Below are 230,686 nucleotides of genomic sequence, written 5' to 3'. Positions count from 1 at the left end.
AACAATAAAAAAATGGAGAATAAAGCGAATAACATCATCATTTTTTATTATTCCTATTCTTAAACAAATCAGTATAAATAAAATAGATACAAAAACCTAAAGCGAAAAAGGTAATAAAATTGTAGATTAGACCAACAATATTACTAGAATTCATTTACTTATTACCTCCAGAATAGCTAATACGACTAACGAGATACCAACAAATAACAAAAGAAAACAGGATGACAAAAAATTTTACAAGAAATTTATCTAAAATTGTTTGTAATTCCGTAGATGACATAAAAAAGCTCCTATCTAGAATTAGTAACCGAATAAAGCGACTTAAAAATAATATCCAAAACGATCTTTACTCCAGCTCCAACGGCAACGATAGCCAAAAGGGAAGAGAAATTAGCTGATAGAGTCTGGGTGATCAATTGTACAATCTCTATAGTCTTCATATATTCAATAAGCAAGGAGTGAGATGTACGCGTGGTGGAGGTCGTACATCTCACAAACTACTAGAAACGCCCCTTTAAGCCACGATTGCCAAAGCTGCGGAATAACTTCAGACCAACACCGAAGCCAATCAGAATCGCAAGAGCAGGCCAGTTTTGGGTAAAGTAACCAATAACCGTCGTAATGATGCTAGTAGCGTCAGCTGCTTCAATAAGCTTCATAACTTGCTTTAATCCTTTCTTGTAGCTTTTAATTGTTCAATATAACACTGAGTTACCAGCCCGCTACAATGGCAACTCTGGCTGCTTTTATCTTGACATTTAACTTACTTTTAAGCGCAAGCACCAAAATTAAAATACAGAAGCCCTACAGCTAAAGTAGAGCCTCCTTAGCAACCGATGACTCTATAAGAGCCAATTGCTCAGCAGAGAGAAAAACAGACTGTTTATAAAGCTTCTCGTTAGGCATAATCCATTCAATAGTCAATACACTATATGGTCTATTGTCTTTTTTTGAAATACGTTCCTCTACATATGCACGAGAAACGTGAGATAAGATGTTATCTGAGTTTGTGGCTGTCATTTTCTATACTCCTTTACGACATTAAAAAACTCTTCATCAGTAACTGATAAAGAGTTATACAATCGTCGTATCTGGTGGGCAATAGAGGATTCGAACCTCTCACCTCTTCAACGTCAATGAAGCGCTCTAGCCAAATGAGCTAATCGCCCAGATATAATAATATTACCATAACAGATGTCTACTATCAAGGAGCGTGGTATAATATTGATATGAGTGAAGAAGAACTAAAATCTATGAGACACAGCCTAGCGCATATTATGGCGCAGGCTATTCAGCATTTATGGCCTCAGGCGAAGTTTGGCGTGGGACCGGCTATCGATAATGGTTTTTATTATGATGTTTATCTTGACAATGGGACAATTTCTGAAGCTGACCTTCCGAAGATAGAAGAGGAGATGCGAAAGATCGTAGCGGCTAATTATCCGTTTGAGAGGCGCGATGTGTCGGTAGAAGAGGCCATTGATTGGGCTATAAGTGGAGATCAGTCATTTAAGGTGGAACTGCTGAATGACCTCAAAAGATCCGGTACTACCGTTGCTAGTGAATTAGCTGGAGAAAAAATGGGATCTGTGTCTGATAGCGATAGTAAAGTCGAGACTGTTTCTTTGTATTCTCAGGGTGATTACACTGATTTGTGTAGGGGTGGACATGTGGACAGTACTGGAAAAGTTGGCGCATTTAAGCTTACTAAGACAGCTGGGGCATATTGGCGAGGCAATGAGAATAATCCACAAATGCAGCGAATATATGGTGTAGCGTTTGCTACGCAGGAAGAACTGGATGAATATCTTAATAGATTGGAAATTGCAAAACAGCGAGATCATCGTAAGTTAGGTAAGGAGCTTGATCTATATACGACCTCTCCTCTGGTAGGGATTGGTTTACCTTTGTTTACTCCTCGCGGTACGATTTTACGAGACATAGTGGCTCAATATTCGAACCAGCTGAGACAGAAGTTTGGCTTTGAAAAGGTCTGGACGCCTCATATTACGAAAAAAGATTTATATGAAACATCGGGCCATTGGGCTAAGTTCGGAGAAGAGCTATTTTTAGTTAAAAGCCAAGAAACTAGTGATGAGATGGCTCTTAAGCCTATGAACTGTCCGCATCATACGCAAATTTTTGCCTCACGACCGCGAAGTTATCGTGACATGCCAGTAAGATACTTGGAGACGACAACAGATTATCGTGACGAAAAAACTGGTGAGCTGGGCGGATTGAACCGCGTACGCTCATTAACGCAGGATGATAGTCATATATTTTGTCGTACTGATCAGATTGAGGATGAGATTAATAATTTATTATCTGCCGCTCGTGAGCTGTATGGATCAATCAATATGAAGCTTAGGGTCCGATTAAGCTATCGTGATGAATCCGATTCGTATTTAGGTGATCTTAGCTTATGGGATTCCGCACAGAACCAGTTAAAGTCTGCTGTTGAGAAAGTAGGCTTGGATTATTTTGAGCAAGAGGGCGAGGCGGCATTTTATGGTCCAAAGATTGACTTTATGGCAACGGATGCAATCGGCCGTGAACATCAAGTTGCAACTGTGCAGCTTGATTTCGTGCAGCCACAAAGGTTCGGTTTGGAGTATGCGGATGCTGATGGTAATTTTACAACACCAGTTATGATTCATTGTGCCTTATTGGGGTCGGTTGAGCGATTTTTGAGTGTGTTTATAGAACATACTGGTGGGTGGTTTCCGTTTTGGGCGGCTCCAGAACAGGTTCGTATTTTGACGATTAATGACACAGTGCTAGAGTATGTTGATAAAATAACAACCATATTATCAGATATTACCCTCATGAAACCAGTTAGATATAACGATATGAGATTTACAATAGACTCTAGAAATGAATCGTTAGGTAAGAAGATTAGGGAAGCTACCTCCATGAAGATACCTGTTCAACTTATCGTAGGACCAAAGGATATGGAAGCTAACGAGGTTAGTGTTCGCACGCAATCTGGCGAAGAAAAAATATCGTTGGAGCAGCTTGCTGAATATATAAAATCTTTGTAGGGTTGAGCTAATTGGATAGGTTTATAAAATTAGATAACGGCGTTGATGAAGGTCGCCTACCGCTAATTGTAATTATTGGTCCTACCGCTAGCGGTAAGACATCATTGGCTATACAATTAGCGAAGAAGTATAGAGGGGAAATAATTTGCGCTGACAGTAGGACCGTCTATCGTGGTATGAATATTGGGACGGCTAAGCCTTCTCTGGAAGAGCAGCAGGGAGTTTCTCATTGGGGTCTTGATTTGGTGAATCCGGGCGATTCTTTTAGTGTGTCACAATTTAAGGGCTATGCCTGTCAAAAGATTAAAGAAATCCGAAGTCGAGGAAATATTCCATTTCTTGTTGGTGGAACAGGGTTGTATATTGATTCTGTTATATTTGATTTTCAGTTTGGGGCTAAATCCAGTAAAGAAAAGAGAGCTAACCTACAAGAAATGATAATATCTGAACTTCAGCAATACTGCGTCAATTACGATATAGCCTTGCCGGAGAATAGTAAAAATAAAAGATATCTAATTAGGGCTATTGAGCGAGCCGGTAGAAAGTCGTCTGGATTGGAAATGCCGTTGAGCAACATCATCGTTGTCGGAATTACCACAGATAAACAACTATTAAAACAAAGGATTACAGATAGAGCAAAAAAAATGTTCAAGGATGGTGTTGTAGAAGAGACAATAGGATTAGCCAATAATACCGGGTGGTGTAATGAGGCTATGACGGGTAATGTTTATCCCATTATTAAGAAATTAATCGAGAAAGAAATAGACGAAGATCAGACTATTCAGGAGTTTATTGTTAGTGATGTAAGCTTAGTAAAACGTCAGTTGACGTGGTTTAGGCGAAACCCATTTATTGAATGGGGAGATGTCCATTCGTGTGAACAATATTTATCTCGAGTATTAGATAGTAAGTAAAAAATATGTTACAATTATAGTGCAATGATTGATTCATTATTTGGTTCAAAAACTAGGGTAAAGTTATTACATCTTTTTCTGAATAATCCAGAAAAATCATTTTATGTGAGGGAAATTACTAGGATGATCGATGAGCAGATAAACTCCGTCCGTCGAGAGCTAGCTAATATGGTGTCTGTAGGTATAGTACAGCAGGATGCTATTGATAATAAACTGTACTATAGCGTAAATGAAGACTATCCTTACATTAAACCGCTCGCAGCTATATTCTCAGATAAAAATACAGAAGGCGGCATGGGCGCTGCGAGTAGCGTTTCCTGGAAAGATTCTTTAGGGAGAATGAGAGGTTTAAGGTTAGCTATTATTTCGGGGAAATTAGTAGTCGGATCAAGCTCTGCTGTTGATTTGCTATTGGTTGGTGATGATATGTCTGCCGTAACTATAAAAAATCTTGTTAAAAAAATCGAAAAAGATAGAAAAATAGAGATAAATTATGCCGTAATATCTTATGATGATTTCTACTATAGGATGAGTGTCAAAGATAGATTTATAATGGATATTGTAAGAAACAAACACTCTGTACTAGTAGATACGGAAAATATAATGAGAAAGGAGTAGGCATGTTTGAAATAGAGTATAAAGGAGCAAATGCTGTTATTATTACCACAAAGAAGCTTCGTGTGGTATTTGATCCGAATTTAGAGATTGTCGGAGGAAAAAATGTTTCTGTGAATAATGACGTAGAAGTGGTTACGGAGGATCGGTTTGCTGTTGTGGATTCTACACCAAGACTACTATTTTCGGGTCCAGGTGAATATGAAGTCGGAGACATCTCATTATTAGGAATTCCAGCGCGCCGACATATCGATACCGCAGATGATGTTAAAAAATCTACAATATATAAAATTACGATTGGTGAAGCTAAGGGAGTGGTTGTTGGTAACATTGAGAGTAAACTAACTGATGATCAGCTCGAAAATATAGGTGTTGTTGATTTTGCAATATTACCTGTCGGTGGAAATGGATATACATTAGACGCGATGGGAGCAACTTCAATAATTCGTCAATTGGATCCTAAGGTGGTGATTCCAGTACATTATAATGACGCTACTTTGCATTATGAAGTTCCACAGGATGGTGTGGATGAGTTTGTAAAAAATCTAGGAGCTCCAGTTGTTGAGGCTGGTCCAAAGTGGAAGTTAAAGAAAATAACGGATCTGCCAGATAATTTAACAGTTGTTCAGATATCGAAAAGCTAGGATCTTCTCGTTGAATTAAAAATAACTCCGATAATACAATCGGAGTTATTTTATTAAAATTTGATTTAGTGATTACTTATCAGCAGCTGCGCTCAAAATACCTTTTTTCTTCAGGGTGCGAATAGCTTTTGTACTTAAAGTCATGGTAATTTTTTGACCGTCAACGACAAAAGTTTTCTTCTGAAGGTTTGGTTTGAAGACGCGTTTAGTGCGGCGCAGGGAGAAGCTGACGTTGTTGCCATACTGCTTGCCTTTGCCTGTTAAATCACATCGTGATGCCATTTCCACTCTCTTTACTTTATTATTAATAACAATCCTTATTATTGTAGCGACATTTGTGTAATTAGTCAAGATTACGTATTGATGCTATAATAACACTTATGATTTTAGAAGTAATAATAGTTTTGATTGTTATATTATTGTCTATGACTATTCATGAGGCTATGCATGCTTTTATGGGGTATGCACTGGGCGACAATACTGCAAAAGAAGAGGGGAGGTTGACACTTAATCCCATAAGACATATCGATCCGGTGATGACTATTTTACTTCCTCTGATTATGGTGATACTGCATGCTCCAGTTTTCGGAGGGGCTAAACCTGTTCCGTTTAATCCAAATAGAGTCCGTTTTGGCGATTGGGGAGCGGCTCTTGTTGCTCTTTCTGGTCCAATTACTAATTTAATAATCGCCTTTATTGCGTTTGGCGTCGGAGTGTTTAGTGGTGTTATTAATAATGCTGGGGCAGTACAGCCTACGATATTTGGACTGATTATTTCTACTGCTGTATCTGTGAATCTGGGTTTTTTTGTTTTTAATATGCTACCAATTCCGCCTCTGGACGGGTCTAGAATACTATATGCCGTAGCGCCAAATAGCATCAGGGGTGTTATGCAAAAAATTGAGCAGAACGGCATTCTTCTAGTGATGATTATAGTTGTGCTGTTTTCTGATGTAATCGGGCAGGTTATGTCGGGCTGTATTCGGGCAATTTTGCGTGTATTTATGAACATATTTGGTGTATAATAGGGGTACACCCTGGATTTATCCGTGGGCGCGTATGATTTTCCTAACATCATACAATAGGGAGCTTTAATGATTTATTGTCGTGGCAATAAGTTGCGAGCACCCACCTTGCATTTATGCGGGGAATATCTAGCGCCCACAGACAAGTCTAGGGTTTAGTGCTATAATATATCATGTAGTCTGTTAGGTAATCGCTTAAGTTATACTTAAGAGGAAAGTCCGGGCAGCGAAGGATACGACAGTCGTTAACGGCGACCGGAGGCAACTCTAGGGAAAGTGCCACAGAAACGAAACTACCTTCGTATTTTATATACGAGGGAAAAGGTGAAACGAGTGGGGTAAGAGCCCACAGTCGTCTATGGCGACATAGACGAGAGGTAAACCCTGTCGGCTGCAAGGAGATTTGCAAATAGGATTATCCGTCCGCAGATCGATAACCGCTTGATTTGTTTGGCAACAAGCAAACTAGATAGATGATTGCCCTAGACAGAACCCGGCTTATAGGCAGACTATGAATAAAACACCCTGCACAATGTCAGGGTGTTTTATATTGGTAGATTTGTCCTATTATAGACTTGCTTTTACTATTTCAGCGAAAGCTTTTGGCTCGTTAACTGCCAATTCTGCTAATATTTTTCTATCAATCTCAATGTTTTTAGATTTCATAGAAGCTATAAGTTTGCCGTAAGTTGTGCCTTCTTGTCGAGCGGCTGCATTGATTCGGGTAATCCACAGGCCGCGTAGATCGCGCTTCTTGTTTCGGCGATCGCGGTAGGCATACTGTAGAGCTCTAATAACACCTTGTTTTGCAAGACGGAAACTTCTGGTGCGATTATGTTGCATTCCCTCAGCTGCTTTTAAGATTTTTTTGTGCTTAGCGCGTGCGGCAACTCCTCGTTTTACTCGCATAAACTATACTCCCATTGCTCGACGGGCGTTCTTGGCCATCGAACCAGTTACTGTTGCTGTTGTGTTGATTGCGCGTTTACGACTTTTTGACTTTTTAGCCAACAAGTGGCCGCCAAATGCGCGCTGGCGGGTCAATTTTCCGGTGCTGGTCAGCTTGATACGCTTCGCAGTGCCTTTGTGGGTCTTTAGCTTTGGCATTATTTACTCCTTATTACTACGCTCAGATTGCGACCAGCCATCTGAGGTTTTTGCTCTAATATTGCATCCTCACTAAGGTGCTCCATGATTTTGTCGATCAATTCGTAGCCGATCTCTTTATGGGCCATTTCGCGACCTTTGTAGACCACTTGTATACGAACTTTATGTCCGCCCTCTAAAAATTTACGGATCTTCTTCAGCTTAACCTCTAGGTCTCCAGCTCCTATCTTTAGACCAAAGCGCATCTGCTTTAGGTCTCCAGATTTGGCTTGGCGCCGATTCTTCTGTTGATCCTTCATTTTTTGGTACTGGTACTTACCCCAGTCAATGATTTTAGCAACTGGCGGATTGGCTCCCGGTGATATTTCAACTAGGTCAAGATTCATGTCGTTGGCTTTACTTAAAGCCTCCTTAAGGGACATGATTCCTAGCTGCTCGCCATCAGGACCAATTATCCGCAGTTCTCTTGCACGGATTGCTCCGTTGATACGGATTGATTTATTAATCTCTGGCTCTCCTTTTTGAAGCAATTTTAGATTAACTCAGTTGCTATTGTAACAGAGATGTTTGTTATTTTCAAGGATAATAATTAACCTATGTTAATCTGTCTGTATTGTAGGCTTTCTGCTATATGCGGAATTTCTATAGACGCGGATCCTTCTAAATCTGCAATAGTGCGAGAAACTTTTATGACCTTAAAGTAGCTGCGAGTGCTTAAATCTAGTTTTCTGGCTGCGTTCGTCAAGAAGGTTTTTGCAGATTCTGAGATTGATGTAATTTTATCAACGTTACTACTTGGAATGTCATTGTTGTATTTATAGCTACACTTATACCTGTCTCTCTGAACAGAGTAGGCCTTATGTATCTCAGATAAAAATGCATCTTGTTGTGATTTTGTCGACATTTTATTATTTAATAATTTTTCATGGGGAACTCGTGAAACCGATACTGTTAGATCTATTCGATCAAGTAATGGTCCCGATAATCTTTTTTGGTAATTTAGAATCTGATTTTGTGAGCATATGCAAGTTTTTTCTGGATCTCCAAGAAATCCACAAGGACAAGGATTCATTGTGGCTACTAATAAGAAATTGGCAGGGAAGTTGAATTTACCATTTGCACGACTGACGGTAATTTCGTGATCCTCTAAGGGTTGACGAAGTGATTCAAGTATAGTACGCGGATATTCGAGTAGCTCATCGAGAAATAGGACACCTCTATGGGCTAAACTAATCTCTCCTGGTTGTACTTTTGATCCTCCGCCAATAATAGAGGCTCTACTTGCGGTGTGGTGCGGCGACCTGAATGGTCTATCTACTATGGGATTATTTATTATAGTGTGTTCTCCAAGACTGTGAAGTTTTGTCACCTCTACTATCTCATCCTGTGATAGGGCTGGTAATAGATTCTTCAAAGATTTTGCCAACATAGTTTTTCCTGACCCTGGAGGGCCGGACAATAAAATATTATGTCTTCCGGCAACGGCTATTTGAATAGCTCTCTTTGCTTGCTCTTGTCCGTAGATGTCGTCGACGGTTGGAGTGTTTTTATGATTGCGAGATATATTTTTTATTAATGATCTGTCTATTGGCTTAATAATCTTTTCTTTTTTGAGATGTAAGAAGAGTGATTTTAGGTTTTCTACTGGGAATATGTCAACTCCAGCCACTAGCGCCGCTTGTTTGGCGTTTTGGGCTGGCACGTATACTGATTTAATTTTTTGGTTTTTAGCTACTTCGGCTGTAATAATTGCTGATCGTATTGGACGTAGGCTGCCGTCTAGCGCTAGTTCTCCCGCAAAAACCGCAGTACTTACGTCGCTTTGGTTGAGTACGCCGTTGATGCATAAGATAGATAAGGCGATGGGAAGATCGAAGTGAGATCCGTCTTTTGGTAATTCTGCCGGTGCTAAGTTGATGATTATTTTTCCTTTCGGAAAGTCCAGGGAAGAGTTTTTTATTGCACTACGTACTCGATCTCTGGACTCATCGATGGCCTTATTGCCCATTCCGACAATTTGCAGACTAGGAAGACCTTTTGACATATCCCCCTCAACTTCGATGATTTGCCCGCTAAATCCATAAGGTGTAGCTGAAATAACTCTACTAATCATGAATCTATTAAAACATAAGCATGTAGATTTTTGAATGAGATCAGGGTATAATATGAATCGATATGTGGGGCTGATATAGCTTTAGACAATTGGACCTTATCATGACATTCTGCAAGCCGATGATACGCGTAACGTATATTTTTAGATGCAAAAAACTTTGCAAGCAAAGTTGCGGGCCTATTCCAGGTTCGTGCTTTCGCACCAGCTGTAGCGTAATTTTCTATAGCCATCTTGTCGCGCAGGCAACATAGTGTGGACGAGGTGTTATATTTATGTTGCTCGCTGTGATTCTGGAAGTAGCAGACTCATGGGACTTTTTCTACGTAACGTAGCTCGGCATTTTTGGCTTATTTTTAAGTCGAGTGGCGTTATAAATTAAATTGAAATAAGACTATGCTTGTAGACGAATATCGTGATACCAGTTGGACCCGGGGGCAGTACCCGGCAGCTCCACCATGTAGATTAGATTAAAAGTCAGCCTTATCGCTGGCTTTATTTATGTTAAAGAGTAGGATTTATCTTTAATATAGAAAAACAACCACCTGCGAGTAGTGGTTGTTTTCAAAAAAGTGGAGTTTTACAATTTCTTTTTATTTTTGGCCTCTGTATAACTTTTTTATTCAGAAGCTACCCCTATAATAAGCTATATAAATGCTTATGTCAACAATATTTTTGTAAAAAGTTGAGTAAAAAATACCACACATTTTATAATCTTCTTTCTAATCTTCGCAACTATTTTTCTAATGGCTTTTACTATGAAGTTACATGTCAGAGACTGGCGTTTGTTTGATGGCTTTCTATGTCTTTTATGTGTGCGACAAATTAAATTGTCGCACATTTTCTAGGACTCTTTTATTGAAGTGTAAAAGGTGGCTTTGTGTACTATGAATAAACTTTATACTTTCGTTTTGTAATTTTTAATTAAAACTGTTGTATAACATTTGATGTATAAGATTTAATATGCATACTGATGCTTGGACGCTCTTGTAATAATATAAAAAATAATTTTGTTAAGTTTGCTATAGTGCGACAATAAAAGTGAACAGAGTTTTATAAAGCGGGGAATAGAGATTATTATTTTATTGCGAATTTGAGTGTTAGACGTCGGTCTGATATTGACTGTACGAACATATTTTTGTGGCAATGTTTGGATGACAGGTAATCATAGGTTAGTCGTGCAGTTGGGCGGTCGCTAAGTCAACGATATCCTCATTGAATGGTGCGTAATTTGTGCTAGATAATACTCAAAAATTACAAGATTGTTGTAAAATGCACAGATAGCCATAAAGCGATATGAGAATAATTAACAGATGATAATTTTAACAACATTAAAAAATAGGTGAAAATTACAATGCTTTTTGGCCGAGTGATGGTTGACATCTAAATAGGGCTATGCTAGTATAAGGTTAAGCTTTTAGAAAAATAAAAAAGCAAAAATACGTTAACAATAAAATTTATATAAAGCTACATTTTGCGTATAAATTGACGGACAGTTGGCTGCATGATTTTTATAATGACGCAGCCAATGCTCCGCCTTTACAATACAATATTTCGCAAATTGTAAAAGCGTTGAGCGCGCGGTTAGTACCGCATACATCCAGTTAATCCTCGTTAAATAGCTAGCGGTGAGAGTCCTGGATGTATGCAGAGGAAAACTGCAAGGATGCTCCTTAACTAAGGAGCGGTCAAATCGCCTCGAGCGGTAATAGGCAAGTAGCACCCGCGCCTAATAGTTATTTTTTATCGGCGGATGGTTTGTGTCTATATGCTATAGTATTATCGCTCAGGCTTCTTGTGTATAGTATGATGTGAGTATGGGGATGAAGATAATTAGTTTTATAGCGTTGGTTGCATTGATTTTGACTGCGGTTATTTTGAATGCAACAAACCCGAGTTCTGCTGGTCCGTTTGGGATTTTAGCGTTTTTTGTATGTTTGTATGTACTATTTATCTGTCTAACTTATGTAGTATTTTTAACATCGGAGCGAATAGCTGCGAAATTTTTTAATTTCAAGAATAGTCGCAATGAATCTAAGTATAAGACGTATTATTACTCTACTGTAATCTCTCTTGCTCCAGTTATTTATGTGGGTATGCAATCGATGGGCGATGTTGGGATCTTTGAGATATTATTACTTGGTGTGTTTGAGCTGCTGGCGTGTTTTTTTATACATAAAAGATACTAATCCCTTCCTGAATGTAGTCGTGTATTTTAAGTAGTTACGTGGTACAATATATTTATGAATCCCGAACTGCCACAAGTTAATAGGACCCCTGAGGTGCAGCCACAAAATATAGGTGGTGGTGAGTATAATGTAGAAAATACATCATTAAATCCTGAAGTCGGAAGAGAGTCTGAGCGGTCTCTTGGTGCTAGGGTTGAGCAATATAACAATATCCCCGTGGCTTTGCCTGTTGATAATGCCACAACAGTTCCTTTATCTCAATCTCAAAACGACGATCAAAGTGCGAAGCAGTCAGGGGTAGTAGCTGATGATGATACTCCTCTGGTGGCAGCGGATGAAGACTTGATAGAAAGAGAATGGGTGGATAAAGTTAAAAAGATTATAGCTTTAACAAAAGATAATCCATATGAGAGGAATAGAGTTATTGCACAGCTGCAGGCTGATTATTTAAAAAAACGATATAATAAGACTTTAGGTCAAAATGACGACGGTAGTAAGTAGGGTTTTGTATGGGTGCGGGTCCTTTGATAGTTAGTTTTATCGCGATTGTTATTATAGCCGCTGGTTCTGCGGTAGCTTTTGTGTTGTATCGTAATATGCTGAGAGAGGCCAAAAATTATGAACGAGGCTTGAAGATGGTGCCGTTGCTTATACATTTGCCTCCGACAAGTGAAGACGTCAATGGTTCAAATCGAGATGAGCGAGATTTAACTGAAGAGGTGCTGTCGCAAGCCCAGGTGATGTACAATATTATCTCAAGTACGGCAACTAAAGGATTCAAAAGTAAAGTCTACGGCCAACGTCATATATCGTTTGAGATTGTTGCACATGGTGGGTTAGTTCACTATTATGCTGTTGTTCCGCTAGTGTTAGTTGATGTTATTCGTCAAGCTGTAGCGGCAGCATATCCTTCTGCTAGTCTAGAGGAGGTATCTGATACTAATATATTCAGTAAGGTCGGCAAGATGAGCGGAACCATCGGCGGAGAATTCACCCTGAAAAAGTCCTTTGTTTATCCAATATCGACCTATCAGGAGTCGAAAAGAGATGCTTCCAGGGCATTATTAAATGCTTTATCTTCGGCGTCCAAAGAAGATGGAATAGGTGTGCAATTTTTACTACGTCCGGCGTATGATGGTTGGTCCAAGGCTTCAGAGTCTCATATTGACGGCATGAAGAAAAATAAGGGCAAGAAGAAAGGCTTTGGAGGCGTTGCTCCTATGGATATTATGGAGGCTCTGTGGAAACCGCCAGAGAATAATGAAAAAGACGGTGGCTCTAGTTCTGAGGACAAGCAGTTAACATCTTTAGAGCAGGCGGAAGTGGATGCTATCAGCGAAAAAGCTCGCTATCCTGCGTATGAAGTCTTAGTGCGTGTTGTAATTTCGTCAAACACTGCAGCGCGCTCTCAAGTGCTGTTAAAAAATATAATAGCAGCCTTCTCGTTATTTGATTCACCTCGAAATAACGGGTTTAAGTTCTCTTTAACCAGGAATGTTGAGGAAATGACAACAGCCTATATTATGAGGTTCTTTCCTCAGGAAACTCGTAGTAATATTCTCAACAGTGTAGAAATGGCAACGTTATTCCATTTACCTGGAGCTAACGCGATCCCGACTTCACAAGTTAAGCGACAGATGTCCAAGCAGGTTGATGGACCAACAGACGTTTTGGATGAAGGTTTACTGATTGGATATAACGAATTTCGAGGAGTCAAAAAACCTATTCGAATCGGCACAAAAGACCGTCGCCGCCACGTATATATTATTGGTCAAACAGGTGTTGGTAAGTCTGTCTTGCAGGAAAATATGGCATATCAGGATATGATGGATGGTCGGGGATTCGCCTTTATTGATCCGCACGGTGATTTGGTTGAATCTTTATTGGGTAAGGTTCCAAAAGAACGCGTTGAGGATATTATCTATTTTAATCCTGCCGACATGACCAATCCAATTGGCTTGAATATGTTTGAGTTCGACACTCCAGACCAAAAAGATTTTTTGGTTCAAGAGGCAATTAATATGCTGTATGGCCTTTACGATCCAGGTCATACAGGAATTGTTGGTCCTCGCTTGGAGCATATTTTTAGAAACTGCGCTTTATTGTTGATGTCGGATCCTGCTGGTGGAACGTTTATTGACGTACCAAAGTGTCTTATCGACCCCGAGTTTGTTAAGAGTAAGCTGAAATACGTAAAAGATCAGCAGGTTATTGATTTTTGGACAAAGGAATTTCCTGCATCACAGAGGTCAAATGAGGCGGGTGAGGTTATTTCGTGGGTTGTATCAAAGTTTGGTCCATTTATTTCCAATGATGCAATGCGCAATATCATTGGTCAGACCAAATCTGGATTTAATTTGCGTGAAATTATGGATAATAATAAGATTTTGCTGGTTAACTTGTCGAAAGGTAAGATGGGTGAACTTAATTCGAAGCTTCTGGGTATTATTTTTGTGATGAAGTTCCAGGCAGCAGCGATGTCTCGGGCGGATATTCCAGAGGATCAGCGAGTCGATTTCTCATTGTATGTTGACGAGTTCCAGAATTTTGCCACTGACAGCTTTGAATCTATTTTGTCTGAGGCTCGTAAGTATAAATTGAGTCTTATTATGGGTAACCAGTTTATGACGCAGTTAACAGATAAGATACGAGAAGCTATTATTGGTAACGTCGGTACAGTAATTTCTGGGCGTATCGGTGTAACTGACGCCGAATTGATGGTTAAGAAGTTCCAGCCGACCTTCGATGTCGACGACTTGGCTAAATTGCCAAACTTTCAATCTATAACCTCTGTGATGATTAATAATGTGCCGTCTGCGCCGTTTAGTATGAATTGGATTCCTCCGATGGGGCAAGTTAATAATCAGCTGAGAGATGCGTTAGTAAGGCTATCTGCTGCTAAATACGGTAGACCACGAGCTGTTGTTGAAAAGGAGATATTTGACAGGATTAGAGGTAGTGCGCAACCAAAGACGAGTCCTTCTCAATTAGCGCCTTCTGTTGGTCAAAAATCGTCGGGCGGTGGGTCATCGTTCTTGGATGAATGGCTAGCGAAGAGACAACAATTAGGAGGAAAGCCCGCTCCTAGCCCAACTGTAAGACCAGTAAATTCGCAAGCCCCACAGGCTTCCTCGCAAATACAGAATCCGCAAGGTCGCCCAGGGGCGGTTGATAATGCGCCTTCTAATATAAATAATGTAAACGCTACAGCTTCTAACCTTGGCAATAAACAGCAAAGTCAACCTTCTGTGATAGATAGTGCTGTTGCTAATAAGCCAAATATGTCTATGACTACAAATAATAACCCTGTTTCTTCTGTAAATGTAAAATCGAGCCAACCTGTGGTTAAGAATCGGCTCGATTTGCGCAATGGTGATGATGACGATAGTGAAGTGATGATTAGTTTGAGATAAGATTCAACATCTATCTAGCTATTTTTCCTGTTGTTGATAAACCCTACTCGAGCGTATTCGATAACAGCGCCAATAGACCAGCCGGCTACAAACAGGATAATAGTTTCTGAACCTGACAATAGATATCCGTATCGTTTGGCGATAAAATACACAACGACAGAAGCTATTGCGCCTAAGGCGCCAGAGATGATTAAGTTAGGGCGGGCAACAGTATTGCCAATTGCGTCACTAGTTTTTTCGACGACTGGATTATGAATAACCTTGCTGAAAGCCCTGGATGGAGCTGATAGTTGGTCTTGTACGTTTTCCAAAGTCTTCTTATACGAAGCTTCGATATCTTTCTTTGTAAGAGGCTTATCTTCTTTTATCTCTTTAGATTCTTTTTGTTCTTGCCGCTTTTCTTGGCGGGCGGCAATTTCCATAGCCTCATGTTTAATGCTATTTTCATTTTCGGCATTTGATTTTTCTTTTTCAGCCGCCTTTTCTAGGGATCTTTCGATTTCAGCAGCTTTTTCTCTGCTTAAATCTGCTAATTCTCTGGTGTCGACAGCATTCTCTACGGTAGATTTTAATTTTTCACTCATTTTTCACCTCCTATAAAGTTCCTGCGGACATGTCTCGCCGAATGATTCTAACTTCTTTATTCAATTGACGTGATCTAGCGTAGAAGTATACGACCACGGCTGCAATAATTCCTGCGAACATCATATTCTCGCTGGCACCAGTTTTTGGTAGTTGCGAAGTGGTTTGTTCAATGACTTTCGGTGTAGGGCAGTCGATCTTCGTACTTACCGTGTTGCCAAATGTGTTATCAATCCTACAGTCATAAGACATTGGATTACTTTTACCGCTAGCCATCGCCGGGATGCTGTTCTTTATTTGGATGGTAAAGCTGCGCTTCTGGGTTTCTCCTGGCTTGATCTTGATAGGGTTCCATACTAGAACTTTTGCGTTGCCGCTGCCCGCGCTAGCACCTTTATCATCTGTCAATGTTCCGCCGCCAGCGTCGAATATGTCTGCATATTCTAATAGGTCGCTGACTTGATCTTTGAATGTAAATTCTTCCTCTTTAAGACCTTTGTTTTTTACTGAAAGAGTGTAGGTAATTCGATCTCCAGATTTCGCAACTGTAGTTGTTGCGTCAGCATTATTTTGGGTGAGATTAACTGCGGTTTTTGTCTGTACGAACGAGGCAGAACATCGACTATCGTTAATCCATATCGTAGAGTCGCCTGGACATGGTTGGCACTGAGGGTCGTCTTTTAATAATTTAGGATTTTGAGGACATCTTGCTGGCTCTGGTATAGTAAATGTCTTTACGCAGGCGTCTGAGGTCTTGTCGCCCAGCGAGCTTTTTACCGTTAGAACAACTTTGTATGATCCTGGTGTTTTCTCTGTATAAGATACAATCTTATCGTTGCTTTCTATAGTTTTAACTAGGGTGTTTCCTCGATAAATACTGTATACATATTTTTGAATTGTAGCACCGTTGGCTGCACTTGCGTTGGCTGTAAGTTGGTAAGTGTCTCCATTATTCTTTATGTCTAGAGCGTTACATGTAGCTACTGGCTGTGGTGGAGTGGAGCAGTTTGGGTATGTGCCAACTTGACCAGTCGGACAATGATGGTTCGGCGGTGCGAATTTTAAGATTAAGTTGCCACAGTTAAGCATAATTGCAAACCAGCCAGTTCCGGTCGAATATCCAACGAATGCTCTGTATGAGAAACTGCCCCAGAGGTTGTGAGGTCGATAGTAGAATGTGCGAGCCCCTCCTTGAGATGTGCGCACTACATATGAACCTTCACCTCTTGATGGTCCAAAATGAGGCGTAAGTCCCCAAGAATAAGTTCCCATGTTACTATTTAATGTCTGAAGATTTCCTGTTGCAGCTACTAGATCTGAGCGGCTAATACCAAGATGATCGTAGAGGTCGTGAATATTATTTGTGTTCGCGTCATAATGAGCCATCAGCTGCTGACCGCTAGAAATTCCGCCGTAAATGAGGTCGCTGGAATCTGCTGCATTGGCTGATTCTGGCGGTGAAAAAACAGTGAAAGATTGCACAATAAGCGCTAGGGCAGTTAAAATAAGCCCGATCTTTCGAGTGGCTTCTTCTTTGCGTAAGCGTTTCGCATAAAAGCCCAAATTGTGGATCATTGAAGGGCTGTATGGTAGGCGCGAGATAATTTTTTTGAACATTTTGACCTCTTTTATTTTTGTTGTTATATAACTTTAATCTAACTTTAGCATAAGCATGCTGAAAAAGTAAATAGTTTGAGAATATATCTATTTTGATGTATAATAAGGTTGTTGAAAAGAGCTGATAATTCAGATAATAGTGAGGGAGATATGGCTAAACAAACAAATGAACAATCTTATGATGGCTCACAAATCCAGGTCCTAGAGGGTCTTGAGCCGGTTCGTAAGCGTCCAGGAATGTATATCGGTAGTACGGGGTATGAGGGCGTACATCACTTGATTAAGGAGATTGCCGATAACTCAATTGACGAGGCAATCGCTGGTTATGCTACAAAGGTCGAAGTAACTTTGTTAAAGGATGGTGGTGTTCGAGTATCTGATGATGGTCGTGGTATCCCTGTCGATAAACACCCAAAGACGGGTAAGAGTACGCTAGAGACGGTATTAACAATCTTACACGCCGGCGGTAAGTTTGGTGGCGGTGGCTACAAGGTTTCATCAGGACTTCATGGTGTTGGTTCTAGTGTTGTGAATGCGCTATCTACGCGGATGATTGCTGAAGTTAGGAAGAACGGTAAAATCTATCGCCAAGAATACGCAACAGGCGTGCCTCAGACAGAGTTAGAAGTAATCGGAAAGTCTGATGATTCCGGTACGACAATTACATTTTACCCAGACCCAACTATCTTTAAGGAAACAGTTAATTTTGACTATAAATGGGTTGTTAATTATCTTCGTCATCAGGCGTACCTTACAAAAGGCATTCACACGTCTGTTATTGATGAGCGAACTGGTGAACGAAAAGCTTTCTACTTTGAGGGCGGTATTCAGAGCTATGTAAAAAACCTGAATATTGGCAAGGATGTTTTATCGGACGATATATTTTATGTCGAGAAGCAGGTTGAAGATTGTATGGTGGAAATTGCGGTTCAGTATAACGACACTTACGCTGAAGTGGTAAAGCCATTTGCCAATAACGTCTTAACTCCTGATGGTGGTACTCATTTGGTTGGTTTTCGAACAGCCCTCACGCGTGTAATTAATGATTATGCTCGTAAGAATAGCTTGCTGAAAGAAAAAGAAGATAATCTGACTGGTGATGACATCCGCGAAGGTTTGACGGCAGTTATTTTGGTGAAGTTGCCAGATCCTCAGTTTGAAGGTCAGACCAAAAATAAACTTGGTAATCCAGAGATGCGCCGCTATGTTGACCAGGTGATGAGCGAATATTTTGCGTATTACTTGGAGGAAAATCCAGCTACAGCTAAGAAGGTTGTTGGCAAGGCTACATTGGCGGCACGAGCTCGTAAGGCGGCAAGGGCTGCGCGCGACAACGTTATCCGTAAGGGAGCATTTGAAGGCTTAAACTTGCCATCTAAGTTGACGGATTGCTCATCTCGTAACCGAAAAGATTGTGAATTATTTATTGTCGAGGGTAATTCTGCTGCGGGTTCAGCTAAGGATGGTCGCGATTCAACTATTCAGGCTGTTCTTCCTCTTCGCGGTAAGGTGCTGAATACCGAGCGTGCAAGGTTTGACAAGATGTTTGCTAATGCTGAAATTGTTTCGTTGATTAAGGCTATGGGCGTTGGAATCGGCGACCAATTTGATATCAGTGGCATTCGTTACGACAAGATAATATTCATGACAGATGCCGACGTTGACGGTGCGCACATTTCTACGCTTTTGATGACATTCTTCTTCCGATATATGTCTGAAGTGATTGAAGCGGGCCACGTGTATCTGGCGAAGCCGCCTCTGTTCGGGCTGAGTAGAGGAACTGGCAGTAATCGTAAGATAGATTACGTCTATGATGAAGTAGCCCTCGAGCAAAAATTGAACGAAAAGATCAATGAGCGCAAGGCTGCTGGTGTAAAGATTGATGAAAATGCTGAGAAATTTAAGCAGGCAGGCTACACAGCACAGCAACGATTTAAGGGTCTTGGTGAGATGGATGCCGCTCAATTATGGGAAACGACTATGAATCCAGAAAATCGAACATTAGTGAAGGTTAATATTGAGGACGCAGAACGGGCAGACGCGATATTTACGAAGCTTATGGGTGATAGCGTAGAATTGAGGAAAAATTTTATTCAAACAAATGCCGCTAAGGTTAATGTGGAAGATTTGGACTTTTAAGGAGGAGATATGGCGGACAACGATAATAAAAATATAGTAGAACCAGAAATTCTGAACGAAGAACCAGAAGTTCGCGGTATTGAAAAGTCGACAGTCGAGCGCGTTATGGAAGATTCCTTCCTTAAATACTCCATGTCGGTTATTATTGACCGTGCCTTGCCGGACGTTCGTGACGGGCTGAAGCCTGTTAATCGCCGTATTTTGTATGCGATGAATAAGAATGGTTGGCGTGCTCCTCATGCTACAGTGAAGTCGGCAAAGATCGTCGGTGAAGTTATGGGTAACTACCATCCACACGGTGACTCATCAATTTATGACGCCATGGTGAACTTGGCTCAACCTTGGAAGATGCGGTATACGCTGGTTGAAGGTCAGGGTAACTTTGGTTCTATGGACGGTGATGAGCCAGCGGCTTCCCGTTATACTGAGGCGCGAATGGATAAAATTGGCGGCGAGTTGCTGTCTGATATCGACAAAGAAACTGTTGATTTTCGTGATAACTTCGACGGAACAGAGAAAGAGCCGGTAGTTTTGCCGTCAGCCGTCCCAAATATTCTGTTGAATGGTCAGATGGGTATTGCTGTTGGTATGGCGACAAATATTCCGCCGCACAACCTTGGTGAGGTGGTTGACGCTACAGTCGCTCAAATAGATAATCCTGAAATTACATTAGATGAACTGTTGACGCATATTAAGGGTCCTGATTTCCCGACGGGTGCGGAAGTTTATGGTGGTGCGCCAATGCGTCAAGCATATGAAACTGGGCGTGGTTCAGTTACGATTCGTGCGGTTGCGTCGATTGAAGAGCGCAAAAATGGCCGTTACAGTATTATAATCACAGAAGTTCCGTATGGCATGAGTAAAGAAGGCTTTGTTGATAAGGTTCGAGAACTTGTCCTTGCTAAAAAAATAACGCACATTGCCGATGCGCGAGATGAGAGTGCTCGCGGTAAGGTTCGAGTTGTTGTTGAACTGAAAAAAGATGCTTATCCAAAGAAGATTCTTAATCAATTGTATAAATTGACTGGATTACAAACATCATTCCATTATAATGTCCTGGCTTTGGTCAATGGTATCCAGCCTAAAGTTATGGGCTTGAAAGAGATTTTGGCGGAATTCATTAAGCATCGTCAAGGCGTTATTCGACGTAGGACTGAGTTTGAACTTCGCAAAGCTAAGGAACGAGCTCATATATTGGAAGGCCTGAAAATTGCGCTTGATCATATCGACGAGGTGATCAAGACAATTCGCGAAAGTTATGATGACGCCGACAAGCGTTTGATGGAGCGATTTGGTCTGTCGGAAATTCAAGCGGCCGCAATTTTGGCGATGCAACTACGACGATTACAGGGATTGGAGCGCGACAAGATTGAAGAAGAATTGAAGCAACTTCATGAACTGATTAAGAAGCTGGAGGCAATTCTGGCTGACGAGAACGAAATTTTGCGTGTCGTTAAGGAAGAGTTGCTTGCTATGAAAGAAAAGTATGGTGATGATAGGCGCAGTAAGATCATTAATCACGAACTAGGAAAATTCTCCGATGAAGAGCTAATTCCAGAGGAAGAGTCGGTAATTCTACTTACAAGCGAAAATTACATCAAGCGAACCTTAGTAAGTGATTATCGTAGGCAAAATCGTGGTGGTAAGGGTAAGCGCGGAATGACGACTAAGGAAGAAGATGTTATCGATCAAGTTGTTCAGGCGAGCTCGCACGATTATCTATTATTCTTCACCAATATGGGTAGGATCTTCCGCTTGAAGGCTTACGAAGTGCCGGCTGCTAGCCTAAGCGCGAAGGGTGTTGCTGCGGTTAACTTATTGCAACTTCAGCCAGAAGAGAAGATAACGGCAATTATCAAGCACGAAAAGAACGCCAACGAAGACGGATATCTGTTCATGGCGACAAAGAAGGGCACAGTTAAAAAGACTCCTGTGAAAGATTATGCCAATGTTCGTACGAATGGATTGATTGCTATTAAATTGGATGAGGGCGATGAGCTTCGCTGGATAAAGAGGACGACTGGAGAAAATGATGTGATTATATCTACGTCTGCAGGACAAGCTATTCGCTTTAACGAGAAAGATACGCGCCCAATGGGTAGATCAGCTCGTGGTGTTCGTGGCGTAAGATTACGTCCAAACGACTCTGTTGTTGGTATGGATATCGTTACGGGTGACGACCAAACCTTGCTGGTGGTTAGCGAAAAAGGCTTCGGTAAACGTACAAAGGTGTCGAATTTCCCAAGTCATAAACGTGGCGGAGTCGGTATAAAAGCCGCAGTTGTAACTGCAAAAACTGGTCCGATTATCTCTGTGCAGACTATTGATCCAGAAATAACAGAGGCGCTATTGGTTTCTCAGAATGGTCAAACTATCCGCCTGGGCTTGAGCGATATAAAGCTGCTCGGAAGGACAACTCAGGGTGTGACGATTATGCGTCTATCTGACGGCGACGCTGTTTCGTCGATCGGTTTGATGGCGGATCGTCCGCAGGATGAGGGGTAATTAATAGTGAAAGTCTTGATAGTCCCAGTAATTGCATGGGCGATATCCCAAGGGTTGAAGCAAGTGTTTCATCTCATGGGGCGTAATCGTCGAGTGTTTAGTGGTGACACAAATCCAAAAATACTTCTATCCGGAGGTATGCCAAGCGCTCATAGTGCGATTGTTGTGTCGCTGGCGGTATTTCTGGGGCTACAAGATGGCTGGGATAGTTCTGTATTCGGACTAGCTACTTGGCTGGCTATTATAGTAATGTATGATGCCATGATGGTTCGCTATTCGTCTGGAATGCAGGGTGAAGCGCTTAATAAGTTAATTTCAGAGCAGAGTAGCAAGTTGAAAAAGCTTCGCGTTGCTCATGGTCACACCCCTATAGAAGTGGCGGCTGGAGCGGCTATTGGTGTGGTTGTGGCTGCCGTTGTATTTTTCGCAACAAAATAATTGTAAAAATCTATTGACCTAGGCAATTATATACGGTAAGATTAGTAACAAGTCTGGTTGCTGAAGTGCGAGTTAAGCAACGATTTACAATCTATAAAACGAGGTAAATCATACTTCAGTCTGACTTAAGATGAACTTTAACAATTTGATTGTGCAATATCATCGTCAGTTTATATTTTTGTAGAGCCTTAATACTTTGATACAAAGTAGATTTTTAACGGAGAGTTTGATCCTGGCTCAGGATGAATGCTGGCGGCGTGCCTAACACATGCAAGTCGAGCGGCAGCGAGTTTTACACTGAATTCTGGAAGCTTCTGAGTAGTATAGAAGATTTATTCAAGAATTTTGTGTAAAATGTCGGCGAGCGGCGGACGGCTGAGTAACGCGTAGGAATTTGCCCCAAAGTGAGGAATAACTGCCCGAAAGGGTAGCTAATGCCGCATATGGTCTTCGGATTAAAGCCTTCGGGCGCTTTGGGAGAAGCCTGCGTTGGATTAGGTAGTTGGTAGGGTAATGGCCTACCAAGCCGACGATCCATAGCTGGTCTGAGAGGATGATCAGCCAGACTGGAACTGAGACACGGTCCAGACTCCTACGGGAGGCAGCAGTGAGGAATCTTCCACAATGGGCGAAAGCCTGATGGAGCAACGCCGCGTGAAGGATGAAGGCCTTCGGGTTGTAAACTTCTTTTATGAGTGAAGAATATGACGGTAACTCATGAATAAGCACCGGCTAACTACGTGCCAGCAGCCGCGGTCATACGTAGGGTGCAAGCATTATCCGGAGTGACTGGGCGTAAAGAGTTGCGTAGGCGGTTTAATAAGTGAATAGTGAAACCTGGTGGCTCAACCATACAGACTATTATTCAAACTGTTAAACTCGAGAATGGTAGAGGTAACTGGAATTTCTAGTGTAGGAGTGAAATCCGTAGATATTAGAAGGAACACCGATGGCGTAGGCAGGTTACTGGGCCATTTCTGACGCTAAGGCACGAAAGCGTGGGGAGCGAACCGGATTAGATACCCGGGTAGTCCACGCCGTAAACGATGGATACTAGCTGTTGGAGGTATCGACCCCTTCAGTAGCGAAGCTAACGCGTTAAGTATCCCGCCTGTGGAGTACGGCCGCAAGGCTAAAACATAAAGGAATTGACGGGGACCCGCACAAGCGGTGGATTATGTTCTTTAATTCGATGATAACCGAAGAACCTTACCAGGGCTTGACATCCAGGGAAGGTCTGCGAAAGTAGACTGTGCCTTTTGGAACCCTGTGACAGGTGATGCATGGCCGTCGTCAGCTCGTGTCGTGAGATGTTAGGTTAAGTCCTTCAACGAGCGCAACCCTTGTGAATAGTTGTATTTTTCTATTCAGACTGCCCCGGTAACGGGGAGGAAGGAGGGGATGATGTCAGGTCAGTATTTCCCTTACGTCCTGGGCTAGAAACGTAATACAATGGCTAGTACAATGCGCAGCGAAGCCGCGAGGTGAAGCAAATCGCATCAAAGCTAGTCCCAGTTCGGATTGTAGGCTGAAACTCGCCTGCATGAAGTCGGAATCGCTAGTAATCGCAAATCAGCAAGTTGCGGTGAATACGTTCCCGGGTCTTGTACACACCGCCCGTCAAACCATGAAAGTGACCAACACCCGAAGTCCGATTCGTCGGCCTAAGGTGGGGGGCATGATTGGGGTTAAGTCGTAACAAGGTATCCGTACCGGAAGGTGCGGATGGATTACCTCCTTTCTAGGGAGTAACGATGCCAATCTGTCGAGCAATCACAGATTGAGCTAGGTCGGTCTCGTAAATGTGTCGAGCTTACATATTTACAATAGTCCTCTCGAGGACGAGACAAAAGTTCAACCTTTCTCTACGATAAGCCGATTGATGAATTGCACAATCAAGTTGTTAAACGAAAAAGTCCCTCTATGAGGGGCTTTTTATATGGTAGATTTAATTAAATCTGATATTTTGGTAGAATTGTGATTATAAAAAATAGCCAATAATTTTTGGCTATTTATGTTTTTTGCTGACGCTTATTATAGTCCGCCGCCAAAAAGTGAGTTCAGTAGCCAGTTTAATGGGATAGTGTGTAGGCTGAGCATAATAGCGAATCCTACTCCACATGTAACAAGTCCCCAAAATTTGAAACGATCATAGCTACTTATGCCGCTTCCCAGGTTGTCGGCTAATTTTTGATGGAAAATAACGACGATTCCACCAGCAATTAAGACTAAAATCCCAAAAAATAATGCGCTAAAACTAAATTGATATAACATATTATTAATTATACACTTGTCAGAATTAAAAAGATACTGTACAATTAAAAGGTCTTGGCCATTTATGGGGACATAGCTCAGTTGGCTAGAGCACCTGCTTTGCAAGCAGGGGGTCCAGGGTTCGAGTCCCTGTGTCTCCACCATATGGGGTGAAGTGGGCTTACGTCCACGACACTCCACCAAGACGAATGAGGGCGATTAGCTCAGCTGGTTAGAGCGCGTCACTGATAATGACGAGGTCGGAGGTTCAAGTCCCTCATCGCCCACCATATTTTTTAATATGGGCGCTTAGCTCAGTTGGCTAGAGCATCTCGTTTACACCGAGAGGGTCGGGGGTTCGAGTCCCTCAGCGCCCACCAATCATAGACAGTCATGATTATCGCCGAGTAGGCGATTTTTTGTTTATAAGCAACCTTGCTTAATAAAGCATAGATAGTTATACTCTTAGAATATATATAAGCATATTATTAAGCCGATATTATTTTTATTAACACCAGACTAAAAATGGATAGAATTTGTGATTTACCCTCTTTTATAGTTACAGGAGCTTCGGCGTCTGGTAAGACTACGCTTATAGAACAGGCTGTTGCCGATGGCTATTCGTATATACCCACACATACGACAAGATTACCTCGGTCAGGTGAGGTGCCGGGTGTTCACAGTGTTTTTTCTCAGAGAAGAGCAGTTTGAGAGTAACTTTCGTGAAGGATTATATATAGAGGACTCTTTGGAATTTGCCTATATGCCAGGAATTGGTATATACTATGGCTATCCGCGTGAACAAATGGATTTATTGAAGAAGAACGGTTTTTGCTCTTCTCCTGTATTAACCCAAATTGCAAGAAGAGTATTTTATATGTGCGGTTGCGATGTAAATTGGGTTCATCTAGAATGTGACGATAAAGATAGCTGTAGCAAGCTTGTATCATAAAGTAAAACAACTAAGGAGAGGGTGATGAGCGAAGTTTATGAAAACCAAAAAACATTAAGACAATTGAGATCTCAGATTGAAGATCTGAAGCCAGTTGATGGTGAAAAATTTTATTTTATAAATAGTTATCCACACTCTGATATGGGAAAGGGTACTCTGATAGCTCAGTTGCTAAATATTGTTGAAGGTTCTGACGCTATGAAATTTGACGGACTCCTCAATACTGACGACTATGGTATTCATGCTCGGTCGGACATAGATGATTTTGCGGTTTATTCACAGTTCAATCCTGGTAAGAAATGGTCAACAGAGCATTATCTCATTGGAGGTGATTTATGGCGTGACTTCTTAAACGAGTTTGGGGCTGCCGAGAACCATCTTCAAATAAATCCTCACCTCTCTGTGTATCTTGAGTTGCGTATTCTTCGTATCTGGAATCAAATAGGTCGACCGAAACATTTCTTTATAGAAATGGGAGGTACATTGTTAGATCCAGAGGTTTGCCCTATTTTTGTCCCGTTGTTGCAAAGATGGAGTGAACTCACGCCGAATAACGTTAGGATAGTGCTGCTGTCTGAGCTGGCTTATAATGGCATCCATATAAAAACGAAAACTATTCAGGATGCAGTAAAAATGCTGCGAAGCCAGCAACTTAATCCGTGGCTAGTTGTAGCTAGGGATGTAAAGGATATTGAAGCCGTTAAATTTGACGATAGATTGGAATTTGAAAGGATTATTTCGAACAAGATCTTTGATTCAACTGGGGTACGTCTCCTGAGGGTGATTTCTGTACCATTCTTTAATGATTTGACAAAGTATACAAAATATATGAAAGAGCGCTTTTTACCTTTGATTGTGCCGGTTGATAATAAAGATATACTTATTGCTACGGGAAATACCTCAAAATTTGATGATTTTAGGATATATATAGGCGATAAATATAGTATTCGTATGCCGCAGACTTCTGAGAAGATTCAAATACCAGAAGGAGTCACATCAATAGAGGATAATGCAATAGCAAAGGCAAGAGCCTATTCGGTTAAAACTGGCCAAATAGCCATAGGGGACGATACGGGCTTTTTTATCAAAGAGTTGTATGGTGAGCCTGGTGTTGCCCTGCGCAGATGGGGTGGTGAATTGCCAGAGGAGGTGTCTCAAGAGAAGTTCTGGAGATTTTTTCAGAAGAAGACAGAAAACCTCAAGAACTACGATGCGTACTTTGATCAGTGCATAGCCATCGTTACTCCATCAGGTGATTACAAAGTTATTCACAATAAGACAGAAGGGTATCTGAACAGGGAGAAATTGAAACTTCCATACAACGGTAGCGCTTACCCAATTGGAGCTGCTTTTGAAGCCTCGGTGAGGGCAAAAACCTGGGATGAAATGACTGATAAAGAAAAGCGTGAATTTGACTCATGGATAATTGTAGAGTTGAAGAAGTTTATAGACCGTGAATTGTCAAAATAATAACTATCGCGTAATAGTTGATCTTAACGCTATAGTTCATAATGTTAAGAACATCGAAAAATCATATCAGTAGGGAGTTTCTTTACCTTAGATAGAATTGTATCTATAGCTAACGGGTGTGATAAGTCGGTGCGAATTCAGGTTAAACTAGAAGTTCAGAGCGGAAAAGATGGGTTTTTCCTTGGTGACGAAGGAGAATTAAAAAGCAGACTTAGATCAGTAAGAGCTATGAAAAACGTATGGAGTTTGTTTTAGAGGTCTGCATTTAATATAATAGTATAGTAGAGATGTATAAAAACATTATCAAGCCAATATTATTCCTACTAACACCAGACTTTACGCATAAACTAATTATTTTTTGCGGTCGTTTGGCGCAGGCGTTTCCTCCTGTTAGGTGGGCTATTCGTAAATTATGGAGCTTCCAGGACAAGTCGCTACAGCAGGAAATTGATGGAGTTGTATTTAATAACCCAATAGGCTTGTCAGCGGGATTTGATAAAAATGTACAACTGTCGCCTTTAATGGAAGATGTTGGATTTGGCTTTGCTTCTGGTGGATCTGTAACTATGGAGCCGAGAAGGGGAAATCTGCGACCGTGGTTTCATCGATTGCCGAATACTAAATCTGTAGTTGTGTACGCTGGTATGCCAAATTATGGACTAGAGAAGATTAGCGACTATATTGAGCTGAATAGATCCAAAGTTAAATCAATGCCGACTGTTGTGTCTGTGGCTGTTATTGCTGATAAATCCACGAAAGACGAATTTGGACCAGTCGTTCCGGAAGAATATATAATTCGGGACGTAAAAAAAGCGGTTAGTTATATCGTAGAAAACAGCTTGGCTAGTGTTATAGAGATCAATATTTCTTGTCCGAATGCTGGCAAGGAGCCGTTTATTTATGCCGATACGCTGGAGTCTTTATTAAGCGAATTAGATTCTGTAGAGAGAAATGTTCCTTTCTGGATTAAAATGCCACATTTGTATGATTTGAAGCAGTTCGACTCGCTATTAAAGGTTATTGTTGAGCATAATATTCGGGGTGTAACGGTTGCTAATTTAATAAAGGATCGTGGGAGGGTAGATCTTAAAGATCCTTTGACTGATGACATTAGGGGTGGATTAAGCGGCGAACCTACTCGCGCACATAGTTTAGAATTGATTGGGTATACGTATAAGAATTATGGAGACAAACTAACTGTCATTGGTGTTGGCGGAGTTTTTTCGGCCGAAGACGCATACGCTAAGATTAAGGCAGGGGCTAGTCTAGTTGGGCTTATCACCGGGCTGTTTTTTGAAGGTCCGCAGTTAATTGGGCGAATAAATCGCGAGCTGTCTCAACTGCTAAAAAATGACGGGTTTTCTAGTATTTCTGAGGCGATTGGCGCTGATTTTAATAAAAAGCAAAAAAAGTCGAAAAAACTTTGAAAAAACCCTTGCAAAAGAATCTCAGCTGCTGTATAGTTAATTACTAGTTAAGCGAATGTTCAAACGAACCTCTGGCAATACACTGCAAAACGTGCGAGGGCAGTGAGAAAACATCTGAGTGTAGATAGATTTGTCAATTTATTGACTTGTCGATTGTGCACTCAAATGTGTGAGGCACTGATCATTAACAATTTGAGAGTAAAAGAAATTGAGTTTTTAATTGACGGTAGTAGTAATTGCAAAGTAGCAACTACTAGTTAAGTCAATGCATAAAAAGGTACTCAAGGGCGCTAAATGGATGCCTAGACGTATATTACCGATGAAGGACGTGGAAGACTGCGATAAGCTTCGGGAAGCTGTCAACAAGCTTTGATCCGGAGATCTCCGAATGGGGAAACCCAGCATGAGTCATGTCATGTTGCCACTTGCTGAACACATAGGCAAGCGAGCGGGAACCATCTGAACTGAAACATCTTAGTAGGATGAGGAAGAGAAAGTAAATAACGATTGCGAAAGTAGTGGCGAGCGAAATCGCAACAGCCCAAACCTTTTAAGTTTTTGCCTATTAATTTAGGCAAATAAGTTGATAGACGAATACTTATAAGGGGTTGTGATATTACATATGACCAAGTCAGAGAATTTGATCCATTCAAATAATCTGATTTGCGATAACTGGCTATCAACAGTTAGTAAGGTAAGAAATCGGCGTGGTTAGTAGAATAGTTTGAATGACTAGCCAAAGAACGTGAAAGCCGTGTATATGAAAACGACGCTGACCTTATGTATGTTTTATCGAGTAGGACGGGGCACGAGAAACCCTGTTTGAATCTGGCTGGACCACCAGCCAAGGCTAAATATAATATACGATCGATAGTGAACTAGTACAGTGATGGAAAGGTGAAAAGAACCCCGGGAGGGGAGTGAAATAGATCCTGAAATTTAGTGCCTACAAGGAGTCGGAGCCGGCTTGTCCGGTGACGGCGTGCTTTTTGTAGAACGATCCAGCGAGTTAATTTTTACAGCGAGGTTAAGTCAATTGACGGAGCCACAGTGAAAGCGAGCCTGAATAGGGCGAATAAGTTGTAAGGATTAGACCCGAAACCGGGTGACCTAACCATGAGCAGGTTGAAGCCACTGTAACAGGTGGTGGAGGACCGAACCAGGATACGCAGCAAAGTGTTTGGATGACTTGTGGTTAGCGGTGAAATGCCAATCGAACTCGGAGATAGCTGGTTCTCCTCGAAATAGCTTTAGGGCTAGCGTCGTGTTAGTAGCACATGGGGGTAGAGCTCTGTAAAGGACTGGGGCGGGCAACTGTACCCACCCTTAACAAACTACGAATACCATGTGTGTAATCACGGCAGTTAGAACATCGGTGCTAAGATCGGTGCTCAAAAGGGAAACAGCCCAGACCATCATCTAAGGTCCCTAAATTAACGTTCAGTGGGAAACAAGGTGAGATTTCTTAAACAGCTAGGATGTTGGCTTAGAAGCAGCCATTCATTTAAAGAGTGCGTAACAGCTCACTAGTCAAGAGATCTTGCGTGGAAAATGTAACGGGGCTAAAACGTTATACCGAAGATATGGATGTCAGATTTATCTGGCGTGGTAGAGGAGCGTTCCTATCAGCGGTGAAGTCGAATCGGAAGGTTCGGTGGAGCGGTAGGAAGTGAGAATGCTGGAATGAGTAACCATAAGAGAGGTGAGAATCCTCTCGGCCGTAAGAGCAAGGTTTCCTGAGCCATGGTAATCATCTCAGGGTTAGTCGGGCCTAAGCCGAGGCGCAGAGCGTAGGCGATGGACATCAGGTTAATATTCCTGAACCGGTTAAGCTTTGTACACTGTTCACGGGGAAGTAATCGAAGCGGATTCATGGTTTATCCGTCCAACCGAGCGGGAACGCAAAGGGAGTGAAAGTGATTCTTCGGAGTCGCGATTTTGGTGAAAGCCCTGGCTAGAAAAGCAGGTGTACGCGTGGACTTAGCCGCCCGTACCGCAAACCAACACAGGTGCTCGAGTCGAGTAGACTCAGGCTTACGAGCGAACCTTCGCTAAGGAACTCGGCAATACAGCGACCGTAACTTCGGGATAAGGTCTGCCCCCACTTCGGTGGATATCAGCCGCGTTCACTCAGTGAATATTAGGTTAAAGAGTACATTTTTAATCACAAAACGAATTTTCTGAGATAGAGCAAACGAATTGTTCTTTTGAACGCGAACCTCTGACGTCTAACGATGTGGGGGCCGCAGCAAAAGAGCCCACGGAACTGTTTATCAAAAACACAGGTCTCTGCTAACACGAAAGTGGATGTATAGGGGCTGACTCCTGCCCAATGCTGGAAGGTTAAGGGGAGCGCTTCACGGTGCGAACTGAAGCCCTAGTCAATGGCGGCGGTAACTATAACCGTCCTAAGGTAGCGAAATTCCTTGTCAGGTAAGTTCTGACCCGCACGAATGGAGTAATCATGTGGGCACTGTCTCAGCGAAGGACTCGGTGAAAGTGCATTGGCGGTAAAGATGCCGTCTGTCCGTACCAGGACGAAAAGACCCCATGGAGCTTTACTACAGCTTTACATTGAATATGGTTTCAACATGTGTAGCATAGGTGGGAGACTTTGAAGCAGATACGCCAGTATTTGTGGAGTCACCAAGTGAAATACCACCCTTGTTGTGATTGTGTTCTCACGCTGACCGTTATCCGGTTAGCGGACCGTGTATGGTGGGTAGTTTAACTGGGGCGGTTGCCTCCTAAAGAGTAGCGGAGGCGTTCAAAGGTTGGCTAACTTCGGATGGAAATCGAAGTGATAGTGTATGCGCATAAGCCAGCTTGACTGTGAGGAGTACATTCCAATCAGAGACGAAAGTCGGAGCAAGTGATCCGCTGTACGTACATTTGTACATGAATGTGGGATCGACAGCGCAAACGGATAAAAGTTACCCTGGGGATAACAGGCTTATAGCGCCCAATAGTTCACATAGACGGCGCTGTTTGGCACCTCGATGTCGGCTCATCACATCCTGGAGGGGGAGCACCTTCCAAGGGTTCGGCTGTTCGCCGATTAAAGTGGTACGCGAGCTGGGTTCAGAACGTCGTGAGACAGTTCGGTTTATATCCGGTATGGACGATAGGAAACTTGAGAGGATCTACCCCTAGTACGAGAGGACCGGGGCGGACGCACCTCTGGTGTATCGATTGTGGCCACCTGCTGCATTGTCGAGTAGCTATGTGCGGACTAGATAAGCGCTGAAAGCATATTAAGCGCGAAACTAACCTCAAGATAAGGTTTCCCTATGAGGACACAGAAAGACTATCTGTTTGATAGGCGCAAGGTGGAAGTACAGTAATGTATGGAGCTAAAGCGTACTAATAGTCCCATTGCCTTTTTATGTCCTTGTCTGTGGAGTTTATGCTTGCATAAACATTGCGGATAAGGTAGACTTAACTAGTAATTGGTGCTTTTCAAAAGTACCGGTCAATTAAAAATCAATTCCGTGCTGATGTTGGACATCGAAGAAAGGGGTTTGGCCCACCGTGGAGTATATACGGAACCAAGCGTCGTAACCCCCTCCTTCGGTGCCCATAGCGAGGAGGAAACACCTGTTCTCATTCCGAACACAGAAGTTAAGCTCCCCAGCGGCGATTATACTGCGAAAGTGGGAAACTAGCACGGTGCCGAATTATAAGAAAGCCATCCTAATAGGGTGGCTTTCTTCTTTGTCTTAAAACGTTTGTGGTATGTTTTGGCGGGTGATAGAATATAAGTATGTGTATAGTGTGCAGGGTGGCTACTGGCGGTATGGCGATTGCTGTTGCTCTAACGCCAACGGTTAATATAACAGCACCCAATGAGACTAAGAGTGATGCGAAGAAGGCGATTAGTGCTAAAATTTTCTCTGAAATAAAATCTCCGTCGTCGCTATCCAGCTTTAAGGTGTCAGATATCCAGACTCCAGATTGGCATTCCACACTTCAATCATCAAAAAAATCAAATTCTGAAGTGAAAAAAGAAGTCACATATACAATATCAACAAAGGGCAATGTCCGATCAAATTTGTCTGAATTCTCGAAACTAGTAAATGAAACCTTAAATGATAATCGAGGCTGGGCGCGTATGAGGATTGCCTTTAAAGAAGTGAAAGAGGGCGGGAGCTTCAATTTAGTTCTGTCGCAAGCCGAATTGATGTCGTCGTTCTCGTCAGGTTGTGATGCGGATTGGAGTTGTCGAGTCGGGTCTTCTGTTATTATCAATGATAATCGATGGTCTGGTGCGACTAAGGCGTGGAATAAAGCGGGTGGCGATATTCGTAATTATCGACATATGGTAATTAATCATGAAGTTGGGCACTGGTTGGGGCATGGGCATTTGAATTGTTCTGGAGCTAATAATCCAGCGGCGGTTATGCAGCAGCAGTCAATTGATTTACAGGGGTGTGCTTTTAATCCTTGGCCGCTCGATAGTGAATTATGGTCAACTACGCTGGGGATAGAACTATGAAATTGATAAAAAATTACCGTACACTTAAATTAGCTATTGTCATAAGTTTTATAACGCTAATAATGATATTGGCGTATGGATTCATGAGTTGGAAATCTTGGGAAAGCGTTCAAAGCGTAACAAAAAACACTAATGAAGCAGAAAGCTTGCTGTTTATTAATTTGCAAAAAGACAAATTATCCGTTGAAAAATTGAACGAATATTTGGTTGATTTAAAAAATAAACGCCAAAGCTGCGATGTGGTATTTTTTATATCTTGGCAGAAGAACGTTAATACTAGATTTAAAAAGTATTCAGAAGAATGTAATAAATCGGTAGAGAAGATGAACCGAACTATACAGAGTATAGAGAAGATTGTCGGCTTTATGGAGTTTGATAAGGAATTGAGCGGTGAAATACGTGTGATGTCAGATAACCTATCGAAGACTAAGCAAAATGACTTTATTGCTATGGAGAAAATATGGACTAGCGCAAAGAAGAGGCTGGAATCCAGAGAAGACGAGGTTGACTTACGTAAGTTAGCGATGAAGAGAATAGATGCTATTTTATTGGCTGTGCGTGATTTGAAGTCGGCTAACGAAAAGAAAGATAGCGACCAGTTTACTATAGCCAGGGATAAATTTACCGTGGCTATTAACGCCTGGATTGGTTTGCAAAATGAGTTAACACAAGAATCTCAGCTTAGAATAGATAATCTATTAAGAGAGTTTTAGAATAAATCTGCAATAAAAAATATCCCTCTATGTGATGGGATATTTTTCTTCTCGAATCTCGCAGAAAACGAGAATTTTTTGTGGTGGAACTCATGATTTCTAAAGCTCCAACAGGTGCCGTCAGTAACTGACTTTATTAGTATAGCTAACGCGTCAGTAAAATGCAATATTTTATTCACAATAAAAAACTACTTATGTAAATATTGACAAAGTATTAGTAATATGCTAGCATATAAACATAACACATATCATGTGTGATATATAAAGGTGAGGGTTTCCATTTAAATTTATGTGGAAATCTTTTTTAAAAACGGAGGAAAACCTTCCTATGGCAGGAACAAAGGCTGGCGGCTTAAAGGCTGCTCAAAAAAATCTAGCTCGCGATCCAGATTTTTACGCAAAAATCGGACGTAAGGGCGGTAAAAATGGTCGAACTGGTGGCTTTGCTGCAAATCCAGCTTTGGCTCGTATCGCTGGCGCTAAGGGCGGACGCATTTCACGCCGTACTAAAAAGACAGTACAAAAAATTGCAGAATAAGACCGCTCCAATCTCTTAAAATTAGCCTCCGTATGAGAGGCTTATTTTATTTGATATCTTTTAAGTTGGCAGGATTTCGCCTGATTTACGCACCATTCTGAGTGGCAATTAATACACCTGTAAGATGAGGAAGTGGTCTGTAATCCAACTGCGCCACACTGAGGGCAGAGACTACGTTTATGTAGCCAGTCCCTGTAGCTATCCAAAGAATCTTGAATATTATCGTCGTCCATACTGAGGGTTAAGCCGTATTTTGACACCAAAGTATCAACGGCATATTCCCAGGCAGATCTTTCCATCTCGATTAATTGGACATCATATTGATAATTTTTATGACCAAGTTTAGCATGGGCAATTTCGTGTAAAAGTTGCACTAAGTCTTCTTGTGAATCTAATTTTTCGTAATAGACTGTTTGTGAATTGGGGTTCCAGGAAAATACTTCACCCTTATTAAATTGCAGTTCTGGAAAATCGTGTTCAATTTGAGGCAAGCTGACTGATGGCATTGTCGTAGCATCCGTATAATACAATTTCTTCTGGGTTAGGGGCGCTGATTATTTTTGGTACTGATATGGCTGCGGGTAAGTTTTCGGCCAGAAGACCGCTTAAAATATCTGAAAAATAGGATGTGAACACTCCCACGCTCCCGCCAATAACAACGACATCTGGTTGTGTAAAGGCAATGAGGGGTTGCAATCCAGCTTTTATCCTATTAGCAACCTCTTCCCAGACTTCCAGGGGCGTGTCTGACGATAATTCGCCAAAAATTCTCTGTAAAACTCTACCTGCAGCAATTTCTTCCCAAGTGGTAATCTTGCCATTGTAACTCAAAGACATATGTCCGCCTTCGCAGTCGCTAAGCTCTTTATGCAGATTTCCATTCAGGATTAGGGAAGTGCCAACGCCGGTTCCTAGGGTGATGTATAGACCGCATCTGGGAGTTTTTGGTAATCTGAGCATACTTGCCAGTCCTGCCATATTGGCGTCATTTGCAATAAATATTGGTATATTAGGAAAATATCGGGAAAGCAGCTCACGGATAGGTTGATTTTTCCAGCCGAGGTTTTGACACCACACTGCCACGCCGTCTTTAACTACTCCTGGCAGAGCTACAGAAATTGCGTCAATTGGCTTATCGTTCGTAATTAGGTGAATTTGATCGGCGACGCGTTGAATATATTGGTCTACGTTTTTAGGGGTGGGGAATTTAATGATATGCTTAGGATTTTTTTCCTCGTCAAAGCTGGCTACTAATGTTTTGGTCCCACCTGTGTCAACCGTAATAATCATATATTTATTATATCACCAGCTTTACTTATAAGAGGTCATTATGATATAATAAAGAAAATTTGAGTGGAGATATAATATGAAGCGAGTAAATCAGACTGGATCAATTGGAGTTTTTGTAATAGTAGGTGCTATTTTAGTGGCTATATCTTTGGCTGTTCTTTACGGAATTAGGCAGAATAATTTATCACAAGATGGATCGCCAATTTCTAGCGATTTGGTAACATCAGAGAATAGCAATAAGAATTCACAGAGCAACAACGCATCTCAGCAGTCCGCAGATCAAAAAACGAATAGCCAGTCGGGTGGAAGAGGTGAGGCTCGAACCGACGTGAAGACTGAAGAGTCGAAAAAGACAACTCCTACACCTGAGTCTTCTCAGTCTCAACAATCACCATCATCTACAACGCCAGCTCCTTCTACTCCTTCTAAGCAATCTGATAAAGGATTGCCAAAAACTGGACCAGAAGATGTAGCTGTTTCTGCAGTGGCTTTTGGTATTTTGGCGTTTTTGACGGTAGCTTATCAGCGATCTCGCTATCTTATCTAGCTTTGACTTCTATCTATCTGTTGTGATATAATTGTGATAATCTGTGGGGATATTTTTATTATATCCCTGAAGAATAATATCAATTTTAAGGAAGGGGTCTTTAGAAGACTTATGGCAGATGCCAAAATTACAATGGATGACCTGCTGGCTCAAGCAGGCGATAGTGTTAAACAACTTGCTGTCGGTGAGACAGTTGACGGTACTGTTTTATCAGTAAAGAAGCACGAAATTTTAATCGATTTAGGACCTTTGGGTGTTGGCTTGGTTCCACGCCGCGAAGTTAGCCTTTCAAAGAACTACAATGTTGGCGATTCAGTAATTGCTAGCGTAATTGATACCGAATTGGAAGACGGTTATTCACTACTTTCATTGCGCAAGGCTGCGAAAGATCGTGGTTGGGATGAAGTTATGGCTAAATTGGAATCTGGTGAGATCATCACCGTTGTACCATACGACGCTAACCGCGGTGGACTACTAGTTGAATACGAAGGTATTCGCGGATTCTTGCCAGTATCGCAATTGTCAGCTGAACACTATCCTCGCGTAGGTTCTAGCGACAAGGACGAAATCTTGCAACGATTGAACAGCTTGGTAAAGAAGGATATTAAAGCGCGAATCTTGGATGCTGATCGCAAAGCCAACAAATTGATCTTCTCTGAAAAAGAGGCGGTTAAAGAAGGTTTGGCAGAGCGATTCCAGAAGTTGGCAATTGGCGACACAGTTACAGGTGTTGTTACGGGTGTTGTTGACTTTGGCGTATTTGTTAACGTTGAGGGTATTGAAGGTTTGATTCACATCTCAGAAATTAGCTGGGAGCGTGTTAACAACCCATCTGACTACGTAAAGGTTGGTCAAACTATCGAAGCTAAGATTATCGCAATCGACAAAGAACGTTTGAGCTTGAGCATGAAGCAATTGACCAAGGATCCATGGTTGGATGAAGTTGAGCAATTTAAGCCTGGTGAGAAAGTTGAGGGAACTGTAACTCGAATTACTCCATTTGGTGCATTCGTACAGTTGAGTCCAGCGGTTGAAGCTTTGGTTCATGTGTCAGAGCTTGGCGGCGACGGTACCGATCCTGAAAAGGTATTTACGTTGAACGAGCGTAAAGAATTTACAGTTTTGGATATCGATAAGGAAAATCGTAAGATTTCTCTTTCACTCGGCAAATCATCAAAGAAAAAATAATACAAATCCCCTGAAGCGTAGTTACGCCCAGAGGTGAGAGGAGCTTATTATGGCAGAAAAAATCGTCAATATTGCGGATTCGGTAACGGTTGGCGAGTTGGCCGAAACTCTGGGATTGTCAGTAACTACGCTGATTGGTGAATTGTTTAAGAACGGAATCGCTGCGACAATTAATCAGCGACTAGATTTTGAGACTGCACAGATTATTGTTGAAGAATTAGGGCTAGATGTGCAGCTGAAACGTAAGACGGTTTCTGCGGAAATTCATCACCATGCGCACAAATTATCAGACAAGGCAGTTCCTCGTCCACCGATTGTAGCTGTGATGGGGCATGTTGACCACGGTAAAACGAGTTTACTAGATGCGATTCTTGATAAGAAGACAGCGGCTAGTGAAGCCGGAGGAATTACTCAGCATATTAGCGCTTATCAAGCTCAGCGTAACGGACGAACTATTACCTTATTGGACACTCCAGGTCACGAGGCCTTTGCGGCGTTGAGGCAGCACGGAGCTACGCTTACAGACGTGGTTATTATCGTGGTGGCGGCGGATGATGGAGTTAAACCTCAGACTGTTGAAGCTATTCGATTTGCTAGGTCAGCTAACGCTAAAATTGTGGTGGCAATTAATAAGATTGATAAAGAAGCAGCCAATCCGCAACTGGTAAAGACTCAATTGGCATCTGAGCATGGTTTGAACCCTGAAGAATGGGGTGGCGACACCGTGATGGTTGAAGTTAGTGCAAAAACCGGTCAGAACTTAGACAAGCTTTTGGATATGGTTTTATTGGTGGCGGATATGGAAGATTTGCGCGCAGATGAAGATGTTCCGGCTGAAGGTTTGGTTATTGAGGCGCACATGGAAACTGGTCGTGGCGCCGTAGTTGGCTTGTTGGTGGAGAATGGTCATTTGAAACCTGGTCATTATCTGGTTGCTGGGACGGCTTACGGGCGAGTCCGAACGCTTCAAGATTTCCGTGGTAAAACCGTTAAAGATGCCGGTCCAAGTATGCCGGTGAATATGACCGGATTTAAGGAATTGCCACAATTCGGTGATGGATTTGAGATTGCGAAGAGCGAAAAAGAAGCTCGCAATTTGGCGCAAAAGGCTAAAATTGAGCAGGAGAAAATGGCAGCCACAACCAATGTTACTGGCGCGGATATTCTTAAGATGATGAATCGAAAGCTTGATGCGGAAGAATTTAACGTAATCGTTAAGGCTGATGTTCAGGGTTCGGTAACGTCTGTGGTTGATAGTTTGAAGCTGATTGACACGAATGGCGAGGTTGAGCTTCATGTTGTCGGAACTGGTGTTGGTAATATTTCTGAGAACGATATTCATTTGGCGGTCGGTGAAAATACGGTGATTTATGGCTTTAATGTCGATTTGCCACCAGCGGTTAAGCGATTAGCGGCGCGTGAACATGTAGAAGTGCGAATTTTTAAGGTAATTTATGAACTGTTGGATGACGCTAAGGCTTCAATGGAGGCTTTGTTGGCGCCTGAAATCGTTGAAACTGAAATTGGTGAGCTGGAAATTAAGGGTGTATTTAGGACGATGCGCGAAGAAGTAATTGCCGGCGGTGAAGTGAAGCGCGGTAAAGTCGCTAAGGACTTGCTGGCGCGCGTAAAACGTGGCGGAGAGCAAATTGCCGAGGTTGAGGTTTCTTCCGTGCAGCGTCAGCAACAAGAGGCAAAAGAGGTCTTTGAGGGCGAAATGTGTGGACTGAGTCTTAGGACGAAGAAAAAGATTACCCTAGAAATTGGCGACAAGCTGGAGTTCTTTACTAGGGAATTAGTGAAGAAAACACTGGGGTAGACTGTTCTAAGTATTGACTTTTTTGTGTATTTATGATAGTATCTTAGGTATACATAAGTTTATTGCTATTCTGCGTGCAGAAGGCGAAAGGAAACCACCACAAAATGGACAAAACACCTAAAGTTCAGCCTAATCCTAATGGAGGACCGTCTCCTGAAAAAAAAGGAGATAATTGGCTCGTAAGAGCCGTGCAAAGATTAGGAAAATATGCAGTAGATGCTTGGAGCGCAATGGGCGACAGGGGTTCTGGCGAACGGGCTATTATGTCTAAGAAACGATTGAAACATCTGAGAGATATTGGAGTGGAGGTCATGCCCACTCATGAATATCCTGTTTATCTTAAATCTTCTCTCCCTGAACCTGTCACTAAACCAGACGGTAATCGATCTCCTGTAGAATCAGACAATACACCCGCTACTCTAATCGAGCCGCCCAAGCCTAGTGATATACATGGAGATGAGCGGCGGGGTGTTGTTGGGGGCGCGGCTGCTAAATACTTAAACTCAGTAAAGCCTAGTACCCCAGAAGAACAGGCTAGCGACAGTACTGAAGACGCTTCGGGAAGCTCTGCGGAAAAGAACATTCCTGTTTCTGAGCCGCCTAAACCTTCTCTCCCTAAATCTGTCACTACACCAGACGGTCGTCAACATCCTGTTTATCCTAAACCTTCTCTCCCTAAATCTGTCACTACACCAGACGGTCGTCAACGTCCTGCTGAAATCGAACCGCCCAAGCCTACACCTCTTGATATACTTATAGATAAGCGGAAGGGCGAGGCTGCAGCTGCAGCTGCTAAATACTCAAGCTCCGTAAATCCCGATGTATATACTAGGGTTAAAGGTGAAAACGTAATAGACAAAGATATGTTTAGCACGACGATCCCTAACGTGGATAAATCAAAGAAGGATGATAATCCAGAAGGCTTAACACCATACGAACAGGCTATGCGAGATAAATATCTTGGTTATGAGCATGATGATGCTGAAAAAACCGAGATGAGCCCAGAAGAACATAAAGCTGCTGCTAACCTTAAAATCGCTAGGGAGAGGTTTGCTAAGGCTAGTATCGCCGTTGAATCACACTTCTTTAAGAAGTTCTTTGGTGGAAAGAAGCGCCAAGCTGAATTAGAAGCTGCTACGGAACAATTGAAGCAGTGCGAATTGAAATACATGAGTCTTAAGTTTGCTGATAAAATCGAAGCAGCAAAACAGGATCCAGAAAAGCAGGCTGAATTAGCAGCGGAAATGGCTCAAGCAGCGTTTGCAAGTATGCAAGAAACCTCAAGAATGACGACAGATAAGTATGACAACATGCTCGATGATCGTGGTAAATTTAAGAAAGCTGCGGCTAAAGTTGGTAAATGGTTTAATAAGGGTGGTAAGATTGCTCAGTGGCTGAAGTTGGGTGGTGCTGGTTTTGTGGTAGGTACTGCTACAGGAACCTTTGCTGGAATTGCTGGATGGCCTATTACGACGGCTGTCGGTATAGTAACGAAATTGGGAGTTGCTGGAGCAACAAAACAAGCTGTTCTGGAGGAGCATCGTGGCGAAGATCGCATAGCCGCTGATGACCGTCTTGAAACTATAGATCCTTCATTTGAGAAAGCTGTGGCCAACATGAAAATTGGCGATGCTATGGAGCGTGCAGTCAATGTATCAGTTGACAATCTTAAGGATGTGAGTATAGAGAGGCGGGATGCCCTGCGTAAGAAAGTAATATCATCATCAGGTAAGTATGTTGTTGGTTTTGTCTTGGGTGGTGTTGTTGGTAGTTTCATCAATGACTGGTGGGCTAACTCTGCACACGCTACTGGAACTGAGGGTAATGCTGATACAACTCCACAATCTGGTAGTGAGCAAACACCTCAGTCTGGTGGCGCATCTTCTGCGGATAACCCTGCTGCCAAAGCAATCGGAAATAGTGTTAATCCAGATACACCAAATTTCAGTTCTTACGACTATCCTTGGAACTGGGCTGCTGAGAAGTTTGGTGACGCAAACGCAATGGATCAACTTCATAATCTGGCTGATAAAGCCATGGCTGAAGGTCACACCGTGGAATGGTATAATACTGGCGGAATAGAGTATCTGGAAGTCGACGGATCTAGTGCTACTGAGCACGTGTTGGATGTATTGAGTAGATACGTTTAATAGATAAAATATAAAATAAACAAGGAGATAAAAAAATGTTTGAAATTACTGACGAATTCTTAGCACAGGCTGGTTTTGGATCATTGCCTGCGGATAAAAAAGAACAGATGAGAGAAGACGTCGCTAACAGTGTTCAATCTAAGATTACAAGGAAGATTTTACTGGCTGTTGGCGAAGCGAAGCTGGATGAGTTTATGAAATTACTGGATGGCGACGATGTTTCTGCGGTATTGAATTGGTGTGTAAATAATGGTGTTAATTTGACGGAAATTGTTCAGTCGTCGATGAATGAGACTATGATTGAGCTACAAAAATTATACAATGACGCGCTGAATATGATTCGTGGATAGTAATATTAAACAGTTGCTGGTATAATTTAACTTAATCATATAGACGAAAGAAAAGGAGGACTATGTTCCAACTGAATGAAGAATTTCTTAAAGAATTGGGGCTGGACCAGTTGCCGGAAGATCAACAAAAATCGTTGTTGCAGCATATTTATAGCGAGTTAGAGCTTCGAGTTGGCGAACGATTAAGCCAGGGAATGAGCGATGCTCAGCTGGAGGAGTTTGCAGGAATTATCGATAAAACTCCAGGTGCTGTGGATGATTTTCTGACAAAACATGCGCCTAATTATCAACAGGAACCAATGTTGCAGAAAATGTCGCAAGCTTCAGGTTTGCCTGCTGATGATCCGCGCCTGAAGGATGAATTTGCGGCTACTAAGTGGCTAGAGGTCAATCGACCAGATTATCGTGACGTTGTGGCTGCGGTTATGGCTGATCTTAAGAGGGAAATTATTGCCAACCGCGATGCTATTTTAGGTGGCATGAGTGCACCTTCAGCGCCGCAGCAGACTCAAAGCGACTTTGATTTGGCTGCTTAGTCAGTGAATTTAGACTTGATGACCGCGGATAAATTCTTCTGCGGTCATTGTTTTTCCGCTGGGTGCGATGAGCTCGTCGATAATTAAATAGTTGCCGTCGGCGAATTTTTTATCAAGATGAGAACTCGGAGTTTTGTCACAATGGGATTTCGTGATGATGATATCTCGATCGTCAATTGTCATTCGACTACGTGGAAAACCGAGATGCGCGCGGACGTGAGCTTCAGCTTCGGCGGCGGTCATACGTTCCGTATCGAGCCACGAATCGTCCTTGCTTAATAATTGACAATATGAAGCCTGAGAATTGTCCTGTGGTGTTGGTTGAAGATTTCCATTGATGATGTTTGACAGGTTTTTTATTAGCAGAGAAGTGCCCTCGTGAAATAATTTGTCGTATAATTCGAACTTTGCTTCTTTTCCAGTGAGTAATTGTCGAGTTTGGGCGTATATGGGGCCGGCATCCATTTTACTATCAAGTTGCATTATTGATACGCCAGTTTCGGTATCTTTATTGGCTATAGCTGATTCGATAGGCGAGGGTCCTCGATATTTTGGTAGTAGAGAAGGGTGAACATTGATAATTCCCGGTGTAAATAAGTCGATAATTGACTGGGGAATGATTTTTCCGTACGCAACTAAAACTCCCGTTACTGGCTGAAGTTGTTTTATGTAGTCGGTAATTTCACTGACTTTGCTTGGCTGCAAAACTGGAATATTGTGAAACTTAGCGAATGTTTTTACTGGAGGTTCAGTAAGTTTGTGTCCGCGACCACGCTTGGTGTCAGGTTTGGTAATAACGCAAACAACGTTAAATCCCTCTTCAACGAGAGCTTCTAAAGTAATTAGACTGTAATTTTCAGTCCCAAAGAATGCTATTTTCGGCGATATCTTTGTCATAATCTAACGGTTGCAACTCGCCTTTCTTATCGAGCGTATAAAAAGCGTCTTTTTTATCCTTAATATGGTCTATAAAAACTAATCCATTACAGTGGTCTATCTCATGCTGTAATACGCGCGCCAAAAATCCTTCGGCTTTAATTCGTACTTCCTCACCATCTAAATTCATGGCTTTTACGCGAATTTTACTATAGCGGGGAACTTTTCCGTAAATGCTTTTAACGCTTAAGCATCCCTCAAAGTCTTCAACAATTTCGCCTTCATATTTCACGATTTCTGGATTGATAAGAGTGATGAAATCGCGAGTTGATTTTCTTTCAAAATCAGCTCGAACAATCACAACACGCTCTAATTTATCGACTTGCACAGCAGCCAGGGCGGCGCTAATCTCGTGAGGTCTGGAATCTTCCCAGTCCAGCGCGGCTGCGGTCATTTCGTCTGCAAGTTTTACAACATCATTAGTAACAACGTGGATTTTCGATGATTTTTGGCGAAGATGTGGGTTTGGTAATGTGATAATATCGTCTTTTGTCATTACTATAATTATACCAGAAATTACAGTAGACTTACAGGGTCAAGCTCGTACTGCCAGTGTGACGGCGGCAGGAAGTTTAAGGCGTCAAGAAGCTCTTGTCGTTTGGGGCTTTTGACTACAATTTGCCATCGATATGTATCGCGGACGCGCTCATAAAAAGCTGGTGTTGGTCCAAAAACTTCAATGTTATCAAAATTGGATTTTAATAGTTCGGACAATTTTTTAGCGTTCCTTATGGCGGCGGCTTCGGTTTTATAAACGCAGGTTAGTTTTAATAAGTAAGTGAAGGGTGGAAAGTTGGTTTTTTGTCGTTGAGATATGGTTCTTTGATAAAATTCTGTATAGTTTTGAGATAGTCCGTTTGTGATGGATGGGTGACTTGGCTGGTATGATTGGACGACAACTTCTGTTGGCGTGCTTGACCTGCCGACGCGGCCGACGACTTGGGCGAGCAATTGGAATGTTCGTTCGGGAGATGAATAGTCAGGGAGGGAAAGCCCGGTGTCGGCTTGAATAACTCCGACGACTGTTAAATGTGGCAAATCTAGCCCTTTGGCAATAACTTGTGTACCGATAATTATATCTATTTCACCATTTTTCAGTTCATCATAACGCTCATCTACGGTAGCCTTCAAATCGGTGTCTTTATCAAATCGAGCAATTTTTTTGTTCGGGAATAACCTCTGTAATTCGTCTTCAATTCGCTTAGTTCCGATACCTTTGTGGATGATGTCGGCGTTTTTACATTCAGGGCAACTAGTAGGAACTTTGGTCGAAAAACCGCAAATGTGACATGACAATTTATGACTATCCGCATGCAGAGTGAGTGGAATAAAACAGCGTGGGCAGCCAGCCTGCCAGCCGCAGTTATCGCATAATGTGATTGATGCTGTGCCGCGTCGATTGTGAAAAATAAGAACTTGCTCATTTTTTGATAATGCTGTGTTTATAGATTTCAGAAGTGGGTCAGATAGAAATTGGTGTTGAGTAAAATTGTTGCGCTTTGTCATGTCAACCAGCGTCACGTTGGGGCGAACGGTGTCTGGTCTTGCTGGTTTTGTCATTGTAATGATTGGCGTGTTTGATTTTTTTGCAACGTAATAGTCGGCGACTGCTGGGGTGGCGCTACCTAGAATTAGTTTGCCGCGATGTTGATTTGTAAGAACTGAGGTGACGCGAAGGGCTGAATATCGAGGGGATTGCTCCTGCTTGAAACTTGGTTCGTGACACTCATCAATCACCACAAGTCCGAGCTGTTGCACGGGCATGAAAAGAGCAGATCGCGGACCGATGATTACTACCGGATCGTTTGAGCTAATAACTCTTTTCCAGATTGCATATCGTTGAGCTTCGGTTTGTTTGGAATGGGTGACTATGACATTTGGTAGATGAGCAGAGAACTCAGCAACTAGTTGCGAAGTTAGGGCAATTTCGGGGACTAAAATTATCGCCGATCGCTCTTCTTCTAAGGCTTGTTTGACGGCTTCTATGTACACTAGCGTTTTTCCTGAGCCAGTTACGCCGTGTAAAAGTGCCGTTCCGGAATGGAGATTTTCGATGGTCTGGAGGGCTGCTTTTTGCTCATCAGTGAATACATTTTTTATTCGATTTTCTGCTGGATTAACTGGGGCGGACTGGTTAATTGAGCGACGTTTTTTGGATAATCCGCTGGGTAAAATTGCTTGCCAGACGGTCGCTTGGTGTGTGGCGTAATATTTACTCATCCATATGGCGGTTTGAACGAGTTCGATTGGCAAGGGATATTCTTCAACGATTTTACTAATTGGCTTGACTTCAAAATCGGGCTGGCGAACTTCTTGTAGAACTACGCCAATAGCATTGATTTTGCCGATTTCTATAGCAACAATCATTCCGGTCGGCAGTCTTTCCTCTGAAGAATACGTAAACGAACTTGCGTCGGCGCGGATGATTCTTGTTGGCGAAACCAAATAGTAATGCATGTTCATATTATATCGCGAAAAAAATGCTAAAATAAGCATATGTATTTTGAGAGTCGTTCGCAGGCTGGGGCAATTCTGGCTGATCAAGTACTGGAAAAGTATCGCTATGAAAACTGCGCAGTGGTTGCAATTGGTGAAGGCGGCGTGTTGATTGGTGAGCAAATTGCAGTGAAGCTTCACTGTGTTCTTATGATGTTGTTGAGTGAGGGGATTGATATTCCTGGGGAAAGTTTAAGCATCGGGGCGATGTCGCAGTCTGGGCAATTTACGTATAATAGTCAATTTTCTGACGGTGAAATTAATGAATATACTAGTGAATTCCACGGTTACCTGGAAGAGAAAAAGCGCGAGGCTCATCAGAAAATGAATAGACTTTTGGGTGACGGCGGAATCATCGATAAGGACATGTTGAAGGATCGGGTGGTGATTTTGGCGAGTGATGGTTTTGGTGATGATTTGTCGGTTTTGGACGTGGCTTTGAGCTTTCTGAAGTCAGTTCGGATTGAGAAATTGGTGATTGCGGTGCCGTTTTGTGGCGTGGCGGCGGTGGATAAATTGCATATGACAGTTGATGAAATGCATATCTTGGATGTGAAGGAGAATTTTATGGGATTGAATCATTATTATGAAGATAATACATTGCCATCCAAAGAGGAAACGATAGCGAAAATTAATCAGGTTATTTTGAATTGGAAGTAAAAAACTTGTCGGGTGTTGTAAAATTGTGATAAACTTTAATTAAGAAAGATGCGTTAGGGAGGTTATGTTAGACGTTTTTATTACATCTAGGGTGCGGCGAAAAATTGTAGTAGTATACGCTAAGTATCCTGATTTTCACACACATGTTCGCGGATTAGCAAAGCTAATTAAGGAAGATCCTGGAAATATTCAACGAGAATTGAAGCGACTAGAAAAGGTTGGATTTTTGCAGAGTGAAAAGCAGGGCAACTCACGTACGTATTTCACTAATAAACAATTCCCAATTTTTAAGGAATTGCAAAGTATGGTGATTAAATCTCAGCAATATTCAGCGCGATCAAAGCGTGGCATGGCTGATAAAGACTAATGACATTATTTGAAAAAATTTTAGCGGCTCGAGGCTTGACTACGCGTGCGGCACGTGAGGAATTTTTGCATCCGAATTACGCGTCAGTAAAGCATGATCCGTTTTTATTGCCAGATATGAAAAAAGCGGTGGACCGCTTGAAAAAGGCGCACACTGAGGGTGAGAAAATTGTTATTTACGGTGATTACGATATTGATGGGCTGAGTGCAACGGCAATTTTGTTGGATGCGTTTGGCAAGTTTGGCTTTAAGGAAGTTGGTGCGTTTATTCCGAATCGATTTGTTGAGGGTTATGGAATGACGATGGGTGCTGTTGATAAGGTGCGGAATATGGGCGCGGATTTAATTGTCACGGTTGATACAGGAAGTTTGTGTCATGCGGAAATTGAATATGCGTCGAGTTTGGGGATTGATACGGTGGTGACTGATCACCATAATGTTGCTGAGACTCCACCGCCGAGCGTTGCTGCAGTTAATCCGAAGTTTCCTGGTCATAAATATCCGTTCCGCGATTTGTGTGGTGCGGGCGTGGCGTTCAAGCTGGTGCAGGCTCTACAAACCGAACTGGACGGGTTGCCAGATGGTTACGAGAAGTGGCTATTGGATCTGGTGGCGCTGGGGACGGTTTGCGATATAGTTACGCTGGCGGATGAAAATAGAGCGAATGTCTATTGGGGCTTGGAAGTTTTGAAAAAGCAGAGGCGTCCTGGTTTGAAGGCGTTGATGTCGGTGGCGGGAATTGAGCCGGAGAAGGTTAATGCTAGGCATTTGGGGTTTGGTCTGGGTCCACGAATGAATGCGGCGGGCAGGCTGGAAACGGCGCAATATGCTCTGGATATGCTGACGGCGAGTGATGGACTGGAGGCGTTGGAGGCTAGTGAAAAGCTGGAGGAATTGAATATTAAGCGCCGCAGTATTCAGGACGAGATTTTTGACGAAGCTTGCCAGCAGGCGGACAATATGACTGATGATCGAGTTTTGGTGGTGAATAGCGGCAATTGGAATCACGGAGTTATTGGCATCGTGGCGTCAAAGTTGGTTGAGAAATATAGGAAGCCAGTTTTTATAATTGGCGAGCGTGGCGATGAGGCTACGGGTTCGGCGCGAAGTTTTGGCGATTTTTCCGCGGCTGACGCGGTTCGTGCGGCTGACGACATCATTATTAAAGGTGGTGGTCACGGAGCAGCGGCGGGTGTGACGCTGGCGACCGAGAGAATTGACGATTTTAGACGACGAGTGAATGAGTTTTACGACTCATTGCAATTGAAAAATCAGGAATTATATTTGCTGCCGAGAGCTGACGTGGAGATCGACGATTTTTCGGAAATTGATGAGGAGCTGATTGATAATTTGGCAAAAATGGAGCCGTTTGGCAATGGTAACGCGGAGCCTATATTGAAAATAACTGAAGCGACAGTTTTAAGTGTGAGGAGAATGGGCGCGGAGGGGCAACACGTGAAATTAACCTTGCGTGATAAAAATGACGTTGCGTTGCAGATGTTGGCTTTTAACGCGCCGGAAGAATTTTTCCGTGAGGTGGGCGACGAAGTGTCTGCTTGGTTTCAGCCGACTGTAAATGAATGGCAGGGGATGAAGTCGGTTGAAGGGCGATTGCTGCATTTGGCTTAGGTGCAATAGTTGCGTTACTTAGATATATATTGTATAATAAATCCAGTAGTTTAAATTTATTTGGAGTGAAGTTCTTGTGAAATCGGAAAAACTTTGGGTGCCGTCATCTAAACCTACAGATTATGGCTTTGAGAATGGTCTACAGGTCGCCAAGATTGATAGTGACTTGAGACAGGGAAAGACTATACAACTTGCTACGCAGGAAGATATGCGTCGCTTGGCCGAGGAATCTTACAATTCAAACCATATGAATAAGACTGTTGAACAACTGAAAGATCCGCGCTATATTCGTGTATTTAGTGGACTGGGTAGAGTTGGGCTTGAAGTCGCGATATTTGGTAATGAAAATGCGAATAAGATTCAGGCTGTTTTGTATGGATGGGGAGGAAATTTCCGTCATCCAAACGCAATTCGAGAAGCTGCCGTTCTGGCGTGCGAGAATCCGAATACAGCTATTATGGTTATGAATATGCCAGGAGTGGGTAATTCTGGAATGCTGCCCGAGTCTGTTCGTAAGGAGATACGAAAGACTGGTAGCTACGGTAGCTTAGGGGAATATGTTGGTCCAGTAATTGACCATGTCGCGAAAGATTTCGACGAGGTTAGTGTTGGTGGGCATTCTTTGGGTGGTCGTGTTGCGACGTCGTCAGTTGCTCACATGGAATCTAAGGTTAATGAGCTACGACTATTCGATCCGGTGGGATCGCGTAAAATGGGGATTGTTGCTTTGGGGTGGAATTTCATAGGAAAAGAAGGCGTGGAATTGACACGTTACGGCAAGGAATCATTGAGTCCAAGCGCAAAAGAACTGGGCTTGGAGTTCTTGCAGAGAGAAGATCCTAAAGTTATTGAGGAGGTTGGTAAACTCTCAGGAGAGTCAAGTGTCGAGTTTGCTCCACCGAAACAAGGTTGGCGCCAGCAATTCCTTACTGATCCTTTCGCCTTAAGTAATGATGGCTTATTAGAAGATTTATTGAAAGCCGCGCCAAATGTCCGAAACAATATTATTATATTTGTACCCGAAGGTAGTCATTTGACTAATATGCGTGACATGGCTCGCATTGTCGGTATTGTGAATGGTGAGCCTAAGTCGACAAGTGCTGAAGTCGGACTATATGGAATTTTAAACAACCACACTCACAATGTCATGAACGACCCTACTGTGTTAGCGATTATGTATGGCGCTGATACTAAAGATCTCGCCTTGTCCGCCTAAAACTTGAAGGGCGATTGCTGCATTTAGCTTAGGTGTAATAGTTGCGTTACTTGTAGAGTAGATGTATTGTTATAATGTATTAATATTTTTGGGTGAGAGAATTTTTTAGGAGGTTTGGTAATATGGCAAATTATGAAAACAGTGCTGGTGGTTATTCGACTGTGAATGAATGCGGTCCAGAGAAAGAATCAACTTTGGATGCTGTAAGGGCTGCTTTAGGGAGGTTGGCCATCCGGGCTGCCGAGGAGCTCGAGCAAAAAACAGTTACGCAAGGTGAGATATTAGCTAAAGAATTTCCTGGCGGTAATCCTCAGGGTTTGGCGAAGCTCAAAGCAGAATACATAAAGCTGAAGAAAAGGTATAATGACATCTATGGGGCTGGGAGATAAGTTAAATCCACTATTTGACGAAAGACTCGCCTTATTAGAACAGATGAGAGAGCTAGACAGAAATGTAGCTCTTGACTTAGTACACTGTTCGGCTGAAGCATATGTTACTGAAGATGGTGTGCAAACAAAAACCACCACCTATGATCAGAAAGTCTTCCCATCTTTGGCTGATGCAACTCTAACCTTAAAAGAGGATGGCTTATACGTTGCGGAATTTTCGGTTCAGGATGATCCATATAATAATCGTACAGTACGTTACTCAATCACCTCTGACGCTGATAGCAACATTATTGGCGGCGTTTCTATAAATAGAGAAAACAAAAATTAATTCAGTTGGCAAATAATCTCTCATCTGTTATAATGTTTGCAGTATGGTACAAGTAACACGTAAAGATCAGAAGGAAGCGAACGAAAATATCATTCGTCGTTTCAACCGCAGGGTTTTGCAAAGCGGTGTTTTGGCTCGCGCTAAGAGCGTTATGCGTTTTGAAAAACCAATTTCAAAGACCGAGCGTCGTAAAAAAGCTATTATTCGCCGCGAGCGACGAGCTGAAAAAACGGCAAAAATGCGCCTAGGGGTGCGTTAATGTCTGCGCTAAAAGAGCGCATTACTAGTGAAATGAAAGCCGCTCTATTGAGCGGCGATCGTTTTCGTGGTGATGTTTTGCGTAATCTAAAGGCAGCAATCTTAAACGAAGAAGTTTCTTTGGGTAAGCGAGAAAACGGCTTGGATGATACTGAAATTGAAAAAGTCGTTGCTCGAGAAGTGAAAAAGCGCGTCGAAAGTGCGGATTTATATCGAAAGAACGACCGTGCGGAATTGGCGGAACCTGAAGAAAAAGAAGCGGAAATTTTACGAGAATTTTTGCCAGAGCAACTTGGTGAGGCGGAAATCTCGAAGATTGTAGAAGAAGCTATTGCGAATATGGATGATGTCTCAATTCAGAAAATGGGACAAGTTATTGGCGCGGTGAAAAGTAAGGTTGGCAATGCTGCGGATGGCGCGTTGGTAGCAAAAATTGTTAAAGAAAAACTCACAAAATAGGAGGAAAAAATGATTGTATTTTTTGGGCCGGCGGGTGCTGGTAAGAGTGTGCAGGGGCAAATTTTAGCAGCGCGCCATGGTTGGCGTTGGCTTAGTGCCGGACAGTTATTGCGCGATACTCACGATGGCGAATTGATTCATCGCATGCAATCTGGCGAACTGGTGCCGATGGAAACTATCAACGGTTTGATGGGCGAGGCTCTTAATAAAGCTAAGGATATTAATGGTGTAATTTTGGATGGCTATCCAAGACAATTAGAGCAAGCTAAATGGCTGATTGAGTCGCGTTCACATCACGGAAAAGATGTTAAGTTGGTGATTGTGTTGGAAGTTCCGCGTGACGAAATTCTGGAACGTTTGAGGGTTCGCGGTCGAGTTGACGATACGCCTGAAGCAATCGATAAGCGACTTAGTATTTATCGAGGTGAAATTTACCCAATTCTGGACTACCTGAACGAAAACGGTGTTCCAATTATTCATATGAGTGGCGTCGGAACCGTCGGGCAAGTTCATGATGAAATTGAGAGAGAGCTGGTTAGCCGCGGCATCGTTGAGGGTGTAAAATGAGCCAATTGATCACCGGAGAAAAAACGCCGCAACAGATGAAAGATATGCGCGAGTGCGGCAAAATGCTTGCGACAATTTATGATGAATTGAAAAAATCCGTAACGGCTGGAATGAGTGAGCTGGACGCTAATGATTTTGTAGCCAAGCGAATTAAAGATTTTGGCGCAGAGGCGACTTATCTTACGGACGAAGTGAAGTTCCCGGGAGTGATTTGTATATCGACGAATGAGCAATTGGTGCATTCTTTCCCGACTGAATATGTTTTTGAGAAGGGCGACGTGGTCAGCTTTGATTTGGTAATTGGCTATCGTGGAATGAAAACGGATAGCGCTTTTACTATGGTTGTTGATGAGGAGCCTAAGGGCGCGAAGAAACATTTATTGCACGCAACAGAACAGAGTTTATATGCGGGAATTGACGCGATAACTGGCGATGGAACGCGAGTTGGCGATATTTCAGCGGGAGTGGAAGCTGTGCTGAAGAAGGCCAAGCTTGGAATAATCCGTGAACTAGTTGGTCATGGTGTGGGGCTGAGTATGCATATGGAGCCAGAAATTCCGAATTACGGCAGGCGAGGAACTGGTCCGATTTTGCACGCTGGCGACACAATTGCAATTGAACCGATGGCGAGCTTGGGCGGTGAGAAAATTATCACCGACAGCGACGGCTGGACAATTAGTATGAAAGACGGCAGCCTGGGGGCGCATTTTGAGCATACGGTATTGATTACTGAAACTGGCGCTGAGATTCTGACAAAGCTTTAGGCTAATTCGCTTGCCAAATTATAGGCATAACCTGTATAATGGAGCTTATGCAGGAGCAATCTCGATATGTGGTAGGAATTGATATTGGCACAAAAAACGTGTGCTGTGTCGTTGGTTATATTGACGCAGAAAATGGTGCGCCAAAAATTGTTGGCGTCGGTGAAGCGCCGAATAGCGGAATGCGAAAGGGAACCGTAACGAATTTGAGCGGTCCAGCTGAAGCTATTGATAAGGCTTTGGAGCCAGCCGAACGAATGAGCGGTCATCAGATTAACGCAGCCACATTGAGTATTAACGGATCTCATTTATTAAGTACAAAAGCCGACGGAATGATTACCGTTGGAACCGTTAACAATGAAGTCACTCATGATGATATATTAAGGCTGGAGGAAGTTGCTACAACTGGAAAAGTGCCACAGAATAGAGAGATTTTAGATATTATTGCGCACGCGTATAGGCTGGATGGTCAGGATAATATTAAAGATCCAATTGGTATGACTGGCGCGCGTCTGGAAATTAGGGCGAATGTCGTGTCTGGTTTGGTTCCACACATTACTAATTTACAGAAGTCGGCGGAAATGGCTAAGGTTGAGGCTGTGTCTGTTGTTCCGTCGGTTTTGGCGGCAGCTCAATCCGTTCTTACGGAAAGTCAGCGTGAAAATGGCGTTGCAGTGATTGATTTTGGCGCGGCAACTACGGGAATTGCTATTTATGAAGAGGGCGATTTACAACATCTGGCGGTTATTCCAATGGGCGGTCAGAACGTAACGAACGATTTGGCTATTGGGCTTAGGACGGATCCGGAAATTGCGGAAGTTGTGAAATTGGCGCATGCGAGATTTGGTGGCGAGACTTTGGGTGAAGTTGAAACGAAGGTTGAAAAGCAGACGTATAAATTTAACCAAGAAGAAATTGACGAGATTGTTCAAGCGCGATACGAAGAGATTTTTGAAGCAATTGCTAAAGAATTGAAGCGAGCTGGGCGACTAGGAAAACTGCCGAGCGGCGTTGTGCTGGTTGGCGGTGCGGCGAAAGTCAAGGGTATGGTGGAGTTTACGAAAGATCAATTGAGCGTGGCGGCACGCTTGGGTGTTCCGGCTGGCTATAGTGGAGTTAGCGATGAAGTGAAAGGCGCGGAATTTTCGGCTGCGGTTGGTCTGATGTTGATTGATTCTATGGGCATTTCGCAGCAGGTGAAACCGATAGTTGGCGCAAATAATGTCACTAAAAAAGCTGGCGGTTTACTTAAAAATATTTTCGCTAGATTTAAATAAATGATATACTCTATGTAAGGATTAAGAGAGGGAATATATGCCGCAAATACAACCAAGTGAAGTTCAAACATTTGCCAGCATAAAAGTCGTCGGTGTCGGCGGCGCTGGTGGTTCAGCTATTAACCGAATGAAAGACGCTGGCCTAACTGGCGTTCAATTCATTGCTATGAATACGGACGCCCAGGCGTTGCATAATTCGAAGGCTGACATAAAAATTCATCTTGGTCGTGACGCAACTAATGGTTTGGGTGCTGGTGCCGACCCTACTGTTGGTGAGGCCGCAGCTAATGAATCTCGTGACGAAATTAGGGAAGCGCTAGAAGGCGCGGACATGGTATTTGTGACAATTGGCGCTGGTGGCGGAACTGGTTCTGGTGCTGGTTATGTTGTGGCAGAAGTGGCGCGTGAACTTGGTATTTTGGTGGTTGGCGTGGCAACTCGACCGTTTAGTTTTGAGGGCGAAAAGCGCCGAGTTAACGCGGATTGGGCGATTTCTCACTTGGGACGCGAGGTTGATACCTTGATTACTATTCCAAATGATAGATTATTGCAGACGATTGATCGCCGGACGCCGCTACTAGAAACGTTCAAGATTGCCGATGATGTTTTGAGGCAGGGCGTTCAGGGTATTTCTGAACTGATTACTGAGCATGGTTTGATTAACCTTGACTTTGCTGACGTTAAGGCGATTATGAGTAATGCCGGTTCAGCTTTGATGGGAATTGGACGAGCGAGTGGTGACGACCGAGCGGTTCAGGCGGCGCAACAAGCTATTGAAAGTCCTCTAATTGAGGTGTCGATTGATGGCGCCAAGGGTGTGCTATTTAATGTAACTGGTGGCTACGACATGAGCATGGCAGAAATTCAGGAAGCCGCAGAAATTATTACTAGCGCTGTTAGTCCAAATGCCAACATTATTTTTGGTGCGACTTTGAAGCCGGAAATGGAAGACGAGCTGGTCATTACGGTGATTGCGACAGGATTTGATAGCGATACATTCCGCCAGCAGGAAGTTAGCTTGACTGTGGGTGACGATACAAAACCTACCGAGACAGAAGTTGATGACGAAATGGTTAAAAATATTGACCTAGAGTTGGACAAGGAAGAATCTGCTGAAAGTTTTGCGGCTGAGCCAGAGACTAATATTTGGGAAAATCCAACCGTTGAAGCTGACGATGATGAGGATGATACGCCGGCATTTCTGAGGCGACGAAAGAAGAACAAGGAGTAGATAAAATGGTGTTTAATATCGGCAATAGTCGCGTTATTGAATCACGCGAAGTTTCTGACGGTGCCGCAATTCGACGTCGCAGAGAAACTCCAGATGGCAAGCGATTTACTACGTATGAGCGAGTTGAAAAACCGAATCTAGCGGTGATAAAGAAAAATGGCGATCGTGAGCTATTTGACCGAGTGAAATTGGCGAACTCTACACGCCGTTCGGTCGGAAAATTCTTTAAGTCTGACGAGGAAGTCGATAATATCATTACGGCGGTTGAAGACTCTTTATATGCGTTGGGCGAATCGGAAATTACGTCAAAACAGATTGGTGATCAAGTTTTGGACGAGCTAGAAAAGCGCAACGAAGTGGCGTATGTTCGTTTTGCTAGCGTTTTTTATGAGTTTAAGACGTTGGACGATTTTGTGGAGATTTTAGCGAAGCGACGCAGTAAGGGCGAGCGGGAATTGTAATGCGAGTAGTTGTGATTTATCGTTCAGAAAGCGATTATGCGCGCCAAGTTTCAGACTTTTTGCGTGATTTTAGCCGACAAACTGGTCGTGTTTTAGAGGAAATGAGTCCTGATTCTGCAGAAGGCAATAATTTTTGCGAAGTGTATGATATTGTGGAGTATCCAACAATTATCGCGCTGAGCGACAGCGGTCAATTGCAAAACCTTTGGCGTGGTTTGCCGCTACCAACAATTAGCGAAGTGAGTTTTTATGTTTAGTAAAATCAAAAACTGGTTATTCCACGAAAATTTGAAAAAGCAAAATTTGGCGGCGTTTATAATGCTCGTCGGTAGTGGATTAGGGTTATTGGCATCATTTGTATTGTCTATTGAAGCCTTGGAATTAGCAAAAAACTCTCACGCTGTATTAAGTTGCGATTTTAGCTCGGCTCTGAGCTGTTCGGCGGTGGCGAATCACTGGTCAGCGGCTATTTTAGGATTTCCAAACAGTTTCATCGGTGTGATGACTTTGCCTGTTATGGTGACAATTGCAGTGGCGTTGCTGGCGGGAGCAAAGTTCTCGAAGTGGTTTATGCAGGCGGCGCAAGTCGGTGCTATCATCGGAATGATATTTGCTATTTGGATGTTTTATATGAGCTACGTCGAAATTGGCGTGCTTTGTCCGTGGTGCTTGACCTTAGATCTTGGAATGCTGATGATTATGTTCGGTTTGACGCGCTATAATGTTCTACAGAAAAATATCTCTTGTCGTTGTGCGCAGAAGATCGTTGGTGGCGGATATGATGTGCTTGTTGTAGTAGCGCTGGTCGTTGCGGTAATTGTCGCGATAATCGCCAAATTCGGCAGCCAATTGTTCTAGTTTTGCTTGCTTTATGTAAAGTGCTTATGGTATATTTATGATGTATATTTATCCTTAATTTATACTACCACCATGAAGCATAATAGATCGCTATCCATAATAAAAGACCGTAAAGCCAAGAGATTTTTTGCCCTTGGCAGTTTTATTGTCGTTAGCGCAGCCTTAGGATTCATGTTTTTGAGTTCTCAGCAAAGTCGTGCAGCTATTCCTGGTGCTAATGGTCGGTCTGAAGTCAGTCAGGTTTCTTATCGATTATATGAAGCATCCAGTGGTATTAATCCAGGTAGTCCGCTGGCAAATACCAACACCGTCGCCACGTTACCAAAAATAGGCGCTGATTTTCGATTGAGGGTTGGTCTACAAAGTAAGGGTGTGTCTTTTAAGAAATTAGCTGAATCTGCGACATCATCAAGACACAACTGTGCTATTATGTCAGATGATAGTGTCTATTGTTGGGGAAGTGGTGTTATGGGTCAGCTTGGAAATAATGAGTATAGCTCTTCAAAAGTTCCAAAGGCCGTGTATACGCAAGGTGTTCTTAATGGAAAATCTATTAAACAAGTTACTATAGGTACTTACCATACTTGTGCAATTGATTCGGATAATAAAGCTTACTGCTGGGGATATGGTGCTGGTGGAAGACTGGGTAATGGAGGTAGTAGCGACTCTAAGGTTCCGTCCGAGGTTAAGGCTAATATCGGAGGAGGTCTTGATTTTTCTCAGATCACTGTGGGGTATGATCATACTTGCGCAATTAGTTTGTCTGGCAAGATGTACTGCTGGGGTGAAGGGGCAAGAGGTCAGGGTGGTCGCTATACGTTGCTAAAATCACTATATCCGCACGAAGTCAGAGAAGATGAGCTTGGAGGGGAGACTGGTAAGCAGATTGTTGCAGGAGAATCGTTCACTTGTGCAGTAACGGTTCAGGGGTCGGTATTTTGTTGGGGTGATAATAGTGTCGGAAGAACTGGGGTGGGATCTGTTAATAACGTATCTAGGGTTCCAACTAGAGTCCGCGGACTTGACGGTAAGGTAGTTGAATCGATTGCTGTAGGCGAATCGCACGCTTGTGCTGTTATTTCTGGCGGTCAAGAAGTATATTGCTGGGGGCGAAATAATAAATCTCAGTTGGGTGTTACAGCGATGGGCTATAGAAATATTGCCGGAAGAGTTCCTTTTGGCAGTAGTATCCTTTCTGGAGGAAAGACTGTTAAAAAGGTCTACGCTGGTAAATTCACTACTTGTATGGTTTTGAGTAGTAATGAAATTTATTGTTGGGGAGATAATTCTAAGGGTCAAATGGGCAATGGGTCTACTACAGGATTTTTGCCCGCTCCTGTAAAAGTGAACGTTCCATTTACGGGTTCTGGCGAAACATCTATGCATATGTCTGATGAGTATTTATGTGCCTTGCGCACGAATGGTGAATTATACTGTTGGGGCAGCAATGATAGTGGGCGGATAGGAAATGGTCAGACGGGAGGTAATGTCACGCGCCCTACGTTAATAGCGCCTCCAGGGGGAACCGTTGAATCCTCGTCAATGAAGCTGCGTGTCGAATATGCAAAAAAGGGCAGCGCGGCAACTTGTTCGGCGGTAAGTAGTTCAGATTGGCAAGTCGTGACTGGGGCGTCAAAGCTCGCTTATTCTGCGAGCGGTCCCGCTGACGGCACTAATATCAATAGTAATTCGTCTGACCCAGAATTGCCGGCAGGGGCTACCGCTTCTCGACCTCAAAGTCTGGTGAGAAAAAGCGGGGCGGCTGGCACGTTCACGAATGCACAAAAAATATCTGCTGGCGAAGTGGGTGTGTGGGATTTGGCGCTTGTTGATAAAGGGCTCGACAGGAATGAAAGTTATTGTGTCCGTGTAGCAACTGATACAGTTGCTGCTCCTGGGTCCAGTATTGATAACTACACAATGTATCCAGAATTTAAGACCGCTCCTGGATTGTTAGACATTCGGTTTAGGGATAATGCTGGCGCTACGGTCGCGAATCCTGTCACGAATTTTGATAATTCCATTATTGGTAGCAGTAGTGTAACTACCAACGCCCTCTTATCTAACTCAAGCTCGAAGCAAATTGAAGTTACGAATACACAGACCAGCTCTGGGTGGAGCGTTGTGCTGTCGGCATCTGACGGTGTGACCGCCAAGTGGAAGCGAACTGGCGGCACAGAATCGTATATGTTCAACGGCACTAATGGTGATCAGGGATTTCTGTCTGTTAATTTTGGGACATCATCTGTCTTAGCTTCGGGCAATTCATTGAGCGGTTCAACTTGCCAAACATCAGGAATATCAAAGGGTGTTGATTCTCAATTTAAGGTGGGGACTGCTACGGCTAACGGCGTTACATTGATGAGCAGCAGTGGATCAACTGGTCAATTGGGATGTGCATTTTTGCTACAGAATGTTCGATTAAACCAGACTATTCCAGCATATCAAAAACCAGGAACTTATGAACTACCAATGACATTAACGGTAACAGCGCAATAAGGTTGGGTATGAAAAATAGAGTAAAAAAATTATTCATCGTCATAACACTACTAGCTACTTTGAGTAGTCCTTATTCGGCTTTTGCGGATTCGTCGGCTAATTCTAATTTGTCACAGGTGATTACTGATTGTACTCATGATTCTCTGGAAAATGGTAGCCATATGAATGAGTCAATTTGTCCGATTTTTCTGCCAAAATTCTCTAAATTTGATTTGGTAAGTGGGAAAGATTTGTTGGTATATGGTGTTTATGATGCGGTACATACAATAGCTAATCCCGCGACAGGTCAGCACGATTTGAAGGTTGAGTTTAATGGTCGGACTTTTGTTTTGGGACGGGATAGCGAGCTTAAAGTTAACGGAAATATATGGGTGTTGGATTTTTCAAATTGGCAGAATAATCATCCGGGTGATAATTTTATGCCGCCAGTTCCAGAACATACCTATAACGGTCGTGTTACGACTAAGCTGAAGGATAATGCAACATCCCCAGAAGTAGTGCGGATTGCTGATTTTTCATTTACGACTCCGAAAAAGACCATTGAAGATGTTATTGTTATTCCAAAGATTGTTAAAGAGATAAGTAAGGCTTTGGCTAATACGGGAATTAATTTATGGATGATTATGGCTGCTGGTATTGGTGTAATTGTTGCGGCGTTCATTATGTTATTTATTGTTAAAAAACAGAAAAAGAGGGATGAATGAAAAAATAAGCATAATAAGTTATAATGTAATAAATTAAGTAAGGAGAAAAAATGAAAAAGTTAACGTTGTTGATCGTTGCGAGCGTAGGCGTAGTTGGTCTATTGGGATTGTATAATATGACAAACTCTTCTGTAGCTAATGCCGCAACTACTGCTAACTCTAAACTCTCTCAGACAATTAATCCTGGAGTTTTGAGTACTGATATCCGTGATTCAACGAATTCCTTAGTTAATAATCCAACATTCGCTATGGGCGCTACGACAGTGTCATCCTCATTGGGGTCGGGAATTGGTGTTTTTGGAGATAATAATAATCGAATCTATGCAGAAAACCCAGGTGCCGCAGATAATGGCTGGACGTTGACACTAAACGTAGCGACCCCGGGAACTGGCGTTTGGTCTGCTGGCGGCGGAAAGCAGTATAAATACAACGGAACCATTAACGAAGGTCGCCTAACAGTTAATCCAGCTGGCGGTACAGTTACCCCTGTAATTGGTGCAGCTGCAGGTATTACCAAGGGTACTTCTACGACCTTTTCTGGTACTAGTCCCGTAACACTAATGAGTGCTTCAGCAACCGCTAGTAAAGTATGGGCTGGATATATAACTAATACCTCATTAGCCCAAACCATCCCAGCTGGTCAGGCAGCAGGTACATACGTATTGCCAATGGTTCAAACGATTACGGCTCTTTAGCAGACTAAATTATTGAGCGAGAATAGACATTCTAATGAGTGTCTATTCTTTTATGTGCGACATTGATATAATAAGCATAATAGGTTTTTAAGGAGGGATATGAAGAATTCGTTGTGGAGTAAAGTTATTGGAGTGGCGATGATTGCAGGGCTGATTTTGTCTGCGTCGGTGTCTGCTAATGGCATTGGCGGTCGACCAGCAAATCCTGATCCGAATAATCCCAGGACAAGCTCAATTTTCATCTATAATCTTTCTGGTGGCGCTTCGAAATCTGACCAATTGTATGTTCAAAACGGGTCTGATAAAGAAGAAACGATTGAAGTTTATTCGGTTGACGGCACAGTTACGACGACCGGTGATATGACTTGCAAAGAGAAGTCAGAGGACAAAGTTGGCGCGGGTAAATGGGTTTCTATCTCTAAGAAAGAGGTGACTCTTGGCGCGAACGAGAACACGCTTGTTGATTTTACGGTAAATGTTCCAAGCAAAGCAGATGTTGGCGAGCATAATGCATGTATGGTTGTTCAGCGGAAGGCTAAGCAGGCGTCAAATAATGCTGGCGGCATTCAAGTTCAGACTCGTCAGGCTATCCGTATGGCGATAACTGTTCCTGGCGATATTCACCGTGACGTGACGATTGAGAAGTTTAATGTTAAGAATTCTAACAGTAGTCAATTGTATGAAATTGCCTTAAAAAATTCTGGCAATGTGTCCGCTGATGTTGACGTAAAGTTGGTTGTGAAAGACCCGATGGGAAATGTTGTCTATAAAAACGGTGGCGTAAATGCGATGATTGCTAATGAAACGCGGCAGTTTAATTATGATAGCAATTTGGCGCCGTTTTGGGGAGGAAAATATAAGGTAGAATTGTCGATTTCTTATAAAAAGAAGGCTGGCGAGTGGGGAATTAGTCAGGACCAAAATGAGCTAATCACCAAAACCGCCGAATCAAAAGAATTGTTCTTCTGGCCATCAACTACAGCGTTAATGATGATTGGCGGTGGAATACTTTTGTTCATTATTTTGATAGTGATAATTGTAATAAAATCAAAACGGAACAAAAAAACTGTTCAATTTAAAAAACGTTGAGTTTATAAAAAAAGTGATAGAATAGATGTATGAAGAAAAGTTCTCTGATTAGAGCGTTTTTGAGCATTGTAGTCGTGGCGCTCGGCGGGGTTTTACTATTGAAGAACCTCGATATTATCAACATTAGCTGGGATATTTTCTGGGGTACGGTTTGGGCTGCAGGATTTGTGTTGTCTGGGCTAGTGAATATATTCAATTATCGAAATAAAACGGCGTGGATTTGGGGATTATTGCTGGTTGCGATTGGCGTTCTGATTGGCTTCAATTCTTACGGAATAGTTGACGTTAGTATTTGGAAGGTGTTTTGGCCTGTAGTTTTGATTGCTGCTGGTTTGGCAATGATGTTCAATACTAGCCCTAAGGGTGTTAAGCGTTCTAAAAAGCTGAACAAAGACGGCGCAGGTAATGAGAAAATTGCTTGTTTTTGGGGTGAAGAAGACGCCGTAAAAGGTGATTATACTGGCGGTTCGCTGGTTGCGATATTTGGTGGTGTGGATTTAGATTTGCGTCAAGCAAAGATTAAAGACGGTTCTGTGATTGAAGTTTTTACATTTTGCGGTGGCGTTAATATTACTTTGCCAGACGATGTGATTATCGAGAATGAAGTGCGCGGATTTTTGGGCGGAACTGATGACAAAACTCTACCTAAAGATTCTGCCAAAAAGACTCTATATCTTAAGGGCGAGTGTATTTTGGGCGGTCTGGAAATTAAATAAAGTTCTTGGGATTTTGATGAAAACGCGCTACAATAACAGTAGGGCGTTTTCGCGTATGTTGAATTGGCGTGAAATGAGCGGTTATCAGCCGTGAAGTCTGCGGGAAGAAATTGGCATAAAGTCGAGATTAGAACCTGCCGTGAGCTTGCGTAAATAGCAAATAAAGAGCTGAAAGAATCACTTCTTTTGGAATCGAGATGGTACCGTCCGCATAAAACACCTAAGCGGATTCTCGAAGTCAAAAGAGGTGATTTTTATATTAAAATTAAGAAAAGGCACAAATAATAGTGGCGAATAATAATCTCACATCAGCAAAGAAAGCTCGTAATGATGAGTTCTATACGCAGTACGAAGACATCCAAAAGGAAGTTCAAGCGTATATTGACTACAACCCGGACGTGTTCCGTGGCAAGGTCGTGTATCTTAATTGTGATGACCCGTACGAGAGTAACTTTTTCAAATTTTTTGCCAATAAATTCAATACTTATGGCATCAAAAAGCTGATTGCTACCAGTTATTTCAACTCGCCAGTAGCGGGAACTGAGCTACAAAGTTCACTTTTGCCAGATATGCCGGATAAAGAGATTTCGCTAGTTAAGAAATCTGCACCGCAGACTAATATGACAACTGAAGATGGTAAGACAAAAGGTCGGGTGATTGAAATTACTGAGGTGTCTGACGAAAATGGTGACGGAATATACGACCTAGAGGATATTAAAAAAATTATTCAGGCTAATGGTGGTGGTCGATCATTGAAAGGTGATGATGATTTCCCGCCGGGCGATTTTCGCTCAAAAGAATGTGTTGAGCTGCTAAAACAAGCCGACATTGTAGTGACCAACCCACCGTTCTCATTATTTCGTGAATATGTGGCACAGCTGTTTGAGTACGATAAGAAGTTTTTGATTATTGGCAATATGAACGCCATTACTTACAAGGAAATTTTCCCAAAAATTAAAGAGAATAAAATGTGGTTAGGGGTAACTGGATTTAATCAAGGAATGTTCTTTTTTGTGCCTGATGATTTTATTCATGCAAAAACTTATAAATTTGAAAAGAAGGGTCCAGATGGCAGGAAGATAAATCGAGTTGCTGGTGTGTGTTGGTTTGCAAATATTGATCATGGCAAGCGTCACCAACCGTTAGAGCTAATGTCAATGGAGCAAAATAAAAAATTTAATAACTCTATAATAAAATCGGAGCTTGCTTATAAGAAATATGATAACTATGATGCAATTGAAGTTCCATTAGTTCAGGCGATACCTAATGATTATGATGGCGCTATGGGTGTACCGATTACTTTCTTAGATAAATATAATCCAGATCAGTTTGAGATTATTAAATTTAGGCATGGCAACGACGAAAAAGACTTAGCTGTTGACGGGAAAACGCCATATTTCAGGATACTGATTAGACATAAGAAAGGAATAGAGAAATGAATTTTTCCGAGGTAGCTTCTCCTGCTGTGATTAGCTCAGTTGTGGCGGTCGGTTCACTTATACTTTCGTTTTTCAAGCTATTCAAGGAAAACGACGCAAATGCTAAGAAAATAAAGAGGATTATGGATTTATCTGAAGTTTATGGAAGACTAGAGGATGGTTCAAGCGCAAAACATAATATCCAAGATATACTTGATATTGAAACGGGGAGGTTCAAAGATATACTTACTCGTAAACTTAACTATTCAAACGTAGCAGTGGTAATTGTAGTCGCAATAGTAGAGGGAGGTCTTTCTTATGCATCTCTACTTTTGGCTAACAATTCTTGTATTATACTTTCAGTTTTGGGCTGGATAGCATTTGCTATAGTAGCTTTCTTTACTTTGGGTGTTTCTATTACTGGTTTGGCGTCTATTTACAATAATGAAAATGATAAAAAGGAGAAGAAATGATTGCTAATCTAAAAAAATACACTATTGCCGAGGTCACTAAAGGCTTTACCTATAATGAGTTTGAAGGGAAGGGTCTGTTTGGTTTGAGCGGTAAGCTGACGATTCAACCAGAATATCAGCGTAATTACATTTATGCCGACGGTAAGAAGGACGTGGCGGTTATTGAATCAATATTAAAAGGTTACCCAATTGGTTTAATATATTTTAATAAATTAGAGGATGGTAATTTGGAGGTTTTGGACGGGCAGCAACGAATTACCTCGATTGGTCGGTTCATTGAAGGGCGCTTCTCAATTGTGCGCAATGGCAATCAGACGCATTTTGATTCTTTACCGCATGATTTGCGCCAGAAAATATTAGAAACAGAGCTTTTGGTGTATGAATGTGAAGGGACAGAGAGTGAAATCAAGGAGTGGTTTAAGACGATTAACATTGTTGGTGTACCGCTTAATGAGCAGGAATTGCTGAATGCTATTTATTCTGGACCTTTTGTGACATTAGGTAAGGAGACTTTCTCAAATTCCGGTAATGCGATGATCGCTATGTGGAGTGCATATATCAATGGTGACGCTAAGCGGCAAGACTTTTGGCATGTGGCACTGGAATGGATTGCGGATGCAAAGAAGATGACGGTCTCAGAATATATGTCGCAGCATAGATTTGATGATTCTATTGCAGAAGCGAAGACTTATTTTGATACGGTGCTAAACTGGGTATCAAATACTTTTAATCAAGTTGAGAAAGAAATGCGCGGTTTGGAATGGGGAAGGCTATATGAGGAATACCACAAGTTTTCTTATGATTCTGACCAAGTTTCCGCAAAAGTCAGTGAGTTGTATGGCGACCCATTTGTAAAAAATCGTAAGGGGATCTTTGAGTATGTTTTGGGGCTGTATTCTGGACAGAAAGGTGATCTTGGTGATACGAAATTGCTTGAGGTTAGAGTGTTTGACGATGCAACTAAACAAACTGTTTATAAAAAGCAGACCGAAACTGCGGAAGAAAAAGGTGTGTCAAACTGTTCTTATTGTGCAATAGGTCACGATGCTAACAAGGCTAAAATATGGAAGCTAAATGAAATGGACGCTGATCACGTTAGTGCTTGGAGTAGAGGCGGTGCGACCTCAATAGATAATTGCGAAATGCTATGTAAATCACATAATAGAGCGAAAGGAAATAAGTAATGAAATTCAAACACGGAACACGTCGTCGAGCTGCAGAATATGAGAAAGATTGGGTGCAGCGATGGAAAGAGGATGACACATTTAACAAGTCGGTCGCACAGCGTCCTGCTGATAATTCTTGGGTTTTTTATGACGGTCCTCCGTTTTTGACGGGAACACCACACCACGGACACTTGTTGGTCAGTACAGTGAAGGATACGATGGGGCGATTCCACACGATGAAAGGTCAGCGAGTTGAGCGCCGTTGGGGTTGGGATTGTCACGGACTGCCAGCAGAAGTTTACGTAGAAAAAACGCTAGGCATTTCTAATAAAAAAGAGATTGGCACAAAAATTAGCGTTTCGGATTATGTCAAGGAATGTCGAGCGGCTATGGTGCGAACTGGCACCGAGTGGGAAGACACGATTGAGCGAATTGGTCGTTGGGTCGAGTTTAAGGGCGCTTATAAAACCATGGATAATAATTACATGGAATCTGTTTGGTGGGCGTTTAAGAGACTTTATGAAGAGGGTAAAATCTACGAAGGCGAAAAGATTTTGGTCTATTGCACGAAAGACGCGACGCCAATTTCTAAGAGTGAAGTGGCTATGGAAAATAGTTATCAAATAGACACTGACCCGAGTTTGTTCGTTTACTTTAAGCTGGAGGATGAGGACGAATATTTGCTTGCGTGGACGACGACGCCGTGGACTTTGCCGGCAAATATGGTCTTAGCGGTGAATCAGGATGTCGATTATTCTTTGGTGGCGTATGGCGATAAAAAGTTTTACGTTGCAAGCGATCGTGTTGAGAAAGTCATGACGGATGAAAAACACCAGCCGCTGGAATATTCGATTGTTAAGACGATTAAAGGTTCTGAATTGGTAGGCAAGCGATTTGAGCCTTTGTTTGAAAATCGTGGGCCGGCTGCGCATAAGATTCTTCACGCCGATTTTGTGACAACTGATGATGGTACGGGAATTGTTCATATTGCGCCAGCTTACGGTGAGGACGATTATGAATTGTGCCGAAAAAATGACGTTCCAGTACTATCGTTGGTTGATGGTGATGGAAATTATACAGAAGGTAGATGGCTGGGCCGCAATATTTGGGAAGTAAATAAAGAGATAGCGAAGACTTTATTAGAAGAAGGTCGGGCGCTGAAAATTGAATATATTCGCCACGAATATCCGCATTGTCATCGATGTGGCACGAAATTGATGTACCGTGCTCACCCAAGTTGGTTTATGGATATTCAGAGCCAGAAAAAGGAAATGCTGGAGGCGAACGAGCAGACAAGTTGGACGCCAGACAATCTGAGGACTGGACGATTCCATAACATCATCGAGCAGGCGCCGGATTGGAATTTGAGCCGCGATCGTTACTGGGCAACACCAATTCCAGTGTGGAAGGGTGTAAAAAATGACGGTACGGAAGTGGTGAAGGTGATTGGAAGCTTTGCGGAATTTGAAGAAGTTACGGGTCGCAAGTTGGATGATTATCATTTGCCGCAAGTTATGGACGTTACGTTTGAGTGTGACGGCGCAGAAATGCATCACATCGGTAAGGTTTTGGACTGTTGGTTTGAGTCTGGCTCGATGCCATTCGCTCAATTCCATTATCCATTTGAGAACAAGGAAAAATTTGAAGCAAGTTTTCCGGCTGACTTTATCATTGAGGCGATTGACCAAACTCGTGGTTGGTTTTATAGCTTAACGGCGGTAAACGTGGCTTTGTTTGGTAAATCTCCGTGGAAGAATTTGATTTGTACTGGATTTATCAATGCTGCCGACGGTAAAAAAATGAGTAAGAAGCTAAAGAATTATACCGATCCGATGGAATTGATGAATAAGACTTCGGCCGACAGCTTCCGATTCTTGATGCTTTCAAGCCCGCTGACAAACGGCGAAAACTTTGCCTTGGCGGATAAGGATGTGATGGATGTAGCGCGTAAGCTTGGTATGATCTGGAATATGTACGATTTCTTCACGATGTATGCTGAAGTTGACGGCTGGGAGTTTAATGGCGATTTGTCAGATCCGCTTCATGATTTAACAAATCCGTTGGATATTTGGATTGTGTCGAGGTTGCATCAATTAATAACAGAGGTCGAGCGAGGTCTTAATAACTATAATTTGCAGGACGCGACCAAGCCGATTTTGCCATTCTTAGACGACGCAAGTAACTGGTACGTCCGACGCAGTCGCCGCCGCTTCTGGAAATCTGAAGATGATAGCGATAAAAATGACGCTTACCGCACGCTCCATTATGTTTTGGTGCGACTCAGTTATATGCTAGCGCCGTTTGCGCCATTCTTAGCGGAAGAATTGTACCATAATTTGACGGGCGATAACGAGTCGATTCATCTTAAGGATTGGCTGCCGGCTGGTGAAATAGATAATTCAATGCTACGCGACATGAACGCGTTGCGTACTGCGGTAAATGACGGCTTGTCGAAGCGCGCATCGGAGGGAATTAAGGTGCGTCAGCCGTTGGCGTCTGTGAAACTTATCAATACTATTTCTCAGGATACGCCGACGGAAGTTGCGCAGTTCTTGATTGATATTGTCAAGGATGAATTGAACGTGAAATCGGTTGAAATTGCTACAGATTCAGAGTCCGAGTCGGCGCAACCGAGCGTTGTTTATGACTTAACAATCACTCCTGAGCTAAAGCGCGAAGGTTTGATGCGTGAAATCGTTCGCCACGTCCAAAGCGCGCGCAAGCAAGCTGGTCTGCAGATAGATGATCGAATTGTATTGAGTATTTCTAGTGACGATTCTGAAATATCTCAAGCTGTTGATGCTTTCGCTGATGTTATTAAAGCTGAGACTCTTGCTGTGGAGTTGAATTCTGCGACTGGTGAATCGGAAAAATATGACGCCAAAATTGAGGGTAAATTGGTAGAAATTTCCCTGAAAAAGGCGTAAAAAACCAAGTTATAACGTCTATGCTTGCAAAAGTCAAGGGCAGCTAGTATAACAAGTTCATAGCATAATAATTTGAAAGGATAAGCTATGACTAACTTAATTAAGGTTGGAGCTATCGCTGCGTTGGCTACTGTTGGCGTGATATTCGGCAATGTAACCGCGTCTGCGCTAGAGACTACTCCGCCGGCTGCACCAAAAATAACAGTTTCCACCGCTCAATATAAGGGTGAGAAAAATACAATTAAATTTGAAGGTACCGCTAACGACCACTATCGATTTGTAATAACTAGCGGCGCGAATAAGATTCAATTAAGAAGCGCTATTCGTCAAGAATTGATGCAAGGCGGTGAGTTGTCAATTGAGGATTTGGTGAAGAAGCATTACCCAAGTTCTCCCAGTCCAATCCCATATGGCACTCCTATTTCAATTGACACATACTGGTTCGACAAAGAAGGTAATTACGACAACTCATTGCGCCAAACTGTCGCATTGACTGTTGGTGGCAATCTGACAAAGGCTGTGAAGTTGAGCCAGACATCGGCAACATTGAAAAACCCAGAAAGTTTGCCGGAAGCCCCTGCTAATCCAGATCCAGCTACTCCAGCAAATCCAGTAAATCCTGAAGCTTCAACTGAATCAGAAAACGTTAATGCAGCGACTACTCCAGTTCTAGTAGAATCAACCTCAGTTCCAGCTTCTCCACGCAAAGAAGATAAGCCTACTGAGACTTTAGCTGAAACTGGCGCGAGTGTATACTCAGTTATTGTCGCTGCTATTACGGCAATTACCGCTGGCGGTGCTGCGATTATTAAGCGATCGTAATTTTGTAGATTCTCATAAGAATTTCAGTAAAAAATATCCTCCTCTTCATGGGGAGGATATTCTATTGACTTTTAACTGTACTTATGCTAATATATGATTATTAATTGATAAAAATAAAAAAGTTATGCAAAATTTATTCAACAAATTATTCGGTAGTAAAATAGGGTTTTCGCCAATTGATCCGCTGGCGGATGGACTTGCTGAAGAAATTATTAAAGAGCAGCGGGAGCCGCAGGCGATTCGTCTGGATGCCGACGATATAGAGGATATTCGCAAGTTTTGGTCTCGTGCGGATGGAGATTTTGACAGACAATAGTGTATAATTAGCTCATGTTAATTGAGTTTTTTACTTTTTTTGCTCGAGCTGGCGGAGGAGGGTCGGGCTCTTCTGGAGGGTCCTTAATTTTGATGCTGCCCGCAGCTGTATCGGGCGGTGTGGCAGGCTTTGTAAAAAGGAAGACTAGATCGAAAATAGCAGGCTTCTTGGTGGGTGTTGCTGTTGGACTAGTTTTTAGTTTACTGTATTTAGCCGATTTAATGTGGTTCATATGCGCAGTTATTTCTACTTTCGTGGGGGCTGCTATCTCTGTATTTGTTGATAAGCTCAAATTATTTCGCCAAAATAGTGAGGCGGCTACGAATGCAGTTCGCCAAGCCTCCTCTACTGATTCGTTGTGGCAGCCAGATAGCATTACTAATTACGCCAAGCAAGTTTTTGAGAGGTTTCAGTATGATTGGAGTAACTTAGATTATGAGTCAATTCGTAAGTACACGACACAGAGATATTCAAATCACATTGGACTAGTAATGCAGGCTTTGCGTCAAATGGGTCGTAGGAATATCGTCGATAACGTGCGGATAAATGAGGCTATTTTTGCTGACGCGCATGACGATGCTAATAATCAAAGCGATCGGGTGAGTGTAGCATTTTTGGTGGAAGCAGACGATAGGCTAGAGGAGGTTGCTACAGGTAAGAAAATCCGAAGCACTAACGAAGAATTTGCAGAGAAGTGGAACTTTGTTCGTGAAGGTAACGAATGGAAATTAGAGGGCATAAATCAGCCGACTGAAGATGTAGGTACGTTGATTGGTTCACTCAACAAGTTTGCCGAAGATAACGGCATGTATTTTAGTCTGGATTGGGGTAGGCTACTTCTTCCGAAGGGTGGTAACTTATTTTTGCCGCGCTATTTTAACTCTGCTGATGTAAATAATCACGTTATTGGTATTTGGGATGGTGGTATTCTTGTTCAGCTTTATACTTGTGTGCTTAAAAACGGCAATGGATTTACAGATGAAGGTAAAAATAAGGATGAAGTTAATTACCTTATTGGTCAGATTATGCTGCCTAAATCTTACGGTGGAATTTTGGTCGACAGGGATGATAATAGCATTTTTAGGAAGCGAATAATATCGCCAATTGGCTACAAGAAAATTGAAATGGAGTGGGGTGATTTTAATAAACGCTATACCATTTTTGCCACAAACGAAGATCAGGCGGCGAGCTTTGAGTTATTAAATCCTAGTTTTATGGCGTGGCTGTATGACCAGGATATAAAAGCTAATATTGAAGTGATGGACAATATAGTTATTTTATATGCCCGGGTTTCTTCTGATGAAAAACGCTATGCAGAAATGTTGGAGATTTTAAGAAGGGCTCACAAAGAGCTAAAAACGTAGGAGGTACTATGATTACTAAAGCTATTATTCCGGTCGCTGGTTGGGGTACGCGGATGCTGCCGATTACCAAATCTATCGAAAAGTGTATGTTGCCGGTCGGTACTCGTCCAGTGATTGATTATATCGTGCAAGATGTCGTGCGAGCGGGCGTAAAGGATATTTACTTTGTGGTGGGTGAACAGAGTACGCAGGTGCAGAGCTATTATCGATCGAATATTCAATTGAACGATTATTTACGTCGAGCGGGAAAAGAAGATAAATTACCTCTGGTGGCTCCACTTAGCGACGTCCGAATACATTTTTTAACTCAGCCGGGAACTGGTGGCTACGGAACAAGCATTCCAGTTGGTCTGGCGAGCGAATTTATCGAACAGGGCGAGTCGGCCTTTGTGATTATGGGCGATCAATTCTTTTGGCGTGATGACGGTGGCTCAAACGCGGCAGATTTGGCGGAGTTAGTGGAGTCGCGCGGATTGTCGGCTGGGCTATTGGGTAATCCTGTCGAAGAGGAATTTATTCCGCAAACAGGGATTATTGAAACTGATGATCGGGGCAATTTTGTGCGAATAATTGAAAAGCCAAAATTGGAAGAAGCTCCAAGTAACCTCAGTAATTCAAGTTTTTACGTCTTGAACAAAGAGATTTTCGAGTTGGCGCGAACTTTGCCGGCGAACCCTAAGAGAGGCGAGTTTGAGTTAACAGACGCGATTAATGCGTACATCGATGGTGGCGGCGTGATTGTTGTTGGCGAAGCTAAGGGCGAATATATGGAATGCGGATCGCCGAGCGGTTGGCTGAAGGCGAATAATGCTATGGCGAAAAACGTTACTTGCTAACTGTACTTGATTTTATTGCTAGTTTTTGATAGAATTATTAGAGTTAATTCATAATAATTAAGGAACGAAATGAAAGCAGTCGTAAAAATCTCTGGCAAACAATATCTTGTCAGCGAAAAAGAGTCCCTCTTGGTGGATCTCCTCCCTGAAGGCACAAAAGAACTCACTCTCGACGCACTTTTAGTGATTGATGGTGATAAAATCAAGGTTGGTACGCCAACCGTAAAAGGCTCTAGCGTTAAGGCTAAGGTCGTAGAAGCGGAAGTTAAAGGCGATAAGCTTCGCGTTATCCGCTACAAGAGTAAGAAGCGCGTACACAAAGAAACTGGTCATCGCCAGAAGTACACAAAGATTGAAATTACGTCAATCAAATAGTCTAAGAGCCGCTTTCGTAAAGGAAGCGGTTTTTTGATGTCTGTTATTTATGTTCTGCTCATGCTATAATTAAGGCAGGTAAAAAGGGGAACGAATGACAAAAATCATTGCGGTGACAAATCAAAAAGGTGGCGTCGGCAAAACAACGACGTCAATTAACGTAGCATATTTTTTGGCAAAAGCTGGCAAGAAAACATTGTTGGTGGATTTTGATCCGCAGGGTAATGCCACCAGTGGACTTGGAATAGATAAGCAGAATTTGGGAGCAACAATATCAGAGGTGATTATGCGACAAATTGACCTGGCGAATATCATATTGCCGACGGAATATAAAAACTTATCGATCGCTCCAGCTACACCTCATTTGGCGAATACGGAAGTGGAATTGGCGCAGGCGCAGGGAAGGTTTGTTCGCTTGCGGGAGGCTTTACAGAAGGCGACGGATTACGACTATATTATTATTGATAGCCCGCCGAGCTTGAGTTTGTTGACGGTCAACGGTATGATTGCCGCTAATTATGTATTGCTTCCGGTTCAGGCAGAATTTTACGCTCTGGAGGGACTGGGGCAGCTTTTGGAAAGTATGAAGTTGATAAAGAAGGGGCTTAATCCACCTCTGGAATTATTGGGTGTTTTACTGACGATGATGGACTCCAGGACTACATTATCCGGGCAAGTTCATGCTGAGGTTAAAAAGTATTTTCCAGATAAGATTTTCAAGAATAGCATTCCGCGAAATATTCGCCTGGCTGAAGCTCCTAGTCATGGCGCGCCAGTTGGAGCGTATGATCGTTTTTCAAAAGGTTCTCGGGCTTATAAGGCGCTAACGAAAGAAATTATAGAGAGGGTGGAACGATGAAAAAAGGTTTAGGTAGAGGTTTTGGGTCATTGATCCCGACTAACTTAATTGATGAAATGTTCGATCCGACAGCACAACAGGATGTGAAAGTTTCTCATTTGAGAGACATTGCTATTGATCAAGTTGTCCCAGATCCAGATCAGCCGCGTCGCTTTTTTGATGAGAACGCTTTGAACGAGTTGACGGAATCGGTGCGCGAGCATGGTGTGGTTCAGCCGATTGTTGTGACGCCAAAAGGCGATAAGTATCTGATAGTGGCGGGCGAGCGACGTTGGCGTGCGGCGAATAGGGCGAATTTAACAGAGGTGCCGTGTATCGTCAGGAGTATGAGCGATCAAAATCGCCTGGAGACTTCTTTGATTGAAAACTTGCAACGACATGATTTGAATGCGCTTGAAACTGCGACTGCTTATCAAAAATTGCGCGACCAATTCAATATGACACTGGAGGAAATTGGCAAGCGTTTGGGTGGCAAATCTATAAGTGCGGTCAGTAATACGTTGAGGCTACTGAAATTGCCGAAGTCTGTGCAGCAGGCGTTGTTTGAGGGGCGATTAAATGAAGGGCAGGCAAGGCCTCTAATCGGTTTGCCTGATGACGCTGCGGAAGATATTATGGAGCGAGCTATTCGCGAGGAGTGGTCAGCGCGACGGATTGAGCAAGTTGTTACTTTGTGGAGACAAGCGAAGGCTAGTCCAATCGAGAATAAACGCCGCCCAGCAGATATGCCTCATGCAGACGCTGTTGAAAGTCTTTCAAAGCGATTTGGAACAGGGGTAAAGATCCGTACAAACGGCCGTGGAGCCGGTCAGATTAGTATCAAGTTTAAGGATAATCTTGAATTCGAACGAATAAGAGAATTGCTCGAAAAATAATTTTTATTAGAACGAGCGAATTTTATTGAATGGGAATATTCGTAGGCTGACTGGTCCGACGATGTCATAAAGGGGGATTGGTCCCATACAGTTTCGAGAGTCGCAAGAATAGCTTCCTTGGCGGTGATCGCCCATAACGAATATTGTTCCTTCTGGCACGGTCGTATCGACATCTCCAGAAGTGGGTTGTCCAGGCTCATTTTTATTGACTGAGGTATCAGGGTTAAATCCGTCGGGGTTCTCTGTATTGTAAACAGTTACGGTGCCGTTTTTCACAGTAACTCGCTCACCGGCAAAGGCGATTACACGCTTAACAATATATTCGTCTTTGCCTGTCGAGGCGTTAAAATTCGGATTCTTAAACACAATTACTTGTCCGCGCTTTGGAATATAATTTTTATTCTGCAATTTTGAACCGGTGACGGGCAATCGATTGACGATCAGACGATCACCAGTGTACATCGTCGTTTCCATACTGGCACCCTCAACATTGAAAGTTTGAAATACAAATGTGTTCAATAAAAGTGTGCCGATCACCACGCCAACAACGAAAATGACCATTCCCAGGCCATCTTGTAATTTTGGATGACGATCCATAAAAGTAGCGTCCATTGTTTCAATTATAAGCGTTTTGTGTGTTATAATCAATAGATATGAAACCACGCAAACAGTCGATGGACGGATTTGTCGCCAAGCGACCACAGCGAACTTCGTTGGGGGAAATTACTAGCAAAAAAACGACTACGCTCGGGCATCCTCGTAGTAACGAAGATAGTCCGCAAGTGTCGAATAATGCGACAAGGAATATTCAGCAACCAACTTCTGCTAATAAATTAAAGCAGAATATTAGCGAATCGTTGGCGGCAATTGATGAAAATACCAAGCCTTCTCATCGGCAGGAGCGTAAGCAGAAGCGTAAGAAAAAGTTAATTACCAGGATTATTCTTGCGATTATCGGAATTATTATTGCAATTGTGGCAGGTTGGCTGCTATTAAAATTATGGCAGACGATGAACTCGGTGTTTCATAATGGTGGAATCTTAGGGCTATTTTCACAGCAGAAGCTAAAAGAGGATGCTTATGGCCGAAGCAATGTGCTGATTTTAGGTACAACGGATGACGATCCGGACCATCCAGGTGCGACATTGACCGACTCGATGATGATTCTTAGCGTCAATCAGACAAAGAAGGATGCATATATGTTTAGCATTCCGCGTGACTTGTATGTAAAATTTGGCATGGCATGTAATTCTGGCTACGCTGGTAAAATCAATGAATATTTTGGCTGCGTGAATAACGGAGATAGCGCGCAGGCAGAAGTCGAACGAATGGATAAAACTAAGAAATTCATCGGCGATATATTCGGTATGGATATTCAATACGTGGCGCATATTAATACTGCGGTGATTCGTGATGCTGTCAATGCGGTCGGCGGAGTTACTGTTGATGTACAGAGTCGTGATCCGCGGGGAATCCTTGATCCAAGTATGGACTGGATGTGTCGAGCGAAGGAATTGAATTATCAGCAACGTCGCGAACGATGTCCAACGGGTCATTATATGCAATTAACTAACGGTAAGCATGAAATGGACGGCGAAAAGGCGATGTGGTTCTCTCGAGCGCGTGGTTTGGTGGCGCCAACTTACGGATTGGAACAATCTAACTTTGACCGAGAGAAAAACCAGCAATTGGTTATGATGGCGCTGAAAAGCAAAGCCACTTCCACGGGAACACTGACTGACTTTGGTAAAGTGACGTCTCTGATGGATGCCATGGGCAAAAACTTGCGTACAAACATTGACACGAAAGAAATTCGCACAATTATGAACCTTGGCTCGGAGATAAAAGAATCTGATATTCACAGATTGAGTTTTGTGGAGGAAGGCAACGTACTTATGACTACCGGCACGGCGGGTGGCGCAAGCATAGTCCAGCCGGCTGCGGGATTGTATGATTATGACGACATTCGCGCTTATATAAAGTCTGAGATTTATGCAACGCCGCTATCTAAGGAAAAAGCCACAGTTGCTGTCTTGAACGGTTCCGGCGTGGCTGGTGCAGCGCAGAAAGAAGCAGACAAATTGACAGAATTAGGAATGAAAGTTGTTCATGTCGGCAACGCTCCAGGTAATGAAAAAATAGGGAAGACTCAAGTTTATCAATTGCCAGCTGGTAAAGAAAAAACTGCCACGAAAGATAAATTTAAGGAGTTGTACGGCTCGGTTTCATCAGATTCCTCGAAGTATAATTTGAATGTTGACGCACAATTCATCGTTGTTGTGGGAACTGGCTCATAATTTGGTATAATAGAGTAAGTTATGGAGTTACTGAAAACTGTTAAACGAAGAACGTTTTGGAGCGAATTAGTTTACTATGTCTTAAATATTGGCTTGGCGGTGGCGCTGCTTGTTATTGCTCAAGCATTTCAGACCCCATTTCCAGCGTTAGCGCTTGTTGTGCTGAGTAAATGGCGCATAATTGCTGTTCGTCCGCGTTTTTGGTGGGCAAACATCCAGGCTAACTTGGTTGACTTAACGGTCGGAATTGGCGTTGTTGGTCTGATGTATCTACCTACGTCAGTGTTTTATTTCCGCGTAGCATTGGCGGTATTATATGCGATTTGGCTAGTTGTGATTAAGCCGATGTCTAAGCGCTGGCAGGTTGCTATGCAGTCGTTGATCGCTATTTTTGTCGGCGTAACTGCGCTTATGGTGGTATCGTACGAGTGGCCAGTTTCTGTAGTTGTTGTTCTGATGTTCTTGATCGGCTATAGTTCTGCGCGTCATTTCCTACACAGCTATGACGAAGAACAAACGGTTTTACTTTCGGCAATCTGGGGACTTGTCTTTGCTGAGCTGGGTTGGCTGTCGTATTATTGGACTTATAGCTACGGAAAGTCATTATTTGGCGGCGTTTCACAGGTTACAATAATCTTATTGCTATTCTCGCTTGTCGCCAGTAAAGCTTACCAATCTTACAACAAACACAAAGCCATTCGATTTTCAGACATATCCGCTCCAGTGATTCTTACAGTCGGAATCATCTTAGTGATGTTAGTGTTCTTAAATTCTGTAGTAATTTAATCTTTAGCATCAGCAAGGCGCAGAACCAGGATGTAATTGAGAACTCTCTCTTTTACAAAACCATTTTTCACGGCTTCGTCAATTATTCTATTGTGTTGCTGGGGGTCCGCCTCGATAAATAACAACCCTTCTGAGGTGAGACATCGTGGTGCTTGTGAGATCAATTGCAATATCAATTTCAATCCTTCATCTTCGGCGAATAGCGCAATTTCTGGTTCGTATTGAAGTTCTGGCGACACGTCCCAATTTTTGTCAACGTAAGGCAAATTAGCAAATATATAGTCGACTGGTTTGAGTTGACCATTAAGTAATGATTGCTGTTGAATATGGACGTCCGCATTTAAGGTATTTGCATTTTTTTCTGCAATGTTTAAGGCTGGTTTGCTGATATCAGATAAGATTACTGACAAGTTGCTTCTCTCTAATTTGGCAGTAATTCCCAGACAACCAGACCCTGCGCCAACGTCAATTAAAACTTTTTCGGCAATTTCGCTGGCGGTCAGTTCTAAGAACAATGAAATTAGATCTTCGGATTCAGGGCGGGGAATTAAAACAGAGGGAGATACGGTGAATCTGCGGCCGTAAAATTCTTTATAGCCCAGAATATAGGCGATTGGTACGCGGTCTAATCTTAGGTCTAGTCTGGCATTTGCGATATCAAATCTCCTGGGGTCAATTTCTTCGTCCAGGTGAGCGTGTAGGTAAGTGCGGTTTTTTCGTAAAGTGTTGGCTAATATCAATTCAGCGTCTAATCTGGCGGACGGGATGCTTGCTGTTTTTAAGGATTTTGTGGCAATTTTTAGCCATTCAGAGATAATCATGTGGCTAATTATAACATATATCTATGGAATGTAAAAAGTAAAATGCTTGCAAAAACTGAGAAAAGTGGTAAAAAGTATTGACAAATCAAGAGAGAGAGAGTATTATAGGCTTCATATCATTAGCGAAAGGAATGAATATATAATGGAATTGCCAAATAATAGCGAAGCCGCAAAGCAAATGGAGTTTGCAGAAGGGTTTAATCCTGAACTGACGACCGAAGAAAAGTTGCAGGCGGCAGTGGAATTTGATGATCTGGTTCAGTCGACATTGCTTAGATTTGCGGAAGACGCGAAAACTCACGATCACGACATAATATTTTCAGATAGGATACAATCGGAAGTCTCATTAGAAATTCCTCAGAAAGATGGTTCTGTGGTGTCTATCGGTGTATATTCAGGATCTCTAGATAATGGCACTAAGTCTCGAGAAATTACATTCGTAGAAAGAGGTGTAGGAGGGTATCATCGATATTATATAGAGGATGACTTTGTTTTAAGGTATGATGACAATACGCCCTTCTCTTCAATGGAAGAAGATGATGACAAAATTGATATGAGTATGATGAGTGATGATGAGATATATGAGTGTGCAGTTAGAGCTATGCGTAAAACCAATAATCTAATAGAGAATTGTAAATTAGAGCAACAAATGGGGCTAAATCGTCAACCGGTCGGTGTGGACGAAATAAGTAAGCTGGCGGAGCTATTGGAGTCAGCTGAAGTTTTTAAGTTTAATTACTAGCATTCTGAGCTTTCAGCTCACGCTCATATCTCTGTAGATTTTCAATCAAATCGTCGATATCCCCGTTCATTGCAGCGGGGATATTGCTGCGGCTGTAGTGAATGCGGTGGTCGGTGATTCGGTCTTGCGGGAAGTTGTACGTTCGGATTTTTTCCGAGCGGTCGCCAGTCCCAACCAATGAGCGTCGCTCGGCGCTTAATTTGGCGTTTTCCTCGTCAATTTTCATCTGCAACAATCGCGAACGAAGCACGCTCATGGCTTTTTCGCGGTTTTTAATTTGCGATTTTTCGTCTTGGTTTGTAACTATCATTCCAGTCGGCAAGTGGGTGATTCGCACTGCTGAGTCTGTAGTGTTCACACTTTGACCGCCGTGTCCACTGGAGCGATAAATATCAACGCGCAAATCATTCGGGTTTATCTCGATGTCGGCTTCTTCTGCTTCTGGTAAAACCGCCACCGTTACGGTTGAAGTGTGGACGCGACCTTGGCTTTCAGTGACTGGAACTCGCTGAACTCGGTGTACGCCACCCTCGAACTTCAATTTAGAGTATGGCGCGTCACCCTTGATCATAAAAATAACTTCTTTATAGCCGCCAGAATCGTTGGCTGATTCGCTGATTAATTCTACTTTATAGCCGTTAGATTCGCACCAGCGTAAATACATGCGGTATAGTTCCGCCGCAAACAACGACGCTTCATCGCCACCCGCACCAGCGCGGATTTCCATGATGATATTTTTCTCATCGTTGGGGTCTTTCGGGGTGAGCAGGATGAATAATTCTTCTTCTAATTCGGTCAATCGAGCTTCAGTTTCAGTGATCTCAAGTTTCGCCAGCGCAGCCAATTCGCCGCCTTCGTTGGCTAATTTTTTGGCTTCTACTAAGTTTTTTTCCAGATTTTCTCGCTCTTCACCTTTGGAAATAAGCGTTTCTAATTCTGAAAATCGTTTGTTTTTTACCGTAAAATCTGGTGAGCTGTAAGCATCAGGTTGCGCTAAAAAATTGCTCAAATCAGCTCGTTCGTTTTTCAGAGAATCCATATCTAAAGAAATCTTTGCCATATCTATAAAATTATATCATACATTGACAGATATCTCTAAGTATTGTCAGATTGAAATAGTGTAAAATAAAACCGCCCAGTGATTGAGCGGTTTTTTGGATTGTTGGACTAATTTGTCAGATTATTTAGTCTTTTTGTCTGATTTTGGAGAATCAGTTTTAGCTGCTTTTTTAGCGTTAGCTTTCTTTGCTTTGTTTGCCAAAGCTGCTCGGCGAGCTTCAGCGGCTGCTTGACGAGCCTTAAAGCGATCAACACGACCTTCGGTGTCGATAATCTTTTCCTCACCAGTAAAGAATGGGTGTGAAGCTGATGAAATGTGAACCTTAACTAATGGATATTCGTTGCCGTCTTCCCATTTGATGGTTTCGGTTGTTTGCGCTGTTGACTGAGTCAAGAACGCGAAGCCCGCTTGTTCGTCGCTAAATACGACAGGGCGATAGTTCTGTGGGTGAATACTGCTTTTCATAACCTTGGTATTTTAACAGAAAACCGCAGGCATTGCAATATTTACCAAAAAGGCGTGCGGACGTATTGACGTATCTGTAAAAAGTAGCGCATAATTACAGATGAGATACGCTAATTTAGGAGGAGTATGTGCTATGGAAAATGGTTCTTATGTATATGATAAGAGTAGGGATAATGGCTTGAGATATTTAGCGGGAGAAGCTTTTCGTCGCTCTAAGGAATTGGCAATAGCAAAAGAGTTAGGGGTGATATTAGAAAATCCCGATAAAACCGAATCTTTTGAGCTATATAATTCGGGGGAGTCAGAGCGTATGCTGGCGCTAGTTGGCGAGGAGTTTGGGATTGGAGTTATGCAGACACCGGGTAAGCCTAAGGAAGTAACTGCAAAATTATTTAATCCGCACGAAGTAATTCAGGATTTATACAGGGAGATGCCGCTGGACGTTCATACTTCGGTCGTAGCCTTTGACGGATATATAGAAGATGGGGATCCTTCAGGAGAAAAAGCTGCATTGCTATTCTTTAAGCTGTCGGCAAACGTACCTGGCGAACCAACTCCGCCTATGACCATGGAAGATTTTAGCCGTAAGACTAGTACTTATGGTGCTGTCGTTTCAGGTAATGGAATTGAATACTTTGAGTTCATTAAGTGCTGCGATATTAAAAGGGTGTCTTCTATAAATTCGCCTCTAGATACTAGTTTAGAAAAAAAAGAACTTAAAGAGGAATTGGAAAAATTTATTAAGTCTCGTTAAGAGGTAGTTGCTCCTGATGAGGATTAGTGATATAATCATCTAGTAACTAATTTTAATGACACAATCCGTTTCACACTCCAAATCGTGAGCGGATGAGGCAAAAGGAGAAGAGAATGTCTGTAAAGGTAGACATTAAGGCTTTGCTGGAGTCAGGTGTTCATTTTGGACACAAAACCAGCCGCTGGCACCCAAAGATGGCGCCATATATTCACAGTAAGCGTCAGGATAGTCACATTATTGACTTGACTAAGACTGTTGAAGCTTTGGACAAGGCTTTGCCAGAATTGACAAAAATCGCTGCATCAGGCCGCAAGGTTCTGTTTGTTGGCACCAAAAAACAAGCCAAAGACGTTGTTCGTGAAGCAGCTGAAAAAATCAACCAGCCATACGTAGTTGAGCGCTGGATTGGTGGTATGTTGACTAACGGTTCAACTATTGCTCAGCAAATTAAGAAGTTGAAGAATCTTGAAAAGCGAATGGCTTCAGGTGACTTGGAAAAGCGTTATAACAAGCTTGAAGTGCAGCGTTTCCAGGAGGAAATCGACAGCTTGAATATGAAATATGGCGGCATTAAGGATTTGATGGGCAAGCCAGGCGCTGTTGTTGTAGTTGACGCATTGACCGACGCAAATGCAGTTCGCGAGGCTCAAACTTTGGGCGTGCCAGTATTTGCAATTGTTGACACTAACGTTAACCCAACAGGAATTGATTACGTAATTCCAGGTAATGACGACGCTGTTAAGGGTATTCAATTGCTATTAGACTACTTCACTGCAGCTGTTGCTGAAGGCGCAGGTAGCGTAAAGGCTGAAGAAAAACCAGCTAAAAAAGAGGAGAAATAGGATGGGCGTTTCTGTAGACGATATTAAAAAATTACGCGAATTGACCGGCGTAGGCTTGACTGACGCTAAGAAAGCTTTGGTTGAGGCTGAGGGCGATTTCGATAAAGCTTTGGAAGCTATGCGCAAAAAGGGCTTGACGAAAGCTGAAAAGAAAGGTGATCGTGAAGCTCGTGAAGGTTTGATCGAAGGTTATGTTCACTCTGGCCGAATCGGCGTTATCGTTGAGGTAAACTGCGAAACTGATTTTGTGGCTCGACTTGACGACTTTAAGACGTTGGCGCACGAAATTGCTATGCAAATTGCAGCGATGAGCCCAAAATATGTTTCTGAGGCTGACATTCCAGCAGAGGAGATGGAGCGCGTTAAAGCTGAGCTTATGGCGAGCGAATCTTTGGCAAGCAAGCCTGAAGAAATGCGCGAGAAGATCGTTGAAGGTCAATTGAAGAAGCATTTTGCTGAGCAGGTTCTTATGAGCCAGGCTTACATTTTGGACGATTCTAAGACCGTTGAGCAACACATTAAGGAAGCTATCGCTAAATTGGGCGAAAACATCGTTATTCGTCAATTCAAGCGAATTGAGCTGGGTGTAAGCGAATAGATTTTCACGCAGAGAAGAAGTCGGCCGTAGTAATGCGGTCGATTTTTTATTTTGTCAATATTTACCACAAGCATATTGACAATATCGCAAATATGTGCTAGTATGGTTACATATCAAAAATGATAGTAAAAACAAAAAAGGAAAGATATGATCGAAAATCCCGCCAAAAATACAAATAATTCTTCGGAAGTAGGTCCCACACAAGGTTCTTCTCCGGAAGATGCGTGGGCAGGAGTAGCAGCTGCTGGAGAGGCTCTTGAGCGTGAAGCAAAAGCGGCTGCGGAGCAAAATTCAGACAGCAAAACCCCGGTGAAGGTTAATTACGAGGGCGAAGCTTATGGGACGACGAGACAATATCCGACTACGGAGTTACAGAAGAAAACGCGTGATGAGCGTATTGCTGACGGTCAGGAGATAGTTGCTGCGCTGAAGAATAAGGCTAAAGAAGGTCTTGGTCGCGTATGGAAGGGTTTGAAAGATAGTTTTTATATTGGCGTGAGTCGGGGTTCTGAATTACCTGGACAGATTGCTGAAGGAGCTGGACGCGCTAAGGAAAATATAGGCAATACTTTGTCTGAAGCAAAGAATAAGGCTGCGGAATTGTTTGCGGGCGGTCGAGAGTTTATTCTTCAGAAAGCCTCAGAAGCCCGTACGCGAAAAGAAGAAAGGCAAAAAGCTCGTCAAGAACGCAAGGAAGCTCGGGCTAAGGCTAAAGAACAGCGCGAGTTGGATAGGCAGAAATATAACGAAGCTCGAGAGCAGGATAAGCAGGATAATGCGACAGATAAGTCGACGATTGATAACAATAAAGAGACTGTAAAAAACTCTAAGCAAGAACAAAAAGAGGCTGCCGCCAAGCTAGAAGCAGCAGAAAAGAGACGACGAGAGGCGGAAGAGAAGGCTAAGAAAGCTGCCGCTGAGTATGACGCCGCAAAGAAGGCATTTGAAGCTGATCAAACGAATGAGAAGTTGCGCTTGGAGGCTGACAAAAAGCGTAATCTGGCTGGGGCTGCCGCAGCGGAGTTGAATCTTGCTGAACTTGATGTTAGTGAATTGAAGAGTAAGATCGATTCTGCTGAGGAAGAAATTGATAAGGCTAAGAGTGAAATAGATAAAGCTAAGGAGGCCATGAAGGAGCGTGCAGAAAAAGCCCGGGAGCGTAAAAACGCACGACGACAAGCTCGCAGAGAGGCTCTCGGCGACAAATGGGAATCTGCTAAAGATAAGCTGGCGCGGGTTGCTGGCAAGAGCGCGAACTGGATGCTGAATCTTGGCAGAAGGGCTGTTGCGGGAGCTGGTAGGGTTGTCGGTAGGGCTGCTAGGGCGGTCGCCAACAAACTTGACCCAGTTGAGGCAAATAGCGAATCAAGCAACGGTAAATAAGCATAATTGATAATAAAACATAAAAAGGATATTATAAAATCATGAATAACGACCAAACCCAATTAAACATTCGAGTAACAATAGTCACCAAGGCGCAGCTGAATTCAATCGGTATCAATCTACCGGAAGATCAGATGCAGGCGCTGATTCAGCACGTAGAAGATACGATCAATAGCCAAATTGGCGAAGAAATCGTTGAGTCTCTGGATGATGATCAGCTGAAAGAATTGGTGCAGATGCAGGACAATGACGCGCCAGCTGAAGAAATTGACGCATGGATTCGTGCACGAGTTCCAGAATATGATGAGATCATTGAAGATAACGTGGCGATTGTTCTGGGTGAATTAGCTAATAATTCCGATGCGATTCAAGCATAAATAAGCCTAGGAAAAATAAATCCGCCTTCACGTGAGAGGGCGGATTTTTATCGTGTGGAAATTATTGAGCAGCCATCTTTTTGGTGGCGCGCATCTGTCGTGGTGACGATGAATTGGTGATTTTGGATGGTTTCCTGAAGAAGTTTTTCGCGAGTGGCGTCTAATTCAGAAAAAACGTCGTCTAGCAGAATTAGCGGTCGAGATTGGCTGACTTCTGTTTGAAGTTCTAGCTCTAATAATTTGAACGCCAGCATAATGGTTCGCATTTCACCACGTGAAGCAACTTTAATGGCGGGCTGATTATGGAGAAAAATTGTGAAATCTTCACGGTGCGGACCGGCAGAAGTGAAGCCTGTAGCCATTTCATATTCGCGGGATTTTCCTAAGCGATTTAGTAGGGCTTGGTCATAATTTTCCAGAGGTACAATAGCGCCATATTCGATGGATAATTGCGTGTCTTTTCCCGCCAAAGATTCGTATAAATTTTTTATGCGGGGCTCGTTTATCTGGAGAAATTTGGCTCGTTTTTGGGCAATGTTGGTTGCGTATTGGATAAATTTTATATCCCAAGCAAACAGGTTGTCACGCCAAATTGATGAGTCTTCTTGGTGGGATTTTAAGAGTTCGTTGCGTTGTAAAAGAGTGCGATTGAAAGCTCTTAAATCCGTGTCGTATTTGGGGTCAAGTCGGGCAATTAAGCCATCCAGAAAGTCGCGCCGTCGGGATGGTGAGGAGGAGATTAATCTTAGTTCGCTTGGCTCAAACAAAACGACGGGCAGGCGATTTTTCCTAGTTAAGACCTTTGATTTATTGTCATTGATAATAAATTCTTTGTTTATTTTTCCGGAAATTGAATCAAGCTTAATACGTCGCTCGCCGAAATCTCCCTCCAGATGAATAATCGTCTGTGGGGCATTCAGCGTCATACAATCGCTAAGACTGCCACGAAAACTACTGCCGCGTAGCGCCACATAAACTGCCTCGAGCAGATTCGTCTTGCCGGTGCCATTTGGTCCAACGATTACCGTTCCAGAATTGCTAAAAGTCGCTTCGTGCAGATGATAAGACCGAAAATTGTATAGCTTAATCTTAGAAATCACTCTGTTATTATAGCACGGGGCGTAAGGCAAAATTAGCAGACAAGACGCTTGAAGTTTGATATAATAACGGATAGATAAATTGGAGGAAATATGTTCGACACAAACCCTTATGAAGAAAAAATGAATGCAGCGTTTAGCTTTTTTCAAGATGAATTGAAGAAGGTGCGAACAGGCAGGGCACACGCTGGAATGCTTGACGGTGTTATGGTTGAAGCTTACGGCACAAAAATGCCGCTTAATCAGGTTGCAAACGTAACCGCTCCAGAGGCACAAATGTTGTTAGTTACGCCATTTGACCCGAGTAACATTACGGCAATTTCCTCTGCAATTCGCGACAATCAAAGCCTAGGTTTTAATCCATCTGACGATGGGCGAGTGGTTCGTGTTCCAGTTCCAGCTTTGACTGAGGAGCGTCGCCACCAATTGGTGAAACAGGTTAGCGAGAAGGTTGAGGAAGCTCGAATTGCGATGCGTAATATTCGCCAAGACGCTCTTAAGGATGCTAAGCGAATGAAGGACAATAAAGAGCTGAGCGAAGACGATTTGAAGCGCGTAGAGAAAGAAATTGACAGCTTAATGAGCAAGATGCAGACGCAAATTGACGAGGCGTTTAAGGCGAAAGAAAAGGACGTCTTAACAGTTTAATGAGTGAAACTTTTGCCGATAAAGTGAAGGCGTTGAATTTGCCGTTGGATCAAATTATTGTTATTGGTAGTGGGATTTTGGATCAATTGGGGATTCGTCCAGCTAGTGATATTGATCTTGCGGCGAGTTCTGATTTGATGAAAAAGCTCTCCGAGGAAAGTGGCGATTGGATTAAAAAGTTCGACGATAATCAGCGTTTTTATTTTGTAAAAGATGATGGTTCGGCTGAAGTTTGGGATGGCTGGGTTTTTGATGGGCAGGCTGTTAGTTATGGCGAGCTGTTGAGTCAATCGGTAGAATATGACGGCGTAAGGTTCGTTAATTTGAAATTTCTGCGCAAATGGAAGAGCTGGCGTGGACGTGAAAAAGACGTACGAGATGTTGAGTTAATTGATGAATGGAGGGCGGATAATGAATGAAAATGTGAGTTTGCCGCGGCACATCGGGTTTATTGTTGATGGAAATCGGCGATGGGCAAAGCAGCATGGCTTGCCGACATACGAAGGACATCTGGCGGGCTATAACGCGTTAAAAGACGTGGCATTGGAGGTTCTTCATCGAGGTGTGAAATACGCGAGCGCTTATGTTTTTAGCACGGAAAACTGGAAACGGTCAGAGGAAGAAGTCCGACATTTGATGAAATTGCTATTGAACATACTGAAGGCTGACCTGCCGATATTTATCGAAAACGAGGTTCGCTTGAGGGTTATCGGATCTAGGGAAGGTTTGTCGGATCAATTGATCAAAGCGATTGACGAGGCTGAGAAAAAGACTGCCGATCTGAAAAATGGAGAATTGGTTTTATGCTTAAATTATGGTGGACATTTGGAGATTGCTGACGCGGTTAAAAAAATTGTTCAATCTGGAGTTTCTGCTGAGGAAATTACACCTGAGTTGATTGCTCAAAATATATACGCGCCAGAGGTGCCGCCGTGTGATTTGATTGTTAGAACTTCTAGTGAACAGCGGCTCAGCAACTTTATGTTGTGGCGATCAGCGTACAGTGAGTTGATGTTTATTGAGAAGAATTGGCCAGACATGACGGTGGATGACGTGTCGGTGATTTTAGAGGAATATGCTAATCGGAATAGGCGGTTTGGAAAATGATTGTTTGGGGAGTACTTTTAGGGCTATTTGTTCTCATTTTATTGGTAGTTTTGCATGAATTAGGTCACGCTATTGTCGCCAAGAGAAACGGCGTCAAGGTTGAGGAATTCGGAGTCGGATTTCCGCCTGCCGCAAAAAAATGGAAAGTAAAGCGAAGTTTCTTGGGTGAAAACGTAACGTTTAGTTTGAACTGGCTGCCGCTTGGTGGATTTGTCAAACTGAACGGTGAATATGATTCCGCAAAAGGCGAGGGCACATACGGTGGATCGACATTTTGGGTGAAGACGAAGATCTTGCTGGCTGGTGTCATGATGAACTGGATAACTGCGATTGTTTTGTTCACGATTCTTGCGATAATTGGCATGCCGAAAATCCTGTCGAACCAAGTTCAATTGCCATTTGATACAGAGGTTAGGCGTTCGCCGGTGGCGATAGCAAAAATCACACCGAATTCTCCAGCGGATAAAATTGGACTTAAGGTTAATGACGAACTTATTAAGATAAACGGCCAGTCGCTTACGGAGGCAGAAAAATTGCCAGTTATAACTAAGCAAAGTTCTGGCAAGAAAATCAGGGTTGAATATAGGCGTGACGGCAAAGAGTTAGCTGTTGATGTCCAGCTGAATGATGAAAAGTCCGTGAAGGGAAGCGGATATCTGGGCGTTATTCCGGGGCAGACGGAGAAAATGTATAGCACATGGTCGGCGCCTATTGTGGGTGTGGCGACTACTGGGCAATTGTCATATGAAACTGTCAAAGGCGTTGGTGTGTTATTGGTAAAAACCGTGCACGGATCAATCGGACAAATATTCGGTTCCGCAGAATCAAAGGAATCTGCACGAGCTGATTTAGCTTCTGTCAGCGGGAGCGTGGCAGGACCAATTGGCATACTGGGTGTATTATTCCCGTCAGTTGTCAGTTCTGGAATTGAGTATATCATTTTCGTGGCGGCGTTAATCTCGCTGACGCTGGCGGTGATGAACATTTTGCCAATCCCAGCGCTCGACGGTGGCCGCTGGTTCACGATGGCAATTTTCCGCTTATTTAAGAAAGATCTGACGAAAGAGCGCGAGGAAAATATTCAGGCAACCGGTATGTTGATTCTATTAATCTTAACAATTTTGGTGACGATCAGTGATGTTGGAAAGCTCTTCTAAGAAATTAAAAAATCGCAAATGGTGGCTGATTTTGGCGCTCCCAGCTTGGGTTTATGGCGTATTTTTGGCGGTGGAAGTTGTTGTTTCATTGGCGGTCGGTGTTTTGATAAAAATCGGCGTACCTCTCAATTCTGTGAATCCAGTTATTTTTAATACAGTGCTTTCGGTTATTGTATATATTTTGTCGCTAATTGTCGTGATTGGCGTACCGTTTTTCGTTAAGAAGCGCCGAACAACTTTGGGTAATTTGGGTGTGAATGATTGGCCGACGTTTTTAGAAATATTCATTTCTCCGTTTGCTTTCGTGGCGTACTTTTTACTAACAATGGTTACGATGAGCATCGCCAGAGTTGTTTTCTTAGTGGATATGCAACAAAAGCAAGCTATACCGTTCAGCCAGAGTATGTTGGCGACTCATTGGCAATTTATCATGGCGTTCGTTGTGTTGGTGGTGCTGGCGCCGATTGTTGAGGAGCTTTTATATCGCGGATATCTTTATGGCAAGTTGCGTAATTCTTTCTCGATTTGGCCATCGATTATCGTAACGAGCATAGCGTTTGGCGCGGCACATCTTTGGGTTGGTCCAGATTCACCATTGCAATGGGCGGTGGCAGTTGATACATTTACTTTAAGCTTGGTTATGTGTGCGACCAGGGAATACACTGGCGCAATTTGGGTGCCGATTATGATGCATATGGCGAAAAACGGAATAGCTTTTTATTTCTTGTTTGTCAATACGGGCGCAATTAATCAGACGGAATCGTTATTGCCATTTATATTTATGTAAAGGAGAGAAATATGCGAATGACACAACTTTTTACCAGAACTTTGAAACAGGCGCCAGCTGGCGAGGTTGCGCGAAATGCTCAGCTTTTGATTCGTGCTGGCTACGTACATAAAACGATGGCGGGTGTGTATTCGTTTTTGCCGTTGGGTTTGAGAGTTCTTGAGAATATTAAGCAAATTGTTCGCGAGGAAATGGACAAGGTTAATAGCCAGGAATTGGTGATGAGTACTTTGCAGCGAAAGGAATTGTGGCAAGAAACTGGTCGTTGGAGTGATGAATTGGTCGACGTTTGGTTTAAGTCTAAGTTGCAAGACGGCACAGACATTGGTTTTGGTTGGACGCACGAGGAGCCGATTGTTGATCTTCTTCGCAATTACTTAAAGAGCTACAAAGATTTGCCAATTAGCGTTTATCAATTCCAGAATAAATTGCGAAACGAACTTCGCGCTAAGAGTGGAATTATGCGTGGTCGTGAATTTGTGATGAAGGATATGTATTCGATTCACGACAGCAAGGAGAGTTTGGATAATTATTACAATTCGGTTATTGAGGCGTATAAGCGTTGTTATGATCGATTTGGGATTGGCGATGAAACATATGTGACGTTTGCTTCTGGTGGCGCTTTCACGAAGTTTAGCCATGAGTTTCAGACGATTTGCGACGCTGGTGAGGATTATATTTATCTTCATCGTGGTAAAAATATCGCTGTTAATGAAGAAGTTTTGGATGAGGCGGTCAAGGAGCTCGGCGTCGATCGTAGTGAATTAGAAAAAGTAAAAACTGCCGAAGTTGGCAATATCTTTAATTTCGGCACGCAGAAATCCGAAGAAATGAAGTTAGTGTTTACCGACGCCGAAGGTAAAGAGCGATACGCTTATATGGGAAGTTATGGTATTGGAATTACGCGAGTTATGGGCGTGATTGTTGAGAAGTTCGCTGATGATAAAGGTTTGGTTTGGCCAGAAAATATTGCGCCGTTTAAGGTTCATATTGTGGCAATTGGCGAAAAGGGTCAGGAACTAGCAGGTAAGTTTTATGACGAGCTGGCTAACAGTGGTGTCGATGTGCTACTCGATGATCGTGACGAGCGTCCAGGCGTGAAGTTTGCTGATGCTGAACTAATGGGGTTGCCGTGGCGGATAACGATCGGTGATCGAACGATTGACGGTGATGGCTTGTTTGAATTGACGGAACGAGCAACTGGCGAAACGCGAAAAATGGATTATCAGCAATTGATGGATTTTTGCCTTAGTCGGTAAGGCTGATTATATTGACATAATAAATAGCGATTGATATACTCAGATAGACTTAATCAGGACTAACTAAAAACACTATATTTAGTGTGGATCGTAAGACTAATACCACTACATACAGTAGAGGAGGAGATTTTTATGAAAAAAACTTATCAAATTACAGAAGCCGGGAAGGCTGATTTAGAAAAAGAATTGGCAGAATTGAAAGGCCGACGTGGCGAGATTGCTGAAAAAATTGCGGCAGCGCGAGATTTTGGCGACTTGAGCGAAAACGCGGAATATGATGCTGCGCGCGAAGAGCAAGGCTTGGTGGAAACGCGAATTTTGGAAATTGAAGATATTATTCAGAACGCCGAAATTATTAAATCCAACGGTAGCTCAAGCGTTGGTTTGGGTAGTACAGTTGAATTGCAATGTCCAGAAAGAACCGTATCTTACACAGTGGTTGGACCAGTTGAAGCTGATCCATTGGCTGGACGAATCTCAGATCAGTCGCCAATTGGTAAAGAATTGATTGGTAAGAAAATTGGTGATGAAGTAACGATTAAAACGCCAAAAGCCGAAATTACTTACATTATTAAGTCGATATCTTAAGTCTGGCGGGATTTACCGCGTATAATGTGCTATAATTATCTCTGTTATGGCCACATTACAAGATTATCGAAATGAACGACTACGAAAACTGGAAACATTACGTCAATTAGGCGTTGAACCATATCCAGCAAAATCAGAACGAACTCATACTTGTGCTGAGGTTTTATCTAAGTATGATGAGCTAGCTGGTAAGGAAGTTGTTGTTGCGGGTCGCGTGGCGTCTATCCGCAGTTTTGGAAAATTGGCATTTATTAAATTACGCGATCAATCTGGTGATGTGCAGCTTTACTTGCAGCGTGATGACGTGGCGGAATTAGATGCTGCGCGCGGTGTGCTTGATATGAAGCAACTTAAATTGCTGGACACGGGCGATTTTATCGAGGCGAAGGGCGTGATGACCACGACGCAAACGGGCGAAAAATCTGTTGGCGTGCGCGAGATCAGACTATTGACTAAATCGTTAAGGCCAATGCCAGAAAAATTAGAGAATAAGGAAGAGCGCTTGCGTCGACGTTATGTTGATATGAATGTCAATCCTGAAGTTCGCGAGCGGTTCATTCGCCGAAGTAAGTTTTGGCAGGCAACGCGAGATTATTTGAATAGTCATGGGTTCATCGAGATTAATGTTCCTGTTTTGGAGCATACCACTGGTGGTGCTGACGCGAACCCATTTGTGACGCACATGGACGCGCTGGGCGATCAGCAGTTTTATTTGCGAATTAGCCACGAATTGCCATTGAAGCGATTGATTGGTGCTGGATTTGAGAAAGTCTATGACCTCGGTCCGCGTTTTCGCAATGAAAATTACTCGGACGAGCATCTGCCGGAGCATATTGCTATGGAATGGTATGCGGCTTACTGGGACTGGAAGCAGGGAATGCGTTTCATGGAGTCGATGTATAAAGATGTGCTTCAGAAGACTTTTGGCACTCTGCAATTCCAATTGGGCAAATTCAACGTCGATATGAGCGGCGAGTGGGAAGTTTGGGATTACGCTGAAGTTATTCGCAAGCATTACGGCATCGATGTTTATAATACGACAATTGAAGAAGTTGCCGCTAAACTGAAAGAGTATAATTTGGAAGTCGAAAAAACTGACTCTATTCCGCGCAGCATTGATAAATTATGGAAGAATATTCGTAAAGATGTTGCTGGTCCGGTTTGGTTGGTGAATACGCCGAAGTTTATTAGTCCGTTGTCAAAGACTAATCCGGAAAATCCAGAGACGGTGGAGCGTTTTCAGCCTGTGATCGCTGGTTCGGAATTGGGCAATGGATTCTCCGAGCTGAATGATCCGATTGACCAGTTAAATCGTTTCCTTGAGCAGCAGCAAATGCGTGACGCTGGTGATGAGGAGGCGATGATGCTTGATATTGATTACGTTGAAATGTTGGAATATGGAATGCCGCCGGCTTGTGGTTGGGGCTATTCTGAAAGGGTATTCTGGATTTTTGAGGGCGTTACAGCGCGTGAAGGTGTGCCGTTTCCGCAGCTTAAGAGTGAAATTGACGAAACAACTCGGGCGATTTATCCGCAAGTCAACTTGTAATTTTGTTATAATTAAAGCATGAAACGTTTTCTTTTGGGGCTACTAACTGTTGGGCTATTGTTGGCTGGGTCTGGCAAAATGGCGTTTGCGGCACGCTCGACGGATAATTTTACTATCACAAAATTTAATGCGGAATATTCGTTGAGTCGCGACTCTGATAATCGATCAAAATTGGAAGCTACTTGGCGAATTACGGCTAATTTTCCGCCGAACCAAAATCGGGGAATCGCGCCAGTTTTTGTTAAGAAGTACGATAATCACTCGACGAATTTCTCATTGCAATCTGTAACTGATGAAAATGGTACGTCGCTTGAATATTCCTGGAATGACGATGAGCTGAGGATTGGCAATAAAAACACCTACGTGGAGGGCGAGAAAACTTACATTATTAAGTTTACGCAGCGTGACGTAACTAAGAATTACGGCGATACGGGACGTGATGAATTCTATTGGGATGTGATCGGTGACGAATGGCGCGTACCAATGGAAAATGTGCAAATTTCCGTGAAGCTTGATGAGTCTTTGGTTGCGGCAAGGCAAGGGAAAGTTTTTTGTTATGTCGGCAGTCGAGGTTCGACGACGCAATGTGACTTGAGCGAAGATAAGAGTCGGATTACTGCAAAAATAGATAAATTGAGTCGTCGACAAGGTGTAACCGTGGCGGTTGGATTTAAGAGCGGAACTTTTTCTGGATATCAAGAAACGCTAATGGAAAAGTTGATTGGAATTTGGCATTTGATGCAGATTTTGGCTTATACAATCGCGACACCTTTGGTGATTTTTCTAATAATTCGATATAGGCGGTTGGTTGGCAGAGATAAGGAATTAAAACCGATTCCACCGGAATATTTACCGCCAGAGGATATTAGCGTTTTGATGTCGACATATGTTTTGAAAAAATACGATGATCCATTCAAGGTCAAAGGTTTGCCAAAGGTCGCGCAATTATTAGACCTGGCAGTTCGGCATTATATTAAAATTTATGAAGTGAAAAAATCTTCGCTGTTTAGCGGTGCGCAATACGAGATTGAAATTATTAAAGATTTGCAGGAACTTAAAGCCGAGGAAATTGAAATTGTCCAGGATATGTTCGACAGTCCATCTATCCCAAAGCCAGGTCAACGCCTAAATCTGAAAAATCTTCAAAATAATATAAAATACATGACGCGAACGCGTGACGATGATAAAAATTTGGAGACGCTAGCCAGAGAGAAATATGGTTTATGCGAGCAAAATCCAGAGGTGCAACGAATGATGAGAGGGTGGTTTAAGCGAGTTCTTGTGTTGGCTATTTTGTTTTTGTCGCCGATGTTCCTTGTTGTGTCAATTATACTTGCTTTCGCGTCCAGAGGTTGGTCGCTGACTGATGACGGTTTAAGTTTGAGGCGATATTTGGAGGGATTGAAAATGTATATCGGCGTGGCTGAAGCTGAGCGCTTGAATATTCTACAAAGTCCTGAGGGCGCGGAAAAAGTAGTTGTTGATGTGAATGACGAAAAGCAACTTGTTAAATTATATGAAAGAGTTTTACCTTATGCTGTGTTGTTTGGGCAAGAGAAAAATTGGAGCAAGCAAATGGGTAAATATTACGAGCAAGTTGGCGAGGCGCCGGATTGGTATGTTGGGCAAGGCGCGTTCAATGCTGTGGCGTTTTCGTCTGGACTGAGCGGATTGTCGACGGCGGCTGGCCATGCTAGTGATTATTCTTCAACTTCTGGCGGTTCGTCTGGTGGCGGATTTGCTGGCGGCGGCGGAGGCGGCGGCGGAGGCGGCGGCTGGTAGAATTTGCTATAATTAAAGATATGTCTGATATTTTATTGTGGTTGGCGGCGGCTGTTTTATTGGCGCTTTCTGGGCTATTTTCCGGTCTGAATATTGGCTTAATGATGGCGCGACCTGATGATTTGAAGCGAAAAGCCAGGCAGGGCGACAAAATTGCAGCGCGAGTATATCGATATCGAAAAGACGGTTATTATTTGATTTTCTGTATTTTACTTGGCAACGTCGGCGTGAATACTGCGATGTCAATTTTGCTTGGCAATATGACGAATGGCGTGGTCGGTGGTCTGATTGCGACGCTTCTTATTACGATGTTTGGCGAGATTTTGCCGCAGGCGATTTTCTCGCAGCGTGGATATCGATTTGTGCGATATTTCTTTTGGTTACTTGATGTAATTTACGTGCTATTTTGGCCGCTTGCTCAGCCGATGTCAAAATTGTTGAATCGCTGGCTGGGTAAGGAAGCGCCGCAATTATATTCTCATCAGGAGCTGGAGGAGATTATTCACGAGCACGCCGTCAGGTCGGATAGTCCGGTTGATTATGACGAAAGCCGAATTGCGGCGGGAGCGCTGCAGTTTAGTAAAAAGACGGCTGGCGATTTGGTTACGCCGATGAGCGAGGTTTTTGTCGTGGATTTGGATGACGAGCTGGACGCGACTCTATTAGCCCAGATTAAGCACGCTGGACATTCGCGAATTCCAGTTCAATCTGACGGGGAATTGGTCGGAGTTTTATATGTGAAGGATGTCGTTGGACGAGATTTGCCGTTGCCAATTAGCCAATTGTACCGCGATAAAATTTACGATATTGACAAGAGGTCGCGCCTGGATACAGTCTTAAGTCGATTCATTCAAACGCACAATCATTTGTTTGTGGTGATGGACGATGAGACGGAGCTGGGAATTATTACGCTAGAAGACGTGATTGAAGAGATTCTGGATCAAGAGATTGAAGATGAGTATGATGAGGAGTAGAGAACGATTTATATATAGTGATATACTAAGAAATATATTTGACAAAAACGATGGGCAGGGAGATTAATGTGTCTAAAGAGCAATATTTTGGAGATGGCATTCCTGATCGATTGCGACAGCTGTCAGTCGAAGATATGCCGATAGAAAAGTTATATATCCTCGATACCGTAATGGATGATTCGGAGTTTTCTGATCTGGGCGACGAAGTGGAGTTTGATGATGATGCTATATATGTAGACAAAACTCAGGCAGGAGGTCTGGGTAGACTAGCTATAGATAAGAGGTGTGCCGTGAAAGCTCTCGATAAAATTGATCCAGCTGATTTTAATTCAGTAATTCTAATGAAAGCATATGTACAAGATGGCGACAATCTCTGTTGCGGTGTTATCGCGGACTGCCGATTTTACAAAGGATCATTTGGTGTCGATAGTGGAAAGGAAATTGATTTTACAGATCAGGAAGAGATGTGGGAGACGCTTGACGATCAAGCAAATAAGTTAGTAATTTCTGCCGTGATTGATGTAGAAGATGGACAAGTTAAAATATGGGGCGATCCAGTATTTTTTGACGCCGCTGTGTATATGACTAAGTTGGTTAGCGACAAGTATTCGAAATGCGAAGAGAGTGATGAGCGGGTGTCGAAATCTGACACAGTTTTAAGAAAATCTGAGCTCCAAGATAAAGCCAAAAAGGCTATATCTTCTTTTTCTAAGACTTGTGAATATGCAGTTGGTGGCTTACATAAGTGGATTAAGGATCATCGGAAATAGAAAATTTTGAATATTTTTTCAAAAATACCTTGACTATTTAAGGTACCTTGTATAACATAGTACTATGTATAGTAAATCAACAAGGAGCTTAATGTGAAAAGAATTGACATTATTAAACGCGCCGGTCGAAATTTGGGGCAATCAAAAGGTCGCACGATTTTAACCGCGCTGGCAATTTCAGTTGGAGCGTTTACGATTGGTCTGGCGCTGATGGCTGGAGAAGGCGGTCGGCTGTATACAAACAGCATGGTTGACGCGGCTGGCGATAAAAAATCTGTTTCGGTCTATAAAAAAGTGACCTCGTCGGGACCTGATAGCAATCTTTCAGAATATAGCGACTCGGAAGATACGGAAAAGGATCAGTCTAAGGCGATAGAAAAATATTCGATGACTGATAACGATGTGAAAAAAATACAGAAAGTTCCGCACGTAGAAAAAGTGACACCAGCTTATTCTATGTATGGAGTTTTATACGCCAAAAGTTCGGCAAGCGATAAAAAATTCGTGCCTAGCGTAACCGTGAAGTTCGATAAAACTCGAATGAAGTTTGCGGCTGGTAATTTGGACAATTTTATGCCGAAAAAAGGCGAGGTTGTTATTCCAGAATCTTACATAAAAGAAATGGGATTTAGCGATGCAAAATCGGCAATTGGACAAACGATTACGCTGGGATTGAAAAAAGGAGATTCGCCGAGCAAGAACGCTGACAAAGAAATATCTCTGAAAGTTGCGGCAGTCGATAAACCTTCGGACACGATTCTATTTTACCAGCCAGCTGTGCGCGTTTCTGTGGATGATGCTAAGGAGATTTACGCCTTCAGTCACGCTAAAAATTTGCCTAATGATTATTCTTACGTAATTGCGTTTGTTGATGATGAGAAAAATGTTGAGGCGGTGAAGAGTGAGCTTGGCAAGGACTACATGGCGTCTTCGGTTCAGGATGTGCGTAAGGCTATGCTGACTTTTGTGAATATGGCTCAAATGGCGCTGATTGGGTTTGGCGGTTTGGCGCTGCTTGCGAGCGTGTTTGGAATTGTTAATACGATGTACATTTCTGTTCTGGAGCGAACTAGCCAGATTGGGCTAATGAAAGCTCTGGGAATGCGAGGTCGTGATATCGGTAAAATGTTCAGATACGAAGCGGCGTGGGTTGGGCTTCTCGGCGGTTTGATTGGCGTTGGTTTGGCGAGTTTGATGTCGCTACTTAATCCTATGATTGCTAGTTTTCTGAAGTTGGAACAAGGTACGAATTTATTAGTCGTTAATCCTCTGCAAATGGGGCTTTTAATAATCGGGCTGATGATTATGGCGGTGCTTTCTGGCTGGCTGCCGAGCCGCAAGGCAACAAAATTAGATCCAATTGAAGCGTTAAGGACGGAATAGGAGAATTGTTATGATTGAGCTTAAAAATGTGACGAAAATTTACGGCAAAAAGAAGAACCAATTTGTGGCGCTAAATGATGTGAGTCTGCAAATTCCAACAGGCGTGAGCGTGGCGATTTTGGGAAAATCTGGTTCGGGAAAATCGACGCTGATGCACGCAATTTCTGGTCTGGATCGACCGCAGCAAGGTCAAGTGATTATTGACGGTCAGGACATTCTGAAATTGAAACAAAAGCAAGTTGACGAATTCCGCGCGAGAAAAATAGGTTTTATTTTCCAGAGCTTCTTTGTTCAGGGCAATGAAAGCGTGGCGGATAACGTGAGTTTGCCGCTGGAAATTGTGAAGACGCCAAGGGGCTTGAGGGAAAGTAAAATCAATGAGGCGCTGAAGGCGGTGGACTTGTACGAGAAACGCAAGAATCGTGCGAAGGACTTGTCGGGTGGTCAGAAGCAGCGTTTGGCAATTGCGCGGGCAATTGTCGGTAGTCCTCAGATCATTTTTGCGGACGAACCTACGGGAAATTTGGATAGCGAAACTGGCGCGAAGGTGGAAGAATTGCTATTCAATTACAACAGGCAAGAAGGCGCGACGCTGATCATCGTGACGCACGACGTTGATTTGGCTAAGAAATGCGATTATCAAATCCTGATCAAAGACGGCAAAATTAAGGGCTCTAACATACCGAAAGAAGGTAAAAGTGGACGTTGATAGCTATGCGGAAAGCTTGGCGGTCCAATTGCGAAAAGGATTTTTGGTTTATTGCGTTTTACTGGTTTGTTCTAATAAAGCGCAGTACGCCGGCGACATCGTTAAGCAATTGAACAATTCGGATTTAACGGTGGTCGAAGGTACGATTTATCCGCTGCTGAATAGGCTGCAGAAAGACGGATATCTGCAACACGAATGGCAGGAAAGCGAGCAAGGTCCGCCGCGAAAATATTATTCATTGACAGATCACGGCGATCAATTGATTCACGAGCTTAAAGATCACATAAATATGTTAAATAATTCGCTTGATAACTTAGAGAGAGGAATAAAATAATGAAGGAAATAACCAGGATTCATCTGGCAAAAACGGCGTTTAGTGTGGAGATTGACGCTAAGAAATCGCTAGAAAAATATCTTAATTCGATTCAGAAAAATATGCACGCCGATTCGGAAGCGATGAAGGAAATTGAGGCGCGAATGGTTGAAATTCTAGCCGAGCGTGGCGTGATGAAAGAGGGCGTTATTGGCGACGATGACGTTTTGGCGATTAAAAATCAAATGGGCAAGCCGCGCGATTTTTCGGATGATAGCGAGGACTCAACTGATGAATTGACGGATGATAATGAGAAGCCAGAAAAGCAATTGATGCGCGACACGGACGGGGCTGTCATTGGCGGCGTGTGTGCGGGAATAGCGGCATACTTTAATATCAATCCGTTGTGGGTGCGACTGATTGCAATTGTCTCGCCGTTCGTAACATTCGGTACGACGGTGCTGGTTTACCTTGCGATGTGGGTGTCAATGCCGCCAGCAAAAACCGCGTCGGACAAATTACGAATGCGCGGAAAGCCGGTAACTTTGGCTGCGCTTAAGGAAATTTCCGCTGATGGAAACTCAATTACGTCTGCCAGAAAAACTCCAATTGCGAAATTTTTCCAATATTTTGTCGGCGCTGTGGTGCTACTTACGACGCTAGCGGTGTTGTTTGGGCTGATTGTTGGCGGGGCGCTCGGCGTTTCCATGATTGATATGCTCGGCGGTTTGGGTATGCAAATGTGGGCGTGGGGAGTATGGGCTTCCTTGGCAATTGGCGGAATCGCGACGGTAATATTTGGCGCAATTGTAACGCGTAGCATATTCGCTTGGAAGGTCAATCGATTGTCTGTAATCACAATGATCGTGGCGGCGTCCGTTGTTTTTATGAGTTTGGCAAGCGCTGCAATATTTAGCGCGCACGCTGGCTTGGAATATGCGCGTGAATCGCAGCAGCTCACGAAGAAAGTGAATATCGATATTCCAGATACGACGAACGCTAATTCAATTTTTATTGATATGCCAGTGGGGAATGTTTCGCGAATAAATTCTGACAAATTTAAGGTGGAGGCGGAGTTTGTGGATTTGCCAAAGGCGAATAAACCAGAAATTAACGTGCGCCGCGATGGCGATAAAATCGTGCTGTCTGTTTCTGAGAAGTGTAACGCGATATTCTTTGACGGTTGCTTGAAGTTTTATAAGCCGATAACTGGCTTGAAAATTTATGCTCCTGCGGGCGTGAATGTTAGCGGCTTGTTCTATCAAAATTCGATTGAAGCAGAAAATTCTGAATCTTAAGCCCGTGCATTTGAATGATTTTACTGCTAATGCTACACTTGAAAGATGAAAGGTAATTTTTAAGCGTGGCTTGGTGGCAAGCAATTATTCTCGGCGTAATCGAGGGAATTACGGAATTCTTACCGATTTCTTCGACTGGACATCTGACAATTGCTGAGAAGTTGTTGGGAATGCGAATTGACGATCCGAGTGTCGTGGCTTTTACTGCGATAATCCAGATCGGAGCAATTTTGGCGGCGGTGATTTATTTCTGGAGCGATATCTGGCGAATTTTACAGGCTTGGTGGCGCGGTTTATGGTGGAAGCGAGCGCGTCGAAAGTTTGATTATAAATATGGTTGGGCAATTATTATCGGCTCAATTCCTATTGCGATTGTCGGATTATTATTCAAGCACGAAGTTGAAACGGTTCTGCGCAGTTTGTGGTTTGTGGCGTTTGGGTTGATTGGTTGGAGCGTTGTTATGTGGCTGGCTGACAATCGCGCGGCAAATAATAAGCGTGGCGAAACTGAGACTAGCTGGAAAGACACTTTAGCTATTGGCGCGGGGCAGTGTTTGTCGCTCATTCCTGGAATTAGTCGTTCCGGCGCAACGATTTCAGTTGGTTTGTTCCGTGGATTTGACCGCGTGTCGGTTACGAAGTTGAGTTTCTTCTTGGGTATTCCGGCGCTGGTTGCAGCAGGACTATTGGAAGTCGCTACCAAATATAAACACATTTCTGGCGGCGTTGGCTGGACTCCAACTATAATCGCCACGGTAATTTCATTCGGCGTCGGTTATTTGGCTGTGTCGTGGTTATTAAAATTTATTCAGAGCAATAATTTCCGACCGTTTATAATTTATCGATTTGTCCTGGGGCTGTTGTTGTTGGTTATGCTTGGCGCGGGAATGATTTCTCACGTTTAGATATGATTGATTTTTCATATTGCTACATGTAAAATAAAAGCATAATCAATATCAAATAAAGTTTAAAGGAATATTTTAAGTGGAGCGAGAAAATACAAGAAAGCCTGCATCAAAAGCTTTCGTGCTAAGTCTTTTTGTGATCACAATAATACTCATAATATTATTATTTTTTATTAAGATTTCACCACGCGGAGTAATTGATCCGAATGCAGTTTCTATTCGTCAGGATTCGGGCGAGATTCAATATAAATATGCTGATGGAAATTGGCAGAAAATAGTTTCGCTTGAGGATTTGAAAAATAAGGATAACGGCACTAATAAGGAAGATAACAAGAAAGAATCTAGTAAATCTGATAGTCGCGAAATTGAAATTCAGAAGAACGCCTTGTATATCCAGTGGCGATATGCCGGGGAATCTGAATGGAAAAATATCATAGCCTACTCAGACTTAAAGGGTAAGGATGGCCGAGACGGTAGAGATGGTCTTAATGGTCAGAATGGCAAGGACGGGCGAGACGGTATTAACGGCAGGAACGGTCAAGATGGCAAGGACGGTCTTAATGGTCAGAATGGTAGAGATGGCCAAAAAGGCGACAAAGGCGACACTGGTGCGGCAGGTCCCGCTGGGGCAACTGGAGCCACAGGAGCTACAGGAGCTACAGGTGCAACTGGTGCTACAGGAGCGGCTGGCCGAAATGCTACGATCTCTGTAGCTAATAGCACTCAGCCTTGCTCGACTGGATTGACTATTACCGGAAATGGTACAAGCAACCTAGGTTTACAATTTACAGGCAAGAATCTTCCTGCGGGTGGTAAAACAAATCAAGTGCTCGGCAAGAAAACTGATGATGACTGTGACGTAGAATGGAAGGATACGTACGAGATTCGCGGAACTGGTATGCCTGAGGGTAATGTTAAGGCTAGTGTTGGTACGTATTATACCGATACAGCCGCTACAAACGGTGCCATTCGCTGGATTAAAACTCGTGGTAGTGATAAAACAGGCTGGAAGGTTGTATATGGTGACACTGGCTGGAGAAGTGTTCCTCAAATTCTCTCAACATCCATGAAAGCTAGCGTGGTCAAGGTTCGACGAATCAACAATACTGTTTATCTGTACGCAGCTCTTACGGGCTGGGCGTATAACTGGAACGGTGGTGGTACGGGCACGTTGCCAGATGGACTACGCCCCAGTGACCAGATGCAAGGCCCTTCTGCTGGACGACGGGGTAATTCGTACTTGACTTGGATCATTCAAACTAGTGGGCAGATTAATGCTGAAGCAGCTAGCGCTGAGAACCCAACGCCAACGCTTCCTCCGATCGTTAGCGTATCGTATGTGCCAAACGACAATGTTCCATGGCCAACGACGTTACCTGGCACAGCTATGTAAGTAAATTATTTACACTTATCTAAAACCCCGTCTGTCAAATCCGGCGGGGTTTATTTATATATAGTCTATGTTGTTATATAATTGAGACATGTTAGACATTAAGTTCATCAGGGAAAATGCCGATTTGGTGCAAAAGTCGGCAAACGATAAAGGCTATAAAGTTGATATTGCGGCGTTGTTGCAATTAGACGATGAGCGTCGCGATTTGCAGAAGCAAGTTGAAGCGTTACGCGAACAGCGCAATGTTATTTCAGCGAAGATGAAGGGCGGTCGACCAGATCAAGAGCTAATTGATCAGGGCAAGCAATTGAAAGTTGAGTTGGCAGAGCGTGAGAGCTATTTGAAATCGACCGAGGAAAAAGTTGCGGCAATTCTTAAAAACGTCCCGAATATCACTTTTGATGACGTGCCTCTGGGCGGTGAAGAAGATTCCGTTGAGGTAAAAGTTTATGGCGATTGCAAAACTGGCGCAAAAGACCATTTGGATTACGCCGTAAGCCGCGGCTGGGTGGACTTTGAGCGTGGCGCTAAGGTGGCTGGTGCGAAGTTTTACTATTTGAAGGGCGATTTGGCTTTATTGGAAAATGCCGTAACTCAATTTGCTTTGGATTACGTAACAAAGCAGGGCTTCACATTTATGACCGTGCCGCATATGGTCAATTTGCGAACAGCTGAGGGCGCAGGTTTTACTCCGAAGGGCGAGGGCAGTAATGAATATGTAGTTGACGGCGAAGATTTGACGCTAATTGGTACGGCGGAAATGCCACTAACCGGCTATCACGCGGATGAAATTTTGGACGAAAAAGATTTGCCATTGCTATACGCTGGATATAGTCCTTGCTATCGAAAAGAGGCGGGAACATACGGAAAGCACACGCGTGGTTTATTCCGAGTTCATCAGTTCAATAAGTTGGAAATGTACGCGTTTTGTTTGCCTGAGCAATCTAAAGAGATTCATGAGAAAATTCTTAGCGTTGAAGAGGCGCTTTGGCAGCAAATTGGGATTTCTTATCACGTGGTTAATATTGCGGCGGGCGATTTGGGTGCGCCAGCTGCAAAGAAGTATGACATTGAATATTGGTCGCCAGTTGATCAAACTTATCGTGAACTGACGAGTTGTTCGAATTGTACTGATTATCAAGCTCGCGGTTTGAACATTCGAGTCAGGCGAGAAAACGGTACGATTGAATCTGTTCACACATTGAATGGGACTGCGGTGTCATTGGCTCGTTCTCTGGTAGTGATTTTGGAGAATTTCCAGAATCCAGATGGAACTTTGACTGTCCCTGAAGTACTTCGTCCATATATGAATGGTCGTGACGTGATATAATAGAGAGCGTATTAGTTAGTAGGAGGAAAAATGATTAAGGATATTACAATTACTGGCGTTAAATATGAACTGAACGCCACAACAAAAAAATACGTTGAGCGAAAAATTGGTTCGTTGGGAAAATACTTGCCACGCCATGCCCGAAAAAGCGCGTCTGCAGATGTGAAGATTAAGCAGATTGACAATCCTGGCGGCAACAAATACGAAGTTGAAGTTATCATCAATGTGCCAGATAAGAAAATTGTAGCTAAAGATTCTACCATGAACGTTTTGGCAGCGGTGGATATTGTTGAAGCTAGGTTGAATGGTCAAGTTCGTAAGTATAAAGACGATGTGCTGGCTCACGTTGGCGGAAGCCGCGGGGTTTTGGCGAAGCTAAAGCAAACTTTCGGCCGAAAATAATTGATAGATGAAATTGGCAGGAAAGCGTTCAGATTCTGGGCGCTTTTCCTTTTCAAATTGCCCGAAAAAAGTTATAATAAAAGAAGTTTTTGAAAATGCCTGAAAGTGAGGGAGTTTTAAGGTTTATGGCAATTACACAACAAAAAGCGCTGAGTAAGATTTTTGGCGATCCGCAGAAGAAGATTTTGAAACGATTGCGTAAGCAAGTTGACGTTATTAACGGTCTGAATGACAAATATGAAAAGATGTCCGACAAGGAGCTTCGGGCGCAGACTGATGAACTGAAAAAGCGTTTGTCGAAGAAAAATGTGACGCTTGATACGATTTTGCCAGATGCGTTTGCTGTGGCAAGGGAAGCCGCTAAGCGTGTAATTGGTGAGCGTCCGTATGACGTGCAGTTGATTGGCGGTATGGTTCTTCATGAGGGCAACGTTGCCGAGATGAAGACCGGTGAAGGTAAGACTCTTGTGGCGACATTGCCGACTTATCTGAATGCTTTGGAGGGCAAGGGCGTTCATGTGGTGACGGTTAATGACTATTTGGCTCAGCGCGACGCTGGTTGGATGGGTCAGGTGTATGATTTCCTAGGCTTGACCACTGGTGTGATTATTAACGAAGCGTCATTTGTTTATGATAAAGATTATGACAATGAGCATCACGACGATCCTCGAATGCGCAAGCTTCGTCCAGTTTCGCGTAAGGAAGCTTATGCTGCGGATATTACGTACGGCACGAATAACGAGTTTGGATTTGACTATTTGCGCGACAATATGGTTAACGACGTTGATTTGCTCAGGCAGCGTGAATTGAATTTTGCGATCGTTGACGAGGTTGACTCAATTTTGATCGACGAAGCTCGTACGCCACTTATTATCTCTGCTCCAGCAGCTGAAAATCCTGACAATTATTACACATTTGCTAAAATAGCCGCGAAGTTGGTTCCGGAAGATTACGTTTTGGATGAGAAGCGCCGAAGTGTTGCTTTGACTGATGAAGGCGTTGAAAAAGTTCAGAAATTGTTGGGAATAAAAAATTTGTACACTCCAGATCACGTACGTAGCGTTTATCACATGGATCAGGCTTTGCGAGCACAGACGTTGTTCAAGCGCGACAAAGATTACGTCGTAACTAATGACGGCGAGGTGATTATCGTTGATGAGCACACTGGTCGTTTGATGCAGGGCCGCCGTTACAACGAAGGCTTACATCAGGCAATTGAGGCAAAAGAAGGCGTTCCTGTGCTGGAAGAGAGTATGACCTTGGCGACAATTTCCTTCCAGAATTATTTCCGTTTGTACAATAAACTTTCCGGTATGACGGGTACGGCATTTACCGAAGCTGAGGAGTTCCAGCAAATTTATTCACTTGATGTTATCCAAATTCCACCGAACAAACCAGTTATTCGTGAGGATAAGGAAGACCTGATTTTTAAGACTGAAAAAGCCAAACTTAAGGCTGTCGCTGAGGCGATTAAGGATTACCACAAGCAAGGCCGTCCTGTTTTGGTTGGTTCTGGTTCTATTGAAAAGAATGAGCAAATTGCCAAATACTTGGAAAAAGAAGGCATTAAATTTGAGATTCTGAACGCCAAGAACAATGAGCGTGAGGCTGCGATTGTGGCGAAAGCTGGCGAAAAAGGCGCGATTACTTTGGCTACAAATATCGCTGGTCGCGGTACTGACATTAAGCTTGGCGAGGGTGTTAAGGAATTGGGTGGCTTGGTCGTTATCGGTTCAGAGCGTCATGAATCACGCCGAATTGATAATCAGTTGCGCGGTCGTGGCGGACGCCAGGGCGATCCAGGCGAGACCCAGTTTTACGTTTCGACCGAAGATGATTTGATGCGAATTTTCCAGGGTGAGCGAATTGCGTCGTTGATGGACAGGCTGGGCGTTGATGATGACACGCCAATTAGAACTCGTGCTGTTTCGAAAACTCTGGAAGCTGCCCAGAAGCGAGTTGAAGGCTACAATTTTGATACGCGCAAAAATGTTGTTCAATACGACAATGTGATTAACCGTCATCGCCGAGTTGTTTATGTCATGCGACGCAGGATTTTGGAAGGCGACAACATTAAGCCGGAAATTGAGCGATTATTGCGAGCTAAAGTTCATGAATTGACAACTCTTCCATCAAAGAATAATCCAAAGTTTGTCGAGGATTTCTCAGTTATTTTCCCAGTTGATAAGGAAAAAATTGAAAAGGTTGGTAAGGAAAAGAAAGATCGTTTGCGCTATGAGAAGGCACTGGAGCTGGCTGAAGAAGCTTACGCAGAGAAAGAGCGTGAGATTGGCGCCGATGATTTACGTGGAGTTGAGCGCGAAGTTTACATGGCGGTGTTGGACACATTGTGGATGCAGCATTTGGAAAATATGCAACATTTGCGCGAGGGAATTCACTGGCGAAGTGTTGGGCAGCGCGATCCTTTGGTGGAATATCGATCAGAATCTCAGAAGTTGTTCGAGAGTTTGCAGGCTAATCTTCGCGATGAAGTTCTGGCAACGATATTTAATATTCATAAAGCCGACGCTACAGTCCGTCAATCTCAAGACGATGAATATGACACTGAGCTAACTAGGTTGGCAGAAAGTGCCGTTGAGCGTGGCGTAAATGAAATTGGTTCGGGCGAGGAAAATCGCGACGATGACTTCTCTGTGAAAAAGGGCAAGACTAGCGCGGAATCAAATCGTGCGAAGAATCAAGCTCGAAAGAAGAAAAAGGCTCAGCGACAGAACCGTAAGAAAAATCGTAAATAATCAGAGAACTAGGCAATGAAACATACAGTTGAGGAAATTAGACTGAAGAATGGTGCGCGCGGCTTGTTGATTGACGTTCCAGATGCTACGGTAATGAGTTTTCAGGTGCAATTCAGGGCAGGCAACCGCTACGTTCTGAATAAAGATATTTACGAAACGGCTCACATTATGGAGCATATGGCGTTCGGCGCGAATGAAAAGTTTCGTTCGGAGCATAATTACGAGCAGGAATTTACCAAGAACGGCGCTTATCACAACGCTTACACTTCTGACTATTCAATGGTTTATGAAGCGATTTGTGCGGATTTTGAGTGGGACAGGATTTTGGAGCTTCAGCGACTGGCTATTACAACGCCGCGTTTTAATGCCGATGAGCTTGAGGCGGAAAAGGGTAATGTTCGCTCTGAATTGACTGGTTATCTTAACAATCACAACCGCGTGATGTGGCCGCGCATTCAGCAGGCGCTGGGTGAAGATATTTTGACGTATAATCAGCGCCTAAAAACAATTGCTAATATTGAGCTAAAGGACATCAAAAATCATCACAAGCGAACGCATACTTTGAAGAATATGCGGTTTGTGGTGGCTGGAAAAATGGCTGGACGAAAATCGGCTATTAAAGAACATCTTGAGGGCTGGCAATTAGAGACGGGCGAGCGATTCGTTATTCCGCGCGATGAACCGCGCAGAGCTAATCCGGTTTTAGTCAGACGAAAAGAGGCGACGAATTTGACGTTTGGTTGGTCAATGATGATTCCGCGCGAGTTAAGCGATGAAGAAGTCACGGCTATGAACGCATTGAATCACATTCTGACCGGCACGATGAGCTCGAGGATTTTTGGAGCGGCTCGTAAAAAAGGCTTGGCGTATGGTATTTTTAGTGATACGTCGATTGGTTTTTACGATTCGGCTTGGGATTTTGGCGGACAAGTAAATGTTGAAACTGCAGAAAAGCTCTTTGATATTATCGTGAGAGAATTGAAGAAAGTTTTGGCTGGATCTATTTCTGAAGAAGATTTGGAAAGTGTGAAGTCATATTCGTTGGGTCGTTATCAAATGGGTGCTCAAACTGTTGGGCAAGTAAGCAATTTTTACGTAGGACGATATTTTGCTGATGATTTCGTGAGAGATTATGCTGCCGTTCCAGATTCTATTTTGGCGGTAACTCCTGATCAGTTGATTGAAACGGCTCGTCAATTTTTTGCATCCAACACATGGACGTTGGCAGCAGTTACTTCGGAAGAAAAAGAGCTATTAACAAAGCTGTACGATAAGCTTGACAAGCTGTTTTAGGGTGTAATCGTAAATTGCCCGTGATATAATCAGGTTATGAAAATTGTCATTGCTGGTTTTGGTGTTGAAGGTCAATCTAATTTGCGTTATTTTCGGGAGAAGTTTCCGGAAGCTGATTTTTTGGTGGCGGACGAGCGTGAAAAAGTGGATAATTTGCCGGAAAATGTGGCTTATCAGACGGGATTTTCGGGGCTGGAGAACGCGGATTTAATCGTTAGGTCGCCAAGTCTTCCGCCAAAAAAGATAAAGACTAGCGGTCGCATTTGGTCGGCGACAAATGAGTTTTTTGCCAATTGCCCAGCGACTATAATTGGCGTGACTGGCACGAAAGGCAAGGGCACGACGTGTAGTTTTATCTCGTCGATTTTACGCGCGGCAGGTAAAACCGTTCATTTGGTGGGAAATATCGGCGTGCCGGCTTTGGATATTTTGCCAAAAATTGAGAAAAATGACATTGTCGTTTATGAATTATCCAGTTTTCAATTGTGGGATTTGCAGAAATCTCCGCACGTTGCCGTGGTACTGATGATTGAGCCTGACCACTTGAACGTCCACGCTGATTTTAATGATTATTTGGCGGCAAAGGCGAATATTGCCAAGTCTCAAACCGCGGACGATTATGTTGTCTATAATTCTCAAAATGAGTTTAGTTCGTCGATTGCAGATGCGAGTTTGGCGCAGAAAAAGGAATATCCATTTGCTCTTTCGGACGATATAATTTCTGCGATTCGCTTGCCGGGGAAACATAATGTCGACAATGCTTGCGCGGCAATATTGGCTGTAAAGTCGATTTTGCCGAACGTGTCTGATGATGAAATAAAGAAGGGGCTTAGCGAGTTTACGGGGTTACCGCATCGATTGAAGTTTGTTGCTGAAAAATACGGCGTGAAATATTACGATGACAGCATTTCGACAACTCCGGGCAGTGCGATTGCGGCATTAAAAGCTTTTGCGGAGCCGAAAATTTTGATTTTGGGCGGCTCAGATAAAGGCGCGGACTATTCTGAACTAGCAAAAGAAATTGCCCGACAAAACGTGCGGCTGGTAATTATCAATGGTGCTAACGCTGATGAAATTAGGGAAGTTTTAAGGGAAGAAAAGGTTGATTGCGAGATTATCCAATTGAATATGGCGGGAATGAAAGAAGTTGCCAAATCAGCCAAAAATAAAGCGCAATCTGGCGACGTGGTGATTCTTAGCCCAGCGGCCGCCAGCTTTGATATGTTTAAGAGTTATTCTGATCGCGGCGAGCAATTTGTCACCGCCGTAGAAGAACTTTAATCTTGATAAACTTCTGGTTTTAAGACGCCAATGTATGGCAAGTTGCGATATTGCTGGCGAAAATCCAGTCCGTAGCCAACGACAAATTCATTCGGCGTATCAATACCAACATAATCGGCTTTTGCATCAACTTCGCGTCGCGCTGGCTTGTCTAATAGCGAACATATTTTTACCGACGCAGCATTTTTTGCGGCAAATAATTCTCTTAGCGCCTGGGCGGTTCGACCACTGTCAATTATGTCCTCAACGATCAACACGTGCCTATCTGTCACGTCGGTGTCCAAATCTTTGATAATTTTTACAGATCCAGAAGATTTTGTGTCGTCGCCGTAGCTGGAGACCGCCATGAAATCAATTTCCATATAGCAATCCATCGCCTGTATCAAGTCGATCATAAACGGCGCTGCGCCGCGTAAAATACCCACGACAACAGGATTTTTATCGTGATAATCCTCGGTCAATTTTTTCCCAAGTTTTTGAACTGCCGTTTTTATATCTTCGTTCGTAAATAGAATTTTCTCAATATCTTTATCCATCTTTTTATTTTAACAGAGAATTGAGCGCTGAAAAATGGTACAATAAAATATATGCAACCGCTAAAAAAGAAAATTGGTGAATTGGAAAAAGAAATTGAACAGGCTAAAAAAGCGCTGAAATTTTCTGATTTGGAGCAGAAATTGGCGGAGCTGGATGATCAATTGAACCAGCCAGAAATTTGGAATAATCCTGATTACGCCCAAGAATTAACGAAACAAGCCGCCAGTCTTCGTCAGACCGTCGAGCCTTGGCAGACTTTGACGGTGCAGGTTGGTGATATGGTGGAGCTGATGGAGCTTGGCGATGACGATTTGTTGCCGGAATTCCAAGCGCAAGTTGCGGCGATTGAGAAGAGCTTTGATAGGCATAAAACTGATCTGTTATTTTCTGGAGAATATGATAATCGTTCGGCAATTATGCGCATTTCCGCTGGAGTTGGCGGGCTGGATGCGCAGGATTTTGCGGCAATGTTGGAGCGAATGTATTTGCGCTGGGCGGAAAAGTCTGGCATGAAGGTTGATACGCTGGAACGCTCGACAAATGACGACGCTGGAATTAAAACGGTCGTTTTGGAGATTTCTGGATCTTTTGCTTATGGAAAATTGCGGTCGGAAAATGGCGTGCATCGTTTGGTGCGATTGAGTCCGTTTAATGCGGACAATTTGCGGCAGACTAGTTTTGCGCTTGTCGAGGTTTTGCCGAAAATTGACGCGCCCGATGAAATATCAATTGACCCGAATGACTTAAGAATTGATGTCTATCGTTCGGGCGGCAAGGGCGGTCAAGGTGTAAACACGACGGATTCGGCGGTTCGGGTGACGCATGAGCCGACGGGAATCACGGTGGCTATTCAGAATGAGCGCTCGCAGATTCAGAATAAAGAAACGGCGCTGAAGATTCTGCGGTCAAAATTGCTAGCGATGAAATTAGAGCAACACGCCGAAACCTTGTCTGATCTCAGGGCTGGCGAATCGGCAAACTGGGGCAGCCAAATTAGAAATTACGTTTTGCATCCATACACGCTAGTTAAAGATACGCGCACAAAGCATGAAAACCGCAACGCTCAAGGTGTTCTGGATGGCGATATTGACGAATTTATCACGGCATATTTAGAACAAAATGCTAATTCTAAAAATATTTAGCTTATGGTATAATACTATTAATGATTCTGTTAGATAGGGTAACGAAGAACTACGGAAAAAGTAACAAGCCGGCGCTGAATCGAGCAAGCATTCATGTTGGCGCTGGTGAATTTGTGATTATTGTTGGTACATCGGGTGCTGGCAAATCGACACTTTTGAAACTTCTGACTCGCGAAGAAAAGCCAAGCTCTGGAAAAATTGTGGTTGGCGGAATTGATTATGACAATTTGAAGGACAAACATATTCCGCTGTTGCGTCGTAAAATTGGCGTGGTTTTTCAGGATTTTAAGTTGCTTCCGAATCGAACGGTGTTTGAAAATGTGGCGTTTGCGCTTGAAATCGCTGGAATGACAAATCGGGAGATTAAGGCGACTGTACCGAAGGTGATTGAGCTGGTTGGTCTTAAGGGGAAGGAAAAACATTTTCCTCATCAGCTTTCTGGTGGTGAGCGTCAGCGTGTAGCAATTGCGCGTGCGGTGGTGCGTCAGCCGAAGATTCTGATTGCAGATGAGCCGACTGGAAACTTGGACCCGAAGCACAGCTGGGACATTGTTCGCTTGCTAGAAAAGATTAACAAGTATGGTACGACGGTTATTTTGACGACTCACAACGTGGAGATTGTTAACAAATTGAAGCGGCGCGTTATTACAATTGATCATGGTAAAATCACCTCTGATCAGGCGAGAGGGAGTTATAAACAGTAATGAAATCAGCTAGTAAATCCAACAAAAGCAAAGAAACTATTCGTATACGTCAGCGCCGACGAGGTTGGTTGACGTTTGTCAGAATGTGCCGATATGGTATCAATAACTTTAGTCGTAATGCCTGGCTGACAATTGCTGCGACCGCGGTGATGAGCGTTACGTTGATTATCGTGTTTATAACATTATCAGCGCGTCAGGTTTTGGTTGACACTGTTTCAAACGTTTCCAAGCGTGCCGATATGTCAATTTACTTAAAGGGCGACACGCCAGAAAAAACGATTAAAACGATTAAATCTCGGATTGAAAAATTAGATAATGTCGATAGTGTTAAGTATATTTCCGCGGAAGAAGCGCGTGAAAAGCAAGCTGAACAATATAAGGACAATCCAGATACGCTTGAGGCGATTCGCGAGTCTAGCAATGAGATGTCGGCGACACTTCGTGTTTCCGTGAAGGAACTGAATAACCAGCAGTCATTAAATAATTTTGTTAAAACTGATGATTTGTATAAAAAGTACAAAGATCCTAACAGGGAACCATCATTCTCAGGTGAGCGCCAGCAAGCTATTAAAACAGTTGGTAGTTGGGTGAGATTGGCGAGTATTGGCGGGTCAATCGCTACAGTCGTTTTCGTGGTGATTTCTTCGCTTGTGGTCTTTAACACTATTCGCATGGCAATTTTCAACCGCAAGGACGAGATTGAGATGATGAAGTTGATTGGCGCAGAACGCAGTTTCATCAGAGGTCCGTTTATTGTTGAGGCTATAATGTACGGATTTATCGCGGCAATTATCGCAACGGTGGTTGGGTATGGTTTGCTAATTCTTGCACATGATCCGATGGTGAAGTATGGAATTCCTATTGATAATCTTTTGAATCATCTAAAAATGTACGGCGTGCTGGTTTTCTTTAGTATGATTCTGGTCGGCGCGGCAATTGGCGTGGTGTCATCCTGGGTGGCAACTCGCAAATATCTTAAGTTGTAAAAGTCCTTGACATACTGATTACGCTTATGCTAACATAGACGTATGAAACTACGGTCCACCACACCAGTTTCGGCATCATTGGTCAGCAGAGCTTCTCTGGTGGCGATGTCTGCATTGCTCGCTGGATCGAGCATTTTTGGCTTGGCATCACACGTATTAGCTCGCGACTATAACGCCGAAATTCAGGCAAAGCAACAAGAAGCAGACAATTATAATTCTGAGGCTTCGCGCTTGGGTGAGATGGCTGATAGTTTACAGGCGGAACTCGATAAGATAAACGGACAAATATCAGCTATTCAAGCGCAGATTTCTGATAGCCAAAAGAAGATTAATAGCCTTAATGATCAGATAAAAAAGAACGAAGAGTTAATTAAGCACAATCGTAAAGCGATGGGCCGTATCTTAGCAGACTTGTATGTCGACGATCAGATTTCGCCGCTGGAGATGCTTGCTAGCTCAAAAAATATTAGCGATTACATTGACAAGCAAGAACAGCGTAATTCTTTGAAAACTTCGTTGAACGATAAGATCAAAGAAATTAAGTCTTTGCAGAAAAAGCTGGAAGAGAATAAGAAATCTGTTGAGAATACGCTTCGCGACCAAGAATTGCAGCGCAATGCAATGGCGGCTAAGCAATCTGAGAAGGCGAAACTGATTACTGATACGAAGAACGACCAAAATAACTATGCTGCGCTGGCTCAGAAGCGCAATTCTGAGGTAGCTAAGTTGCGAGAAGAGCAGGCCGCAGCCAACCGACGAGCTCTTGGTGGTAGTAATGTTTCGATTCCGGGCGGCGTACCTGGCGGCGGTGGTTATCCTGGCGCTTGGGCGAGTGCTCCGCTTGACGCTTATATCGATCCATGGGGGCTATACACGCGTGAATGTGTGAGCTACGTGGCTTGGAAAATTCATAGCACTGGACGATACGTCCCGCATTTTGGTGGCGCAGGCAATGCAAATCAGTGGCCGTCAACTGCAGCGCGCTATGGTATTTCTAGCGGCTCAACGCCAAAAGCTGGTGCAGCAGCCGTGATGAATATTGGATATTACGGACACGTTATGTATGTCGAATCTGTCAATGGTGATGGAACCATTACTGTCAGTGACTACAACTTTGCCTGGGATGGTTTATATAGGCACTACACACGTTCGGCTTCAGGATTAACATACGTTTACTTCTAATCAGCATAAAGCACTGTACAAAAACGCTCGTGCTAAACGGGCGTTTTGTAGTATAATAAGCATATGGTTACGGGAGAAAAAAGACAGCAATTAAGTTGGTTTTTGACGCTTGTTATTGTGGCTATTGTTAGTTTTGTGGCGGGAGCTCGCTCTGATGCGCTGTTTGCTAACGTGGCGTCGGTATTTGGCGTTAGAACTTCAAATAAGACGATTGACTTATCTAGCGTTCAAAAAACATATCAAGAACTGATCGCTAATTACGATGGAAAATTAGATACTCAAAAGTTAATTTATGGTGCAAATCGCGGGCTAGTTGAAGCGGCTGGCGATCCTCATACGGCGTATATGGATCCTGACGAGACTAAGGAGTTTGACAAATCGCTGAGTGGGCAAATTGGTGGTGGAATTGGTGCGGAGATTGGTCTTAGAAATAATAAGCCGACTATCATAAAACCTCTGGAAAACAGTCCAGCTCAGAAGGCGGGAATTAAGGCTGGCGAGGCGATTGTTAAGGTGAATGACGAGGCTTCTTCTGACTGGTCGGTGGAAAAAGTTGTGAGTAAAATTCGCGGAGAAGTTGGTACGTCTGTTAAATTGACGTTATTAAGCGATGGTAAAACGCGTGAAGTGTCGGTTGTGCGTCAGAATATAGTTTCTCCGGCAGTAGAGTCGGAAGTTGATGGAGAGATTGGTATTTTGAAAGTTAATCGATTTGGCGATGATACAGTAAGCTTGTCCAGAAAATACGCTTCGGAATTTGTTGAAAAAGGCGTTAAGAAGGTGATTTTGGATCTGCGAAACAACCCGGGCGGAACGGTTGGGGCTGCTCAAGGGCTATTGGGTATTTGGCTAGACAATCAAATAGCTATGACCGAGCGACGGGGTTCTGAAATTGTTAAAACGCTGCGTACAACTGGAACGTCAATTCTGGGCAACATGAAGACGGTGGTGCTTATTAATGGTAACAGTGCTAGTGCTAGCGAAATTACGGCTGGGGCGCTTCGTGAATACGGAAAAGCCACGCTGGTTGGGCAGAAGAGTTACGGTAAGGGAAGCGTGCAGATTGTGCTTGGGCTGCCTGGCGGGTCGCAAATGAAGGTTACGGAAGCCAGATGGTACACACCAAAGGGCAAAAATATAGATAAAACTGGTATAGAACCTGATGTAAAAGTTGATCTTTCGTCGGACGATGTCAATAATAACGTAGATCCGCAGATGGATAAGGCGAGGTCAATATAAAGCTTGTGTTTTTGGATTAGACAACATAAAATGGAGATAGTATGAACGGACAAAAAAAGAAGATTTTATTAGTTGAAGATGACACCGCATTATCGGCGGTTTATCGGTCACGGTTGGAGATTGAGGGGTTTGACGTTAGGGAGGCCAACAATGGAGAAGACGCTCTGTCTGCCACTGTTGAATATCGTCCAGATTTGATTCTTTTGGATGTGATGATGCCAAAGATTAGTGGTTTTGATGTCCTGGATATTCTTCGCAATACACCAGAAACTGCTAACGTGAGGATTATTATGCTAACAGCACTTAGCCAACCGAAGGACAAGGAGCGCGCTGAGAGCTTGGGTGTTGATGATTATTTGGTGAAATCTCAGGTTGTAATTGGCGACGTTGTGGCTCGCGTAAAGCATCATTTGGGTATTCAGTAGAAGAGTAAATCGAGCGGAAGGTCAGCTTTTAGGGGTTGACTTTTTGCTTGTTTTTTGGTATAAAGTAGTTATATATGGAAAAACCAAAACAAACACAGAACCACGAACAAAAACAAGAAACGCCGGAAGATTATGTAGTTGCAACTTTTCCTGTTGATATCGATCCAGATAATGCAAGGCGTCCACTAACCGTTATTCGCAGTGGTCAAGACGGAGAGGGTGTTAAGTATGACAGAGGTTGGAATCCTATTGGTATGTCGGTCGTGTGTGACACTGATTCTGAGGAGGGTATTGGTCCGATTAAGCTGCTTATGGAAGCATATAAACTGGTTGGAACTGATATTAAAACTGAGTTTGTGCCGTTGGAGGACATTCAGGGTCTAAATGAAGATTACATTAAGTATCTTTATGGAAAAACTCCTAAGGAAATGATTGAAGAAGCTAAGCAGATTTTGCGGCAGAAACATACGGTTGGTAGTAAGATTGAGTCTTTGGCTCCAGGGGTAGGCTCAGACTCAGGCGCAGAAACCCCAAGTAATGGCTTGGTTGAAGATAATACCTCTGATCATGAGAAGTCTTTAGCGGCTAAGGTTGGTCCTGCAATGGGACGTGTGGCAGTTAAGGCTACTGAAATTGAAAAGCCAGCGAAGATAGATAAGGTGGACGCTAACCCAGCGGATTTGGCGGCAACCGAACCAGCTAAAAAGCCAGTAGAGACGGGTAGGGTAAGCATTAGTCCATCAACCTTGGTGATGTCTAAAAAAGTCTTGGAGTCGATTGGGGCGGTTAAGGTCGATGACTCGGTGGGTTCGCCAGCGATTAAGTCAGCTGCAGTTAAAGAGCTAGCTAAAAATCTAGCGGTTGCGTCGGCTAAAGAGCTAGTGGTCGATTCAATTAAAAATCCAGCGGTTAAGTTAGCTAAAAAGCCAGCGAAGATAGATAAGGTGGACGCTAACCCAGCGGATTTGGCGGCAACCGAACCAGTTGAGAAGCTGGTAGAGATAGATAAGGTAAGCGCTGATTTAGTAGATTTGCCAGCAGCTAAATCGGTTGAAAACCCAGTGGTTGAAAAGTCGATGGAGACGAATGAAACCAATGCCGACATATTACCTGAGAGCTTTAAGGATGCGATTAATAGGTTTAAACAACTTGCCGAAGAGAATAATGGTAAGTTTTTTGCAAAGGCTCAATATATAACTGGAGAGCTGAATCGGCTGAGGCAGCAAATTCAGATGAATCCTGCAGTGATTTATAGACTTGATTCTGAAGGGCTCCTAACAGCTGAATCGTCGATAATTAGAAATCTTGAAGATTCTAGGGCTGAGGATACGAATAAATTTAAGAATGACGTAAGTGATCTTATTGAAGAGCTGAAAAAGAAGATTGAAAATGATGACGAGCGTAGTCGTCTGGTTAAGTTAACTAAGCACGTAGATAAGATGGGTGAGAATAATATAGTTCTGGGTAATGTAACTAATGACTTGTTGGATAAATTAATAAGAATAAGACGTTATATTGCGAAATCACAGAATGATAGAGGAGGAATAGTCCACTATAAAAGTAACATAACTCAGGTGATTGGTGAAATTATTAATGATTTATCGATAGCTAGTGGACGCCGTCGGGGTATCGTAGGTGGTATTGAGGGAATTAAGAGTGAGGGATATCATCAAAAAAGGTGATTGATATTAAAATAACTCCGTATTTTTTACCGGAGCTATTTTAATAAAAAGTTTTTTACCGATTAAAGAACAACAACTTGCGTTCGGCGTTCTGATTTGCCGGTAAACTTGGTTTTCTTAACCGACTTGAAGCCAACTACGCCATCTTTTGCAGCGTGGATGGTGAAATTGCGGCTAACATATGTGCCGTCACCAGCGATCTTTGTGGCGCCAGTTTGGCGAACTAGAACTTCTCCAGCGGAAACTTTTTGACCGCCAAATCGCTTAACGCCAAGACGTTGACCAGCATTGTTGTGGATGTTCTTACTAGAACCACCAGCTTTAACCTTTGACATTCTTTACTCCTTATAGTTTCTATAAAACAATCTGTTCTAGTTTATCGAAAATAAAGCCAGTTGTCAAGCGGTTTTGGTTATATCTGCTGGTTTTAATACCAATATTTCTCTGGCAACAACTTGATCTTCACGGTAATACAAGAGATTTTTATCGATAATTTGCTGATATCCAAGTTTTTTAAGATTTTTTATCAGGGGCAAGTGAGTAAATTTACCTTCGCGATTTTGCCACGCTGGAACGGCTATACAAAGCGTCGTGTCTGGGCGGATTTGCAAGCGGATATTTTGCAGAAAACCGCTAATTATGTGATTACAATTTCCGACTACTTCGTGAAGTTTTTCTGGGCTGGGTGACGCGGAAAACGGCTGACCTAAATATGTTTCACAAACAATTCGAGAAATTCGCTCTTTCTGCTCATCTGTCAATTTTACAGAGGTGGCGTCGGCCTGATGCGCTTGCCAGAAAGTTTTTGTCGAAAAAGTTTTTTCCACCCAGTTCATATTTTCAGTCGTATAAGAGATCATCTTGTCGCTCAAATCGCTGCCATAAGCATTCACGCCGATAAGCGCAGCTTCTTGCAATACTGTTCCTGTGCCACAAAACGGATCCCAGAGGTAATCGCCAGGTTTTGCGCCAGACAGGTTAATCATAATCTGCGCGAGCTTGGGTGGAAGCATCCCCACGAAGGCATCGCGCTTTGGTCGTCCACGGTCGCGCTGAGTGTACGAATTGATATTTTGAGTGCCACGACTTTCGGCAACTATCAAATCTCCGTACACGTTCTTAGTTATGATAATTTCAATTTTCGCCTCAGACTTGCCGAGCTTATTGTTGTGGGAAGTCGCAGTGGACAGCGCGGCGGTTTTATTAGGAATTAGACGTAAACTAACGCCAGATTTTTTCAAGTTGTTTTTTAAGATGATTCCGATTTTTTGGACGTTTCTCGGATCTGTTTTATTGCCATAAAAACTTATTCCAAGCGTTATTTTTTTCTGACTATGTGAAAGTTTTTTCGTGTACTTTTCAACAATAATTTTTGACGCCTGGAGCAGGGTATTGCGGTCTGATTTTTGCGATTTTATTTTCGTGATGACTTGTCCGCATTTAATCGTTCCGCCGAGATTGTCAATTGAAAAATTGTCGCAATTAACCGTGACGGCTTGATTGGAGATTTTTTGGACATTTTTAGCACCGTAAACAGCCTCTAATTCAGCGATAGAGATTTCTGGTTGGCGTCCAAGAATAGCTATAAACATGTCGTAATTATAACATTTATCGTGGTATAATGAAGGTTATGTTACCGAAGGTGTTGCAATTGTTGAAATCGCCACGAGCCATTATGAGCGTTTTGACGTTGGCGGTTTTGGCAATAATAATTTTTCTATCTCGGCATGAGCTCGTGAAGGCGTGGAATTTGTTTTTGCACGCGGATTTATGGCTATTATTCTTACTATTACCGTTTCAGATTATCGTGTACTTCGCTGGCGGCGAGATGATTTTTTCGTATTTAAGAGAGAAGAATCTGATTCATCATATTTCCAGGTTGGAGCAGACGAGGATTGCGCTGGAGCTTAATTTGGTCAATCACATTTTTCCGTCGGGCGGAGTTAGTGGAATTTCGTATACAACGTGGCGAATGCATAAGCTTGGCGTGAGTTCGGCGCGTTCGACGTTTGCGCAGGTGATTCGTTACGTTACGGGATTTTTGTCGCTTTTGGTTTTGTTGGTGATTGCTGTGCTGGCGCTGGCTATTGACGGCAAGGTTAATCGTTATATCGTTGCCGCTAGCTTTTTGCTGATTATCGTGGTTTTGGCACTGACGTTTGGTCTGATTTTCGTATTTTCGTCAAAGCGGCGTATGCAAATGACTGCCGCTAAATTGTCCAAATTCATCAATACATTGGTAAAAATTGCAACCTTAGGTAAGAAGCGACGAGTGATGAAGTCGAAGAAAGTCGAAGAGTTTTTTGTTGATATGCAGGACGATTTTCAAGATTTATCCAATCATCCGAAACTTCTAATAAAACCGATGATTTGGGGAACTGTCTACACTGTTTTTGACGTGGCGATGTTTGCTGTAGCGTTTCTGTCGCTGGGCGTTTTCGTCAATCCGGCGATTCTGATGGTTGGATACGGCGTGGCGGGATTGGCAGCGATTGTCGTGTTTACGCCTGGAGGGACGGGCGTTTATGAAACCATTATGATTATTTTCTTAAGTATGGCAGGCACTCCGCCGGATTTGGCGATTGCTGGAATAATTTTGACGCGAGCAATTTTACTTACTGGCACGATTATCTTTGGCTATATTTTCTATCAACACGCACTGATTAAATACGGCAAGCCAGATGATTCCCAGATTTAGTGTTAGCAATTTCATAGCAGTTGTCAATCAAACTTTTGACGTGGCTTTTGCCGGGATGATTGAAGTTGAGGGTGAAGTTTCTGGCCTCAAGTCTTATCCTCCGAAATACGCTTTCTTCGATCTGAAAGATGACGACGGGCTGGTTCGATGTTTTGTTGGTTTTAGCAATTTACGTACGCCAATTGAAGATGGGATGAAAGTTGTCGTTCGAGCGATGCCAGTGCTTAGAGATAAAGGCGCCTTTAGTTTGAATGTTCAAGAGATTCGCCCATTAGGCAAGGGAAGTCTGAAGCGAAGTTTTGATCTTTTGAAACAAAAATTAACAGTTGAGGGTTTGTTTAATCCTGAAAGAAAGCGTCTATTGCCGCAATATCCTCAGAGGGTGGCTATTATTTCCAGTACGAAAGCAGCAGGATATGCTGACTTTATGAAGATTTCCGGTGAGCGTTGGGGTGGCGTGAAATTCGTAGTCGCCAACGTTAATGTGCAGGGTGCGAATGCTGCAGATCAAGCTGTTCGAGCAATATCATATTTTAATCAAATGTCAGAATCTCCAGATGTGATTGTTTTGATTCGTGGCGGTGGCAGTGCGGAAGATTTGGCGAGTTTTAATGATGAAAAACTAGTACGGGCGGTGGCGAGTAGCCGCATTCCAACAATGACTGGAATTGGTCATGAGATTGATGAAAGTCTATGCGATTTGGCGGCGGACGTTCGCGCAGCCACGCCGAGTAACGCCGCGCAATTGCTGTTTCCTGATAAGCGAGAAGTGGTTAGGCATTTGCATTACAGACTAATTGACGCGAAAGATTCAATTTGTAGAGCTATTGAAGAGCAATCGCTTAATGCAACAATGTTGCAAAAAGAAGCGCTAAAACAGTGGTCAAGCCGTGTGGATGTGGCTGTAAACGCAACATTGTCGCAACAAAAAGTCATCGCTGAGTATGATCCGGAAATGGCGCTGCGTCGTGGCTATGCAATGATCAAGGGTGATTTACAGATTGGTAATATTGTAGAGATTACAACAAAAGATATAATTATGAAAGCGAGGATTGAGAATAGTGAACAACGACATGACAATTGAGCAAATGATGGCTGAATTGAACGAGCGAATCGCGTGGTTTCAAGGCGATGATTTTAATCTGGATGAGGCGAAACAAAGATTTATTGAGGCGAGAGAGTTATCAAAAAAAATTACTGCCACGCTGGAAGATATGCGACATGATATCGAGGTTCTTAGCGAGGATTTTAACGCTGAGTAGGATCTTTACATCAATTAAAGCATAAGCTATACTTTACAATATGATGACGAGAGATAAGAGTGAGCGTGGCTCAGTTAATGGCTGGATGGTCGGCACGATCGGCTGTCTGATATTGTTTTTGATTGCTGGATCTTTGGCAATTTGGGCGTACATGCAATATTCCCGAGAAAAAAGCAGTGTTGATAGTAAAGTTGCAATTGAAGTCGCTAAGGGGAAGAGCGAACAAGCCGAATCAGACCAGAAGAAATTTTCTGAAGAAGCAAAAAACCCGCGTATTGAATTTGTTGGTCCTACTGAATACGGTCGAGTATCGTTCATGTATCCAAAAACTTGGAGTGTATATGTAGCAAATGACGGCAGCGACAGGGGCGATTACAAAGCTTATCTTCATCCTGTTTCAGTTCCTTCGACAACTAATAAAAATAGTCGGTTTGCATTAAGGCTGGAGATTATCAACAAGAATATGGATACGGTGCTGAATGATTATCAATCACGACTAAAGAAGGGTGAATTGACCTCAAGTAGTACTGAGTTTAATGGAATTTCAGCGACTCGAATTGACGGTACGTTTGAGAAAGAATTGCGCGGCTCTGTGGTTTTGATGAAAGTTCGTGATAAAACTATTCGTTTTTCAACCGACGCGGATACGTTTAAGCCAGATTTCCAGACTATATTGAGCACTGTAAAAATCTCTGAATAGAAAAACCTAGTACATATTTGCTATACTAGAATTGTATGGCAGGTAAAGAGTGGAGTGATGCTGATTTTGGGGGATTACCGAGCGTTTTGGTGGCGGCACACGAGCTGAAAACGCCGCTGGCTTTGATTAGGCAATTGGCGCTACTGCTGGATGACGATTTAACCAGTTCTGCCGATAAAATTCAGATTCAGCAACGAATTATTCGGACTTCTGAGCAGGCATTGCAACTTACGATTGACTTGGCAAATTCAGCTAATTTAACGCCGTCGTTATTTCCGCTTGAACCGGTCAATCCGTTGGCTTTGTGTCAGCAAGTAGCGATGGAAACGAAGTTCAATGCAATGCTTTACGGACGAAAAGTTAGCTGGCCTAAAAGTAATCGAAATAGTCAATTGATATTAGCGAACCGAACACTTTTGGGGCGAATTTTAGCGAATTTCTTAAATAACGCGCTGGCGTATACGGAGGATGGATCGGAGATTAAGGTTTCGGTTAAGGCGACAAAAGATGCCGTGAGAATGAGCGTGCGGGATTTTGGGCCGATGATGAGTTTGAAGGAATATCGGCTTTTGCTTGATGAAATGGAAACGCGAAAAACTGTGCGAACAAGGCCAGAAAGTAGCGGGCTGGGGATTTACGTGGCGAATCAATTTGCGCGGGCGATGAACGGGCGAATTGGTCTGATTCGTCATCGTGATGGACTGACTTTTTATGTAGAAATGCCAATTAGTCGGCAGTTGAGCTTGATATGAAAAAACTGTTAATTGTTGAGGACGATAAGAATTGGGCGGATATCCTGGGCAAGTTTGCCGCAGATGTTGGCGCGGAATATCGAGTGGCGGTTTCTGGTGGTCAGGCGATTGAGATTATTGATGATTGGCAGCCTGATGCTTTAATTTTAGATATGTTGTTGGCTGGCGAAACGGCGATTGCGCTGCTTAACGAACTGCGATCGTACGCGGATTTGGCAAGTTTGCCGATTGTGGTTTGTACGAATATCGACGTTAAAATGGACGATTTGCGTCCGCTTGGTGTGAAGGCAATTTTGAATAAAACATCGATGCGTCCGAATGAGGCGCGGGCGATTTTTCGTGAGGTTCTAAATGACGGGGCATAGTGAACGAGTAAAAGCAATTGTTTTGAGGCGAACAAATTACGCCGAAGCTGACCGAGTTTTGCAATTATTAACGCCAAAAGGTCGACGTAGTGTAATCGCCAAAGGCGTGCGTCGGGAGCGCAGTAAATTGGCGGGCGGAATTGAATTATTCGCGATTTGCGACGTGGTTATTCGCTCTGGTCGGGGCGATTTGGGGCTATTAACTTCCGCTCGATTGTCGGCTTTTTATCGGCATATTTTGGAAGATTACGATCGGATGCAGTTTGCGTATTCGGTGATGAAACTGGTTTCTGCGGCGAGCGAAAATATTGACGAACCAGAGTGGTATTATGTGCTGAGCCAAGTTTTAGAGCAATTGAATAATCCTGCAATAAACCAAAAATTGATTGAAACGTGGTTTTATTTGCAATACGCGAGTTTGCTGGGAGATGAGCTGAATCTTCGAACGGACGTAACGACTGCGGCGCTGCTTCCTGATAAAAAATATATGTATGATAGCGCGGAAAAAGGTTTGAGATTGGCGGAGCAGGGCGATTTGGGTGCAGACGCCATCAAATTGTTAAGGTTAATTCAGGCAAAGCCACTCGCGAATGTGGCGCAAATCGGCGGAATAACTGAGGTTATAAACGATTGTTGGTTGACCGCCAGGCAACACGCGGCAGTGTAAAATTGTCAGTAAAATGGTATAATTTGGGTAATAATGTGAATCGCCATGTTGCCAACATGGAGAAAGGTTTTTTCAATGAGTCAAGCAAAAATGGAAGATATTATTAGCCTGTGTAAGCGTCGCGGTTTTATTTATCAGGGTTCGGATGTTTATGGTGGTTTGTCTGGAACGTGGGATTACGGTCCGCTGGGCGTTCAATTGAAACGCAACATTATGAATTTATGGTGGCGAATGTTTGTTGACGAGCGCGACGATATATATGGCGTCGATGCGGCGATTTTGATGAATCCGAAAGTCTGGAAAGCAAGTGGACATGTTGATACGTTTGTTGACCCATTGTGCGAAGACATGGTTAATCATCGGCGCTATCGTACTGACCACATTCTTAAAGACAATGGGGTTGATGCGGACGGTTTGACGATGGAGCAAATGGATGAAGTGATTGCGGAACGGGGAATTAAAAGCCCAGACGGAAATCCGCTAAGCAAATCGCGAACGTTTAATATGATGTTTAAGACGAGCGTTGGCGCCACCGAAAGTGAAGACAGCGTTGCATATCTTCGCCCAGAAACTGCTCAGGGAATTTTTACCAATTTTAAGAACGTTGTTGATAGTTTTTATCCAGACTTGCCGTTTGGAATTGCTCAGCAGGGCAAGGCGTTTCGCAATGAAATTGCGCCGCGAGATTTTGTTTTCCGTAGCCGAGAGTTTGAGCAAATGGAGATTGAATATTTTGTCAATCCAGAAAATTGGCAGGAAGCGTTTGATGAATTGTTGAAGTCGACGCATGAGTTTTTGGAGGCGTTGGGATTAGACCCTGAGAATATTCACGAGCTGGACGTTCCGGCGGAAGACAGGGCGCATTACAGTAAGAAAACGATTGACATTGAATATGATTTTCCAATTGGCAAGGAAGAGCTGATGGGAATTGCGTATCGGACTGATTTTGACCTGATGAATATTCAGCGCGTCAGCGGGAAGAGTATGGAATATACGATTAAGGGGACGAATGAGAAGTTCGTGCCGCACGTGATTGAGCCGAGTTTTGGTGTTGAGCGGGCACTGATGGCGGTCTTGTCGAGTGCGTATCGTGAGGACGAGCAGAACGGCAGTAAACGTGTTTATCTGGCGCTTCCAGAACATTTGGCGCCGGTTAAATTTGCCGTTTCGCCGCTACTTAAGAATAAGCCAGAATTGGTGGAGAAGGCACGTGAAATTTACGCTAGCCTATCTAAGAAAAATCCTGGACGCGTTATGTGGGATGACAATGGAAACATTGGTAAGCGTTATCGCCGTCAGGATGAAATTGGTACGCCGCACTGCGTGGTTATCGATTTTCAGACGCTGGAAGACGACACTGTTACCATTCGTGAGCGAGATACGACGGAGCAGAGGCGGATGAAAATTGGGGAGTTGTAGGCAATAGATATGGCATCACCACTTCAAGAATATGAGAATAATAACCATGAACGCTGGAAGGTTATGTATGATGTTCCACCGTGGTCTGTAGATTCAATCATTAGACATATTACATTAATCTTTTTTAGTGTAAAGAATGATAATGTTGTTCAAACTATTCAACGCCGTATGAGAATAATGTTGCCTGAGTATTGTCCGGTTAATTATCATAATGAGTATATTTTTTTGGAGTCTTTAGAGGAAAATTGTAGTAACGGTTCTGGAGATATAGTACTTCGTTTGTTAGATATTACTATTAAATATATTCGTGATTATGCGCCTAATACACTAGAGACAAAGAGCAAATTAGGTGACGTATACGGCGGCGACCTGCTGGACGGAATAGAAAACCTATTGAGTAATGGCAGTAAGTGGAAGGTCTTGCGAGATCGAAATAGTGAATCTGGGCTTATCGAGCGAGTTAATCCAGAAATTACAAAAATTGCACAAGAGATAAATGATGACTTTCTGACGAAAGCGTGGAATCAAGCTTTTCAGCGTCAACCCGATCCTGAAAATGCAGTTGTATCGGCACAAAAAGCCATTGAGAATATTGCTTCAAAGCTTGGGCTTACGAAGGCTACTAGTAAGGTGTACGGCACTCTTCTTGGTGACATAAAAGCGAATCCGCACCTTTATTTCAGTAGGGCGAGGGACGCGTATGATTTACAAAATATTATCACTAAGCAGCCCAAGGACAAATTGAATGTTAACGAACAGTTTGCTAATTGGTTCTGGAGTGGTATGGATCTGATCCAGAAGACAAATCCGGGACGTCACCCTTCTAAAGAAGTCGGAGAATTTAGTTTATCTGCTGAGGCGGCGCAACAGGCGGTAATTATTGCAACAGTGATTTGCTGGTTTATTGAAAGCGGGTCATTTTTTAAGGATGACATTTCCAAAAAACAAAGTAAATAATAGTGATATAATTATTCTCATGTCAAACGCCATAAACGGACAACTCATCACACACGATTCAGAAGGAGCTATCAAGCGCGATTACCTCTATCGCGTTTCCATAAAGGCTCTGATTTATAATGATGCTGGGCAGATTTTGGTTGTTAAAGAGGACGGGCGGTCACTTTGGGATTTTCCTGGTGGCGGAATGGATTATGGTGAAACTTTTGAGTCGGCTTTGAAACGGGAATTATATGAAGAGGTTGGCTATAAGGGCAATCTTCGCTATCAACTTTTTGACGCGTCGGACGAGATTTATATTGAGCGAATTGATGCTAACCAAATTTGTTTTTCTTGTCGTGTGTGGACGGAAAACTTTGATTTTTCAGCTGGCGTCGATGCGGACGAAGTGATGTTTATGGATCCTGAAGAGTTGCGACTCCAAGAGAGCGAGCCGGGCGCGCCGCTTCGATATAAAGTGCATTTGAAGTGGCAGAAATTATGTGGCGCAAAGAGTTTGTCGACAGAATAGTATTGACTTTTTCCATAAAATAGTATAGAATATCAGGTATGGAAAAAAGTACAGGCGGCGTATCTCTTGATTGATATAGCTAATGTATAAGGTTTAACGTATGAAGAAAACTGACAATTACGGCGCCAGAGTTAATATCGAGAATATCGTCGGTGACCCCAGTAAAGTCGATGAGAATTCGCTATTTACACTATTGACCAGATTGGCTATTAAAAAAGGTCGGATTTTTGACATGGGCATAATATTGGCTAGTCGTGATGATAAATATTCGGGACACGTTGAATTAGCGGAGAAGCGTCTCCCTAGTCAGTCCACATCCATACAATCGCCATCTCAGTTTCCATATGATAGGATTGAGTTGCGAAGCTGGCGAGATAAGATGGGTGTGCAGTCTTTCGGCAGAATGAAAGGGGATTTCGACAAGGATGCCTATTTTTCTTCAGATAATGCGGAATATCTCATGAGGCGAGTGGCTGCCGTGGCTGTTGGACTTTGTTTGGAGATGCCTTTACAGGAGCTGGGTTCTGTTGAGGAGTTTTCGGCCGAGGAGCTGGCAGAAGCTTGGCCGAGGCTTAGATACGGAATTTACATTTAATATCGCCATTGCTATAATAACCATATGCATATTATTCTTGGTGGGACGAGTGGGCTTGGATTAGAGATGGCGAAGCAGCTGCGGGAACGTGGCGAGCGTGTGCTGGTTTTAGGCAAGACTCATAATCCGCAGAAGCACGGCGAGGGTTTTCCTCTGGATGTTTATTATTCGGATCAAGTGGAGGCGGCGTCGGCGCGAATTGAGCAGATTTTAAACGGCGATGATATTGATCAATTTGTGTGGGCGGCTGGATATGGCTGGCGCGGCAATTTTGAAGATCAGCCGAGCGTTCGCAGTATGGCGGAAGTTAATTTTTCGGGCGCGTTGCCGCTGGTTCAGTGGGCTTGGCGTAAGATGTCAACGCAGAATCGCAAGTCTGTATTGACGATTATCGGATCTACAAGTAGCGTTAAAGCGCGCTCAGATGAAGCTGTGTACGTTGCGACGAAGCACGCTCAAGCGGGTTTGGCGCGAAGTTTGGGAATGCAGGCGGATGAGCAAAAACTTCCAGTTAGAGTTGCGCTATTTTTGCCCGGTGCTATGAAAACTCCGTTCTGGAATGGGCGCGATCTTCCGGCTGACTATATGTTTTTTAACGATCCTGCGAAAATTGCCACACACATTATCAATGCGATTGATTGTCAGCAGCAACCGTTTTTGGAATGGGCGTTGCCAAAAGGCACGTTGGTTTAGGCTTTCTAAGGTGCTATAATTCAAGCATGACAAATGGTTCGAATAATGATTATTTTGGGGTAAAAGTTGTAGTTATTGGCGGCGGAACGGGAAGTTTCACGCTGCTCTCTGGATTGAAAAAATATACACACAGCATCACGGCGTTGGTCAATATGGTCGACGATGGCGGCTCAACGGGCGTGTTGCGCGATGAATTGGGTGTGTTGCCGGCGGGCGACGTCAGGCAATGCTTGGTGGCGTTAAGTACTTCGCCGAAAGTTCGCGATTTGTTCAATTACAGGTTCGGCGAGGGCAGTATGAAAGGTCACGCGTTTGGCAATTTGTTTATGGCGGCGCTAGAAAAGATGACGGGAAGTTTTGCTGATGCGGTGGAATTGGCTAGCGAAGTTTTGGGCGTCAATGGTCGAGTTTATCCGATTACTCTGGACGATACAACGATGTCGATTAAGCTGAAAGACGGCACGGTTGTTGATGGTCAGCACGCGGCTGAGTCGCTAAAGATTCCGCGCGGCGAGCGTCCGTGGCTAGAGCTTAAACCGCCAGCTACGATTAACCCGCGAGCTCGTCAAGCGATTTTGGATGCCGATTTGGTGGTGATTGCGCCGGGGCTTTTATATGGCAGTTTGGCGCCAGCGTTGTTGGTTCGAGGCGTTACTCGGGCGCTTGCTGAAACGAAGGCGAAGAAAGTCTATGTTTGCAATTTGGTCACAAAACCAACGCAGACTGATGGATTTACCGTGGCGGATTTTGCGGATGAAATTGAGCGATTTTCAGGGGTGAATATGGATTATGTGCTTTACAATAACCATCGCCCGCCAGAGGAATTGATAAAGAAATATGCTCACGACGGCGAATATTTGGTCGAGTGGGATAAGGAATTGCTGAAGAAAAAGCATTATTATGCGTCGGGCAAGCGTTTGATTGCTGATGACGTGTGGGTCAACACGAACTCCACCAGTGACCCATTGGCGGCTCAACGTAGTCTTATTCGTCACGATGCCGACAGGGTAGCACGCGAATTGATGCGGATTTATTTTGCGTAAGACGATTGAGCGTCTTAAAATATTGGCCAAGTATATACTACAAATTCCGGCCGTTATAGTATAATTGAGATAGTCTATCATGAAAGAGCCTCAGTTTTATTTTATTAACTATAAAAATTCAATCGCCGGAGTGGGGGGTGTTGGCACGGTAAGTAGAGACCTCATTGAGTATTATCCTGGTGTGAGATGTATATTTTGGGATGGCACAAAAGCAATAAGAGGTTCTGACGTTGGCATTAATTTAGGGAATGGTGTAAATCATGGCGAAGTCCATTTATTGTTTTTCAAGAAATATCTATGGTCATTACTGCACGGCATAGAGTGTAAAATTAGCGATAAACAACTTAATATAGCCAGGCGGGATTTACGCAAGCAGGTGGCGGTGCTTGTTAACAAGATAGTGCAAGAAATAGGAACGAAAAACAATAGTTTTAATGGTGATATATTTTGGATAAACGATTATACAGCACTGCCTTTGGTGCGAGAATTAAGAGATCATTATGAAAGAGCTACGATAGTATTTAGTTTTAGAACCCCTTTTGGTAGGGAAGGTTTTTACCCTAACATACAACAACCAGACGTTGGCATGTTTGTTGACTTGCTAAATTCTGATCTAATTACCTTTCATAGAAGGTGTGATATGTTAACATATATTAAATTTTTAGAAGAAAATGCGACTGGCGTTATTGATAAAACCAGGGCGGTCGATGATTTTAGTATTTTGATATTGACCAAGGATGGTCATACTGTAGAACTTCTTGTTGTGCCAATGGGTAATAATCTACAGTATCGTCAGAGCCTTGCATATACAAAAGAGGCTCGTGAGATTGTTAAGAAAATACGAAGTGACCATAAAGGCAAGAAGATAATTACTAGTATTAGTAGATTTGAACAAACAAAAGGGGTGGAGTACGAGATTGATTTAGTTAATACTCTAATAAAGAAACATCCTGAGTTGAAGGATAAATTTGTATTTATGCGATATACGTACAGATCTAAAAAGAAGATTGATGACTATGAATATAGTGCTTTGCATGACAGGGTATTAAAAGGAGTGGAAAATATAAATCGTAAATACGGAGGAAAATCGTGGACTCCTATCATATATAGCAATGAGCACAAGCTAACCGACCAGGAGGTTACTGCTGTATTGCAAGCTTCAGACATTGTAATTGTAGCTTCTGTTGCGGATGGATTTAATCATTTAGCGCTTGAGGCAATCCATAGTCAAACGCAGGAAATGCCAAAGGTTCAATTATTGCTTAGTAATATAGGTGCAACTGATTATATAAAAGGATATAACCGATTGAAGCTCAGTCTTGAGGATGATGTTGAAATTCTTTATAAGGCGCTTGTACGATCGGAGAAGGAAGTCAACGTCTCGTACAAGGAGCTTAGAAGCTCGGCTAGTAGGCTTTCCTCTAGGGGTTGGCTCGATACGATCATATCCAGAGCGCAAATAATATCAGAGTCTAAAGGAGGAAAAAGATGAAGTTAGCAATAATTACCCCAGTTAATAGGTATTTAGGTTTCTCTGCGCCGATATCGCCGGTTGAGCAGTTTAATAATGCCATCAAAAACTTTAACGATGTTGAGATGGTGTATGTTGACCCTCAACGAACCTTAGTTTATGGAGATTGTCATAGCAAACCAATCCTCTACGACGACTCCGGCGAAATGTTGGATGCTGACGTTTATTTTGCCTTTTCTCACAGTCCTTTAGATAGACAGATGACAAGATATATAATAAAATCCCTGGAACGTACTGGCGCAAAAGTCATTAATAACTATCGGGCATTGACGGTTGCTGATGATAAGGCTCTTATGGCAATAGAATTAGCGGGATCTGGCTTGCCTATCGCTCAGTCTTTTATCGCATCAGCCCGCTCAAATTCACAGAAGATTATTGACGCCTTGAGGTGTAAGGGTGATTTTATAATTTCAAAAACCAGTGGATTAACTGCAGGCGGTGTTGGCGTTAAGCCTGTGGTTAAAGAAATTAATCATTTAGCGCCAGAGCTATGGTCGTGCAGACTGAGCGAAAGACCAAAGGTCATACAGAATGACCTTGATGCTGGCAATAGTAAGAGAACGGTTGTTCGGACTTATGTTGTGGGGGGACGAGTAGTGGGCAGTTATACAACAACAGGGTATGGCGTAGTTAACTGTGCTGGATTAACAAGAGAATCAAAAGCCGTGCAATATAGTCTATCGGTTGACGAGGCAAATATTGTTCTAGCTGCTGCTGCGACTGTGTATTCAAGTGGCTTTTGCAGAGTTGATTGTGTGGGCGGCAAAAACTTTTCAATTCTTGAGGTTAATCCGGTAGCCAGGATTGATGCGTCGGATTATGGTATAGACGTGCCGTGTGCTATCATAAAATATGCGAAGGAATTATGCGTTGAATGAAAATTGACAATAGTTTTCCAACTGTTTTTTGGGGCAAAGACAAGTCGACGAAAGCTCAATTTTGTCCGTGCGAAGAGATTTTCGACTCCTCGCCTGTGACATCGTGTATGGTTTGTGTAGTTCATGAAAATAAAATACTTCTGGCCAAGCCACCGCGTGGCTGGGGTTTGCCAGGTGGCCGTATGGAATTAGGAGAAACACCAGAAGATTGTGCGCGGCGCGAGGTGTATGAGGAAACATCCGTTGAACTAAATTCTCTAAAATTGATTGGTGCTTGGCATATTGAAAAGCTATTTCATTCTGAATATAACGGTAGATACCCTGATAGGGCATATCAGCTGCTTTTTCTGGCTGATGTAAAACGAATAGATGATTTTGTAGCTTCGCACGAATCGTCAGCCAGGGAGTTTGTGGAATTTGATAAAGTACAAGACTATCACCATGATTTTGCTAATTTTGCTGAGATTATGAGATACATTAGGAAGTGTATAATATGAGTGAGCTAATTTTTATGAGACACGGTAATCATATACCTGACAGCGACGACAATGAACTATTTTCTGGTCTTACCAGCTCTGGGTGTGATGAGATGCGATTGATTGGCTCTAGGCTAGTGCAGCAGGAAATGAAAGCCTATACAGTCAATAATGACAGATCGCTCGGTTCGGTAGCTTTAGCGTTGGATCCTGAAATTACTAATGGTGCTCTTGCAGAAGAGGTTAGTTCTTTGGTGGGGTGTGGAAAAATAAAAGTCGATAACAGACTGCAATATCTGGAGCATGAGAACCCTGTGTTTCAAGAAGGTTTAGAGGAAGCCTTCTTTGCTGGCGAATGTCTAAAATTTTTTGTTAAGGAGTCAGATCGTTTCTTGGGAGTTAGCACCTATTCTTGTATGGCTTCAAATATAGCGGATATTATTACTGAATATACAGACTCTTTGTTGTGCGCTCGCGAATTCTTTTACCCTTCCTTTAGGGCAAAGATGACCCACCTTAAATTAGGTGAAAAATTATCTATGCATTATGTCGATTATTACTGTTCGGAGGTGGAATTGAATCCAGATGCGCGTATTCAGACGCAAACAGTAGAAATAAGAGGGTCAAATTATAGGCTTACCGATGAATATGGCCACCTAGATTTTAATGACAATGATATAATAGTAATCAAGGAGGGTTTATAGTAGATGGCTAAGTTAATAGATAAAATTAAATTTAACGAGATTGAATTCCTGATGTTCGTACTGGATGAACTTGCTGATGAATTAAGTAAAGATGGTAAGGATGTAATTAAGTTGACTCTTGGTAAGGCGCAGGAGCCTTTACATCCTAGAATTGTGTCAGCATGGGTGGATGCCGTCAAAGATGAGAATAAAAGAAATCTTGTGTATCCAGAAGGTTTGCCAGAGTTGCGCCAAAAGATTGCTGAATGGTATCAGAGTCTAGGGAATAATGTTAAGAAAGAAAATATCCTAATAAACACTGGCACTAGCCCATTCTTTAAGGATCTATTTAGGCTTTTAGTAGAAGAAAATGACGAAATACTATTGCCTGAACCATACTATTCGGTGTACTATGTTTGCGCTCTGTTAACAGGAGCAAAAGTAAAGTATTATCATGTCGATCCGGCAACTCTAAAGATTGATATGGATGATTTTCGTGCAAAATACAATCCTGAGAAAACACGATTTGTAATAATGTGCAGTCCGGGTAATCCCTACGGCAATATTCTAAGCGCGAAAGACTATCAAGAAATAATTAATATTACGTCTTCTAACACATATCTTTTGTCGGATGAGATATATCGAAACACTGGATTCAGGGCAGATGTAACTTCCATTTTAGATGTAGCTACTAAAAAAGATATAAATAGCCGCATTATTATAACTAATTCTTTCTCCAAAGGCTTCAGAATGTATACTGCTCGTGTAGGTTTTGCTATTCTGCCAGATAAACTATTGTTGCCTTATCGAGTAATGTTGCAGCACGCATTATTAGCTACAAACCCCACAGAGCAATTTGCTTGTATTGAGGCATTAAACCATCTTGATGAGGTAAAAAAATTAGCACAAATATACTCTGATCGTAACGATTATGTCGTAAAAAAGCTTGCTGGAATTGACGGCGTAAAAGTAATTCCGGCAGAGGGTGGCTTTTATCTCGTGGTAATGTGTGGTGATTTTATGGCACAGAATAATATATTTACAAGCTTTGATTTAGCAAAAGATATTCTTGAGAAAACAGGTGTTGCTGTTGTACCTGGATCGGATTTTGGTGTTCCTAAGGGCTTGCGTATATCCTTTACACACCTTAGATTTAATGAGGCTATTGATAGACTAAAGCAATATTTCAGTAGAACATAGGAAGATAACGTAGATTATACGATAAGAAAGGGTGAGTATGAAGATAGCCATTATTGGACAAGGTTATGTGGGCAAAGCAATTAAAGAACTGGTAGAAAACCATTATGAGATAGTAACTTATGATCCTAAATTAAACCTAGACTATCCAAAAGAAGATATAGATAAATGCGAGCTTGCTATTGTCTGTGTTCCTACTCCTATGAGTGAGGACGGCACGTGCAATACGTCTATAGTAGAGCACGCTATAAATAGGCTGAACAATCCTCATATACTAATAAAGTCAACTATATCGCCAGGAACAACGGATTACTTGCTAAATAAAACGGGTAAAAATATTTCATTCTCCCCGGAATATATTGGAGAAAGTACCTACCTTAACCCCATACATGAAAGTATAAAGGATACGAGATTTTTCATAGTTGGAGGCAACACTGGCGAAGCTGAATATTTATTTAATATATTTGAGCCCATACTGGGGCCGCATACTCAATATTTTCAGTGTACACCCACTGAAGCTGAGATTGTAAAGTACATGGTTAACTCTTTTCTTGCTACGAAGGTCACGTTTGTCAATGAATTCTACGAAATCTCGCAATTGTATGGTGTGGATTGGCATAAGGTGCGCGAGGGGTGGCTGCTTGATGAGAGAATAGGGCGATCATTCTCTAGTGTATTTGCAAACAGCAGAGGCTTCGGAGGCAAGTGCTTGCCTAAAGATGTCAATGCTATAGTTGCTGCAAGTGAGGCTAATGGCTATATTCCAAAATTGTTGAAGCAAATACTGGATAGCAATAGCTACTTTCAGAGCAAAAAATAACTTTTTAGCCTCACATATTCTATGATGGCGAATATTTAGTAGAGTGGGATAAGGAATTGCTGAAGAAAAAGCATTATTATGCATCGGGCAAGCGTTTGATTGCTGATGACGTGTGGGTCAATACGAACTCCACCAGTGACCCATTGGCGGCTCAACGTAGTCTTATTCGTCACGATGCCGACAGGGTAGCGCGCGAATTGATGCGGATTTATTTTGCGTAGATTCCAGGGCTTGATAATTTCCCATTACTATGATATAATGCAAAGGTTGTGTCAAGTGAAAATTGTATTTCGAACGAAAAAGAGATTATACCCGCAGAAGAGGTTTTTCATGAATCATGCCGTAAGGTTTTAGATAGCTATATTAGTTGTACTGAAGGTGAGCGCGAGGATTTTAAGGATCATGCTTACCGAGTACATAAAATCGTAAAAGCATATACGGGTGATGATTTACCTCCAGAGGCGGCTTCGCTGTCGTTGATTCATGACGTTGCTGATAGAATGTTTAATAAAGAGAGCACAAAATATAACGATGTGTGGGCCAGGAATGCCGCAAATGCACTCTATGAGTTTATGGATGATGAAAATATTAGCCATGATCAGTTGGAATATTCCGCAAGTTTACTGGCTGATATGGCTAAAATTGAACAAAGTGCGGCTCATCATCGCAGGCAGATGGCTAGAATTGCCAAAGAAGAGTCTAATGAAGATTATCGAAAAATATACTCCTTGGTTGCCGAGCGACATATGGGCAAGGTTTCTCCTGAGCAGTGGGCGATTGCTCAGCCACTTCTAGACCTTGATCATATGAGATTAGAGATGGATAAGGTTAATATCGAGGCGTTTATAATAAAAGGTGCTGAGATAATGGATAATTTGCAGCATCCGTCGTCAAAGAGAGCATCTGCAGTTTTACAGGATGTGTTGGAAGCTGAGTCATTCTATGCTCCAATTCTTGAGGCGATGGGATATGAGGCTTTTGCTGCAGAGCTGCGTAGCGTAGCTAAAATTAGGCGACTAATTGGTCAAGGCAAGGAAGACCTTGTTAAAAGTGCTAAAGAGATACAAGACAGGGTTCTACAGGTCGGCATGGACAAAATTGCAGACAAGATATTTGGTGTGAATGACGGTACTATCAATTACGCTATTCGTAAAGATGAGGATTCCGGTGAATATTCTACTCACATGGGGGAATTTGCGGCTGACACCAAATATGGCAATATGGTTGCTGGAAACTGGCGTATTAAAACTGTAGGATCGCTTGCGGATAAACTTAAGGGCGGTGACGGAATTATGGATATTGTCGGTATGATGGTGATATCTAGAGATCGTGAAACGACAGCTTGTGATTTTGCGCATTTTATTGCTGATAGGTTGAAGGAGTTTAGACCAGTATGTGCTCGGAGTAAAAACAGACCTGTATATATCCAGGGGACTAAAGAATATGTTGATGCCGTGGAGCAGAATCTTCGTGAACTGGGTGTTGATTCGGATGAGTATCTGGTAAAAATTGATACCGATGAAAAATGTGAACAACGAGGATATCCTATTTATGAAATATCTAAAGTGACGTTCGTTGTGGTTGTTGACGATGTTGAGATCCCGGTTGAAATACAGTTTATTACAAAAGACGAGCGATGCCGTGCGCGTACAGGCGAAGTATCTCATATTGCTTATAAATACCTACAGTCTCAGGGTTTTGGTAAAGACTATCTAGAAAAAGAAACGGCTCGCCAGCGTTACGATAGAATGACGATAATCAATCTTGCGAAAGAGGTCTTAGGCGCGCTACACAAGCGACGCTACGATATGATAAATAGTAAGATTACGGGTAAACTTGGGCTTAATCCGAAATCTCTGTCTAATGAAGATAAGTTTATTGAGAGTCTGATTGATCTACGGGCTGACAATTAATGACTTGCGCGTGATATAATCATACTAATGACGACTTACTATACTGACGGCTCTGCTTCGCCAAATCCCGGTCCAGGTGGGTTTGCGGTTATTCGTGATCTTCAGCCTTATATTTTGGGGTCGGAAGATGGCGATACCACCAATATTCGCATGGAGGGCAAAGCTTTAATCGCGGCATTAAAAGACGCTAATGGCGCGCCGTGCGTGATTTATTCTGATAGTGAATTTTGGATTAACGTAGTTACCAAGTGGGCGCCGGGCTGGGAAAAGCGCGGTTGGACGAAGAAGGGTGGCGATATTAAAAATCTGGATATTGTGCGTGAACTATACGAATTATATTCAAACTCTCAAGCGGATTTGCGTTGGGTGCGCGGTCATGAGGGCGATGAAGGAAACGAATTGGCTGATGAATGGGCTAATCGGGCGCGTGAAGGCGAGAGATTAGCTAAATAACTGCTAGCGACATCTGGTAAAAATTGCTATACTAGAAAAATGGAAGAAGTGAGGGAAACGACTGATATTTTTTTGTGGGCAAATCAAAACGATGCAAAGAAGAATGATTTACAGATAGAGCTATTCTTATTTAGCAAAAATTACACGCCGTATTTTATGCCGATAAAAGGCGATGTTGAGCAGCAACTCAGACCGCTGTTCTTGTTTGATTATATCAATCAGGTCAATTTGGGTGCAGGCACTGGACTGAGTGTTCGCGATTATGAATTGAGCGAATCGGAAGATAATGTTTTATTGAGGACTGATCTGGAAAAGGTTGGGCGAGCTGAAATGCTGATTCATTTGATTGAACATGAGCGCCACGACATCGTGGAGTTTTCGGAAACCGAGCACGAATTCAAGCGTATGAAGGGAATCGTGGCACGATTTACCGATCCGAATAATCCTGATGCAGTATTTTATACGGTTAAGCTAATCCAGCAAGGTCAGACACTGAAGAGTGCGTTGGCTTGGGAATTTTCTGATGGCAAATTTGGTTCGTTTAATGCGGAGGTTGGTTTTAAGGTTCCGGATGATAATCAAGTTTTGATTGTCGGTAAAGATATTTTTGCGTTTAATCCTGGAAAATTTGAGCGAATGTTTGGCTATGAATATAAAAAGCAGGTGATTGCTGATAAAAAAGTAGCGGAAATTGAGAAGGAATATAAGCTAAGTTTTCCAGAGGGAATGGATCTTAACGCGTTGGTGAAGGAGCGCAAAAAGACGATTAATAAATTGCAGAAATTGGAAATCGGTGCGGTTAAACAGGAAGACGTTTTGGACTATGCTGATGAGATGCAATTGGAATTGATGAGCGATGATAATGGCGCGATTATTATCATGGACGGCAATGATTTGGATATGTTCGTAAATCTCATTAACGAGGATTATATCGAGAGTAAAATCACGGGCAAGCGTTACGAAATTAAGTCGAAGAAGCTGCTCGGCGAGCCAGAAGGCGAACCGCCACGGGGCTAAAATGGATCAAGAATTAGCGCTGGCTATTCTGCTGAGTGGTCGGTCGGCGTTGCTGACTGGTGCGGCTGGAACGGGTAAAACTCACCTGTTGAATACTTTTATTGCGCAGGCGCGAAAACGCGGTAAAAAGGTATCGGTAACAGCGACAACTGGTCTGGCGGCGACGCATCTTGGTGGCAATACGATTCACAGCTGGAGTGGCATTGGCGTGAGTGATAATTTGCCGAACAATTTTTTTGAACGATTGTCAAAAACGCGGCGTGATGTTATTTCCAAAACTGACGTGTTGATTATTGACGAGATTTCGATGCTTCACGATTTTCGGCTGGATATGATTGATAAGGTTTTAAGAACCGTTAGGGAAAATGATCAGCCGTTTGGCGGTATTCAGTTGGTGATGAGTGGCGATTTTTTCCAATTGCCGCCAGTGAATCGTCCGAACGAGCAGGGCGGCGGATTTGTGGTTTATTCTGATGCTTGGCAAGAACTTCAGCCGGCGGTTTTGTATTTGGAGCGACAATATCGTCAGAATGATGAGCAGCTTTTGGAGATTCTGACCGCTCTAAGAACTGGCGATGTTAGGCGACGTCACGTCGAGGCGTTGCTGGCGCGTACGGAAATTGAGCCGCCAGATGGTGATATCACAGAACTACACACCGTAAACGTCGACGTTGATGATATTAATATTCAAAAATTGGCGGAATTGCCTGGTGAAGAGCGTTCGTACCAGCAAACGACGACGGGCTCGAAAATTTATGTAGAGAATCTGCAAAGGTCAGTTTTGGCTCCAGAAAATTTGGTGATTAAGCTGGGCGCGTTAGTGATGGCGGTTAAAAATTCGCCGCAAAAATTATATGCCAATGGAAGTATCGGCACGGTCGTGGATTTTGAGCCGCTGACGGAATATCCGGTTGTTGAGTTTCGAGATGGTCGTCGGGTGACGATGGTGCCGGATGTTTGGGAATTGCGAGACGGAGAGCGCAAACGAGCGAGTATTTCTCAGGTTCCGCTGCGTTTGGCGTGGGCTATAACGGTTCACAAAAGTCAGGGAATGACACTGGATGCGGCTAAGATTGATCTGAGAAAGGCGTTTGTTGAAGGTATGGGTTATGTGGCTTTGAGTCGCGTGCGAGATTTGGACAATTTATATCTATACGGAATTAACCGTAGGGCGCTGGAAGTTTCTCCTGATGCGCTGGCAATTGACGAGGTCTTGAGGCAGGCAAGTAGAGAGTCTGTTGAGAGATATAGGGACGTGGTCCTTAGATCTTATTAGTAGTTTATTGAAGAGGGCGTTGGAGCTTATCACTATTGATTTATTGAGGATTATTTACTATACTGACGCTAAGAACCACCGGAACTAAATCGCCTTAATTGAGCGGTTCGCCGGTGTTCTTTTTATTGTTAAAAGCGTATACTAGTTTGCCTTTCAGCTGTAGGCTGGCCTGAAATAACTTTAAGTGCTAATCCATTGCCTAAAACTATTAAATAGCGTAGACCTACATCAACCCAACACTAGGCTTTTCCACAAAAATGTGGAAAAGTTTTTATTTGACGTAAAAATGGGTAAAAAGTCAAAAAAAGGGCTTGCAAGTGGGTAGCTGTGGGTAGTATAGTGGAGTCAGTGGAACGAAAGTTGATGGAAAATCACCAACAAAAACAAACATCCACTGTAAAAAACAACTAATCTACCACGAAGGAAGGACGACGTGCAGACAGATTACTTTGAGCGTAAGTTGGACGACAAGCGACGCTTGACGATTCCGGCTGAACTCAGGGCAGAATTTGCATCAGGCGTCGTACTAACTCGCGGGTTTGGCAAATATCTCCACTTATATCCACAGCAAATCTGGGATCGGGAAGTGGAAAGCGCTCTAACGGGAAGTATTCTGGATGAGCGGGTTGCCGACCTGAACGTTAAATTCCGACGAGGTAAAACCGCATCGGCGCTCGACCAAAAACAAGGACGAGTGACGATTGAGCAGCATTTGCTAGACTACGCTGGAATTAACAGAGAAGTCGTTGCTGTGCGAGCGGGGGAATATTTTCGGCTAATAGCGGCCGAGAATGCGGAATAGTAGATTAGCTAAGCACTTTAACAATTAAAACCTCTCGAGATCAACTATCTGGGTATTTGAAAATGGCATGTGGCAATTTGCTCCACATTAAAAACGGCAACGCACCTTCCTCAAACACCTCCCAAAAAAAACTCCACCTCACACATAAGTCTCTTTGGAAAACATGGTTGTTACTGACAATCAACAAATTTCCACTCTTAAGACAACAAAAACAAACAAAACACAAATACAAAAAAGCCAGAATTAAATATCCAGTTAGGTGATCTCGAGCATTATTTCTGTATAATGGAATAATGATGAGTATTAAAGAACATCCACCACAGTCGGAAGAGTCTCAGACGGGCGAACCGATGCATGTTCCCGTACTTTTGGAGATAACCCTTAGCAAGCTGCAGCCAGTCGAAGGCGAGTCGTATCTCGACTTGACGGCTGGCTATGGCGGCCATGCCAGGGCATTCTTAAATAGGACGGATAATTACTTGGACTCAGTGTTGGTCGATCGTGATGAAAACGCGATTAAGACATTGGGCGATTTGGCTGAAAAAGGCGTAACTTTAATTCACAAAGATTTTGTGAGCGCAGCGCAAGATTTGGTCAAGCAGGGGCGTAAGTTTGACGTGATTTTGGCTGATTTGGGGGTGTCGTCACCACAGCTTGACAGAGCAGAGAGAGGTTTTTCGTTCAGATTTGACGGTCCGCTTGATATGCGGATGGACAATCGGACGGAAATCACAGCAGCGGATATTGTCAATTCATATTCGGTTGATGATTTGACGCAGCTGATCATTCGTTACGGTGAGGAAAATCCCGGACGAGCAAGGCGAATTGCGCAGGCAATTGTAAAAGCTCGACCAATTCAGGGAACGACTGAGCTGGCTGATCTGATCAAGCAAACCGTTGGTCGCGGTAGTATGAAGCATCATCCTGCGACTCGTACCTTTCAGGCGCTACGCATTGAAGTCAATCATGAGCTTAAGCTGATTGAAGAGCTATTGCCACTTTTGCCACGCTTACTTAATAAGGGCGGGCGAGTAGGAATAATTAGTTTTCATAGCTTGGAAGACAGATTGATCAAGCGTTACTTTTCGGAGCAAGCAACGGCTGGCTATGAGGCTGAGCTGATTGTTCCAGAGAAAAAACCGGTGTCTGGAGCTGAAGATGTTCACAATCCGCGTAGTCGAAGTGCAAAGTTTCGATACGCCGTGAAAAAATAAAACAAAAAGAAGGAGGCACAATATGCCAATCCACATCAAAGTAGAATTCCAGAATACAGACAAGCCAGAGGCTGTTTCAGTACGCCGCGGCTAGACTAAAGCGTATTCCGGAATATACCTTAGAAAAACCAGCCTGTCTTTAACGGGCGGGCTGGTTTGTTATGCTAAATACAAATATAAACATAAAAGATAGAGACAAATGACAAACACCACCACATTTACTTCACGACGTTCACACGGTCAATTGCGCCGAAATCAGAATTCTACACGTTTTCAGTCTCAGGTCAAACTTGGTCCTGTTGCTCATACAGTGCTAGTTGCATTGATGGTTACAGTACTGGGCTTGATTTATCTTACTCAGGCAACCAGACTTACAGCTTACGGCTATGAAGCTCAGAGTCTGGATACAAAAATCACCGAACTAAGCGCAAAAAAGTCAGAATTGGAAGTGCAGAATGCACGCTTGACAGCGTTAGAGAAGGTGAAGAATAGCAATGTCGCTTCAGCTATGACGACAACTGAAACGCATTACGCTCAATAGTGATATAATAAGATAAGCAATATGCAGCGGCTTATTCGTTCAAGAACTGGTTGGTTAGCCATCGCTTTACTAGTAGTGATGGCGGCTTTTGTGTTGCGATTATTTCAATTGCAGATTTTGCAATATGGCAAATATACGGAGTTGGCGCGAGCGAGTCAGCAGCGTCAATTTATCATTCCTGCAGAGCGTGGGAAAATTTACATGATGGACGGGAAAACGCCAGTTCCTGTAGTACTTAATCAGGCGGTTTATACGGTGATTGCGGATCCGCAGTCGATTGATGATAAAGAGCGAAATCAGCTTGTTGATAGTCTGAGGGAAATTGCTGGCGGCGAAATGACGGAAAATGTATCTGAACGGCTCAATAATAAAAAGTCGCGCTATGAAGTTTTGGCGAAGAATATTACCAGAACTCAAGCGGAAAAATTGAAAAAGAAAAACTTTGCGGGTGTGCTATATCAACAAAGTTCTATTCGAAATTATCCTGAGGGCGAACTGGGCGCGCACGTGCTTGGATTTGTGAATGCGGCTGGCGAAGGTCAATATGGCGTCGAAGGTTCTTTGAATAAGCAGCTTAAGGGTCGGGACGGACTATTGCAATCTGTAACTGACGTGAGGAATATACCTTTGACGGTTGGAAAAAATAATATGCGAATCGAGGCGAAATCTGGCGACAATTTGGCGCTGACGGTGGACAGGAATATTCAAAGCCAGACTGAATTGGCGTTGAAAAAAGGAGTCGAAGCAGCTGGCGCCACTGAGGGAAGTGTGATTGTTATGAATCCGAAAAACGGTCAGGTTTTGGCAATGGCGAATTATCCGACTTACAATCCAGCGGATTTTGCCAAGCAGAAAAATGGGTCGGTGTTTGTAGATAGCGCGTCGATGGTGCCATTTGAGCCGGGATCGATTATCAAGTCCTTTAGTTTCGCTACGGCAATTGACAAGGGCGTTATTACTCCGTCCAGCACGTATAATAATACCGATTGTATTAAAGTCGCTGACCGCACGATGTGTAATGCTCTGAGGGGTTTGGGTGGCACGATGACGATTCAAGGTGCGTTTAACAATTCGCTCAACGTCGGCACTATTACCGCGATTCGAAAATTAGGAAATGGCTCGCAGATTAATTTGCCGGCTCGCCAGACTTTGTATGAATATTATCACGATAAATTTGGCTTTGGCGCTAAAACTGGAATTGAGCTGGGCGAGGCTTCGGGCTATATTTACCCGCCGGATAGCGCTGAAGGAAATGAGGTTCGTTATTCGGCTATGACTTACGGTCAGAGTATGAACTTGACTATGGTTCAAGTCGCGGCTGGATTTTCGTCGCTAGTTAACGGCGGTCAATACTACAAGCCAACCATTCTCGTTGGCACAATTGACGAATCTGGCAATTTGAAACCGTCGGAAAATAAAGTTATTCGCCAAACTGTAAGCGGTGGCACGTCATCGCAGATGCGAACGATGCTAACGACGGCGCGCCGATCTTCATTCTTATCAAAGAGTGACAAATCTGGCTATGAAATTGGTGGAAAAACTGGTACTTCTGAAGCGGTGGTTAATGGCGCTTACACACAGAAGGAAACGATTGCTACATATATTGGTTATGGCGGTGGAAAAAATGGCGCCGAATATGTCATAATGGTACGTGTAGCGGCTCCGGGAAAAGGGATTAATTTGCAAGGAAATCTTCACGCTGGACCAATTTTTACAGATATATCCAACTGGATAATTGATTATATGAAAATAGCACCAAAGGAATAAATATGGGAATAGCTTTACAAACAATGACCAATGAATTGACGCACGTGTTTTTGCTGAGCGTCGGCGCGTTTTTACTAGCGATGTTTTTAACGCCAATTTATACGTTTTTCGCTTATCGATATCGCTTCTGGAAGCGCCAAAGGTCGGAGAGTACTGACGGGAAAAAGCTGAAGATTTTCGCCAAATTCCAAGCGGCAAAATTGCGGCGGAACATCCCGACGATGGCTGGGGTGATTGGCGTAATTTCAATCTTTGTGGTGACGATTTTCTTCAATTTAGACCGAGCACAGACCTGGCTTCCTCTGGCGGCGTTGGTTGGTGGCGGAATTGTTGGGCTAATTGACGATATTATCAATCTGCGTGGTTTGGGTGGCGGCGCGGCTGGGCTTCGTAGTCCAGTGAAGTTTGCGCTGATTACGTTGATTGGCGTGGTACTTGGTTGGTTTTTCTTTGCCAAACTGGGCGTGGCGAGTTTTCACGTGCCGTTTGTGGGCGAGGTGAATATTGGTTGGTTGATAGTTCCGTTGTTTGCATTTGCGGTGGTGGCTACTGGTAACGCTGTTAATATTTCTGACGGAATGGATGGATTGGCGGGTGGACTGCTCAGTATTAGCTTTGGTGCGTTTGGTGTAATTGCTTTATTGCAACAACATGTTATATTGGCGGGATTCTGCTTTACGGTTGTTGGTGTGCTTTTGAGCTATTTGTGGTTCAATATTTATCCAGCTCGATTCTTCATGGGCGATGTTGGAAGTTTCGCTTATGGCGCGTGTTTGGGCGTTGTGGCAATGCTGACCGACTCTTTGCTCCTACTTCCTGTGATTGGCTTGCTATTTGTAATTGAGGCGGGATCAAGCTTGACTCAAATCGTCAGCAAGAAGCTGTTTAAGAGAAAGGTCTTCTTATCTGCGCCGATTCATCATCACTTGGAGGCGATTGGTTGGCCGGAAACTAAAGTGACGATGCGCTTCTGGGTTATTGGCTGCGTGATGGCGTTTATCGGCGTGATGCTGGCGCTTGCTGGAGGTCATATTGCGTAATTCGGTCGCCAAAAATCGTCAATCTATCGCTCAGCCGGTCCGAAGCCACCGGCCGATGTATCAAATTGTACTTTATATGGGGCTTTTGTTGCTACTTGGGCTGATTGTTATGTATGCGTTGGGACCGCAACGCGCCAACGTGATGAATTATGCTTATGGCACGAATTATAGCGATACGTATTTCTTTGGCAAGCAGCTGACGAGTGTGCTTATTGCTGTCGTGGCTTTTTCTGCGTTTTATTTTACGCCGTACAAATGGTTTACTGGTGAGAGATCAAAATACATTCTCTACGCTGGATTTGCGCTATGTATTTTACTATTTCTCTCAGGCGCGGTACTTCATTTGTCGTTTGCGCAAGAAACTAACGGCGCGTATAGATGGTTTTATCTGGGAGGATTAGGTAGCTTTCAACCAGCAGAGTTACTTAAATATGGCGTGCTATTGTTTTTGGCGGGATTTTTAGGGCGTCGCTCACAACAGGGAAAATTGAATGACATCCAAGAGACTATCATTCCGCTGGGCATTATTTCCGGATTATCGCTGCTGATGATTGTGTTTTTACAAAAAGACTTGGGAACGGGAATTTCGTTGATAGCGATTATCTTATCAATGATTTTAGTGGCTGGAATTGATTGGAAGATTTTCAAGAAGATTCTGGCGATTGTTGCGCTTTGTGGTTTGGTGATGATTTTTACGTCGCCACACCGAATTGAGCGCGTGATGACTTTCGTGCAAGGCGATAGTCATAAAGGGACGAGTAGCCAGGAAAACAAGAATTATCACATCCAGCAGGCTAGAATTGCGATTGGTTCTGGCGGGCTTCTGGGGCTTGGAATTGGAAAAAGCGTTCAGGCGACAGGATACCTCCCAGAGGCGACTAATGACTCTATTTTTGCCGTCATGGGAGAAACTTTCGGGTTTGTTGGATTGATGGCTATATTGGCGCTGTTTACGGCGCTACTCTTGTCAATTTTACATGTTGCAGCGAGGTTGCCAGACGTGACTCTGCGACTAATTGTGGCGGGAATTTTTGGCTGGATCGCGTCGCATGTAATATTGAATATTGCTGCAATGACAGGGTTGGCGCCGCTTACTGGAATCCCATTGCCATTATTAAGTTATGGCGGTACAAGTATGTTGTTTATCGCGGCAGCACTGGGTTTAGTTTTCCAAATTTCCAAATATACGTCACATAAAGCATTAGAGGAGGGTGAAAGTGGCCAAGATCTTAGCGGTCGGCGGCGGCTCAGGCGGACACGTTACGCCAGTGGTAGCCGTATTTAGAGAATTACAGAAAACTGGTGATCACGAGCTTCGTTTTTGGTGCGATAAAAAATTTGGCGCCAGCGCACGCGGGATTTTTGCTAAGTTCGACGAGCGTATTCCGGTCGATTTGATTATTGCTGGAAAATTACGCCGATATCACGGAAAAAGCATCTCATTTCATCTACATCCGTCAATTTTATTCCCAAATTTGCGCGACGGTTTTAAGGTGATGGTTGGATTTTTTCAGAGCTTGTTTAAGCTTATGAAGTGGCGTCCAGATGTTATTTTCATTAAGGGCGGATATGTTTGTCTGCCGGTTGGCTATGCGGCTCGGCTATTAAGGATTCCGTTGGTTTTGCATGATTCTGATGCGCATCCAGGTTTGACGAATCGCTTATTGAGTCCCTTCGCAAAAGCTATTGGCACGGGCGCGCCGCTTGAATATTACAATTATCCACCAGAAAAAGCTTCATATGTTGGCATTCCTGTTGCGCCAGAGTTCCATCCATATTCTGAGGCTGAGAGGAAAGAACTGAAGGAAAAATTGGGATTTAATGTCAATAAACCGCTGGTTGTTATCACTGGCGGTGGACTCGGAGCAGGCCGAATTAATTCCGCGATTGTAGCAATTAGGGAGAACCTGCTTGCTGAGGCTTCGGTATTTTTGATATCGGGAAATCAGCAATATGAAGAAATCCTCGAGCAAACCGATGAGCGAGAAGGCTGGCGGCTGCAGGCGTTTGTCCATAACGGAATGGCGGAAGTTTTGGCGGCGGCGGATATAGTTGTGACCAGGGCAGGGGCGACCACCCTTTTGGAGTTGGCGGCGCTACATAAACCGACAATCATCATCCCTAATGGTCATTTGACGGGCGGGCATCAATTGAAAAACGCTAAGGTTTATCAGGACGCATTGGCGGCGTTGATAGTTTCCGAAGATGAACTGGATAAGGACAATCAAATCTTGGCACGAAAAATAATTGGCGTATTAAAATCTCAGAAAATTCTTAAAGGTCTGGGCGATAATTTCGGTAAATTTGCCAAGCCAAACGCGGCTAAAGATATGGCGAAGATTATTCTTACTACGGTGCGAAGGCAGGGTAGGCGAAAGTGAAATTCCCCTTCTCTAAGAAAAAATCGGACGAAAATCTAAGTCGTCGAGAAATCGCGGCGCGTCGTCGGACTGAGAATTACGAGGATTTGCCCGCCCAATCGTATCGTCGGAACAGGACGCTTAATAGCCGCCAAACATCATCCCCTTTGGAGACTTCTGAGAGGCTCGAGACGCACGAATTGGTGAAGAAACGCCGCCGTGTAATGCGGAAAATGCTTGCGACTGCGGTAAGTCTGCTTATTGTGATATTCCTTTTGTTTCAATTGACAATCAATATTTCAATCCGAACTCCCGACGCAAAAAGTTCCAGTAACGCTAATAAATACGTGAGCGTTCTTAATGAATATTACAGTGCTCATCCAGCGGAGAGGTTTCGGTTTTTCCTCAATAATAATGATCTCAAGCAATTCTTTTTACAGAAAGCTCCTGAAGTAAAAAACATTCGCGTGGAGGGAGATTTTCTGGCGCGATCAGCCGTTAAGTTGACGTTTCGGCAGCCGGTGGCTCAGTGGTCTTCCGGAGATAAGATTTATTTTGTTGATGATAGCGGCGTTACTTTTGAGCGGAATTATTTTACCGCGCCCACGGTTGCTGTTCGTGACGAGAGTGGTCTGCCAACCAGAGGCGGTCAAGAAGTTATCAATCGTCAATTCTTGAGTTTCCTTGGTCAAGCTGTGTCTGAATTTTCGCAACATAAAATGAATGTTTCAGAGGTTATTCTGCCGGCTAATACTGTACGCCAAGTCTGGTTTAAGGTCGAGGGCAGGGAGACCCAGATTCGTATGACGGTAGATAGGTCTGCTCAAGCTCAGGTTAAACAGGCGATAGCTACTTTGAGTTATTTGGATAATAACGGCGCGAAGCCAGGGTATATAGACGTTAGGGTAGATCAAAGGTCGTTCTATAAGTAGGGGCGGTCAACTTCTCTTTTGGATAGAGTAAGTTCTCTTTTTGTTCTATTTCTGTATGGTGTAGAAAATATATATAACAATATAAAAATATGCAAAAGTCAAATAATCGCAAAATGATAAGCTAGGGGAGTAGGGCAATAAAAATATAAAAATGTCAAATAATATAAAATGCAATTGTGGAAAACTCAATGAGCTTGCGGCGCGCATACTTAGAGTCTATATTGATGTAAAAATATCAATGTAGCACTCCGGCGTATATAGTGCTGGAATTAAAAAAATATTTTTTTAAGTTCGTATTTTGTTGGTGCATATTTTTATAAAAGACGGTATGTTTTATGGGGTTGTATGTAATAGAGAATCCCCTAGCCGAATTACCAGAAAAAGTTCGTTTTATAAGGTGTTAGCGAATATATATAGACATATGTATATTCATCTTTGTGTGGTATTTATTATTGCGTAAAAGGTACATTGTGCGACATTAAAACTATATCTAAAACACGACTATTCCATCGTCTTTCTTCGCGATAAATTTATCTCATTTTTACCAAATCAACCCACTTGTCGTTTACCATTTTATAAACCGCCCTATTTGCTGGCTTGGTACGTTTTATGCTGTATATTGGTTTATTTGCATTTGGCTCGGATTTATAATTTATGCTTGTATTGCGCAAAATTTATCAATATAAATACCCAGCCGGATTCGGCTTTATGTATGCTTAAAAATGACTAATAATTAGTTCGTATTTTGTTCTATTGTTTTTTAATCGCTAGTTTTGCGAAAGAGCTTGGGTGATTCTGTGCTTAATTATTTCACTATTCCATTCGCCCGCCTTAAATCGCAGTAGGGGCATACCCCTGCCTTATTTTGATTGCCAGTAAAATGCGCCTTATCAAAATCCTGAAAATGATAATTTACTATATGGCGTCGCGCCGCACATAAATAGAACCCGCCCCCATTTTCAGAAGGCGGAAGTAGGTCACATGGATACTCAGACCATGCGTTTGCAGTTTATCACTATTTATTAGATTCCGCAATATGCTTAAATATACAATAAAATAAGGCGTACCGCTTTCCGAGACCAGACCCGGGGCGCATACACCTTATGTTGACATATTACTACAACCGTCATTGAAAAATCAATAATATCGCCTTTCGTTATAGTTCCCTAACAATTTAGATATTGATATAATGTTGCGAGTCAGATTGTCGCCTGCAGTACAGTTATAGTTCCCTAGCAGTACTATTCAATATAACACTACTGTAAAACTATCGTCAATTGTGATACGTGCCTTAAAGCGTTTCAGTACTATTCAATATAACACTACTGTAAAACAAACAATACGAAACCTTCAAGCGTATTAAGGTTTCAGTACTATTCAATATAACACTACTGTAAAACTATCGGGTTGGTCATCATAGCGTCGATATCGTTTCAGTACTATTCAATATAACACTACTGTAAAACACGGTCTGCTCTGGCTTTAAGTAGTTGCTCGTTTCAGTACTATTCAATATAACACTACTGTAAAACATATCGGGCTTATCGCCATCATCATCTTTAGTTTCAGTACTATTCAATATAACACTACTGTAAAACGATGGATCAAGTGAGTACTGTTGCTCTGCTGTTTCAGTACTATTCAATATAACACTACTGTAAAACGCACCGACAGCAATTATAGCCAAAAGCGAGGTTTCAGTACTATTCAATATAACACTACTGTAAAACCGAGAAATACGCCGAGAACTACAGAAGCAAGTTTCAGTACTATTCAATATAACACTACTGTAAAACGCAGGCTGTTGTCCAATCTCTTTAAGCAATGTTTCAGTACTATTCAATATAACACTACTGTAAAACAGTATCCATCATATATATTCCAATATCATCGTTTCAGTACTATTCAATATAACACTACTGTAAAACTTTTGGAATATCTTAGTGGGCTTCATATCGGTTTCAGTACTATTCAATATAACACTACTGTAAAACATATATTGACGCATAACAACAATAGGGAATGTTTCAGTACTATTCAATATAACACTACTGTAAAACATGCAACTCAGACACACGAAAAATCCAAACGTTTCAGTACTATTCAATATAACACTACTGTAAAACGACGTGTGATTAGACATGCTGTTGAGCGAGTTTCAGTACTATTCAATATAACACTACTGTAAAACTACCTTGCGCGCCGAAAATAAGCAGATAAAGTTTCAGTACTATTCAATATAACACTACTGTAAAACTTCCTCGAGCGACAGCAGTTTGCATATTCGGTTTCAGTACTATTCAATATAACACTACTGTAAAACAAGAGAAAATCTGTAAAAAACCAAACAAAAGTTTCAGTACTATTCAATATAACACTACTGTAAAACACCAAATACGATTTTGTGAAGATAGTCTAAGTTTCAGTACTATTCAATATAACACTACTGTAAAACAGAATAAGTACTTTGAGCAGTTATTGCAGCGTTTCAGTACTATTCAATATAACACTACTGTAAAACGCCGTGCGACGCCGCATGGTCAAGCACTCGGTTTCAGTACTATTCAATATAACACTACTGTAAAACACAATCGCTCAGTTGGAACTGAAGGCTAGTGTTTCAGTACTATTCAATATAACACTACTGTAAAACAGAGCTAGACGCATAATGTCTATAGAATCAGTTTCAGTACTATTCAATATAACACTACTGTAAAACCAAATCCAGGGGAATATGATGTGCGATAAGGTTTCAGTACTATTCAATATAACACTACTGTAAAACAGCTCTCGTATGTGAACTTACCAAATCCACGTTTCAGTACTATTCAATATAACACTACTGTAAAACATGCAACTCAGACACACGAAAAATCCAAACGTTTCAGTACTATTCAATATAACACTACTGTAAAACTGGTTACGACAGCGTGAACTATCAAAGAACGTTTCAGTACTATTCAATATAACACTACTGTAAAACTGTCGACTAACGTGTTAGTTTCCTGACCGTGTTTCAGTACTATTCAATATAACACTACTGTAAAACCATCGCTGCAACCTGCTCTTCAATGCTATCGTTTCAGTACTATTCAATATAACACTACTGTAAAACATATCGAGCGACGCGCGGCATGTTCGTAAGGTTTCAGTACTATTCAATATAACACTACTGTAAAACGATTGATCTGCGTATGTTTGGATATTGATAGTTTCAGTACTATTCAATATAACACTACTGTAAAACATTGTATTTACTGGCAAGGGTGGCAAACGGGTTTCAGTACTATTCAATATAACACTACTGTAAAACAGCGGTAGTACTGCTGTTAAGCTTGGATTAGTTTCAGTACTATTCAATATAACACTACTGTAAAACACTATTTCTAGCTGGTTCAATCACCTTAAGGTTTCAGTACTATTCAATATAACACTACTGTAAAACCCGAATTCATCCTGGGGTGGATGTGCTTTTGTTTCAGTACTATTCAATATAACACTACTGTAAAACCTCATATGTGCGGTTTCACAGGGGTAAACGCGGTAGCGCTTACCTGGTATTATTATGAATTAGTACTAAAATCATAAAAATCGTCATCTATGGACAAAAGTCCTTCGCTATCTAACTTGTCTTTACAGATTTTTTCAATAAAAAGTACTGAAAAATGATTATCTTCTACATATTGTAAAAGAGCTCGCAACTCGCTATGCGATAATAGTTGGCGCTGATTGACCAAAACTACTAGCTGTTTTGATAATAATTGTCGCGCTGAATCTATAATACCATAAAGTCTGTCAATATAGTTATTCCTTAAATTTACCTCCAGCCCCACATGTGCCATCTTTAAGATGTCATTCATGGAAATGGTTGATTGGTAACTCAAATTTTGTGAGAAATCGATATTTATATTATCAAGGATATCAAATATGCTCGATTCTATTTGCTCTATTTTTGTCTGATCTATATCGCTGTTGTCCTGAATGTTTTTATATAACGCCGCAGTAATAGTTCGACTGGATAGATCATATGAGTATATATCAGTAATTATTAGCGAGTCTTTTGTTATGTCTAGCGGGTTACAGTTATCATCACAAATTACAATGCGATTATTCTCTTCTCTTTTTGTGTATACATCAAGTATATTTTCTATAATTTTTCTAAAAAACAAATCGTTGTGAATGGCTAGTGTCGCAATTCCCCCATTTTCTGGTATCGATACTGCATTGTCGAATCCTGAGACTTTAATTCTCATAAAATTACTGTCCTGTCTGTATTTTGAATTGATAATTCATCATATTTTCCAGCTAGATATTCCATCGATGCGAATTGATTTTCGGTTACGGTCAATAATTGAACTATGCCATTTTCTGGTATTATTTTTTTGATTCTGTCGTGAGTTGATTTTTCATTTGTGGAATTGAGCACCAATTTAGTGTAGACAGATTGCTGCATCATAACAAATCCTTCTTGGGTGAGTCTTTTGCGAAAAGTGGTGTATGTTTTACGCTCGTTAGCATTGGTCATTGGTAAGTCGAAGAATATAATCATTCTCATATAGCGTACTCTCATAGTTATATTAATTCATATTCGGGTAGTTCGTCGTCCCCTGTTTCCATTGTCCTGAAAAATAGCTTCACGTAGATACTGATAGCGTTTGACAGGAACTGTTCTTTGCCGAGGATAACAACTTTATGGTTAAGAATTTCAATCAGTCTGCTCTTAAAGAAGTCGTCAAATGCAAAATTGCGGCATTTGTAAACTTCGCTGTCGACTATGGGTCTGAACGACTCCATAAGGTCGCAAGTAAGATTGAACGGGTTGTATTCATTGCAGTGATTGACGCCTATAGTTGTTGAATATCCAGCAGCCGTGATCTCTCGATTGAAGGCAGACAAAAGAATAGCGTAGCCATAATTCAATGCCGCATTTATATCATTAGAGCTGTCTCGTGAAAATTTTGGACCAAACAATTCTTTGAAGTAGAGCTTGGCTGCATGAGCTTCCCTGTTGGTGAGATCTCCGGGAGATACGTTCGCGGCGAAGTTCATTAGTGCTTCGCAGGCGGAACTATTGCCAGTTTCTCTATAGATCGTCTGGGCTTGCTTAATTATCTTTTGAGTAACGATTGTTTTCCATAAACTGTTTTTGGTCGATTGCGACCACTGGCTTTGCTTTGACATCTGTTTGCTTGCGTTGTGAGATCCGTAATAAGGAATTATCTCTCCATACGGATTACGCTGATGATCGCAGAATATCACTTTGACTTTATAGCGAGATAATTCGCACAGTAGATAAGCTGTCAGATTAACAGCGGTATTTTCAATTATTAAAGTGCCAATTTCACTTATATGAAGCGTTTTTTCATTGCCGTCGCTAGTAATAAGCATATAATCATTTTTATAGCTTAATTTACAGCGATTTTTGACGATTACAGTTCGCCAAGACATATCTTAACGCTTATGCCCTAATGATTTTCCGTCTAATTTGCGGCGATGTAGTCCAGTAATGGATTCGTAGACGAAGGTGACATCGAGGGGGTTTATAGACTTTCCTGACATGCGACCAAATGAATTCGGTAGACCTAACTCTGGGAATTTAGGATTCTTCTCGCTACCTTTCATGTCTACGCGACCAGATCCAGTGCTCGTAGCTACCAGAACTAGTTTAATAACCTCTATCTTGTCGTCTATTGATAGCTTGTCATATTCTGGTGCCGCATTGCGAGCGTTATCCCCCGCCTTTCCGAATTGTTGATATTGATTAGCGAGCTTATCAGAGTAAACTTTCCAAAAGCGATTTATTCCATCAATAACCTTAGCTCTTTTTTCGATTTGTCTATTGCGTTTGTCGCGTAATTTATCATCTTCGTCGGCTTGTTCTTCTGAAATCGTAACGTGTGGAACTCCGCGCTTTAGTGCTATTGCAATGGCATATTCGATATCATAAGGAAGTTTTAATTGTTTGGCGCTAGTAACTTCGCTACTGCCAACTATAAATTGCTCGTTACCGTCATACTCAATTTTTTGGTTGATCGGTATTTTAGGTAAAAGCACTACGGCATCTTTATAATTATCTTGGATATATTTATCTATCGATCCTGGGTGAGTCTTCTCTAAGGTGTATATTTGCGTCGGAATGCTGATTATCTCAGTTGCGGGAGATTCTTTTTTGCCTGAAGGCTTTAAATAATTGATCACCGCAAAGTAAGCTGCTTTTTTGCCAGAATATCCACCGTACCTGTTGACTGGTAGGTGAGCTTTCCTTGCTATCATCTTCTTGCCTGAGTTTTTACTGTAGACGGTTTGATCATAGAATTGATTATCGCCGATCTCGGTTTTTCTCGTAATCAAGCAGTCATTATATTTCATTGTTTTATCAATGATTTCGCAGGATGATTTACCCTGCCAGACAATTTCACCGGTATTTGTGTTGGTAAAATCATATTTCATTGATGATAAGATGAAGCTGCCGTATTCCCTGTTCTTCTTTTTGTCCGACTTGAATTTCTTATATTCTCCGTAGATAAACTCCTTGTCAAGCTTTGGATAGCGAACTTTTACGTATTGGGCTAGGGTTGCTGCTAAGTAGGCGTCTTTTGCGTGGTGGAGGTCGTTTACTTCGCGGCATTTTGGCAAGTCGTGGATGCGGCGATATTCGGAACTCATGCCAGCGCGAATAGTAAACACCTCTGTTGATGAGTCTTTGTATTTTTCGGTTAGCATTCTAGCTAGGTGCTTGGTAATCTGTCGTGTTTCAACTAATTGGCGATTGATGAAACCATAGATCTGGTCGTCTGATAGTTGTTTCTGGCTAGTTAACCGCTGAAACTTGAGCTGTGACATAAACTTGGCGTTTTTTAAGGACATCCAGATTGGCAACATCTTTTTTTGAACGTCGGGCGATATTGGATAGTCATCAAGCTTTAGCTGGTTTTCTTCTCGCAATACCAAGACTGTGTTATCTAGAGAATCATCCTTTGTCAATGAGCGTGGCAAAATATGATCGATTTCGCAATCTTTAAGTCCGTTTTCAATGTCTAGTTTTTTACCTGAGTATGCAGATTTGCCATTTTGTAAGAAATACAGGTAATATTTTTTCTTATCAAGGCAATCTTTATAATTTTCTAATTGAGGCTTTATATCAGATTTATTATATTCTCTTCCGTATAATTCTTTGTACATCTTTTCTAGCTGAGAATATCGATTTTTTGTTTTGACCTTATCCTCTTCACTTCGCGCCATTTCAATGCTAATCAATTTCGGATCATAGCCGATTGTATCGACGATCTCATCTATAATCCGAATGCTTCGCCAGAGGGCGCGTTTAATTCCTGGCGAGGCTGCAAGATTTTTAATATCATCATAAGTGATTTCTGAGGTAGTGTCCTTCAAAAGAGCGTCTTCTATGATTTTTTTGAATTCATATCGGTCACTCTGGATAATTTGCATAAAATTATCAGAGCATTGACGCATTACTTCAATAACTGTCATTTTTCCGTAACGAGTGTGCGCCGCAATTCCATCAAGCAGTTCACTGGATAGTCTTCCCCAGCCTGTATATTTTAGCTTCAAAATACTATCGATCTGGTCTTTACTAAAAATGTCACTATATTTTTGTAGTTTTTTTGACAGGATTTTCTTGTCTTCAAACAGGGTTATCCATTTTGTTATTTCCTCAATTGCCGCTTTGTTTTCTGGCGTGATTTCAATCCCAATTTTCTTAGTAAAATCTATGTACGATTTTCGTGACGACATGAAAGATTTATCATCGGCTGTTCCGGAAATAACTAGCGAACTAGTGTCGTATATTTGATTGTCGTAAAGATATTTTGCAAGTTTTTTGTAGGTAATGGAATATTCTTTCGTGAATAGCTCGTCAATTATGCGATTTTGGATATCTGGACTTAACCTTTTTCCGTTAACTGTTACATTTTTTAGTTCATTTCGGCACTCATATTCTTGATAGAGTAATGAATTCTTGGGAAGCACATCTTTATCTGGTAAATATGTACACTTGTTGCGCATTCTCTCGATAAATTCTTCAGCTGAAGCTTCGTCGTCTATGATTTCATTAAAATTCCACGGATAAATTACGCCGTCCTTCTTTTTGATTGACCAGGCAAAATCACCACCCGTTTTTAATGGTCCGATGTAATACGGCAATTTAAATGTGAAAATGCTAATAATCTTATCGCGATTTTGCGCCAAGAATGGATAATGAGCTGCTTGGTTGTCGATAATTTTCTCAAGCTCGTATTGATGAATTTGGTGTGGTATGGCACCATTGTCGCGTATTCGCTGTCTGGACAAAAATTCACCCAATTCTGCTCGTTTTTCAAATCTTTGATATCGCGCATCATCTTTAGCCGATTCACCTAAGTGCTTTTTAATTGATTTATATAGATCGTCTGTATCGATCTTATGATTGTTATATAAATCAAATTTTGAGGCATCCCCGTGGAAAAATGATTTATATTCTTTTTTAGAGAGAAAATCTCGGAATAGCCCTTTGAGGTCTGATAAATCCTGGCGGTAAGCGTCATACTTTTCGATCATGATATCAGACAGGCAGCTATCTTTCCTAATAAACTGACTGAAAATTGTCCATTGATAGACCGATTCTAAGGTTTCTATCAACTCGTATCGATCATCGCCGATTGCTGCGGCTATGTCGTCTCGCTGATCTTCGTAATTCTTATCAGAAAATTCTCCTTTTATTTCAAGGGATTTATCGTCAAACAATTTTTCTGCATTCCATTTTAGTCCAATTGCTGCACCGACAGCTTCGCTTATAATGCTTTTATTGTCAGCAGAAGGTTGTAGTAGCTGAATTATACTTGATTTTCGAGCGCTTCGCGTTTGAGATTGGTTTAGCAAGATGGACTTAATCTGCTTAGCTTCTTTATCTCCAGCTCCAATAAACTCCATGAATTTTTGCAAGTTTTGGCTATCGAATGACGAAATTACGCCGTCTACTCCTCCTTCGATCAAGAAATTGCCGCGATATTTAATAATGTGATGTAATGCCAAATAAATTAAGCGAATATCTTGTTTTTCTGGGTTGTGAAATAGTTCGCTGCGCAAGTGGTAAATTGTCGGATATTTTTCCCTATATGTCTTATCTGTAAATGTGTGATCCGAGAATAATATGTTGGCGTCAAGATCTAAGGACGAGCTTTTGTCGTCTATATAGAACATGGATTCTGTCAGGCGTAGATAGAAATTGGGATCGACGTTGTAGATTTCATTGTTGAATATTTGCTGCAATAATGTAATACGTCGCTTTCTTCTGGCGAGCCTTCTGCGTGATGAGCGGAATGAGCGTCTTAGTTCAGCCTTTTGAGCTTCATTAAATAGATTCGCTCCCCACATGTTCTGATGTTTATGTCTACGCAGACTGAAATCTTCGTTAATGACCGCCCACCCTACGCTACCTGTACCGATGTCTAGACCTATAGAATATGATTGTTTCATTGTGATATCCTTGTTTAATTATTTTCAGTATATCTCTTACTTTTGGGGTTTACAATATTGCTTTAGTTGTATATACTTCTACTGTACCGTTTCGGTACTTCAATATAACACTACAGGTTAAAATAAAGCATTAGCTAAAATGTTTCTACAAAAGATTCAGGCGGTAGGCCTGTTTTTTTGACCCATTAGGAAGTAGCCGTTAAGTCCGCCGTCATCTCCAGTAACATTTAGTAGGGCTTGCGCTTCGGCACGCCTGGCTGCCCCAGGGTTATTAAGAGCATGGTACTGCAAGTACTGACGGTATGACGCGTTGTCATTCATAAGAAAAATCTCCTTTCGAGACAAAAGGAGATTTGGGGTTTGTGCTATATACTAGTTATTAATTAAGATCGCAAAAGTGTTGAACAATAAGAGAGTTGCCGTATTTGTCTTTAGATACACCAAAACCAACTAAGTCATAACCCTTGTCTAATATAGCTTCACGATGTCCTTTATTAGATGACATCCAGGTACTTATAGGATTGCGACTATTGCTGTCTGGTACTAAAATATTGGCTAAATTCTCACCGGCATACCGACACTTACTTGGCATATGCTTAAAAACGAATAGAGTGCCGCGTGTGCCTTCAGGTGATACGTGACCATAATAATCACGGTTTTGCATATCATCTGCCTTTTCCTGTGCACTGGCGTTTAATCTTTCGTCCAGTTTCAGGGGTGCTGCACCGACTTTAGCACGTTCCTCATTTACCAGTTCTAACATTTCCTGTGCGTCTGGTGGACCTACATCATACTTGCTCTTTGACTGCTCCTGTTTTTGCTCCTGAGCTACTTCAGTAACCGCTTGAGCGTTTAGACGAGTCTTTAGCCACAAACCACCACCTACACTCACTATGAGAGCTACAATTATAGTAGTGGTAACTATAGCTTTTTTCATGCTTGCATTGTAGCATAACAGGGGTAATTTGTCAACTACCTACCATGCCATGGTTCACAAGCTATACCGTCACCGTCTCTATCTAGTTCTTCACGATAGCCAGGTTCACCCTTACGGATTGATTCCGCGCCATCTGCACGAGCCTCAGAGCAATTTTCGTAATATACGTCATCCTCACTAGGTTCGTCTTCATCAATAGGATCGTAATGTCTACTGCTTGGGTTGATAGCACCTGAAGAACTACTGCTTTTGCGTTGAGTGTGGTTCGATTCTGTATTACTAGAATTGCCAAAGAAATAGCTACTACACACATAACACGCATACGCTACAAGTATTCCTATTCCTATTACCAATATGTTAGCAAGAAAGTCGATGACCTTATTTTTCGTACTCTCACTCATACAGCCACTCGCCTACGCCTCCGTGGTGTGAGCAAGCTCCTCTTCCAGTAGCGTGTGATTGCCAGCCATCTCGACAGATTGCGCCTACACGATAGCGTTGTTGTTGAATAGGTTGTGGTCTATATTCTCATATATAAACTCGTCTATAGCCTCTCTTAATTCCCTAGTCATTCTAGGCTTAGGGTTGGCTTCCATTTCGTTAATAGTTTCTTGAAGAGGGTGTTGATAACGGTTGTCTGTATTGACATCTTGAGGATTGTTTGGTATACTAGAGTTGTCAATCGACTGGTCAAGCGCATCTGCGCTAATAGCGGAACCATCGAGTCTGCGCCCAGTCGATTTTCTTATGTCTGAAATATCATAAGCTAACACATTGCCTAATTTATCCACCTCACCGATATGATCTCTGGCGTATATAGCCTGCTCTTGAGCCTTACGTAGATTAATCATGGCTGGTGCGTTTTCACTCATTCCTTGACCACGCAAGTACTCTTCACGTTGGCGTAGACGTGTTATGTGTTCGTTATACGCTCTGACTTGTGCTTCATGCTCTGGATTAAGCTTGTGTTTAACGTCTTCATTGACATTTCTACTGTTATTTGCTACACTATCGTCAGTCGTAGCACCTGTAAAGTTGTCAGCGAGCTGCCTATCGGCAACTTCAATCGAACGATTGTTTGGTGCTAAACGGGCGTCTTCGTTCGGAGTTATCTGAGCGGATTCGCCCGAAACCACGTTACGCTCAATGTCCGCTAGTGAATTGGCTAGCGGTTTTTTATATGCAGATTTTAGTGATACTTCACCGTTATAACCAGGTTTGATAAGTTCCCCTGGCGACACAGGGGCTTTTCTTGTTGTGGTGTGATCATTCTCATCATTGACATTCTGGACTTATTGTGCTATATTTTCACTAGAAAAGTCACCCAGTCCCCGTTCGGCTTGTCCACGGGGCGCACCATTAAGGTCGCCTGGGTGGCTTTTTTCTTGGCTTCGTACATTACCTTCATAAAGAGTATTTCGCCCTATTGTCTGTCTTCTAAGAAATTTACAGGCTATTGATCGTTGGTATTTTGAGGATTGTTTGCTATAGTGAAACTAGAAGAATCCCCACTTAAATCCCGGTAATGGGATTCGGGGATTTTTTCTATAGTATTCAATTATAGCCTTCTGACGATTTAGGTATTGATATTTTTCTAAGAGTCGCGTTTCACCTTTATTCCTGATGCCCTAGAGATGATATAATTACTATAATATGTATGCGTCCGCGGTCCAATCTATAACCATAAAAGTGAGCGAAGTTGATTCTGCTTTACTTAATGACGCGGATGAGCTGCAGAAAATGTTAAGAAATGTTACGGAATTGGCTGGCTTACATCATCTGGAATCGGTGATGCATCAATTTTCCCCGCAAGGAATCAGCGCCGCCCTGCTTTTGTCGGAGTCGCATATCGCGATTCATACGTGGCCGGAAAGCGGCGTGGCGTATATAGCGATGACAACTTGTAAAATGCTGGATGATGATAAATTGCAACAAATAAAAGAGTTGGCTGCACAGGTGTTGGGCGCGAAAAATATAATTATGAAAGAGATGACATTGTAATATGAAACGAACCAAGGCGCGACTTAAAATCAACCAAATATTGACTGGTAAGAAAACTAATTTACGAGTTGTTGGCTGTTTGCTTTTTCGTGAGTGGGATAAGAAAGATAAGCGATTTTACTACTGGGAAGAGTGGGAGATTACAGGGCTGGCTGATTATGATAGCTGGGTGGAATATGATCACAGCGATCAAACCGTTTCTCTGTATGAGCCGATTCGTTTTACTCAGGCAATTGACCCAACGCAATTGAAAAAAGGTCAATCATTCACCGTTTCCGAGCAGGACGGCAAGGATCGCATTGTGGTGGTTGATGAGGTTGGTGTTGGTGAAATTATGAACATTAAGGGCAAAAACACATACCAAGTTTTTCCGAAAGAACTGATGGCGTACGCCACTTTGAAAGATACTGGCGCGCCAAAAAATCGCCAGCTGATAACGATTGAGAAGTATAACAATCGCGAATATGACGCCTATCGCAAGGTTCAATTGAGCAACAAAGAACAAAAGGAAATGTTCGGTAGGACCATTAAGCCGATTGACTGGACGACAATTATAGTCATTGCCATATTTATCGCTATTATTTTGTTTGCATTTATCTTTGACAACAATTCCGACAATAGTAATGGCGGAGGTCACGGCGGATCGCGCAGTGTTTACGGCGGCAGTAGCGGCGGGCTTGGCAAATAAAAGGAGTTATAATGTCACGATCAAGTACAAAAAAACGGGAGCAAATTGCTTTATTTGCGGCGGCGATTTTAGTAGCAATTGGCGGAATTATTTACGAGCTGATTTTAGGCGCAGCTGCGTCATATCTGGTGGGCGATTCGATTTTGAGTTTCAGTTTGGCGACGGGCGTGACGCTGTTTGGCATGGGAATTGGCTCGCTGCTGGTCAATTACATCAAGCTTCATCCAGCAACCAGCTTCGCGACAAACGAAATTATTCTGGGATTAATTGGTGGAAATTCGGTGATGCTGATGTATTTGGGATTCGTTTTTACGCGTTCGCATTGGCTAATTTTTGCTGTCATAAGTTTGGCAATTGGTATTTGTATCGGGCTGGAAATTCCGCTTTTAATGAAGATGTTTCAGGAGTTCGGGCGCAAGTCTTCGGTGAAATTATTTAGCAAGATTTTAGCGCTCGATTATTTTGGGGCGTTAATTGCGTCGCTATTATTCCCGCTTGTTATGCTTCCGTATCTTGGCTTAATGCGCAGCGCGTATCTGGTGGCGGCACTGAATATTGGCGTTGCGGTTCTGATTCTTAAGCAAATGAAAGCGTCGAAAATTATTATGACAATTAGCGTTATTGCAACAATGTTGCTTCTGGGTTTCTTTATTTATGCTACGGAAATTGAACACGGAATTGACAAGCGAACATATAAAGATCCTGTGATGTGGCAGCAACAGACGCCGTATCAGAAAATTGTCCTGACGAGATATAAAAATGACACCAGGTTGTTTTTGAATCGCAATCTGCAGTTTTCTAGCCTTGACGAAGCACGTTATCACGAAACGCTGTCCGCTTCCGCTCTATCTTCAGTCGCCAGTCCGAAGCGCGTGCTGATTATGGGCGGCGGCGATGGTTTGCTGGCTCGGGATGTTTTGAAGTATCCCAGCGTTGAGCATATTACGTTGGTCGATATCGATGAGACGATGACTAATTTGGCGAAAACTAATCATCTTCTTACTGATATAAATCAGCGTTCGTTGCATGATCCGCGCGTTTCAATTGTCAATCAAGACGCTTTCCAATTCGCCTTCTCTACCAATGATAAATATGATGTTGTGTTGATTGATTTGGTGGATCCGTCGAATGAGAAATTAGCCAAGTTATATTCCGAGCAATTATATCGTCAAATCGGTAATATTTTAACGGAACGTGGCGTTATGGTGACGCAAGCGACGTCTTCATTTTTCTCTCCGCATGCTTTTTATATGGTGGCAAACACCGTCAAGTCTGCTCATTCGGGGCGATATGTGACGGCGTTTTCGGTCAATGTGCCGTCATTTGGCGAGTGGGGTTTTGTGTTGTCTGCGCCGCAAGCTGAGGTTGTGGTTAGTCAGCCATTGCCGAAAAATCTGCGATATCAAAACCAAAAATTGCTTACTTTTTTGACTAAGCAAAACGCCGTTTCTGTGCCGTCTGGGCCAACTTCTACGCTGATTTCTCCGCGAATCACCGACGTTTATAACTCTGATATGCATCAGTGGCGATACGAATAGTTTTTAGTCGGCGGTAGTGCTCTTTTTTCGTCGGCGACGTCGTCGCTTTGGTGTGGCCGAGGCTAGTGGCGTAACTGTGCTAATTGCGGTTTCTGTAGGTGTGTTATCATTGCCGCGAATTTGCAAAACAACTTCGCCGTCGTTTGCTGCGGGTTGCTGCTTTTCCGGTTGGCTATTGACCGCTGGAGCGTTGTTTGCGGGTTGCGGTTGAGGTTTGGCTGGTTGCTTTTTCTGATTGCGAACAGGCTTTATTGTGGCGTCAATTTCTTTCTCGACATCTTCCCTGTTTCGCGAATACATGCGACGCGAATGTTCAATAATGTGCGGCGTGTTGTCGGCTTGGCTTGGTGGAAGTTCCAATGTGCGAGCAGAAAACGCAGGAGTTTTCTCGCCGCCGATAACCATATTGACAACAAAATTACGATTGTGCATTTGAAGTAGATCGATTGCCTCGAAGTTTGGCTCAAATTGCTTGGCAAGAATCGGTGCATCGTCAGCAGAAACTCGAAAAGAAATCATGGTGCCGACGTTGCCGAAAACCGCATCGCGCACCGTGTCGCTCATCTGGGAAATATACTGGTTGGCAACGGTCAAGTTAAGGCCATATTTTCGAGCCTCGGATAGAATAGTCGCAAACGAATCGGTGGCGAAGTTCTGGAACTCGTCGACGTAAAGATAGAATGGACGGCGGTCGCGGACGTCAGGAATGTCGCTTCGAGACATCGCGGCAAGCTGAATTTTTGTGACCAAAAACGAACCGAGGATGGCGGCATTATCTTCACCGATAAGGCCCTTGGATAGATTGACAATTAGAATCTTTCCTTCGTCCATAATTTGGCGAATATTGAACGTGGATTTCGGCTGCCCGATGATATTGCGAATGATCGGATTGGCGGTGAAAGCCCCGACTTTATTTAAGACTGGCGCAATTGCCTCGGCGACAAACTTGTCATTCCAGCTGGCAAATTCGACATTCCAGAATTGTAGAACCACGGTGTCGCGACAATAAGTCAGCGTTTCTTTTCGGAATTCCTTATCTGTTAGCATGCGAGTAATGTCAAGCATCGTCGCTTCTGGTCGGTCCAGCAAAGCTAAAATAGTGTACCGCAAAATATACTCAAGCCGTGGTCCCCACGAATCGCCGAAAATACGCTTCAAAACGCCGATGATTTCTGATGAAATGTTGGTTTTCTGGTTGGGATTCGTGACTTCCAGCGGGTTGAATCCCAGAGGATACGCGGTGTCGGCTGGGTTGAAATAGATCACGTCATTCAATCGGCTACCGGGGATAAATTTCATGTTGTTGATTGCGAAGTCGCCGTGCGGGTCGATGATAGCATATCCTTGATTATGGAAAATGTCGCTTAAGGCGAAGAGTTCTAATAGTCCACTTTTTCCGGCGCCCGTTTGCCCGATTATGTAAACGTGGCGTGAGCGGTCATAGCGTAACATGCCGAATTGGTGGCTGATGCCGCGGAAGTTGGTGACGCCAAAGGCAGAAATTTGGTCATCGTTGACATCTTCGCCGGTTAAGACTGGCAATTTGGACGGCGGTTCTGCGGTTTTGGAGCTTGCCCAAACTATATTTGGCGTTTCAACGTTGGTGTGTGGCAAGTGAAAAACTGACGCCAATTCTTCTATATTTAAGATGAAGCCATCGCCGATGAACGAACGCTTGCGATATTTATCAATAAATTCTTTTCCAAACGCGCCTTTGACGGCATGGAATCCGTTGAGATTAGTTGAATTGAACTGCTTAAATGTACCGACGAGCGCCTGCATGCGAAGCTTAGCGTTTGTCTGACTTTCGCCCATATAAACTAAGCGAATTTTTACTTCGTATCCGAGCTTTGTGGCCTTTTTCTCTGCTTCAGAAATGCGAGTTTTATCGCGGTCTGATAGCTCAATAGCTGTCGATTGATTTGCTCCCTGCTCTGGTGGCTGCCACAACGCGCCAAGCACGCCGATTAGCCATTGCATACTGCCGCCGAATCCTGGCAAGGAGGACATTCGTCCGTTTCTTATGCTATTGATATATCGATCTGCGGCGTTTTGCCAGTCATCTGGGATTGGTCTGACTAACACCTGAATCCACAATTCTTCACCGGTGGTTTCCAATTTTGCCAACGTGCCCGTAATGCCCGCCAGCGGGTCAACTTCGAAGTTTTGGAAGGTGCGAATAGGGAGAAATTCGTCGGTGGTTAATGTTAGTTCTGTTGAGTAAGCAACTTCGTGATCGCGCTCGTGCTCAGTGTAATCTTCGTCGGCTTGGTGAATTTGAACGGTTGGGTATTGAGAATAAATCTGTCCTTCGACAAAACTTTGCAAGGTTTTTGGCACCCAAACGTAAAAGCGAATTTGCCCATTGACTGAGGCGATTTCAAAGCTGATGTGCTCTTGGTGTCCGCCAGATAATCGCAATTCTTTATTGTCGCGAAGAATTCCGTGCAGTGAAGCGAATAACTGCTCGGCGGCAAGCTCTTGCTTGTCGTTGGTGCGTGGGATTTCCAGAATCAAAAGTACGCTCTCAACTGGGGTGAAGTCTTCGATTTTCCGATAATTTCGCCACGTCAAAAACATCAGGACTGCCACGATTGGCATCCAAACGTACCATTGTAATAACGTACCGATGATCCAAGAAATAATCTGCATTATGTGTAAATTATCTCACCTCTGAAAGAAGTTTGCAACTTAGCTTAAGCGGCTTCTTCAAAAACGTATGTGGCTTTAGCGACGCGTTTGAATTGTGGCTTTGATTGAAGGTTTAATAGAATAGTAGTTTCCTTGACTTGTCGTTTGTCGAGGACTTGACGAACGATTTCATCGCGGTGAAGCGGAGTTTCGGAATTCTTCAAAATATCGGTAATGATATCTGCTACAGTTCCGCGGCTGTAGCCCCAGCTGGCAAGCGCGTAAATGCCGCGACCGATCAGAACAAAGCGCTTGTCTTTAATAAGTTCATTGTGAATTGCCTGCGTCGTGACGCTTCGGCGGTTAAATTCGCTGTCCCGAATTCCTTTGGCGATGTCAGAAAAATGCATCGGTGAGCCGTTCGTGTCCAGAACAACGTAGATTTTATCGCGAATGTTCTTTGGGTTAACGGCTGGCCATTTGGCTAGTCCCCACTGATCGTTTAAGCTGGCCAATTTCTTACTAACAGTAGCCAGGGCTGCAATATTTGAAGGATGTTCATAGTCCAATTTTTTGTGCAATTCTTCCGCGGTAACAGGTTCGCCGTGCTTTTTGATTGTTTTGACAACTTCTTCGACTCGTGCCCTAATTTGCTTTTCATTGCCGAGAGTGTCAATTGCTGCTGCCTGGTAATAATCGTCATTTTCTGTAACAATCGTGATGTTTTCTGCTAGCTCAGAAATGAACGCCACACGAGCGCGGTCAATTGCAGTAGCTTCTTTACCGAGGAAGTGTGACGCCAAATCCTGCATGCGCGCAACTCGTCCCATCTCAGACAAACTCGAAGTGATCTCTTTTTCCATAGCAATAACCGAAGGAAGTTCTCCCTCGGCGACAGCTGCACGTAGACGCGTTAAGATTGCTTTTTCTAGCTGACGAACGCGCTCGCGAGTAATGCCGAACATATCGCCAATTAACTCTAATGTTTCTTTTCGGTCATACAAACCAAATCGCCGAGAAATAATCTCCTTTTCGCGCTCTTGCGGAATCTTAGAAATAATAGTATCGACGACAGAATTTAATTTGGCGCTTTGCTCGGTTTTTGCTGTCTCGCTCATGTTGCTAGAAACATCCTCTCTGCCTCACCACAGGTTATATTGATTGAAAATATGTTTTTAATTATACAATTGCATTTGACAAAAGTCAATAAGTAAATGCCATAATTGCTGATATAAATTATAGCATTTATTTTACGTTTTTTGCAATAGATTATATGAAGAGTTTTTATTATCCGGAATTATTGGATAGTATAAAAACGCTATTTCTTTTTAGCGGATGTTTTGGTGGCTTTTTTAACTACGCGTTTGCGAGTTGGCTTTGCTGCTGTGGCGCTTAATAGTTCCAAAGCTTTTTCGTGAGTAATAGTTTTCGGATCCGTATCTTTAGGGATTTTGACATTTTTGGTGCCGTTGGTGATATACGGACCAAATCTCCCATTGAGAACCTTAATTCCATCTGGAAATTCGGCGATATTCTTAGCAGCTTCGGCTTCTAATTTGGCGGCGTAAAGTTCGCGCGCTTTTTCTAAAGTAATGCTGTGAGGATCTTCTGGCTTAATGGAAACGAACAATTTGCCAACTTGAATATATGGACCGAATCGGCCAATATTTGCTTTGATGTCTTGACCGTCCTCTGTTTGTCCGACGATGCGTGGCAACTTGAACATTTCCAGTGCTTGCTCTAAGGTTACTGTTTCAATCTTCGTGCCCTTTGGCAGCGGCGCAAAGCGAGGCTTATCTTCATCTTCAGTTGCGCCAAGTTGCAACATTGGACCAAAACGACCGAATCTTGCGATAATCGGTTTATTCGTCTTCGGGTCAATTCCCACTTCGCGATTAGCGCCGACTTTACTTCGGTCAATCCCGCCAGATTGCTCAATTAATTTATGGAAAGGCGCGTAAAATCCGTGTAACATTGTGCTTTTCTCCAGATTAGCACCAGCAATTTTGTCAAATTCCGTTTCAACATTGGCGGTAAAATCGTAATCGACAATTTGCGTAAAATGGTCCGTCAGGAAATCGGCAATCAGTTCGCCGCTTGGTGTTGGAATAAGCTTGCCGCGTGTCGATCCAGTTTTTTCCTGGACAATACTTCGACTGACTTCCTCGCCGTTATAGTTCAGGACAATTACATCACGCGGTTGACCTTCGCTGTCACCCTTTTCAACATAGCCGCGAGTCTGCACAGTGTCGATAATTGTGGCGTATGTGGATGGACGTCCGATTCCAAGCTCCTCCAGCTTCTTAACTAGCGAGCCTTCGGTGTAGCGAGCTGGCGGTCGTGTAAATGTTTGGCGAGCCGTAATGTCGTGAGAATTGACTTCATCGCCAGACTGTAACTTCGGTAGAAGCTCATCTTTATTGCCACCGTAAACGCGCAAAAATCCGTCAAACGTAATGACTTCGCCCTTTGCCTCAAATTGAGCGGGTTTTCTACTCTTAGGTAAATTATCGCCTTTGATGTCGATTGTAATAGTTGTTTTTTCTAGCTTCGCTGGCGACATTTGCGACGCTAAAGTTCGGCGTCGAATCAGGTCGTATAATTTCTGGTCATAGCTATTATTAGACGCGGTTTCCAGAGTGATGTCCGTTGGGCGAATGGCTTCGTGAGCTTCTTGGGCGGATGCGGATTTGGTCTTAAATTTGCGAACCGTTGAGTAATCTGGGCCGTAAAGACGCTTGATAAAATCGGTGGCCGCCGCGATGGCTTGACCGCTCAAATTTACGGAGTCGGTACGCATATAGGTGATTTTTCCGTCTTGGTATAATTTTTGCGCCGAGGCCATGGTTGCTTTGGAACTGAAGCCAAGCTTAGAGTTGGCTTCCTGCTGCAGGGTTGACGTAGTAAATGGCGCCGCTGGATTGCGCGTTCCTGGAGTTTTTGAGATATCGCTAACAACAAATTCGGCGGGTTTCAGACTATTTAAGAACTCGTTCGCCGCTTCTTCCGTGTCGAATTTTTGATTAAGTTCGGCCTTGAATTCTTGATTGTCGTGAATAAAAATGGCGGTAACTTTGAACTGAGAGTTGCCTTCAAACTCCATAATTTCTCGTTCGCGCTCGACTAGTAATCGCACTGCTGGACTCTGAACGCGACCAGCCGATTTTCCGCCAGGAACTTTCTGCCAGACGACTGGGCTGAGCTCAAAACCAACCAGTCGGTCAAGAATTTGCCTGGCTTGTTGCGCCTGAACCAAATTCATATCCACGGTTCGCGGATTCTTAATTGCATTGGTTATGGCATCTTTGGTGATCTCGTGGAAGACAATTCTCTTAGTCGTTTCAATAGGAAGATCCAGTACCTTGCACAAATGCCAAGCAATGGCCTCTCCTTCGCGGTCTTCATCGGTTGCGAGCCAAACATTTTCCTTGCCAACTGCCTTGACATTTTTCTTTAGCTCGGTGATAACTTTCTTTTTTTCAGGATCAACTTCATAGATTGCGAAAAAATCGTTAGCCACGTCAATCGGCGGTGTTCCATCCTTCGTCTTTTTAACAATCGAGCGAATATGCCCCACGCTAGACAAGACGTGAAAATCCTTGCCGAGGTATTTCTCGATGGTTTTAGCTTTGGCTGGTGACTCGACGATAACGAGATTTTTCATAACTTTATATTATAACAAATCACTATGTAGCTACAATAACAATCTCTATTGACGGCTAGATTCTCCAATGCGACCAAGTAGTGCCGCTATTCCAAGACTGCGATTAACTGCCGTATTTTGGTGCTTTTCTGGGTTGTGGTTATTGCCGCTTGCTCGTCTGATATAGCTTGCTGTCGATAGTGTTGCAGGAATTATAGCAGTTGCTGCTGCCAGCCCACCTAGTGCCCTGGCTGTGTTGCTAGTTTTTCTTAAGCCGTGCAGCTCAGCAAATTTACCGGCAGAATATAATATTAGAGATACAACCTCCATGGCCATGGCTATCTTGCCACTTTTTTCAGGCGCCTGTGACATGTCGGGGTTGTCTATATGAGTTTTTATTGAACACGCTGCATTGATAGCGTTAAATGCGGCAATGCCACCAAGTACCGATCTTGGGGCTGTGTCTGCTTCATACATCTTCCATATCGTATAGAATACTTTGATTTTATCTCCAGTATGGTCAACAATTTTACCTAGTTTAGTTTCTCCTCCAGTTGCTCTGGCTAGTTTGCCGTCTAGCGCATCCATCACACTGCCAATAACGAAAGCGGCAAATCCTTTAAATGTAGTGGGGTCCTTTATTCCAATGCACGCAGCGGCAGTTCCGATGAGGCTAAGTAGTGTTGGGGGTATGCCTTCTATGCTAAAAAATGGCTCTTCTCTTTTTTTGTCTGTAATGTCATTTTCTGGATGTAAACTGTCGGGGCTTCTCATAAATTAGCATTATATAATAAAACTATCGTAATGTCCAGTTATTCGCCCCGAGAGGTTTGATAATACCGTTGATTTCCAGCATGGTTAACGCCGTGGCGAAGTCTGACGCGGATAGGCCGGATTTTTGTTGAATTTCGTCGCCGTCACGCATTCCTTCTGAGATGAGTTTTATGATGATCGCTTCTTCGATTGTTGCGCTGGCTGCTAATTCTTGGTCGCTGTCTTTTTGTAATTTTTCTGGCGCGATGATTGATAAAACATCGTCGGCGTCCGTCACCAAATACGCCCCTTGCTTTAATAAGGTATTACAACCCGCCGACAGTGGGCTGGTTATGTTTCCGGGAACTACAAACAAATCTCTTCCCTGGTTCAGTGCGTGCGAGGCTGTGTTTAATGTGCCGCTTCGCTCGGCGGCTTCGGTGATAATAATTCCGTCAGCTAGCCCGCTAACCAGCCGATTGCGCTCCAGAAAACTCCAACGATTGACTATTTTATTATCGCCCTTCATCCATTCTGAAACGACCGCGCCGCCCTGCTCTATGATGCTCATGGCTAGTTGATAATTGGTCCGCGGTGAAATATCGGGAAGCTCGTTTGGGACGACCGCCACGACCGTTCCGCCAGCTTCAATGGCAGCTTTTTGGGCAATGCAATCCACACCTAGCGCTAACCCACTCACGATTACGCATCCGGCCTTTGCCAGATCTGTCGCTAATCGCTCAGTCACTTCTTTTCCGTAGGCAGATGGCTTACGGGACCCGACGATTGATACGACTGGCGCATTTGTTTCTGGCAATTTTCCCATATAACATAAGCTTTTTGGTGGATTGGCAATATGTGCTAATCTCTGGGAGAAAATATGCTCATCTGGTGTAATTCTATTGATTTCCATAAAAAATGTGGTAAAAAGTATTGACACTTTGTCAAATGTTTGCTATAATCAAGGACGATTGGTTAAGTAATCATTAACCAAACGCACCTTATACCCCCTATTCTAACTATATGTTAGGTTGCGCGCAATGGCATTAAGTATTCTTACCCTCCACTTTTTGCGGTTCAACGTTACGCGCATACTAACCCCTTTAACTGCCCTTTTTCAAAGGCGACCTCTGTTAATGTGAGTACGAAATTGTATTGATAGTCATCAGGCGCGGACTTTTGGAGTTTTAGTCGCGACGCTTCACTGATACGGTAGCTCGGGTGGGTTGAAGGGTAAAAAAGCGTCAGGTGATGCCCACCCTTACCTGGCGCTTTTTTGTTGGGAAAAATTATTTATTTTCTATAATATGTCGGCACTTTTCGCAAATACCTTCCAGCTCAAAGTGGTGTTTTGTGACTATGAAATTATGTTTTTTACCAATGAGATCTATGAGTTTTTCGAGTTCTTGCGATTGTATAGGTTCGGCATTTTGACAATTGATGCAGTAGAGATGGTGGTGATGTGGTATAAAAGGTTCCGCTAACTCGTAATAATTCTTCCAGCCAATAGTTATGGTGTTTATAATGTTCAGATTATCGAACATCAGTAGCGTGCGGTAAATGCTGGCGCGGTTAATGTTTTTGCAGTTTTTCGCAATATCGCCGACCGTAAGAGGCACATCTGAATTTCGCAGGATATCAAATACTTGCTGGCGAGGTTTTGTCAGGCGAAGATTGTGGCGTTCAAATATTTCATTTAGCATAGTACTATGAATAGTTTATAACTTATTGCAACAAGTGTGCAATAGACTTACAGTCCGAGTAATTCATAAGGATATTTGGGTTGATTGATTTTTGTGATGTGCGCGTCGGTTATGACGTATTCAGCTTGACTATTAACGATTTTTTGCGACAATTTACCCTTGACGATTAGCCATGTTCCATCTGGGTAGTCTGTCGAAAAGTTTTTCTCGACCAGGATTTTCATAGGCACGCTGTCGACAGTGCAGCAACTTATAACGTATCTGGCAATATTGAAGTAATTATAGCCGTAGTTTTTTAACAGATCATTTGAAACGAAGCCAGTAATGGTGATATCTTTTCCGTTAAAATAAGCGGCCTCTTTGCAAGAATTTATAGCGGTTTTCCAGCGGTTTATTGAGATTGTAGAAGAGCCTTCTTTTGGTTGAGGCGTTTCGCAACGACTTTCGGGCTCAATAATCGCAGGACTTTCTTTTTGCGCGAGACTGCTTGGAGAGAGTGGCTTTGGCGGTAATATATATCCGACTGATAATATAATTATTGCAAAATAAGATATTGGGGTAATTTTTTTCAAGCCAATTCTAGATTTATCTTTTGCGGGTTTATTTTTTAATTGCAACATTATATCAATAAGCAAAAGTATAACGCCGATTGTGCTAATTACGACCGCAAATGTGTGATAGCGTGGATGAACGTAAAAGCCAAGTTGGTCACGCCAAGCTAATAGCAAAATATATACACAAACGACAATTCCGCCAATTGATTTTGCAAGGTTAGCGTACATATAAATTAACCCCCAGCCCGACAATTAGTGATAAGATGAATACAATTAAGGTAATTGTTGCAATAAATTTCCAGCGAAAAGTTGTTTTTAATAGCGTAATCATTTTTATGTCTATCATCGGCCCGAATAGCAAGAAAGATAAAATTGAGCCTGTCGTGAAATTTCGCACGTAAGCCAGCGCGAAGAACGCGTCGATACTGGAGCATATCGAGATGATGAAACTTAGCGTGATCATGGATATGACTGACAGGAAAATGTCGCCGCCGACGGCATTTATGATGAATCGCGGAACGAAGATTTGTGTGGCGGCTGCGATGCTAGCACCTAAGGCTAACATAGTAAATAATTGCCAGAATTCATTGCGTGATGAGCTGAATAGGTTTGACAATTTTGAATCGTGATTATGAGAGTGGCAAAGTTTTTCAAACTCTGGATTAATGACGGAGTCTTCCTTAAAAAAGCTGATAATAAAAGCAGTTATTTGTACAATAATCAGCGCAAAAATAATTCGCCACCAAACCATTCGGGTGTCAAAACTGAAGGCGGTCATGGTTGAAATTATGGTTATCGGGTTTAAGATTGGCGCGGCGAAAAGAAAGCTAATAACGTCGGCGGGTTTTAATCCGTTCGCTATTAAGCTACGTGCAATTGGTACGTTACCGCATTCGCATACAGGTAAAATTAGCCCGATCATAGAGAGCGTAATTCGTCGAAGGAAGGTGTTTTTTGGTAACATTTTGAAGACATCTTTTGATGATAAAAAGTATCTGATAAGCGCGGATATGATAATTCCTAAAATTAAGAATGGGACCGCCTCGACAATTACGCTTAGCGTCAGCGTGATGAAATCTTGTAATGACGGAAGTAATTTATTGCACCATTCTGCAAATTCTCCGTTTAATAACATAACGCCGAATCGCGAGCTGAATTGATAAATAGAAATTATAAGGACGCCAAAAATCACCCAACCGATCAATTCGCTGTTGTCTGATAAAAACTTTTTTATGCGGCCGTCTGACGATTTTTGTGCCATATATAAAATTATACCCCATGCTTATGCTATACTAAATCAATATGAAACATCTTTTACATTCACATCATCCGTTTCGGATTTTCTGGTTTTCAGTTTTGTTAACCTTAGGGTTAGGCGGCTTGATTTTTAGCCATATGGGCGTTAGCAGTCTTTGGCTATTTACTATTTTGGTGGTTTTGGAAGTTACGTTTAGCTTCGACAACGCGGTGATAAATAGCAAGGTTTTGGCGGGAATGAGTCAAATCTGGCAGAAAGTCTTCCTGACGGCTGGTATATTTGTGGCGGTGTTTGTCGTTCGATTTATATTGCCAATTGCTATTGTGATGATTGCGAGCGGTCACGGATTTATGGATGTTGTCAATCTGGCGCTTCATAAGCCTGTTGAGTACGGCAAGATCCTGCACGAGGCGTCGCCGATGATTGACGCGTTTGGTGGTGCGTTTTTGATTATGATTGGGCTTAGCTATTTCATCGATTACAACAAGCGTGTTCACTGGATGCGGCACGTTGAGCCGATCTTGGCAAAGGCTGGGCGATTTGAGAATTTTAAGGTGTGTATAATGCTTAGCGTGGCGGCTGTTTTGTATTTTACGGTTGAGGCGCCACATAAATCTTTAGTGCTGATTTCAGCGGTTCTTGGAATTGTGTTGCATATTGGATTGGAGCTATTTGGGTCATTTTTCCATGAAGATGACGCGAAATCCGTTAAGATTAAAACTGGCTGGGCGGCGTTTGCTAGCTTGTTATATTTGGAAGTTCTGGACGCCAGTTTTAGTTTTGACGGTGTGATTGGTGCGTTCGCCATCACCAACAGCGTGCTACTAATCGTGGCTGGGCTGGGCGCTGGAGCGATTTGGGTCCGATCGCTAACCGTATATTTGTTGCGAACAGGCGCGCTTAGCAAATATAAATATCTGGAAAATGGCGCTCACTGGGCAATTATGGCGCTCGGCGTGATGATGATTGCTAAATTATTCCACTTGGAACTACCGGAATGGGCGACGGGTGGCTTGGGCTTGTTGTTCGTGAGTTTGGCGGTCGGTAGCAGCATATTGGAAGCCCGATCGATCAATCTACAAGAAGCTGCGACTACAAAATTACATCAAGCCGAAGAGCAATTGAAGAACAGCGCTTCAAAAATTGTGCCGCGAAAACGGCGCTAGAATCTGGTTTAATATTTTATACTGAACGGTTCGATAGTTCCGTTAATAAATTTCTCGATCAAATTAATTGATTCGGGCAATATCCAGCTTTGGAGAATTTTCTGCTCGTCTGAGTTGAACTTGCCTAGGACAAAATCTACGTCACCGACTTGACGTCTGAGCAAATTGTCTGTGCCAATACGAATATGCCAAAAATCTGATCCGACGTGGGCGTGAAGAGATTTTAATCCGTTACTGCCCGCGTCTCGTCCGCCTTTGCGGGTTCGAATTTTGCCAAAGTCCAGCGCCGTGTCGTCGTGAATAATTAGTAAATCGTCCAATGTCAATTTGTAAAAATCTAAGATTGCTCGGGCGGAAATTCCGACCTCATTGTAAAAAGTAGTTGGCTTAACCAGCAGGATTTTTTCTCCAGAAATATTCAGCTCGGCAATATCTGCGGAAAACTTCGGTTTGTTTGAAAAGGTTTTCCCCTGCTCTGAGGCAAATTTATCAATGGCCAAAAACCCAGCATTATGTCGCGTGTTTGTGTATTTTTCGCCTGGATTTCCCAACGCTAAGATGACTTTCATAGACTTAGTATATCACCTTGTGAAAATGACGTATAATAAGCATATGGCAAAGCGTGACGATGATTTGGAATTTAGCATTAATGCGCCGTTTGATGATGGGCGAGCGGTTATCGATAAAGTTCCGTTGTATTTGGTGAACGGCTCATTGGGCGCCGGGAAAACTAGTGTTCTTGAGTTCTTATTACAACAAAGTGACTATAAGGGTTCTCGGGTGATTGAGAATGAATATGCTAATGAAAACGTTGACGGTTATCGATTGGAAAAGTTGGCGGATATCGTGACGACTTTGGCTGGCGATTGTGTCTGTTGTTCGTCGAAGCACGCATTGACGCGAATGTTACTTGACTTTTGTCGCAATTCCCCTGCTCCGGTGTTTATCGAGGCTACTGGTGTGGCGCGAACGATGAATTTGGTCGAGAAATTGATTAATGCACAAATATTCAATAAGTACGAGTTGGCGCAGAGTTTTTATGTTATTGATGCGCATGAGATTTTACATGGAATTGAGCCGGCGCATGAAATTGAGTTGCAAGCGGCGGACATGATTTTAGTGACCAAAGAAGATTCGCTAAGTGACGACGAGCGACTACGATATGAGTCCAAGCTGAGCTCCCTGCCTTACGGAAAAATACTGAGCGCACCACACGGTCGGTTTGACCTAAGTAAATTAACCACGCCGTCGGGACTACTAACGTTTTTTGATACGTACGATGGCGAGTTGGTCGTACCGGATAATCCGACATATGCCGTGCTGGATGTTTCTGGTATGAAAATTGCTGCGGCGACTCTGGAAAAAATTTGGCCGGAACTTTTTGATGCTTATAAACTCAGGCGAATGAAGGGTTGTTTTATTGATGATAATGGCGCGCGGCATCATTTGGAGGCAACGGAAAATCAGATTCAAATAGCTAATTCTGCGGCGGAAGAGCCAGCAAAAATTGTGCTAATTGGTGAACGTGCGGACGAAATTACGCGTGAAGTTTTGTCGGCACAATTGATGATGTTTGAATAAAAGTTCGCTTTCGTCGTTTCCGACTCATCAGCACAGATACGCATCTATGGAGCGAACTGACAAGCAGAAGAATTGTTGGCGGGAGATTATGAACCGCCAAGTAAATTATTCTAACTTGTCAGTTCAATGGAGCGCTACTCGCCCTTAGTTAGGGTACGGATCAGATCCTGGCTTGGGACGAATCCCGACTTAGGCTGTCCATCGTTATACCATTCGGCAAACTCGCATTGACGCGCCCAAAAGTAGGCTAGCCAGCGCGATGCGTAGTAGAGCCCGTGCCCGGAGATGCCAATGGTGTCTGCGGTCGAGACAGCCCAAGGGATGATTTCCTTGATGGGCTTCTTATCCACTTCCGTGGCGGCTTGTGTGAGCCGCGCCACCCTAACGGAGAACCTGATCACCTCCCCGAGGAGGGAGTCTTCGTCCTTGTGTTCCATTTGTTCCTGCCACTTCGCGACAGGAACGTTGGGTGCTACCTCGAAATCGGGGAGCCTATCAAAGTTGATAGTAAGGCTGCTGTTGCGCATATGCCGACCTTTCTAACAATCTCTCTCGTATCCGGTTGATACAAGATGAGATGTCGTAGTGCTTTCTTGAGCGCTACGAAAACTCACCTCGTATCTAAAGTATATTCTTCCACTTGTCAAAGTGCGCTTTCGGGCAAGGAGCAAATCTCAACTTGTCAACAAAAGCTGTATTCATTTATATCACTAATAGGATAAAATGTCAATAGGTTTTGTCAAAAATGTGGTATTATATGCCTTTTTCAGCGTTTTTGGCCTGCTTGTAAGCTTTGGTGACTGGCGCCAGACCGCACGCAACGCGTTCACGATTGGCTTTTAATTGCTTTTCGTCACGGAAAGACATTTTAATCGGCGTTCCCGCAAAATTGAAAGCCTCGCGTAAAGTTCGCTCCAAATAGCGTTTATAGCTCCAGTGGACGAATTTCAGATTGCTACCATATATAACAAACCATGGCGGAGCAACGTCCGTCTGGACAATGTAGCGCAGCTTCGGGTGTGAATTTTTCAGGCCAGCTGGCGGATGTGCGGCGATGGCTTTCTGTAAAATGTCGTTTAAGGCGCGAGTTTTGCATTCTTGGCGACGACGCTTATAGATATCAAGCGCTAGGTCGAATAACTTAGCGACATTCTGCCCAGTGACAGAAGAGGTGAATATTAACGGCGCGTATGGCGTAAACTTGAAGTTATAGCTGATTTGTGGTGCGATTTCATCGTGTGTGTAAGCGTCTTTACCTTTGACGGAGTCCCATTTGCTGACAACCAGAACAAGCCCCTTGCCCGCCTCGTCAATAATTCCAGCTAGGCGCTGATCCAATTGAACGTTAAGCTCATTGACGTCCATAAGAAGCAGACAAACGTCGGCTTCGTTGATGGCTTGCATGGTGCGAAGAACTGAGAACTTCTCAATTCCAGTTTCTTGCTTTCCTTGGCGGCGAACTCCAGCGGTGTCGAGCAGTTCAATCGTCTGACCGTGATAACGAACTTGAACGCGGTTTACATCGCGAGTGGTGCCGGCGACGTTGGCGACGATGGCTTGCTGCTTGCCCGCTAAGGTATTGAATAGATTACTCTTTCCGACATTCGGGCGGCCGATTAGCGCAACGCGAATAACGTCGTCAGGCGCAGTTTCGGTGGCTGGCGGAATAAGTTCGGCAATGCTATCAAGAAGCTCCGAAATACCAATGCTGTGCTCGGCGGAAGTTTTTATGATGTTTTTAATGCCGAGTCGTTTGAATTCGTCGATAGAAAGAGAGCCTTTTAAGTCTGCTTTATTGGCGATTAAAATGACTGGCTTGCCACTTTTTAGGGCTTTTTTGGCTAATTGGCGATCGGCGTCAGAGGGATAAACAGTGGAATCGACAGTTACGAGGATTACATCAGCGGCGGCAGATGCGTCAGCGATTTGGTCCTGAATGGTCGCTTCAAATTCGTCCTCGGCAGTTTTCAGTCCGGCTGTGTCGATGAGCCAAAATTGCGAATAGTCATCTGACGGTGCAGAATCTACGTTGCGTCGTTTGTATGAGACTTTACCAACAACATTGTCGCGAGTTGTTCCAGCTTCCCTGGCGACTATGGCTGTGCGAGAGCGCGTCAAGCGATTAAATAGTGAGCTTTTGCCGACGTTGGCTTGCCCGATGATGGCGACTGTTGGTAATTTAGACATGATTATATATTATAGCAGTTTTAAGACATTTTGGCGAGCACGCTATTTATATAAGCCTCGCATGGGCGGACTATTTTCAGGAAATCCTCAAAACATCTCAGGCCGCTTTTTGCTATGAATTCCTCGGTCTCTATGTCTAGTCTATATCCCTCGTTCTCGTCATCATTTCTGGTGTAACTGTGGATGTAGGCCTTTGGAGATTCTTCGTTAATTGGATTTGGGTAAAGTGTTATGTAGTAATTTTCTTTGGGGTTATTTATGCAGTAGTAAATGTTATTGTCGTCATCTTTGAACGCTACGGATATAGGATATTCAAGTTTCGTAGTATGTTTCTCAACCTCTTTAATAAGTTCGATGTAAGCGTAGATTTGGTTTTCTAGGAATTTTGGTAAAATATTGGGCCCATCATTCTCATAGAACATTTTTTCTATGGTATCCGATCTTTCTTTCTTAAGGTTACGTATGACAGCTCTTAGTTTTTCTGAAGGCAAAGGCTCAGATTCGCGCCCTAGCGTTTCCATTATATAGTTACACTTTCTATCAAATTTAGCACAAAAGCTATATTACAATATTTACTGTAAAATGTAAAGAGCCGCGGAGTAAATTATGAATTCGTGAATTTCTCTTCTCTCCATTCGCCTCTCTTGAGGTCGCCGAGCGAATAATTGCCGAAGTTTGTTCTGTGGAGTTTTTTGACAGTGTAGCCTAACGCATCGAAAGTTCGCCGAATTTGACGATTTCTTCCCTCGCTCATTTCCACTATCCAGCGATAATCATCGCCTTCGTGTTGTCTTTCTAGTGTCAATTGACTACGCCCGTCAGGAAGCTGCACGCCAAAATCATTGATCATCTGGCGGTGAAGCGGCTGTAGTGGTTTGTCAATTGTAACGATATACCGCTTAATCTTATAAAACGACGGATGCGTCATGCTGTGAGCAAAATCGCCGTCGTTCGTCATGAGAATCAGTCCAGAGCTGTCTTTATCCAGGCGACCAACGGGTTTTAAGTGGTGAAGATTCTTCGGTAGCAATTTGTAGATTGTCGAAACTCCACCTTGAGAAGCGCGCGAACAAAGATATCCAGTTGGCTTATGCAGGATGATGAGCTGTTTGGGTTGTAATTCTAGCAATTTGCCGTCATAGGAAATTTTATTTGCGTCAGAAATTTGTTGACCCAATCTAGCGGGCTGACCGTCAACAATAATCTTCCCTTTTTCTATCAATTCGTCGGCTTTTCGGCGAGAAATACCCAAGCACAGCGCTACAAATTTATTGAGGCGCCAAGATTCTTGCTTTGTGTCTGGGTTTGTCATTGTTGTGGATTTATTGGCGGAAATTGTGTCGGCTGAGGCGTTTCTGATGGTTGATGTGGAATGCTTTGCTCCTGAGGCTGCGCTTGGGCGAGAGGTATTGAATTAACCTGTTCAATAGGATTTGGTGCTGGCTGAGGTGTCGGAATTGATTGTGGCGCTGGAGTCTGCACTGGTCGAGGCTCTGGAGTTGGTTGAGAAATTCTCTGTGTATTGTCTAATTCTTCTGCCATAAGTTTAGAGATGTCTACCGAATTCTGAGAATCGTCAGCTGGTAAAGGTTGAATAATGCGGTCACCAAGCCCTGAGGGTCGCGGCGCAGGTGATGAAAATGGCGCCATGGGTTGTGGCAGTGTTGCTGGCTGAGGCGTTGGAGTCTGCGCTGGTTGAGGTAGTGGCTGTGGCGCCGGAGCGAAAGCCTGTTGTGGATGTTGTTGCATAAGCGGATTTACTACAGAAGCTGTTGGCGTTGCAGTGGGGGCAGCTGGTTGTGGCGACAATGAAGATACGTCAGGTCTAGTAACTGGCTGCGACGCCGCTGGAGCTGGCTGAGATGCTGGAGTAACCGGCTCATATGTATGATCTGGCTGTGAAACTGGCACTGGATTTGTGCCGACTCCTGGAAGATCTCCCAAGGTTTCGTGAACTGCCCTCACGACGTCCTCTATTCCCACCTGAGATTTCACCAAGTATTTATCAGCACCAAGTTGCTCGCCGCGTTTTCGTTGATCTTCTGATGACAGTGCGGTCATGATAATCACCTTAACGTCTTTTGTTTCTGTCGTCGAGCGTAAAATGTCCAACATATCAAATCCGGAAATTTTCGGCATCATCACGTCGCTTAAAATTAATCGCGGACGTTCTTTAATTGCCATGGCTAGAGCTTCTTCTCCGTCGCCCGCCGAAACGATATCGTAGCCCTCCGCCAAAAGTCGTACACCGTAAATTTCGCGTAAACTTTTGTCGTCCTCAACCAATAAAATTTTTGTCATATGTTTATACTATACTGAAGTTTTGACAAAAAATCCATAGTTCTTATGGCTATTATTCGCGTCCAGGTATGGACAATTGCTGACGCTTTTTGCGCAATTCTTCCTCAATTTCAGCCAGCGTTGGCTCGGAAGAATTTCTGGCTGGTTGTGGAATTTCTGGCTGGGTCGTCGGGGCTGCGGGCGCTGCTGGAGCTGGATTTTCTGGAGTTGCGATTGTGGCTGGATTTGAATCGACAATTTCGCTATTATTTTCAATTGCCATATCTTCCGTCTTCTCTTCTGCGGCAATCTCAATTTCTTCTGGAACGGTAGAATCTGACATTGAATCTTTAGAACTTTCAGCTTCCGTAGATTCTAATCGCTGCTTAGCTTCCGAGCTATTCATGCGAGGAATTTCCAGATAGAAAGTACTCCCTTCCTTATATTTGCTTTCAACGCGCAAGTTTCCAGACATCGCCTCGGCTAAGCGGCGGCTCAAATATAACCCCAAGCCAGTTCCGCCAATTTCTCGCGTGTCAGAATTGTCCACCCGATAAAATTTCTGGAATAAATGTGGAATATCCTCGGCAGGAATACCAATGCCGCTATCTTTCACACTCACAGAAATCTGCTTATCGTCGCCGGTAATATTGACGACAACTTCGCCCGACGGCGTGTACTTGATGGCATTTTCAATCAAATTGCTAACGACTTCCCTAAAATGGTCAGGATCAATATTGGCATAAAAAATCGGTTGCAGCGACTTCTCTTTACCCTCATCAATTATGTCTGGCATAAAGATGTAGTTGAGCTGCTTTTCATTAGCTTTTGTTGCTAGACCATCAAAAATATCCTTCAAAAATTCGTTTACGTTGATGACTTTCGGGTTATTTTTCATTCGACCATCTTCTACCTTGCTGATATCAAGAAGATCTTGGAATAGCCGCCCCAGATGTTGCGCCGATTCGTGGGCTTTGGTGATGAAGTCGCGGGCTTTCTCGTCAATGTGAGCGGTGGCTGGATTTAACGCCAAACCCAAATAGCCCTCAATTGACGCAACTGGCGTGCGCATCTCGTGGCTGGCGGTGGAGATGAACTCGGCTTGCTCGCGTTCCTCGGCTTTTTCTTTGGTGATGTCGCGGAAAACCACGATGATTCCTTCGCCGTCCGTGCCGACTGGAGAGCTGACGATTGACACTAAAATGCGTTTTTCGGAGCTGGTTAATAGGAATAATTTATCGTTATGAGTTGGCTGGTTTTTTGATAAAGATTGGGCTATTGGATTTTCGAGGTCTTCTACGTCTTTTCCGTCTGAAGTGACGAGTTTTAAGACGCTTTTCCAATTAAGTCCGAGCGCGTCGCCTTGGTTCCAGCCGATGATTTGCTGAGCGGATGGGTTTATCAGTTCGATGTTGCCATCTTTGGAAATAGCCAGAACGCCGTCGTCGATGGCATTAATCACTACATCAGACTTACTTTCAACGGCAGAAAGTTTATTCTCCAAGCTGGACGTATTGTCGTCAGTTTTTTGGCGGCGAATCCATAGAACAAGGCTAAAAATCAAAGGCAAAAATCCGAAGAATAGGTAGCCGATGATGAATTGTATGTTTACTCCCTGTTGAACGCTGGTGGCTATAATTTGCAAAATAACCAAAAGTCCCATTATTCCTAAGATTATTGCGCCGAAAAATCCTGCAAAAATTGCCACGATAATCCACATAACTAGGAACGGCGAAACGACTCCGCCGCTGGTAATTATGGTGGTTGCGGTGACGGCTACGGTTAACAAATATACGAAAATTCCGATTCCAGTTTCATGTTTTCTGGGAAGCCAAAAACATAAAATCAGCACAATTAAACTACCGATTCCTGCCACGCCAGCCGCCAAATCTGAGACCGATAATCCGATTGGCAATTGATAGCCGGTCGGTATAAATCGCGCCCATGCGTATAAAAGAATGATTGTGAAACAGCTCAGTAATGCAACTTCACACAATCTCCTTAGCCAAAATCTGGAAATTGCGTGAGGCTTAAAGTAAATCCCGCCCTTTTTCATGCTTTTATTATGGCGAATTTTCAGGAAAATCTCAAGAGTTAGGTGGTATACTAATTGCATGAATAATGATCAGCATAATGACCAAAGTAACAATCCCGACGTAAGCAATGCGCCAGTCTATGACAGCACAGAGAAAAAGAGAGTCTTTAAGCGTGTTATGCTCTTTTCTTTAATGTTTACCATTATTACGCTAGTAGGAAATTACGTTTCAATGCGAGGATCGACAGGACCATATAACAGATACGTTTCTTTTTTGATATCAGCCATTTCAAACGCATCGACGATGCTCTCCCCGTTGCTAATTATTTTTATGATTAGGTGGTACAAGAGGGGTTATTATCAGAATATTAACAAGATGGTAAATGATAGTCCAAAAGCGGCAATCCACTCTTCTGTACTGTCGGCAATAATTTTTGCGGCGCTTTGGGTATATGGTAAACTTGTGTCGATAGATATTCTAATACTTTTTCCTGTAATCATCTTCCCTGTTATGTTAGTGACTATCTATTCATTGCCGATAATTGATGTGATATTATATGGATATAATAGGCATAAATAAAAAAATAATGAACTTTAATAATACTGAGCAGAAAGATAATTTGGTAAATAGTTCGTTTCCACGTGAGACTTAAAGTAAATCCCGCCCTTTTTCATGCTTTTATTATGGCGAATTTTCAGGAAAATCTCAAGTGATAAATGTGGTATAGTAATTGCATGAATAATGATTTGGATCGGAATCAAAATAATAATCTCACAAATAATGAATCGTCCACCCTGCCTAATGCTGAAAACGTAAAAGATCAACAAACTTCTATGAAACCCTCAGCAGCTATGGGTCCTTCGTTTGATAAAAGTATGGATAAGAATAAAGCATTTAAGTATGCAGTATTTTATGTGATTACTTCTGTGATTGCGATATTTGCGGGGGTTTATATTTTTGCACAGGGGCTAAGTAATCGTGGTAATAACTTTGGGAATTATAGCGTTTTCTTAGCTACTGGATTTTTGTCCATTGGTGTTATATATAGCTCTCTATTTTTGGCTGGATCTGTACTCATACAATATAAAAAAGGGCGCTACCATTTCATCGACCGGGCGGTGAATAATAGTCCCAAGGCTGCTTTTTATGCTGCAATAGCTGTAGTGATATTCTTAACGTTGCTCTGGGGGTATGATAGACCTATGACAATATTCACGCTCCTTCTCTCTCCTGTCGCTGCTTTTGCTTCCGCTCTGGAGATTATTAATGAAGCGTCAGTGCGACGATATGCCATTAATATGTCGATTACTGATGGAAAAATAGAGAAAAAGCACGCCTTTTTATACACCATAATTTACATAATTCTCTGTCTTCTTGTGCCGGTGTTTTTTGCTATTGTTGTATTTGATAGTCGTTATGTACTGTATGCTGGATTAGCGTCGCTTGTTGGGGTTATATTTCCTATCGCAGCTATGATTATAGGGATACTTATCTGCATTTCGATTTATTGGTATAAATCTGGGCGCTATTGGATTGCGAATTATCTAGTGAAAAACGGCAAAGTAGTTAACTCATTTTTTACCGCTATAATTTTCTACACGATTATGTCTTTCTTGAGTCCGTCAGCTGATATGGAAGATAAATATTCAATAATGTGGCTTCCTGTATCTTTGATGTTCTGGAGCTTAAAACTTGTCGTCTTAGTTAGCCCGCTGGTGGCGCTAGCGTATGTCTCTTGGATTACAGTGTCGTGTTACGCAGGAAGTCGCCGCACAAAGCTGCCTATCGAAGAGAGTATGGAAAAACGTCAGCCAGATTATACGGAGCATTACACTAATCAACCACTTTCATATAAGTGGATTAAGCCTATGATCATTGCCATTATTGCGACTATCGTCTTGCTTGCAATACTGATTCCTTTATTAATTGCGATAGGATAATAATTTGAAAATATAATAGTCAGGAGAATAATTCTATGAATAATGATCAATATAATAATCAAAGTAACCCTACGGATAACGCGCCAATCGCTTCACCTGAAGTTAAAGATGTGAAGCAACAATGGGCTTTTACGGAGGCTCCGATGATGAAACCTCTAGTGGCTGAAAATATCGAGAAAAAGAAGGCCTTTAGATGGACTGTAATTTTTGTGATAATTTGTCTCGTCTCGGTAAATTTTTTTGGCACTACATCTGATGTATTCAGACCATTCATTGGCTCTTTGGGGGATATTTTAGTAATATATGCGTTCATACTTGCTTGTGTGTCAGTCTATTGGTATAAAACTGGGCGATATTGGATAACTGATAAAATATCAAAAATAATGATTGTTATCTGTTGTATTATTGGCTTAAATATACTGTTGATGTTTCTTACGTGGCTTTTCTTTTTCGTGCTTATAGCGCGTCAGGATGTCCCTGTTGTGAGATTTTTGTCGACTATAGGAATGGTTAATCTGTTTATCGTACCTGCTGCTATTTCTTTGTTTGCTCTGGTATATAGCTCTTGGGCTATGCTGTCTTATCATAAAAAGTCGACGTCTAACATAGAGAAAAAGTAGACACGCCCTCCCTTTCCATGGTATAATCCATGGAGTTATGGCCCTATCGTCTAGCGGTTAGGACACCAGGTTCTCATCCTGGCAACCCGGGTTCGATTCCCGGTGGGGTCACCAAGAATGTCATTTTAGAGTCTGCAAGAGGCTCTTTTTTATTGTCTTGAATCATTTACAGTTCAGATATTCTGTGTGAATATCCTCAGCTTCATTTTTCATTGCGTCAAAATATTTTTAGTCATCGCTGCTCATCTGCTTAACGACATCTATCAAATTCCGCGGTGTAATGTCGGCTTTAATCAGATATCCATCGACGCGACTCATGACGGATTTACGCGAAGCCTCGTCCTGCTCAAAATTGGTCATAATCAAAATCTTACTATTCGGAACCAAATCGACATTGTTATTTCTCAGTGCGTCCAAAATCTGGTCGCCGCGTTGCTCTGGTAGCATCAAATCTAAGATTATCAGGTCAAAAGTTTGGTTGCGCGCCGCCACTAGCCCGTCATTTCCATCAACCACCCACGTCACGTTATACCCCGCTTTTTGCAGACTCCTGACATACATTTCGCCAATAAATCGGTCATCTTCCACGCATAAAATTGTCTTTATCATAATTCCTCCTAGCCCTTATACATAGCGTGATTTTTTATCCAGCCGCCGCCTTTTCGTATCAATTGATTATTCAGTTGCCCGTCTTCTAGCAATTTATCTTTAACTGTAGCATAAATTGGCAAAGTGAACGAGAAAACCGAGCCTTCGTTTTCGCGGGATCGAGCAATTATCGAGCCGCCGTGAGATTCGACAAAGGCTTTGCAAATGTAAAGCCCAATTCCCGTCCCGGCAACGGCTTCGCGTGATCTGTGCGATCGATAGAACTTATGGAATAGATTGTTCACGACATTCGCCGGCATGCCAATTCCATTATCAGCGACAGACACTTCCACGAAGTCGCCTTTTTTCTCTGCGGAAACGGTTACGGACCCGCCCTCAAAACTGTATTTGATGGCATTGTCAATTAGATTACCAATCACTTCCCCGATGCTTCCGTGGTCAGCGGCTACGGTTGGGAGGTCGTCTGGAATATTGACGCTGAGCATTCTGTGTTGAGTCGAGGCGCGAAGCTGCATATCATCAGCAATCGAGGCGTAAATATTAGCGACAGTGTCTTCCAGTAAATAAACCTTCAAGTGGTGCCTATCATATCTGGCAACATTAAGAATATTATCTATATAGCTAGACAAGCGATTGGACGAAACGACCAACCTATCAAGAAGCTGTCTTTCGTCGCCCTGCAAGCGTCCAGCGAACTCTTCGTTGATAATATCCAGATATCCACGAATAACCGTAATCGGTCCACGGAGTTCGTGAGCGGCAAATGAGATGAAATTGAGATCTTCTTCTTCGGGTAGATATCCTTTAGACTTGTCGGTGAGAAAAATTACGGTTTCGGCGGCGGCACCTTTCTCAAATGAAGCCACGATATCAAAAATCCGCGTTTTTTGGACGATATCAGGGTTGGTGCTAATGCGTTGCCAACGGCGTTCGGCTTTAATTTTCTCATTGGAGATTTCGTGAAGCCAATCGAAAATACTCGGTTCGTTTAGAAAATCAAGCGCCAGAAAATCCTCGCCTTTTGCGTTTCTGGAAATCGGGGCGGCGGAATTGGCGAAGATAATTTTCTGGTTGGAATTAAGAATCACGACGCCAGTACTGGCTTGATTTAGGGCTTGAGTGAGCGGGATTTTTGGCTTGTCGTTGTCGCTAGCTGGTTTTTGCTCTGGTTGATAATCGCCATAAATTGCCTGAAGCGCCGTCTTAAATCCAGTTTTTTCGTAGCGTTTGTCGTTGGGATTTGGCGGAGTGTCGGTGGTTAGTTCGCCAATTTTATGAGAGAGTGCCGCCAGAATTTTATTAAGCGGCGCAGCGATGATTTTAACGATAGAAATTGAAAATAGGATTTGCAAGATAGCGGTAATTAAAATGATAATCCAAAAATTTAGCTGGGATATGGAAATTGCCGTGAAGTGGAGTGCGATCCCCAGTCCTAATATGATGCAGGCGCTCGCTGACAATAGGACTAATATGACTTTTCGGTAATAATATTGTTTGTACTCGCGCAAGGTTTTAGATGCCGGATCTATTGCCATGAAACACTTCCCCTTCCTGGCGTGAAGGCTGCAATCCATGTTTGTCCGCGATTTAAGGCGACGTCTTTTCCAGATTCGTCTGTCAATTTAAGCGGCGAATTTATGTCCGCTTTTGACCAAGTGGCAGTGGCGACTGTGCCGTTTTGGAAAATGTAAGCTTTGCCGGATCCTGTCGTTTTGATGTCTTCGTAGCCATCGTAATTTTGAGCCCGAGCTTCAACGCCAACTTCCATAGCCACAACGGTGTTTGGAGCAATTTGCCCATCTTCCCTATCGGCATGTGGTGCGCCAGCCATGCTCCTGAGGTAAGAATTCGACGCCTTGTCGTAAGCATATGAGGTGTTGTAGAGCGAGCCGCTGAGGTTTATGCTTACAGATGTGGCGTTTGGCGATTCGACAGGCTTGCCGTCTGTTCGCGCGAAGCTGGTGAATTCGGAATTGTTATAGCCTTTTGCGCTGTTCAATTGGTCAAGCTTCTCCCCTGAGGTGTAGACGTTATGTGGCGCGTAGCGGTCGCGAGATCGCCAATATGATCCGTCGTTAAAGAACTGGTCGATGTCGCGATAATTGCCGTTTCTGACTTGAGATAAAGCGTTGGGACTTCCACCAACGTGCGCGATTGATGCTTGATATGGCGCCGCCCAGCTCAAATAGTATAATCTTAAGCTTCGCACTGGACCGATCAACGCAGGTTTCTCTCCTTGATACAGGGCCAAAAACCTAGTAATTCCGCCCTCTGCCACGGCTTCATAAACCACGCCAGCTTTCTTCAGTCCTGACTGCGGTCTGGCGGCTGGACTATTCTCAATCATCACGCCAGTTACGGGCAACTTCGCGGTGGCTTCATTCGCGATTTCCACGCCAGTTAGCGGCGAATAAAACTTCTTCGGCGCGGGTTTTTTAGTCGGCAATTTCAGCTCCACGCTAGCAGTCTGCTCGTATTTTATGGAATGAATTGCAATTATGAAAACTCCAGCAATAACCATCGCACTCACCACGAGCACAATTGCCAGAATGTGCTTTTTTACCCATTCTTTGAACGACTCCCAGCGAGCGTTCTTTTTTTGTCCTGATTTATCTATTTTTTCAACATTCATGCTTATGCTTAGTATAGCATTTTCGGCGCACGAATAAACTATTTTTGTAGATAATTATCGATTCTTTGCAGAGTTTTTTCCTTGCCAATTAGTGCCAGCGTGTCGTTAAGCTGCGGGCTAAACGGCGCCCACGTCGTCACAATTCTCACCAGACTAAACAAAATCCCCGGCCTCTGCCTCGTCGTTTCCAGTAATTGATTAAGGCAATTCTGAATTGTTTCTGGCGTCCAATCTGTAATTTTCTCGAATTCTTGGCGCGTAATCGACAATAACTCTTGTCGCTCGTCGTCGGTCAATTTGCGAAGTTGTTTATTTCCGTCAATTAATTCCGTGTCAATTTCAGGCTCGACGAAGAAATAGCTTGTTAATTTTGGCAAATCTTGCAATGTCTTCAAGCGATCTTGCGCCAATTCCAGAACGCGCTTTTTGTAAGATTCATCGGCGTTTTTGGCTTCTTCGCCCCAGAATGATTGGCAGCGAGAATAAAGATCGTCCAAGCTAAGCGATCGAATCCATTGACCGTTAAGCCAAATGAGTCGTTGTTCGTCAAATCGCGCGCCAGATTTTTGAACGCGATCAAGCGAGAACTTTTCAATCAGCTCAGCTTTACTGAAAATTTCCTGTTCCGTGCCGTCATTCCAGCCAAGTTGCGCTAAGAAATTAAGCATCGCTTCTGGCAAAATTCCCTCTGATCGATACTCGGTTACGCTTTTAGCGCCGTCACGCTTGCCAAGTTTTTTATTTCCCGATGGCGCCATAATGTGTGGCACGTGCGCCAGAATTGGTGGCGTAATTTTAAGCGCTTCGTAAAGCGATAGATATTTAGGCGTACTGGCAATATATTCCGAGCCGCGAATCACGTGCGTGACTTGCATTTCGAAATCGTCAATGATGTGCGCAAAATTGTAGGTTGGCAGACCGTCCGCTTTGATCAGAATGAAATCATCCAAAGCTTCTGGGCCAGCTGACAATTCGCCCATAACGGCGTCCGTCCAAGAATATCGCTTAATTTCCGGAACTTTGAAGCGTAGCGGCATTCCGAGTCGCCACTCTGGCGGATTTTCTGGACGATGGTCGCGATATAAAAATGCTCGCTTTTCAGCCTTGGCTTTGTCGCGGAAAACTTGCACTTCTTCAGGCGTGTACGGATCGGCGTAAGCTAGTCCTTCGCTAATCATTTTCTTCGCCCATTTTATGTAAATATCACGGCGATCTGTTTGGTGATATGGGCCAAAATTGCCAGACTCTTTTTTTGGATTGTTAAGAGTTGGTCCCTCGTCCCAATTTAATCCTAGCCAATTTAAGGTTTCCAAAATCATTTCTTCCGCGCCTTCGACGAACCGGGCTTGGTCCGTGTCTTCAATGCGTAAGATGAAATCTCCCTGGTGCGCTCTGGCAACAAGGTATGTGTATAGCGCGGTGCGAACGTTGCCTAAGTGAATATAGCCAGTCGGACTTGGCGCAAAACGAGTTCTAATAGTCATGAATAAATTATAGCACGTTATCTGATGAGTTACAGACTAGTGGCGATTTTCTCAATTTGACTGCTTGAGAGGTTTGCATCGCCGCTGATCTGATATAGGATTCCGCCGTTTACCCAAGCTGCTTCTTTCCCGCCGCTATAAATTGTCAATCCGTCGATCATTGTGGTGTTTGGATTCTTGTGCTTTTCAGAGAAGAATTCTTTCACTGCCGATGAATTCCAACCGCTTTTTTGCTGGGTTATGGTATATCCTGAGCTTCCGTCGGCGTAGGCGTATTTCATAGAGACCTCGCCCGATTTGAATTTGATAGGTCCGTTCAGTGCGTAGCCGTCTGGCTTGTAGCCTGGATATTTGGCATCAATTCCTGATTGAACGGCTGCCATTTTTATGGAAATATTTGGCATACTCAGGTATGTTAAATAGCCACCGAGTAGCATTACCGCAAAACCAACAGAAAACGTATTCAACCAACGTAATGCGCCGCCCTTTTTCTGGCGTCGACGTGCTTTTTTATTGCTGATAATCTCATTCGACAAGGCTTTTTCAATCGCTTCGTTTTTCAATTGATGAGCGGTTTTTGCGACTGGCTTTTCTATTTTTTGCGGAGCGACGGCGACAATCGGATTGCTATTTATAGCCAGAGGCTGGCGTTCTTTTCGCAATTTAGTATCAACGCTAAGAGGTCTTTGTTGAGCGCGACGAGTAACAGGGTGAGTTTCGGCTGGGCGGTTAATAGCAATTTTCTGAGGAGCTGGCTTGCTGACAATTGGCGTAGAAAACTTCTTCACGGCGACATGTTGCTTCACGTCGACGCGAGCTTTCTGGGGCTTGGCAGCCAATGGCGTGCGCTGCGGCATTTTAACGTGCCGACGATTCAACGTGCTGGATTTCTGAACGTGTGCGGCGTGAATATTTGATACAGATGTGCCGCGCTTACTGATTGATTGTTCTTTTTCTATTTCAGATTTTTCAATCTTAATATCATCCATTACCATTCCGGTAACAGTATTGTAAGCTCGTCCATTGATAACCACGTAGTTTTTACTTGCCATTAATCCCCCTAATGTTTATTCCTGTATATTATATTACAAATCGCCTAAGGTTTTTTCAAGTGTAAAAATATGTTATAATTTCCGTAATTATGTACCAGAAAAAGAATCGCACTAAAGAGCTCGCACGGCGGACCTTTGTGTACACGCTGATGACATTATCACTTATAACTCTTCTTACGTTTTTGACGTTTAGAATGCTTGGCTATACGTTTGATCCAAATACGAAAGAATTGCAACAAACTGGACTTGTCCAATATGAATCACATCCTGGCGGGGCGCTGGTTTATATTGACGATATGGAGCTGCGCCGCACTCCAACGAAAAGCACCGTTCTTCCTGGCAAGCACACTTTTTCGATGAAATTAGATAAATACGAACCGTGGCAAAAAACGTTGAATATCAAATCTGATACCGTTACGAATTTGAATTACGCCAGATTGATCCCGACCAAACGCGAAACCACCGAGGTGAAAACGTTTGACTCATTGCAATCCGTTTCTCTGTCGCTAGCTGGTAATTTCTTGATGGGATTTGGCGTTAAGGATAAAACTCCGATTTTGACAATTGGCGACATTCGCGATACGAACAAAGATAAGGAAAAATTCACGGAACACGCATTAAGCACGAGCGTTTTGGCTGGCTATTCCCTGTCTTCTGACGATCATACGTTTACCGTGTCGGAGTGGGACCGCGATTCTCGTTATGCGTTAGTGAAGCATTCGTATCCAGCGGAAAATAATACTACTGGCGTGCAGTGGTTGGTTTTTGATAGAGAAAATCCAGAAAAAATTACCGACGTAACGGCTATGACTGGTTTTGCAATTAAGCAAATCAGCTTTGCGGGGACTGGCGCGCACACGGTTTACGCTCTGCAGGAAACTGGCGAATTGAGGCGAGTTGATCTTGATAGCTCGACAATTTCTAGCCCAATTTTAGTTGGCGTCGAATCTTTCAAGCTTTACGGCGACGATCGTTTGTCCTACCTGGCTGTTATTGATGGTAAAAAAGTGGCAGGAATTTGGAAACGAGATTGGAAAGAGCCGTTTGTGATTGGCACTTTTGCTACTGGTTCTACCCCGGTAATTCGAATTTCTCGCTATTTCAATAAAGACACTGTGGTTTTGACTGATGGCAAAAATATGACAATTTACAGAGGTGAGATTTCAGATTCTAAGGACCGCCAAAAAGAGTTCTTGAAAACGGCGAAGATTATTAAGACTGATAATACGATTACGAACATAACGATGGACAATGCTGGGCGATTTATCGTGGCGCAAAACGGCGCGGTATTGCAGACTTACGATTTGGAGCGTAAAGAATTGTCTGGCGCATTTAATATTGGCGTGGCGCAGGAAGTGAAGTGGCTTGACAATTTCTATATCCGTAGCGTTTCTGCGGCAGGAAAAATGGAGATTCGCGAGTTTGACGGCACGAACGCTCATACGTTGATAAGCGTTAAACCTGGTTTGGACTATGTTTTGTCCTCGAACCAGCGATACGTTTACGGATTGACGACCAGCGCTTCTGGAAAAATTGTCCTGAGTAAAATGAATATGGACAATGGTTCGATTGGGCTATTTAATTAAATAGCTAATTTATCGACCGCCGAATAACTTCTCAAGCAAAGTCGGCTCGGGTTTTCCTGGAATATTTGAGTTGTTGCTTTGCTGCTGATTTGAGCTGGATTCTGAAGTCGTGGTAGCTTTGCTTGGGTCTGGGCTGATTTGTTCTGCGAAGATAAGAAGTCGTTTCTCTGCGGTTCCTAAAGGCACACAACTTACAAGTGTCAGCATTGGCTTATTCGTATTAATCTGAACTTTTGAAACTTCAGTAGGCATAACAACTTCTGTCGATGTTATTTTATAGGTGTAGCGCTTCCCGTTGTAATTCATGTAAATAACGTCACCCTTGGTCAACTTTTCATTTTGAGCGAAGACGAATTTATAATCACCGCTAGCAAAAGCGTCGTTACTGGAGTGTGCGGCAAATACGGCATTTCCGACTTCGCCTGGCACGGCACTGGCGCCAGGAATTGAAAAGTGAGCTACTCCCTTCTCCATGGCTTTTGATTGCGATTTCGTGTCACTAGCGGCGCCGTAAATAACTGGCGCGTCAACATTAATCTTTGGAATAATAATCCTAGGTTCAGGTCCGACAGTTACGTCAGTGGAGGCATCAACGATGATGTTTTGCGGGTTAATTGCACCAGGCGTTGTGTAAGCCGCGACTGCGCCGAAAATAACGCGGTTATATTGCAAAAACATGAAGACTAATAGCACCGATAATCCAGCAATCGCCGGAACGAAATGCCGGGATTTTTTCACCTTATTTGCGGAGTCGCGAACCTTTTGCTGAATTTGACTGCGGAGTTCTTTTATGGCCGCTTTTTGCGGGTCCAGAGGCTCGTCTTCGCTGATTACTGGCGTGATATTCTGATTTTCCTTCGTCAATCGAGAAATCTCATGGTTTTTTGCTGCGATGTCGCCAGCATAGTAACGCTCATAATACATCTGATAATATTTCTGCCAAGCGCTGTGGTATTGCTTCCATTGGTCGGCTAAAACTTGAGTGTGGACGGCTGAATTTTGAGCTTGAGCGGTTTGGTTTGCGGGTGCGGAATTGCTAATTTGTGGCTTTGGCTGAATCTGGGTTTGGGCAATTGGCATCGTTCGCATAGCGTGATTAGCAGAGTCTTTTTTTTGTTCTAACTGTGGCGTTGTTGAGATTTGCTGAGGTTTGGCTATTTGTGCCTTAGGTTGTTCTGACCTGACTTCGGGTTTTGATTGCAATTGAGTGGAAAATGATTGCGTCTGAGTTTTTTCTGGCGCAGAACTTTGCTCTTCTGTTCTGGAATAAATAGCGTCAAGTTGCCCACGAATAACATCAGCAGCGGCATTTCGTGAGGCTGCTGAGTCGCGAGTTGGCGGCGTGAGAGATCGGCGCTGATCTGGTACCGGCATGCCCACTCGACCGTTTGATTGATCATCCGTCGGATACATAACTTCTTCTATTATACGTCAAATTGATATCAAATAAAAGTCGTGCTTGTGATAAATTGCTGGTTGTGTTACAATCATACGGTAGCTTGGAGCGTTCTCTTGTGCCGCGGTGGCGGAATTGGTAGACGCGCTAGACTCAAAATCTGGTGAGCAATAGCTCGTGCCGGTTCAAGTCCGGCCCGCGGTACCAGAGGCAGCTTCAGGTGATAATCGTCCATTTTGGGCGATTTTTTATGCAAAGAAAACAGCCCGCAGAAAGGCGCTACCGAGGCTTTATGGCCTTCCAGGCGAGCTGTCTTCTCTGCGGGCTTTACAGCCCTAGACCTTTTCCCCCATTTAGACCCGCATTCAGCAGGAACGCAGAGCCAATGAATGATCCGCCCAGCGCTCCAGTAAGTGCTGTGGGGGTGACATCCATGGCGAGTATGGGCGCGATTAGCGCCCCGACCACCGCTCCGACCAGGGCGAAGGTGATGACGATTGATGTAACCGCGATGATCATGACAAGTACTGTCACTATCCGCATGACAAGTACTGTCGTCGCTATCCGCATGACACTTCCTTTCAATAAGTGTTCACTCGTGACTAAGGGCTACTCTCGCCCTTGACAAATCACGAACGAAAGCTTAGTAGTATAATACAACTAATTGTGCGTAATGTCAAGCGGATATTTATGCGAGGCTACATTTTGCAGATAGCGGTGCTGGTTGCTGCTAGTGGTGCTTTCGGCGACCAAATCAAGTAACTTGCGGTGCGGGCGCCGACGGTTCCTCGCCAAATTGCCATTGGTGCGTCCCATTTTTGGGTGACGACTTCTCCGCTGTGGGCGATTATTAAATTGTCGGCATGAAAAACGCAAATGGTTACGGGATATGTGATGGTGAATTTGTGAAGCGCTTCAACGAGTTGCGACAATTGAATGCTGAACGTAATCATCTTTGGATAAAAAATTGCGCGGAATATTTTCTGAACTTGTGCCAGACTTGCTATGAAAACCACGTGCGGATTGTCCAAAATTTCCTGAAAACTATTTTGTACAAGGTCAATCGCATCTCGCGTCAGCACGACGGGAATTTCTGACTTTTTGATCAATTCTTCGTAGACGATTGCCGTCTGACTATTTCGCCCAGCGTCGCCACATAATAGCAATACGTCCGCCCATCTTTCCAGCGCCAAAGTTTCAGTGAGCGCTTCGTTTGCCAAACTGCCTGATTGGTTTGTCGGCGCGAACAAAACGTCGGTCATATTCGCGGGAACATTTTTTTTCAGGGCGTCAGGCAGTAAAACGCGAGCCTCGCCCACTCCGGTTTTAAGGGATTCTTGATAACTTTCTGCCACCGCCAAAAAGCCTAATTTGTTGCCGCCGATGATTCCTAATTTTCCCGCTTGGTCGCGTCGCTCTGGCTTATTCCATTCGACATCTGGAAAAAGTGGTTTCCCTGGTTCTTGTTTTTGCCAAAATTTCATATCCATTACAAATTTACCTCAATACTCACCGGACAATGATCGCTGCCCATTTGTTCTGGATGAATTTGCGGATTAGTAACGCGATTTGCAATTTCACGCGACGCCAGCCAATAATCAATCCGCCAACCGACATTTCGCGCTCTGGCATTCGCCCAATGCGTCCACCAAGTGTACGCGCCAGTTTTTTCAGGGAAAGCTGCCCGGAAAGTGTCGATAAATCCAGCGTCCAAATAGTTCTGAAAACCTTCCCGCTCTTCGTCGGTGAAGCCGTGCTTGCCGACGTTGGGTTTCGGATTTGCCAAGTCAATTTCCTGATGCGCCACGTTCATATCGCCGCAATAAAGGGCTGGCTTTGACAATTCCAGCTCTTCCAGATAAGCCAACACCGCCTTGTCCCACTTTTTATATCGCAAATCCAATCGGCTCAAATCCCCTTTTGAGTTTGGAGTGTAGCAATTGACAACCCAAAAATCGTCAAACTCGGCGGTGATAATTCGTCCTTCGTCGGCTGGATTGCCATATTCATCGCCTGTTAAATCAAACCTTTCAATGATGTTCGGCGGAAAACCGTCGCGCCAGCTCAAGGGCGAGATTTTTGAGAAAATCGCCGTGCCAGAGTAACCTTTTTTGGCGGCGGAATAGAAATGCTCGTGATAATTTGGCAGGTCAATTTCGACCTGATCTTTGGTGGCCTTAGTTTCCTGTAGGCACAAAATGTCTGGATTGTACGTGTCGATAAACTTCGCGAATTCACCTTTATTGATGACCGCGCGAATACCATTTACGTTCCAAGAGAAAAGCTTCATAGTTTTATTATACCGTGATGATATAATTTAATGAATATGCTACCAATGTACGATAAGTTTTCGGGCGAAATATCAAGCGATTTCATGGACGTCGGAGGCGTGAAAACTGCTTATTATTTTTATCAAGGCGGCTCAAATAAAACTATTTTGCTAATTCACGGCATTGGTGGCGATTTTCACGGAATGATTCCACTGGCTTATCACCTGAAAAATGATGCGAATTTGGTGTTTGTTGATTTGCCCTCTCACGGCAGAAGCCAATTGATAAAAGACATGAAAATGAGCGACGTTGAAAATTGGGCGATGAATTTGATGTCGGCTTTTGACGGTAAAGGCGTGTCAATTGACGAGGTTGTTGCTCATTCGCTTGGATGTTTGGCGGCAAATAAAATGCAATGTCAGAAAATTTGGTACATCAGTCCACCGATTAAAACTTCGGTTATGTCGAGAATTTCCTCGTCGTTCTTTTACCGCACTCGTCGGGTGAATCAATATATTTATTTGAACTATTATTTTTCGGTGTTTCGTGGGCTGTGCTTGGTGAATAATAGACGGAAAAACACCGTGGATTTGATACGGTGGCTGACGAAAAATACGCGAGTAACGCGGCGACAATATCTGGAGCAATCGAAAATTGCGCGGGATATTTCTCGGGGTGGAAAAATTATTATTTCTGAGCGCGAGTTTACGGGATTGATAGTTGGGCGACGGGATAAGATTTCGCTTCCTGTGAACGCCGCCGATGGCGTAAAAATTGATAAATTTGTGGAGCTTGATACGGGACATTTGTCGGTGTTGGATAGTCCAGAGCTGGTTGCCGAATTGATATTGGCGGAATAATTATTTGCTATACTGTAGATATGAGTAAGAAAGACGATAAAAAACTGATTGTTAATATGATTTCTGAGAGCGAGTTTACCGTTCAGGGGCATGGTGTGCATACGGCTTATAAGGAGATTACGGACGCGCTGCGCAAGAGGAAGGACATTGATATTGAAGTGAATTCTGATCGTCCTGCTGACATTATTCATATTCAGACTATGGGTTTGTATTCATTTCGGCATTTGATGAAAAAAGGTGGCAAAAAAGTTGTTTCTGCTCACATTGTGCCGGATAGTTTTATCGGTTCGATTAAAGGTGCGAAATATTGGAAGCCTTTGGGTCGAGCGTGGCTGAAATTCTTTTATAAAAAGGCTGATTTGGTTTTGGCTTGCTCTGGTATGGTTGCTGATGAACTGATAAATGACATGCACGTGCCAAAGACGAAAGTTCTTTATAATACGATAAATATGTCGAGATATAAGCATTCTGCCGCGGAGAAAAAGTCGGCTCGGAAGAAGCTTGGCTTGAAGGATGATGATTTTGTGGTTATGGGAAATGGTCAAGTCCAGCCGCGAAAACGTTTGGATATTTTAATAAAAGCCGCCAAAGAAATGCCAGATGTAAAGTTTTTCTGGGTGGGAGGAATTCCGTTTAAGAATTTGGGCGCGGATTATAACGCCATGCAAAATATGATAAAAAATGCGCCGAATAATCTCACTGTAACTGGCGTGATACCTCTGGAGAATGTTCGTGACTATTATGTCGCTGCTGACGTTTTTGTTCTGCCCGCTATGCAAGAAAACCATCCTATGTGTGTGTTGGAGGCGGCTGGCGCTGGCTTGCCGATTATTCTACGCGACATTCCGCAATATAACGACACATTTAAGGGCGACGCTGTTATGGCAAAAACGGACGATGGATTTTTAGAATTGATTAGTAAATTGCGCAAAGATAAGAAAGCCTATAAGAAAGCACAACTTGGTGCTGAGAAAATTGCCGAGCGTTTTAATAGTAGTGCGGGTGCTGAACGATTGGTCGAATTTTATCGATCGCTGATATAAATGGTATAATGAGGACATTATGAGGATAGGACTTTTTACGGACAGCTACAGGCCATCCATTAACGGTATCGTTTACGTTGTTGAATCATTAAAGCGCGAGCTGGAAGCTTTGGGTCATGAGGTTTATGTTTTTTGTCCAGCAAAGTCTATTAGTCCGTCCAAGCAAGCCGAACTTCTCCACGAAGATGAGAATAGTCGAATAATTCGTTTCCGTTCAATTACGGGTGCGTTTTTTGATGATTACGACACATCGGTGTTCTTCCCTCCTGTGGTGCAGCGCCAAATTGCTAATATGAATTTGGACGTTGTTCATATTTTTACGCCGTCGCAAATTGGTCTATTGGGTGTGAAGGCAGCGAAGAAAAATAATATTCCTTTGATTATCCAGCATTGTACGGATTTATATGAATTCGTCGATCACTACCCTGCGGTTTTGCCGGGAGTTTTGGCGTTGGCGGGAGTGGTTTTTCCATTGTCGGTGAAGTTGAATGGACAGGACTTGCTGGAGGTTGTCAAATTATATCGTCCGCGTAATGGCGTAACGAAATGGAATAAAGATATTATTGAGCGCGTCATCACTATTTTATACAGCAAGGCGGATGCGGTGATTGCTCTGTCGCGTAAAAGTCGTGATCAATTGGAATCTTGGCAGACCGAAGATTATACGTACGATGTTACTTTAATGCCAAACGGCGTGAATGCTCTTCCGCGGGCGGGCGCGAAACGAGTTGCGGAATTTCGCGAGCAATGGGGTCTTGATGAAAAAGATGAAGTGTTTGGATTTGTTGGGCGTTTGGGCGAGGAAAAGAATTTGCCAATTTTGATTCAGGCGTTTAGCGAGTTTATTGCCGAAGCTCGTCCGAAATCAAAGCTGTTGTTTGTCGGTGATTTTGAATATCGAAAGACTTTGGAAAAAATGGCAGCCGAGACGGATTTTGCGGATAGGATTATATTTACTGGCGCTATGCCGCGAGAAGATTTGGGCGTGGCGTATAAAGTGATGAACGTATTTACTTTTCCTTCGCTTAAGGACACGCAGGGCTGGGTTCTTCACGAAGCCGCTCACGCTGGAAAACCGATTGTTATTATTGACAAGGAAGTTTCAGAGGTTGTGAAGGACGGAGTTAATGGCTATTTTGCAGAAAATAACCCAGAAAGCGTAGCGGAAAAAGTAATTGCAATTCTAAAAAGTCCGAAGAAACAAGCGGAGTTTAGTGCTGAAAGTAAAAAGCTGGCTAATAAATTCACGGAGCGCAGTCAAGTGAAGAAACTTGAAAAGCTTTATGAAAATCTGATTAAAGCGCGCGAAAATCAATAAATTCTGAGCCCAGTTCGTAGTTAATGCGATTATCTATTAGAGATAAGTCGCCTGGTTTCTCGGTCTTGGTCGCGGCGCTTGATGGTTTGGCGCTTGTCGTAATTTTTCTTACCTTTTCCGAGCGCAATTACAACTTTAATAAATTTTCCGTTGGTCAACAATTTGGTCGGGACAATTGTCATTCCCTGTTTTTTGGCTTCTGTAAAATTGGACAATTGTTTTTTACTTACCAATAATTTCCGCGCCGAAGTGTCGACTGAGCGGCTATTTGCTTCTCCGCGAACGTTTAATCGCAGTGAAAAGCTGGCGTTATTTAGCCACAATTCGCCGTTTCTTAAGCTAACAAATGAGCCTTTAAGCTGGACGTGACCTTCTCTGGCGGCTCGTACTTCCATTCCAGTTAAAACTAAGCCGGCTACAATTTCTTCGCCAAGTTCATAATCAAACCGTGCGCGACGATTGACAATATTCTGTGTGGCTGGTTTTTTAGCTTTTGGCTTTGACATGGATTATATTATAGCAAAACTTAACGCGACAGTATATTTAGGCTAGTTTGGTGCGGCTGAAATGTGACTTGTGTTACAATATCTCAAGCATGATAGCCGACATTCACATTACTGAAAAAAGTTTTGGCGATAAGACGTTGATGAAAGACGTCAAGTTTAGTGTGGACGATGGTGAGAAAGTCGGCGTGGTTGGTCGCAACGGCGTTGGTAAGTCGACGCTGTTTGGAATATTGAGCGGAAAAGATACTGATTATACTGGCGAGGTTATTTTTCGGCGCGGCATTACGGTTGCGACTACCGCTCAGGAACATCATGGTTTGGGTGATCAAACGGTTATGTCGTATATTCTTGGTGGACTTCCAGAATATTCCAAGCTAAAGAAAATCATCGATGAATATCCGCTGACTATGGGCGATAATATGCGAAAAATTGAGGAATATACGCAAGCTTTGGAGCGATTTGACCAAAAAGGATTTTATCAAGTTGAAGAAAAAATTGAGCGAGAGCTGAGCAAGTTTCAGTTAGATGGTTATGGTAATCGGCGGATTTCTTCCCTGTCTGGTGGGCAAAAAAGGCTGGTGGAAATTGTTAAAATTATGCACTCGGAGGCGCATTTGGCGCTGATTGACGAGCCGACCAACCACATGGATTATGTGGCGAAACAACAGTTTATTGACTGGATGAATTCCCAGCCACATCAAGCGATGTTGATAATTACGCATGACCGAGACGTGCTTGGGCAAGTTGATCGGATAGTTGAGATTAAGGACGGACAAGCCGTGAGCTACCGTGGAAATTACGACGCGTATTTGAAACAGAATGCTCAAGCGACGACGGCTGGAATGAATAATTTTGAGCAGATTGAGAAGCGAATTGTTAACCTGAAACAAAAAGTTTTGGACTATCAAAGGCTTAAGGAAAAGTCGCGAAATCCCGGCACGATTCAGAAATTTAAGCGGCTGGAGAACGAGGCGCGAGCGGAGCTGGAGGAATTGTTGGAAATGGAAAAGCCGACGTTTTGGATCGACAAAGAATCTGCTAGTCAATTGGACTATAAATCGGCCGAGCGTTACGGAAAATTCAAGTCACGTAATATTCGCTTGAGTGTGAAAGATGCTTCCAGTCGCAGTCAGCACGTGTTGGTTCGCGCGGAAAATGTGGCGGTTGGGATTGGTGAGCGGATATTGTTTGAGGACGTGAATATCGATTTGCGCGAAGGTGAAGCGATTGAAATTAGAGGTCGCAATGGCGCTGGTAAAACTACGTTGATTCGGATGATTCTGGCGTCGGGCAAGAGCTTTGACGATGGTCCCGTTCTTTATTCTGGCGATATTTTTCTTGATCCGCAGGTTCGGATTGGTGTTTATGAGCAGGAAATTGACGAGCGATATTTGTCTGATCCACTAGAAAAAGCGATTGAAAAATTGTATATGAGTCGCGATTTGTCGATTTCTGATACGAAAATTCGGCAACTTTTGGCTGACTATTTGTTCACAGACGCTGATCGGATGACGCCGCTGGCTCGCTTGTCTGGCGGTCAAAAGGCGCGTTTTCAGATTATTTCCATGCTGGCGAACGACCCGCAACTGCTAGTTCTGGACGAGCCGACGAATCACTTGGATTTGCCGAGCATCGAAGAATTGGAAACGGCGTTGGCCAAATATTCCGGCGCGATTCTTTACGTCAGCCACGATAATTATTTCCGCGAAAAACTTGGCGGCAAAGTTGTGCAAATTGGCGCAGAATAAAAATTTTCCGCCAGAATTTGACGGAAAATCTTGAATTGTTTTTAAGAAAATTAGTCGGACAATAAGCCGTTTTTTCGTAGCAAATCTTGTAGTTTAGGTCGATCAAAACCAAGCACTAATTCCCCGTTAATATCCGTTACTGGCACGCCTTGGAAATTGCCGCCATTTTTATTTAGCAATTCCTCTTTTGCACCAGGATCAGCCTCAATATCTTTGGAAACAAAATCAATTCCCAACTTCTTCAGCCATTCCATTTCCGTGTGGCAAAATGCACACCAGCTGGTACTGTACACGACAACTTTTGTATCTTGATGGTTGTTCGTTGTGTCTTCGCTCATATATTCCCCTATTTAATAACACTTTTAATTATAACATAACGGTTACGTCTATTTAGAATTCTTCGACGTCAAATGCCAATTTTTGCACCATTCGCAGTGATATATATCAATCGACAAATTCGGGTTTGCTAATTCTTGGATTTCTGCTGCTTGGCGGGCTTTTATCTCTGTTGAGAAGCGACGTTTTTTCTGGCAATTAGCCAACCCTGAAATTGACATCAATGATGTTTTTTGGGTTTTTTGACTATTTTTTGAATAATTTCGCCGCGGCATCTTGCAAAATAGTATAACAGATTGATATAGTGGAAAGTAATGGTAAAAGAAACTGACATTTCGGCTAATGATACAGGCGATTCTGGTGCGATGATGATTTTAGCAAGGACGATGATTGGTACAATGTGGCGAATGTTTTTGCCAACAATTGGTTTGACCTTGTTGGGATTGTGGCTGGATAATGTCAGCGGAATGAAGATGAGATGGTTACTTGCTGGAATTATTTCTGGCGCGATTATCTCAGTGATTCTCGTGGCTTTGCAAATTGCTAAAATTAAACAGCAGGAGTTGAAGAAATGATTGATTATATGGCAAGCGCTGGTCCGCATATTTCAGTAAAGGTTGACGAAGTTCTCAATATTGCTGGCGTATCTATTACGAATTCGCACCTGATGGGATTCTTGGGATTGATCGTATTGGTGTGGGCAATGTTTCGTACTCGTGCGGCGGTTTTAGGTAAAAAGAAGCATAATTTTATCACAAGACTAATTCAGTGGACGTTCGACGGACTTTATAATACGGTTTGCCAGGTCATTCCAGATCAAAAATGGGCGCGTAAAGTTGCTCCGCTCTGTATTACGTTGTTTTTCTTTATCGTTGCGCAGTACTGGCTGGGACTTCTGCCGATTGTTGGTCCAATTACAATTGGCGAGCATCACACTCCTCTATTCCGCGGTGGAGTTGCGGATCTTAATATGACTTTCGGTCTGGCAATTGTAACGATTGTCGCGGCTCAGGTTTACGCGTTTAAGTATTTGGGTTTTAAGGGCAATTTGGGGCGATATTTCATTAACCCGCTACGCGATCCAATTATGTCATTTGTTGGCATTTTGGAGTTAGTGGCTGAGTTTTCGCGAATGCTGGGACTAAGTTTCCGTCTGTTTGGTAACGTTTTGGCTGGCGAAATTCTCTTGGCAATTATCGCTTATATGACGAAGTTTTTGTCGCCTGTGGCTCTGCAGCCGTTCTATTTCTTTGAGCTGTTTATTGGCGGTATTCAGGCGTATATTTTCTTTATGCTATCAACTGTGTTTATTTCCCTGGGACTGGCTCACCATGATTCACACGAGCCAATTGATGAAGTTCACTCCTCTGTTGAAGCTAGTAAATTAGCAACATCAGAGAGTGATTAAATTAGGTAATAATTAATTAAAAGGAGAATATTAACCATGGAAGCATTAGCATTCACACTTACCTACGCAATCCCAGCAGCATTTGCAGCAATTGGTGCCGCAATCGTTGGTGCAGCAGCTATGAACGCAGCTGGTCGTAACCCAGAAAAAATCAACGACCTACGCACAATGATGATCTTGGGTATTTCATTCATCGACGCTATTGCTATTATCGGTTTCGTCGCAGCAATCGTCGGCAAAGTTATGTAGTTTTCGGGAGTAAATTGTGGAGAAAATATTAACACAATTTGCCAATTCTGGCGCATCGGAAAAAGCCGGTCTGTTTGATTCGCTAGGTATTGATTGGGCGCTGTTGGCGTTTCAGACGGTAGCATTTTTAATCTTGCTATTTGTTCTTCGCAAGTTTGTCTATCCGCCAATGATGGAAATGCTCGTCAAGCGAGAAAAAGACTTGAAAGCGGCTGACGCGGCGGCAAAATCTGCTAAGGAAAATGCCGACCGAGCTGAAGAAATGACCGCCGAAATGATGCGAAAAGCACGAGCGCAAGCTAGCGACATCGTGGCGTCTGCTCGAGAAGAAGCGACCGAAGTTGTTGAAGAAGCGGCTAAAAAAGCGACTGCCAAATCTGAAGCTTTGATTAAAGAAGCGCATAATACGATTGCTCAAGAGATTGAAAACGCTAAGAAAGACCTGCACAATTCGACATTAGAGTTGGTGGCTGAAGCGACTGGCAAGGTTTTGGGCGAGAAAATTGATGCGAAGAAAGATACGAAGCTGATTTCGGAAGCGCTTGAGGAGGCTAAATAGATGAAGTCGGTGTCCAGGAGAAAGTTGGCAAAGTATGCAGCTGAACAGATTTTAGCTGGCAATGACGCGGTGTTGGAAGAAATTGCTGGTCTTTTGATTTACGAAAAGCACGAACGTGAAGTTGATTTGTTGGTGCGAGATATTGAGGCTGAGTTGGCTGAGCGTGGTGAAATTGTAGCGTCGGTCGAGAGTGCGAGAGCACTTGACGACAATACAAGGCGTAAAATAGAGCAATTTCTGGCGACTGCGGCGAGCGATAAAAATAGCAAGCCAAAAGTGTCGCTAAGAGAATCAATTGACCCGACGTTGATTGGCGGATTTAAGCTACAAACGCCGACCGCAACACTGGACGCAACGGTTTCGAAGAAGTTAAACGACTTGCGGGCGAAGAAAATCTAGGAGGAAAAATGAGCAAGATTGATGTGACAGAATTAGCCAAAAGCCTGCGGGAAAAAATCGCGCAGCTGGAGGCGACGGAAGGTTTGGAAGATGCTGGCGTGGTTATTCGCGTTGGTGACGGCGTGGCTTGGGTGCATGGCTTGAGCAGTGCTGGCTATAGCGAAGTGCTGGAAATTGAAACTGACGGTGGTACGGTTGAGGCGTTTGCTTTGAACTTGATGGAAGATGAAATTGGTGCGGTGATTCTTGGTGGCGAAGATAAGGTTAAGGCTGGTGCCAGCGTTCGCCGCAAAGGTTCGGTGCTAGACGTTCCTGTCGGTGAAGAGTTGTTGGGGCGAGTGGTTGACCCGCTAGGTCGACCTCTTGACGACGGCCCAGCGATTAAAACGAAGAAACGTGGTTTAATTGAGCGTCCTGCCATTGGCGTGATGGGTCGTAAGTCAGTTCACGAACCTCTGATGACCGGTATCATGTCAATTGACGCGATGTTCCCGATCGGTCGTGGTCAGCGTGAGCTTATCATTGGTGACCGTCAAACTGGTAAGACGGCAATTGCTATTGATACGATGATTAACCAGGCTCGTCAAAAGACTGGCGTGGTGAACGTTTATGTGGCGATTGGTCAGAAGTTGTCGAAGATTGCCAGGTTGGTCGACCGATTGAAAGAGGAAGGCGTGATGGATCAGACGATTATCGTCGCAACCAGCCCGTCCGACGCGGCTTCCCTGCTTTACTTGGCGCCTTACGCTGGTACGGCCATGGGCGAATATTTCCGCGATAACGGCGGTCATGCATTAATGATTTATGACGATTTGACGAAGCACGCGGTGGCTTACCGACAGATGTCGCTATTGTTGCGCCGTCCACCAGGACGCGAAGCTTATCCAGGTGATGTCTTCTATTTGCACTCACGACTATTGGAGCGCTCGGCTAAATTGTCAGATGAACTTGGCGCGGGAAGCTTGACGGCTTTACCAATCATCGAAACGCAGGCTGGCGACATTTCCGCTTACATTCCGACCAACGTGATTTCTATTACCGACGGTCAGATTTTCCTGGAAACCGACTTGTTCTATCAAGGCATTCGTCCAGCCATCTCAGCTGGTCTATCAGTTTCTCGTGTTGGTGGTGCGGCGCAGACGAAAGCCGTTAAATCTGTCGGCGGCAACTTGAAGCTTGGTCTTTCACAGTTCCGCGAATTGGCATCATTCGCTCAATTCGGTTCTGACCTTGACGACGCGACAAAGGCGCAAATTGACCGCGGTCAGCGACTCACTGAACTTTTGAAGCAGCCACAATATCAGCCAATGAGCGTTTGGGAGCAATTTGTCAGCATTCACGCGGTGACTGGCGGTATGTTTGACGATGTTCCAGTTTCTAAGATTAAGGATGCGCAGTCTGCTCTATTGACTTATCTCTGGAAAAATTCTAAAGATGCTATGCGTGAGTTGAACAAGGGCGACAAGCCTTCGGATGAGCAATTGAAATTGATTGACGAAGCTACGAAAGAAATAGCGAAAGGATTTGAGGAGTAATTCATGCCGAGCACTCGCGCGCTGAAAAATCGCATTCGTTCGGTGGACTCGACTAAGCAGATCACCAAGGCTATGCAATTGGTGGCGGCTAGTAAAATGCGTCGCGCTCAAGAGGCGGACAAAGCTTCTGCGCCGTACACAATGGCGGCGGAAGAATTGCTGTCTTATTTGGCGAGCCAAGGCGCAACCGACAATCACCCGCTGTTCGTTAGGCGAAAGATAAATAAGCGATTGATTATCGTGGTGGCCAGCGACAAGGGTTTGGCTGGCGCATACAACACCAACGTTTTGAAGAAATATTTGGAGCTATTAAAGCGTGATGACGAGCGCGGAATTGAGAACTTGACCTTAACTATTGGTCGTCGGGCATCGCAATTCGCAACGCGCCTTAAAGATACGAAAATCATCGGTACGTATGAAGATTTGCCAGATCAGCCGTCTGGATTGACGTTCCATACGATTTTGAATACGGCAGTAAATATGTTTGAAAATGGCGAAGTTGACGCCGTTACGCTTGTCTATACGCGTTTTGTCAATAGCATGGTTCAGACTGCAGAATTGGACAGATTATTGCCAGCGGGAACAGAGATTTTGGTTGATCCAAGCGAAGTTTCTAATACGGTTTCTGACGCCAAATATGAGCCGAGCATTCCAGAGGTTTTGGATGCGGTGGCGTATCGCTTGGTTGGTGCGCGACTGTTGCAGGCGCTACTTGATGCTCGCGCCAGTGAACATTCTATGCGTATGATGGCAATGAAGAATGCTACGGATAATGCCAGCGATTTGGTTGATGATTTGACGCTAGCTATGAATAAAGCTCGTCAAGGGGCGATTACTCAGGAACTTGCTGAAATTTCTGGTGGCGTGGAGGCGATGGAACAATGATAAAGGAGAAAAAGATGGCAAAAGATTTAGGTAAAATTATTCAGATCGTTGGCGTGGTCGTTGACGTGGAATTTCCACAAGACGTTGAACTTCCAGCGATTTATGACGCGTTACACGTTAAAAACGGCAATGAGAATTTGGTGCTGGAGGTTGCTCAGCACTTGGACGAGCACACTGTTCGAGCAATTGCCCTGTCTTCGACGGATGGATTGAGCCGTGGCGCAGAAGTTGTTGCGACTGGCGCTCCAATTTCCGTTCCAGTCGGCGCGGAAACTCAAGGACGAATGTTTAATGTTGTCGGTGAAGCGATTGACGAAAAGCCGCAACCAAAGGGAAAAACTGCACCAATTCACCGCCCTGCTCCAGCGCTTTCTGAACAGTCAAATAAGACTGAGATTTTGGAAACTGGCATTAAGGTTGTCGACTTGATTGCGCCACTTGCTAAGGGTGGAAAGGCCGGCTTGTTTGCTGGTGCTGGTGTTGGTAAAACTGTTCTTATCACTGAGTTGATTAACAATATCGCTAAGTTCCACTCTGGAAACTCTGTTTTTGCTGGAGTTGGTGAGCGAACGCGTGAAGGTAACGACCTTTACTATGAAATGGAAGAAGCTGGCGTTTTGGATAAGACTTCGCTAGTCTTTGGACAAATGAACGAGCCACCTGGAGCACGTTTGCGCGTGGCGTTGTCGGGTCTGGCGATGGCTGAAGCTTTCCGTGACGAAGGTAAAGACGTCTTGCTATTTATCGACAATATTTATCGTTATACTCAGGCTGGTGCTGAGGTGTCGGCATTGCTTGGTCGTTTGCCAAGCGCGGTTGGTTATCAGCCAAACCTTCAGCAGGAAATGGGTGCTTTGCAAGAGCGCATCACCTCAACGAAGAAGGGTTCGATTACCTCTGTTCAGGCTGTCTATGTGCCAGCTGACGACTTGACCGACCCGGCTCCTGCGACGACCTTTGCTCACCTTGACGCTACAATTGTGATGAACCGCGCATTGACGGAAATCGGTATTTATCCAGCGGTTGACGTTTTGGATTCGAGTTCAAACTCACTTGATCCGGAAATTGTCGGTGAAGAGCATTACCGCGTGGCGCGCGAGGTTCAGCGAATTTTGCAGCAATACAAAGAGCTTCAGGATATCATCGCTATTTTGGGTATGGAAGAATTGTCAGATGATCAGAAGCAGATTGTTGCTCGTGCTCGTCGTATTCAGCGATTCTTGGCACAGCCATTCCACGTGGCTGAGAAGTTTACCGGAAATCCAGGCGTTTACGTTAAATTGGAAGATACTATTCGCGACGCTTCCGACATTTTGGCCGGTAAATACGATGATAAACCTGAAAACTGGTTCTATATGGTTCAGGGTACGTTGGCTGATCAAGTTGCTCGCGACGCTGAAGCTGAATCTGCCGAGGCTAAAAAACATTCTGAAAAGAAAGCTAAATAGCCATGAAATTGTCATTAGTCACACTTGTTGGTACGAAGGTTGACGAAGAAGTTTATTCGGTGTCAATTCCAACTACCGACGGCGAAATTTCCGTTTTTCCAAGCCATGAGCCACTAGTGACGATTGCGCGGGACGGCGTGATTACCGTGCGTCGACATAAAGAAGATTCCGATAATCATCTGGAATATTTTGCAATCTCTGGTGGCGTGGTAAAAATTGACTATTCGTCGGTGCAAATTCTGGTTGATGAAGCTGATCACGGCGATGACATCATCGAGGCGGAAACTCAGAAGGCTCTGGAGCGTGCTATTAAGGCGCGTGATGAGGCTGGCGATCAAGTTGAGCGCGAGAAAGCCAAGCAGCTTATCGATCGTCATATGGTGCGATTGAAGGTTGCTGATCTTCATAGGCGTAAGCGACGACGCTAGGTTTAGAGCATAAATAATTAGACAAGACCCTGCCAATATCGTCGGGGTTTTGTTTTTATGCCTTAAACTGGGCGTGAAGATTGAAAGGTGTATACAGATTTACTCATAGATTATTAGTAACGCGATGAACACTATCCTGTTGCTTTTTTGATAGTGCACCAGCGACTAGCGATAAGTATGGATCAATAAAATATTTCTCGATATACTTATTGCCTAGTGCTGGGCTAACGTAATCAGGTAATGTATCTATATACGAATGCATGTCATCAGTTATGCCGCGACCGCTTTTATCAAAATAAGAGGAAGTTAGGTCTATTGCTCGCTCCTCTCCTGTCTTTACACTGAATGCGGTATTTTTAATTTGCGCGTCGCCATGTGCAACTCCCGATTTATGTAGCCTCGCGAGTGTCGCTGCTCCCATAAGCAGAACCTTTTGTATTTTTTTAGGATTGTCTGTGCTGTCGGTAATCGTGTCGCAGCTCACAACATCGCCTTCGAATGATGATAGTGTATATATTGAATCTCTGCCTGATAAAAATCCTAGTGGTTGGTATGGCTTAATGAGTCCTTCACTAATAAGATGTTGTGTAATACAAAATTCTGAAAGTGCAGAAGCAATATTGTTATGAGGCTTAATCGCTACAGGTATTTCTATGTCATTTGTTGACATATTTCCGAACATGATGCCACTTGTTGCGTCCTGTCGTCCTGTATAATAATCTTCAACGGGAGTAAATGTTAATCTTTGACCGCGAGTGACGCTACTCAGCGGTGTATTGTTTGCTATGAGGAGTTGTCCGCTGGGTATGTTTTCTATTGCCGTACGCAGTTTTCTCTTTGGCTGATCCTGATGTAGTATGCCGCATGCGCGCATTTCTGAGGATAACATATTTATATTATATAATATTATCTATACTTTTTCAATCAATTTGCGTATAGTACTAAGACTCTAATTAATACTAATCTAAATAGCGACGTCTTCCGTCGTCTATTCTCTGTCTTCAGCGATACCAAAAGTAACAGCCACGAATAGAGACAGAACCACTACAAACCCTGAGATAATGGCGATAGTTTTTGATGTTTCAAATGAAATAGCGTTATTTGTATACACGGATAATGTTGAAAAGGTCTCCATGTCGCTAAAATCAGGCATTGCAAGGCCGCAGATAAATAATGAGATTGACATGACGATAAAGGAAACACGTACTATTGTGGTGAGATGGTCTTTTGATGCATGGCGTTTTTTCATTTGTCGGGAGATGATTGCAAGACAGATACAGCTAACGATAAGCGCCCACGGGCCAAGTAGTGCTAGTACCCAACCGCCGATGCCAGTAATGAATCCGCGTGCGAGCGAGAACCAGATAGCACTTACCCATAATGCTATGACGATCCATGTGTCTATGGCCTGTTGTTTTTGTAGTTTTTGTTTTTTTGTTGTCATGTCAATAAGTATAATGTGGATGATCGTTGTGTGCAAGTATTGATCGCACCTCGTCGGTCGTCGTAGTGTACATCAACTGTTCGCGTAGTTCTTTGGCACCGTCAAAATCGCGAATATAAATCTTGAAAAAACGTTTTAGGGTTTCAAAAGGTCGCCCTAAAATCGGCTGGTAAGAATCGAACAGATCCAAGTGATAATTAAGGAGCGCCAACAGTTCTTCTTTATGATTATCTGTGTTGACCTTCGACTCGCGGAAGCAAAACGGATCACTGAAAACGCCTCGCCCAATCATAATGCCATTCACGCCAGGATGCTTTCTGGCAATTTCCAACCCATGCTCTCGGTCGCGAATGTCGCCGTTGATAGTCAGAAGTGTTTGTGGGGCAATTTCATCGCGCAGCTTAACGATCTCGTCAATCAATTCATAATGCGCCGCAACTTTGCTCATCTCTTTTTTGGTACGCAGATGAATCGTCAAGTTCACGATGTCTTGTTTGAGAATTGTCGTAAGCCACTCTCGCCATTCATCGACATAAGTATAGCCCAGCCGAGTTTTTACGCTAACAGGCAATCCAGATTTTTTGGCGGCGTCAATTGCGGCTATCGCTATGTCGGGTCGACGAATCAGAGCCGCACCACCGCTTTTAATGGCAGATTTGGCGGGACAGCCCATATTGATATCAATTCCGTTAAAACCAAGTTTCGCGCAGTGCTTCGCAAAAGCTTCCATATCCCCTGGCTCGCCACCCCAGATTTGCGCAATGAGCGGCTGCTCATCGTCGGTTTTAATTAATCGCCCAGCTATGGCTTTGTCGCCAGCGTGAACCCAGCCGGTAGCATTTGCGAACTCGGTGAAAAATATATCTGGCGCGCCAGCCTGTTTCACTACATGACGAAACACGACGTCGGTGACGGCTTCCATTGGTGCCAATATGAAAAATGGCTGCGGTAAATTATTCCAAAATGATGTCATCTCTGTTATTTTATCACAAAAAGGAGAAAACCCTATCTCGCCATCGAGATAGGGTGTGGGCGGGCTCAAGCGGTTCTGCTCGGAGTAATTCTCAACGTTGAGAAAAACTGCCACGAGTGAACTCGCGAACCTGAAACTGGGAGGGAAGCAAAACGCCTTTGTTTTACCTCCTCCCCGGCGGACATGGAGGGTGTCGAACCCACTTATCAACCGCTACTCCACTTTACAACAAAGCGGCGGGATTTTTCCAGAATCATGTCCTTTGATTCTTTTCCGGATTATCGGCTGGGGAATCGACCCAGGGGCGGACGGACGCCCTTTTGTTGGTATTAACCCAACTTTTTCATAGATAGATTAAGATCTATGACCGTCATTCTGAGGGTCAGCGACGACCCTGCTTCTTCAGGGCATCAGCGGCATCAGCGCCGCGGTTGTCGACCCTCACAGCTTCCTTGAGCTTTCCTTGCTCCCAGCTAGAGAGCTTGCCTCCAGCTTTACCTTTGCTGATCGCTTTATCGCGATCAGCATCAGTCCATGTATCAAACATGGATATCACCTCTTTCTGTGCCGTAGTTATACGGCGTGAAGAAAAGAGCCGACCCTATGATTATGCTCCTGGAGAGCATGACATAGATATCAGCTCCACCAATAAAGCGTTTATTATAATAACACTAATTATAAAAAAACGCAACAATATACCAGAATATTTTTATATTTCGCCCGCCAGCAAGTCTTTTTCGAATTGCAACATTCCCTTATAATCCGCCGAATAGCCAGAAATATCCGGCAGATCTAAAGTGGTTATTTTCTGCCAAATAATCTCAATTAGTTGCGTAAATTCAGTCAGCTCTTCTCTGGAGAATGTATCTTCCAGGTTGAGGATATCGCCGGTCTTCATGTCTGGCTCGACAAATTGTAATCGCCCGCCAGTAAACGTGAAATTGCCATAATCGCGCGAATGCTCGACCAGCAGCTGATAGAACATCAATTGCTGACGATATTTATGAAGTTTGATTTTTTCGTAATCGGCCGAACCTTTCCAGGAATGCGCCGGCTTGCCAGTTTTATAATCCGTTACGAAGATGGTTTTATTTTGCTTGTCGATATCGACAACGTCAAGTTTACCGGTCAATCTGGCGTTATCTATAATTACGCCTTGGTTTGAAAAGTCTAATTCCGCCAAGTCCGTGTCGTGAAAATCTGAAGATTTGGCGTTTAAGAACGCGGTCAAAGCCGACTTCCCTTTGTCTAAATACAATTGAAAATCGTCGGCTGGCAAATGTTGGCTCTCGAGGGATTTTTGGAAAAATTGGAGGATTTGTTCGGTGCTTGGCAATTGATGATCGGCGCTGAATGAGCAATGTGCTTGCTGGAGACTGCTGTGAATCGCAGTTCCGTAAGCTGCGGCGGAATTTTTGGCGGATGGAAAATGTAGCAAATTGTTCAATAAGAAATTCTGCGGCCCGCCGCGCGAAACATCGAGGAAATTATTCAAATGCGTCGCGGAAAGCTTGTATGTTTCGAGCGCTGGCGCCAATAAGTCCTTTAATTCTGGGACAATTGGCGAAGTTAGTCGCGTCGTCCAATCGGTTTCAGCAAGTTCAATTTGTTCCGCTGGATCGTCGCTGGTCGGAATGATGGTTGGTGTGCAATTCGTCAAGAAACTGGCAATTATCGTGTCACTGCCAGAATCGTTGGTTTGAGAATAAGTCATGGTCAATGTGGTTTTGGCGCGAGTCATCGCCACAAAGAATAATCGAAGTCGTTCGTCGTAAGTGGAGCCCGCTGGCTGAAGCTGGAGGTTTGCAGGATATCGGATAGCTCGACTGCGCGTACGGACTTTCTCGCCCCAAGCGCTGTCAATTGCCCCGATCACGAAAACGTGCGGAAATTCCAGACCTTTGGATTTATGGGCGGTCATCAAATTTATAGCGCCGCTGAGTGAACTTGCGTGCGTGCGAATTTGCGTTAAGCGAGTTTTTGTCGAAATGTGCAGATCAATAAACTCCAAAAAATCTTCCAGCGTTGGATTTTTATCGGTGATTCGATCGCGAAGTTTTTGACGCAAAGTGCGCAAACTTTCCAAAATTGTCAGATATGCTTCTGGGTTTTTATCTAGCTTTTCTGGCGAGAAATAGAAATTGGCGAGAGAATTGACCTGAAGGTCGCCGCTTTCGTCGTTAGTTAAGCCTAATAAATTGTCCAATTGCTCTTCCAGTGGCAGATTCGGCACGTCCTTAGCGCGCTCCAAAAGCCACTCCGCAAATTCCTTAAATACGCTATTTGCCAACATACTTTCCAGCCACAATTGCCGATTTTTGTAAGCTTGAAGGCTCAATTTCCAGATGTCCAGCGCAGAAAATCCAAACGCGGGATGAGCCGTAATTTCCGGTAATAGGCTATTGGCAACGTCCAAATTATTTTGGCTAATTGCCACGACAGTTCGCGCCAATTTGTCCAGAATCTGAATTATATCTTGCTCCAAAATGTCGTCGTGACGCTCGTAATTGACAAAAAGATTTTCCTTATAAAGATGCGGAAGAATTTCAATGAGTTCTTTGTGGTGGCGCGCAATAATCGTGATGTTTTCTGGCTTTTCGCCGTTTTTTATTAGCTCGGCAATTTGTTTGGCGATTCCCGCTCGCTCTTCGCTAACAGATGAGAATTCTTGGATTTCGACTTTTGAGCCTTCACTATTTGCGTGTGCGGTCAATTGTTTTGATAGTCCGTCAATTGTGTTTTCCAATCGATCCGCGCCTTGAGTGATGACGTCCCGCGCTGACGATAAAATGTTCTCGGCGGAACGATAATTGTCGGTCAAAACGATGATTTTTGGGTCGTGATAATGTTGGCGGAAGCGCTGGATGTTGCCTACGTCTGCGCCTTGGAAGCTGAAGATTGCTTGGTCGTCATCGCCGACCGCCATGATGTTTGGATTGTCGTCGTTCTCGCTGGTCAAATTGAACAGCAATCGTAGTTGCGCCAAGTTTGTGTCCTGGAACTCGTCGACCATGATGAATTGGAATTGCTCTTGGAGATTTGCGCGCAGTTCTGGGTGAGATTCGCAAGCTTGAATAACGGATAAAATCATGTCATCGTAGTCAAATAACGAGCGCTCGGACAAAATATTTACGTATTTTTCGTAAACGTCGATTGCGGCGGATAATTTTTCTGCAGCGGTAAAATCTTTCAGGACAAATTCGCCATTGGCATTTTTTTCGCACCATTTATTTTTCCAAGCGGTCAGTGGCTTGGTTGAGTTTTCGTCAATCGCTTCCTGGGTGGCGTGCACGATGCTCAGCGCTAAAACGTTGGCGTATGGCGTGATTGAGGCTGGCAATTTTGAGTTTTTCTCGTCAGGGTTTTTGGCGGCTAAATTGGCAATTTTCTCAGCTATCGGCGCAAACATTTCAATTGTCTTTTTCGATATTTTGGCGGAAAATACTTGCTGAATGCCTGGCGCGATTTCGGCGATTGTGCTTTGATTGTCCTCAATAATTGCCCGTAATTCTGACGGCGTTAAGCCGCTTTGCTTGAACTCGGAAATAATGCGAATGAGGTCTTTAATATAAACGAATTCCCCGTTGTTTTTCGCGCTTAATGGATTTCGCCAATCAAGTCCTTCGAGTATTCCAGAGATAATTTGATATTGCGTCAATTCGTCAACTGGTTGAGCGTCGGCGCCACGGAAAAAATACTCGCGGTGTTGATTGATGATTTCTGTGCCGAAGCTGTGAAATGTATGAATCGCAATTTTATACGCATCCTCACCGATAATCTGGCGGAGTCGTTGGCGCATATTTGTGGCGCCGCTTTCAGTAAACGTCAAGCATAAAATACTGTTCGGCAAGGTGTCGGTTTGCCTTAGGATTTGGGCAGTGCGCATACTTAGAAGCTCGGTTTTCCCCGTTCCTGGCCCAGCAATTACCAAAAGCGATCCGTGGATGTAGTCGACTGCTTGTCGTTGATTATCGTTTAATTTAGCGTAACGAGTATTGAAATCCATAGTTTTATTTTACCATGTCGGCGGTCTTCAGAACGCGATATCAAAATTGCTATTTACAGAATTCATCCAAGGTTTTAGATTCAGTATTAAGAGGGTGAATGAAAAAAACATCCAGAAGATGCGTTTAAGGGTAAAAGCCACTTGGATATTTCCCGTCAAGCAGTTGAATCGACCATGCAGGCTGGTTATTAGATTTCACATCTTTGTCATCTCGCGCACCTCATAAAAAAATGGTAAAATATTATCTATGAATAAGGCGACGTACGACGAGCTGGCGCTAGAGCGAATTGCTAAGGAAAAATTTGGTTTTCCAATTGATGTTCAATCGATAATTTTGTGGCACGCCGATGTTAGTCGCACTGCTAAGGCGTCGGTGTTTTTGACGAATAAAAAGCAGTTGATGATGTATTTGGAGGCGACTTCGCCGTTGATTTTATCTGATGTTAAAAAGATAATCTCGCGAATGGGTATGCGTGCGGAGCTATTTCTTCCGCCAAAAGGTCAGCCGCGATATTTTGAAGATATCGGCAAGCGCAAATTCCGCGAAGTTTTCCCTGGAAGAAGGCACGTTACGGATGAAGATTTGCATTTTTATAAAACTTTGGCGCCGTATAATCCTGCCTTGGTTTTGATTTCTGAAGTGAAAAATGGTGAGATATATCAATTCGATTCTGACGCGTACGGAAATTGGCGAGTTGGCGCGAGGTTTAGCTACAGAAGGATTCGGGCAATTTAATGCGCGACTACTTGGACATTATCAAGCGGAATCTGCTTTCACCTATTGTCGTGGTGATTTTTCTGTTGGCTGGCGCGCTGGTTTATGTTCGCGAATATCGTGATGCGTGGTTTATCTCGGTGGTGATTGTCGTGAATTCGACGATTGGAATTATTCAGGAGCTAAGGGCTAAGCGAGTTTTACGTCAATTGGAACTGATGAGCGCGCCGAAAGCTCGATTGTTGAAAGATGGAAATGTTGTCGAGGTCGGTTATGATGAGCTTAAAATTGGCGATGAGATTCTTATTCAGGCTGGCGATGAACTACCGGCGGACGCGAAAGTTATCGAGTCGAAAGGCTTGGAGCTGAATGAAAGTATGTTGACTGGCGAGTCCGCGTCGATTGAGAAAAAGGACGGCGATGTTGTGCTGGCGGCGACGACGGTTTTGGCCGGTGAAGGTGCTGCGCGAGTAATTGCGATTGGTGACAACACGAAAGCTGGCGCGATTAGTCAAGTCCTGAAGCGTTACAAACCAGAACTCACGCCTCTGCAATTAGCGATTTGGCGCGCAATTTACTTCTTGACTTACGGCGCAATTGTCCTGTCGTTACTTATTGCTATCGTCTATTATTTTTCTGGCGATAACGTCGTCATCATCTTAAAAACCATCACTTCGGCGGCGGTTACGGTCGTGCCAGAAGGTCTGTTATTGGCGAGTTCTCTGCTTTTGGCGTTCGGCTCACTGCGATTAGCCCAGGCGAAAGTCTTGCCGCAAAAATTGTCAGCAATTGAAGCGATGGCGCTTTTGAATTTGCTGGCAGTAGATAAAACAGGCACCTTGACTAGTGATGAAGTTACGCTGGAGCGGGTCGAGGCTTTCGGTGATGAAAATGACTATTCAGACTCTAACATTGCCAGTTTTGCGGCATTAATTGCTCATGAAACCAGCGGCGGAAATATCACTGGTCGTGCGATTTTGGCGGAAGCTACGTCGCCAAAAAATACGAAAGTTTTGGAAGTGATGGCGTTTTCGTCGGCGCGTAAAATGGCTGGCGTGAGGGCGAATATTGACGGTGAAATTCGGACGTTAATGATGGGCGCGCCAGAGTTCGTGTCGAAGTTGGCGCCGGTAGATAAGGAAACTCAGAAGAAGTTGAATGATTGGGCTGATAATGGTTTGCGCGTGTTGATGCTGGCTGAATTTTCGGATAATAAAACCAAATTGAAGGATCTTAAAAATGGTTCTGGAACGGCAATTGGCGCGGTTATTCTGCGCAACTCCCTGCGTCATGGCGTTGTTGAAACGGTGGATTTTTTGCAGAGTCAAGGCGTAACTATTCGCGTAATCTCTGGTGATAATCCGCACACAGTTCAATATATCGCCAAAGAAGCTGGAATTAAACATCCAGAAAAGGCGATTTTAGGCGAAGATTTGGCGGCACTTAGCGAAGATGAATTTAACAATGCGGCCGACACTTACACGATTTTTGCCAGAGTTTTGCCAGGCCAAAAAGAGCGTTTAATAAACAGATTCCAACAATCCGGAAAATTCACTGGCATGGTTGGCGACGGCGTGAATGACGCTCTGGCGCTAAAAAAGGCCGACCTCGGTGTGGCGATGTACGCTGGTGCGCCGGCTTCTCGTCGAGTTTCTGACATTATATTGCTCAACAATTCGTTCACTTCTCTGCCGATGGGAATGAAATTGGGCAATCAAATAATGCAAGCAATCGAAGTCATCGCTGTTCTATTTTTCCATAAAATTATTTACGGCGTGACGCTTCTTCTTGCGACGATTCTCATCAATATGAATTATCCGTATTCGCCGCGCCATATTACGTTTATGAATATTTTTCTAGTGACTATGCCGACTCTTATGTGGACGCTGTTTCCGCCGGTGCCGAAGCATCGAATAAATCCGAAGAGATTTTGGCATGATACTTTGCTGGCTGTTACGCCGATTGCTTTAATTACTGGTGTGACTGTCGCGTTCACCTATTGGACTACCTCTGTTATGTTCCCCGGCCACGCCGCAGAAGTCGCAACGATGACCGTACTCACCGCGACTTTGTTTGGCGTATATTTGGTGTTCTTGGTGGGAATTATGCTGGACGTAACCATCGATAAATCTGCCAAGCGCGCTCGCCTGCTTTATCTTCTGTCGGTGATTATTGTGGCGGCTGGAAGCTTTGGTTTTGGGTTCCTGCGCGACTTTTTCGATTTCACCGTGCCGAATATTACTCTGCTCTGGCCGGGCATCGCCGTGGTTGTCATCGCCGCCCTAGCTCAGTGGTGGCTAGCCCGCCGCGCTGGCAAAAAATTAACTGCTAATGAATGCCAGAAAAAAGTATAACCGCCATAAAAAACGCCGGCAGGCAAATATCGTATGCCTGCCGGATCATTCTTGACAGTCCTGGTTTATCTAGCTTCTTTTGGAAGCGGCTTTATATCAAACAGCTCGTGAAGTCTTTCATTATACCAATCCTTTAGCTCGGCGCAATGCTCCCAATTGTATATGGCATCTAGCTCATAACAGATATCTGTAACAAATAGATTTTCATGTTTTTCAGAAAGAGCGATACCCATCTCATTAAGAGATTCTTCTGCTACGTCAGCTACTTTTTCGCCTTCACCTTCATTAAGGTGCTTCTGCATAAGTTTTGCCCACAGTATGGCATAAGTGCGTTGCATTGAAATCTTAGCTTCGGATGCCGAGTCAAACGGAATCTCCTCTGGTTGCTTTTGTTTGTCACCGTAGACGTTGGTTGTATATTTTTCGTCTCCTTCACCAAAAGTAAGCTTTACATCCCATACTTTATCTTTCAATCTTCGGTAGTCTTTTTCCCTGTTAATAATAGCGTCTGCTTGCTGAATTTCTTCATCTCCGGCGCGGCGCTTTGCCTCGTCTTCCGCTGCTTCAGCTTCAAGGATTTCTTTTGGTATGTTGTCTAGGGTGGTTGTTACTAGCGGATAACTTTCAACCGTATCAGTAATGTCTTCAGTGAAAGTTATCTGTTGATCATAGTGTCCGCGCATAGCTCGCGCCCAGGCTGCTTTTAGTTTATTTGGATCAGAATCTTTACCCACGAGCACATAGACATCGCCAAGATTTAATAATACTTGCTTTTCCTCTGGAGTTTCTGAGCTGGTTGAAGTGTATTTTTGCGTCAGCGCTATTGCATCGCCGAAGAACACTCCGCTGTCGAGAAGATCGTTTCCATTAATTGCTGGAACTTCTCCAAATGGACTGTGATGAGTGTAGTCGGAATCTCCATTGTCGTAGTCTGCTAAGCTGTCCCAGCCAGTTGCTTTTTGTCCGTCTGGCAATTCCTGCGATGATGATTTGGGTATTTCTGTCATGATATATAAAACTCCTTCTTTACATTAGTGGTAATATTATATCAGCGACACGAGTCCGTGTCAAATTTACTGATGTTCCACGTTAAGCGTTAACGCGCTAGCCGATTTACTTATTATCAAGGATAACCAAGTGCTCAATGTGCGGCGTCCTCGGGAAGAAATTGTAGCCTTGATGATGCACGATTTCGTATTTTTCCTGGAGTAGACTGACGTCTCGCGCTTGCGTGACAGGATTACAACTCAGATAAATAATCCGAGGCGGCTCTGTCTCCAATAGTCTATTAGTAACATCCGCGTGAAGTCCAGCGCGCGGCGGATCAACGATGACAATTTGCTCGCCCGTTATATATTCCAGAGATTTTTCGCTCGGCGCCAAAATCGCCTTGGCATTCGGTCGATTCAGCTTGGCAATATTCCTCTGCATTTCCGCGACGGCATGCTCGTTAATTTCCACGAGCGTCACATCATCTCCGCCAATTGTCAAACCGATTGTCCCAACACCAGAGTAAAGGTCGAGTGTCGGCATTTTTTCATTGCAATTAATCCACGCTTTCATATCGCTCAGGGCTTTTTCGTAAACGGGAATGTTGACTTGGAAAAATCCTTCGCAAGCGTAGTTGAAGGCGACTCCTAAAATCGTGTCGCTCAGTGTCGTGTCGCCGAATTTGTTTAAGCGTTCGGTAATTCTGCTGGCTGGGCTTTTGGGGTCGGAATAGATTATTTCGCCGCCCGCGGCTGATAGTAATTTGGCTTCATCGTCGGAAATCAGGTTTTCTACCTTATCTTTTACGTACAATTGCCAAACGGTATTTCCCTGTTGATCTGAGCGAATCAGGAGCGTTTTTAATTGGCGCGCGACAATCGGTTTTGTTTGTAAGAGGTCGCGGATTTCAATTGCCAATTTATTTATGCTCGGATGTGCCAAGCTGGTTCCGTCAACGATAACTTTTCCTTTGCCGCCACGCTTGAAAAACGCCAAGTCCAGAGTTTCTTTTTCGTCGTCGTCCGTTTTGTCGCCGAACCAACTGAACTCGACTTTATTACGATAATTAAATTCTACGCCGTCAGAAAATACCTCGATTTTTTCAGGCAATGTGATATCGTGAAGTAAAAAAGCTTCTTCGATTAGCGACGCTTTGTACGATTGCTCGCTGGACATCGGCATTATTTGCCAAGGACTGGTGCTTAAATAACTATTTTTATCCTTCGGCGTAATTCGCTCTGGGCTTTTCTCGATAATTTCTGTCACTATTCCTTCGACGAAGTGTGATTTTTTCTTTGTCACGCGAATCGTTACAAGTTCTTTCGGCAACCCTCCCCAGACGAACGCTTTGCGGCCGTCGTCAAGTGTTCCGATGGCTTGCCCGCCGCCAACGATTTTTTCCAATCTTAAAGTCTCAAAAATTTGTTTTCTCATTAGGTTATATTATATCAGGATGTGTGGATTTTTTCTGTCTGGCGTGCTATAATCGTCATTGTCCTGGCAATAGTGGGACGTCGCCAAGTGGTAAGGCACTGGGTTTTGGTCCCAGCATTCGCAGGTTCGAATCCTGCCGTCCCAGCCAAGCTGTATAACAGAGTAAGCGACAAGGTTCCGTTACCTTTAGCCTTCATAAATAACTACCTCTGTTGTAAAGCTTGGTCAAATAGGAATTACTGTCCAGTTCGGAATGGCTGGACGGCTTGTAAGGTAATTGCTGCGCTTGATGAATTTATCGAAAGAAAGGAAAAAGATGAAAATCAATAAACTTGCTTTACAGGCATTTTATGAATCACACAGAGACGAGTACTTGCGGCGACGATTTTCTGGTGACAAAGCCTTATGGGATGAATCATACAAATGGGATATATTGCCGCGCCTTAATAAAGAGCTGGCGGTGTACGACTCGGTTAGTGGTGACTCGATTGCAGAGATCGCGCATATTGTAACGCACCATACAAATACTAGCAATTTTGCTAACTGGCGTGATATTGAAGACCTAAAATCTCTTCTATTACGCAAAAATGCCCATTCGGTCCTGAGTGAATTATGGATTGCAAAACCTGAAACGGCTGCGGAATGCATTCAGACGGCTAGTCAACTTGCACAATTGTTTATGTCAGACAAAAGCTTTGCTCCGTCTACCTGGGCATACCTGCTGGCAGCATTCGATTGTAATTCATTTGCACTGTATCGTGAAGTGATTATGAAACAAGTTGCTGAGATATGTGGTGTTGATAGCCCTACTGCTGCATCTCAGGGAGAAAAATACACGTTACTCAACGACGCCGCATTGTATCTGGGTGAGCTAATGCGAGATGATATCAACGACGTGCCGTATATGCAGGCACTGAATGGACAGGATTTTTTGTGGGTTACGCTAGAATATTCTGATTCTTAAAAGTCTGAGTGTCTCATCTTTGTTACTCCCTGTATGTGTTTTATTTCGTCGCCATAGGTTTTAATGAGCGATCACAAAAAGCGTAGTTTAAAGCTATGTCTCGTCCCCGTTGTTACGCATATAGCGACGGGGACTCTTCAATTTTTATAGGATAAAATCCTTGTAACTTGCCAAAGTCGCCTGTACAATAGTCTGACTAGTTTGATGTAGGTATTGCTTCACAAAGTAATACCCAAGTTTATATCCCGCCCAGCGCGGTAAAACATCATCGCCGGTGAAAAAAATTTTGGTATAATCGTAAACCTTGTCTTCAAAATTGCCTTGTAGTGCAGCAATTATCTTATCAATTTCAGCTTGAGAAGTTTTCTGCATTTCTCTCAAGAAAAATTGTTGGTTTCGCCGTCCGAGTTTATTCATCGCTTCCTCTTCTAGCGCAACCGCCAAGCCCTCCAAAATCATCCCATCAAACATAGTTTCGGCATATTCAGGCAATTTTTCCCAACGCAGCGAATGCGACATTTCGTGGCAAATTGTTTCGAAAATAAAATCCTCGCTAACCCCGTGCTGGCTTTTATCAACAGAAATCATAATCAAGCGCGAATGAAGCGTTTTGCCAGCGATTCCGTCCTCGACGATAGTTGGCAACATAAACGAAGGTGTAGTGATAATTACATCAACTTCGTAATCAAACTGCGCGAACTCGCTCGAAACAAAAGTCTCGGCTTGTTGCGCTGTACTTTTGAATATGGCAATTTCGGCATCGGTGAAAGTTTGGTTGGCGTTAGCGATGTGTAGGTGGAGTTTGCTCATGGTCTTACTATACTGCAATAATATAAGTATTACTATAAGGGCAACGCTATTTATTAAGTGCAATATTTAAATGGAAATCACTAAAATTTCAGCAGCGACCTTCCGCTCTTTTGGGCGATTTTTTGTTTCTAGGCAATCAAGCCGTTCTGATCTAATAGGTTCACAAATTCGTCAATAAACAGATCAGTCCTCTCGACAATTTCTTTTTCTCCGAATTTTTTATAAACGTTGCTTATATTCTTGAGCTCAAGATTTTCTGTTCCGCCTATGCGCTGTCCTCTACTATTGTCAAAACCCTGGTAATATTTAATTTTATCTTCAAATCTATAATCAGACGCGCGAATATTGATCCGTTTTTCTAAAAGAGATTTATTGCCAAGGAGGTCGATTTGTCGATTATTAGACAATCCTTTCTCATTTTCTTGTCGCTTTCTGGGATAAATATGTTCAATATCAAACTGCTGAGAGAGTTTTGGATATGATTGCTCTTTATTAAGCATCATACGAAGCGCCAGCATGGATTTGGTGATTGGTCTACCATTCTTGAAATCATAAATAAGGATCGCACTGCGTGTTTGCTCTTTATCAAATTTGAAGTCTGAGAATGTAACTTCATTTAGATTAACTATATTCAGCATCTCGGCGAAAATAGGCGTTCTTAATGCGTTCACTCCGGGATGTATTATTGCGTATCCCCATATGAATGCAATTGTACGATCGAGAAACATCTTAAAATCTTCATCATCCAATTTTCCGTCTTCGGTGCGATTTGCTAAATAGTAAACAGATATGAAATAATTCCACATGCTATTTGGAGCATAGTTTAATATGAATAATTTCTTTAAAACCTCTTCGCTGAAACGTTCACGATTTTGATCGGTAATATCTTCCCAGAATTGAGCAAGATCTTTAAGATTTTCAAAAGTGTCATCTTGTTTAAGTACGGAATATTTATCACGCTCATAGAATCTTCTAAGTGACTCGGTCGTGGAAGACTTGTTATTGTCTCGCTTGGCGCGAATGAAATACATGTATCTCGTAAACAAATCGTCCATTGGTGTACCGGTGATTGGGTGAAAGATTTTTTCACATGTCTCCTCGAGTTTTTTCCAATCTTTAATAAACTCATCCCTGTCGTCTTCACTTTTCTGTTTGTAATATTGATAGAATTGAGCCTTAAAAATATCAGAATCTGAAAGTGGGAGACCTCTATCGTTTAATGTTGAGAATATGCGAAGAGCGGTATCTTGAGATTCGGCTTCGATTGGCATTAAGATGCAGTTATTAAGAATTCTTGCTGGCAAGTTCTTTGCAAAAGTTGGGAAGCTATTGATGAATTCATCGACTTTTTTAAGGAAAAATCTAAAGTTATTGGCGTATCGGCTAGTTTGGTTGTCGGTAACGATGCCTGTTCTTAGAATTGAAAGGAATTCCTCCTTGTCTTTATCGGTGGCGACAACAGAATCTATTTTTAGGTGATCTTTATCTGGCTTGCCCATTTCATCTGTTTTCCATATACAGCTGGCGATGCGTTCGGAAAAGTCTTTTGAGCCTTGGTCTTGCATTTTGGTGAAGCGATCGTAAAAGGCTCGAAGGAGAAGCATGAATGTGGTTAGGCGCTGCTGACCGTCGATCACTTCTTGTTGTTTTTTGTCGTTTTCAAAAGTCACAATTGAACCGAGAAAATACTCGTCGTTCGTATCAAATTTCGTGGCGTCATTGTCTGGTATTGCGAAAGAAAATATATCATCCCAGAGAGTCTGACAACTGTCCTCGTCCCACGCATATGGACGCTGGTAATCTGGTATGATGTAGTCCGCCTTTCTATCCGATAAGAGTGCATGGATGCTTTTTTGATCTACGTTTAGCTTTGACATAATATCCCCCGTTTATTTTTTGTCGCTAAATTTGTGAATATTCTTGGTGTAATTATAGCATGTCGCAATTGCTTTATATAAAAAAGCTCCCACTTGCCAGTGAGAGCCAAACTGTCGTGGTGGACAATTGAAATTAGCTAATATTGATAACCTGTAGCTGCTTGGTAGCCAAGCCATTTTTCCAGGAAACAGTTTCGGATTTTTTGTGATTCAGTAGACTTTTTCCCAGTGGACTATCCACGGAAATTCGCCCGTCCAGAGGGTTTGCTTCCAGGCTATGAACCAGCGTATAGCGGAAAATTTTTCCCTGTTGATCCACTAAATCCACGACTGAGCCGATAGCAATTTTCAATCGATCACGTTTCCTTGGCAGCGGTTTGGCGTGGCGCAAAATATCCTTCTTCATAAAGATTTTTGATTGGATATTTTCCAGTTGCGTAATTACATCGTTGCGGTGTAATTTGTCATCACGCGATTTGGCGCGTCCAATTTCTTTCAATTCCAACGTGAGCGCTTTCTCTGAAATCTCTAGTCCAGAAATTTCCTTCTGTAGTTCCTTAAATCCTTTTTTACTTAAAAATGTTGTACTCATACTTCCCCTTTCGGATCGGCAATTTGCCAATCAACAATCCTATTACAACATCTAATTCTGAAAAATAGCTGAAAATTTACAGAATCGGCAAGGAAATTGTGAAAATGGTTGAGTTTTTTGAGGTACTAACAGAGATTTGTCCGCCTAGCGCTTTTGTCAATTGCTCCGCTAATGGTAATCCTAATCCATAGCCTTTCGTCTGTTGGTTGCCGCGGAAAAATCGCTCAAAAACGTGTGGCAGAGTTTGTTGTGAAATTGTGCCGTCGTTGATGAAGTTGACAGTGATGTTTTGTTTCGATGGAATGATGCAAATTTTTACCACAGAATTTTTCGGGCTATGCTTCAATGAATTATCAAGCAAAATCGCGCACAATTCTCGCGTGGCGGTGTGATGAAGCGGAATATTTATGTGTTCTGGGCAATTCATTTTAACTCGGGCTTCGGCTTTCCGTTCGCGAACTAGCTCGGATATCAATTCCGTCAAATTAAAACTTTTATCTTCCAGTGTCAACTTATTTTCCGTCCGCGATAGCTCCAGAAGCATCGCCGTAAGTTCAGTCAACTTATTTATTTCCTCCAAATTGCTTTCCAGAGTTTCTGTAAGTTCCGCCTTATTCGCCTTCCGATTTTTTAGCGCAAATTCAGTTTCTGCTTTCATAATTGCCAGAGGCGTTCGGAGCTGATGGCTGGCATTAGCAACAAATCGCGATTGGGCTTTGTGGGCGGTTTCTATTGGTCGCAAAGTGATTTTTGCCAATAAATATGAGCACCAACCGCCAGCAAGCAGAACGATAAGATTTATATAGCCCAAACTAATCAAAAGATTTCGAGTTGAATTATCTATTCTCTCTGACAAATTAATTGCAGGAAAATCACCCTTCCTTTGAATGATAATTTTATGAATTTGCGCATCAACTTCCGAGCGCGCCACCTGAAAAATAATGCTACTAAACAGCAAACTGACGATCATCAAAATCATCAAATACCAGCCCGCCAACTTAATTGTTGCTGAAGTAAAAATTTTCATGATTCAATCCTATATCCGAAGCCGCGCACGGTTTTTATCAATTGTTTTTTGAACGGTTTGTCGATTTTTTGGCGTATATTTTTTATGTACGCCTCGACATTATTCGGCAAAATATCAGCGTCAAAATCCCAAACGTGATCAATCAGTGTTTCTTTACTGAGAGTCTGATTCGGATGCTGCATCAAATATTCCAGTAGCGCATATTCTTTGTTCGTGAGGCCAATATTCTTTCCAGCTCGCGTCACGGTTTGTTGCTGCTTGTCAATTTTCAAATCGTCAATTTTCAAAATGTCTGGTTGCTGAATCGGTGGACGGCGAAGTAAAGCTCGTACTCGCGCCAACAATTCATCAATTGCAAAAGGCTTAGTCAAATAATCATCGGCGCCCACGTCCAGCCCAAGCGTTTTATCTTCGGTCGTACTCAGCGCTGTCAGAAACAGAATTGGCATATTTTTCCCGTTTTCGCGCAATTTTTTAACAATCTCCGTGCCTTCTAATCCCGGCAGCATTCGATCAACAATCAACAAGTCATACGGCTGACTATCCGCCAAATTAAAGCCCTCTTCCCCGTCGTACGCCGCATCGACCGCGTATTTCTCGCGCTTCAGAGATTCGGTTATAACCCTCGCAATTTTTCGTTCGTCCTCAATGACTAGCAGTCGCATATTTATATTATATCTTTTTTCCTGCGCTAAGTGCTATAATTTTATTTAAAGAAAAGGAGGCGTATGCCAGATAATAAAAAAATGGTTGAGATTCGTCATTTTAAGATGAGTTTCGGTGATAAAACTGTTATTAAAGATCTGAGTTTTGATGTTTTTCGCGGCGAAGTTTTTGGTTTTTTGGGAAGCAATGGCTCGGGAAAAACTACGACGTTGCGCGCATTGTTGGGGTTATATCAGCCGACCGCGGGCGACTTATTGATAAACGGCAAGCCATATTCGGTGGAAAGTCAGATTCGCCTCGGATATCTTCCTGAGGAGCGCGGTTTGTATAAAAAAGAAAAAGTTCTGGACGTGATGCTTTACTTTGGCCAATTGAAAGGTTTGAGTCGCAAAGAAGCTAAGGATTTTTCTCTGAAGTTTTTGGAGCGTGTCAATTTGAGCGACAAGGCTAATACGCAACTTGATAAATTATCTGGCGGACAGCAGCAGAAGATTCAGCTTGGCGTAACAATTATGGGCGATCCAGAACTACTGATTATGGACGAGCCAGCCAAAGGTTTTGATCCGGTTAATCGCCGTTTGTTGATGAATATAATTGAGGAGCAGCGAAAAGCTGGCGCAACAATTATTTACGTTACACACCAGATGGAGGAAGTCGAAAGATTGTGCGATCGTTTGATTTTATTGAAAGACGGTCAAGCGGCGGCGTACGGCACGTTGGAAGAAGTAAAAAGTCAATTTGGCGGCGCTTCAATGGACGACATTTTTGTCCAAGTTTACGGCGGCGAAGCGAAGGAGTTGAGCGATGAGTAAAATGCATAATTTGGGGACGGTTTTCAAATTTGAAACGCTTAGAACGCTGAAAAAACCGACATTTTGGCTGACGGCCTTGGGATTCCCTTTGTTGATTGGCGTGCTGTATGGCATTATGTTTTGGTCGCAAAGCACGACTATTGAAGCGTCAAAAAATCTGGAAAAGCAAGAATTTTCACTGAAAGTCACGGACGATTCGAAATTGGTGAAGCCAGAATTGCTGGCGGCAATTAAAGCCAAAACTGCCAAATCGAAAGAATCTGGAATTGACGACGTAAAAAATAATAAGGTTGATGCGTATGTTTATTTTCCAAAAGATTTGAGCAAGCAAAAGGTCGAAGTTTACGGTAAAGATGTTGGGTTATTCCAAAACGGAAAATACGGCGCGGTGGCGCAGAGCTTATTGAGCCAATCGGTAGCAAGTGGCGTCAGCCCAGCACAAGTTGCAATTTTACGCGACAAAGTCCAATTGTCATCAACCACATATCTGGACGGAAAAGAACACGGCGGCATTAATGAGATGATCGTGCCAGGAATGTTTTTGGTTATTTTGTTCATTCTCATCAGTATTTTTGGCAATCAAATGCTCATTAGCACCACCGAGGAAAAAGAAAATCGCACGGTGGAAATGCTGCTTACGACCGTTAAAACTGACACTTTAATTACGGGTAAAATTCTGTCCTTGATGGTGTTGGCTTTGATTCAGATTTTGGTGATTGTTTTGCCAGTTTTGGCGGGCTATTTGGCGTTTGGCTCGAAGTTGCAATTGCCTAATCTGGACTTGAGCACGCTTGTGTTTGATCCTGTGAGAATTGGTCTGGCGATCATAATTTTCTCCGCAAGCTTCACTTTATTTACGGGAATGTTGGTGACTTTGGGCGCGATGATGCCGACCGCCAAAGAAGCCAGCCAGTGGTTCGGAATTGTGATTATGCTATTCATTGGTCCATTTTACGGAATCACGGCGTTCGTTTCCTTCCCTGATTATTTCTTCGTTAAGTTCTTATCGCTATTTCCATTCACCGCGCCGATTCCATTGTTGTTACGAAACGCAATAGGTAATTTGCCGATTTGGGAAGCTTTGCTCGGCACGGCAGTTTTGGTTGCTACAGCAGTGTTTGTTATGTGGCTATCGGTGCGCGTTTTCCGTTACGGTGCGATGTCTTATGATAGTAAATTATCTCTGTCGGCGTTGCGAACACGCCGAAAAGCTGGTAAAGTTTAATTATGAAAGTACGTATAGAGATAGACACGAAAACATTTGTGCGATTTTGGCTGGTCGTTATGGGATTTGGTCTGGCTGGTTTGGCAATTTATTCCGCAAAGGATGCGCTGGTTTTATTGGGAATTTCCCTGTTTTTGGCGTTGGCGTTGAATCGTCCAGTTGCAGCAATTGCTAAAAAACTTCCTGGAAAAAGTCGATTAGGCGGCACGGCACTGGCGTACACGACGCTGGTTCTGCTTTTGGGTTGTGTGATCTGGTTTGTTATTCCGCCAATTGTCCAACAATCTGCCAAATTTGTCGAGAGTATTCCGAGTATAATCGACCAAGCAAGCTCACAGTGGCGTGGCGTCAATGATTTTATTGATAAGAATAATTTGCGCCCGCAGGTCGATTCGATGATGGAAAACATTAAGCAGCAATCTTCGTCTTGGGCCACGAGCGTCGGCACGAATCTATTGTCCAGCGTTGGTTCTTTGGCGTCGTTCTTAGGCTCGCTATTTTTGGTGTTGGTGCTGTCATTCCTGATGCTCCTCGAGGGTCCAACTTGGGTGAAGCGTTTGTGGGGATTATACAACGACGAAGAAAAAATGGAGCGTCATAAGAAGCTGGTCGGTCGTATGTATAACGTGATCACGGGATATGTTTCTGGACAATTGACGGTTTCTGGAATTGATGCGATATTATCAGGTTTCGTTGTGTTTGTGTTGAGCTTGACGTTCCCTGTCATAAATTCTAATTTGGCAATGCTCACCGTTATGGCGACGTTTGTGTTGACGCTAATTCCGATGTTTGGTGCAACAATTGCTGGCGCGTTGATATCATTACTATTGTTCTTCAATAACATGACAGCTGGCGTTATTTATGCGATTTATTTCGTGATTTACCAACAGATTGAGAATAACTTTGTTTCTCCTTCTATCCAATCAAAGAAGGTTGAGTTGTCGGCTCTGACTGTTTTGGTTGCGGTGACAATTGGTTTATATGTCGGCGGTCTATTGGGCGGTTTGGTTGCTATTCCAGCCGCTGGCGTTGTGAAAGTTTTGCTGGACAATTACTTAGAGCAAGCCAAGTCTAATCGTGTTGAGAACGAAAAGCCACTTAATAAATTAGTTAAGAAATTGAAAAACGAAGATTAATTAGCACGAAATAAAAGTATAGCCCGTTGAATCCAGCGGGCTATTTCCATGTCCAAATGCTGCCACTTGGCGTATCACGAACAGCAACGCCAGTATGAAGAAGTTCATCGCGGATTCTGTCAGACTCTTCCCAATTTTTCTCTGCGCGTGCTTGACGTCGCTGGATGATCAACCTCTTCAAATCGTCAGTAATATCAGGCGTAGATTCAGTCAAATCTAGCCCTAAAATCTCGTCGATCTCATCAACAAATTGCACCAAACTTTGCCGATGAATCTTATCAAGCGGCGTATGATCCAACTTTGAAAATACTTCATCAATCAACGCCAGTGCGCCTGGAGTGTCCAAATTATCATTCAATTTCTCGACCAACGCCTGACGTCCCGCTAACAACGAAACCGAATCGTCCTGCTCGTCTTTATCATCGTCATCCTCCAGTGTGTCGTGAGTCTGATGTCTCAGAACCGCGTAATCCCGCCAATGGTTCAGCCGCGCCTGTGCTGCTTCCAGGATTTCCCAGGTAAAATTGCCTTCCGTTTGATAATGTTTGCTGAGAATCGCCAGCTTAAACGCCATCGGACTAAAGCCTCGCGAAATAATATCTTCCAGCGTAATAATATTACCCAGTGATTTACTCATCTTTCGACCGTCGACTTTTATGTGATTATTATGTAGCCAAATTTGAGAAAATTGTTTTCCAGTCAAGCTTTCACTCTGGGCAATTTCATTCGTGTGATGAACTGGAATATGGTCAATTCCGCCAGCGTGAATATCAATAGAATCCCCAAGTGTTTCACGAGCAATTGTCGAGCACTCCAGGTGCCAGCCAGGAAAACCGATTCCCCACGGACTATCCCATTCCATATCGCGCTTGGCGTCTTTTGGCGAAAACTTCCATACAGCGAAGTCAGTAATATTGCGCTTTCCTTCAACGCTCACTCTGGCGCCAGCTTCCAGACCCGCCACGTCCAGCCGCGCTAATTTACCGTAATCCTTCAAAAGCGACGTATCAAAATACATGCCGTCGCCGTCGATTTTATATAAAAATCCTTTTTCGTCCAGTCCTTTTGCGAAGTCAATCTGCTGCTGAATATAATCCGTCGCCCGCACCAAATAATCTGGTTTTATCAATTTCAGCACGTCGTAAGCTTCATGATTTGCAACGGAAATATATCTTTCCGCCACATCCCAGGCAGTCTTCCCTTCACGGCGCGCACCTTTTTCCATTTTGTCCTCGCCGTTATCGTCGTCGCTGGTCAAATGTCCAACGTCGGTGATGTTTTGCGTTCGAATAACGGGAATATCTTGCCAGCGTAACAATCGCACCAGCACGTCCCAATAAATATAGCCAACCCAGTTGCCGATGTGCGGTTGCGAATAAACTGTTAGACCACAGGTGTAAAATTTGACCGTTTCTCCGTCAAGCGGTTTCAGTTCATCTTTTCGTCTGGTGAGCGTGTTATAGAGCTTTATCATTAGTTCTATTGTACGTTACTCTGGTCAGTTTTTCAAAATTGACATAAAAAACAGCCCCAACGGGACTTGATAATTTTAAGGAAGAAATGACAGACAGTATTATTGCAAAACGCCGCCTGCCATTTCTCCTAATGAGCTAGTGTTAGCTCTGGGGACGCTCCCGCTCCAGGAGGGTATTAACCCTTTCGAGCAGAGTGTGTAGCAGGGAGATTTGACTCTTCTCCAGCTGGAGGGTGGCAGCCTCATCGATAAGGCTGCGAATATTCTCCTCCACCTGAATAATCTCGACGAGGTAGTCATCGAGATTATTCACCTTCTCCCTACGTCCTTCCAGGTTACAAGTCGCCTTTCTCAAGGCAGAGATGATCGCGCCATTTAAGCGCCTCATAACCTTGACGTGGCACAGTGAAAGGCGACCGTAGGCCGACATTATTTCCCAGCGTTCCCAGGGCTGAGTCCTGTCTGTGGATCCTGCTGTGTCGAACACAGCAAGGAGATTTTTCCCTGCCGAATACGAAGCACTCACTGCTCTTCGAACAGAGTGATTCTTGACGTCAAGCGACGACGTCAGGATGTCATGTAAGACAAGCATGATTGAGAGACAGCTCTCAATCATATTGTCGACGACTCCTTCCCTCGTAATTTTTCCACTCTTCTGGAGCGCACGCCCCAGATTATTAGCGGCATTCTCCAGTTTACGGAAGAGCTTGATGTCGCTATTATTAAAGACAAAAGGCTTTCCGTTAATTTCCAGAGTGTTGCCCTTTTTCTGCCGAGACATGGTCTCTTTCCCGTCTTCTCACCCCTGGATGGTTAAGTGACGTTTTGTCACAAGGTGAGATCTCATTCCTCTTTTCTGCTTTTTATAAAAGGAATAAAAACTCACCTTGTATATAACTGTCTGTCAAAGTACGCTTTCGGACAAGGACTTACTCAACTTGTCAACAAAAGCTACCTCTATTTATACCATACTAACGTAAAAAAGTCA

Annotated in this window: 222 protein-coding genes, 7 tRNA genes, 3 rRNA genes, 2 other RNA genes and 1 CRISPR repeat array; of the genes, 161 read left to right on the top strand and 73 right to left on the bottom strand. The window is 43.2% G+C overall.

Annotated elements, in window-relative coordinates:
• Positions 1 to 500 precede the first annotated feature (500 nt).
• The 3 genes from LRM50_RS01865 to LRM50_RS01855 all read right to left on the bottom strand — a co-directional run bounded on the left by LRM50_RS01865 (position 501) and on the right by LRM50_RS01855 (position 1,169).
• On the bottom strand, positions 501 to 659 hold the full coding sequence (locus tag LRM50_RS01865) for a major coat protein (protein WP_178143158.1): 159 nt from the start codon (positions 657 to 659) through the stop codon (positions 501 to 503).
• Positions 660 to 810: 151 nt separating this feature from the next.
• Positions 811 to 1,020 carry a hypothetical protein gene (locus LRM50_RS01860; protein WP_243809646.1) on the bottom strand — a complete coding sequence of 70 codons (210 nt, stop codon included), beginning with the start codon at positions 1,018 to 1,020 and terminating at the stop codon, positions 811 to 813.
• Between the two features lie 72 nt (positions 1,021 to 1,092).
• Positions 1,093 to 1,169: transfer RNA gene (locus LRM50_RS01855), tRNA-Val, on the bottom strand.
• Between the two features lie 60 nt (positions 1,170 to 1,229).
• On the opposite strand from LRM50_RS01855, the gene thrS reads away from it, so the two are divergent.
• The 4 genes from thrS to LRM50_RS01835 are packed head-to-tail and all read left to right on the top strand — an operon-like array spanning position 1,230 to position 5,214.
• Entirely contained in the window at positions 1,230 to 3,041 is a 1,812-nt protein-coding gene (thrS, locus tag LRM50_RS01850; protein ID WP_243809645.1) for a threonine--tRNA ligase, read from the top strand.
• An 11-nt stretch (positions 3,042 to 3,052) separates the two neighbouring features.
• Entirely contained in the window at positions 3,053 to 3,955 is a 903-nt protein-coding gene (gene miaA, locus LRM50_RS01845; protein WP_243809644.1) for a tRNA (adenosine(37)-N6)-dimethylallyltransferase MiaA, read from the top strand.
• A gap of 24 nt (positions 3,956 to 3,979) precedes the next feature.
• The gene (locus LRM50_RS01840; RefSeq protein ID WP_243809643.1) at positions 3,980 to 4,573 is read left to right on the top strand and encodes a hypothetical protein; all 594 of its coding nucleotides are present in this window, start codon (positions 3,980 to 3,982) and stop codon (positions 4,571 to 4,573) included.
• A 2-nt stretch (positions 4,574 to 4,575) separates the two neighbouring features.
• Positions 4,576 to 5,214, top strand: coding sequence for an MBL fold metallo-hydrolase (locus LRM50_RS01835; protein WP_243809642.1), 639 nt, complete (start codon positions 4,576 to 4,578; stop codon positions 5,212 to 5,214).
• A gap of 72 nt (positions 5,215 to 5,286) precedes the next feature.
• On the opposite strand, the gene rpmB is transcribed toward LRM50_RS01835, so the two are convergent.
• Positions 5,287 to 5,496 carry a 50S ribosomal protein L28 gene (gene rpmB, locus LRM50_RS01830; RefSeq protein WP_243809641.1) on the bottom strand — a complete coding sequence of 70 codons (210 nt, stop codon included), beginning with the start codon at positions 5,494 to 5,496 and terminating at the stop codon, positions 5,287 to 5,289.
• Between the two features lie 98 nt (positions 5,497 to 5,594).
• On the opposite strand from rpmB, the gene LRM50_RS01825 reads away from it, so the two are divergent.
• Both LRM50_RS01825 and rnpB read left to right on the top strand, forming a co-directional pair.
• Positions 5,595 to 6,239 carry a site-2 protease family protein gene (locus tag LRM50_RS01825; protein ID WP_243809640.1) on the top strand — a complete coding sequence of 215 codons (645 nt, stop codon included), beginning with the start codon at positions 5,595 to 5,597 and terminating at the stop codon, positions 6,237 to 6,239.
• 175 nt (positions 6,240 to 6,414) lie between these two features.
• An RNA gene (gene rnpB, locus LRM50_RS01820) (RNase P RNA component class A) lies at positions 6,415 to 6,756 on the top strand.
• Between the two features lie 50 nt (positions 6,757 to 6,806).
• Here the strand turns inward: rnpB and rplT are convergent.
• From rplT to LRM50_RS01800, 4 genes are read right to left on the bottom strand one after another with little or no spacing between them, the layout of a single operon-like run.
• Complete coding sequence (gene rplT, locus LRM50_RS01815; protein WP_129743558.1) at positions 6,807 to 7,148, bottom strand: 50S ribosomal protein L20; 342 nt, start codon at positions 7,146 to 7,148, stop codon at positions 6,807 to 6,809.
• Positions 7,149 to 7,151: 3 nt separating this feature from the next.
• Positions 7,152 to 7,346, bottom strand: a complete 195-nt coding sequence (gene rpmI / locus LRM50_RS01810; protein WP_129743559.1) for a 50S ribosomal protein L35 — start codon at positions 7,344 to 7,346, stop codon at positions 7,152 to 7,154.
• Positions 7,346 to 7,876, bottom strand: a complete 531-nt coding sequence (infC, locus tag LRM50_RS01805; protein ID WP_129743560.1) for a translation initiation factor IF-3 — start codon at positions 7,874 to 7,876, stop codon at positions 7,346 to 7,348. The genes rpmI and infC overlap by 1 nt, the downstream gene beginning before the upstream one ends.
• Positions 7,877 to 7,935: 59 nt before the next feature.
• Complete coding sequence (locus tag LRM50_RS01800) at positions 7,936 to 9,459, bottom strand: YifB family Mg chelatase-like AAA ATPase (RefSeq protein WP_243809639.1); 1,524 nt, start codon at positions 9,457 to 9,459, stop codon at positions 7,936 to 7,938.
• Between the two features lie 66 nt (positions 9,460 to 9,525).
• On the opposite strand from LRM50_RS01800, the gene ssrA reads away from it, so the two are divergent.
• From ssrA to LRM50_RS01780, 4 genes are all read left to right on the top strand, one after another.
• Positions 9,526 to 9,915, top strand: a transfer-messenger RNA (tmRNA) gene (gene ssrA / locus LRM50_RS01795).
• A gap of 1,358 nt (positions 9,916 to 11,273) precedes the next feature.
• Complete coding sequence (locus LRM50_RS01790; protein WP_146423691.1) at positions 11,274 to 11,645, top strand: hypothetical protein; 372 nt, start codon at positions 11,274 to 11,276, stop codon at positions 11,643 to 11,645.
• A 54-nt stretch (positions 11,646 to 11,699) separates the two neighbouring features.
• Positions 11,700 to 12,146 carry a hypothetical protein gene (locus LRM50_RS01785; RefSeq protein WP_146423692.1) on the top strand — a complete coding sequence of 149 codons (447 nt, stop codon included), beginning with the start codon at positions 11,700 to 11,702 and terminating at the stop codon, positions 12,144 to 12,146.
• Between the two features lie 8 nt (positions 12,147 to 12,154).
• Positions 12,155 to 15,058: a type IV secretory system conjugative DNA transfer family protein gene (locus LRM50_RS01780; RefSeq protein WP_243809638.1), complete on the top strand. Its 2,904-nt coding sequence runs from the start codon at positions 12,155 to 12,157 to the stop codon at positions 15,056 to 15,058.
• 14 nt (positions 15,059 to 15,072) lie between these two features.
• On the opposite strand, the gene LRM50_RS01775 is transcribed toward LRM50_RS01780, so the two are convergent.
• Together LRM50_RS01775 and LRM50_RS01770 are read right to left on the bottom strand one after the other, a co-directional pair.
• Complete coding sequence (locus LRM50_RS01775; RefSeq protein WP_243809637.1) at positions 15,073 to 15,642, bottom strand: hypothetical protein; 570 nt, start codon at positions 15,640 to 15,642, stop codon at positions 15,073 to 15,075.
• A gap of 10 nt (positions 15,643 to 15,652) precedes the next feature.
• A complete protein-coding gene (locus LRM50_RS01770; protein WP_243809636.1) occupies positions 15,653 to 17,257 on the bottom strand; it encodes a hypothetical protein in 1,605 nt (534 codons plus the stop codon).
• A 150-nt stretch (positions 17,258 to 17,407) separates the two neighbouring features.
• Between LRM50_RS01770 and LRM50_RS01765 the strand changes: the two genes are divergently transcribed.
• The 4 genes from LRM50_RS01765 (at position 17,408) to LRM50_RS01750 (ending at position 24,080) form a co-directional block, all read left to right on the top strand.
• Positions 17,408 to 19,396 carry a DNA gyrase/topoisomerase IV subunit B gene (locus tag LRM50_RS01765; RefSeq protein ID WP_243809635.1) on the top strand — a complete coding sequence of 663 codons (1,989 nt, stop codon included), beginning with the start codon at positions 17,408 to 17,410 and terminating at the stop codon, positions 19,394 to 19,396.
• A 9-nt stretch (positions 19,397 to 19,405) separates the two neighbouring features.
• On the top strand, positions 19,406 to 21,901 hold the full coding sequence (gene gyrA / locus LRM50_RS01760) for a DNA gyrase subunit A (RefSeq protein ID WP_243809634.1): 2,496 nt from the start codon (positions 19,406 to 19,408) through the stop codon (positions 21,899 to 21,901).
• Between the two features lie 6 nt (positions 21,902 to 21,907).
• On the top strand, positions 21,908 to 22,339 hold the full coding sequence (locus tag LRM50_RS01755; protein ID WP_243809633.1) for a divergent PAP2 family protein: 432 nt from the start codon (positions 21,908 to 21,910) through the stop codon (positions 22,337 to 22,339).
• A gap of 214 nt (positions 22,340 to 22,553) precedes the next feature.
• Positions 22,554 to 24,080 (top strand): 16S ribosomal RNA (locus LRM50_RS01750).
• A gap of 293 nt (positions 24,081 to 24,373) precedes the next feature.
• Here LRM50_RS01750 and LRM50_RS01745 read toward each other — a convergent pair.
• Positions 24,374 to 24,613: a hypothetical protein gene (locus LRM50_RS01745; RefSeq protein ID WP_243809632.1), complete on the bottom strand. Its 240-nt coding sequence runs from the start codon at positions 24,611 to 24,613 to the stop codon at positions 24,374 to 24,376.
• 66 nt (positions 24,614 to 24,679) lie between these two features.
• Between LRM50_RS01745 and LRM50_RS01740 the strand changes: the two genes are divergently transcribed.
• The 10 genes from LRM50_RS01740 to LRM50_RS01695 all read left to right on the top strand — a co-directional run bounded on the left by LRM50_RS01740 (position 24,680) and on the right by LRM50_RS01695 (position 34,187).
• Positions 24,680 to 24,756, top strand: a tRNA-Ala gene (locus LRM50_RS01740).
• A 49-nt stretch (positions 24,757 to 24,805) separates the two neighbouring features.
• A tRNA-Ile gene (locus tag LRM50_RS01735) sits at positions 24,806 to 24,882 on the top strand.
• A gap of 13 nt (positions 24,883 to 24,895) precedes the next feature.
• Positions 24,896 to 24,972 (top strand) — tRNA-Val (locus LRM50_RS01730).
• Positions 24,973 to 25,568: 596 nt separating this feature from the next.
• Positions 25,569 to 27,014: a non-canonical purine NTP pyrophosphatase gene (locus LRM50_RS01725; protein ID WP_243809631.1), complete on the top strand. Its 1,446-nt coding sequence runs from the start codon at positions 25,569 to 25,571 to the stop codon at positions 27,012 to 27,014.
• A 287-nt stretch (positions 27,015 to 27,301) separates the two neighbouring features.
• Positions 27,302 to 28,441 (top strand): dihydroorotate dehydrogenase (quinone), encoded by a 1,140-nt coding sequence (gene pyrD / locus LRM50_RS01720; protein ID WP_243809630.1) that lies wholly within the window; start codon positions 27,302 to 27,304, stop codon positions 28,439 to 28,441.
• A gap of 270 nt (positions 28,442 to 28,711) precedes the next feature.
• Positions 28,712 to 31,829, top strand: a 23S ribosomal RNA gene (locus tag LRM50_RS01715).
• 181 nt (positions 31,830 to 32,010) lie between these two features.
• Positions 32,011 to 32,119 (top strand): 5S ribosomal RNA (gene rrf, locus LRM50_RS01710).
• Positions 32,120 to 32,237: 118 nt separating this feature from the next.
• Positions 32,238 to 32,936, top strand: coding sequence for a DUF3152 domain-containing protein (locus LRM50_RS01705; protein ID WP_243809629.1), 699 nt, complete (start codon positions 32,238 to 32,240; stop codon positions 32,934 to 32,936).
• An 83-nt stretch (positions 32,937 to 33,019) separates the two neighbouring features.
• On the top strand, positions 33,020 to 33,649 hold the full coding sequence (locus tag LRM50_RS01700; RefSeq protein ID WP_243809628.1) for a hypothetical protein: 630 nt from the start codon (positions 33,020 to 33,022) through the stop codon (positions 33,647 to 33,649).
• Between the two features lie 328 nt (positions 33,650 to 33,977).
• On the top strand, positions 33,978 to 34,187 hold the full coding sequence (locus tag LRM50_RS01695) for a con-10 family general stress protein (protein WP_129637339.1): 210 nt from the start codon (positions 33,978 to 33,980) through the stop codon (positions 34,185 to 34,187).
• Between the two features lie 41 nt (positions 34,188 to 34,228).
• On the opposite strand, the gene LRM50_RS01690 is transcribed toward LRM50_RS01695, so the two are convergent.
• Both LRM50_RS01690 and LRM50_RS01685 read right to left on the bottom strand, forming a co-directional pair.
• Positions 34,229 to 34,693, bottom strand: coding sequence for a hypothetical protein (locus tag LRM50_RS01690; RefSeq protein WP_243809627.1), 465 nt, complete (start codon positions 34,691 to 34,693; stop codon positions 34,229 to 34,231).
• The gene (locus tag LRM50_RS01685; protein WP_243809626.1) at positions 34,665 to 35,477 is read right to left on the bottom strand and encodes an ROK family protein; all 813 of its coding nucleotides are present in this window, start codon (positions 35,475 to 35,477) and stop codon (positions 34,665 to 34,667) included. The genes LRM50_RS01690 and LRM50_RS01685 overlap by 29 nt, the downstream gene beginning before the upstream one ends.
• A 76-nt stretch (positions 35,478 to 35,553) precedes the next feature.
• Here LRM50_RS01685 and LRM50_RS01680 point away from each other — a divergent pair, with 76 nt between their 5' ends.
• The 6 genes from LRM50_RS01680 (at position 35,554) to LRM50_RS01655 (ending at position 42,067) form a co-directional block, all read left to right on the top strand.
• The gene (locus tag LRM50_RS01680; protein WP_129744533.1) at positions 35,554 to 36,024 is read left to right on the top strand and encodes a hypothetical protein; all 471 of its coding nucleotides are present in this window, start codon (positions 35,554 to 35,556) and stop codon (positions 36,022 to 36,024) included.
• A gap of 111 nt (positions 36,025 to 36,135) precedes the next feature.
• Positions 36,136 to 37,212 (top strand): 30S ribosomal protein S1, encoded by a 1,077-nt coding sequence (locus LRM50_RS01675; RefSeq protein ID WP_129744532.1) that lies wholly within the window; start codon positions 36,136 to 36,138, stop codon positions 37,210 to 37,212.
• 49 nt (positions 37,213 to 37,261) lie between these two features.
• A complete protein-coding gene (gene infB / locus LRM50_RS01670) occupies positions 37,262 to 39,031 on the top strand; it encodes a translation initiation factor IF-2 (protein WP_243809625.1) in 1,770 nt (589 codons plus the stop codon).
• Positions 39,032 to 39,135: 104 nt separating this feature from the next.
• Positions 39,136 to 41,181: a hypothetical protein gene (locus tag LRM50_RS01665; RefSeq protein WP_243809624.1), complete on the top strand. Its 2,046-nt coding sequence runs from the start codon at positions 39,136 to 39,138 to the stop codon at positions 41,179 to 41,181.
• A 35-nt stretch (positions 41,182 to 41,216) separates the two neighbouring features.
• Positions 41,217 to 41,531, top strand: coding sequence for a DUF5663 domain-containing protein (locus tag LRM50_RS01660; protein WP_243809623.1), 315 nt, complete (start codon positions 41,217 to 41,219; stop codon positions 41,529 to 41,531).
• Positions 41,532 to 41,593: 62 nt separating this feature from the next.
• The gene (locus LRM50_RS01655; protein WP_243809622.1) at positions 41,594 to 42,067 is read left to right on the top strand and encodes a DUF5663 domain-containing protein; all 474 of its coding nucleotides are present in this window, start codon (positions 41,594 to 41,596) and stop codon (positions 42,065 to 42,067) included.
• Between the two features lie 9 nt (positions 42,068 to 42,076).
• Here the strand turns inward: LRM50_RS01655 and fmt are convergent, their stop codons facing one another.
• Genes fmt through priA form a run of 3 tightly spaced genes read right to left on the bottom strand, consistent with a single transcriptional unit; the run spans position 42,077 to position 45,460 of the window.
• Positions 42,077 to 42,964 carry a methionyl-tRNA formyltransferase gene (fmt, locus tag LRM50_RS01650; RefSeq protein ID WP_243809621.1) on the bottom strand — a complete coding sequence of 296 codons (888 nt, stop codon included), beginning with the start codon at positions 42,962 to 42,964 and terminating at the stop codon, positions 42,077 to 42,079.
• The gene (gene def / locus LRM50_RS01645) at positions 42,924 to 43,499 is read right to left on the bottom strand and encodes a peptide deformylase (RefSeq protein WP_243804317.1); all 576 of its coding nucleotides are present in this window, start codon (positions 43,497 to 43,499) and stop codon (positions 42,924 to 42,926) included. The genes fmt and def overlap by 41 nt, the downstream gene beginning before the upstream one ends.
• Positions 43,500 to 43,519: 20 nt before the next feature.
• A complete protein-coding gene (gene priA / locus LRM50_RS01640; RefSeq protein ID WP_243809620.1) occupies positions 43,520 to 45,460 on the bottom strand; it encodes a replication restart helicase PriA in 1,941 nt (646 codons plus the stop codon).
• Between the two features lie 39 nt (positions 45,461 to 45,499).
• On the opposite strand from priA, the gene LRM50_RS01635 reads away from it, so the two are divergent.
• The 31 genes from LRM50_RS01635 (at position 45,500) to LRM50_RS01485 (ending at position 73,093) form a co-directional block, all read left to right on the top strand.
• On the top strand, positions 45,500 to 46,159 hold the full coding sequence (locus LRM50_RS01635) for a phosphoribosyltransferase (RefSeq protein ID WP_243809619.1): 660 nt from the start codon (positions 45,500 to 45,502) through the stop codon (positions 46,157 to 46,159).
• A 64-nt stretch (positions 46,160 to 46,223) separates the two neighbouring features.
• Entirely contained in the window at positions 46,224 to 46,526 is a 303-nt protein-coding gene (locus tag LRM50_RS01630; protein WP_129632285.1) for a helix-turn-helix domain-containing protein, read from the top strand.
• Positions 46,526 to 48,154 carry a single-stranded-DNA-specific exonuclease RecJ gene (gene recJ / locus LRM50_RS01625; protein WP_243809618.1) on the top strand — a complete coding sequence of 543 codons (1,629 nt, stop codon included), beginning with the start codon at positions 46,526 to 46,528 and terminating at the stop codon, positions 48,152 to 48,154. Before LRM50_RS01630 ends, recJ begins: the two co-directional genes overlap by 1 nt.
• Before the next feature lie 76 nt (positions 48,155 to 48,230).
• Positions 48,231 to 49,370, top strand: coding sequence for an alpha/beta hydrolase (locus LRM50_RS01620; RefSeq protein ID WP_243809617.1), 1,140 nt, complete (start codon positions 48,231 to 48,233; stop codon positions 49,368 to 49,370).
• A gap of 122 nt (positions 49,371 to 49,492) precedes the next feature.
• A complete protein-coding gene (locus LRM50_RS01615) occupies positions 49,493 to 49,759 on the top strand; it encodes a hypothetical protein (RefSeq protein WP_243809616.1) in 267 nt (88 codons plus the stop codon).
• Positions 49,743 to 50,087: a hypothetical protein gene (locus LRM50_RS01610; protein ID WP_243809615.1), complete on the top strand. Its 345-nt coding sequence runs from the start codon at positions 49,743 to 49,745 to the stop codon at positions 50,085 to 50,087. Before LRM50_RS01615 ends, LRM50_RS01610 begins: the two co-directional genes overlap by 17 nt.
• Positions 50,088 to 50,130: 43 nt before the next feature.
• Positions 50,131 to 50,346, top strand: a complete 216-nt coding sequence (locus LRM50_RS01605; protein WP_039326918.1) for a 30S ribosomal protein S21 — start codon at positions 50,131 to 50,133, stop codon at positions 50,344 to 50,346.
• Positions 50,346 to 50,804 (top strand): GatB/YqeY domain-containing protein, encoded by a 459-nt coding sequence (locus tag LRM50_RS01600; RefSeq protein WP_243809614.1) that lies wholly within the window; start codon positions 50,346 to 50,348, stop codon positions 50,802 to 50,804. Before LRM50_RS01605 ends, LRM50_RS01600 begins: the two co-directional genes overlap by 1 nt.
• A 9-nt stretch (positions 50,805 to 50,813) precedes the next feature.
• Positions 50,814 to 51,371 (top strand): adenylate kinase family protein, encoded by a 558-nt coding sequence (locus LRM50_RS01595; protein WP_243809613.1) that lies wholly within the window; start codon positions 50,814 to 50,816, stop codon positions 51,369 to 51,371.
• Positions 51,368 to 52,135, top strand: a complete 768-nt coding sequence (gene map, locus LRM50_RS01590; RefSeq protein ID WP_243809612.1) for a type I methionyl aminopeptidase — start codon at positions 51,368 to 51,370, stop codon at positions 52,133 to 52,135. The genes LRM50_RS01595 and map overlap by 4 nt, the downstream gene beginning before the upstream one ends.
• Positions 52,136 to 52,182: 47 nt before the next feature.
• Positions 52,183 to 53,409 carry a cell division protein FtsA gene (ftsA, locus tag LRM50_RS01585; RefSeq protein WP_243809611.1) on the top strand — a complete coding sequence of 409 codons (1,227 nt, stop codon included), beginning with the start codon at positions 52,183 to 52,185 and terminating at the stop codon, positions 53,407 to 53,409.
• Positions 53,410 to 53,446: 37 nt separating this feature from the next.
• The gene (gene ftsZ, locus LRM50_RS01580) at positions 53,447 to 54,640 is read left to right on the top strand and encodes a cell division protein FtsZ (RefSeq protein ID WP_243809610.1); all 1,194 of its coding nucleotides are present in this window, start codon (positions 53,447 to 53,449) and stop codon (positions 54,638 to 54,640) included.
• Between the two features lie 5 nt (positions 54,641 to 54,645).
• Positions 54,646 to 55,101 carry a transcriptional regulator NrdR gene (gene nrdR, locus LRM50_RS01575; RefSeq protein WP_243809609.1) on the top strand — a complete coding sequence of 152 codons (456 nt, stop codon included), beginning with the start codon at positions 54,646 to 54,648 and terminating at the stop codon, positions 55,099 to 55,101.
• Positions 55,101 to 55,358 (top strand): hypothetical protein, encoded by a 258-nt coding sequence (locus tag LRM50_RS01570; protein ID WP_129744170.1) that lies wholly within the window; start codon positions 55,101 to 55,103, stop codon positions 55,356 to 55,358. The genes nrdR and LRM50_RS01570 overlap by 1 nt, the downstream gene beginning before the upstream one ends.
• Positions 55,351 to 55,959: a vitamin K epoxide reductase family protein gene (locus LRM50_RS01565; protein ID WP_243809608.1), complete on the top strand. Its 609-nt coding sequence runs from the start codon at positions 55,351 to 55,353 to the stop codon at positions 55,957 to 55,959. Before LRM50_RS01570 ends, LRM50_RS01565 begins: the two co-directional genes overlap by 8 nt.
• A gap of 72 nt (positions 55,960 to 56,031) precedes the next feature.
• A complete protein-coding gene (locus LRM50_RS01560; protein WP_243809607.1) occupies positions 56,032 to 58,458 on the top strand; it encodes an RCC1 domain-containing protein in 2,427 nt (808 codons plus the stop codon).
• Positions 58,459 to 58,466: 8 nt separating this feature from the next.
• The gene (locus tag LRM50_RS01555; protein ID WP_243809606.1) at positions 58,467 to 59,162 is read left to right on the top strand and encodes an LPXTG cell wall anchor domain-containing protein; all 696 of its coding nucleotides are present in this window, start codon (positions 58,467 to 58,469) and stop codon (positions 59,160 to 59,162) included.
• A gap of 50 nt (positions 59,163 to 59,212) precedes the next feature.
• Positions 59,213 to 59,857: a hypothetical protein gene (locus LRM50_RS01550; protein ID WP_243809605.1), complete on the top strand. Its 645-nt coding sequence runs from the start codon at positions 59,213 to 59,215 to the stop codon at positions 59,855 to 59,857.
• A gap of 99 nt (positions 59,858 to 59,956) precedes the next feature.
• Positions 59,957 to 60,946 carry a WxL protein peptidoglycan domain-containing protein gene (locus LRM50_RS01545; protein ID WP_243809604.1) on the top strand — a complete coding sequence of 330 codons (990 nt, stop codon included), beginning with the start codon at positions 59,957 to 59,959 and terminating at the stop codon, positions 60,944 to 60,946.
• Positions 60,947 to 60,975: 29 nt separating this feature from the next.
• Positions 60,976 to 61,662, top strand: coding sequence for a LiaF transmembrane domain-containing protein (locus LRM50_RS01540; protein ID WP_243809603.1), 687 nt, complete (start codon positions 60,976 to 60,978; stop codon positions 61,660 to 61,662).
• Between the two features lie 287 nt (positions 61,663 to 61,949).
• A complete protein-coding gene (locus tag LRM50_RS01535; protein WP_243809602.1) occupies positions 61,950 to 63,101 on the top strand; it encodes an adenine-specific methyltransferase EcoRI family protein in 1,152 nt (383 codons plus the stop codon).
• Positions 63,098 to 63,553 carry a hypothetical protein gene (locus LRM50_RS01530; RefSeq protein ID WP_243809601.1) on the top strand — a complete coding sequence of 152 codons (456 nt, stop codon included), beginning with the start codon at positions 63,098 to 63,100 and terminating at the stop codon, positions 63,551 to 63,553. Before LRM50_RS01535 ends, LRM50_RS01530 begins: the two co-directional genes overlap by 4 nt.
• Positions 63,550 to 64,737 carry an HNH endonuclease family protein gene (locus tag LRM50_RS01525; RefSeq protein WP_243809600.1) on the top strand — a complete coding sequence of 396 codons (1,188 nt, stop codon included), beginning with the start codon at positions 63,550 to 63,552 and terminating at the stop codon, positions 64,735 to 64,737. The genes LRM50_RS01530 and LRM50_RS01525 overlap by 4 nt, the downstream gene beginning before the upstream one ends.
• On the top strand, positions 64,737 to 67,646 hold the full coding sequence (gene ileS, locus LRM50_RS01520) for an isoleucine--tRNA ligase (RefSeq protein WP_243809599.1): 2,910 nt from the start codon (positions 64,737 to 64,739) through the stop codon (positions 67,644 to 67,646). The genes LRM50_RS01525 and ileS overlap by 1 nt, the downstream gene beginning before the upstream one ends.
• A gap of 87 nt (positions 67,647 to 67,733) precedes the next feature.
• Positions 67,734 to 68,468 carry a hypothetical protein gene (locus tag LRM50_RS01515; RefSeq protein WP_243809598.1) on the top strand — a complete coding sequence of 245 codons (735 nt, stop codon included), beginning with the start codon at positions 67,734 to 67,736 and terminating at the stop codon, positions 68,466 to 68,468.
• A gap of 124 nt (positions 68,469 to 68,592) precedes the next feature.
• Positions 68,593 to 68,784 carry an acyl-CoA reductase gene (locus tag LRM50_RS01510; RefSeq protein WP_243809597.1) on the top strand — a complete coding sequence of 64 codons (192 nt, stop codon included), beginning with the start codon at positions 68,593 to 68,595 and terminating at the stop codon, positions 68,782 to 68,784.
• A 14-nt stretch (positions 68,785 to 68,798) separates the two neighbouring features.
• Positions 68,799 to 70,148, top strand: a complete 1,350-nt coding sequence (locus tag LRM50_RS01505) for a TIM44-like domain-containing protein (protein WP_243809596.1) — start codon at positions 68,799 to 68,801, stop codon at positions 70,146 to 70,148.
• Positions 70,149 to 70,156: 8 nt separating this feature from the next.
• Positions 70,157 to 70,984, top strand: coding sequence for a sugar phosphate nucleotidyltransferase (locus LRM50_RS01500; RefSeq protein WP_243809595.1), 828 nt, complete (start codon positions 70,157 to 70,159; stop codon positions 70,982 to 70,984).
• A 69-nt stretch (positions 70,985 to 71,053) separates the two neighbouring features.
• Positions 71,054 to 71,359: a 50S ribosomal protein L21 gene (rplU, locus tag LRM50_RS01495; RefSeq protein WP_129632343.1), complete on the top strand. Its 306-nt coding sequence runs from the start codon at positions 71,054 to 71,056 to the stop codon at positions 71,357 to 71,359.
• A gap of 94 nt (positions 71,360 to 71,453) precedes the next feature.
• A complete protein-coding gene (locus LRM50_RS01490; protein ID WP_129632346.1) occupies positions 71,454 to 72,218 on the top strand; it encodes a ParA family protein in 765 nt (254 codons plus the stop codon).
• Positions 72,215 to 73,093 carry a ParB/RepB/Spo0J family partition protein gene (locus tag LRM50_RS01485; protein WP_243809594.1) on the top strand — a complete coding sequence of 293 codons (879 nt, stop codon included), beginning with the start codon at positions 72,215 to 72,217 and terminating at the stop codon, positions 73,091 to 73,093. The genes LRM50_RS01490 and LRM50_RS01485 overlap by 4 nt, the downstream gene beginning before the upstream one ends.
• Positions 73,094 to 73,099: 6 nt before the next feature.
• On the opposite strand, the gene lepB is transcribed toward LRM50_RS01485, so the two are convergent.
• A complete protein-coding gene (gene lepB, locus LRM50_RS01480) occupies positions 73,100 to 73,705 on the bottom strand; it encodes a signal peptidase I (RefSeq protein ID WP_129632352.1) in 606 nt (201 codons plus the stop codon).
• Between the two features lie 41 nt (positions 73,706 to 73,746).
• On the opposite strand from lepB, the gene LRM50_RS01475 reads away from it, so the two are divergent.
• Together LRM50_RS01475 and LRM50_RS01470 are read left to right on the top strand one after the other, a co-directional pair.
• Positions 73,747 to 75,390 (top strand): LCP family protein, encoded by a 1,644-nt coding sequence (locus tag LRM50_RS01475; protein WP_243809593.1) that lies wholly within the window; start codon positions 73,747 to 73,749, stop codon positions 75,388 to 75,390.
• Between the two features lie 21 nt (positions 75,391 to 75,411).
• Positions 75,412 to 76,176, top strand: coding sequence for a hypothetical protein (locus LRM50_RS01470; protein WP_243809592.1), 765 nt, complete (start codon positions 75,412 to 75,414; stop codon positions 76,174 to 76,176).
• Here the strand turns inward: LRM50_RS01470 and prmC are convergent.
• Positions 76,173 to 76,997 carry a peptide chain release factor N(5)-glutamine methyltransferase gene (prmC, locus tag LRM50_RS01465; RefSeq protein ID WP_243809591.1) on the bottom strand — a complete coding sequence of 275 codons (825 nt, stop codon included), beginning with the start codon at positions 76,995 to 76,997 and terminating at the stop codon, positions 76,173 to 76,175. The two genes, LRM50_RS01470 and prmC, sit on opposite strands and share 4 nt — an antisense overlap.
• Before the next feature lie 142 nt (positions 76,998 to 77,139).
• Between prmC and LRM50_RS01460 the strand changes: the two genes are divergently transcribed.
• Entirely contained in the window at positions 77,140 to 77,739 is a 600-nt protein-coding gene (locus tag LRM50_RS01460; RefSeq protein WP_243777723.1) for a hypothetical protein, read from the top strand.
• Here LRM50_RS01460 and prfA read toward each other — a convergent pair.
• Together prfA and LRM50_RS01450 are read right to left on the bottom strand one after the other, a co-directional pair.
• Complete coding sequence (prfA, locus tag LRM50_RS01455) at positions 77,729 to 78,799, bottom strand: peptide chain release factor 1 (RefSeq protein ID WP_232736378.1); 1,071 nt, start codon at positions 78,797 to 78,799, stop codon at positions 77,729 to 77,731. The two genes, LRM50_RS01460 and prfA, sit on opposite strands and share 11 nt — an antisense overlap.
• 120 nt (positions 78,800 to 78,919) lie before the next feature.
• Positions 78,920 to 79,264 carry a type B 50S ribosomal protein L31 gene (locus LRM50_RS01450; protein WP_129632372.1) on the bottom strand — a complete coding sequence of 115 codons (345 nt, stop codon included), beginning with the start codon at positions 79,262 to 79,264 and terminating at the stop codon, positions 78,920 to 78,922.
• Positions 79,265 to 79,397: 133 nt separating this feature from the next.
• Here LRM50_RS01450 and LRM50_RS01445 point away from each other — a divergent pair, with 133 nt between their 5' ends.
• The 5 genes from LRM50_RS01445 to LRM50_RS01425 all read left to right on the top strand — a co-directional run bounded on the left by LRM50_RS01445 (position 79,398) and on the right by LRM50_RS01425 (position 83,218).
• Complete coding sequence (locus LRM50_RS01445; RefSeq protein WP_243777722.1) at positions 79,398 to 80,018, top strand: hypothetical protein; 621 nt, start codon at positions 79,398 to 79,400, stop codon at positions 80,016 to 80,018.
• A 113-nt stretch (positions 80,019 to 80,131) separates the two neighbouring features.
• The gene (gene rpsB / locus LRM50_RS01440) at positions 80,132 to 80,860 is read left to right on the top strand and encodes a 30S ribosomal protein S2 (RefSeq protein ID WP_164999874.1); all 729 of its coding nucleotides are present in this window, start codon (positions 80,132 to 80,134) and stop codon (positions 80,858 to 80,860) included.
• A 1-nt stretch (position 80,861) separates the two neighbouring features.
• Positions 80,862 to 81,458 (top strand): translation elongation factor Ts, encoded by a 597-nt coding sequence (gene tsf / locus LRM50_RS01435; protein WP_243777721.1) that lies wholly within the window; start codon positions 80,862 to 80,864, stop codon positions 81,456 to 81,458.
• Between the two features lie 147 nt (positions 81,459 to 81,605).
• The gene (locus LRM50_RS01430) at positions 81,606 to 82,841 is read left to right on the top strand and encodes a hypothetical protein (protein ID WP_243777720.1); all 1,236 of its coding nucleotides are present in this window, start codon (positions 81,606 to 81,608) and stop codon (positions 82,839 to 82,841) included.
• 41 nt (positions 82,842 to 82,882) lie between these two features.
• On the top strand, positions 82,883 to 83,218 hold the full coding sequence (locus LRM50_RS01425; RefSeq protein ID WP_129632387.1) for a DUF5663 domain-containing protein: 336 nt from the start codon (positions 82,883 to 82,885) through the stop codon (positions 83,216 to 83,218).
• 47 nt (positions 83,219 to 83,265) lie between these two features.
• Here LRM50_RS01425 and recF read toward each other — a convergent pair whose 3' ends face one another.
• Complete coding sequence (gene recF, locus LRM50_RS01420) at positions 83,266 to 84,318, bottom strand: DNA replication/repair protein RecF (RefSeq protein ID WP_243809590.1); 1,053 nt, start codon at positions 84,316 to 84,318, stop codon at positions 83,266 to 83,268.
• A 90-nt stretch (positions 84,319 to 84,408) separates the two neighbouring features.
• Between recF and frr the strand changes: the two genes are divergently transcribed.
• The 22 genes from frr to murD all read left to right on the top strand — a co-directional run bounded on the left by frr (position 84,409) and on the right by murD (position 107,999).
• On the top strand, positions 84,409 to 84,963 hold the full coding sequence (frr, locus tag LRM50_RS01415) for a ribosome recycling factor (protein WP_243777718.1): 555 nt from the start codon (positions 84,409 to 84,411) through the stop codon (positions 84,961 to 84,963).
• Positions 84,963 to 85,382 (top strand): hypothetical protein, encoded by a 420-nt coding sequence (locus LRM50_RS01410; protein ID WP_243777717.1) that lies wholly within the window; start codon positions 84,963 to 84,965, stop codon positions 85,380 to 85,382. The genes frr and LRM50_RS01410 overlap by 1 nt, the downstream gene beginning before the upstream one ends.
• On the top strand, positions 85,375 to 86,070 hold the full coding sequence (gene uppS / locus LRM50_RS01405) for a polyprenyl diphosphate synthase (RefSeq protein ID WP_243777716.1): 696 nt from the start codon (positions 85,375 to 85,377) through the stop codon (positions 86,068 to 86,070). The genes LRM50_RS01410 and uppS overlap by 8 nt, the downstream gene beginning before the upstream one ends.
• Complete coding sequence (locus tag LRM50_RS01400; RefSeq protein ID WP_243777715.1) at positions 86,067 to 87,227, top strand: M50 family metallopeptidase; 1,161 nt, start codon at positions 86,067 to 86,069, stop codon at positions 87,225 to 87,227. The genes uppS and LRM50_RS01400 overlap by 4 nt, the downstream gene beginning before the upstream one ends.
• A complete protein-coding gene (locus LRM50_RS01395; RefSeq protein ID WP_243777714.1) occupies positions 87,208 to 88,014 on the top strand; it encodes a CPBP family intramembrane glutamic endopeptidase in 807 nt (268 codons plus the stop codon). Before LRM50_RS01400 ends, LRM50_RS01395 begins: the two co-directional genes overlap by 20 nt.
• Before the next feature lie 17 nt (positions 88,015 to 88,031).
• A complete protein-coding gene (locus tag LRM50_RS01390) occupies positions 88,032 to 89,273 on the top strand; it encodes an aminoacyl--tRNA ligase-related protein (protein WP_243777713.1) in 1,242 nt (413 codons plus the stop codon).
• A gap of 132 nt (positions 89,274 to 89,405) precedes the next feature.
• Positions 89,406 to 89,861: a transcription elongation factor GreA gene (gene greA, locus LRM50_RS01385; protein ID WP_243809589.1), complete on the top strand. Its 456-nt coding sequence runs from the start codon at positions 89,406 to 89,408 to the stop codon at positions 89,859 to 89,861.
• A gap of 46 nt (positions 89,862 to 89,907) precedes the next feature.
• The gene (locus tag LRM50_RS01380) at positions 89,908 to 91,410 is read left to right on the top strand and encodes a lysine--tRNA ligase (RefSeq protein ID WP_243809588.1); all 1,503 of its coding nucleotides are present in this window, start codon (positions 89,908 to 89,910) and stop codon (positions 91,408 to 91,410) included.
• A gap of 18 nt (positions 91,411 to 91,428) precedes the next feature.
• Complete coding sequence (locus tag LRM50_RS01375; protein WP_243809587.1) at positions 91,429 to 93,192, top strand: DUF2207 domain-containing protein; 1,764 nt, start codon at positions 91,429 to 91,431, stop codon at positions 93,190 to 93,192.
• A gap of 20 nt (positions 93,193 to 93,212) precedes the next feature.
• On the top strand, positions 93,213 to 94,166 hold the full coding sequence (locus tag LRM50_RS01370; RefSeq protein ID WP_243809586.1) for a CNNM domain-containing protein: 954 nt from the start codon (positions 93,213 to 93,215) through the stop codon (positions 94,164 to 94,166).
• 38 nt (positions 94,167 to 94,204) lie between these two features.
• Entirely contained in the window at positions 94,205 to 94,936 is a 732-nt protein-coding gene (locus tag LRM50_RS01365; protein WP_232736391.1) for a hypothetical protein, read from the top strand.
• A 93-nt stretch (positions 94,937 to 95,029) separates the two neighbouring features.
• Positions 95,030 to 96,319: an ABC transporter permease gene (locus LRM50_RS01360; RefSeq protein ID WP_243809585.1), complete on the top strand. Its 1,290-nt coding sequence runs from the start codon at positions 95,030 to 95,032 to the stop codon at positions 96,317 to 96,319.
• Between the two features lie 4 nt (positions 96,320 to 96,323).
• Entirely contained in the window at positions 96,324 to 97,028 is a 705-nt protein-coding gene (locus LRM50_RS01355) for an ABC transporter ATP-binding protein (RefSeq protein ID WP_445083105.1), read from the top strand.
• Positions 97,018 to 97,362 carry a PadR family transcriptional regulator gene (locus LRM50_RS01350; protein ID WP_243809583.1) on the top strand — a complete coding sequence of 115 codons (345 nt, stop codon included), beginning with the start codon at positions 97,018 to 97,020 and terminating at the stop codon, positions 97,360 to 97,362. The genes LRM50_RS01355 and LRM50_RS01350 overlap by 11 nt, the downstream gene beginning before the upstream one ends.
• A complete protein-coding gene (locus tag LRM50_RS01345; RefSeq protein WP_243809582.1) occupies positions 97,362 to 98,639 on the top strand; it encodes a PspC domain-containing protein in 1,278 nt (425 codons plus the stop codon). Before LRM50_RS01350 ends, LRM50_RS01345 begins: the two co-directional genes overlap by 1 nt.
• Before the next feature lie 65 nt (positions 98,640 to 98,704).
• The gene (locus LRM50_RS01340) at positions 98,705 to 99,544 is read left to right on the top strand and encodes an undecaprenyl-diphosphate phosphatase (protein WP_243809581.1); all 840 of its coding nucleotides are present in this window, start codon (positions 98,705 to 98,707) and stop codon (positions 99,542 to 99,544) included.
• Between the two features lie 79 nt (positions 99,545 to 99,623).
• Positions 99,624 to 100,937 carry a hypothetical protein gene (locus LRM50_RS01335; RefSeq protein WP_243809580.1) on the top strand — a complete coding sequence of 438 codons (1,314 nt, stop codon included), beginning with the start codon at positions 99,624 to 99,626 and terminating at the stop codon, positions 100,935 to 100,937.
• Positions 100,938 to 101,025: 88 nt separating this feature from the next.
• The gene (gene serS / locus LRM50_RS01330) at positions 101,026 to 102,267 is read left to right on the top strand and encodes a serine--tRNA ligase (RefSeq protein ID WP_243777701.1); all 1,242 of its coding nucleotides are present in this window, start codon (positions 101,026 to 101,028) and stop codon (positions 102,265 to 102,267) included.
• A 30-nt stretch (positions 102,268 to 102,297) separates the two neighbouring features.
• A complete protein-coding gene (gene hpf / locus LRM50_RS01325; protein WP_129632445.1) occupies positions 102,298 to 102,669 on the top strand; it encodes a ribosome hibernation-promoting factor, HPF/YfiA family in 372 nt (123 codons plus the stop codon).
• Positions 102,670 to 102,794: 125 nt separating this feature from the next.
• A complete protein-coding gene (gene secA / locus LRM50_RS01320; protein WP_243809579.1) occupies positions 102,795 to 105,425 on the top strand; it encodes a preprotein translocase subunit SecA in 2,631 nt (876 codons plus the stop codon).
• A 15-nt stretch (positions 105,426 to 105,440) separates the two neighbouring features.
• Positions 105,441 to 106,718: a M16 family metallopeptidase gene (locus LRM50_RS01315; RefSeq protein ID WP_243809578.1), complete on the top strand. Its 1,278-nt coding sequence runs from the start codon at positions 105,441 to 105,443 to the stop codon at positions 106,716 to 106,718.
• Positions 106,719 to 106,754: 36 nt separating this feature from the next.
• On the top strand, positions 106,755 to 107,999 hold the full coding sequence (gene murD / locus LRM50_RS01310) for a UDP-N-acetylmuramoyl-L-alanine--D-glutamate ligase (RefSeq protein WP_243809577.1): 1,245 nt from the start codon (positions 106,755 to 106,757) through the stop codon (positions 107,997 to 107,999).
• Here murD and hpt read toward each other — a convergent pair.
• The gene (hpt, locus tag LRM50_RS01305; RefSeq protein WP_243809576.1) at positions 107,996 to 108,535 is read right to left on the bottom strand and encodes a hypoxanthine phosphoribosyltransferase; all 540 of its coding nucleotides are present in this window, start codon (positions 108,533 to 108,535) and stop codon (positions 107,996 to 107,998) included. The two genes, murD and hpt, sit on opposite strands and share 4 nt — an antisense overlap.
• A 51-nt stretch (positions 108,536 to 108,586) precedes the next feature.
• On the opposite strand from hpt, the gene prfB reads away from it, so the two are divergent.
• The 7 genes from prfB (at position 108,587) to LRM50_RS01270 (ending at position 115,896) form a co-directional block, all read left to right on the top strand.
• Complete coding sequence (prfB, locus tag LRM50_RS01300) at positions 108,587 to 109,678, top strand: peptide chain release factor 2 (protein ID WP_129635424.1); 1,092 nt, start codon at positions 108,587 to 108,589, stop codon at positions 109,676 to 109,678.
• A 20-nt stretch (positions 109,679 to 109,698) separates the two neighbouring features.
• Positions 109,699 to 110,382, top strand: a complete 684-nt coding sequence (gene ftsE, locus LRM50_RS01295) for a cell division ATP-binding protein FtsE (RefSeq protein WP_129632464.1) — start codon at positions 109,699 to 109,701, stop codon at positions 110,380 to 110,382.
• A complete protein-coding gene (locus LRM50_RS01290; protein ID WP_243809575.1) occupies positions 110,382 to 111,368 on the top strand; it encodes a cell division protein FtsX in 987 nt (328 codons plus the stop codon). The genes ftsE and LRM50_RS01290 overlap by 1 nt, the downstream gene beginning before the upstream one ends.
• Before the next feature lie 42 nt (positions 111,369 to 111,410).
• The gene (locus LRM50_RS01285; protein ID WP_243809574.1) at positions 111,411 to 112,550 is read left to right on the top strand and encodes a CHAP domain-containing protein; all 1,140 of its coding nucleotides are present in this window, start codon (positions 111,411 to 111,413) and stop codon (positions 112,548 to 112,550) included.
• A gap of 63 nt (positions 112,551 to 112,613) precedes the next feature.
• Complete coding sequence (locus LRM50_RS01280; RefSeq protein ID WP_129745189.1) at positions 112,614 to 113,789, top strand: S41 family peptidase; 1,176 nt, start codon at positions 112,614 to 112,616, stop codon at positions 113,787 to 113,789.
• Positions 113,790 to 113,830: 41 nt separating this feature from the next.
• Complete coding sequence (locus LRM50_RS01275; protein ID WP_129745191.1) at positions 113,831 to 114,214, top strand: response regulator; 384 nt, start codon at positions 113,831 to 113,833, stop codon at positions 114,212 to 114,214.
• 74 nt (positions 114,215 to 114,288) lie between these two features.
• Complete coding sequence (locus LRM50_RS01270) at positions 114,289 to 115,896, top strand: hypothetical protein (RefSeq protein ID WP_243809573.1); 1,608 nt, start codon at positions 114,289 to 114,291, stop codon at positions 115,894 to 115,896.
• Between the two features lie 62 nt (positions 115,897 to 115,958).
• On the opposite strand, the gene LRM50_RS01265 is transcribed toward LRM50_RS01270, so the two are convergent.
• Together LRM50_RS01265 and LRM50_RS01260 are read right to left on the bottom strand one after the other, a co-directional pair.
• Positions 115,959 to 116,231 (bottom strand): 50S ribosomal protein L27, encoded by a 273-nt coding sequence (locus tag LRM50_RS01265; RefSeq protein ID WP_129632482.1) that lies wholly within the window; start codon positions 116,229 to 116,231, stop codon positions 115,959 to 115,961.
• Between the two features lie 63 nt (positions 116,232 to 116,294).
• A complete protein-coding gene (locus LRM50_RS01260) occupies positions 116,295 to 117,488 on the bottom strand; it encodes a TRM11 family SAM-dependent methyltransferase (protein WP_243809572.1) in 1,194 nt (397 codons plus the stop codon).
• A 38-nt stretch (positions 117,489 to 117,526) separates the two neighbouring features.
• Here LRM50_RS01260 and LRM50_RS01255 point away from each other — a divergent pair, with 38 nt between their 5' ends.
• The 32 genes from LRM50_RS01255 (at position 117,527) to LRM50_RS01100 (ending at position 146,458) form a co-directional block, all read left to right on the top strand.
• The gene (locus tag LRM50_RS01255) at positions 117,527 to 118,594 is read left to right on the top strand and encodes a lysylphosphatidylglycerol synthase transmembrane domain-containing protein (protein WP_178143240.1); all 1,068 of its coding nucleotides are present in this window, start codon (positions 117,527 to 117,529) and stop codon (positions 118,592 to 118,594) included.
• Positions 118,578 to 119,678, top strand: a complete 1,101-nt coding sequence (gene xseA, locus LRM50_RS01250) for an exodeoxyribonuclease VII large subunit (protein ID WP_243809571.1) — start codon at positions 118,578 to 118,580, stop codon at positions 119,676 to 119,678. Before LRM50_RS01255 ends, xseA begins: the two co-directional genes overlap by 17 nt.
• A complete protein-coding gene (locus LRM50_RS01245) occupies positions 119,656 to 119,856 on the top strand; it encodes an exodeoxyribonuclease VII small subunit (RefSeq protein WP_129632493.1) in 201 nt (66 codons plus the stop codon). Before xseA ends, LRM50_RS01245 begins: the two co-directional genes overlap by 23 nt.
• Before the next feature lie 40 nt (positions 119,857 to 119,896).
• Positions 119,897 to 120,556: a hypothetical protein gene (locus tag LRM50_RS01240; protein ID WP_243809570.1), complete on the top strand. Its 660-nt coding sequence runs from the start codon at positions 119,897 to 119,899 to the stop codon at positions 120,554 to 120,556.
• 35 nt (positions 120,557 to 120,591) lie between these two features.
• A complete protein-coding gene (locus tag LRM50_RS01235) occupies positions 120,592 to 121,308 on the top strand; it encodes a sensor histidine kinase (RefSeq protein WP_243809569.1) in 717 nt (238 codons plus the stop codon).
• Entirely contained in the window at positions 121,305 to 121,673 is a 369-nt protein-coding gene (locus LRM50_RS01230; RefSeq protein WP_243809568.1) for a response regulator, read from the top strand. The genes LRM50_RS01235 and LRM50_RS01230 overlap by 4 nt, the downstream gene beginning before the upstream one ends.
• Positions 121,660 to 122,340, top strand: a complete 681-nt coding sequence (recO, locus tag LRM50_RS01225; RefSeq protein ID WP_243809567.1) for a DNA repair protein RecO — start codon at positions 121,660 to 121,662, stop codon at positions 122,338 to 122,340. Before LRM50_RS01230 ends, recO begins: the two co-directional genes overlap by 14 nt.
• A gap of 75 nt (positions 122,341 to 122,415) precedes the next feature.
• On the top strand, positions 122,416 to 123,759 hold the full coding sequence (locus tag LRM50_RS01220; RefSeq protein WP_243809566.1) for a glycine--tRNA ligase: 1,344 nt from the start codon (positions 122,416 to 122,418) through the stop codon (positions 123,757 to 123,759).
• Between the two features lie 9 nt (positions 123,760 to 123,768).
• Positions 123,769 to 124,716 (top strand): hypothetical protein, encoded by a 948-nt coding sequence (locus LRM50_RS01215; protein ID WP_243809565.1) that lies wholly within the window; start codon positions 123,769 to 123,771, stop codon positions 124,714 to 124,716.
• A gap of 19 nt (positions 124,717 to 124,735) precedes the next feature.
• Positions 124,736 to 125,227 carry an NUDIX hydrolase gene (locus LRM50_RS01210; RefSeq protein ID WP_243809564.1) on the top strand — a complete coding sequence of 164 codons (492 nt, stop codon included), beginning with the start codon at positions 124,736 to 124,738 and terminating at the stop codon, positions 125,225 to 125,227.
• Positions 125,228 to 125,327: 100 nt separating this feature from the next.
• A complete protein-coding gene (locus LRM50_RS01205; RefSeq protein ID WP_243809563.1) occupies positions 125,328 to 125,822 on the top strand; it encodes a hypothetical protein in 495 nt (164 codons plus the stop codon).
• A 24-nt stretch (positions 125,823 to 125,846) separates the two neighbouring features.
• Positions 125,847 to 126,515 (top strand): SDR family NAD(P)-dependent oxidoreductase, encoded by a 669-nt coding sequence (locus LRM50_RS01200; RefSeq protein WP_243809562.1) that lies wholly within the window; start codon positions 125,847 to 125,849, stop codon positions 126,513 to 126,515.
• A gap of 26 nt (positions 126,516 to 126,541) precedes the next feature.
• Positions 126,542 to 127,558 carry a gluconeogenesis factor YvcK family protein gene (locus LRM50_RS01195; RefSeq protein WP_243809561.1) on the top strand — a complete coding sequence of 339 codons (1,017 nt, stop codon included), beginning with the start codon at positions 126,542 to 126,544 and terminating at the stop codon, positions 127,556 to 127,558.
• Between the two features lie 79 nt (positions 127,559 to 127,637).
• Complete coding sequence (locus LRM50_RS01190) at positions 127,638 to 129,050, top strand: trehalose-6-phosphate synthase (protein ID WP_243809560.1); 1,413 nt, start codon at positions 127,638 to 127,640, stop codon at positions 129,048 to 129,050.
• Complete coding sequence (locus LRM50_RS01185) at positions 129,047 to 129,967, top strand: ATP-grasp domain-containing protein (protein WP_243809559.1); 921 nt, start codon at positions 129,047 to 129,049, stop codon at positions 129,965 to 129,967. The genes LRM50_RS01190 and LRM50_RS01185 overlap by 4 nt, the downstream gene beginning before the upstream one ends.
• Complete coding sequence (locus LRM50_RS01180; RefSeq protein WP_243777677.1) at positions 129,964 to 130,464, top strand: NUDIX hydrolase; 501 nt, start codon at positions 129,964 to 129,966, stop codon at positions 130,462 to 130,464. Before LRM50_RS01185 ends, LRM50_RS01180 begins: the two co-directional genes overlap by 4 nt.
• Positions 130,461 to 131,147, top strand: a complete 687-nt coding sequence (locus LRM50_RS01175) for a hypothetical protein (RefSeq protein ID WP_243809558.1) — start codon at positions 130,461 to 130,463, stop codon at positions 131,145 to 131,147. Before LRM50_RS01180 ends, LRM50_RS01175 begins: the two co-directional genes overlap by 4 nt.
• Positions 131,148 to 131,150: 3 nt before the next feature.
• Positions 131,151 to 132,326, top strand: coding sequence for a pyridoxal phosphate-dependent aminotransferase (locus LRM50_RS01170; RefSeq protein ID WP_243809557.1), 1,176 nt, complete (start codon positions 131,151 to 131,153; stop codon positions 132,324 to 132,326).
• 37 nt (positions 132,327 to 132,363) lie between these two features.
• Positions 132,364 to 133,143, top strand: coding sequence for a Rossmann-fold NAD(P)-binding domain-containing protein (locus LRM50_RS01165; RefSeq protein ID WP_243809556.1), 780 nt, complete (start codon positions 132,364 to 132,366; stop codon positions 133,141 to 133,143).
• Between the two features lie 56 nt (positions 133,144 to 133,199).
• Entirely contained in the window at positions 133,200 to 133,364 is a 165-nt protein-coding gene (locus LRM50_RS01160) for a hypothetical protein (RefSeq protein ID WP_243809555.1), read from the top strand.
• A gap of 48 nt (positions 133,365 to 133,412) precedes the next feature.
• Positions 133,413 to 135,056, top strand: coding sequence for a hypothetical protein (locus LRM50_RS01155; RefSeq protein WP_243809554.1), 1,644 nt, complete (start codon positions 133,413 to 133,415; stop codon positions 135,054 to 135,056).
• A 27-nt stretch (positions 135,057 to 135,083) separates the two neighbouring features.
• Complete coding sequence (locus LRM50_RS01150; RefSeq protein WP_129632537.1) at positions 135,084 to 135,509, top strand: ribonuclease H family protein; 426 nt, start codon at positions 135,084 to 135,086, stop codon at positions 135,507 to 135,509.
• Between the two features lie 39 nt (positions 135,510 to 135,548).
• Positions 135,549 to 136,526, top strand: a complete 978-nt coding sequence (locus LRM50_RS01145) for a Kiwa anti-phage protein KwaB-like domain-containing protein (protein WP_243809553.1) — start codon at positions 135,549 to 135,551, stop codon at positions 136,524 to 136,526.
• 1 nt (position 136,527) lies between these two features.
• Positions 136,528 to 137,802, top strand: a complete 1,275-nt coding sequence (locus tag LRM50_RS01140; RefSeq protein WP_243809552.1) for an ATP-dependent DNA helicase — start codon at positions 136,528 to 136,530, stop codon at positions 137,800 to 137,802.
• Between the two features lie 433 nt (positions 137,803 to 138,235).
• On the top strand, positions 138,236 to 138,604 hold the full coding sequence (locus LRM50_RS01135; protein ID WP_243809551.1) for a division/cell wall cluster transcriptional repressor MraZ: 369 nt from the start codon (positions 138,236 to 138,238) through the stop codon (positions 138,602 to 138,604).
• A gap of 293 nt (positions 138,605 to 138,897) precedes the next feature.
• Entirely contained in the window at positions 138,898 to 139,818 is a 921-nt protein-coding gene (gene rsmH, locus LRM50_RS01130; RefSeq protein WP_243809550.1) for a 16S rRNA (cytosine(1402)-N(4))-methyltransferase RsmH, read from the top strand.
• Positions 139,819 to 140,017: 199 nt separating this feature from the next.
• Positions 140,018 to 140,359: a hypothetical protein gene (locus LRM50_RS01125; protein ID WP_243809549.1), complete on the top strand. Its 342-nt coding sequence runs from the start codon at positions 140,018 to 140,020 to the stop codon at positions 140,357 to 140,359.
• Positions 140,360 to 140,380: 21 nt separating this feature from the next.
• Positions 140,381 to 142,126: a peptidoglycan D,D-transpeptidase FtsI family protein gene (locus LRM50_RS01120; protein ID WP_243809548.1), complete on the top strand. Its 1,746-nt coding sequence runs from the start codon at positions 140,381 to 140,383 to the stop codon at positions 142,124 to 142,126.
• Positions 142,127 to 142,128: 2 nt separating this feature from the next.
• Positions 142,129 to 143,166 carry a phospho-N-acetylmuramoyl-pentapeptide-transferase gene (gene mraY, locus LRM50_RS01115; RefSeq protein ID WP_243809547.1) on the top strand — a complete coding sequence of 346 codons (1,038 nt, stop codon included), beginning with the start codon at positions 142,129 to 142,131 and terminating at the stop codon, positions 143,164 to 143,166.
• Positions 143,159 to 144,451, top strand: a complete 1,293-nt coding sequence (locus LRM50_RS01110; RefSeq protein WP_243809546.1) for an FtsW/RodA/SpoVE family cell cycle protein — start codon at positions 143,159 to 143,161, stop codon at positions 144,449 to 144,451. The genes mraY and LRM50_RS01110 overlap by 8 nt, the downstream gene beginning before the upstream one ends.
• Positions 144,384 to 145,547, top strand: coding sequence for a UDP-N-acetylglucosamine--N-acetylmuramyl-(pentapeptide) pyrophosphoryl-undecaprenol N-acetylglucosamine transferase (locus LRM50_RS01105; protein WP_243809545.1), 1,164 nt, complete (start codon positions 144,384 to 144,386; stop codon positions 145,545 to 145,547). The genes LRM50_RS01110 and LRM50_RS01105 overlap by 68 nt, the downstream gene beginning before the upstream one ends.
• Positions 145,544 to 146,458, top strand: coding sequence for a cell division protein FtsQ/DivIB (locus LRM50_RS01100; RefSeq protein WP_243809544.1), 915 nt, complete (start codon positions 145,544 to 145,546; stop codon positions 146,456 to 146,458). The genes LRM50_RS01105 and LRM50_RS01100 overlap by 4 nt, the downstream gene beginning before the upstream one ends.
• Positions 146,459 to 147,690: 1,232 nt before the next feature.
• Positions 147,691 to 149,969: a CRISPR direct-repeat array (repeat unit 36 nt; unit sequence GTTTCAGTACTATTCAATATAACACTACTGTAAAAC).
• 52 nt (positions 149,970 to 150,021) lie between these two features.
• Here the strand turns inward: LRM50_RS01100 and csn2 are convergent.
• The 8 genes from csn2 to LRM50_RS01065 form a co-directional block, all read right to left on the bottom strand.
• Positions 150,022 to 150,711, bottom strand: a complete 690-nt coding sequence (gene csn2 / locus LRM50_RS01095) for a type II-A CRISPR-associated protein Csn2 (protein ID WP_243809543.1) — start codon at positions 150,709 to 150,711, stop codon at positions 150,022 to 150,024.
• Entirely contained in the window at positions 150,708 to 151,013 is a 306-nt protein-coding gene (gene cas2, locus LRM50_RS01090; protein ID WP_129637368.1) for a CRISPR-associated endonuclease Cas2, read from the bottom strand. The genes csn2 and cas2 overlap by 4 nt, the downstream gene beginning before the upstream one ends.
• A gap of 17 nt (positions 151,014 to 151,030) precedes the next feature.
• A complete protein-coding gene (gene cas1, locus LRM50_RS01085; protein ID WP_243809542.1) occupies positions 151,031 to 151,906 on the bottom strand; it encodes a type II CRISPR-associated endonuclease Cas1 in 876 nt (291 codons plus the stop codon).
• A 3-nt stretch (positions 151,907 to 151,909) separates the two neighbouring features.
• Complete coding sequence (cas9, locus tag LRM50_RS01080; RefSeq protein WP_243809541.1) at positions 151,910 to 155,932, bottom strand: type II CRISPR RNA-guided endonuclease Cas9; 4,023 nt, start codon at positions 155,930 to 155,932, stop codon at positions 151,910 to 151,912.
• Positions 155,933 to 156,311: 379 nt separating this feature from the next.
• Positions 156,312 to 156,869, bottom strand: coding sequence for a CAP domain-containing protein (locus tag LRM50_RS01075; protein WP_243809540.1), 558 nt, complete (start codon positions 156,867 to 156,869; stop codon positions 156,312 to 156,314).
• Between the two features lie 35 nt (positions 156,870 to 156,904).
• Positions 156,905 to 157,270 (bottom strand): excalibur calcium-binding domain-containing protein, encoded by a 366-nt coding sequence (locus LRM50_RS01070; RefSeq protein ID WP_243809539.1) that lies wholly within the window; start codon positions 157,268 to 157,270, stop codon positions 156,905 to 156,907.
• Complete coding sequence (locus tag LRM50_RS04095) at positions 157,263 to 157,349, bottom strand: DUF3761 domain-containing protein (protein ID WP_488192304.1); 87 nt, start codon at positions 157,347 to 157,349, stop codon at positions 157,263 to 157,265. The genes LRM50_RS01070 and LRM50_RS04095 overlap by 8 nt, the downstream gene beginning before the upstream one ends.
• Positions 157,350 to 157,354: 5 nt before the next feature.
• On the bottom strand, positions 157,355 to 158,110 hold the full coding sequence (locus tag LRM50_RS01065; protein ID WP_243809538.1) for a hypothetical protein: 756 nt from the start codon (positions 158,108 to 158,110) through the stop codon (positions 157,355 to 157,357).
• Between the two features lie 412 nt (positions 158,111 to 158,522).
• Here LRM50_RS01065 and speD point away from each other — a divergent pair, with 412 nt between their 5' ends.
• Genes speD through LRM50_RS01050 form a run of 3 tightly spaced genes read left to right on the top strand, consistent with a single transcriptional unit; the run spans position 158,523 to position 161,096 of the window.
• Positions 158,523 to 158,870, top strand: coding sequence for an adenosylmethionine decarboxylase (speD, locus tag LRM50_RS01060; protein WP_248286792.1), 348 nt, complete (start codon positions 158,523 to 158,525; stop codon positions 158,868 to 158,870).
• 1 nt (position 158,871) lies between these two features.
• On the top strand, positions 158,872 to 159,558 hold the full coding sequence (locus LRM50_RS01055) for a hypothetical protein (RefSeq protein ID WP_243809536.1): 687 nt from the start codon (positions 158,872 to 158,874) through the stop codon (positions 159,556 to 159,558).
• Positions 159,559 to 159,569: 11 nt separating this feature from the next.
• A complete protein-coding gene (locus LRM50_RS01050) occupies positions 159,570 to 161,096 on the top strand; it encodes a polyamine aminopropyltransferase (protein WP_243809535.1) in 1,527 nt (508 codons plus the stop codon).
• Between the two features lie 3 nt (positions 161,097 to 161,099).
• Here the strand turns inward: LRM50_RS01050 and LRM50_RS01045 are convergent, their stop codons facing one another.
• The 8 genes from LRM50_RS01045 to LRM50_RS01010 form a co-directional block, all read right to left on the bottom strand.
• Positions 161,100 to 163,748 carry a type IV secretory system conjugative DNA transfer family protein gene (locus LRM50_RS01045; RefSeq protein ID WP_243809534.1) on the bottom strand — a complete coding sequence of 883 codons (2,649 nt, stop codon included), beginning with the start codon at positions 163,746 to 163,748 and terminating at the stop codon, positions 161,100 to 161,102.
• Between the two features lie 44 nt (positions 163,749 to 163,792).
• Complete coding sequence (locus LRM50_RS01040) at positions 163,793 to 164,845, bottom strand: sigma factor-like helix-turn-helix DNA-binding protein (RefSeq protein ID WP_129632578.1); 1,053 nt, start codon at positions 164,843 to 164,845, stop codon at positions 163,793 to 163,795.
• Between the two features lie 200 nt (positions 164,846 to 165,045).
• Positions 165,046 to 167,391, bottom strand: a complete 2,346-nt coding sequence (gene topA, locus LRM50_RS01035) for a type I DNA topoisomerase (protein ID WP_243809533.1) — start codon at positions 167,389 to 167,391, stop codon at positions 165,046 to 165,048.
• 45 nt (positions 167,392 to 167,436) lie between these two features.
• Positions 167,437 to 168,144 carry a CDP-alcohol phosphatidyltransferase family protein gene (locus tag LRM50_RS01030; protein WP_243809532.1) on the bottom strand — a complete coding sequence of 236 codons (708 nt, stop codon included), beginning with the start codon at positions 168,142 to 168,144 and terminating at the stop codon, positions 167,437 to 167,439.
• A 22-nt stretch (positions 168,145 to 168,166) separates the two neighbouring features.
• Positions 168,167 to 169,036, bottom strand: coding sequence for a DNA-processing protein DprA (dprA, locus tag LRM50_RS01025; protein WP_243809531.1), 870 nt, complete (start codon positions 169,034 to 169,036; stop codon positions 168,167 to 168,169).
• A gap of 376 nt (positions 169,037 to 169,412) precedes the next feature.
• Complete coding sequence (locus LRM50_RS01020) at positions 169,413 to 169,826, bottom strand: Fur family transcriptional regulator (RefSeq protein WP_243803561.1); 414 nt, start codon at positions 169,824 to 169,826, stop codon at positions 169,413 to 169,415.
• Positions 169,827 to 169,873: 47 nt separating this feature from the next.
• Complete coding sequence (locus tag LRM50_RS01015) at positions 169,874 to 170,608, bottom strand: TIGR03943 family putative permease subunit (RefSeq protein ID WP_243809530.1); 735 nt, start codon at positions 170,606 to 170,608, stop codon at positions 169,874 to 169,876.
• The gene (locus tag LRM50_RS01010) at positions 170,598 to 171,641 is read right to left on the bottom strand and encodes a permease (protein WP_243809529.1); all 1,044 of its coding nucleotides are present in this window, start codon (positions 171,639 to 171,641) and stop codon (positions 170,598 to 170,600) included. The genes LRM50_RS01015 and LRM50_RS01010 overlap by 11 nt, the downstream gene beginning before the upstream one ends.
• Positions 171,642 to 171,682: 41 nt before the next feature.
• Between LRM50_RS01010 and LRM50_RS01005 the strand changes: the two genes are divergently transcribed.
• Positions 171,683 to 172,804, top strand: coding sequence for a DUF475 domain-containing protein (locus LRM50_RS01005; RefSeq protein ID WP_243809528.1), 1,122 nt, complete (start codon positions 171,683 to 171,685; stop codon positions 172,802 to 172,804).
• 8 nt (positions 172,805 to 172,812) lie between these two features.
• Here LRM50_RS01005 and pth read toward each other — a convergent pair whose 3' ends face one another.
• Entirely contained in the window at positions 172,813 to 173,373 is a 561-nt protein-coding gene (gene pth / locus LRM50_RS01000) for an aminoacyl-tRNA hydrolase (RefSeq protein WP_243809527.1), read from the bottom strand.
• Between the two features lie 43 nt (positions 173,374 to 173,416).
• Between pth and LRM50_RS00995 the strand changes: the two genes are divergently transcribed.
• Complete coding sequence (locus LRM50_RS00995; protein ID WP_243809526.1) at positions 173,417 to 174,385, top strand: GTP-binding protein; 969 nt, start codon at positions 173,417 to 173,419, stop codon at positions 174,383 to 174,385.
• Positions 174,386 to 174,519: 134 nt separating this feature from the next.
• On the opposite strand, the gene LRM50_RS00990 is transcribed toward LRM50_RS00995, so the two are convergent.
• The 6 genes from LRM50_RS00990 to LRM50_RS00965 form a co-directional block, all read right to left on the bottom strand.
• A complete protein-coding gene (locus LRM50_RS00990) occupies positions 174,520 to 174,912 on the bottom strand; it encodes a hypothetical protein (RefSeq protein WP_243809525.1) in 393 nt (130 codons plus the stop codon).
• Positions 174,913 to 175,138: 226 nt separating this feature from the next.
• On the bottom strand, positions 175,139 to 176,572 hold the full coding sequence (der, locus tag LRM50_RS00985) for a ribosome biogenesis GTPase Der (RefSeq protein WP_243809524.1): 1,434 nt from the start codon (positions 176,570 to 176,572) through the stop codon (positions 175,139 to 175,141).
• A 20-nt stretch (positions 176,573 to 176,592) separates the two neighbouring features.
• Positions 176,593 to 177,093, bottom strand: a complete 501-nt coding sequence (locus LRM50_RS00980; RefSeq protein WP_243809523.1) for a hypothetical protein — start codon at positions 177,091 to 177,093, stop codon at positions 176,593 to 176,595.
• Between the two features lie 83 nt (positions 177,094 to 177,176).
• A complete protein-coding gene (locus LRM50_RS00975) occupies positions 177,177 to 177,884 on the bottom strand; it encodes a pseudouridine synthase (RefSeq protein ID WP_243809522.1) in 708 nt (235 codons plus the stop codon).
• Positions 177,881 to 178,873 carry a response regulator transcription factor gene (locus LRM50_RS04050; protein WP_275973368.1) on the bottom strand — a complete coding sequence of 331 codons (993 nt, stop codon included), beginning with the start codon at positions 178,871 to 178,873 and terminating at the stop codon, positions 177,881 to 177,883. Before LRM50_RS04050 ends, LRM50_RS00975 begins: the two co-directional genes overlap by 4 nt.
• Positions 178,874 to 178,925: 52 nt before the next feature.
• A complete protein-coding gene (locus LRM50_RS00965; RefSeq protein WP_243809521.1) occupies positions 178,926 to 180,908 on the bottom strand; it encodes an ATP-binding protein in 1,983 nt (660 codons plus the stop codon).
• A 58-nt stretch (positions 180,909 to 180,966) separates the two neighbouring features.
• Here LRM50_RS00965 and LRM50_RS00960 point away from each other — a divergent pair, with 58 nt between their 5' ends.
• The 4 genes from LRM50_RS00960 to LRM50_RS00945 all read left to right on the top strand — a co-directional run bounded on the left by LRM50_RS00960 (position 180,967) and on the right by LRM50_RS00945 (position 183,562).
• A complete protein-coding gene (locus LRM50_RS00960) occupies positions 180,967 to 181,467 on the top strand; it encodes a hypothetical protein (protein ID WP_243809520.1) in 501 nt (166 codons plus the stop codon).
• A 155-nt stretch (positions 181,468 to 181,622) separates the two neighbouring features.
• Positions 181,623 to 182,828: a hypothetical protein gene (locus LRM50_RS00955; RefSeq protein WP_243809519.1), complete on the top strand. Its 1,206-nt coding sequence runs from the start codon at positions 181,623 to 181,625 to the stop codon at positions 182,826 to 182,828.
• A gap of 35 nt (positions 182,829 to 182,863) precedes the next feature.
• Positions 182,864 to 183,448 carry a hypothetical protein gene (locus tag LRM50_RS00950; protein WP_243809518.1) on the top strand — a complete coding sequence of 195 codons (585 nt, stop codon included), beginning with the start codon at positions 182,864 to 182,866 and terminating at the stop codon, positions 183,446 to 183,448.
• A gap of 39 nt (positions 183,449 to 183,487) precedes the next feature.
• Positions 183,488 to 183,562, top strand: a tRNA-Glu gene (locus LRM50_RS00945).
• A 114-nt stretch (positions 183,563 to 183,676) separates the two neighbouring features.
• On the opposite strand, the gene LRM50_RS00940 is transcribed toward LRM50_RS00945, so the two are convergent.
• The 5 genes from LRM50_RS00940 to LRM50_RS00920 are packed head-to-tail and all read right to left on the bottom strand — an operon-like array spanning position 183,677 to position 189,225.
• Complete coding sequence (locus LRM50_RS00940) at positions 183,677 to 184,057, bottom strand: response regulator transcription factor (protein WP_243809517.1); 381 nt, start codon at positions 184,055 to 184,057, stop codon at positions 183,677 to 183,679.
• 8 nt (positions 184,058 to 184,065) lie between these two features.
• Complete coding sequence (locus tag LRM50_RS00935; protein WP_243809516.1) at positions 184,066 to 185,592, bottom strand: sensor histidine kinase; 1,527 nt, start codon at positions 185,590 to 185,592, stop codon at positions 184,066 to 184,068.
• Positions 185,583 to 186,689 (bottom strand): DUF3048 domain-containing protein, encoded by a 1,107-nt coding sequence (locus LRM50_RS00930; protein ID WP_243809515.1) that lies wholly within the window; start codon positions 186,687 to 186,689, stop codon positions 185,583 to 185,585. The genes LRM50_RS00935 and LRM50_RS00930 overlap by 10 nt, the downstream gene beginning before the upstream one ends.
• Before the next feature lie 38 nt (positions 186,690 to 186,727).
• Complete coding sequence (gene gltX / locus LRM50_RS00925) at positions 186,728 to 188,173, bottom strand: glutamate--tRNA ligase (protein WP_243809514.1); 1,446 nt, start codon at positions 188,171 to 188,173, stop codon at positions 186,728 to 186,730.
• Between the two features lie 29 nt (positions 188,174 to 188,202).
• Complete coding sequence (locus tag LRM50_RS00920) at positions 188,203 to 189,225, bottom strand: DUF4367 domain-containing protein (RefSeq protein WP_243809513.1); 1,023 nt, start codon at positions 189,223 to 189,225, stop codon at positions 188,203 to 188,205.
• An 89-nt stretch (positions 189,226 to 189,314) separates the two neighbouring features.
• Between LRM50_RS00920 and LRM50_RS00915 the strand changes: the two genes are divergently transcribed.
• Positions 189,315 to 190,811, top strand: a complete 1,497-nt coding sequence (locus tag LRM50_RS00915) for a PEGA domain-containing protein (RefSeq protein WP_243809512.1) — start codon at positions 189,315 to 189,317, stop codon at positions 190,809 to 190,811.
• Positions 190,812 to 190,820: 9 nt separating this feature from the next.
• Here the strand turns inward: LRM50_RS00915 and LRM50_RS00910 are convergent, their stop codons facing one another.
• The gene (locus LRM50_RS00910) at positions 190,821 to 192,224 is read right to left on the bottom strand and encodes a sortase (RefSeq protein ID WP_243809511.1); all 1,404 of its coding nucleotides are present in this window, start codon (positions 192,222 to 192,224) and stop codon (positions 190,821 to 190,823) included.
• A gap of 103 nt (positions 192,225 to 192,327) precedes the next feature.
• Here LRM50_RS00910 and LRM50_RS00905 point away from each other — a divergent pair.
• Positions 192,328 to 192,414: transfer RNA gene (locus LRM50_RS00905), tRNA-Leu, on the top strand.
• A 120-nt stretch (positions 192,415 to 192,534) separates the two neighbouring features.
• On the opposite strand, the gene LRM50_RS00900 is transcribed toward LRM50_RS00905, so the two are convergent.
• The 3 genes from LRM50_RS00900 to LRM50_RS00890 form a co-directional block, all read right to left on the bottom strand.
• Complete coding sequence (locus tag LRM50_RS00900) at positions 192,535 to 192,777, bottom strand: hypothetical protein (protein ID WP_243809510.1); 243 nt, start codon at positions 192,775 to 192,777, stop codon at positions 192,535 to 192,537.
• A gap of 128 nt (positions 192,778 to 192,905) precedes the next feature.
• The gene (locus tag LRM50_RS00895) at positions 192,906 to 193,691 is read right to left on the bottom strand and encodes a carbohydrate kinase family protein (protein WP_243809509.1); all 786 of its coding nucleotides are present in this window, start codon (positions 193,689 to 193,691) and stop codon (positions 192,906 to 192,908) included.
• Positions 193,692 to 193,696: 5 nt separating this feature from the next.
• Positions 193,697 to 194,497 (bottom strand): exodeoxyribonuclease III, encoded by an 801-nt coding sequence (locus tag LRM50_RS00890; protein ID WP_243809508.1) that lies wholly within the window; start codon positions 194,495 to 194,497, stop codon positions 193,697 to 193,699.
• Between the two features lie 30 nt (positions 194,498 to 194,527).
• Between LRM50_RS00890 and LRM50_RS00885 the strand changes: the two genes are divergently transcribed.
• The 3 genes from LRM50_RS00885 to LRM50_RS00875 are packed head-to-tail and all read left to right on the top strand — an operon-like array spanning position 194,528 to position 197,698.
• Positions 194,528 to 195,337 (top strand): alpha/beta fold hydrolase, encoded by an 810-nt coding sequence (locus LRM50_RS00885; protein ID WP_243809507.1) that lies wholly within the window; start codon positions 194,528 to 194,530, stop codon positions 195,335 to 195,337.
• Positions 195,338 to 195,357: 20 nt separating this feature from the next.
• The gene (locus tag LRM50_RS00880; RefSeq protein WP_243809506.1) at positions 195,358 to 196,380 is read left to right on the top strand and encodes a glycosyltransferase family 4 protein; all 1,023 of its coding nucleotides are present in this window, start codon (positions 195,358 to 195,360) and stop codon (positions 196,378 to 196,380) included.
• A 19-nt stretch (positions 196,381 to 196,399) separates the two neighbouring features.
• Entirely contained in the window at positions 196,400 to 197,698 is a 1,299-nt protein-coding gene (locus tag LRM50_RS00875) for a glycosyltransferase (protein ID WP_243809505.1), read from the top strand.
• Between the two features lie 29 nt (positions 197,699 to 197,727).
• On the opposite strand, the gene smpB is transcribed toward LRM50_RS00875, so the two are convergent.
• Positions 197,728 to 198,204 carry an SsrA-binding protein SmpB gene (smpB, locus tag LRM50_RS00870; protein ID WP_129632756.1) on the bottom strand — a complete coding sequence of 159 codons (477 nt, stop codon included), beginning with the start codon at positions 198,202 to 198,204 and terminating at the stop codon, positions 197,728 to 197,730.
• 89 nt (positions 198,205 to 198,293) lie between these two features.
• On the opposite strand from smpB, the gene LRM50_RS00865 reads away from it, so the two are divergent.
• Positions 198,294 to 199,952: an ABC-F family ATP-binding cassette domain-containing protein gene (locus LRM50_RS00865; RefSeq protein ID WP_243809504.1), complete on the top strand. Its 1,659-nt coding sequence runs from the start codon at positions 198,294 to 198,296 to the stop codon at positions 199,950 to 199,952.
• 50 nt (positions 199,953 to 200,002) lie between these two features.
• Here LRM50_RS00865 and LRM50_RS00860 read toward each other — a convergent pair whose 3' ends face one another.
• Positions 200,003 to 200,290: a glutaredoxin family protein gene (locus tag LRM50_RS00860; RefSeq protein ID WP_232273162.1), complete on the bottom strand. Its 288-nt coding sequence runs from the start codon at positions 200,288 to 200,290 to the stop codon at positions 200,003 to 200,005.
• 48 nt (positions 200,291 to 200,338) lie between these two features.
• A complete protein-coding gene (locus LRM50_RS00855; RefSeq protein WP_129632746.1) occupies positions 200,339 to 200,563 on the bottom strand; it encodes a hypothetical protein in 225 nt (74 codons plus the stop codon).
• Positions 200,564 to 200,602: 39 nt separating this feature from the next.
• Here LRM50_RS00855 and LRM50_RS00850 point away from each other — a divergent pair, with 39 nt between their 5' ends.
• The 9 genes from LRM50_RS00850 to atpC are packed head-to-tail and all read left to right on the top strand — an operon-like array spanning position 200,603 to position 207,199.
• Complete coding sequence (locus tag LRM50_RS00850; protein WP_129743885.1) at positions 200,603 to 200,863, top strand: hypothetical protein; 261 nt, start codon at positions 200,603 to 200,605, stop codon at positions 200,861 to 200,863.
• Positions 200,860 to 201,696, top strand: coding sequence for a F0F1 ATP synthase subunit A (locus LRM50_RS00845; RefSeq protein ID WP_243809503.1), 837 nt, complete (start codon positions 200,860 to 200,862; stop codon positions 201,694 to 201,696). The genes LRM50_RS00850 and LRM50_RS00845 overlap by 4 nt, the downstream gene beginning before the upstream one ends.
• Before the next feature lie 36 nt (positions 201,697 to 201,732).
• Complete coding sequence (locus LRM50_RS00840) at positions 201,733 to 201,945, top strand: H(+)-transporting ATPase (RefSeq protein ID WP_129637300.1); 213 nt, start codon at positions 201,733 to 201,735, stop codon at positions 201,943 to 201,945.
• Positions 201,946 to 201,961: 16 nt separating this feature from the next.
• The gene (atpF, locus tag LRM50_RS00835) at positions 201,962 to 202,504 is read left to right on the top strand and encodes a F0F1 ATP synthase subunit B (RefSeq protein WP_243809502.1); all 543 of its coding nucleotides are present in this window, start codon (positions 201,962 to 201,964) and stop codon (positions 202,502 to 202,504) included.
• Positions 202,505 to 202,903, top strand: a complete 399-nt coding sequence (locus LRM50_RS00830; RefSeq protein WP_243809501.1) for a F0F1 ATP synthase subunit delta — start codon at positions 202,505 to 202,507, stop codon at positions 202,901 to 202,903.
• 8 nt (positions 202,904 to 202,911) lie between these two features.
• A complete protein-coding gene (atpA, locus tag LRM50_RS00825) occupies positions 202,912 to 204,438 on the top strand; it encodes a F0F1 ATP synthase subunit alpha (RefSeq protein WP_146422299.1) in 1,527 nt (508 codons plus the stop codon).
• Positions 204,439 to 204,441: 3 nt separating this feature from the next.
• Positions 204,442 to 205,323: an ATP synthase F1 subunit gamma gene (gene atpG, locus LRM50_RS00820; protein ID WP_243809500.1), complete on the top strand. Its 882-nt coding sequence runs from the start codon at positions 204,442 to 204,444 to the stop codon at positions 205,321 to 205,323.
• A 14-nt stretch (positions 205,324 to 205,337) separates the two neighbouring features.
• Positions 205,338 to 206,771, top strand: coding sequence for a F0F1 ATP synthase subunit beta (gene atpD / locus LRM50_RS00815; protein ID WP_243809499.1), 1,434 nt, complete (start codon positions 205,338 to 205,340; stop codon positions 206,769 to 206,771).
• 2 nt (positions 206,772 to 206,773) lie between these two features.
• Entirely contained in the window at positions 206,774 to 207,199 is a 426-nt protein-coding gene (gene atpC / locus LRM50_RS00810; RefSeq protein ID WP_243809498.1) for an ATP synthase F1 subunit epsilon, read from the top strand.
• Positions 207,200 to 207,302: 103 nt separating this feature from the next.
• On the opposite strand, the gene LRM50_RS00805 is transcribed toward atpC, so the two are convergent.
• The 5 genes from LRM50_RS00805 to LRM50_RS00785 all read right to left on the bottom strand — a co-directional run bounded on the left by LRM50_RS00805 (position 207,303) and on the right by LRM50_RS00785 (position 213,622).
• Complete coding sequence (locus LRM50_RS00805) at positions 207,303 to 208,088, bottom strand: BUD32 family EKC/KEOPS complex subunit (RefSeq protein ID WP_243809497.1); 786 nt, start codon at positions 208,086 to 208,088, stop codon at positions 207,303 to 207,305.
• 99 nt (positions 208,089 to 208,187) lie between these two features.
• The gene (locus tag LRM50_RS00800; protein WP_243809496.1) at positions 208,188 to 208,643 is read right to left on the bottom strand and encodes a hypothetical protein; all 456 of its coding nucleotides are present in this window, start codon (positions 208,641 to 208,643) and stop codon (positions 208,188 to 208,190) included.
• Position 208,644: 1 nt separating this feature from the next.
• On the bottom strand, positions 208,645 to 209,616 hold the full coding sequence (locus LRM50_RS00795) for a tRNA dihydrouridine synthase (RefSeq protein ID WP_243809495.1): 972 nt from the start codon (positions 209,614 to 209,616) through the stop codon (positions 208,645 to 208,647).
• A 382-nt stretch (positions 209,617 to 209,998) separates the two neighbouring features.
• Complete coding sequence (locus LRM50_RS00790; protein WP_243809494.1) at positions 209,999 to 210,163, bottom strand: hypothetical protein; 165 nt, start codon at positions 210,161 to 210,163, stop codon at positions 209,999 to 210,001.
• A 162-nt stretch (positions 210,164 to 210,325) separates the two neighbouring features.
• Positions 210,326 to 213,622: an ATP-dependent helicase gene (locus LRM50_RS00785; RefSeq protein WP_243809493.1), complete on the bottom strand. Its 3,297-nt coding sequence runs from the start codon at positions 213,620 to 213,622 to the stop codon at positions 210,326 to 210,328.
• A gap of 247 nt (positions 213,623 to 213,869) precedes the next feature.
• On the opposite strand from LRM50_RS00785, the gene LRM50_RS00780 reads away from it, so the two are divergent.
• On the top strand, positions 213,870 to 214,358 hold the full coding sequence (locus tag LRM50_RS00780; RefSeq protein ID WP_243809492.1) for a hypothetical protein: 489 nt from the start codon (positions 213,870 to 213,872) through the stop codon (positions 214,356 to 214,358).
• Positions 214,358 to 216,691 carry an HAD-IC family P-type ATPase gene (locus LRM50_RS00775; RefSeq protein WP_243809491.1) on the top strand — a complete coding sequence of 778 codons (2,334 nt, stop codon included), beginning with the start codon at positions 214,358 to 214,360 and terminating at the stop codon, positions 216,689 to 216,691. Before LRM50_RS00780 ends, LRM50_RS00775 begins: the two co-directional genes overlap by 1 nt.
• Before the next feature lie 65 nt (positions 216,692 to 216,756).
• Here the strand turns inward: LRM50_RS00775 and LRM50_RS00770 are convergent, their stop codons facing one another.
• Both LRM50_RS00770 and LRM50_RS00765 read right to left on the bottom strand, forming a co-directional pair.
• On the bottom strand, positions 216,757 to 217,698 hold the full coding sequence (locus LRM50_RS00770; protein WP_243809486.1) for a hypothetical protein: 942 nt from the start codon (positions 217,696 to 217,698) through the stop codon (positions 216,757 to 216,759).
• 106 nt (positions 217,699 to 217,804) lie between these two features.
• Positions 217,805 to 219,115 (bottom strand): class I SAM-dependent RNA methyltransferase, encoded by a 1,311-nt coding sequence (locus tag LRM50_RS00765; protein WP_243809484.1) that lies wholly within the window; start codon positions 219,113 to 219,115, stop codon positions 217,805 to 217,807.
• A 73-nt stretch (positions 219,116 to 219,188) separates the two neighbouring features.
• Between LRM50_RS00765 and LRM50_RS00760 the strand changes: the two genes are divergently transcribed.
• A tRNA-Gln gene (locus LRM50_RS00760) sits at positions 219,189 to 219,263 on the top strand.
• A gap of 168 nt (positions 219,264 to 219,431) precedes the next feature.
• Positions 219,432 to 220,079: a hypothetical protein gene (locus LRM50_RS00755; protein ID WP_243809476.1), complete on the top strand. Its 648-nt coding sequence runs from the start codon at positions 219,432 to 219,434 to the stop codon at positions 220,077 to 220,079.
• 144 nt (positions 220,080 to 220,223) lie between these two features.
• Here LRM50_RS00755 and LRM50_RS00750 read toward each other — a convergent pair whose 3' ends face one another.
• From LRM50_RS00750 to LRM50_RS00730, 5 genes are all read right to left on the bottom strand, one after another.
• Positions 220,224 to 220,889: a DUF2268 domain-containing putative Zn-dependent protease gene (locus LRM50_RS00750; protein ID WP_243809474.1), complete on the bottom strand. Its 666-nt coding sequence runs from the start codon at positions 220,887 to 220,889 to the stop codon at positions 220,224 to 220,226.
• Positions 220,890 to 221,017: 128 nt separating this feature from the next.
• On the bottom strand, positions 221,018 to 222,766 hold the full coding sequence (locus tag LRM50_RS00745) for a DUF262 domain-containing protein (protein ID WP_243809472.1): 1,749 nt from the start codon (positions 222,764 to 222,766) through the stop codon (positions 221,018 to 221,020).
• Positions 222,767 to 222,899: 133 nt separating this feature from the next.
• On the bottom strand, positions 222,900 to 223,358 hold the full coding sequence (locus LRM50_RS00740) for a GreA/GreB family elongation factor (protein WP_243809470.1): 459 nt from the start codon (positions 223,356 to 223,358) through the stop codon (positions 222,900 to 222,902).
• A 76-nt stretch (positions 223,359 to 223,434) separates the two neighbouring features.
• Positions 223,435 to 224,385 carry a sensor histidine kinase gene (locus LRM50_RS00735; protein WP_243809468.1) on the bottom strand — a complete coding sequence of 317 codons (951 nt, stop codon included), beginning with the start codon at positions 224,383 to 224,385 and terminating at the stop codon, positions 223,435 to 223,437.
• On the bottom strand, positions 224,382 to 225,050 hold the full coding sequence (locus LRM50_RS00730) for a response regulator transcription factor (RefSeq protein ID WP_243809467.1): 669 nt from the start codon (positions 225,048 to 225,050) through the stop codon (positions 224,382 to 224,384). The genes LRM50_RS00735 and LRM50_RS00730 overlap by 4 nt, the downstream gene beginning before the upstream one ends.
• A 63-nt stretch (positions 225,051 to 225,113) precedes the next feature.
• On the opposite strand from LRM50_RS00730, the gene LRM50_RS00725 reads away from it, so the two are divergent.
• From LRM50_RS00725 to LRM50_RS00715, 3 genes are read left to right on the top strand one after another with little or no spacing between them, the layout of a single operon-like run.
• Positions 225,114 to 225,863 carry an ABC transporter ATP-binding protein gene (locus tag LRM50_RS00725; protein ID WP_243809466.1) on the top strand — a complete coding sequence of 250 codons (750 nt, stop codon included), beginning with the start codon at positions 225,114 to 225,116 and terminating at the stop codon, positions 225,861 to 225,863.
• Positions 225,856 to 227,088 carry an ABC transporter permease gene (locus tag LRM50_RS00720; RefSeq protein ID WP_243809460.1) on the top strand — a complete coding sequence of 411 codons (1,233 nt, stop codon included), beginning with the start codon at positions 225,856 to 225,858 and terminating at the stop codon, positions 227,086 to 227,088. The genes LRM50_RS00725 and LRM50_RS00720 overlap by 8 nt, the downstream gene beginning before the upstream one ends.
• A 2-nt stretch (positions 227,089 to 227,090) precedes the next feature.
• Positions 227,091 to 228,224: an AI-2E family transporter gene (locus LRM50_RS00715; protein WP_243809459.1), complete on the top strand. Its 1,134-nt coding sequence runs from the start codon at positions 227,091 to 227,093 to the stop codon at positions 228,222 to 228,224.
• A gap of 40 nt (positions 228,225 to 228,264) precedes the next feature.
• Here the strand turns inward: LRM50_RS00715 and cysS are convergent, their stop codons facing one another.
• Together cysS and LRM50_RS00705 are read right to left on the bottom strand one after the other, a co-directional pair.
• Complete coding sequence (gene cysS / locus LRM50_RS00710; RefSeq protein ID WP_243809458.1) at positions 228,265 to 229,698, bottom strand: cysteine--tRNA ligase; 1,434 nt, start codon at positions 229,696 to 229,698, stop codon at positions 228,265 to 228,267.
• A 142-nt stretch (positions 229,699 to 229,840) separates the two neighbouring features.
• A complete protein-coding gene (locus LRM50_RS00705; protein WP_243809452.1) occupies positions 229,841 to 230,479 on the bottom strand; it encodes a hypothetical protein in 639 nt (212 codons plus the stop codon).
• Positions 230,480 to 230,686 lie beyond the last annotated feature (207 nt).

The sequence above is a fragment of the Candidatus Nanosynbacter sp. TM7-053 genome, from assembly GCF_022828375.1.
GTDB lineage: Bacteria > Patescibacteriota > Saccharimonadia > Saccharimonadales > Saccharimonadaceae > Nanosynbacter.
The sequence above is the reverse complement of the archived record's forward strand: the minus strand, read 5'-3'. Positions and strand labels throughout refer to the sequence as shown.

What these genes read in the sequence shown, in the direction of transcription:
- LRM50_RS01865 (WP_178143158.1), bottom strand. Translation starts at nt 659, where the DNA reads ATGAAGCTTATTGAAGCAGCTGACGCTACTAGCATCATTACGACGGTT.
- LRM50_RS01860 (WP_243809646.1), bottom strand. Translation starts at nt 1,020, where the DNA reads ATGACAGCCACAAACTCAGATAACATCTTATCTCACGTTTCTCGTGCA.
- thrS (WP_243809645.1), top strand. Translation starts at nt 1,230, where the DNA reads ATGAGTGAAGAAGAACTAAAATCTATGAGACACAGCCTAGCGCATATT.
- LRM50_RS01840 (WP_243809643.1), top strand. Translation starts at nt 3,980, where the DNA reads ATGATTGATTCATTATTTGGTTCAAAAACTAGGGTAAAGTTATTACAT.
- LRM50_RS01835 (WP_243809642.1), top strand. Translation starts at nt 4,576, where the DNA reads ATGTTTGAAATAGAGTATAAAGGAGCAAATGCTGTTATTATTACCACA.
- rpmB (WP_243809641.1), bottom strand. Translation starts at nt 5,496, where the DNA reads ATGGCATCACGATGTGATTTAACAGGCAAAGGCAAGCAGTATGGCAAC.
- LRM50_RS01825 (WP_243809640.1), top strand. Translation starts at nt 5,595, where the DNA reads ATGATTTTAGAAGTAATAATAGTTTTGATTGTTATATTATTGTCTATG.
- rplT (WP_129743558.1), bottom strand. Translation starts at nt 7,148, where the DNA reads ATGCGAGTAAAACGAGGAGTTGCCGCACGCGCTAAGCACAAAAAAATC.
- rpmI (WP_129743559.1), bottom strand. Translation starts at nt 7,346, where the DNA reads ATGCCAAAGCTAAAGACCCACAAAGGCACTGCGAAGCGTATCAAGCTG.
- LRM50_RS01800 (WP_243809639.1), bottom strand. Translation starts at nt 9,459, where the DNA reads ATGATTAGTAGAGTTATTTCAGCTACACCTTATGGATTTAGCGGGCAA.
- LRM50_RS01790 (WP_146423691.1), top strand. Translation starts at nt 11,274, where the DNA reads ATGGGGATGAAGATAATTAGTTTTATAGCGTTGGTTGCATTGATTTTG.
- LRM50_RS01785 (WP_146423692.1), top strand. Translation starts at nt 11,700, where the DNA reads ATGAATCCCGAACTGCCACAAGTTAATAGGACCCCTGAGGTGCAGCCA.
- LRM50_RS01780 (WP_243809638.1), top strand. Translation starts at nt 12,155, where the DNA reads ATGGGTGCGGGTCCTTTGATAGTTAGTTTTATCGCGATTGTTATTATA.
- LRM50_RS01775 (WP_243809637.1), bottom strand. Translation starts at nt 15,642, where the DNA reads ATGAGTGAAAAATTAAAATCTACCGTAGAGAATGCTGTCGACACCAGA.
- LRM50_RS01770 (WP_243809636.1), bottom strand. Translation starts at nt 17,257, where the DNA reads ATGTTCAAAAAAATTATCTCGCGCCTACCATACAGCCCTTCAATGATC.
- LRM50_RS01765 (WP_243809635.1), top strand. Translation starts at nt 17,408, where the DNA reads ATGGCTAAACAAACAAATGAACAATCTTATGATGGCTCACAAATCCAG.
- gyrA (WP_243809634.1), top strand. Translation starts at nt 19,406, where the DNA reads ATGGCGGACAACGATAATAAAAATATAGTAGAACCAGAAATTCTGAAC.
- LRM50_RS01745 (WP_243809632.1), bottom strand. Translation starts at nt 24,613, where the DNA reads ATGTTATATCAATTTAGTTTTAGCGCATTATTTTTTGGGATTTTAGTC.
- LRM50_RS01725 (WP_243809631.1), top strand. Translation starts at nt 25,569, where the DNA reads ATGAGCGAAGTTTATGAAAACCAAAAAACATTAAGACAATTGAGATCT.
- pyrD (WP_243809630.1), top strand. Translation starts at nt 27,302, where the DNA reads ATGTATAAAAACATTATCAAGCCAATATTATTCCTACTAACACCAGAC.
- LRM50_RS01705 (WP_243809629.1), top strand. Translation starts at nt 32,238, where the DNA reads ATGGCGATTGCTGTTGCTCTAACGCCAACGGTTAATATAACAGCACCC.
- LRM50_RS01700 (WP_243809628.1), top strand. Translation starts at nt 33,020, where the DNA reads ATGAGTTGGAAATCTTGGGAAAGCGTTCAAAGCGTAACAAAAAACACT.
- LRM50_RS01695 (WP_129637339.1), top strand. Translation starts at nt 33,978, where the DNA reads ATGGCAGGAACAAAGGCTGGCGGCTTAAAGGCTGCTCAAAAAAATCTA.
- LRM50_RS01690 (WP_243809627.1), bottom strand. Translation starts at nt 34,693, where the DNA reads ATGCCATCAGTCAGCTTGCCTCAAATTGAACACGATTTTCCAGAACTG.
- LRM50_RS01685 (WP_243809626.1), bottom strand. Translation starts at nt 35,477, where the DNA reads ATGATTATTACGGTTGACACAGGTGGGACCAAAACATTAGTAGCCAGC.
- LRM50_RS01680 (WP_129744533.1), top strand. Translation starts at nt 35,554, where the DNA reads ATGAAGCGAGTAAATCAGACTGGATCAATTGGAGTTTTTGTAATAGTA.
- LRM50_RS01675 (WP_129744532.1), top strand. Translation starts at nt 36,136, where the DNA reads ATGGCAGATGCCAAAATTACAATGGATGACCTGCTGGCTCAAGCAGGC.
- infB (WP_243809625.1), top strand. Translation starts at nt 37,262, where the DNA reads ATGGCAGAAAAAATCGTCAATATTGCGGATTCGGTAACGGTTGGCGAG.
- LRM50_RS01665 (WP_243809624.1), top strand. Translation starts at nt 39,136, where the DNA reads ATGGACAAAACACCTAAAGTTCAGCCTAATCCTAATGGAGGACCGTCT.
- LRM50_RS01660 (WP_243809623.1), top strand. Translation starts at nt 41,217, where the DNA reads ATGTTTGAAATTACTGACGAATTCTTAGCACAGGCTGGTTTTGGATCA.
- LRM50_RS01655 (WP_243809622.1), top strand. Translation starts at nt 41,594, where the DNA reads ATGTTCCAACTGAATGAAGAATTTCTTAAAGAATTGGGGCTGGACCAG.
- fmt (WP_243809621.1), bottom strand. Translation starts at nt 42,964, where the DNA reads ATGACAAAGATATCGCCGAAAATAGCATTCTTTGGGACTGAAAATTAC.
- def (WP_243804317.1), bottom strand. Translation starts at nt 43,499, where the DNA reads ATGACAAAAGACGATATTATCACATTACCAAACCCACATCTTCGCCAA.
- priA (WP_243809620.1), bottom strand. Translation starts at nt 45,460, where the DNA reads ATGCATTACTATTTGGTTTCGCCAACAAGAATCATCCGCGCCGACGCA.
- LRM50_RS01635 (WP_243809619.1), top strand. Translation starts at nt 45,500, where the DNA reads ATGTATTTTGAGAGTCGTTCGCAGGCTGGGGCAATTCTGGCTGATCAA.
- LRM50_RS01630 (WP_129632285.1), top strand. Translation starts at nt 46,224, where the DNA reads ATGTTAGACGTTTTTATTACATCTAGGGTGCGGCGAAAAATTGTAGTA.
- recJ (WP_243809618.1), top strand. Translation starts at nt 46,526, where the DNA reads ATGACATTATTTGAAAAAATTTTAGCGGCTCGAGGCTTGACTACGCGT.
- LRM50_RS01615 (WP_243809616.1), top strand. Translation starts at nt 49,493, where the DNA reads ATGGCAAATTATGAAAACAGTGCTGGTGGTTATTCGACTGTGAATGAA.
- LRM50_RS01610 (WP_243809615.1), top strand. Translation starts at nt 49,743, where the DNA reads ATGGGGCTGGGAGATAAGTTAAATCCACTATTTGACGAAAGACTCGCC.
- LRM50_RS01605 (WP_039326918.1), top strand. Translation starts at nt 50,131, where the DNA reads ATGGTACAAGTAACACGTAAAGATCAGAAGGAAGCGAACGAAAATATC.
- LRM50_RS01600 (WP_243809614.1), top strand. Translation starts at nt 50,346, where the DNA reads ATGTCTGCGCTAAAAGAGCGCATTACTAGTGAAATGAAAGCCGCTCTA.
- LRM50_RS01595 (WP_243809613.1), top strand. Translation starts at nt 50,814, where the DNA reads ATGATTGTATTTTTTGGGCCGGCGGGTGCTGGTAAGAGTGTGCAGGGG.
- map (WP_243809612.1), top strand. Translation starts at nt 51,368, where the DNA reads ATGAGCCAATTGATCACCGGAGAAAAAACGCCGCAACAGATGAAAGAT.
- ftsA (WP_243809611.1), top strand. Translation starts at nt 52,183, where the DNA reads ATGCAGGAGCAATCTCGATATGTGGTAGGAATTGATATTGGCACAAAA.
- ftsZ (WP_243809610.1), top strand. Translation starts at nt 53,447, where the DNA reads ATGCCGCAAATACAACCAAGTGAAGTTCAAACATTTGCCAGCATAAAA.
- nrdR (WP_243809609.1), top strand. Translation starts at nt 54,646, where the DNA reads ATGGTGTTTAATATCGGCAATAGTCGCGTTATTGAATCACGCGAAGTT.
- LRM50_RS01570 (WP_129744170.1), top strand. Translation starts at nt 55,101, where the DNA reads ATGCGAGTAGTTGTGATTTATCGTTCAGAAAGCGATTATGCGCGCCAA.
- LRM50_RS01565 (WP_243809608.1), top strand. Translation starts at nt 55,351, where the DNA reads ATGTTTAGTAAAATCAAAAACTGGTTATTCCACGAAAATTTGAAAAAG.
- LRM50_RS01560 (WP_243809607.1), top strand. Translation starts at nt 56,032, where the DNA reads ATGAAGCATAATAGATCGCTATCCATAATAAAAGACCGTAAAGCCAAG.
- LRM50_RS01555 (WP_243809606.1), top strand. Translation starts at nt 58,467, where the DNA reads ATGAAAAATAGAGTAAAAAAATTATTCATCGTCATAACACTACTAGCT.
- LRM50_RS01550 (WP_243809605.1), top strand. Translation starts at nt 59,213, where the DNA reads ATGAAAAAGTTAACGTTGTTGATCGTTGCGAGCGTAGGCGTAGTTGGT.
- LRM50_RS01545 (WP_243809604.1), top strand. Translation starts at nt 59,957, where the DNA reads ATGAAGAATTCGTTGTGGAGTAAAGTTATTGGAGTGGCGATGATTGCA.
- LRM50_RS01540 (WP_243809603.1), top strand. Translation starts at nt 60,976, where the DNA reads ATGAAGAAAAGTTCTCTGATTAGAGCGTTTTTGAGCATTGTAGTCGTG.
- LRM50_RS01530 (WP_243809601.1), top strand. Translation starts at nt 63,098, where the DNA reads ATGAATTTTTCCGAGGTAGCTTCTCCTGCTGTGATTAGCTCAGTTGTG.
- LRM50_RS01525 (WP_243809600.1), top strand. Translation starts at nt 63,550, where the DNA reads ATGATTGCTAATCTAAAAAAATACACTATTGCCGAGGTCACTAAAGGC.
- ileS (WP_243809599.1), top strand. Translation starts at nt 64,737, where the DNA reads ATGAAATTCAAACACGGAACACGTCGTCGAGCTGCAGAATATGAGAAA.
- LRM50_RS01515 (WP_243809598.1), top strand. Translation starts at nt 67,734, where the DNA reads ATGACTAACTTAATTAAGGTTGGAGCTATCGCTGCGTTGGCTACTGTT.
- LRM50_RS01510 (WP_243809597.1), top strand. Translation starts at nt 68,593, where the DNA reads ATGCAAAATTTATTCAACAAATTATTCGGTAGTAAAATAGGGTTTTCG.
- LRM50_RS01505 (WP_243809596.1), top strand. Translation starts at nt 68,799, where the DNA reads ATGTTAATTGAGTTTTTTACTTTTTTTGCTCGAGCTGGCGGAGGAGGG.
- LRM50_RS01500 (WP_243809595.1), top strand. Translation starts at nt 70,157, where the DNA reads ATGATTACTAAAGCTATTATTCCGGTCGCTGGTTGGGGTACGCGGATG.
- rplU (WP_129632343.1), top strand. Translation starts at nt 71,054, where the DNA reads ATGAAAGCAGTCGTAAAAATCTCTGGCAAACAATATCTTGTCAGCGAA.
- LRM50_RS01490 (WP_129632346.1), top strand. Translation starts at nt 71,454, where the DNA reads ATGACAAAAATCATTGCGGTGACAAATCAAAAAGGTGGCGTCGGCAAA.
- LRM50_RS01485 (WP_243809594.1), top strand. Translation starts at nt 72,215, where the DNA reads ATGAAAAAAGGTTTAGGTAGAGGTTTTGGGTCATTGATCCCGACTAAC.
- lepB (WP_129632352.1), bottom strand. Translation starts at nt 73,705, where the DNA reads ATGGACGCTACTTTTATGGATCGTCATCCAAAATTACAAGATGGCCTG.
- LRM50_RS01475 (WP_243809593.1), top strand. Translation starts at nt 73,747, where the DNA reads ATGAAACCACGCAAACAGTCGATGGACGGATTTGTCGCCAAGCGACCA.
- LRM50_RS01470 (WP_243809592.1), top strand. Translation starts at nt 75,412, where the DNA reads ATGGAGTTACTGAAAACTGTTAAACGAAGAACGTTTTGGAGCGAATTA.
- prmC (WP_243809591.1), bottom strand. Translation starts at nt 76,997, where the DNA reads ATGATTATCTCTGAATGGCTAAAAATTGCCACAAAATCCTTAAAAACA.
- LRM50_RS01460 (WP_243777723.1), top strand. Translation starts at nt 77,140, where the DNA reads ATGGAATTGCCAAATAATAGCGAAGCCGCAAAGCAAATGGAGTTTGCA.
- prfA (WP_232736378.1), bottom strand. Translation starts at nt 78,799, where the DNA reads ATGGCAAAGATTTCTTTAGATATGGATTCTCTGAAAAACGAACGAGCT.
- LRM50_RS01450 (WP_129632372.1), bottom strand. Translation starts at nt 79,264, where the DNA reads ATGAAAAGCAGTATTCACCCACAGAACTATCGCCCTGTCGTATTTAGC.
- LRM50_RS01445 (WP_243777722.1), top strand. Translation starts at nt 79,398, where the DNA reads ATGGAAAATGGTTCTTATGTATATGATAAGAGTAGGGATAATGGCTTG.
- rpsB (WP_164999874.1), top strand. Translation starts at nt 80,132, where the DNA reads ATGTCTGTAAAGGTAGACATTAAGGCTTTGCTGGAGTCAGGTGTTCAT.
- tsf (WP_243777721.1), top strand. Translation starts at nt 80,862, where the DNA reads ATGGGCGTTTCTGTAGACGATATTAAAAAATTACGCGAATTGACCGGC.
- LRM50_RS01430 (WP_243777720.1), top strand. Translation starts at nt 81,606, where the DNA reads ATGATCGAAAATCCCGCCAAAAATACAAATAATTCTTCGGAAGTAGGT.
- LRM50_RS01425 (WP_129632387.1), top strand. Translation starts at nt 82,883, where the DNA reads ATGAATAACGACCAAACCCAATTAAACATTCGAGTAACAATAGTCACC.
- frr (WP_243777718.1), top strand. Translation starts at nt 84,409, where the DNA reads ATGTTCGACACAAACCCTTATGAAGAAAAAATGAATGCAGCGTTTAGC.
- LRM50_RS01410 (WP_243777717.1), top strand. Translation starts at nt 84,963, where the DNA reads ATGAGTGAAACTTTTGCCGATAAAGTGAAGGCGTTGAATTTGCCGTTG.
- uppS (WP_243777716.1), top strand. Translation starts at nt 85,375, where the DNA reads ATGAATGAAAATGTGAGTTTGCCGCGGCACATCGGGTTTATTGTTGAT.
- LRM50_RS01400 (WP_243777715.1), top strand. Translation starts at nt 86,067, where the DNA reads ATGATTGTTTGGGGAGTACTTTTAGGGCTATTTGTTCTCATTTTATTG.
- LRM50_RS01395 (WP_243777714.1), top strand. Translation starts at nt 87,208, where the DNA reads ATGTTGGAAAGCTCTTCTAAGAAATTAAAAAATCGCAAATGGTGGCTG.
- LRM50_RS01390 (WP_243777713.1), top strand. Translation starts at nt 88,032, where the DNA reads ATGACACAACTTTTTACCAGAACTTTGAAACAGGCGCCAGCTGGCGAG.
- greA (WP_243809589.1), top strand. Translation starts at nt 89,406, where the DNA reads ATGAAAAAAACTTATCAAATTACAGAAGCCGGGAAGGCTGATTTAGAA.
- LRM50_RS01380 (WP_243809588.1), top strand. Translation starts at nt 89,908, where the DNA reads ATGGCCACATTACAAGATTATCGAAATGAACGACTACGAAAACTGGAA.
- LRM50_RS01375 (WP_243809587.1), top strand. Translation starts at nt 91,429, where the DNA reads ATGAAACGTTTTCTTTTGGGGCTACTAACTGTTGGGCTATTGTTGGCT.
- LRM50_RS01370 (WP_243809586.1), top strand. Translation starts at nt 93,213, where the DNA reads ATGTCTGATATTTTATTGTGGTTGGCGGCGGCTGTTTTATTGGCGCTT.
- LRM50_RS01345 (WP_243809582.1), top strand. Translation starts at nt 97,362, where the DNA reads ATGAAGGAAATAACCAGGATTCATCTGGCAAAAACGGCGTTTAGTGTG.
- serS (WP_243777701.1), top strand. Translation starts at nt 101,026, where the DNA reads ATGTTAGACATTAAGTTCATCAGGGAAAATGCCGATTTGGTGCAAAAG.
- hpf (WP_129632445.1), top strand. Translation starts at nt 102,298, where the DNA reads ATGATTAAGGATATTACAATTACTGGCGTTAAATATGAACTGAACGCC.
- secA (WP_243809579.1), top strand. Translation starts at nt 102,795, where the DNA reads ATGGCAATTACACAACAAAAAGCGCTGAGTAAGATTTTTGGCGATCCG.
- LRM50_RS01315 (WP_243809578.1), top strand. Translation starts at nt 105,441, where the DNA reads ATGAAACATACAGTTGAGGAAATTAGACTGAAGAATGGTGCGCGCGGC.
- murD (WP_243809577.1), top strand. Translation starts at nt 106,755, where the DNA reads ATGAAAATTGTCATTGCTGGTTTTGGTGTTGAAGGTCAATCTAATTTG.
- hpt (WP_243809576.1), bottom strand. Translation starts at nt 108,535, where the DNA reads ATGGATAAAGATATTGAGAAAATTCTATTTACGAACGAAGATATAAAA.
- prfB (WP_129635424.1), top strand. Translation starts at nt 108,587, where the DNA reads ATGCAACCGCTAAAAAAGAAAATTGGTGAATTGGAAAAAGAAATTGAA.
- ftsE (WP_129632464.1), top strand. Translation starts at nt 109,699, where the DNA reads ATGATTCTGTTAGATAGGGTAACGAAGAACTACGGAAAAAGTAACAAG.
- LRM50_RS01290 (WP_243809575.1), top strand. Translation starts at nt 110,382, where the DNA reads ATGAAATCAGCTAGTAAATCCAACAAAAGCAAAGAAACTATTCGTATA.
- LRM50_RS01285 (WP_243809574.1), top strand. Translation starts at nt 111,411, where the DNA reads ATGAAACTACGGTCCACCACACCAGTTTCGGCATCATTGGTCAGCAGA.
- LRM50_RS01280 (WP_129745189.1), top strand. Translation starts at nt 112,614, where the DNA reads ATGGTTACGGGAGAAAAAAGACAGCAATTAAGTTGGTTTTTGACGCTT.
- LRM50_RS01275 (WP_129745191.1), top strand. Translation starts at nt 113,831, where the DNA reads ATGAACGGACAAAAAAAGAAGATTTTATTAGTTGAAGATGACACCGCA.
- LRM50_RS01270 (WP_243809573.1), top strand. Translation starts at nt 114,289, where the DNA reads ATGGAAAAACCAAAACAAACACAGAACCACGAACAAAAACAAGAAACG.
- LRM50_RS01265 (WP_129632482.1), bottom strand. Translation starts at nt 116,231, where the DNA reads ATGTCAAAGGTTAAAGCTGGTGGTTCTAGTAAGAACATCCACAACAAT.
- LRM50_RS01260 (WP_243809572.1), bottom strand. Translation starts at nt 117,488, where the DNA reads ATGTTTATAGCTATTCTTGGACGCCAACCAGAAATCTCTATCGCTGAA.
- LRM50_RS01255 (WP_178143240.1), top strand. Translation starts at nt 117,527, where the DNA reads ATGTTACCGAAGGTGTTGCAATTGTTGAAATCGCCACGAGCCATTATG.
- xseA (WP_243809571.1), top strand. Translation starts at nt 118,578, where the DNA reads ATGATTCCCAGATTTAGTGTTAGCAATTTCATAGCAGTTGTCAATCAA.
- LRM50_RS01240 (WP_243809570.1), top strand. Translation starts at nt 119,897, where the DNA reads ATGATGACGAGAGATAAGAGTGAGCGTGGCTCAGTTAATGGCTGGATG.
- LRM50_RS01235 (WP_243809569.1), top strand. Translation starts at nt 120,592, where the DNA reads ATGGCAGGTAAAGAGTGGAGTGATGCTGATTTTGGGGGATTACCGAGC.
- LRM50_RS01230 (WP_243809568.1), top strand. Translation starts at nt 121,305, where the DNA reads ATGAAAAAACTGTTAATTGTTGAGGACGATAAGAATTGGGCGGATATC.
- recO (WP_243809567.1), top strand. Translation starts at nt 121,660, where the DNA reads ATGACGGGGCATAGTGAACGAGTAAAAGCAATTGTTTTGAGGCGAACA.
- LRM50_RS01220 (WP_243809566.1), top strand. Translation starts at nt 122,416, where the DNA reads ATGAGTCAAGCAAAAATGGAAGATATTATTAGCCTGTGTAAGCGTCGC.
- LRM50_RS01215 (WP_243809565.1), top strand. Translation starts at nt 123,769, where the DNA reads ATGGCATCACCACTTCAAGAATATGAGAATAATAACCATGAACGCTGG.
- LRM50_RS01210 (WP_243809564.1), top strand. Translation starts at nt 124,736, where the DNA reads ATGTCAAACGCCATAAACGGACAACTCATCACACACGATTCAGAAGGA.
- LRM50_RS01205 (WP_243809563.1), top strand. Translation starts at nt 125,328, where the DNA reads ATGAAGAAAACTGACAATTACGGCGCCAGAGTTAATATCGAGAATATC.
- LRM50_RS01200 (WP_243809562.1), top strand. Translation starts at nt 125,847, where the DNA reads ATGCATATTATTCTTGGTGGGACGAGTGGGCTTGGATTAGAGATGGCG.
- LRM50_RS01195 (WP_243809561.1), top strand. Translation starts at nt 126,542, where the DNA reads ATGACAAATGGTTCGAATAATGATTATTTTGGGGTAAAAGTTGTAGTT.
- LRM50_RS01190 (WP_243809560.1), top strand. Translation starts at nt 127,638, where the DNA reads ATGAAAGAGCCTCAGTTTTATTTTATTAACTATAAAAATTCAATCGCC.
- LRM50_RS01185 (WP_243809559.1), top strand. Translation starts at nt 129,047, where the DNA reads ATGAAGTTAGCAATAATTACCCCAGTTAATAGGTATTTAGGTTTCTCT.
- LRM50_RS01180 (WP_243777677.1), top strand. Translation starts at nt 129,964, where the DNA reads ATGAAAATTGACAATAGTTTTCCAACTGTTTTTTGGGGCAAAGACAAG.
- LRM50_RS01175 (WP_243809558.1), top strand. Translation starts at nt 130,461, where the DNA reads ATGAGTGAGCTAATTTTTATGAGACACGGTAATCATATACCTGACAGC.
- LRM50_RS01170 (WP_243809557.1), top strand. Translation starts at nt 131,151, where the DNA reads ATGGCTAAGTTAATAGATAAAATTAAATTTAACGAGATTGAATTCCTG.
- LRM50_RS01165 (WP_243809556.1), top strand. Translation starts at nt 132,364, where the DNA reads ATGAAGATAGCCATTATTGGACAAGGTTATGTGGGCAAAGCAATTAAA.
- LRM50_RS01150 (WP_129632537.1), top strand. Translation starts at nt 135,084, where the DNA reads ATGACGACTTACTATACTGACGGCTCTGCTTCGCCAAATCCCGGTCCA.
- LRM50_RS01145 (WP_243809553.1), top strand. Translation starts at nt 135,549, where the DNA reads ATGGAAGAAGTGAGGGAAACGACTGATATTTTTTTGTGGGCAAATCAA.
- LRM50_RS01140 (WP_243809552.1), top strand. Translation starts at nt 136,528, where the DNA reads ATGGATCAAGAATTAGCGCTGGCTATTCTGCTGAGTGGTCGGTCGGCG.
- rsmH (WP_243809550.1), top strand. Translation starts at nt 138,898, where the DNA reads ATGATGAGTATTAAAGAACATCCACCACAGTCGGAAGAGTCTCAGACG.
- LRM50_RS01125 (WP_243809549.1), top strand. Translation starts at nt 140,018, where the DNA reads ATGACAAACACCACCACATTTACTTCACGACGTTCACACGGTCAATTG.
- LRM50_RS01120 (WP_243809548.1), top strand. Translation starts at nt 140,381, where the DNA reads ATGCAGCGGCTTATTCGTTCAAGAACTGGTTGGTTAGCCATCGCTTTA.
- mraY (WP_243809547.1), top strand. Translation starts at nt 142,129, where the DNA reads ATGGGAATAGCTTTACAAACAATGACCAATGAATTGACGCACGTGTTT.
- csn2 (WP_243809543.1), bottom strand. Translation starts at nt 150,711, where the DNA reads ATGAGAATTAAAGTCTCAGGATTCGACAATGCAGTATCGATACCAGAA.
- cas2 (WP_129637368.1), bottom strand. Translation starts at nt 151,013, where the DNA reads ATGAGAATGATTATATTCTTCGACTTACCAATGACCAATGCTAACGAG.
- cas1 (WP_243809542.1), bottom strand. Translation starts at nt 151,906, where the DNA reads ATGTCTTGGCGAACTGTAATCGTCAAAAATCGCTGTAAATTAAGCTAT.
- cas9 (WP_243809541.1), bottom strand. Translation starts at nt 155,932, where the DNA reads ATGAAACAATCATATTCTATAGGTCTAGACATCGGTACAGGTAGCGTA.
- LRM50_RS01075 (WP_243809540.1), bottom strand. Translation starts at nt 156,869, where the DNA reads ATGAAAAAAGCTATAGTTACCACTACTATAATTGTAGCTCTCATAGTG.
- LRM50_RS01070 (WP_243809539.1), bottom strand. Translation starts at nt 157,270, where the DNA reads ATGAGTGAGAGTACGAAAAATAAGGTCATCGACTTTCTTGCTAACATA.
- speD (WP_248286792.1), top strand. Translation starts at nt 158,523, where the DNA reads ATGTATGCGTCCGCGGTCCAATCTATAACCATAAAAGTGAGCGAAGTT.
- LRM50_RS01055 (WP_243809536.1), top strand. Translation starts at nt 158,872, where the DNA reads ATGAAACGAACCAAGGCGCGACTTAAAATCAACCAAATATTGACTGGT.
- LRM50_RS01050 (WP_243809535.1), top strand. Translation starts at nt 159,570, where the DNA reads ATGTCACGATCAAGTACAAAAAAACGGGAGCAAATTGCTTTATTTGCG.
- LRM50_RS01045 (WP_243809534.1), bottom strand. Translation starts at nt 163,748, where the DNA reads ATGCAGATTATTTCTTGGATCATCGGTACGTTATTACAATGGTACGTT.
- LRM50_RS01040 (WP_129632578.1), bottom strand. Translation starts at nt 164,845, where the DNA reads ATGAGCGAGACAGCAAAAACCGAGCAAAGCGCCAAATTAAATTCTGTC.
- topA (WP_243809533.1), bottom strand. Translation starts at nt 167,391, where the DNA reads ATGAAAAATCTCGTTATCGTCGAGTCACCAGCCAAAGCTAAAACCATC.
- LRM50_RS01030 (WP_243809532.1), bottom strand. Translation starts at nt 168,144, where the DNA reads ATGAGAAGCCCCGACAGTTTACATCCAGAAAATGACATTACAGACAAA.
- dprA (WP_243809531.1), bottom strand. Translation starts at nt 169,036, where the DNA reads ATGGAAATCAATAGAATTACACCAGATGAGCATATTTTCTCCCAGAGA.
- LRM50_RS01020 (WP_243803561.1), bottom strand. Translation starts at nt 169,826, where the DNA reads ATGCTAAATGAAATATTTGAACGCCACAATCTTCGCCTGACAAAACCT.
- LRM50_RS01015 (WP_243809530.1), bottom strand. Translation starts at nt 170,608, where the DNA reads ATGTACGCTAACCTTGCAAAATCAATTGGCGGAATTGTCGTTTGTGTA.
- LRM50_RS01010 (WP_243809529.1), bottom strand. Translation starts at nt 171,641, where the DNA reads ATGGCACAAAAATCGTCAGACGGCCGCATAAAAAAGTTTTTATCAGAC.
- LRM50_RS01005 (WP_243809528.1), top strand. Translation starts at nt 171,683, where the DNA reads ATGAAACATCTTTTACATTCACATCATCCGTTTCGGATTTTCTGGTTT.
- pth (WP_243809527.1), bottom strand. Translation starts at nt 173,373, where the DNA reads ATGAAAGTCATCTTAGCGTTGGGAAATCCAGGCGAAAAATACACAAAC.
- LRM50_RS00995 (WP_243809526.1), top strand. Translation starts at nt 173,417, where the DNA reads ATGGCAAAGCGTGACGATGATTTGGAATTTAGCATTAATGCGCCGTTT.
- LRM50_RS00990 (WP_243809525.1), bottom strand. Translation starts at nt 174,912, where the DNA reads ATGCGCAACAGCAGCCTTACTATCAACTTTGATAGGCTCCCCGATTTC.
- der (WP_243809524.1), bottom strand. Translation starts at nt 176,572, where the DNA reads ATGTCTAAATTACCAACAGTCGCCATCATCGGGCAAGCCAACGTCGGC.
- LRM50_RS00980 (WP_243809523.1), bottom strand. Translation starts at nt 177,093, where the DNA reads ATGGAAACGCTAGGGCGCGAATCTGAGCCTTTGCCTTCAGAAAAACTA.
- LRM50_RS00975 (WP_243809522.1), bottom strand. Translation starts at nt 177,884, where the DNA reads ATGACAAACCCAGACACAAAGCAAGAATCTTGGCGCCTCAATAAATTT.
- LRM50_RS04050 (WP_275973368.1), bottom strand. Translation starts at nt 178,873, where the DNA reads ATGACAAAAATTTTATTGGTTGAGGACGACAAAAGTTTACGCGAAATT.
- LRM50_RS00965 (WP_243809521.1), bottom strand. Translation starts at nt 180,908, where the DNA reads ATGAAAAAGGGCGGGATTTACTTTAAGCCTCACGCAATTTCCAGATTT.
- LRM50_RS00960 (WP_243809520.1), top strand. Translation starts at nt 180,967, where the DNA reads ATGAATAATGATCAGCATAATGACCAAAGTAACAATCCCGACGTAAGC.
- LRM50_RS00955 (WP_243809519.1), top strand. Translation starts at nt 181,623, where the DNA reads ATGAATAATGATTTGGATCGGAATCAAAATAATAATCTCACAAATAAT.
- LRM50_RS00950 (WP_243809518.1), top strand. Translation starts at nt 182,864, where the DNA reads ATGAATAATGATCAATATAATAATCAAAGTAACCCTACGGATAACGCG.
- LRM50_RS00940 (WP_243809517.1), bottom strand. Translation starts at nt 184,057, where the DNA reads ATGATAAAGACAATTTTATGCGTGGAAGATGACCGATTTATTGGCGAA.
- LRM50_RS00935 (WP_243809516.1), bottom strand. Translation starts at nt 185,592, where the DNA reads ATGGCAATAGATCCGGCATCTAAAACCTTGCGCGAGTACAAACAATAT.
- LRM50_RS00930 (WP_243809515.1), bottom strand. Translation starts at nt 186,689, where the DNA reads ATGAATGTTGAAAAAATAGATAAATCAGGACAAAAAAAGAACGCTCGC.
- gltX (WP_243809514.1), bottom strand. Translation starts at nt 188,173, where the DNA reads ATGACTATTAGAACTCGTTTTGCGCCAAGTCCGACTGGCTATATTCAC.
- LRM50_RS00920 (WP_243809513.1), bottom strand. Translation starts at nt 189,225, where the DNA reads ATGGCAAGTAAAAACTACGTGGTTATCAATGGACGAGCTTACAATACT.
- LRM50_RS00915 (WP_243809512.1), top strand. Translation starts at nt 189,315, where the DNA reads ATGTACCAGAAAAAGAATCGCACTAAAGAGCTCGCACGGCGGACCTTT.
- LRM50_RS00910 (WP_243809511.1), bottom strand. Translation starts at nt 192,224, where the DNA reads ATGTATCCGACGGATGATCAATCAAACGGTCGAGTGGGCATGCCGGTA.
- LRM50_RS00900 (WP_243809510.1), bottom strand. Translation starts at nt 192,777, where the DNA reads ATGCGGATAGCGACGACAGTACTTGTCATGCGGATAGTGACAGTACTT.
- LRM50_RS00895 (WP_243809509.1), bottom strand. Translation starts at nt 193,691, where the DNA reads ATGAAATTTTGGCAAAAACAAGAACCAGGGAAACCACTTTTTCCAGAT.
- LRM50_RS00890 (WP_243809508.1), bottom strand. Translation starts at nt 194,497, where the DNA reads ATGAAGCTTTTCTCTTGGAACGTAAATGGTATTCGCGCGGTCATCAAT.
- LRM50_RS00885 (WP_243809507.1), top strand. Translation starts at nt 194,528, where the DNA reads ATGAATATGCTACCAATGTACGATAAGTTTTCGGGCGAAATATCAAGC.
- LRM50_RS00880 (WP_243809506.1), top strand. Translation starts at nt 195,358, where the DNA reads ATGAGTAAGAAAGACGATAAAAAACTGATTGTTAATATGATTTCTGAG.
- LRM50_RS00875 (WP_243809505.1), top strand. Translation starts at nt 196,400, where the DNA reads ATGAGGATAGGACTTTTTACGGACAGCTACAGGCCATCCATTAACGGT.
- smpB (WP_129632756.1), bottom strand. Translation starts at nt 198,204, where the DNA reads ATGTCAAAGCCAAAAGCTAAAAAACCAGCCACACAGAATATTGTCAAT.
- LRM50_RS00865 (WP_243809504.1), top strand. Translation starts at nt 198,294, where the DNA reads ATGATAGCCGACATTCACATTACTGAAAAAAGTTTTGGCGATAAGACG.
- LRM50_RS00860 (WP_232273162.1), bottom strand. Translation starts at nt 200,290, where the DNA reads ATGAGCGAAGACACAACGAACAACCATCAAGATACAAAAGTTGTCGTG.
- LRM50_RS00855 (WP_129632746.1), bottom strand. Translation starts at nt 200,563, where the DNA reads ATGCCGCGGCGAAATTATTCAAAAAATAGTCAAAAAACCCAAAAAACA.
- LRM50_RS00850 (WP_129743885.1), top strand. Translation starts at nt 200,603, where the DNA reads ATGGTAAAAGAAACTGACATTTCGGCTAATGATACAGGCGATTCTGGT.
- LRM50_RS00845 (WP_243809503.1), top strand. Translation starts at nt 200,860, where the DNA reads ATGATTGATTATATGGCAAGCGCTGGTCCGCATATTTCAGTAAAGGTT.
- LRM50_RS00840 (WP_129637300.1), top strand. Translation starts at nt 201,733, where the DNA reads ATGGAAGCATTAGCATTCACACTTACCTACGCAATCCCAGCAGCATTT.
- LRM50_RS00830 (WP_243809501.1), top strand. Translation starts at nt 202,505, where the DNA reads ATGAAGTCGGTGTCCAGGAGAAAGTTGGCAAAGTATGCAGCTGAACAG.
- atpA (WP_146422299.1), top strand. Translation starts at nt 202,912, where the DNA reads ATGAGCAAGATTGATGTGACAGAATTAGCCAAAAGCCTGCGGGAAAAA.
- atpG (WP_243809500.1), top strand. Translation starts at nt 204,442, where the DNA reads ATGCCGAGCACTCGCGCGCTGAAAAATCGCATTCGTTCGGTGGACTCG.
- atpD (WP_243809499.1), top strand. Translation starts at nt 205,338, where the DNA reads ATGGCAAAAGATTTAGGTAAAATTATTCAGATCGTTGGCGTGGTCGTT.
- atpC (WP_243809498.1), top strand. Translation starts at nt 206,774, where the DNA reads ATGAAATTGTCATTAGTCACACTTGTTGGTACGAAGGTTGACGAAGAA.
- LRM50_RS00805 (WP_243809497.1), bottom strand. Translation starts at nt 208,088, where the DNA reads ATGTTATCCTCAGAAATGCGCGCATGCGGCATACTACATCAGGATCAG.
- LRM50_RS00800 (WP_243809496.1), bottom strand. Translation starts at nt 208,643, where the DNA reads ATGACAACAAAAAAACAAAAACTACAAAAACAACAGGCCATAGACACA.
- LRM50_RS00795 (WP_243809495.1), bottom strand. Translation starts at nt 209,616, where the DNA reads ATGACATCATTTTGGAATAATTTACCGCAGCCATTTTTCATATTGGCA.
- LRM50_RS00790 (WP_243809494.1), bottom strand. Translation starts at nt 210,163, where the DNA reads ATGTTTGATACATGGACTGATGCTGATCGCGATAAAGCGATCAGCAAA.
- LRM50_RS00785 (WP_243809493.1), bottom strand. Translation starts at nt 213,622, where the DNA reads ATGGATTTCAATACTCGTTACGCTAAATTAAACGATAATCAACGACAA.
- LRM50_RS00780 (WP_243809492.1), top strand. Translation starts at nt 213,870, where the DNA reads ATGAATAAGGCGACGTACGACGAGCTGGCGCTAGAGCGAATTGCTAAG.
- LRM50_RS00775 (WP_243809491.1), top strand. Translation starts at nt 214,358, where the DNA reads ATGCGCGACTACTTGGACATTATCAAGCGGAATCTGCTTTCACCTATT.
- LRM50_RS00770 (WP_243809486.1), bottom strand. Translation starts at nt 217,698, where the DNA reads ATGACAGAAATACCCAAATCATCATCGCAGGAATTGCCAGACGGACAA.
- LRM50_RS00765 (WP_243809484.1), bottom strand. Translation starts at nt 219,115, where the DNA reads ATGAGAAAACAAATTTTTGAGACTTTAAGATTGGAAAAAATCGTTGGC.
- LRM50_RS00755 (WP_243809476.1), top strand. Translation starts at nt 219,432, where the DNA reads ATGAAAATCAATAAACTTGCTTTACAGGCATTTTATGAATCACACAGA.
- LRM50_RS00750 (WP_243809474.1), bottom strand. Translation starts at nt 220,889, where the DNA reads ATGAGCAAACTCCACCTACACATCGCTAACGCCAACCAAACTTTCACC.
- LRM50_RS00745 (WP_243809472.1), bottom strand. Translation starts at nt 222,766, where the DNA reads ATGTCAAAGCTAAACGTAGATCAAAAAAGCATCCATGCACTCTTATCG.
- LRM50_RS00740 (WP_243809470.1), bottom strand. Translation starts at nt 223,358, where the DNA reads ATGAGTACAACATTTTTAAGTAAAAAAGGATTTAAGGAACTACAGAAG.
- LRM50_RS00735 (WP_243809468.1), bottom strand. Translation starts at nt 224,385, where the DNA reads ATGAAAATTTTTACTTCAGCAACAATTAAGTTGGCGGGCTGGTATTTG.
- LRM50_RS00730 (WP_243809467.1), bottom strand. Translation starts at nt 225,050, where the DNA reads ATGCGACTGCTAGTCATTGAGGACGAACGAAAAATTGCGAGGGTTATA.
- LRM50_RS00725 (WP_243809466.1), top strand. Translation starts at nt 225,114, where the DNA reads ATGCCAGATAATAAAAAAATGGTTGAGATTCGTCATTTTAAGATGAGT.
- LRM50_RS00720 (WP_243809460.1), top strand. Translation starts at nt 225,856, where the DNA reads ATGAGTAAAATGCATAATTTGGGGACGGTTTTCAAATTTGAAACGCTT.
- LRM50_RS00715 (WP_243809459.1), top strand. Translation starts at nt 227,091, where the DNA reads ATGAAAGTACGTATAGAGATAGACACGAAAACATTTGTGCGATTTTGG.
- cysS (WP_243809458.1), bottom strand. Translation starts at nt 229,698, where the DNA reads ATGATAAAGCTCTATAACACGCTCACCAGACGAAAAGATGAACTGAAA.
- LRM50_RS00705 (WP_243809452.1), bottom strand. Translation starts at nt 230,479, where the DNA reads ATGTCTCGGCAGAAAAAGGGCAACACTCTGGAAATTAACGGAAAGCCT.